Below are 230686 nucleotides of genomic sequence, written 5' to 3'. Positions count from 1 at the left end.
GCGATTGCGATATCAAGGTTGTTTTCGAGGGCCAACGCGATGGCGTCGTTCATCGAAAGATACAGCTTGCCATCACGCATGAGCTGCTCAAAACGAGCCGTATTCGCAAGATTTGGCTGAGCTACGGTCCGCGGCGTGTACGGTCCAATCGGGTTCAAATGCGAGCGCGGCTGGGAATATTCTTTCAGATCAAAGGGTTGCGCTGCCGAGGGCTGCGCTTTCTGCACTTGGGAGGGCGCGTTGGGCATTTGCGAGGCATCCTGCGCCCATCCGGCTGGGATCATTGCGCTGGCAATTAAAAGGGCGGCCGCTTGCCGGCAAGCGGAGGTCAAAGTAGAACGAAGCATTGGTGTCATCTCCATCAATCAGGCCTGAGAGGAACTGACGAGGTTGTCAGGACGTTTCTTGATACGAACAAAGTGGGGCAAGAGTTCCTTGCAATCCACTGTAGAAGCTGGTTTTTTCATTGATCGTCAGTGCAATAGTATAGCTGACGCGGCCGATGCAGTTCCGTGATCGCACGCGTAAAACTTTGTAAACATTATGGATGAAGCCAGGAACCAGCAGGACTCGGAAAAATTGGAGCGTAATCTCAAACTGATCCTCGCCTACGACGGGTCCGAGTTTGCAGGCTGGCAAGTGCAGCCTGGGCGACCGACGATTCAGGGAACCCTCGCCTCAGCCATTGGACGGTTGACGGGGGAAAATGTCCTGCCGCAGGGCTCAGGCCGCACCGACGCCGGCGTGCATGCGTTCGCCCAGGTGGCAACGTTCCAATCGGCAGCCTCGATCCCCACCGAGAATTGGGTCAAAGCCCTGAACGACATTCTTCCGTCTTCGATTCGCGTTCTCGATGTCAGCGATGTGCCCGATGACTTTCATGCGCGCAAATCGGCTCGCGCTAAGACCTATCGCTATCGCATATATCGAGGGGCGGTCTGTCCGCCGTTCATTTCCCGCTATGTCTGGCACTACCCGTTTCCTCTGGACGAGGTTCTGATGGCGCAGGCCGCGGAACTGGTGGTCGGCGAACACGACTTCACTTCGTTCGCGGCGGTGGATCCGGAACGCGTCGAGCGGATCGCGAACGATCAAAGGCAAAACCTTAACCACGGGGATCACAGAGGAACACAGGGTCAAACCGAAAATAGAACCACGAATATCCGGACGATTTTCTCCTCAGCATGGAACCGTGAGGGGGACGACCTGATTTACGCGGTTCGCGGGAGCGGGTTCCTCCATCACATGGTCCGCAATCTGGTCGGGACGTTTCTACTGGTGGGGAAGGGGACGCTTACCGGAGAAGACCTTCAAGCCATCTTGGCCGCCCGCAGTCGCTCGGCGGCCGGACCGACAGCCCCCGCGAGCGGACTGTACCTGGTAGAGGTGGACTATGGGGGATAGCACTCAGCCCTCAGAAGAACCAGTCCTCGATACGGAAGGGAAGTCTTCCGGGAACCTTTCCTCAGAATGCTGATTGCTGACTGCTGACTGCTGGTCCATCGCTGTTCTACACTGTCCCTGCCATGCCGACCGATCTCCAACCTGTGGTTTCTCGTATCGCGTCGGTGAATCCGGCGACGGGCGAAGTTCTGGGTGAACTGGACTGCGCCGGTCCGACGGAAATCCGAGCGGCGGTCGCACGGGCGCGGGCTGCGCAGCCGGACTGGAATGCGTGGGGTGTTCGCGAGCGGGTGAAAGTGCTGCAACGCTTCCAGCGAATTCTTCTTGCTCGCAAAACGGACGTCGCGCAACTCATCACGCAGGAAGTCGGCAAGCCCTATGTCGAGTCGCTGCTCACCGAAATTCTGGTGGTACTAGATGCGGCGCGCTTCCTGATTGAGAATGCTTATCGCCTGCTCCGGGACGAGAAACTCCCGCACGGCAATCTGGCTCTCATGACCAAGTCGGGTCGCGTTCTTCATGAGCCGCATGGCGTGATCGGAATCATTTCGCCTTGGAACTATCCCTTCTCGATTCCGGCGACTGAGGTTATGGCGGCGTTGGTGGCTGGAAATGCCGTCGTCTTGAAGCCGTCGGAGTTTACGCCGCTGATTGCACTCGAAGTGCAATCCTTGCTACGCGCAGCGGGCGTACCCAATGATGTTTTTCAGGTTCTGCCCGGAGAAGGTCCTGCCGGGGCCGCACTGGTGCAGAGTGCAATCGACAAGCTGGTGTTCACCGGCAGTGTAGGGACCGGCCGACGGATCGCGCAGGTAGCCGCCGAGCGGCTATTGCCGGTTGTTCTGGAACTGGGTGGCAAGGATCCGATGATCGTGCTGGAGGATGCCGACATTGATGTAGCGTCGAGCGCTGCCGTCTGGGGCTCTTGCGTCAATGCGGGACAAGCCTGTCTTTCGGTCGAGCGTTGCTACGTTCATCACACGCTCTACGCGGCATTCGTTGACGCGTGTGCGGACAAAGCCCGCAAGCTGCGCCTCGGAAATGGGATGGATTCGTCTACCGACGTTGGCCCGATGATCAGCGAACAGCAGGTGCGGGTGGTCGAAGCGCATGTGGCGGACGCCCTCGCGCATGGGGCCCGCTTGCTGGTAGGAGGTTCCCGCTTGCGCGAGCTCGGACCAACGTTCTACGCGCCGACAGTGCTGGCGGACGTGGATCACAATATGCGCGTGATGCGCGAAGAGACGTTTGGTCCCGTGCTGCCAATCACTTCGTTCCGCGACGAGATTGAAGCCGTGCGTCTGGCCAATGATTCTGACTTTGGGCTCGCCGCTTCCGTCTGGACGCGCGACCGCGATCGCGGAGAGCGCCTGGCTCGCCAGATTCAGGCCGGGACGGTGATGGTGAACGATGTGCTCTCGTGCTTCTCGATCAGCGAAGCTCCGCATGGCGGAGTTAAAGCAAGCGGGCTTGGTCGCAGTCACGGGCGGTGGGGGTTGGAAGAGATGGTCCGTGTGAAGTACATCGATTCCGACTTACTGCCGCGCATGAAGAAGATTTGGTGGTTCGGATATGGCGGTGAGTTGACCCGCGAGATGGAAAGCTTCTTGAACCTGATCTTCGCGCGCCCGCTGCGGCAGAGGATGAAAGCGGCGATGCGAGCCACCACTGCCCTATGGCGCAGAAAGCTGTGATTGATTTTTCCGTAGAGACGCGGCTTGCCGCGTCTCCCTCTTGCAGAGACTACGTACCGGGCGGAGCAGAGACGAGGCGGGCCTCGTCTCTACAGTTGGCTTTGTATTGCTTGTGGCGGATTTAGTCCGCCGCAACCGTGGCGTTGGCGTTGGCTTTTGCCGTTTCTGCCTGGCGCAGCCGCAGTGAGCGGTTCGATGGCAATCCTGCGTCACGGATCTTGTAGAGCAATGCGCGATAACTGATGCTCAATGTACGTGCCGCCTGCTTGCGGTTCCAATGATGTTGCTGCAGCACTTTCAGGATAACCTTGCGTTCCAGTTCGCGGACTGCCTGACGAGTCAGCTTCTTCAACGAGATCGGCCCGTCGAACGAAATCTCTGGATTGAAGAAATCCGGTTCGCGTGCGACCAGGTCATTGGTGATCACTTCTTCCTGGCCCAGGATCACGTAGCGTTTGATCAGGTTTTCCAGTTCGCGGATGTTTCCCGGCCAGTGATACTTCTGCAACACGCTCATCACTTCGTTGGAGACGGGACGGGCGCGGCAGTTGTACTTGCGGTTGTAGTACTCCAGAAAATAGTTGGCCAGTTCTTCGATATCGCCGCGGCGCTCCCGCAGCGAGGGCATACGCAGGTTGACGACGTTGATGCGGTAGTAGAGATCCTGTCGAAAAGTTCCGCCTTCAATCTCCGATTCCAGGTTGCGGTTGGTAGCGCACACCACGCGGACTTCGACTTTCTTGTCTTCCTGGGCACCGATCCGGCAAAACTGGCCGTCCTGAAGGAGTTGAAGCAACTTAGACTGCAGGGAGAGGTCAAGCTCCGAAATCTCGTCGAGGAACAACGTTCCACGATGGGCCATCTCGACCCGCCCCGGTTTCGCGCCGAAAGCTCCCGTGAAGGCTCCCTTTTCGTAGCCGAATAGTTCACTTTCCAGAAGGGTGCCAGGAATGGCTGGGCAGTTCACCTTAACGAGCGGGCCGTTTTTCCAGGGAGACAATCCATGGATCAGCCGGGCGATGATGTCTTTGCCGGTGCCGCTCTCGCCGTGAATCAGAACAGGGACGTTGGCCGCAGCGACCTTGGAAAGCTGGGACCGCACTGCCTGCATCGGCTCGGAATGGCCAAAAACGATATTCTCCGGGGGGATTTCACCCAACGACTGCGCCAGCGAGCCGAACTGAAGGTTGCTCATAATCCAGAAGCCTCAGGGGGTGAGTACCACCCACGTGCACTAAAAGTGCACATCGAGCACCAAACTCGGCGTCAGCTCGGAACGGAGTTCCAAAACAGGTCTAAGCCAATATTGGTGTTTAGTTTAGAGGTATCTCGCTTAGGGGAAGACGAGGTACACGAAAGTAATAGAAAATCGATCCAAATGACAAAACGTGTAGGAAAAACATTTCACACCGCAGAACCAGGTTTCCTCAATTGGGAGCGGGGAACCACGGCAGAGTCGGTGCTAAGCGGACGGATGAACTTCAACCCTAGGAGATGGTGATCGTTCAAATGTGCGACCCAAACAGTGCGCGCCCGCATGGCGCGAGCCGGTCGGCGGATAGCGTCGGTGGCTCCAATCGGAGCACTGGGGATTTCCAGCGAAACCGGGCTGGATTTAGCGATGGAGCGCCGGACAATGACCGCGGCTCCGCCGGCGGAGATGTTCACCGCCGTGGCAAACTCCAGCGCCTCTTTGCCATTCTCGTCCCGACTGCGGACAAACACCGGAATAGCCAGCTGAAGCCGTGACCACTTGCGCTGTTCTTTTCTGGGGGAACTGGTACTCACTGTAATTACCGTCCAAAACGAGTGCCAACACCCGAAGATGTCGCAGATTGGGGGCCAAACCGGGGATAATCCCGAACCGTACTCGAATACAGGGGAAACCTCGCTCCCACCACGGGAAAGGCCGGATTGACAGGTTTATACAATATTTGGAATTCCATAGGAGGAAATGATGTGAAGTGCAACGTTTTTCTCTTCCGTGCCGCCTAGGGTGCATTTCCGATTGACACTGCCAAAAGCGTGACATACGATCATTTCACTCTCGCTTCTGATGGTAGTAATTCCCTCCCCTGACTTAATAGATTCATTTGACTTGGGTTCCCGAGATGGCCGCAACGCCCGACAAGAGTCTTGATATGCCCTTTGGAGGGGCTCGCGCGCAGAACCGCGAACCCGCGCCTGCCACTGCGCCCGCCACCAGCGAATCTCCATCTGATATCAGCCAGGAGTTTGAACAGTTACGCGACCGCTTTCGACGCACAACAATTGCGTTGAGTTCGGCTGCCCACGATCTGAAAACTCCGCTGGCAATCTTGAATGGCTACACGGAATTACTGCAAAGCGAAAAGCTTGGACCTCTGAATCAACGGCAACGCGAAGTGTTGCAGGATATGTCCTCGAATGGAAAGCGGCTGCAACATTTCATTCAGGACTTTCTCACCTTCACCGTGCTGGAGACGGGCGAACTCCGCATGCAGTACGAACTCGGCGACATCAACGCTTCGCTTTCGGAAGTGTGTCGCCTGTGGTCGCCCCGTTTTCAGGAGCGCGGCCTGGCTCTCTATTTTCTAGCGAACGAGAAGATCGTTCCAATGCCGATCGACTCCGCCAAGATCCAGCGCGTGATCTCGAATCTTCTGGAAAATGCGTCGAAGTTTACGCCTCAGGGCGGAACCGTCTGGCTGCACGCAGAGCCGTATGCTTGGGAGCGGCGTGCTACCAGTAAGCCGACCGCGGGCGGAGAACGCCGCCGACAGTCGACGGGCGCTCCGAATGCGGTTAAGGTCAGTGTGTCGGACACGGGGCCGGGCATTTCTCCTGAATACCATTCTGAAATTTTTGATGACTTCTTTCGCTTGCCGGGCAGCGAAGCTTCCGAGGGCATGGGTCTTGGGCTAGCGATTGCGCGGCGTCTTGTGCATGGCATGGGCGGGAAGATCTGGGTGGAAAGCGAAGCGGGAGCCGGCTGCAAATTCTCCTTCCTGGTTCCGCTGCAACCAATTCTTAGTGGTACGTCGCGAGGATCGAACCAATGAGCGAAGCCAACATCCTGCTGGTGGATGACGAACCAGGGATGCTGCGGTACATCCGAACGTTGCTGGAAGTGGACGACTTCAAGGTCGAAACCGCCACCACCGGCGAAGAAGCCGTGGCGCGTGTGCAGAAGGGTCTACACCCCGACCTGGTATTGCTCGATCTCCTGATGCCGGGAATCGACGGCCTGCAGACACTTGAGCAATTGCGGCAGCTCAAGCCTGGATTGAAAGTCGTCATGCTCTCCTGCGTGAACGACACTCGTAAAGTCGTTCAGGCAATGCGCCTGGGCGCGCACAACTATCTGACCAAGCCATTCCAGAAAGCAGAACTCGACGCCGTCATTGAACAGTGCATTGGCGAAACCAAGGGTGAAAGCTACGCGGGCGATGTCGAAGAACTTTGCGATGACGTGTTCTTCGTTGCCGCCAGTCCGGCGATGAAGAAGATCCGTTCGCAAGCTGCTCTGGTGGCAAATGTCGATATTCCGGTGCTGCTGCTCGGCGAGAGCGGAACTGGAAAAGAAGTCCTCGCGCGCCTGGTGCACAAGCTGTCGCAGCGCGCGCATCGCACATTCCTGAAAGTGAATTGCGCGGCTGTGCCAGCTGATCTTCTGGAAAGCGAATTGTTCGGCTATGAGGCAGGTGCTTTCACGGGAGCGACGCATCCCAAGCCAGGCAAGTTCGAGTTGTGCAACAAGGGCACGATCCTGCTCGACGAAATCGGCGAAATGCCGCCACTCCTGCAAGCCAAGCTGCTGCACGTTTTGCAGGACCAGCAATTTTCACGCCTGGGCAGCCGCTCGGTGATCAAAGTGGACGTGCGCATTCTGGCCGCCACCAACATTGATATTCCGGAAGCACTCGCGACCAAGCGTTTGCGCGAGGACCTTTACTACCGCTTGAACGCGTTCACGATGTCGTTGCCGCCGTTGCGCGAACGCAAGGAAGAAATCCCGATCCTGTTGAAGCACTTCATGGCGCGTATGTCGGAACTGTATGCGCGTCCGCCGTTGCCGCTTTCGCCGGCGATGTTGGAGGCTTGCCTCAAGCATCCGTGGCCCGGCAACTTACGCGAATTGAGCAATTTCGTAAAACGCTACCTGGTGTTGGGAGACGAGCAGTTGGCCGTGCAGGAACTCCAGCCCCGGCCCGATGGCGGAAACGGCTTGCAAGCGGATGCGGCTGGAAGAACGGCTGCGGCTGGTGCTGAAGCAAGCGGTGGTGCAGGTGGCTTGAAATCGCTGGCCCGCAACGCCAAAGACGAAGCCGAAGCGGAAGCCATTTCGCGCGCTCTCGAAGAGACCAATTGGAATCGCAAACAGGCGGCGGTTCTGTTGAAGATCAGCTACAAAGCGCTGCTCTATAAGATTCGCCAGTATGGGATCGCGCAAAGCCGCAGCACGCACCGGTTGTCAGCAGGAGCGTAGAACCAGTGGTTAGTGGTTGGTGATTTGCAACTAGCCACTAGCCACAAATCACTAGCCACTGAATTTTGGTGCGGATAAGAGGACTCGAACCTCCACGACCTTGCGATCACTAGGACCTGAACCTAGCGCGTCTGCCAATTCCGCCATATCCGCATTGGGAAACAAAACGAAGCGTCTCTAGGGGGACTACACTAATATCTACTGGCTGGCCGCGGACTGTCAAACCTGCGGCGCAGTGCGACAGGTACGATCGATGGCCCCAGAAAACAAAATCCCCCCGGAAATCGTTCGCGAATTGCGAGCCATTGCTCACGATCTCAGCAATTCACTCGAAACTATCCTGCAGGCGACCTACCTGGTCTCGCAGACCGAGCTTCCTCAAAGTACACGCCGGTGGATGGAAATGATGGACCAGGCGTCGCAGGAAGCGGTCATGCTCAATCGTAAGCTGCGAGAGGTTCTGCGATCGCAAAGCTAACGCGTGAACGCCTCGCAGAGACGCGGCGGACCGCGTCTCTACGGCAGGCAATCTAGACCAGCTTCGCGTCCAGCGTGATCTTCGCGTTCAATACTTTCGACACCGGACATCCCGCCTTCGCGTTGGCAGCTGCAGTGTTAAAAGCTTCCTGGGTTGCACCCGGAACTTTGGCGACCACATCGAGATGGACCGCGGTGATCGTCCATCCAGTATCCAGTTTTTCTAAGGAAAGAGTGGCTGAAGTCGCAATACTTTCCGGCGTGAGCTTTGCTTCTCCAAGCTGTACGGAGAACGCCATCGAAAAGCACGCAGCGTGTGCTGCGGCAATCAATTCTTCTGGATTTGTACCCGAGCCAGTCTCAAATCGTGACACGAACGAATACGGCGTATTCGAAAGGATGCCGCTCCCGGTCGACACGGTTCCTTTGCCTTCGCGTAGTCCGCCCTTCCACTCTGCACTTGCTTTGCGTTGCATTGCGATCTCCTTGAAGCTGATAAGAAATTAAGTCGCCACCATTGTAAAAGGGATGAGGACTTTCGGCATTCGCGCCAAATTTTGGGTAGTGGTGTAGGTTGAACGATTTGTATCAGGGCATGCCTCCAGGCATGCCAAAGAGTAAAGCAGCCGGCGGCTTTAGCCGCGGCCAATGTGGCATCAATCCCAGCGGCTGAAGCCGCTTCCGTTTCGAGGCACTGCGGCATTGCTGAAGCAATGCCCTGATACGAACCGTCCATCTTCAAACTGCGCCACTACCAAATTTTGAGGATCAAAAAAGACGATGGGGCGTGGTAACCGGTTACTCCCGACTGGCCCGGCGTAATCTATTCGCGCTCGTATATCACTCCTATACTTCGCAGTAGTTATGAATCCCGATCCGCGCATGGAACGGGCCGCGCTGCGGCCTGAAAACGATCCGCTGGTTCCGGAAAATGCCAACCGGAGCCGCCAGTTTGTGATCCTCGCCATTGTGGCGGGCTGTCTCGCGGGAGTGCTCTTCAAAGGTGCAGGGACGGCGAGCGCCGCGTGGGAGCAAATCGCTCAACTCTTAAGTTTGCACGGGAAACCGGAGCCGGCGTCGGCCAACGTGCTCTCGGAACATGAAACAGAGAGTCTCGACCAGATGACGCCGCAGAGCCAGGCGCAGCTCCTGCTGCAGCGATCCATCAACCACTATCAGGGCGCCAACGACCAGATTGCGGAACGTGTGGGCCGCTGGCGGGGAAAAATCAAACTCGATCAACAGCTGCGATCTCTCTTCATGACCGCGATCAATTCCGACGACCTGCGCGTGCGTGCTGCCGCTCTCGAAATCGATCTTGCCTGCCGCAACGTTGAGAAAAATGCAGCATCGATTGACCGCATGGAGCACAACGCGCGTTTTGGAGAACAAGGTCCGCGCGCGAATGCATTGTGGGATATTGCGCTACTTGGAAACCGGGGAATCGAGCCCGAACGCGCAGCCCAGATCCTGTTAACTTCAATTCACGATCAAAACGTCAACATCCGTTATTGGGCAGTTGAAGGACTGGCGAATCTCGGAACGGACGAAGTAGTCGAGCCGTTGCTGCAGATATTTCATGATGATTCTTCGCCGATGATCCGGGAACGGGCGGCGTGCGGGCTGGCGCAGTCTGGAATGTTGAGCGAAAAGCAACGCCGCAGTGCGGTACCGCGACTTCTTGATTTTGCCGACGATACCTCGCTGGACGCCGATACTCACAAATGGGTTTTCCAGGCACTCCGCGACATCACGGGACAGAACCTGCCGCATGATTCCGCCGCCTGGCGGAACTGGTACAACTCCAACGCCAACGAGATTCACTGGGCGCCGGTCACGCGCGACAGTCAATAAAAATCCGAACAACTCAAGTAGAATCCGCACTTCTTGCAGACGGACTTGCAGCGGTGTCCGGAAAGTTCGGCCGAGCAGTTCGGACAGAACTCGGAGGCGTCCTTCCGACGAGTCGGCAGAGCCGCAAGTTCGACCTGAGGCTCAGTAGGGGTCGGGCGAGTCGAATTCATAGTCAGCGTTTTTAGCACAGCAATTGACAGCCGCGGAAGCCCCTTGTGTGGTGCCCTCCCATTATTGTGCCCAAGAAATCCCCGGACGAAAGGGAGTCCGCGCACTTTCCCTGCAAGCTGGTAGACTGCCACGTCTATGGACTCGATCTACAACCGGATTGCCGGGCAAAACGTCGAGCGGCTCGCGGCGCTTAGTGATGGAATTTTTGCGGTGGCGATGACGCTGCTGGTACTCGATCTGCATGTACCAGCGCGAGAAGCCGTGACCAATAATCATGACCTCGTCCATTCTCTATTGGCGCTTGCGCCACAATTTATCGCCTACTTGATGAGTTTCATCACTCTTGGCATTTTCTGGATCGGCCAGCAGACGCAACTGAACCATCTTGCTGGTTCCGCCAGAAGCCTCTCCTGGATTCACATCGCATTCCTGTTCGCAGTTTCGATCATGCCGTTCTCCACGCGGCTGCTTTCGGAGTTCATCACTTACCGGCCTGCCCTGATCGTGTACTGGCTGAATATTCTGTTGCTCGGCGGGACGCTTTACTTGAGTTGGATGTGCGCGCTGGGAATGAAGCTGGTGAAGGACGACTTGTCGCCGGAAGTCTCGTCAGCCATCGAGCGGCGAATCCTGATTGCGCAACTGCTGTATGCCGTCGGCGCTGCCCTGTGCGTGGTCAGCACGTATTTGAGCATCGGCTTCATCGTCCTGGTGCAACTCAACTACGCAGTTGCTCCCCGCTTGCTCCGCCGGTCCCGGCCGGCCTAGACAACGACCTGTCCAGGCCTTACTGTCTACCTGTCTGTTACGCGGGCGGGGCGCGGTACCCAAGCGGTAAGGGAGAGGTCTGCAAAACCTTTATGCGTCGGTTCGATTCCGACCCGCGCCTCCACTACTCTCCGCGATCCATTAGTGGTGGATTCTAAATGCCCAAGAGATACCGCTAGACCTGTAAACAACTAATGCACGTTATGTGAAAAAATTTGGTGGTTGCCGCCAGAGTAACTTTTTTGGTTATATTCAATCGAACGAACCTGCGAGTGTCCTGAATTTTCTCAAGGAGCAAACCCTTCGTGAAAGCATCACCATGCAAGCACCTCTCCCTGCGCACAGCGGCTGTTTTGGCGATGTTTGCGCTCTCCCTCACTACATCTTCTTTTGCAGCCGATCCCGCGCCGCTGAGCTGGAAGCAATTAGATCCCGCCCGAGCATTTCCGGAGCGCGCATCCTTCGCCACCGCCTATGATCCTGTCAGCAAGATGGTGATTGTGTTCGGCGGTGTGGATGGAACCGGCGAACTCTCCAATGAAACTTGGGGATTCGATGGCAACGTCTGGATCAACCTCATGACACGAGTGGCTCCCAGCGCCCGTTTTGGGGCGACGATGGCCTACGACCGGAAGACCCACCGCCTTGTGCTCTTTGGGGGTTCTGCCGGCTTCGGTCGCCTCAGTGACACGTGGCTGTTTGACGGATCGACCTTGCGCTGGAAGAACGCGAGAGTCAAGAACATTCCCCCAGGGGCGTCCAACGCCATGATGTTCACCGATCCGGCCAATGGACATGCCGATTTGTTTGGTGGGCGGCGTACTCAGTTCTACTCTCGTGATACCTACCAGTGGACGGGGTCGGACTGGATCTTGCTCAATCCCGTAAATTCTCCGTATCCCCGCGCCGGAGGAATCGCTGTCGTCGATCCGGTTCACAACAACGTCGTGGTGTTCGGCGGCCTCTCCGACAACTGGATTACGCAAAATACCTGGACATGGGATGGCCAGGACTGGACTCAGCAAACTCCGTCGGCCCAGCCTGACACGTTGTACTTTACCGCCGGAGCATACGATCGAAAATTGCAGCAGGTAATTGTCTTTGGCGGGGGCAGCGGCGGCGTCGATCAGACGGCAACCTGGTCCTGGGACGGCGGCAATTGGAATCAGCTTGCGCCCGTGAATAGCCCTCCAGGGCGCGAGCAATTTGGCACTGTCTGGGATTCTGCCACGAGTCAATTCCTGATCTTTGGCGGGACTGACTTTGGCTCGGGCCAGATCTTCGGCGATACCTGGAAGTTATCAGGTCAATAGTCCTCAACCACGGAAGCGGCTCCCCTGGGGCCGCTTCACCACCTTTTCGCAGGTGCCGAGCAAAAACAGGCCCCGTATTTTCTTGCATTTCCTGATGTTGTAACTTTTCCGATCGCCACCGACTCTAATCACACTGTGTCCACGTTTTCGTGGCGCATGCAAGATCGGGAGGCTGTGATGTCGAACTGGTTGCCGCGCTTGTCCGCAATTGTCCTAACGGTACTATTCGCAGGCCTGGTGGCTTGCAGTGCGGGGAATCGCCCCAGTTTGTCTATTCCAGGTCCGGCTTTGGATGCTTCGGTTGCTCCGACCCCGGGTGAGCAGACTGCGGTGGTGTCGGGCGGATGTTTCTGGGGAATCCAGGCGGTATTTCAACATGTGAAGGGCGTCATCAGCGCAACTTCGGGATACTCCGGCGGCGAAGCGAAGACCGCGCAATACGAACTCGTCAGCACCGGAGAGACGGGGCACGCCGAGTCCGTGAAAATCACCTACGATCCGTCGAAAATTACTTACGGTCAGTTGCTGCGAATTTTCTTCTCGGTCGCACACGACCCGACACAGCTTAACCGGCAGGGTCCTGATGACGGTACGCAGTATCGATCATCCATTTTTTACAGCAACGACGAACAGAAACGAATTGCCGAGGCGTATATCGCTCAACTGGAAAAGGCCAAAGTTTATTCCCGTCCGATCGTGACCCAGGTCGTTCCGTTCAAAGCGTTTTACGCGGCGGAGGGGTATCACCAGAACTATGCCACGCGGCATCCGGATGACATGTACATCGTGTACAACGATGCTCCGAAGGTGGCGCATTTGCGGGAGCAGTTTCCAGATCTCTACACAGGCAAATGAGTGCTGGTTGATCGATGTCAGCGGGACGGCGCTGCGCTCTTCGTCTTCAAGAATGAAACGATAAACAGGAGCCCCAGCAAGGAGTCTGTACCGACGAACACAAGGTCGGCGGCGTGCATTCGCTTTTGCAGGTAAAGGACAACCACGGTCGTCGCGTAGCTGAACTTTTCAAATATTGAAGGCAGCATCATCAGCCGGTAACGCACGGGGTCGGTGGCGATGACCATGAAGACGAACTGGAACGCCAGCGCTACCGTGGCGAAGCCGTAATAAAAGCCGGGATGCGTGACCGGTGGCGGGTCATTGCGGCCGATGGAATCGAAGATGAAGAACAGCGGAGTGAGTACTAGTACTCCCCAGACACTGGCTGTCCAGAACACGATTTTCGCGAACTTCATTTCGATCTCCTCTCTGCGATTTCCTCGACAGCTCCAATCTTCCACTTGATCTGCCGCAGCATACCGAGCCATAGCTGGGCGTCCCGACTCTCAAGATTCATCCGCCGGATCAACCGTCGCACTTTTGTTTCGGTGGCATCGGCTTCGCGAGGCTTGATGTATCCGCTGGTTTGTAGCGCCTCCAGCAGCATGACGGTGAAACGTTCGATTTCCTCGGCGCGGGCGGCCCGTTTCAACTCTTTTGTCTGAGGAGCCTTGCCGTTGCGCGCCAGTTCATAGATGCACAGCGCCACCGCTTGTCCGAGATTCATGGAAGTGTGCTCGGCGCGAGTGGGGATGGTCATGAGCCAGTGACAATGGCTGAGATCCTGATTGGAGAGGCCGTATCTTTCCGAGCCGAACAGCAACGCCACATTGCCGGTCGACAAACGTTTTCGGATCAGCCGCCCGCCAGCTTCCAGTCTGTGCAAAGTGTGGTGCAAATCGCGATGTCCCACGGCAGTTGTCCCCACGACCAGGGAACAGTCGGCGACCGCTTCCGCGACGGTCGCGTACTCCTCGGCGTCGGCTAGCAACTTTGCCGCGCCCACTGCCGAGCGCGCCTGGCGAAAGGCCACGTCGTACGGTTTGACGACGCACAGTCGGCGGACCCCGAAATTGCTCATCGCGCGGGCGGCGGCGCCGATATTCAGCGGATTCCGCACGTCCACCAGTACGACCCGAAGATGATCCAGTGCACTCAAAGTGGAAGCCTATTTTACGATGGGGCGGAGTGTATCCTCATGGCAGGCCAGGTATAGCCGCCGGTTGCGACTTCCGTCCTTGCGGAGCATCTAATGCCCAGTGTTACGATATACGGTTCCGCGGTTCGCTGCGGGATACGGCTGTACCGGTTGCCGCTGACACTGCGCACCGGCAACTCAGAACCTTTTGGAGGAACAATGGCTAGCAACTCCGTCGTGGAAGTGACCGACGCGAATTTTGATGCAGATGTACTGAAGTCGGACCAGCCGGTCCTGGTGGATTTCTGGGCGACCTGGTGCGGCCCCTGCCGCGCGATTGCTCCCATCGTGGCCGAACTCGCCGGCGAATATCAGGGCAAGGTGAAGGTCGGGAAAATGGATGTTGACAGCAATGGCGCGACCCCGATGCGCTACAAAGTCACCGGCATCCCCACGCTGCTGGTATTCAAGGGCGGACAGGTTGTCGAACAGATGGTCGGCTACCGCTCGAAAGAAGACATCCAGAAAGCCCTAGACAAGCACGTTGGCTAAACGCTGTCCGTGAAGGGGTCTGCAGTTGTCGGCAAGATGCAGATCCCTCACTTCGTTCGGGATGAGAGTTCTGCAAGAGTTACTGATCGCTAATCACTAATCACTAGCCACTGCCCTTCAATACTTCCGCAACACTCCAATCACTTTCCCTTGTACCTCAACCGCAGCCGCGGAAACGATAATCGGCTTCATGGCCGCGTTGGAAGGCTGCAGGCGGATGTTCTCTCCTTCACGAAAGAACCGCTTCAATGTGGCATCGCTGCCCTCGACCAGGGCTACGACAATTTCTCCGTTGTGCGCTGTTTTCGATTTCTCCACGAGGACGTAGTCGCCATCGAGGATGGCTTCGTCCTGCATGGAATCTCCTCGAACCTCGAGCACGAACACTTCTTTGGAGCGGACGAAATCCGCGAGCGAAATTGTTTCATTGCTGGCCACGGCTTCAATCGGACGGCCGGCTGCGATTCGTCCCAGTAGCGGCAGCACCATCGCCGTGTTCACCGCCATCGATTGCTTCAACTTGCCTTTAGGCGGCAGCAGGTCGATCGAACGGCTGCGATTGTAGTCGCGGGTGAGGAGACCCTTTTTTTCCAGATTGGTGACGTGCTTGTGCACGGTGGCTAGTGAACTCAGGCCCATGCCCACTTTTATTTCTTCGTACGAAGGGGAGTAGCCATTCTCCGCCACAAAGCGCGACAAAAAGTCGTAGAGCTCTCGTTGACGTTTGGTGATCGCCATGTCGGCGAGTATGGGCGAAGGGATGGCGAAATGTCAAGAGGGAGAGTTTGGTGGTAGTGGCTCAATTTGTCCGAGCCTTTACCACGAAGGTCACGAAGGGTCGCACGAAGTTTCACGAAGGCTTGTGCCAAGATTTCCTTCGTGAAACTTCGTGCGACCCTTCGTGGCCTTCGTGGTTATGTTTCTGCGAGCGGACTCAAAATGACCCACTACCTGTTTGGTTTGTGGCGGGAGTTGTGGTATCACGTCTGCCTAGACAAGGCGTGACGATATGACATTTGGTGCAAAAATCGTGGACGTATTTCAGATCGAAGGTCGAGGCTTTGTAATCGCCTTTGACTCCCCTGTTTTTCGAGTGCTCGTGAACGACCCGATTCAGCTCCGAACTCCTGACGGTCGTGTTTTCGATACGCACGTGGGAGGCATTGAGATGATCTGTGGCCCTAGGGTCGACCGCAGTCGCATGCATCCGATTTCGTTACCGCCGGGGTTCAGTAAACAGGATGTACCGATTGGAACGGAAGTTTGGCTTGTTCGACCGAGTCTGGGGCAGGCCCCGGACTCTAGCACCATCTGAAGGTTCAGGACCGAGCGCCTTGAGCGCGATCGGCTACTTGATCTTCTTCACGATCCGGTCGGTTCCACCAAATTCGTGATAGAGGTAGTGCGTTACCCGTCCGACGGCGTCTTTCACAAAAGTGATTCTGGAGGAATCTCCTCCCGCAGCCTCGCCCTTCACAAAGAACGTGCGTTCATTCTCGGGCAACAGTTCGCTTTTCCCCATATTGCCGAATTCTTCTCTCAACTCGTCACCTTCGCGGGTGATAGTAGAGATTAAGGTCGGAGACCATTCGTACTGTCCCACATACGCATCGTAGATTGCCGGATCGACCTTGGCCGGTATGGGCTCAGGTGGAATGATTCCATCTCCCACGGCCACTAGCATCCATTTCTTGCCCCGCCGCATGTGTGTTTCGAGTTGCCACCTGTGTTCGTAGGTGGTCTGGCCACCGATCTCGTTGAATTGTTTGGAATGGTAGACAACTATGGCCGTGTCGCCGAAAACCTTAACCTTGACATCCTCCAGCGGGCCGTAGAAGTACTTAACCTCGGCTGGCCATGAGCCACGTTCCCTCAACAGGCCTTGCTTCGTCCCGCCCAGAGGGGCGATCATGTCGTCCGAAACGAAACTCGCCCACGCCGCGAAATCTCGCTTCGCTAAAGCATCCAGACGCGCCCGAACCGCTGCCAGTATCTCCTGTTCTTCTTTAACGGCGGGTTCGCTCGCATGGGTGCCTTTGCGAACTCCGGTAGCGCCATGATCCTGAGCTGGCATCAGCGTGGAGGCACCCAAGCAAAGCGATAACGCGAAAACCATCCATCTCATGGCTTTTCTCCTTTCTGAAGGATCCCCAGTCGATTGCTGACACTTACTCCGCTGTCACGCCCTTCAAAAACCGGTAATAAAAATCCACGCCGCCGTAGAAGCCTTCGATCGGTTCGCGCTCATCCTTGCCGTGAGCGCGGATGTCATTCCGGTCGTAGGCCACTCCGGACACGCAGTACGTGGGGATGCCGGCGGCGTTCGTGTAAATGCCATCCGATGCTCCCGTGCTCATGCTGGGGACAACGGGAATCCCCGGCCACATTTCGGCGACAACTTTCTGGAGCGGATCGAAAACCTCTTTGCGCGGCGGGGGTGGCACGTAGCTGTGGCGGTCAGAACCGTGATCCATGAGTTGATTGCTGTTCTCGCGGAACTGCACTTTCACTTTCGGATCGTTCGCCGCTTTTTCAAGTGCCTGTCGCGTTTCTTCGAGGGAGTGTCCGGGCAGGATGCGGCAATTCACGTTGGCCGTCGCGGTCTGAGGCAGGGCGTTGTTGGCGTGACCTCCGTTCAGTCGTGTAGCGACGCAGGTCGTGTGCATGAGGGAGTTGTCCATCGCATCTTTCGAAAGGCGCGCCACGGCCGCCATGTCGGGCGGGTTTTTCAGAGCAGCCTTGATATCGGCGGAACGCTCTCCAGTGGAAACGCTTGCCATCTGCTCGTAATACGCGCGCGTGATGTTGTTCAGCTCGAACGGAAACTGGTACTGCGCGATCTTCGTGAGCGCCGTGGCTAACTGGTAAATCGCGTTTTCCGGTTTCGGCAGGGAACTGTGGCCTCCGGGATTGGTCGCGGTCAGTACAAAATCGCCGTACAGTTTTTCGGTCGCGTTCACATCCATGAAACCGGCTTTGCCATGATCGACGAGCACGCCACCGCCGTCATGGTTGAGGACAAACTCTGCATCGATCAGTTCACGATGATTCTTGAGCAGCCAGTCGACTCCGTTCGACGTTCCGCCTTCTTCGTCGGCCGTCATCGCCAGGATGATGTCGCGGCTGGGCACGTAGCCTTCCTTCTTCATGCGGATCAGCGTAGCGGACATGATGGCGTCCCCGTCTTTCATGTCCGTGGTGCCGCGTCCGTAGAAGTAGCCGTCTTTTTCGATAAACTCGAAAGGATTCGTAGTCCAATCTTCGCGCTTCGCTTCCACGACATCGAGATGGCCGATCAGCAGGACGGGCTTGTGCTTGCCCGATCCGTGCAGGCGCACCACGACATTCTTCTTGCGATCGTTCGGACCAACAACCTGGATATCGCTGTCGGGGAATCCCGCATCGCGGAATCGTTGCGCCATCGCTTCCGACGCGGCAGTCACACTGCCAACCGAGTCGGTGGTGTTGATCTCGATCAGCTGCTTGAAGATGTCATGGGCTAGCTGGCGGGTGGCAGCATCATTCATTTGCGCGAAGGACGACATGGCGAAGAAAAACAGGCACGCGAAAATCGAAAGCAGTTTGAGCCGGGTCAACGGAGTCTCCTTGGATATCGGGGAAGTCGCAGAAAACACTAGCAGATGTCGGGCGGAAAGCACAAAGGCAGCGGAGTCGCGGCGCCGCTTCTAAATAATTCCGCAACTGTGCGGTCTTGTTGAGAGACTCTGGGTTTGGCGGGCTTTGGGGCTTTGGGGCTTTGGAGGCTTTGGGTGGCTTTGGATGGCGCAGCGGTTTACCGCTGCGATCACTGCGCTGGTGTTTCACTCCGGCTTTAGCCGCTGAGGGCAAGCAATAGTCTGCTCCTCGACGGTGCGGGTCCCGGAAATGCAGATGAAGCCCCTGATCAAGGCAATGTTCATACCGCAGCGGTGAACCGCTGCGCCACCCAAAATCAAAATCACAAGAACGATTTTCCCCGCAGCCTCTCGACAGAATTCGTAAATGGTCCCGTGTATTTGCAGAATTTTGACAGAGAAACTGCTTTTCTTCTTGACGTTAGAAATCAAACCATGGCATCTTAGAGCATCTTCTCAGAAAGGACGCCCAATGGTCATTGAACGCACAACCCATAACGTGCTGCAAATGCCGGATCGAGCTACATCGGTTCGACTGTGCCTTAGGGCGTCGTTTGACTACGTAAGTTAGTAAGTCAGCAACACTCCTAAACACAGACTCAACCAAAACTTTGCTGGGTGGCGCAGGCCGCGGTTCCTTCGACTAGTCAATCGCATACCGCCGCCGAATGTTCCCCCAGCTCTTGGATCAACAGGCGCCGTAAGGCCATTTTTCGCCTAAAACGCCCTGTTGTGGCAGTTCCCGCGCACAGGGTGTGAGGGATTTCACAGGGTCGGTGGCGAAGGTCACGGATACTTCTGGTAGTGGGCATTCTTCGGAATGCCTGGGGGTTCAAGTCCCCCGCTGCCGTGTCCGCATGTACCCCGACCGGAAAAATGCAGGTGTTAGGTTTCAGGTGTTAGGTGTCAGGCTATAAGTCGGAGGTTACGGGTGACAGGCTTAGAGTTTGCTTGAACCTGACACCTAAGACCTGACACCTGGTCTTCGCCGGTGGTGAAGACGAGGGTTACTTCGACTGCTAATCGGGAGGTCGCAGGTTCGAATCCTGCCGCGGTGAATACCGCCGTGTAGCTCAGTGGTAGAGCACCTATACCTTTGTCGCTTGTTCCCCGGCGGAAACTGAGAACTGAGAACTGAGAACCGGTCTTGAATATGAACACTATCGTCATGAAGAAAGCGGCGCTGAGCGACGAACGGTCGCTCTGCCATGCGTGCTACTGGTCGCACATCCAGAAGGGATTTCGCGAGAGCGAAGAGGCTGTGCACTGCTGCTTCAGCCGGTTCCGCGCGGTCCCGTTCAAGGTCGCGGATTGCACGGACTTCAGCAACAAGAACCTGCCGACGCGGCAGCAGATGGAGGACATCGCGCTGATTATCCCGACGAAGCCGCGACGCAGGGCGGGCGGGTTTGCACGCACCGGTTTCAACAGTGCGCAAGAAACGGAAGAGGACGAATTAATTTCGACGGAATGACCATGAGCGAAATTCTTAAGAGCATTTTCGGAGGGCACAATGAGTTCGCCGCTGGCGGGCTGATGCTCATGATCTTTGGTGGCCTCGGAGTGTACCTGCACGCCGTTCCTGAAAAATTGTGGGAATGGCTGCTCGGTCAGACCACCATGATGATTACCGTCACGGACGACGACGCTTCGTTCTACTGGGTGAAGGAGTGGTTGCTGGAGCAGAATTTCCTAAAACGAGTTCGCCGAGTCGATCTGGATACAACAATTCGCAACCAGGGGCTGGCGTTGATTCCGGCACCAGGGACGCATTGGTTCTGGCATGCTGGCCGTCCGTTCCTGGTGTACTTCTACCGGAACCTTGACCCGAAAGGTGGATCGCGGCGTCGAACGGAATCTTTGACTTTCCGCACCATCGGCCGAAGTCAGAGTTTTTTGAAACAGTTTGTCGAAGGGATCGTAGCGTGTCATGAAAAGAAGACAAAAGTTCGCTTGTCACTCTACGTTTACGACGATGGCTGGTCGTATGTGGAGGGTTACTCGCCCAGGCTGCTCGAATCGGTGATTCTAAAGCCGGGTGAAAAAGACCGTATCGTGCGGGACATCGAGAGATTCCGAAAGGCGAGGCGGCGGTACCGGCAGCTTGGCGTCCCGTATCACCGGGGATATCTGCTTTACGGTCCGCCGGGGACGGGAAAGACCTCTCTGGTATCGGAGCTGGCGGCTCGATTTCAGATGCACGTGTATGCGATCAACCTGTCGAGTTTCAACGATCGTTCGCTGATGGCGGCGATGAACGATGTGCCGCCGAATTGCGTGATCCTGTTCGAGGACATCGATTGCATGAAGAGCGGACAGGCACGGGCGGCAGTGGATCAATCGTCCGGCAGGCCGGCAGCGGGCAGTGACGATAAGAAAGAATCGGTGCCGGGGATGGGAGTGACGCTTTCAGGACTGCTGAATGTGCTCGATGGCTTCAGTGCTCCGGAGAACGTGCTCTATGTGATGACGAGTAACGTCGTTGAAAATCTGGATCCCGCGCTGCTGCGGCCCGGACGCATCGACTACAAACTCTACATGGGCCAGGCCGACGACCAGCAGAAGATCGAGTTGTACCAACGATTCTTCCCGGAAGCCGGGCTGGGCGCAGCAGAACTTTTCGTCGAGACGAATCGGTCCGTCGAGACGATGGCCGAATTTCAGGGACTGCTGCTGAAGTTAGAGCAGGAGTGCACGGAATTGGATGAGCTCGTGGTCAAAGTGTGAGGACGGTCAGGGAGGCTGAAACTTTGAGATCACAATTTGTGATCTCAAGTTGGAGTTGCCCTCGGTGACACGCCTGCCTCGTATCAAATTGAGGTCGCATTTTGCGACCTCAAGAGCAAGCAACACCTGGTGTCGATGCCCGTTTTGGGGGCGGCGGCGCTACGGTTTGCCGGTGGTGATAGATTGCGGTTACTTCGGACCTGAGAATGCCCAACGGGCGCTCGGCGGCAGCAATGCCGGTACCGCGTCGCTCGTTCCCCGGCAATGTCTCAAGAGAGGAAGTGAAGCCATGACTGACGCGATGTTCAACTTCATCAAGCCCGACACGGGCGTGCCCATCAAGGCGTGGACGAAGGGTGTCCCGCTGGAAGATGCGGCTCGGACGCAGTTGCTGAACGTTGCGCAGTTGCCGTTTATCTACAAGTGGGTGGCGGCGATGCCGGACGTCCACTGGGGAATCGGCGCGACAGTGGGCAGCGTAATTCCGACGCGCGGCGCGATTATCCCCGCGGCGGTTGGCGTCGACATCGGATGCGGCATGATGGCGGTTCGTACTTCGCTGCACGCGAATCAGTTGCCGGACAACCTGCACGGGATCCGCAGCGCGATTGAGGCTGCGGTTCCTCACGGACGCACCGACAACGGCGGCAAGAACGATCGCGGCGCGTGGCGCAATGCGCCCACACATCACGACGATGTCTGGGCCAAGTTGCACACGGCGTACGAGGAGATCGTCGGCAAGTATCCGAAGCTGGGGCATCCGAATCGTGTGAACCATCTCGGCACTCTCGGCACCGGCAACCACTTCATTGAGGTTTGCCTCGACGAGAGCGAGCAGGTGTGGGTGATGCTGCACTCGGGATCGCGTGGCGTCGGCAATCGGTTTGGAACGTTCTTCATCCAGCTGGCGAAGGAAGACATGCGCAAGTGGATGATCAACCTTCCCGACCAGGATCTCGCGTACCTGCCGCAGGGCACGGAGCACTTCGACGACTACGTCAAGGCCGTGCACTGGGCGCAGGACTACGCGCTCGCCAACCGTCAGCTGATGATGCAAAACATCATCAAGGCGGTGGCGGAGAGCGGCGAGGTCCCGGGCTTCGCGGCTGACGTGGAGGTGGTGAGTTGTCACCACAACTACGTCACCTGGGAGAACCACTACGGCGAGAACGTGCTCATCACCCGCAAGGGTGCGGTGCGCGCTCGCGAGGGCGACATGGGGATTATTCCGGGCAGCATGGGCGCGCGTTCGTACATCGTGCGCGGCAAGGGCAATCCGGAAAGCTTCATGAGTTGCAGTCACGGCGCGGGACGAGCGATGTCTCGCGGCGAAGCCAAGCGCCGCTTCACGGTTGCCGATCACATCCAGGCAACCGCGGGCGTCGAATGCCGTAAGGATGCGGACGTCATCGACGAAACTCCGATGGCGTACAAGTCGATCGACGCCGTGATGGAAGCGCAGAAAGACCTGGTGGACGTGGTGCATACGTTGCGGCAGGTGGTTTGCGTGAAGGGGTAGGTGGGAGGGCACGGCTTCAGCCGTGCCGCCCGCTTTTGCCTTCCGAACCTCAGAAAATTGTCACACGAGAACAAAGGTCAGCGCATGGCTCAGACTTTTATCATTAGCATGAAGGAACAACTATCGGCACTTTGGAAGCTCTGTGTGTCCATTCGTAAGCAGGACTGGGAGTTGAGCGACTACCCGGTCGTGCTTCGCGAGCAAGAGCCGGACCCGGAGTACATAGGGACGCGACTCAAATCCCATCGGTATAGGGCGGTCATCGTCAATTGGTGGGTCGTAGATGGATCGGGCGACACGAAGGAAGAAGCCCTGCAGGATCTGGACAAGCGTTTCACAACCCAAAAGCTGGAATGGAGCAAATCAGGAAAGGCGCTCCCACGACCGGGAACAAAAGTTCCTATTGAATTTGCTTCTCAGGAACGGGTCAACAGGCATTCTGAGTTGGCAGAGGATTTCGTCCGGCGAGTTCTCGGCCTTGACTGGGCTTGGATTTCAGATGAGTCCAGCCTGTGGGACTTCCATCACGACGAAACGAATGACGCATTGATCTCAAAGATTAATGAAATCTATGCCGTAGATGTTTCCGATATTCAGTCGGCAAGATTGTCGGAAATTTTGGAACGCATAGCTGCGGAGCAGCAGGCTAAGAAGCACTGACAACACGTTTAGGAGAACAGCATGGCACGACTCAACACACTCAACCTCAACTTCGCCCCGCGCACTCACGAAGGCGCACCCGCGCGCCACATCTCGCCGGAGCATCAGCTTCGCCGGTCGGTGCTGGCTTGCCTGCTTTGGGAGTCGCAGTTTTACGAGGACGGCGTCGAGATCGCTGGACGCATTGCAGAACTGGTCCCGAAGGTTCAGGCCGATAAGGTGGCTGCGCTGGCGGTTGAGGCGCGGGAGCAGATGAAGCTTCGTCATGCGCCGTTGCTCATTGTCCGCGAGATGGCGCGTCATGCTACGCATCGGCGTCTGGTGGCGGAGACGCTTGAGCGCGTCATCCAGCGTGCCGATGAGCTCGCGGAGTTCGTCGCCATCTACTGGAAGGACGGGCGGGTGCCGCTTTCCGCGCAGGTGAAAAAGGGACTGGCGGCTGCCTTTCCGAAGTTCGACGAGTATCAGCTTGCCAAGTACGACCGTGGCGGGCCGATCAAGCTGCGGGACGTGCTCTTCCTCTCGCATGCCAAGCCGCGCGATGCGGCACAAGCGGGTGTCTGGAAGAAGCTCGTCTGGGGACGCCTCGCCACGCCCGATACGTGGGAAGTGGCGCTGTCGGAGTCGGGCAAGAACGCCGAAGGGGGCGATGGCCAGAAGGCCGACAAGCGCGAAGCCTGGGAGCGGTTGCTTGGCGAGCAGAAGCTGGGCGCGCTCGCGTTGCTTCGCAACCTCCGCAACATGCGCGAGGCCGGAGTGGACGAAACGCTCGTGACCGAAGCTCTGGGCGCGATGAATGCGTCGCGGGTGCTTCCGTTCCGATTCCTGGCGGCGGCTCGTCATGCGCCGCACTTCGAAGAGGCATTGGAGCAGGCAATGATGAAGTCGGTGGCGTCGCAGGCGAAGCTCCCCGGCCGGACGATCGTGCTGGTGGACGTTTCGGGCTCCATGATCGCGCCGCTTTCGAAGCGGTCGGAAATGCAGCGCACCGACGCGGCGTATGGTCTCGCCGTGCTGGTGCGCGAGATCGCCGAGAAGGTTGTCGTGTATTCGTTCTCGGATCGCGTTGTCGAAGTCCCAGCTCGCCGTGGCTTCGCTCTGCGCGATGCGATCGATACTTCGCAGCCGCATAACGGAACGTTGCTCGGCGCTGCTGTCGAGCACCTGAACAAGAGCGAACGCTACGATCGCCTGATCGTCATCACCGACGAGCAGGCGCACGATTCCGTTCCCGCGCCCAAGGGCAAGGGATACGTGATCAACGTGGCGTCGTACAAGAACGGCGTCGGCTACGGCAAGTGGACGCACATCGATGGCTGGTCGGAAGCGGTCATCGAGTACGTTCGCGCGCTGGAGTTGGCGGCGAATGGCTGGGTGAATTAGGGGTGGAGACGAGGCAAGCCTCGTCTCTACTCATCGTTCATCTCAGAACTCAACGTAGAGACGCGGCTTGCCGCGTCTCTGCTTTTGATCGCCAACTTTCGGTGACGTAATGCACTGGTTAGTCCAGGCGCGTGCGCAGAATTGCCAGGACACGTGTTCGGAAGTCCGTTACGCGTGGGGATTCGGGTTCCAGCGCGAGGCGTACGGAGAGAGCCTGAAGGAAATAAGTGTGATTCTGAAATCGCGCGAGTGATTCTGGCGTCAGAGGGATTGCCCACACCTGTTTGTCTTCGTCCTCCACCGCTTTCAGCCAATTTTCGAAGGGCGCCGCCGCAAATGTTGGGCGCTGGATTACGGCGAGGAGGGCTCCGGCCATGCGATCTTGTTCGCCCTGGGTGTAAACCTGCGGCGCGGTCGAGAGACGAGTTGCAAGCGCTGCCAGGATACTGTTCTCCTCGTCTTTCGTCTGCATCGGGCTGTGGGCCAGGGCCTGTAGCAAATCGGCGGTGTGGGCGTTGGCGTGAATCCATCCGAGTGTTCCGTCGTATCCGCGGAGGTCGCGCTCGGACTGAAGATAGGTGACGGCGTCGGCAACCAACTGGTGATAACGCTGTTCGCCAAGAAACGGAGCTTTCGCTTCGCGGTTGGCCATCAACGACAGACACAGGGCGGAGAACGAGCGTTTGAGTACTGAGTTCGTTCCGGATTCACCGATTCCGATTTTCAAGTTGTCGCGCCACTCGTCGGTCAAAGCGAGCAGGTCGGGCGTTGGCATAACTTTCAGACGGTAGATCCAGCGGACAAGAATGGAGTAGGCAAGGTCGTCGCGCAATTCAGGATCGGGAGATCCGAGTAATTGACTGACTTCACGCGCCAGGGCGCCTGCCGATTGATCCGTTGGCACGGCGTAGTTGTCTTTCGCGATTGCACGCCAGTACGCTTTGTCATGCGGAGCGTTTTGCGCGAGGAGCGCCGCCGGACATAGTGCGAGCATCAACGCCGCGACAGTCGCCCTACTGAATCGCATAGAGGTTCCCATCCATGCTGCCCACGTAGACTACGCCCTTGTCCACCGCGGGCGAGGACAGGATGGCGCCAATCGACATGAAGCGGTAAATGTCGATGTACATGTCTTCGAAATCGCCGAACACGGGTGCGAAGGCTTCCTGATTCAAACTGCCGTCGGCGTTCAGGATTTTCATGGGATCTTTCTTGGAGGCTTCGACCTGGAATTCCCAGACGAGCTTGCCGGTTTTTAGATCGACGGCGTACAGCCTACCGTTATGGTCGCCGACATACGCCAGGTCGCCAGCCAGCGCCGCCGACGAAAACATGTAGGCCTTGGCGGCAAAGTTCCAGCGCAGCCGGCCATTCTTCGCGTCAATTGCCATGAAGCGCGAACTGTCAGAGGTCCCAGCGTATACGACGCCATCGCGCACGGCGGGCGTTGCATTCACCCAGGACTTGTTCGCGTTGTAGTCCCATTTCTTCTTGCCGTTGACGGCGTCGAGGGCATAGATGTGGCCATCCCGGCAACCCACATAGACAACTCCATCCATTACTGAGGGAGATGATTGAAAGCCGACCTGGTTGTGAATGGTGTTGTCCTGGCCGGCCTGGAATGTCCACTTCTCTTCGCCGGTGTCGGCGTTGAGTGCGTATAACGTGCTGTCCCAACTGCCGATGTAGACGATATTGTTCACGACCGCGGGCGAGGCGTGTACGACGTCTTTGGTCTGCACTTTCCAGAGTTCGATGCCGGTATCGGCGGTGACGGCGTAGATGTTGCCATCGCCGCTGCCGAAATAGACTTTCCCGTTGACGACTGCGGGAGACGACGTCCAGAGGTCCCAGGCATCGGGAATGGTTTGTGCGGGGGAGGGATAGCCGTGAAGATTCTTCGCTTCAAACTTGCGCTCAAACTCAGTACCGAAAACCCATTTGGGCTTTCCGGTCGCGATGTCGAGGGCCGCGAGAGCGCCGCCCGAGGAGACAAAATAAATCGTACCGCCGCTGATGGCGGGAGTCGAGGCAATCGGCATGCGCGATTTGAAATTCCATTTCTCCTTGCCGGATTCCTGGTCGATCGCAAACAGATGGCCGTCCATGCTGGTGATGTAGACGACGCCATCGGCGATCACCGGCGACGAAACAATCGCGCCGCCCGTCTTGAAGCTCCACTTCACACCTTTCAGTTGTGTGGGACCGGCGGATTCATACACGCCGGTACGTGCGACGTTGCCGTGAAATGTCGACTGACCGAACAGGTTCGCAGCGCACAACAAAAGCCCCAAGCCAAGGACTTGCCTCATCTTTTCTCCTGTGAAGTAAACAGATTCGTAGAGACGCGGCTTGCCGCGTCTGCTTCGCCACCGGAGACGCGGCAAGCCGCGTCTCTACGGCTGGTCTCGTAGATCGCTACCAACACATCTGACGGCGTGAAAGGAGAATGGTTATCAAGCGCGTTGCGCCTAGCTACATTTTGGAGCTGCGTAATTCGGAGATGGCTCGATAAGCCTCATCAATCGCGCAATCGGTGTAGGCAGACGCACCGGCGTCGGAGTTCGCAATGGCGATTTGTCCGAAGCGCGCACGCCCGACTACCCATGGCTTTTCCTCTTCTTTCCAGTCAGGATCGAACAAGGGGTTGTAGCCATAGGCGTAGCCATGCGCCCAGCGGTTCACGGTGAGGCCTTCTATGTCGCGAGCGGGATCGAAGCCTGCGCCGCCAAGCATGCGTCCGAGTTGATCGCGGACGTTTCGTTCGAAAGTTGAAAATGGGGTTCGGAGCAGTTCGGCGCGTCCGGCGCGATACTGATCGCGCATTGGCAAGCCCGGCTTGCAGGGCGTGCGAATCATGAAGAGGACCATCGGTTCTTCTGGCTTGCTCGGAAACTTGTATTCGCCGAGGTTGACCGGAAAGTCGAGCGCCGTATACACGTGATAGCTGCCGGGCGACTCGATCTGCCGCAGCCCCAGTTTTTCAAACGATGTCCAGTTGCGAATCGCAACGTGCGTATAGACGAGCGGTGCTTTCACCAGGTAGGACAACGCCGCCTTCTGCGTCTCCGGTAGTTCCGGACACAAATACGGGATCATGCCGTTATAGCAAGCGAGCACGCATTGTTTTGCGCGCACTGACTGCAATTTCTTGCCGTGAACGTAGGCGACTTCAACCTCTTTCGAAGAAGTTGGCCCTGTGTGCTTCACGTTCACGACTGTGCTGTTCAAGCGGATGCGAGTCGCCGATGCGGTTTGGTCCAGTCGGCTGTAATCAGCTCGGGCAGTGACCACATCTTCCATGGTGTGGCCGGGGATTGCCGCCGGAATCAGCGCGCGTACCAGCAATCGCGCAATCGACGCGTTGCCGTCCGGGAAATGAAAGATGTAGGGTTCTTCTCGCTCGTCGTCGCCGAGATCCATGCCCTGGAAACCGGGATAAGTGATTCCGCCGTAGTCATCGCCCGCCATGTACGGGCCAATGGCCGGGACCGCGTCGATCCCGACTGCCCACAGGTCATTGGTGTAACTCTGGAAAAACTTCAACGCGTCCGGATGGACTTTGCAGAGTTTGGTCAGGAAGTCCGCATAACTGATCTTCGAAAGCTTAGCGATCTTTTCTTCCCGTGAGAGTCCGGGCAGGTAGTCGGCCTTATCGGTATAAACGCGCGCGATGTCACGACGGACCGCTTCACTCAGGGGCGCTCTCGCCAGCCACTCCGTCCATGGGACTCTTCCCAGACCGGGGAGGGTACGGTCTTCACCAAAGGTTTCTTTGTCGAAGAAAACGCCCGTTCCCAATCTGTGAGAATCGTAGAGATTCTGGTTGTAGGCTTTGAAGAATTTCTGTGTGTCGATCCCCAACTCGACGAGCAGTTGTTTGGCTTCCGCGCTGTATTTTCCAGGACTTTCGATCGACTGCGTGCCGCCGTAGCTGAGAAGCATGCGACCGCCGGCCTGAAACTCGTTGCGTTTGGCATGACCGCCGAAGTCGTCATGATTGTCGAGCACGAGTATGCGAGCTTTATCGCCAACAGCCTTGCGGTAGAAATAGGCTGCGGAGAGCCCGCTGATTCCGCCTCCGACGACGACCAGATCGTAGGATTCGCCGGTTGCTTCGGTGGGACCGTCGGAGTTCCATGCTTCTCCGTCACGCAAGCGGTGCGCGTAGGTGAAGGTTCCATCGTGATTGCCGCGCATCCCGGTCAACGCGGGCGGGTAGTAGTCCGAGGGTTTTTCGGGAGGCGACGCGGGGGATCCACTGGAGCCGCCGTCAAACTCCGACGGAGCCAGAGCCGCCAGGAGATGCTGGCTTGCGAGTGTCCCACCAATCCCGACGGCCGCTCCATTCAGGAAGTCACGGCGCGAGATCGGGCATCCCATGCCGAGTTCACGGTCGCGTCTTTCGTCTGCCATGGAGGTCCTTACGCGCGGCGCCGATTATAGCAGTGCGGGCACGTCTCTCGATTCGGAGTCTGGCCGGTGTGCAAACATTGCTCATCCGGGCGCAGAACTTGCCCGGCAACCGAGAGCGACTGGGCGTACTTCCTTGAAACCAGCGAGTTTCGGCTCTGGAAGGCCAGTTGCAGCAGGTAAGTTAATTCGCTTATTCTGCGCGTCCAGCGCCCAACTCACCCTACTCGGAGGAATCTTCACCATGCAGCAGATTAGGAACAATCCCCAGCCCGTGTCGCGGCGCGCCGTTGCTTCCGGTGTTGCCGGCATACGGATCTTTGTTCTCGTATTGAGTCTCATCACCATGGTCGCTGTCGAACCCGGATGGGCGGCGGGACCACCCCTTCCTGAGGCTCCTGCGGTCCACTTGCAACTGGTGGTTTCGGGACTGGCCGCACCGCTTGACTTCCAGGCTCCGCGAGACGGTTCCGGCCGATTCTTCATTGTTGAGCAGGGTGGCACGATCCGGATTGTGAAAGCCAAGAAACTCTTGGCCACTCCTTTCCTTAACATTTCCTCGATCATTGTGAGCGGTGGCGAGACAGGGTTGTTAGGCTTGGCGTTTCATCCCAGCTACAAAACCAACGGGCGTTTTTTCCTCAATTACACGCGGCGCGTGAACGGACAGTTGCAGACCGTGATCGCCGAATATCACGTCTCGTCGTCGGACCCAAATGTCGCCGATCCGAATAGCGGCAAGGTTCTCTTGTTCTTCGACCAGCCTTTTGATAACCACAAGGGCGGCCAGATGGCTTTTGGGCCGGATGGGTTCCTCTATATCGGAACCGGCGACGGCGGCTCCGGCGGAGATCCCAATGGCAATGGCCAGAAGTTGAGCACGCTGCTCGCGAAGATGTTGCGCATTGACGTCAACTCCGGAAATCCCTATGCAATTCCGCCCGATAATCCATTTGTCGGTGTGTCGGGAGCGAAGGGTGAGATTTGGGCGTACGGCTTTCGCAATCCATGGCGATTTTCGTTTGACAACAAGAAGAGCAAACGACTGTTCGTGGGTGATGTCGGCCAGGGTGCATGGGAGGAAGTCGATATCGTGACCAAGGGCGGCGACTTCGGATGGAACATCATGGAAGGGAATCATTGCTATCCGCCGGGGCAGAGTTGCAGCCAGACGGGGCTGGTTCCTCCGATTGCCGAATACTCCCATTCAGAAGGCATCGCTGTGATTGGTGGATACGTGTATCGAGGCACCGGCATTCCGGCATTGGCTGGACTGTATGTCTTCGGAGACTTCGGCAGTGGCACGTTGTGGACGCTGCAGGAGACTCAACCCGGCACTTGGTCACGCGCTCCTCTGCTCTCGACCGGCGTCAATGTCAGTGCTCTCGGCCGTGCGGCAAATAACGAGCTTTACGTCGTGGACTATAACGGCAAACTCTATAAGCTGGTGGCAGGCTAAGAACGCGGGAAAGCAAGTCGCATCGCCCCAGCTGGAAAGTGCGTTCGTGGGTCAGTCCTCAGTCGCGATTGAAGTCCCGAGTGCCGACCATGCCATCCCAAGCGGAACGTCCCGGAGGGACAATTGGGTAGTGGCTCAATTTGTCTTTGCTTTTACCACGAAGGTCGTGGTTATGTTTCCGCGAGCGGACTCAAAATGACCCACTACCGATAATTGAGAATAGCCCGGCGTTTCAACGCCGGGTTAGAAATGTGCCGGGAACGAAAGTCCCAGCGGGACGACAGATCGGTTCCGATGGCGAGACTTTCAACCCCGACGTTTACACGGTTGTGCTGTCCGGAATCTTGGGGGCTGCCCCGGCGGCAACGTCCTGCACGAAATCGCGGCGACGCTCAACTCCTTCGCGATTGGCAAGGACGCGCACGCGCCGCGCCGGAATGTTACTGGGATCGAGGCGCACGATGCGGCCGCGTTCCACTTGGATATGAAAACGGAACCAGTCCGTGCGGAACATGCGTCCCGAAGCGAAGAACGTGACTGAGGATGCGATCTGACCTTCGAAGTCAGGTCCCGTGCAAGCGATCAGGCGCTTGCCGATGTCCTGTGTCCAGGTCATCCCACCAACTAACGGATCGTTCAAGACGCAGCGCTCGAATGGCACCATGAACGTGATTTTGCGAATCTGCAAGAGCTGCAGGAGTACCGACAGCTTTGCCAGGTTAGTAACTACGATCCGCGCGTCGTTGGCGGAGATGCGCTCGATCTTGAGGTGAAGTTCGGGGGACCATTCGCGTTCGAACTCCTCGCGAGCCAAGGCCAGGCCCTTATCGGTGGCGGCGACGTAGCGCAGCGTCGCGCGCGCCAGGATCACGCTGAAATAACAGGTGACCACGGTTGCGAGCACGGGAATATAGGCCAGTAATGCGTTGAACGGGATGCGGTAAATGCTGTCCCAGACGTTCATAGTGGCGGTTGGCTCCCTCATCCCCGGCGCGGGGGGCTTGGATTCCAGATGATTCGACGAATAGGAGTGTAGCGAGAGGCGGGAGTGCGCTCCAGATGCGGTTGGTCCAGAGGCGGGAAGCGGGGCCCAACACAGCCTTTCGTAATCGTGACAAGGAGTAACTGGGCCTAGAACGGGCAGTTACTCCACTGTCACGTTAGAGTCGGGGCGGGTTTATTTCTCCAGAGTCTTGACGGCCTTCTTTACGGTCGCGTGCTCATTCCTCAGCAGGCGGGCCACGTCGCCGAGTGGAACTTCAGCGGGCGGTTTGGCGCCGGCTTCCCATAGCGGACGCTCACCCCGAGCGGAAGTCTCACTGTAGGAAGTGATCAGCAGGCTTTCGCCCGACTGAATGGCGTGTTGCGAGGCATGCTGCTGATGGCTGGGAATCTGGATCGGGTTGGGCTCGTTGGATACGGAAACGCCCGCCGCTTGTCCGAAGGCAGCGGTGGCGCAGAAAAATAGCAACGCGAATAGGGTCGTTTTCATGGCAATCTCCAGGTTCTGGAAGCCCCAGGGTCGTGGGCTTTCTGCCAGCCCGGTTTCGACCGGGTCCGGCTGCACACTTCCATTGTGGATAGAGCATCCGCCATACCAAAGGCCTCGTGTTAACCGGTGTATTCATGCGGGTTACTTCAGTGACCGGAGCAATTGTTTGCACAATTGTGGAACAGGGCGTTGGGCCGACTCCTCGAGGAGATCGGATGGCTGTTCGTCGCGATAGTAGTTTTAGGCTACTGACACCGGGAACTGCTTGTATGAGAAAATTGCGCCTCAATATGTCCGTCGCTTCATCCCCACCCCCATCCGCGGCGCCTCGAAAAAAACGCAACTGGAAACCCGTCCTGCTAAAGACGGTACTGGTTCTGTTCGTTCTGTGGCTGGGATTCGTGGCCTTCATGTGGCACACCATGAAGCAGCCGCCCGAGAGATTCGGGCAAGTCATGATGCACATGCCGATTCCGGCGGTGTTTCTGGCTGCGCCGTTCGAGACGATGTGGTTGCGCGCGCGCGCCGGCGAATTGCGACCCGGCGATGCCGCTCCCGATTTCAATCTCCAGACCCTCGACAAGACATCTCGCGTCGCGCTTTCTTCACTGAATGCCAAAGGTCCAGTTGTGCTGGTGTTCGGGAGCTATACCTGACCGCCTTTCCGGCGGGAGGTTCCTGCCCTCAATAAACTCTACGACGAGTACGGAAGCCGCGTGAGTTTCCTGGCTGTATACATTCTGGAAGCGCATCCGAGCGACGTCTGGCAGATGGAAAGTAACCTGAGAGATAAGGTTGTATTCGCATCTCCAAAAAATGAAGAGGAACGGGCTTTTGTGGCGGGCGCCTGTGTGCGCAAACTTGGGATCAAATTTCCCGCAGTGCTCGACGGTTTCGAAAACACGACCGAGAAGGCATATACGGGTTGGCCTGATCGCTTGTATCTCGTCGATCGCGATGGCAAGATTGCCTACAAGAGTCGTCCTGGGCCATTCGGTTTCAAGCCGGATGATTTGAAGGCGGCTTTGGCCAAGGTCGCTCCTGCAACTCCGGTGGCGGGATTGCGGAAGTAAACTCATCCAGTCCACAAGCTCGCGTTCCTTGCCACGGCTTGCACGAAAATCTTGCAACGCAGAGCGCGCGAGGAACGCGCTCGGTCGCGGAGAAAATCAAAACCTATGAAAAACCTAGTTATCTTGCGAACCCTGACCGTTGCAGTGTTGTCCCTCTCTCTTGGCGCGGCCGCACAGTCTGCACCTGGATACAAAGTCACGAAGACCTGGAAACTGGGCGGCATTGGTGGATGGGACTACCTGACCGTCGACAGCCCGGGGCGTAGGATTTTTATCGCCCGCGCAGATCGCGTCATGGTCGTGGATGAGGACTCAGGCAAGTTGCTGAAGGAGATCCCGAACACGCCCGGTGTTCATGGGGTCGCTTTGACTCCGGAGTTTGGAAAAGGCTTCATCAGCGCCGGAGGCGAAGACATGGTCACGATCTTCGACCTGAAGACGCTGAAAGTCCTGAACAAAATCAAAGTTGGTACGCGGCCGGATGCGATCGTCTACGACCCTTTTACGAAACGCGTCTTCACCTTTAACGCGAACAGTAAGGACACGACGGCGATCGATGCTGCCAAGGGTGAAGTAGTCGGCAAAATTGATCTGGGCGGGAAGCCGGAATTTTCAGCGAGCGACGAAAAGGGCACGATGTTCGTCAACGTCGAGGACACGTCGGAACTGGTCGCCTTTGATCCGCAGAAGCTGGTCGTGAAATCGCGCTGGAAGATGGCTGGATGTGAAGAGCCCACAGGCCTGGCGCTTGATAAGAAGAATCGCCGATTGTTTGCCGGATGCGGCGGCAACAAGAAGATGGCGATCGTGAACGCGGATAATGGCAAAGTATTGGCCATGCCGGATATTGGCGAAGGATGCGACGCGACTGCATTCGATCCCGAGCAGAATCTCGCATTCGCATCAGCCGGTGACGGCACGATCACCGTGATTCGCGAAGACTCTCCGGAGAAGTTCACGGTTGTCGAAACCGCGAAGACTCAGGACCACGCACGAACGATGTCGCTTGATCCCAAGACACACGAGCTGTTCACGGTGACCGCGAAAGTGCTGCCGGGAAGAAAGGTCGAACCGGATACGTTTGTGGTGCTGGCGCTGGAGAAATCGAAGTAGGGCTGGATCGCGGCCTAAGTCCCGTCGCAGAGTGCAAGGTGCTTAGGCCGTGCTATTTCCAGACTGAATCCAATTCCCACACTGTGAGCGAGATGACTTTACCGACCTCGCCTTTGCTGTAAACGTCGATTCCGTCGCTGCCTGCGGGCGGGTAGATGCGTTCGGATAGCACCCGCTCCCCGTCGTTGACGAAGACCTCAACACTCGAACGGTCGACGAATATATGCAACTTGATCCGTGCGGTTTTTTCGATGCTTGCAGCGTGACGACCCGGGAAATCTTTACTGAACGAAGTTTCGCCGGATCTTGTTTTGTCCACGAACACTTCATCGCGAGTTGCGCTGATCCCGACCAACGTTTCGGTGTCTTTCCCCTTGCGGAGACGCATCCCGATTTCATCCGCGTGTCCGAGTTCTAATTCCGCCTCAAGTTCGTAGACTTCACCCTTGGTTCCGGTCTCGCCAATTTTGCGATTGATATCCGCAATGTTGGCATTGGCGGCGCGGAATTTTTCGTGCCGCAGTTGCTCCAATTCGCTTACCGGTTTCTGGACCAGGCGCAGTCCATCGTGGAAACGACGCAGCATCAGAGTGCGGGGGACAGACAGGCCGCCGCGCCAGAGGACCGTGGGTTCCACGTTCGCGTATTGCCAATTGCTGAACCAGCCGATCCACACGCGGCGCGGGTCAGTGGCCGGCATATCGTTCCATGTATTGGTGGCGTAGAAATCCTTGCCCCAGTCGGCCCAGAGCACCGGAGTGTCCGGGATCTCGCTGGTGAATTGTGTGCCGTCAAATTTGCCGATCAAATAACGCACGCCGGTGCCTCCCGCGGGTGCTCCCGGGTTGCGATTGATAATCAACAACCACCGCTTCTCGTGGGTGCCTTCGACGGGAAGCTCGATCAAGTCGGGACATTCCCATTGCCCAGCCGTGTCTCCGGCGGGACCAAACGTCGAGCGCTTGGTCCAATGCTTGAGATCGGGAGAGTCAAAGAGGACAAGCGTCCTTTCATCGGCGAGCACCGTCACCATCACCCACTTATGTTGCGGTTCGTACCAGAAAACGTTGGGATCACGAAAGTCGGGCGCGTCGAGGTCGGCGACTGGGTTGCCGGAATAGTTCGTCCAGGTGCGGCCGCGATCGTTGCTGAACGCGATGTGTTGCTTCTGGCGATCCTTGTAGGCGGCGGTATAAATCGCCACAAGACAGGAATGGTCGCGGGGATCGGGATTCTCGCAAAGCCCACTTGTGTTGTTCTTGTCGACGACAGCGCTACCGGAATAAATCATGTAGTTGGGATCTTCGGGGATCGCGACCGGAAGATCTTGCCAGTGAACCAGATCAGTGCTGACAGCGTGTCCCCAACTCATATGTCCCCAGACGTTGCCTTCGGGATTGTGCTGGTAGAACAGGTGATACTCGCCTTTGTAAAAGACCGTTCCATTGGGATCGTTCATGAAGTTTTGCGGAGGCGTGAAGTGATATTGCGGACGCCAGGGCTGATCGTAAGGAGTCGGCTGCGCGACAGCACTCGGTGTCAGTGTGAGGACACCAGAAATCAATAGGAAAGAAAACAATGCGATCTGTTTCATGACGGTCGCCAGTGGTTCGGTTGGAATTGTATTTCAGTTCGGGCGGGTCGGCTTATGCCAGGATGGAGTCGTCGAGTTTCTTGCGCGACCAGTTTTCGGCTGCTTGCACGAATGCCATCACCAGCGGGTGCGGCTTCTTGGCGGTTGACGACAACTGCGGTTGGAACAGAGTCGCGATAAAGAATTGATGGGCGGGAGATTCGATGGCGCGGCACTCTCCGTCGGCTCCGCGAGCGACGATCGGGAAGCCGGCTTCCATCGCCGTCCATTCGAATTCAGGATTCACTTCAAAATTGCAGAAATATTCTTCCTCGATGACTTCTTCGCTGTAATAACCCGCCAGATAAGAACCGGGGCGCAGGTGGATTTTCGGCACAATTCCAGAAAGTTTGGGCGCACCCGCTTTGCGTTTTGGAACGGCGCATGAGACTGGATAAATAATAATGTTCTTCGCGTTCGGATCTTCTTCCGCCGTGGTCGCATCGGCCATTCCCAGAACGTTGCGAGCGCACTCAATCAGCGTGTACTGGAATCCGCCGCACGTGGCCAGGAACGGCCAGTCATGCACACGCGCAAACTGAATGCCCTTGAGCATCCCGTCGAAACTCTTGTAGGGACTGCCCGGAGAGGCCCACAGTCCGTCATAACTTTCGAGGATTTTCGGCGCGTCCGGAGCGAGCAATGACGGCGTTGGTAGCCACACGGATTCCAGTTCGATTCCCAGCTTCTTGGCGGAATGCTGGAGCGCTTCGCTGGTGGCGTGGTGGGAACGAAATTCGGTATTGAAGTCGCCGAGAATTCCGATCCGGACAGGGTCAGGCACGAAGATATTTTAGCAGGCACAGGTTTGGCGATTGGGTTAGCAGTTGGCTACGTCGATTACTTAAGGGAGATATGTGGGGCTGCCCGGAGTCGGCCGTTATGAGCTAAGAACTGAAACGGAAAAGCCGCTCTACTGGAGATCCATCTGCTGAATCAGCACATAGATTCCCAGCAGCGTGAGTGCGCCGCCGCCCCAGATCATGGCAGCGCATTTCCAGGCGAGGGAGCGGACCAGTTCGTTCTGGCTGCGCCAGGAGATGAGAAACGCGGGACTATTTGTGCCCTTCATGAGGACCACGGGAGGCGTGAGATCAAAGGCGTTCTTGTCGGCCGGCGTCGGTGGCGCGGTTCGTTCCCGATTCACCGAGACTTCGTGGACCTGCGGATTCCCGGCAGGTTGGTAAGGAACCCCGGCTGCCTGCCACGCGGCGGGATTGGTGATTCCGGCTTTCGTTAGAGCGGCGGCAAGTTTCGACTGTTGGGTCATGTCGCCAGAACGAGAAGGCGGTTTGGTTTCGGACAGGCGAACGACTTCGTGCGGCATCGTCGTCGGCTGCAAGCTGATCCTGGTACGAGGTTGCGATTCCACATCGCTAACCAACGGGCGCACTTCGATGCCCGGATTCTCAGCGATGGTTCCCACCATAAAGAGAGGACTATTCGGCTGAATGGAACATTCGTCGATTCGGATCTTGTTGGAAGGCTCCACCCCATGGCGAGCCAGAAAGCTCAGTATGGGCTGCGTCGCGTGCGGCGAGAAGATTGTGTCGCTAAAGTTCTGACGAAAGTCGAGCCGCAGATCAAGCTCAGCGCCGTTGGGTTCGACCAATAAGTGGCCCGTGAAATCGTTGAGAAAAAAGGGAACATGCAAGGTTTCTTCAGCGACCTTCTTCCAATCGCCCGACTTGCTTTCATCGTTCTTCTGCCATGCAGAAGTTCGGTAGAGAAAGCAGGGTGCTCCGGTGATGGGAGTGGGTACTGTGTACGGTCCAGTTGCCGTGCCGTTGACTTCAACCAGCCCGAGCGAAGCACTGCGAATCTTCGAGGTCGGCGTGTTGATGAGCAGGCGTTTCCGGGCAAGCAGGCGAAATCCGCGAATGAACAAATAGAGCCCGCCGGCGACTCCTGCCAGCGTAATCAGGGCAAGGCCGCCAGAAGGAAAGATGAGGGCGACAGGCGTCACATCTACGAGGATAAGGATGGGGATTTCAGCGGGACATGGAAAACGTCTGCAACGGGCTTACCGAGGTAACTGATCCTGTTAGCGTGTGACTAACTGCTTCTCTTTGAGAATCTCTTCCACCACCGCAATCGCGGTATCCACTTCTTCGTCAGTGTTGTAAAAGTGCGGCGAGAAGCGCACGCCCGCTTTCGGACGCCAGTCAACAATCACTTCGCGGGCCAGCAGGTCGATGCAGACCTGCTGCGAGCCGGGCATATCAATGGAAACGGTGCCACCACGTTTTTCGGCATCGCGCGGGGAATTGATATGCCATCCATGCTGATCGGCGAGGTCGATCAGTCGCGCCGTCTGACGCTTTGATTTCTCGCGGATGTTCTGGACACCCGCTTCGCGAATGATTTTCAGTCCGGGGCGGCAGGCTTCGAGTGACGGGATATGCGTGGTGCCATTCATGAAGCGAAACGGCGGATCGGTGTAGCGGATCGGCCCGGTTTCGAAAGCCATCGAGTCCTGGTGGGCGAACCATCCCGTAAATTTGGGCGCAAGTTTCGCTCCCAGGTCCGGACGCACGTACAGGTACGCGACTCCCGGACCTCCGCACAGCCATTTCAGGACGCCTCCGCAGGCAAAGTCCACATTGAGCGCAGTGACGTCGACGGGGACCGTTCCCAGAGATTGAAAAGTATCGAGTACGACGTGGGCTCCGACTTTGTGCGCCTTCTCTATGATCGCCCGTGCGTCGTTGATGTAGGCGCTGCGAAAGATCACATGCGAGACGGGAACGAGCAGCGTCTGTTCGTCGATGGCGTCGAGCAGGCGCTCGGTGGGAATGTGGATGCCGTCATCGGTCTTTACCATATTCACGCGCGCGCCATACGCGCGTTGGGCTTCCCAGAAATACATCACGGACGGGAAGTTCATGTCGGTGTAGACAACCTTGTTTCGTTTCCCGGAAAAATCAAAACAGGATGCCACGACGGCCTGGCAGGTGGTGACGTTCTGATGGGTAGAGACTGAATTGTCGGGTGCGTTCATCAGCGCGCCTAACTCGTTGCCGACTTCCAGGGCTAACATCCACCAGCGCTCTTGCCAGGCGCGGACGCCGCGCGTGGCCCATGTATCCGCGTAGCCGTGGAGAGCGTCATAGACGCCGCGGGGCATGGCGCCGAGCGAATTCGAGATCATGTAATTCGTACGTTCGAGGATGGGGAATTCCGGTCGGAAACGTAGAAGTGCGTCGGACATTGAGTCATTGTAATGCGGGAACGGGCGAGGCCGCTCGACAGCGACGCGTTGGCGATTCTTCATCACCCAGCGAACACACTTCGCCTCGCAACCTGCCTTTGCTTGACATGCCGGACACCTCCGGGCCAGCATGTTGCCGCACTACGGAGGATTCCATGACAACTGACAACGATCCCATTCTCGACAATCTCGGTATGGCTCACTTGGGCAGTCCCAAGACGTTATTGGGGAAAAGAGGCGGCCGGATGCTCGATGAATTCAGGGAGTTTGCCATGCGCGGCAGCATGCTCGACATGGCCGTCGGAATCATCGTAGGCGCGGCATTTGGCAGAGTAGTCAGCTCGTTTGTGTCCGACATTCTGATGCCCCCGATTGGGTTGCTCTCGGGTCACTCTGATTTTTCAAACAAGTTCATCAATCTGTCGGGACACTACTACGGTAGCCTCGCCGAAGCGAAAGCGGCAGGGGCGGCCACCATCAATTACGGAGTGTTCTTCAACGTATTCCTGGACTTCCTGATTGTTGCGTTCGCAGTCTTCATGCTCATCCGCCAAGTCAATCGCCTGAAGACGGAGCAGAAGGCGTCTGTGGCTGTAACGAGAGACTGCCCATTCTGCTTCTCTGGCGTTGCGATGCAAGCGACCCGCTGTCCACACTGCACATCGCAGCTGACGACGGCATCGTAGTGGCTTCGGGGCGATTGCTTGTTACTCTCGGAGCGAAGGCAATGAGCGGGAATCGACGATGCAAGAGTTAACGCTGACCACCGTTCACACTGATTGACCTCAACCCGAGGCTAGGCCGTCCGCCGTCGCAATAGAAAATAGAGCACCGTCAGTCCGATCATGAACGCGACGCCGCTGATCAGGTTGACGCGGGAGTCATACCAGGTCTTGCCGATGGCTCCGAGGACGACGACGAGGCCTATCATCGATCCCCAGCCCTTCAGCGGAGATGGTGCGGGGATGGCTGCGGCCTGTTCGGGAGAAATGCGGCGTCGGAATGAAATATGGGCGGCGAGAGAAATAACCCAGGACAGCATCATCCCGAAAAACGCACCGCGCAAAATGTAGACGAACGCATTGGAGGCAGCCCAATGCTCCAGTGCGAGTGCGACCACGATCCCGTAGGAGGAAACGAGCAAGGCAAGGGTTGGCGAGCCTTTGGAACTCAAGCGGCCCAGTGCGGCCGGAGCCCATCCAGTGCGGGCGAGGGAGAACAGCATGCGGCTCGAGATGTACAGCGCTGCGTTCGCCCCGGAGAGAGCGGCGGTCAGCACGACAAAATTCATGACATGCGCGGCTCCCGGTAGCCGCACCGATCGGAACACAGTCACGAAGGGACTTTCGGTGACTCCAGCATGGTTCCACGGCATGACGCCAACTAAGACGACAATCGCGCCCAGGTAGAGGAATGTCAGCGTGAGGAACGTCATGCGGACGGCGCGCGCAATTTCCGCTGCGGAAGTTGATTCGCCTGAGGTGACGGCCACGAACTCGACTCCGCCGAAGGTATAGATCGCAAACGTGATAGCCAGCAGAGGAGCGGCTGCGCCGAGCGGGAAGAATCCGCCATGGGATGTGTATTGCGGCTGCGCGCGTCCGGTCAGGAGCAGGAGCGCGCCGATCATGATGAAGGCCGCGATGACAGCCACCTTGATCATGGCAAACCAGAATTCGAAGCGTCCGAAGGCGTGCACGCTCAGCAGGTTCGTCGAGAGCAGGAAGACAGAAAAAAGCACGACCCAGACAATCGCTGGGACGCCCGGAAACCAGAGTTGCATGTAGGTCGCTGAAGCGACCATCTCGGCGCCGATCGAAACCGCGATCGCAAGCCAGTATCCGGCACGCGAAATGAATCCGGCATAGTCGTTGAGATAAAGATCGCCGTAGACACCAAATGATCCGACGGCCGGATGCGTACTGGCTAGTTCACCGAGCGCGAGTGCGACGATCCAGCTGATGAAGGCAGCCAATATGAAACTCAGGATGACTGCAGGCCCAGCCAGTTCAATTGCGGCCGCGGTGCCGAGCAGGAGTCCGGTTCCAATCGAGCCGCCCACCGCGACCATGGTCATCTGGCCGGCGCTCAGTTGGTGCTTGAGTCCGGACTCGGACGTTGTAGAAGACGACGCCATGAATGGTGGTTGTACCAGAAGTGGAGGGAATGTGCCTGCGAAAAGCGGTTTTGCTAGGACGGTTCCGGTGCGACCAAAGCTGAAAGGTCGCTTGAATGAGAGAGAGATGGAGCGACTGCACTGGTGGCTTCAAGATTTGCGGCGACCACGCGGTCGCGACCGTCATGCTTGGCCTGGTACAGACCCTGGTCGGCAACTTTTACCAGCAGGTCGATGTTGTCGGTGGTTTCTGGGAACCCGGCAACGCCGATCGATGCCGTCACTCCTTCTGGAAGTTCGCCGGGGCGGTTGGTGTGTATCTGACGAAGCCGTCTGCAAATCTCCTCGGCGCGAAGAACGGCCTGCGCGAGCGAGCACTCGACCAGGATGACGGTAAATTCTTCGCCTCCGTAGCGGCACGCCAGATCCTCGGCTCGCACAGCGTCCATTAGTGTTTCACCAACCAGGCGGAGTGCATCGTCGCCGGCACCGTGCCCAAAGGAATCGTTGTAACGCTTGAAATGGTCAATATCGATCATCATGACGGCCAATGAGCGCTCTCGGCGGCGGGCGCGGCGAACTTCACGATCGAGGAACTCCTGCATGTAGCGACGGTTGTACAAGCCCGTTAGCGGATCACGTATCGCTTGATCTTGCAGAGCCTCTCGCAGGTCGATATTCGACACGGTGAGGGCGATCTGCTTGGCGATCGCGAGAGCTAACTGCTGGCGGTGGGACGAATCTCCGTCGGCCTCGGCTTCGGAACGGGAAGTCGGAGAGTCCTCATCAACTCCAAGTACCAGCACTCCGAGTGCCTCGCCATTGGTAATCAAGGGAGCGGAGACGGATTGGGAACCGGAACGAACGCCCCACGCGAGATGATGATCCGAAGGCGGGCGCTCGCCCCAAACGGCAACCGGCTCGGCGCGCGTTCGCGAAACGTTGAACATGGAAAGGGCGCCGGATGTTCCGGGGAACAGCCGGACCATTCGTGATGGAAGGAGCTGAAACACTTGCGCGCGTGAGTTGCAGGCCTGTAGCAAGTTCCCGAGTTGGCTTACCTCGGTGATTTCCAGTGTTTGTGCGCGCGCCTGGTCAAGCAGTTGTGCGATTTCCTCGTGGGACACAGCCAGAAGATTCTGGGCAGCCTGACGGTGCCTGATTTCCTGCTGCTGGTGGAACTGCGTCAACGCCAGCCGCAACGTAAGCGCGAGCAGGGATGCCACGATTGCGACGCTCGTGAGTAGTCTTCCGTAGGCCTGTTCCCAATGGTTCGTCAGCAGGGCAACCCCGAGCAACATCGTGACCAGTGCCAGGTTGGCGACCACGAAGTTGAGGAAACTGGCTGACTCAGGAAGGGATGTGGGCTGCGGCGCCGGCCTCCAGGTCAGAGCGATCAGTCCGGCGACAATAAAAGGGACCGCCCAACCCAGATCGAACCAGGGGGACCAAGCGTGCTGGTGAAGGTCGATCCAGTCACCGACAAAGGTGGTGATTGCGCATGCCAGCAGGAAAAACGTGAGCCGAAGCAGAAGGCCCCGAGTCTCAGGAGTGCGGCAAAATTGCAGCCGCAAGAAAGCGGCAACCAGAAGCAGGAGACTCTGCGCATCGCTGACGCTGACATTGTGTAAGAGGGCATCGGAAGGCAGCATGCTTTGCGCTGGAAAAAAGAAGAAGGTGGCGTAGATCAGGCTGACGACAATCGCGACCTGTAAGAGATCTAGGAAGACTTCCAGCCGGGCTCGAGCGTCGCCGCGGGCCTCTGGCAGAAAAAACATCATCAGGATGGGTGCGCCATAGAGGCAGTAGATCAGCCGCCAGGTGGATTCTGACAACACACTTCTTGCGCAGAGTGTGCCGTAGGCCTGGATGGCTGTCGGCACAAACAATACGGTCATGACAGTCGCAAACAGGATCCAGAAAAGCGCCGTAGTGCCCTGCGCCCGGCGGAATGCGGACACGGAGCAGGCAAGGGAGAGGACTCCGTGAAGAACCAGCATGGACTCGGAAAGTCCCATTCCTGCGCGTCCGATCCCGAGCAGCCCAAAACCGATCGCCTGCAGGAGCAGGAAGGCGAAGAAGAGTCCACCCGCGAACCAGGTGGTGCGGGTGTCTGCAAGGTCAAGCAGTCGGGATTTAAGACGATTGGTGGTGCTTGCCTCACCCATTAGATCGTGGAAGGACACTCCGCCTCAATCATCGAATCGGCAAAACGGCTGCCGATCTTGAATCTTCGGTCTCAACCGATACCTGGGATTGATTCGGCATTCCCCGTCATGACTTTCGTAATCACCGATCGACGGTACCGCGTTGCTGGGACGGTGGGGCATACCTAGAATCAAAGCGGGTCTCTCCGCCCCAACTTAGCCAATGCCGGAAAACCCCAATCGTGTCGAGATCGCCCGCCGGGTCGAGAAGGCGGAGAAGCTCTTGCAAAAAGGCAAGACGGCCGAGGCATTGGCGGAATATCTGCTAGTCCTGCAAGACGATCCCCAAAATGACAATGTGCGCCAAATGGCGGCGGATCTCTGCCTTTCCCTGAATAAGGGAACGCAGGCAGTCGGTTTGCTGGGCGAACTCTTCGATCGACAGGTGGCGGCACAAGAGGCGACTCGTGCCAGCCTGACGTACAAAAAACTGGCTCGCTACACCAACCCGACCTGGGAACAAAAAGTACGATTTGGACAATTGCTCGAGCAGTCCAACAAGAAACTGGCGGTTGGGACATTTGAGAACGCGTTGGAGGATTTGCACAAGCAGGGTCGCAAGGAAGAGTCTTTGCTGGTGCTGCGACGAATTGTCGATCTCGAGCCGACCCAGCAAAATCATATGCGAGTGGCGGAAGCGTCCGCCGACCTGGGCGAGCATGTTCTGGCAGCACAATTCTTCCTCAAGCTCGCGGATATTGCTGCGGCTGCAGGCGGAAACTCGTCGCAATGGTTCGAGCGTGCCTACGCGGAAAATCCCGCCGATGCGAAAATTGCCATTGCGTACGGCAAGAGCCTGCTGACGCAAGGAGAAGCGGGAGCGGCGATCTTCATCTTCGAACCACTCGTCAATGCTGGAAACAACAATCCCGAGTTGCGCGATTTGTATGCCCAGGCGCTGCTGGCAGCTGGACGCTGCCTCGATTGCGAGCCTCTGATCTGGCAGATGTTCGAACAGAATCCAGCGCGCATGCATCAGGTCGTCAACCTGATTGGGAAGATGCTCGACGCAGAACTCGACGTAGAAGCGGTCGCGCTTGCTAACAAGCTCGAAGTCTTCCAACGCCGACGCGGCGAGAGACGGTCGTTCTTGACGACCATCCAGGAAGTGGTGGCTTCGCATCGGCCTTCGACCGACATGCTCGAGTTTTTGGCGCAGCTCTACAACGCTTCCAATCGCGAATCGGACTACGCGCAAGCGTTGATGAAGCTCTTCGATCTTTATTGTGCGAAACACGACTATCAAAAAGCGGGTGAGTGCCTGGATCGTGGCGCGGAAGTGGATCCCTACGAGCCGGGACATCAGAAACGACTGGAAGCGCTGCGCGGAAAGATCGATGACCAGCGTTTCAATGTAATTGCCTCGCGGTTCTCGGCCGTAAAGAAGGCGGAACAGGCTGCCGTGAAAGTGGAAGAGCCGACGCTGGGCGCAGCTGCTTTGCAGGATCTGATGTTGCAGGCGGAAATCCTCGTGCAATACGGGATGCGGACAAAAGCCGTCGAACGGCTCCAGAGGATCAAGGAGCTGTTCCCCGGAGAAGAAACGCGCAACCAGGAACTGCAGAGGCTTTACATTGCTGCGGGAATGGAACCCCAGTATTCCGCTTCGGCGCCTCCACCGGCGTCTGCGGCAAGTCCGGCGGCACCTGCCCCGGCAGTTCCGGCGGTGGCAGCGACTTCGCTCACACACGAAGCAGGCGAAGTCAGCAGTCTGACCAAAGTTGCGGAGATTACACGCAAGCTTTATCACCAGGGCAATGCGGAAGGTGTATTGAAAACTTCCGTCAGCGAGATTGGAGGACACTGGCGTGCATCGCGCTGTATTGCAGCCCTGCGCAAACCAGGCTTGTCACCGTCGAGTGTGCAGGAGTTCCACGTCGATGGCCTGATTCCCGGTAGTTCGGCGGCGTTAGTCAGTTTGGTCGAAACGTTGCAGGATCTGGCCGTGGCTCGCGGAACGGTAACGATCAGCAATGCAGCCAATGCTCCAGAGTTGTTGGGTGTCCGTGTCGCGATTGAAGAATTGCAGATTGAATCGTTGCTGGCGCTGCCGCTGGTGGAAGGCAACGATCATCTCGGGGTGCTGATCCTCGCGCAGAACACGCCACGCGCATGGGGTTCCGGCGAGATCGTCGTGATCAAGACACTGAGCGATCAGGTCATGATTGCACTCAACAACGCCGGCCTGCGCCGGCTGGTGAAGAATCTTTCTGTCACCGATGAAAAATCCGGCCTGCTCAAGCGCGCGTCGTATCTCGATCTTCTCCAAGCCGAGACGCGTCGTGGATTGCAGCAGGGAACCGCCGTCTCCGTACTCCTGATGCAATTTGGACGGCATAGCGCGCTCATTAAGGAACACGGTGAACAGGCGATCGAGACGGTGATGGATCAGATCGGGCAGCTCTTCTCCGCGAATATCCGCACCAACGACCTGGCGTTCCGCTATGAAGCGACGACGGTGGCGCTGATCCTCGGCGATACCGGAGAAAAAGAAGCGCTGCTGGCGGTTGAAAAATTGCGTCGCCTGCTCGGCGAAGTGAAATATCCTGGCAAGAATCAGAGAGTGGAATTCAGCGCGGGACTCGCACAAGCGGTCATGCGCCAGCATTTCGATCCCGTGGATATCGTGACCGAAGTAGTGAATCGCGCCGACCAGGCCCTCGAGCAAGCTGCCGCGCAGGGAATTGGCAAGATCGTCAGTATGGCTCCGCAGTTTGCGGCTTCGGCAGCGGTCGCGTAAACCAATTTGTAACCCGGCAATTTGCGATTTGTAATCTCAGAGCTTGCCGTTCCTGACTTCAGACCGCCAATTACAAATTCCCACCCTCCAACTGGTAAACTTAGAGGTTGGCTTCTGGCCAGCCATCTCATCTGCAAGCAGGAATCATGCTGAAACCAGGCGATATTGCTATTGTCAGCGGGGCGCGCACGCCCTTTGGACGTTATTGCGGAAAGATCAAAGATTACTCGGCACAAGAACTCGGGGCCATCGCGTCGAAGGCGGCGATGGAGCGCTCGGGAGTTGATCCGAAAGACGTGGATCACGTTGTTTTCGGCAATGCCCAGCAAACTTCCGGCGACGCAATCTATGGCGCACGGCACGTTGGCCTGCGCGCAGGCGTTCCGATTGAGACTCCGGCGCTGACTGTAAATCGGCTGTGCGGTTCGGGGATTCAGTCGATCGTCAGCGCAGCGCAGATGATCCAGACGGACGAAGCGAAGATCGTTCTGGCAGGTGGAATGGAAGCGATGTCGCAAGCCCCTTTCACTCTGCGCGGTCGCGACGGCTTTACCCTTGCCCCCGGCGGAAAGCTGGAAGACTCACTGATGGTCGCGCTGCTCGACAGCTATTGCGGCCTCTACATGGCGAATACCGCCGAGTTATACGGCGAACAGCAAGGCATCACACGACAGGCGCAGGATGAATTCGCTCTGCGTTCGCAGCAACTTGCCGATGCGGCGTACAAGGCAGGACGCCTCCAGGAAGAACTGACTCCGGTGCCGCTGCGAAATTCCAAAGGCGAACCAACCGGTGAATCGCTGACCGAGGACGACCACCGGCGTCCGCAAACGACGATGGAAGGATTGGCGAAACTGCGTCCGGCATTCGGCAAGAGCGGGACCGTCACTGCCGGCAACGCCAGCGGCATTGTCGATGGCGCGGCCGCGGTGATGGTGATGTCGCTTGAGATGGCGCAGAAGCGGAATATCAATCCTCTAGGACGAATCGTGAATTGGGGCATCGCCGGCGTAGAGCCGAAATTGATGGGACGCGGTCCTGTGCCCGCGACCAAGATTGCGCTGCAACGGGCTGGACTGACTTTGGACTACATCGATCTGATCGAAGTCAACGAAGCATTTGCGGCGCAATATCTATCTGTCGAGAAAGAGCTGGGACTCGATCGCGAGAAAGTGAATGTCAACGGTGGAGCCATTGCCTTGGGTCATCCGCTGGGAGCGACGGGAACGCGGCTGGTGATAACGCTTATGTACGAGTTGCGGCGTCGGAAGAAGAAGTATGGGCTGGCGACGGCGTGCATCGGCGGCGGGCAGGGAATTGCGATGGTGGTGGAGAGCTTTCAGTAGAAGCAGATTGGGAAATATAGAGGACAACAGGTCCTTCGCTTCGCTCAGGATGACAATTCTCATAGGGTACTGATATCTGAGGCAATCAATATGGAAATTAGAAAAGTCGGCGTTCTAGGTTGCGGTCTGATGGGTTCCGGCATCGCGCAAGTTGCGGCGATGGCTGGGTTCGATGTCACGGTGCTTGAGGTGGAACAGAAACTCCTCGACAAAGGTTTTGCCGGGATTGAAAAGTCGCTGGCGAAGTTTGCCGAGCGTCCCGTGGAAAAAGGCGGGATCACGGCGCAGCAGAAAGATGCTGCGAGAGAGCGGTTGAAGGGAACTACCAATCGCCAGGACCTGTCGGATTGCGACATCGTGATTGAAGCGATCATCGAAAACGTCCAGCTGAAACGGGATATGTACGATTCGCTCGACGGCATCATGAAGAAAGACGCGATCTTTGCAACCAACACCTCCTCGATTTCGGTCACGGAATTGATGGCAGCGACCAAGCGTCCGGAGCGGTTTGTGGGGCTGCACTTTTTTAATCCCGTTCCCCTCATGCGACTGGTCGAAGTGGTCCGCACGATCGCCACTGCGCCGGACGTCTATGAGGCGGTGTACGAGTTTGCGAAAAAGCTCGGCAAAGTTCCGGTTCGCACATCCGACAAGACGGGGTTCATCGTAAACCGGCTGCTGGTGCCGTATCTGCTGGATGCGATCCGGGCGTATGAAGAAGGCGTGGGATCGATCGAAGACATCGACAACGCGATGAAGCTTGGTTGCGGGTATCCGATGGGGCCGTTTACGTTGCTCGATTTTGTCGGACTGGATACGACTTACTACATAACGCACGTCATGTACGACGAGTTTAAAGAACGGCGGTTCGCATCGCCTCCTCTCTTGAAGCGGCTGGTTATGGCAGGATGGTACGGCCGCAAATCCGGACGCGGGTTCTATGATTACGCCAACCCGGAAAAGCCGGTGGCGGGAACGTTCTAGAATTGCTGGGATCAGCAGTCGGATTGCAGAAGTGAAATCGCAGTCAATTGGAGGACCCGAATGAAGCGCTCTCCGTTGATCACTGTCGTATACGTTTTACAGTTCTTGCTTGGCCTCGTGCTGGCTGGGCTATCGGTTTTCGTGCTGACACTGACGCGTTCGCAGGAGATGTTGGCTGATCCCGACGCCGCGGATACGGTCCACGGATTGCTGATCGGTGCTCTTGTGCTGGGGATTCCGGCGTTGATTACGCTGATTGCCGCCTGGGGATTGTGCAAAGGGAAGCTTTGGGGATGGGTGCTCTCGCTCGCGACCGACGTCGGCGTTCTGGCCGTATTCACCTACGACATCCTCGACGAGCATAGCCACGAGGGCAGCGACATTGCGTTGGCCGTGAGTTTTGTGGTGCCGCTTGTGTTGCTGCTGCTGCCACAAGTGAGAAGGTTTTATTGGAGCGCCTCCACCACCAATCTGTCGTCCTGAGCGGAGCGAAGGACCTGCTTTACCAGCGAGCGAAAAGAAAGCAGATCCTTCGCTCTTGCTCAGGATGACAGGTCTGTTAAGAGAGTATCGGATCACGGAACAAACATTTATGACCTACCAAAACATTCTCCTGGATAAGAAGAACGCGATTGCGTACGTCACGGTCAATCGTCCGAAGGTCCTCAACGCCCTCAACATGGCTACGATGGAAGAGCTGCGGTCGGCGTTTCATGACATCAAGAACGATGCTGCGGTCCGCGTGGTGATTTTTACTGGCGCGGGAGAAAAGGCATTCATCGCCGGTGCAGACATCGCTGAACTGGCAAAGCACGATGCGGTATCCGGCAAGGAGTACACCCATCGCGGACAGTCTGTGCTGAACCTGATTGAGAATCTGGGCAAGCCGGTGATTGCGTGCCTGAATGGATTCGCTCTCGGCGGCGGCTGCGAAATTGCCATGGCCTGCACGATGCGCCTGGCGAGCGACAATGCGAAACTCGGGCAGCCGGAAGTGAAGCTCGGGATTATCCCCGGCTACGGTGGCTCGCAGCGCCTCCCGCGCCTGGTGGGCAAAGGACTGGCCATGCAGATGGTGCTGGCGGGCGAGATGATCACGGCCCAGGAGGCGCATCGCATCGGGCTGGTCAATGAAGTGACTGCGCCTGCCGACCTGATTCCGCGAGCGGAAGCGATCGCCGCGAAGATCATTGCGAACGCGCCTCTGGCCGTTCAGTACGCGATGGAGGCGGTCAACAAAGGCATGGAGATGACGCTCGCCGAGGGGCTCTATCTCGAGGCCGTCCTGTTCGGAGTAGCCTGCGCTACGGAAGACAAGAAAGAAGGGACGACAGCGTTTTTGGAGAAGCGGCCGGCGGCGTTCAAGGGACGATAGCAGACGCTTCACGCACGGCTACCGGAAACACGTATCGCAATGTGAACGATGCAACAACGAACAATCACGATTGCGGGCCTCGCAGTGGGTGCAATGGTGCTGCACGACCTATGGCGCGAATACCAAGTTCGCCATTCCATCGCAGCTGTTCTTTACTTTGCAATTTTCTATGCTGTTTTTTGGGGTTACTGTTATTACTGTTACCGGAAATACAACGACTGACGGTCCACCAAAAGAATAGGTGTCTTGAAAAAGCCAAAGATCAATTTCGAACGACCTCCGCGGGAAGATATTCCGTCGATCTCCGGCGAACTCGATGCGACCGGAAAGCGCTTCGCGATTGTTGTCTCACGCTTCAATGCTTTTATTACCGAGCGCCTTTTACTGAGCGCTTACGACGGGCTTCTTCGCTCCGGTGCGAAGAAAAAAGACATTGCCCTCGTACGGGTTCCGGGCGCGTTTGAGATTCCCATCGCCGCTCGAACCCTTGCCGAAACGAAAAAGTACGATGCGATCCTCTGCATCGGTTGCCTGCTTCGCGGCGACACGGCGCATTACGACGTAATCGTGAATGAGGTCACTCGCGGCATCGGCCAATCCGCGCAGGAGACCGGCGTCCCGCACGCTTTCGGCGTCCTGACTTGCGACACTCTTGAGCAGGCGATTGATCGTGCCGGGCTGAAAATGGGGAACAAGGGATTCGAGGCCGCGCAGGCGGCGATCGAGATGGCGAATCTGAAGAGTATCGTCGTTTGTCGTTCGTCCTCGGTCGTTCGCAAAGGCAAGACCAACCGCGCACCGAAGCGTTGACCCGCTCACTGCAATCCAACCCTGTACACTAGAAGCGAACGACGAACGACGAACGACGAACAGCGAACGACCAACGACTGACCTTGGGTACCCGACGCAAATCCCGCGAACTCGCTTTGCAGATGCTGTTTCAGGCCGACATGGGGAAGCAGGAACCCGATGTCGTTCGAAAATCGTTCTGGGGCGAGCGCACGAATGTCGATGAAGACGTTCGTGGATTTGCCGAAGACATTTTTCGCATCGCTTGCGACAAGTCGATCGAGATCAATGGACTGATCGAAAAGCATACCCAGCACTGGCGTATGGAACGCATGGCGGCAGTCGATCGCAATATTCTCCGCGAAGCGGTCGCCGAATTCCTGGGCTATCCGGACACTCCGAAAGCGGTTGTGATCAATGAGGCGCTCGAGATCGCGCGCAAGTTTTCCACTCCGGAGTCGGTCCAGTTCATCAATGGAGTGCTGGATAGTGTGGGGAAAGATCTAGGCTAGTGCTTGTTCCTTCCAACCAGAAAAGCTCTTAGCCGCAAAGAAACGCTGAGAACAGCAGGCGATTTTCAGTAAGAACGTCCTGGATAGCCCTCACCCACCTGGCAGGCCAATCTTCTTCGCACCAGACGCCTCACCTGTGCTCCCCATCACTGCGGTTTAACGGCAATCAAGTTAGGTAGACAGGGAGTGCCCGGCAGGTTGTTACACATGCTGTCGTTGGTGTTGAAGTTTGTGTAGACGCCCTGCTGAAGATCGCCGCCAAGCTGTGTGTTCACGATGTGGACGGACCCACAGGTATTCGGGTTGGTGGGATTGCCGTCGCAAGATCCCACGAAGACCTGAGTTCCATCCAAGGTCGCGGATGCAGCCAGAGGGTCCGCGTTATTGACCAGCGAGATAGCGGACGTCGTACCCGAGTTGATGTCGAAAATAAGTACGGCGGGTAAATGTTCCGCGACGATGATGACTTGTGTGCCGTCTCCGGTCACTTGCATGAGGAGCGGAGTGAAGGCGCCTTGGCCGAGGTTGAACGTGGTGCCGGACTTGAAGCCTGACGCCGCATCGGGATAAAAGAACGGAGCATTGCAGTTGAAATCGTTGTCATCAATCGAGTCCCGCGAAAACTGCGCGGTGAGAAGTTGCAGGTTAGGCGGTTCGAGAGCAATCAGATCTTGCGTGAGCACCGAATGTTCGACAGGGTCCGTGTCGTCATCGTCGCCATCGTCCTTGTTCGAAAAGAAGATGTGTTCCTCTCGAACCGACGGTAGGGGAACCACGCGCAGGGGATTGGATGCCAGCGCCGGCGAGGAAGAGCCGATGTTCTGAAGGTTACACGTGGCAAACCCCGAGACAGCGTTGACCGGAACTCCCGCCACGTAAGCGAAGCTTCCATCTGCCGAAAAAGCCAGGTCCGTTGCGTCCGTCGAAAGGGGGACCGAACTCAGTGCGTCCACGGTCGAATAGACAAACATCCTTCCGGTGTTCGTCAGGATGAAAAGCTTCATCTGGTCAGGTGAGAACGAGGCAGCAGTGGCGCCGTCGATCAGCAAGTCGACTGAAGGAGTGGTGCTGTGTGCAGCGTCGAAGATGTAAACCTGGTTCGGAATCGTCGTTGTGTCAGACACGACTACGCGATTACTGTCGGCGGAAATGGCCAGCACCTTGCCGCATACGGCGACATTGCAGGGAGTCGTTGCCTGGGCAACAGTACCCACCGCCGGCGACTGGCTGCCGACATCCACAAACATCAGGCCCTTGTCACTGCCCATGTACACGCGTCCCCCGGCGGGAGTGAAGCGCATCGAGTTCGGTGTATAGGGAACGCCAATCGCTGTGCCGATAGGTTCTTTTCCCGTGACCACGGGAAACATCGCGCTCGTGCAATTGAAGTTGTCCTTGCAGTCAGTGGTTGCGGCCCACGCGGTTGCCGTGGGCGGCTTGGCCTGTGTGACGTTTGCGACGATAACGCCGAAAGCGGATTGGCCGTTCTTCAGCGTGCCCCCGGTGGAATACAGGGAAAGTCCGGGGAGGACTCCAATGTTGCAGGTCGGCGGCGTGCAGGATGCAGAAATATCAGCGGTGCCAGCTGTTTGGCGTCCGGTGACCGTGCCTGAGGAGTTCACGGTGGCGACCTCGGGATTCGAGGTACTCCAGGTCAGAGGCGGCTTGGTCAAAGCCACGTCCAAGGTGTCCAGAACCGTGGCCACCAATGTCTTTGTTCCGCCGCCGTTGAGGGAGGTTGAGTTTCCCGAACCGCCTTGCACTTGCAGCATGATCGATTTCACGAGGCAAGTCGTGTAGCCAAACGGGACGCCGGTGGTACCGGACGCACTGGCAAGCAATTGCGTGATTCCGGGTGTCTTTGCCGTGACCTCCACCTGGTTATTCGGGAGGTTGGTGTCAGAGGTGATTGTGAGCACACCCGCAGTCGTGACCAACCAGCTGATCGGCCCTACGGTACTGGTGATATCAAAGTTATTAGCGCCGTAAGCGGTGGCCTGAAAATTCGCAGTGGTGCCTTGCGAGAAACATGTACAGGGAGGCTTCAGGCACTGCTGTGTGCCTACCGGTGTGACCAGGATGCTCTGAATATGCTGGTGAACGTAGATCGTTACTTGCGTGCTGCTGACGCCAGCGGCCTCTGCGGTCACGTGGGCGATGCCTTCGACACCAGGTGTGCAGCGTACGGGATTGCTCAGCGAGTCCCAGACTCCGGCGCAGGCGACGCCGTTGTTGGAAATCGTGAGTGCGGCGTTGTTATCGGAAAGAAAGTGGATGGTCGTAAACACAGTGCGACCCGCGGAATCACGGGCCGAGGCGCTGAAGTTCTGAGTCTTTCCAAATTCCAGAGACGTGGTCGCAGTCGGGTTGATGGTCACAGTCTGGACGTTGCCGCCCTGGGGATTCGCAGTGCTCTTGCCGATACAACCGGTTAGAGCCAGGAGTGCCACGAGCGCCGCTAGAAGAAGTAAGCCGGCACGGCGACGATTTCCACGGTCTCTAGTAGGGCGGGCCAAATTATGAGGACGGTCTGTCTTGTAACGATCCATACTGCGAAAATCCATGAACCCTCCTCGCGTCCGTTTTCCAGACGCGAGCGTAGTGTGTAGCGGAAAGCAGTCAGTGTAGAAGGTCATTGTCAGTTTGAGCAAGCGCAGCAGAACAGGTATCAGGTCTTGGGCGCGAGTCGACCGAGCTCCCGTGGAGCCTTTAATTCTGGGTCCTGACGCCTAAGACCTGAAACCTGGCACCTGCTTTGTTCAGATGCGTGCCAGAGTGGTTGACGATGTGCAAGTCACTTGCTATTATCAAAAGGTTCCGCGAGTTAGTCTGGCTTGCCTGTGTACGGTACCTGTTGGGCTGGGCAATATACGCCGCCTCTGGGTGCTGGGAAAATCTTGGCTGAGCTCTGAAGAAATACGGCTTCGGTTTGGCAACACTAGACCGAAGACGCCCTCGCTGAAATGTCCTGCGAAAACCACCGCGCCCAGATTGTGGGAGACACGCGAGGCTATGCAGGAGAAGCAGACGAAACGGAGCGCCTCCGGACCGAAGTGGGGTTGGGCGTGGCGTCACCGTCGTCGGCGACAGTCTGAAACGGGAAACTGAATTTCTCACCGGCCGGCCGTAATTGGAAAAGCCGTGCGGGAGAGTATGGCCGGGCTTGTGAGCCTGTGCCAGACCGGAGACGCAGTCAGTGTGCGTCTGCGGGTGAGTGTGTGGCCGGATGAATTTTGTGGTCGAGACGCGGTTGGCCGCGTCTGGGAGTGGCAAGAGTGCCGACATTTAATCAGCTCGTGAAGCAAGGCCGCGAACGGACGAAATACAAGACCGCAAGTCCGGCGCTGCAGTCGTGTCCGCAGAAGCGCGGAGTTTGCACCCGCGTGTATACCCAGACTCCCAAGAAGCCGAACTCGGCGTTGCGCAAAGTGGCGCGCGTCCGGTTGACGAATGGGATCGAAGTGACCACGTACATTCCAGGCGTCGGCCACAACCTGCAGGAGCACTCGATTGTGCTGATCCGCGGGGGCCGCGTGAAGGATCTGCCGGGCGTACGGTATCACGTAGTGCGCGGAACGCTGGATGCAACCGGTGTGGCGAACCGCCAGCAGGGACGTTCGAAGTACGGCGCGAAACGCGCGAAAAAATCGTAAAACCCGTCGTTCGTCGATGGTCGTTAGTCGTTAGTCGTTAGTCGAATCGGCCTTAGCTAGAAGCTAGTGGCCAGGAGCTAGAAGCTGAAATGCCTCGTAAAGGACACACTCCGAAGCGGACGGTAGAAGCGGATCCGGTCTATGGGTCGGATCTAGTGACGAAGTTCATCAACTCGATGATGTGGCAGGGCAAGAAGTCGACTGCCGAAGGCATCTTCTATAAGGCGCTCACCAACCTGCAGGAAAAGGGTGGCGACGAAGCCTTGAAGCTGTTCAAGAAGGCTGTTGAGAATGCCAAGCCTTTGCTCGAAGTAAAGACGCGGCGCGTCGGCGGCGCGAACTATCAGGTGCCGATCGAAGTTGGTCCGGATCGCCGGACGTCGCTCGCGATCCGCTGGATCGTGACGTACTCGCGCGGTCGTGGCGAAAAAGGCATGGTCGACAAATTGACCAATGAATTGCTGGATGCGGCCAACGGTAAAGGCGCCGCGATCAAGAAGAAGGAAGACGTTCACCGCATGGCGGAAGCGAACAAGGCTTTCGCGCACTATCGGTGGTAAAGACGGCTACTAGCTTCTAGCTACTAGCTAGGAGCCAGCAGCTAGAAGCTGATTTTCAGATTTTAAGACCCAGAAAGAGTAGAGAACTACAGTGGCCAGAACAGTCCCATTAGAGCGTTGCAGGAATATCGGCATCATGGCGCACATTGATGCCGGAAAGACCACGACCACGGAGCGCATCCTATTCTATACGGGACGCACGCACCGCATTGGCGAGGTCCATGAAGGAACTGCGACCATGGATTGGATGGAGCAGGAGCAGGAGCGCGGCATCACGATCACATCCGCCGCCACCACCTGCACCTGGCGCGACATTCGCATCAACATCATCGACACACCCGGCCACGTGGATTTTACGGCCGAGGTGGAACGATCCCTGCGCGTGCTCGACGGCGCAGTCGCGGTATTTGACGCCGTTCACGGCGTGCAGCCGCAGTCCGAAAAAGTCTGGCGCCAGGCCGATAAATACGGCGTCCCGCGAATTTGCTTCATTAACAAGATTGACAAGATGGGTGCTGATTTCGAGCATGCCGTCGATACCCTCCGCAAGCGCCTCAATGCCAAGCCCGTCGCGATTCAGATTCCCATCGGACAAGAAGATAAGTTCAGAGGCGTGATCGACCTGGTCGAGATGAAGGCGATCATCTGGCACGACGAGACGATTGGATCGGAATACGCGACCGAAGAAATTCCCGCGGAGTTGAAAAAGAAGGCCGACGCATTCCACACCCAGTTGGTCGAGACAGTCGCTGAAAACGACGACGACATTCTCCATAAATTTCTGGAAGGCGAAGCAATTTCCGCCGAAGAGCTGAAAGCCTCGCTCCGCAAGTCGACCATCGCGCTGAAACTTTTCCCGGTGGTAGTTGGAACGGCATTCAAGAATAAAGGTGTCCAGCCGCTGCTGGATGCGGTTGTCGACTATCTGCCCTCCCCCCTTGATACTCCCGATACGCACGGGACGAATCCGGAAGACGGGCAGCCGGTTACGCGCAAGGCGAACGATAAAGAGCCGTTCTCGGCACTGGCGTTCAAGATCATGGCCGATCCCTACGTCGGTCAGTTGACGTTTATCCGCGTGTACTCCGGACAGCTCAAGTCGGGCGAATCGGTCATGAATGCCCGCACCCAGAAGCACGAGCGCATTGGGCGTTTGCTGAAAATGCACGCCAATAAGCGCGAAGACATTCAGGAAATTCTGGCGGGCGACATTTGCGCGGCGGTTGGCTTGAAGAATGTTGGCACGGGAGACACGATCTGTAACGAAGAGCATCCCGTGTTGCTCGAGTCGATCACGTTTGCGGTGCCGGTCATTTCCGTTGCAGTCGAACCGAAGACCAAGGCTGACCAGGAAAAAATGGGTATGGCGCTGGCGCGGCTGGCGCAGGAAGATCCCACCTTCAAGGTTCACACCGATCCCGATAGCGGACAGACCATCATCAGCGGCATGGGCGAGTTGCATCTGGAAATCATCGTCGACCGCATGATGCGCGAGTACAAAGTCGAAGCGAACGTCGGCAAACCGCAGGTTGCTTATCGCGAGACTATCCGTAAGCACTCCGAGGCGGAAGGCAAATACATCCGTCAGACCGGCGGCAAGGGTCAATACGGACACGCCAAGATTTATCTCGACCCGCAACCGGCGGGGACGGGCTACGAATTCGTCAACGACATCACGGGTGGATCAGTACCCAAGGAATTCATCAAGCCGATCGACCAGGGCATTCGCGAAGCGCTCGAAGGCGGAATTCTCGCCGGCTATCCGATGGTTGACGTGAAAGCAACGCTTTACGACGGCAGCTATCACGACGTCGATTCGAACGAAATGGCATTCAAGATCGCTGGATCGATGGCGTTCAAGGAAGCAGCTCGCAAAGCTTCTCCGGTGCTGTTGGAACCGGTGATGGCAGTTGAAGTCGTAACTCCGGAAGATTACGCGGGCACGATCATGGGCGACCTGAGTTCACGTCGCGGACGCATTGAAGGCATGGAGCATCGTGCCGGATCGCAGGTCATCAAGGCGATCGTGCCTCTGGCGGAAATGTTTGGTTATGCGACTCACATGCGTTCGTCGACGCAGGGCCGCGCGGAATACTCGATGCACTTTGCGCGTTACGAAGAAGCCCCGAGGTCAGTGGCGGATGAAATTATCGCCAAGACCCAGGGAAAGACGCCTGCGAGATAGTAGTGAGTTACGCGGGCGAGGGCGCCCGCGCCACAACAGAGCAAGCTAGAAGTTAGTAGCTAGAGGCTAAAACATGGCGAAAGAAAAATTTGATCGGACAAAGCCGCACTGCAACGTAGGGACGATTGGTCACATTGACCATGGCAAGACGACGTTGACGGCGGCGATCACGAAGGTATTGTCGAAGCACAACCCGAACATTAAGTTCCGGTCGTTCGATTCGATCGATAACGCGCCGGAAGAAAAGGCTCGTGGCATAACCATCGCGACCGCGCACGTCGAGTATGAGACGGCGAACCGGCACTACGCGCACGTCGATTGCCCGGGTCACGCGGATTACATCAAGAACATGATCACGGGTGCGGCGCAGATGGATGGCGCGATTCTCGTGGTAGCAGCGACCGATGGTCCGATGCCGCAGACGCGGGAGCACGTACTGCTTGCCCGTCAGGTTGGTGTGCCGTACATCGTTGTCGCGCTCAATAAGTGCGACGCGGTGGACGATCCCGAACTGCTCGATCTAGTTGAACTCGAAGTACGCGAACTGCTGAAGACCTACAAATTCCCGGGCGACGACGTGCCGGTGGTTCGGTTGTCGGCTCTCGGCGCTTTGAACGGCGAAGAGAAGTGGGAAAAGCAGATCGACGCGTTGATGGAAGCGGTGGACAAGAGCGTGCCGCAACCGGCGCGCGAACTGGATAAGCCGTTCCTGATGCCGATCGAAGACATCTTCTCGATTCAGGGTCGTGGAACTGTAGTCACGGGCCGCATTGAGCGTGGCAAGGTGAAGGTTGGCGAAGAAGCAGAGATCGTCGGCTTCCGCGAGACGCGCAAGACGGTGGTGACGGGCGTTGAAATGTTCAAGAAGCAATTGGACGAAGGTCTGGCAGGCGACAACGCTGGCCTGTTGCTGCGCGGCATTGCGAAAGAAGATGTCGAGCGCGGGATGGTCTTGGCGAAGGGCGGATCGATCACGCCGCACACCAAGTTCAAGGCGGAAGTCTACATTCTGACGAAAGAAGAAGGTGGACGACATACGCCGTTCTTCAAGGGCTATCGTCCGCAGTTTTACCTGCGCACGACGGACGTGACGGGGATTGCGGAGTTGCCGGCGGGCACGGAAATGGTGATGCCGGGCGATAACGTGAGCCTGGTGATCGAGTTGATCACTCCGGTGGCGATGGAAAAAGGTTTGCGGTTCGCGATTCGCGAAGGCGGCCACACGGTCGGCGCCGGCACGATTGCGGAGATTGTTCAATAAATACAGCTTCTAGCTACTAGCCTCCAGCTAGGAGCTAAAAGCTAGCAGCCAGAAGCTACAAAGCGGCTTGCATCTTGCCGCCAGATCTTTCTTCCCGGAAGGCCGGGAGGGGTAAAGAGAGTGACACCGTGATTGGAAAAGAAAGAATTCGAATTCGCTTAAAAGCTTACGACTATCGGATCCTCGATCAGTCGACGGGCGAGATCGTGGAAACCGCGAAACGTACGGGCGCGCAGATTGCCGGTCCGATTCCTTTGCCCACGATGAAGAACAAATACTGCGTGTTGCGTTCGCCGCACGTGGACAAGAAGTCGCGGGAACAGTTTGAGATCCGCACCCACAAGCGCCTGCTCGATATTCTCGAGCCGACGCAACAGACGGTCGATGCGCTGATGAAGCTCGATCTGCCGGCTGGAGTGGATGTCGAGATCAAGGCATTCGGGAAAGAACATAAATAGGTTGTGTGGATGCAGGTCTTCGACCTGCATGGACAGGTCAGAGACCTGTCCCCACATGGACCACCCAGCCAATAGCCGCCGAAATGGCGAGCCAAGCTGGGAATGGAGAAGGAAATGGCGAAGGTTACAGGCATCCTCGGGAAGAAAGTCGGCATGACGCAGCTCTTCGATTCGAAGGGCGATGTGCGGCCGGCGACGGTCTTGCAAGCAGGGCCCTGCGTGATTACGCAGCACAAGACCAGCACCAAAGATGGTTATGAGTCCGCGCAGATTGGCCTGGTTGAATTTGTGAAAGCAAAGAAACTGTCTAAGGCCATGCAGGGACACTTTGCCAAGCACAACCTGCCTCCGATGAAGTTCTTGCGCGAGGTTGCGGTTGAGTTGGAAGAGAAGGAAGCGGCCAACGAAGTGGCCGTGAAAGTGGGCGACCGGATTCTGGTCGACATTTTCGAAAGCGAAAAATTTGTCGACATCGTGGGTACCAGTAAAGGCCACGGGTTCCAGGGTGTCGTGAAGCGCCACCATTTTGCGGGTGGCCCGAAATCACACGGATCGATGTTCCAAATCACCGGCTCGATCGGCTCTTCGGCGTTTCCGTCGCGTGTGTTCAAGGGTATGCGGATGTCGGGACATATGGGTAACGCGCGCATCACGACGCGTAACCTGCGCGTGCTGGGCGTCGACAAGGACGAAAACCTGCTGGTCGTTGAAGGCAGCGTTCCGGGTCCGAACGGCGGATACATCATTATCAGCAAGGCGAAGAAACCGCCTCGAGAGCGTCGCGGATTCGCGGGTTCGGCTACGGTCGATCCGTTGAAGGCGGCGAAGAGAGCGGCGAAGAAAGCATAAGGCGGTCGTTAGTCTTCGGTCGTTAGTCGTTAGGGGTTTTGCGAACGACCAACGACGAACGACCAGCGACAGATGGATAACAGCTATGGCATCGATTGATATCTACAATTTGAACGGCGGCAAGGCCGGGACCATGGATCTCGCCGATGAAGTCTTCGGCGCGGTCAACGAAGACCTGCTATGGGAAGCGATCAAGCATTACACCGCTTCCAGGCGCGCCGGCACGCATGCGACCAAGAACCGCTGGCGCGTTTCCGGATCGGGCAAGAAGCTTTGGAAACAGAAGGGCACGGGGCGGGCGCGTATCGGCTCGATCCGCTCGCCACTCTGGCGTCATGGCGGCACTGTCCATGGACCACAACCGCGTTCGTATGAGTACGCGTTCCCCAAGAAGAAGTTGCTGGGCGCGCTCCGTTCAGCGCTGGCTGCCAAGTTTGCCGACGGCAAGCTCATGGTGGTGAAGAATTTTGATCTCAAGGAAACCAAGACCAAGCTGTTTCGGGCCTCGCTCGACAAGTTGAAGATCGATGGCACCACGCTTCTGGTCGAGGTATCGGCGGCGGAAAATCGCAATCTGGAGTTGAGTTCGCGCAATATCGACGGGTTGCAGCTGGTGCGGGGAAATGAAGTACATCCCTATCACCTGATGCGTTACAGCCAGGTGGTATTCGCACAACCGGCGCTTGAAAAATTGCAGGACTCGCTGCGCAAGTCGTCGTCACGACGGCAGCATGACGAACCTGCGAAGGCTGAAAAGAAACCTGCGCGACGGACAAAAAAGAAAGCGGAGGTGGCGTAAATGAAATCCGCTTATCAGATCATCCAGAAGCCCGTGATTACCGAAAAAGGCTTGAGCATTAAGGAAAGCCAGAACACGTTGGTGTTCCAGGTAGCGCCGAAGGCGACCAAGACCGAAATCAAGGAAGCGGTGCAGGCCATTTTCAAAGTGAAAGTGGCTTCGATCCGGACCGCGAACTATCCGGGAAAAGAACGGCGGCGGGGAAAGTTTACTGGCTACCGTCCGGATTGGAAGAAGGCGTATGTGCGCCTGAAGGCCGGCGAGAAGATGCCGGAGTACGCGCAGAATCTGTAGTAGAGCGTCGTTAGTCGCTGGTCGTTCGTCGTGGGCAACAGCGATGGCGCAAGCGGAAATCGCAAACGACTAATGACCGACGACGAGCGACCGAAAGCTGAGAGCGAACATGCCGATTAAGACATACAGACCGAGAACGCAGACGCTGCGCTACCGCACGTCGGTGACGACTGACGACATTACGTCGAAGAAGCCGCACAAGCCGCTGGTGGAAGGCAAGATCCGATCGGGCGGTCGGCGCAACTCCGGCGATACCACGATGCGGTTCCGGGGCGGCGGCAACAAGCGGCTGCTGCGCACAATCGATTTCAAGCGCGACAAGCACGGCATTCCGGCGGTGGTGGCGACGATCGAATACGATCCCGGCCGGTCGGCGCGCATTGCCCTCCTGAATTATGCGGATGGCGAGAAGCGCTACATCGTTCAGCCCGATGGATTGAAGGTTGGACAGAAGATTTTGAGTGGTCCCGAAGCGGACATCCTGGTCGGGAACGCGTTGCCGTTGCGCAATATTCCGCCCGGCACGACCATCCACAACGTCGAACTGAAGCCCGGCAAAGGCGCGCAGATGGTCCGTTCGGCGGGCGGTTCGGCGCAGCTGGTTGCGAAAGAAGGCGACTACGCGCTGGTGAAATTGCCTTCCGGCGAAACGCGGAAAGTTCTGCAGGACTGCCTGGCGACGATTGGGCAGGTCGGCAATGTGGACCACGAGAACGTCACTTGGGGCAAGGCGGGACGTACGCGCTGGGTTGGAAAGCGTCCGCATAACCGCGGCGTTTCGATGAACCCGGTCGACCATCCGCATGGTGGTGGTGAAGGTAAGACTTCAGGCGGACGGCATCCTGTGACTCCATGGGGCCAGCCGACGCGCGGCTTCAAGACGCGCAACAACAAGCGTACGGACGCGTTCATCGTGGGCCGTAGCAAGAAACGATAGGAAGCCGCGAGCTTCGAGCCGCGAGCAAAACAGTTTTGGTTCGCTGAGAACCAAGAACTGGGAACTAGGAACTGACTTATGGCACGTTCGACAAAAAAAGGGCCGTTCGTGGATACGCACTTGTCCACCAAGATCGAAGGCATGAACGCACGCAACGAAAAGAAGGTGCTCCGCACCTGGTCGCGGCGTTCAACCATCACACCGGAAATGGTGGGTCACACCATCGCGGTGCATAACGGGAGAAAGTTCATCCCCGTCTATGTGACCGAAAATATGGTGGGACACAAACTGGGCGAATTCAGTTTCACCCGGCAGTTCAAGGGACACTCCATGCGGGCGGCTACCGAAACGGCAGCGCGGCCGGCAGGCCCTCCGGGCGGTCCGGGAGCACCATCCCCGGCGGCGCCGAAGGCGTAAGGACGCTGCTGGCTGCTAGCTTCTGGCTAGGAGCTAAGAGCGAGTGGCTGGAAGCTTAAGAGTTGAGAGACATTATGGAATTTCGAGCGGAAGCACGGTTCATGCGCGTATCGCCGCAGAAGGCGCGGCTGGTGCTGAACTTGATCAAAGGACGCAGGGTCGAAGAAGCGCGGAATACGCTGCTCTTCACCAAGAAGCGGGTGGCGGCGACGGTGGGCAAACTGTTGCAGTCGGCGATTGATAATGCCAATTTCCTGAGCACGGAAAAAGGCCTCGACGTCGACCTCGACAACTTGTACGTCAAGACGGCCGTAGCTAACGATGGTCCGCGCATGAAGCGGGTTCGTCCGGCGCCGATGGGACGTGCGTTCCGATTTGTGCGCAGGATTGCGCACCTGGAAATCGTCCTGGCGGAACGCAACCGGAATGGCGCTTCGGTGGCGACCGTAGTCGGCGAAGAAACGTCGGGTACAAAGTCGGCCGCACCGGCAAAGCGGGCTGCTGTGAAGGCGAAAGCAAAACCGCCGGCGAAGAAAAAAGTAGCGGGCAAGAAAACGACTTCGAAGAAGTAGAGCGTCGTTGGCGGTTCGTCCTTCGCGCTTTGCGAACGGCGGATAGCGAAGGACGAACGACAAGAACAGCGAGCAAGTTTAGGAGCAACGATGGGACAAAAAGTACATCCTTACGGGTTTCGGCTGGGATACACGAAGCCGTGGAAGTCGCGCTGGTTTGCCGAGCGGGATTACGACAAGCAGCTGCTGGAAGACGTCAAGCTGAAGGCCGAGCTGAAAGAGAAGCTCAAGTCAGCAGGCGTGAGCTCGATCGAAATCGAGCGTCCCGGCAACAAGCTGCGCGTCCTAATCAAAACCGCGCGTCCGGGCATCATCATCGGACGTAAGGGCGCGGAAATCGACAAGCTCAAAGCCGAAGTACAGAAGCGCATGGCCGGGCGCGAGGTGTTCATCGACATTCTGGAAGTACACAAGCCGGAACTCGATGCACAGCTGGTGTCGGAGTCGATTGCGCTGCAGCTGGAAAAGCGGGTTGGCTTCCGTCGCGCGATGCGCAAGTCGGTGGATTCGGCGCTGCGTTTCGGATGCAAAGGAATCAAAGTTCGTGTGAGTGGCCGCTTGAACGGAAACGAAATCGCGCGTTCAGAATGGTATCTCCAGGGCCGCTTGCCGTTGCACACACTGCGTGCCGATATCGAGTACGGTTTCACGGAAGCACGAACCACGTATGGCGTGATCGGCGTGAAGTGCTGGATTTACAAAGGCGAAATTTTGCCGGCGAAGAAGCGCGAAGCAACTCCCGCGCGTGAGACGACCGGAGCGTTCTAAGGAATCGCAAAGGTTAGAAGTCAGATTGCAGAGGTAAAAGCCGCCAGGGTCAAGAGCTTTTACTGAGAACTGGCAACTGAGAACTGGGAACTGATTCTTATGTTGATGCCGAAGAAGGTTAAGTACCGCAAGCAACAGCGCGGGCGGATGTGCGGGAAGGCGTGGCGCGGCTCGGAACTGGCCTTTGGCAAGTTCGGGCTGAAGGTGTTGGAACCGGGCTGGATTACTGACCGCCAGATTGAAGCCAGCCGTGTGGCGATGACGCGTTTTGTAAAGCGCGGCGGCAAGATCTGGATTCGTTTGTTTCCCGACAAGCCAGTCACCAAGAAGCCTGCCGAAACCCGTATGGGCAAGGGCAAGGGCGCTCCGGATCACTGGGTCGCGGTCGTAAAACCGGGAAAGATCCTGTTTGAGATGGAAGGTGTGACCATCACCGATGCCAAGGAAGCGATGCGGCTGGCGTCCCACAAGCTGCCGTTGCGGACGACATTTGTGGAACGGCAAGTACTGTAGAGATTGCAGAGGTCAGTGGTTGGGATTGCAGAAGTAAGCTCCTACTGAGAACTGACAACTCAGAACTGAGAACTGATTTTATGAAGGTTGAAAAGATACGCGATTTGACGGACGTGGAGCTCAAGAACCAGGAGCGGGAACTGGCTGATCAGCTGTTCAAGCTCAAGTTCCAGATGAATATGGGACAGACCGAGAGCTTGAAGAAGATTCGCGGGTTGCGCCGTGATATCGCGCGTGTGAAGACGGTCCTGCGCGAACAGGAACTGGGCGCCCGCAAGACGGAGAAAAAGTAATGGTAGACACCACAGGCCAGGCGGAACCGCACAGCGGCCGTAAAATTTTGATCGGGACCGTGGTCTCGAACAAGATGCAAAAGACGATTGTGGTCGAAGTCACCCGCAAGAAAGCGCATCCGCTTTACAAGCGCGTGATCTCGATCCGCAAGAAGTTTTACGCGCACGACGACAAAAACGAGTGCCACATCGGGGACACGGTGCGCATTGAGGAATCACGTCCGTTGTCGCGGTTGAAGCGCTGGACGCTGAAAGAAATTGTGCGCAAGACGGCACTGGTGCCGGAAGTGAACGCCGACGTCGATATCGTCGCGACCGGTAAGTAGAGGCGAAGGGAGAAACGAACATGGCCGTAATGATGAGATCCATGCTCGAGGTTGCCGATAATTCCGGCGCCCGAAAGCTGCAAATGATTATGCCGCTGGGAGGCTCGACCGGTTTACACGCCGGCCTCGGCGATGTGATCACGGCCAGCGTGAAAGAAGCTTCGCCGGATGGCCAGGTTACGAAGGGCAAAGTGGTGAAGGCAGTCATCGTGCGCACCCGCAAAGAGCATCGCCGCCGGGACGGAACTTATATCCGGTTCGATTCGAATGCGGCCGTGCTGATCAATGATGCGGGCGAGCCGGTTGGTACCCGCGTATTTGGTCCGGTAGCGCGTGAACTGCGCGACAAGAAATTTCTGAAGATTGTGTCGCTGGCGCCAGAAGTTCTGTAGAGGCCAGAGAAGGAATTTAGCAATGGGAACAGCAACAACGAAGATTCACAAGCGCGTCGACATCAAACGGAACGACACCGTGAAAGTCATGACGGGACGCGATGCGGGCAAGGAAGGCCGCGTACTGCGCGTGTTTCCTGACGAAGCCAAGGTGCTGGTCGAGCACGTGATGATGGTCAAGAAGCACATGAAGCCCAGCCAGAAATCGAAGGGCGGCATCGCGGAGCAGGAACGCCGGATTTCGATTGCGAATGTAGCGCTCGTCTGCGGGACTTGCGGTCCGGTCCGCGTGGGACACGAATTGCGCGGCGATCGCAAGGTGCGAGTCTGCAAGAAGTGCAAGACGACTCTGGATAAATAGCTGCTAGCTTCTGGCTACTAGCTATTAGCGTGCTCAGGATTGAAGGTACTCACGAACCGGGAAGGCGTGGATTGCTAGGAGCCAGTAGCTAGCAGCCAGAAGCCAAGTCCGAAACCGTGAGAGAAGGCAGCAACGAATATGGCGAAAGAAGAACAGAAAAAAGGCAAGGGCGGCAAGCCGCAGGATGAGCCGAAGGCGGCAGCGGGAGCCCCGCGGCATTCGGCAAAAGAGCGTCCCCGGTTGCGTGTCCGGTTCGAGAAGGAACTGGCGCCCGCGTTGATGAAAGAACTCGAACTCAAGAACCCCGCTGCTGTTCCACGGCTCAACAAGATTGTCGTGAACATGGGCGTAGGCGAAGCAACGCAGAACGCAAAGATCCTTGATCCAGCGGTCAACGAACTGGGTCAGATTACCGGTCAGAAGCCGGTGGTCACGCGGGCTCGGAAGTCGATTGCGGCCTTCAAGGTCCGCGAAGGCATGCCGATTGGAGCTATGGTCACGTTGCGTGGGGATCGGATGTACGAATTCTTCGATCGCCTGGTCAGCATCGTGCTCCCACGTGTCCGGGATTTTCGCGGAGTCTCGACGAAGTCGTTTGATGGACGCGGCAACTATACGCTGGGCCTGCACGATCAGTTGATCTTCCCGGAAATTGACTACGCGAAGGTCGACAAACTGAAAGGCATGAACGTCACGATTGTGACGACGGCGCGGTCGGACGATCAGAGCCGCGTGTTGTTAAAGCATCTCGGGATGCCGTTCAGAGCCTAAGGCAGAAGTAAGAAGTCAGATTGCAGAAGCAAGAGATCTTGGCACGGCCGGATGTTGAGCTAGAAGCTAAGAGCTAGAAGCTAGGAGCTAAGTTTGGCAACTACAGCAAAGCGAGTGAAGGATGCGAGAAAGCCGAAGTTCTCGTCACGCAAGCATAACCGCTGCAAGCTGTGCGGACGTCCACGAGCCTATTTGCGTAAGTTTGGCTTGTGCCGTCTGTGTTTCCGGCAGTTGGCGCTGCGGGGCGAAATCCCCGGAGTTTCGAAGTCGTCCTGGTAGGAAAGGTCGTCGTTCGCCGTTCGTCCTTCGCCTAAGGCGAGATGCGAACAGCGAAGGACGAACAACGGATAGCAACAAACAAGCTGCTGCAGGTTCTCCGCTTGACGCGGAGCGAACGGGCGGCTCGAGGAGAAGCAGAAGATGAGGTTGACCGATCCGGTCGCAGACATGTTGGCGCGTATCCGTAACGCGATTCGCGCGCGGCACCAGAAAGTGGATATTCCAGCTTCGAAACTGAAGACGGAAATTGCCCGCATTTTGAAAGAAGAAGGCTTCATTGCCAACTTCAAGCCGACGGAAGAAGAGGGCCACAAGGTCCTGCGCGTTTATCTGAAGTATGGCAACAACAACGAGGCAGTGATCTCGAACCTGGCGCGTGTGTCGCGTCCGGGATGCCGTGTGTACGTGCGGCGCACCGAGATTCCGCGAGTACTGGGCGGCCTCGGCATCAACATCCTGACCACGCCGAAAGGCGTGATGACCGGACGCCAGGCGCGCCGGCAAGGTCTGGGTGGTGAGTTGTTGTGCGAAGTCTGGTAAAGCAGCTGCCAGCTGCTAGCGCCTAGCTAGTAGCCAGAAGCTAGAAGCCAAGAGCGAACTTATGTCACGAATTGGAAAAAAGCCGATTGCGATCCCGAAGGGCGTGACGGTTAACGTTGATGGCAACACGGTGCGGGTCCAGGGGCCGAAAGGCAAACTGGATACGCCACTTCCGTCCGGTATCAAGATTGAGCAGAAGGACGGCAACTTGCTTGCGGTGCGCGAGAACGATTCGCAGGCCGCGGTTCATGGGCTGGCGCGTGCGCTGGTCAATAACGCCGTGCAGGGCGTCACCACCGGCTGGACGAGAGATCTGGAAATCGTCGGCATCGGTTATCGCGCGGAAATGAAGGGCAAGGGCATGGTCGTATTCAGCCTGGGCTATTCGCATCCGATCGAATATCCACTGCCCACGGGCGTGGAGTGCGCGGTGGATGCGAAGCAGACGAAGTTGTCTCTGACGGGTATCGACCGCCAGAAGGTGGGACAGGTTGCGGCTGAAATGCGCAGTCTGCGTCCGCCGGATCCGTACAAGAACAAAGGCGTCCGCTATTCCGGCGAGCGCTTGAAGAAGAAGGTTGGCAAGACCGGAGCGAAGTAAGAATTCCGTCGTTCGCGGTTCGTCGTTGGCTGTTCGCGGGTTTTGCGAATCGCGAGCGACGAAAGACGAGCGACGAACAGCGAACGACGAAGGACTGATTCCATGCTGAGCAGAACATCAAAAAACGTTACCCGGCAGCGGGTGCATGATCGTATCCGGAAGAAGGTTGTCGGTACGCCGGAACGTCCGCGGCTGAATGTGTACCGGTCGCTGAACCACATCTACGCGCAGTTGATTGACGATCTCAAGGGCGAGACGATTGCCGCAGCCTCTACGGCTGAGGGCAAGAAGAGCGATCGCGCAACTGGCGGAAACGTGGCGTCGGCCAAAAACGTAGGCAAAGTCATTGCGGACCGAGCCAAGGAAAAAGGAATTTCGCAGGTCGTATTCGACCGCGGTGGTTATCTGTATCACGGGCGAATCAAGGCGCTGGCAGAAGCGGCGCGAGAAGCAGGATTAAAGTTTTAGTCGAGCTACTAGCCACTGGCTGCTAGCTACTAGCGATCAAAGAAATTGCTTGCTAGAAGCTAGTGGCCAGAAGCCAGCAGCCGAGATGGGAATGAGATTTCATGCCAACAGTCATTAAGAAGCTCGATGCGGCTTCGTATCAGTTGAAAGACCAGGTAGTTTCGATCAACCGCGTGACGAAAGTCGTCAAGGGCGGTAAGAACCTGTCGTTCGCGGCGCTGGTTGTTGTCGGCGATCCGTCGGCGGCGGTGGTCGGATACGGCTCCGGCAAGGCGAAGGAAGTGCCGCAGGCCATCCGCAAAGGAATCGAATCGGCGAAGAAGAACCTGATGCACATCAACCTGACTCAGACCACGGTCCCACACATTTCGCTGGGACGTTATGGCTCGGGCCGGGTGCTGCTCAAGCCGGCGCCGGAAGGCACGGGCGTGATTGCGGGCGGCGCGGTGCGTGCGGTTATGACTTCGGCGGGCATTCAGAATGTGCTGACCAAGTCGATTGGGACGACGAATCCCCATAACGTGATCAAGGCCACATTTGACGCGTTGAAAAAATTGAAGAACCGGGAAGAAGTGGCGGCGTTGCGCGGCAAATCGTCGCAAGAACTGTAAATTCGAGCTCTTGGCTGCTAGCTACTAGCTCCTAGCTAGTGGCCAGAAGCTAGAAGCCAGAAGCGGGAATAGTAATGACAACGAAGACATCGAAAGCGGCGAGCGGCAAGATCCAGATCAAGTGGGTGCGGTCGGCGATTTGCACCCCAGTGAAACAGAAGCTGGTCATCAAGGGGCTGGGTTTCACGCGGCTGAACCAGGTCATCGAGCGGCCGGACAACGCCGCCATCCGCGGCATGGTGAAGAAAGTCCCGCATTTAGTTGCGATCGTGAAGTAGCAGGAAGTCAGGTCTCAGAAAAATCTGTCGTCTGGCATTTCTAAGACCTAATACCTTAAGACCTGACAACTAGGATTTGACTATGAATTTATCGACGATACGGGCTCCACGTAAGGCAACGGAAAAGCGCAAGCGGGTCGGACGCGGTATGGGGTCCGGCATGGGCAAGACTTCGTCGCGCGGACATAAGGGACAGTGGTCGCGTTCGGGCGCGCGCTTGTTGCGCGGTTTTGAAGGCGGCCAGATGCCGCTGCACCGCCGTATGCCGAAGCGCGGGTTTACGAATGTATTCCGTGATGAGTTTTCCGTCGTGAATCTGGACCGCCTGGAAGCGATGGGCGTAAGTGAGATCACTCCGGAATCGCTGCGTAAGGCCGGCGTCATCAAAGGCAAGCAGCAAGTCAAGATTCTTGGGACGGGTGAGTTGAAAACCGCGCTCAACGTGAAGGCTCACAAATTTTCCAAGACTGCTCAGGAAAAAATCACCAAGGCGGGCGGCAAGTTTGAGGTCTTGCAGTAATGTTGGAAAAGCTGGCGAACATCTTCCGGGTACCCGACCTTCGTAAGCGCGTGCTCTTCACGCTCGGCATCTTGGCGGTGTATCGCCTGGGCGGGCACGTTCCCACGCCGGGAATCAACGGCGAGCGACTGGCGCAGTTCTTTGAACAGAACCGGGGCACGGTTCTCGGTTTTGTGGACCTGTTCAGCGGCGGCAATCTTCGCCGTCTGACGATTTTCGCTCTCGGCATCATGCCGTATATTACGGCGTCCATCATCCTTCAGTTGTTGACCGTGGTTTACGAGCCGCTGGCCAAGCTGCAAAAAGAAGGTGAGATGGGCCGCAAGAAGATCACCCAGTGGACACGCTATGTGACGGTGATCCTGAGCGCGGTGCAATCTTTTGGTATTGCTATCAGCCTGGAAAAAGCAGGCGACTTCGTTACGAATCCCGGCCCTGGTTTCATCCTGATGACCATGCTGACCCTCACAACTGGTTCGGCATTCATCATGTGGCTGGGCGAGCAGATCACGGAGCGCGGAATCGGTAACGGCATGTCGTTGCTGATCTTTGCCGGCATCGTGACCGGATTGCCGCGCGGCATCATCGATCTCTACGAAAAAGCGAAAAACGACGCCTGGGGAGCGTTTACATTCCCAGCCATCATCATGCTGCTGGTTTTGATGGTCGCCGTGGTGGCGTTCATTGTTTACGTCGAACGCAGCGAGCGCCGGATTCCGGTGCAGTACGCCAAGCGCGTGGTTGGGCGCAAAGTCATGGGCGGGCAGTCCACGCACTTGCCGCTGCGTGTCAACGCGGGCGGCGTCATGCCGGTCATCTTCGCGTCGTCGATCCTCGCATTGCCGCAGATGTTAGGCACTCCATTTCACAACAATAAAGTGATTGGTCCGATGCTCGACGCCCTGCGCTGGGGAGAGCCGTTGTATGCCACGCTCTACGCGCTGGGAATCATCTTCTTTGCCTACTTCTACATCTCGATCGTGTTCAATCCGAACGAGGTTGCCGACAATATGCGGAAGTACGGCGGGTTTATTCCCGGCATCCGGCCAGGTAAGCGCACCGCGGACTACATCAACGACGTGCTCACGCGGATTACGATTATCGGCGCGCTCTACCTCGTCATCATCTCGCTGATTCCCGAGTGGATGATTACCGGCATCAAGTTGAATCACTTGTGGCTGGTGGGGCGATACCTGGAAAATCTTCCGACCTGGCTGCTGAACGGCTTGGGCGTGAATTTCTATTTTGGCGGCACTTCGACATTGATCGTGGTGGGAGTCGCCATGGACACGGTTACACAGATTGAGGCGCAACTGATCATGCGGCACTATGACGGATTTACTCCGAAGAGTGGCCGTTTGCGCGGACGCCGAACCTGGTAGGAGATTGAGAGCCGGTAAAAACCGGCACGACAGTTCTGTGGGCGCGGGTGTGCGGTCCCTCCGCGAGAGGAAATACGACTAAAGGGGCCATTTTGAATGGCCAACGCTAGCACACCAAAGATCGGGCCGATAATTTTGCTGGGTCCTCCGGGAGCCGGTAAAGGAACACAGGCCAAAAGAATCGTGAGCCATTACGGCATCCCGCAAGTCTCCACCGGAGACCTATTGCGGGAGCATGTAACCCGGGGCACCGAGCTCGGACGGAAAGCCAAGGGGTTCATGGAACAGGGCAAGTTGGTTCCGGACGAGTTGCTTTATGGCATCGTTGCAGACCGGCTGGTTCAGCCGGATTGCCAGCGAGGCTTCATTCTGGACGGGTTTCCCAGGACCGCCGCCCAGGCAGCATGGCTGGATGCTTATCTGCCACAAGAGCTCTTTGACAAGTTGGAGAAGTGTTCGCCGGTTGTGATCCGGATGGATGTCGACTATACTCAATTACTGCTACGGCTTACCGGGCGACGTTCCTGTCCAACCTGTGGGCGGATTTACAACCTCCACACTCAACCGCCTCACGTCGACGAGTTGTGCGACCTGGACGGTTCCAAGCTGGTCCAACGGGATGACGATCGCGACGAGGTCATACGGCCCCGTCTGGCGGCGTATGAGATCCAGACCAAGCCGGTCGCAGAGTACTACCAGGCCAAGGGCAATCTGATCCCGCTGGACGCGGATCGCTCGATGGATGAGGTAACAGCCGACATCTTCGCGGCGATTGAGAGCCACGCGGGATGCGAGTAACGGACGGAACGGCATAGCCGGAATCATGAGTTTTGGAGACGACAAAATCGTTCGCAAGTCGCCGGAAGAGATCGAGAAGATGCGGCGCAGCGGACAACTGGTTCGTCAGGTTTTGGACCACGTGAAAACGCTGGTTGCTCCGGGGGCCACGACCATGGACCTGGAAAAAGCAGCCGACAAGCTGATCACGGACTTGGGAGCCAAACCGGCGTTCAAGGGATACTACGGTTATCCCTGTGTGCTGTGTACTTCGGTGAACGAAGAAATTGTGCACGGGATCCCGTCTGAAAAGCGGGTGCTGAAAGCGGGCGACATCGTGTCCGTCGATTGTGGAGTGGTGCTCGACGGGTACTACGGAGACGCCGCGATCACCGTACCGGTGGGTGAAAAGCTCACGGACGAATTGAAGAAGCTGCTCGAGGTTACGGAAGCCTCGTTGTACAAGGGAATCGAGCAAGCACGGATCGGCAATACGATCGGGCATGTGGGATCGGCGATCCAGAAATACGTTGAGGCAAACGGTTTCAGCGTAGTGCGCGAGTTTGTTGGGCACGGAATCGGAACAAAACTGCATGAAGCGCCGCAGATTCCGAATTTCGGCAAAAAGGGCCAGGGCATCGAACTCACCGAAGGAATGGTATTGGCGATCGAGCCAATGGTGAATTCGGGACGTCCCGAGGCAAAGGTTTTGGGCGACAAGTGGACTGCCGTAACCGTCGATGGCAGCTACAGCGCACATTTCGAGCACTGTGTAGCGGTTACCAAACAGGGCCCGATGATTTTGACCCAGTAAAGAAATCAGTTCTCGGTTCCCAGTTCTCAGTTCTCGGTAAAACCAGAGAACTCGCGGATCTGGGTTTTTCTGAGAACTGAGAACTGGGAACTGAGAACTGGTTCAGGGGGTCGATGAGTAAAGAGGACGCGATTGAAGTCATGGCAGTGGTGCTTGAGCCCCTGCCGAATGCCATGTTCAAGGTGGAGTTGGAAAACAAACACCAGGTACTGGCGCATGTTTCCGGGAAGATGAGGAAGAACTTTATCCGCATCCTGCCGGGAGACAAAGTCGCGGTCGAACTTTCTCCGTACGACCTGAATCGTGGGCGGATCGTATATCGCTACAAATAATTTCAGGCTGTCATCCCGAGCGAAGCGAGGGATCTGGGGTTGCTGAGAACTGACAGCTGAGAACTGAGAACTGGTTATGAAGGTAAGAGCATCGGTAAAGAAAATTTGCGATAAGTGCAAGGTCATCCACCGCAAGGGTGTGGTACGGGTGATTTGCGAGACTGCCAAACACAAGCAACGTCAGGGATGAATCGGCTGCGAGCCGTGAGCTGCGAGCCAAAAAACGCTCGAAGCTCGAAGCTCGAAGCCGCTGAGCGTTAGCGGGAAAGGGTTCGGAAACATATGGCTCGTATTGCCGGCGTCGATCTTCCACGTAACAAACACGTGAACATCGCGCTTACTTACATCTACGGAATCGGCAACTCGCGTTCGGCTCATATTTTGAACGAAGCGAATGTTGAACCGACGAAAAAAGTCCAGGATCTGGGCGAAGACGAAGTCAACCGCATCCGCCAGGTCATCGAAGCGGAAGGCTCGGTGGAAGGCGATCTGCGCAAAGACGTTTCGATGAACATTAAGCGGCTCATCGAAATTGGCTCCTATCGCGGATTCCGGCATCGCCGCAATCTGCCCGTCCGCGGACAACGCACCCACACCAATGCCCGTACCCGTAAGGGTCCGCGCAAGGGAACGGTTGCGCAGAAGAAAAAGACGGCGACAAAGACTTAAGAACAGCTTCTGGCTTCTGGCTTTTAGCTAGGAGCTAGTGGCTAGGAGCTAACGGCTACTATGGCAAAACCGGCAGCGGCAGCAGGAGCAGCGGGCGCAGCGGCACCCGACAAAAAAGGCAAGAAGAAGACTTTCAAGAAGAAAGAGCGGAAACACGTTCCGCACGGTCTGGTGCACGTGCAGGCCTCTTTCAACAACACGATCGTGACCATCTCGGACACCAGCGGCAATGTGCTGGCCTGGAAGAGTTCAGGATCGCTCGGCTTCCGCGGATCGCGCAAAGGCACTCCGTTCGCAGCGCAGCAGGCTGCGATGAACGCCGCCAACATGGCGCGCGATCATGGCGTCCGCAGCGTGGATGTGAAGGTGAGCGGTCCGGGTTCGGGCCGCGAGTCTGCAGTACGTGCGTTGGCCGCAGCGGGAATCGAAGTCCGGTCCATCAAGGACTCGACCCCCATACCACATAACGGTTGCCGACCGCCGAAGCGCCGCAGAGTGTAAGAACGAGGGGTTAGTGGTTGGTGATTAGTGGTTAAAAAACTAGCCACTAACCACTAATCACCAACCACTGATTTTATGATTTTGGTCCGGGATGAAGGGTGAAGCCAAACCTGTAAACCGGTCATCTAAAGAAGGAGAACAACTTGGCCCGTTATACCGATGCAGTGTGTCGTCTATGCCGACGGGAAGGCATCAAGCTCTTCCTGAAAGGCCCAAAGTGCTTCACGGACAAATGTCCGCTCGAGAAGCGCAACTACGCTCCCGGCCAGCACGGAAAAGACAAGAAGACCAAGGTTGTAGGTTACGGCCTGCAATTGCGCGAAAAACAGAAAGCCAAGCGCATCTACTTTACCCAGGAAGGCCAGTTCCGGAATTACTTCGAGAACGCCGTGAAGTCCCAGGGCGTGACCGGCGCCAAGCTGCTTGAGTCGCTGGAACGCCGGTTGGACAACGTTGTTTTCCGCCTTGGCTTCGGCATTTCGCGCCGCCAGGCACGGCAGCTTGTCCGTCACGGACACGTACTGGTGAATGGCAAGAAAGTGAATATCCCGTCGTACGAAGTCACGGTCGGCGAGGAGATTGCGATTCGCGAGAGCAGCCACAAGGTTTCCATCCTCGAAGTGGCCAAGGAATTCGCAAGTCATCAGCCCGCTCCGGTTTGGCTGGAAGTCGATCGTGATGCTTACAAAGGTCGCGTGACGGCGCTGCCGAGACGCGAAGACATCCAGTTGCCAGTCAATGAGCAGCTGATTGTCGAGTTGTATAGCAAGTAACGTCGTTGGTCGTTCGTCCTTCGCTGTTCGCTAAGACCAGCGAGTCGCGAAAGACGGAAAGCGAACGACGAACAGCGAGTTTTTGGCCTGTTTCGTGCCAGATCAGCTCGCAACGGCATTTGATCCGAACTTAGTACCAGGCCGGTTCGGAGAGCCGTCGCGAAGCCATATGGCCGAGAGGAGAATTACCAATGTTGTGGAAGGGTTTTCAAAAACCGAAACGGCTGGCAAGCGATGCTACCGGCCTCACCGACAAGTACGGAATGTTCTGGGCGCAGCCTTTTGAACGTGGCTTCGGAACAACCATCGGAAATGCGCTTCGACGCGTGTTGCTGAGTTCGATCGAAGGGGCGGCGGTTACGGCCGTGAAGATCGATGGAGTGTTGCACGAGTTCCAGTCGATTCCCGGCGTGGTTGAAGACGCGACCGACATCATCCTGAACCTGAAGCAGATTCCATTCAAGTTGGCGGGAGATGGACCGAAAGCGATCTACCTGCGCGCGGATCAGCCCGGTGTTGTCACCAGCGGCATGATTGAAGCCGACGGCGATGTGGAAGTTCTGGACAAGGAAGTCTACATTGCGACCGTAAGCGAAGGCGGCAAGCTCGACATGGAAATGCGCCTCAAGCGTGGGCGCGGCTATGTCGCGGCCGACAAGAATTTCGAAGACGATCTCGGCATCGGCTTCATTCCCATTGACTCCGTGCATTCTCCGGTGCGCAAGTGCAATTACACCGTGGAAGCAGCACGTCTCGGACAGATCACCGACTATGACAAGCTGACACTCGAAGTCTGGACGAATGGTTCGATTACTCCCGGGGATTCCATCGGACTCGCCGCGAAGTTGCTGAAGGATCACATGAATATCTTCATCAACTTCGAAGAAGAAATCGAAACTGCGTCTTCGAACGAAGAGCGCAAGCCGGAGATCAAGAACGAAAATCTCAACCGGTCGGTCGAGGAACTCGAACTTTCGGTGCGCAGCTACAACTGTCTGAAGAATGCGAATATTCAGTCCATCGGCGAATTGGTGCAGAAGACCGAAGCCGAGATGCTGAAGACGAAGAACTTCGGACGCAAGTCGCTGAACGAGATCAAAGAAATTCTGTCCTCGATGGGCTTGAGCCTGGGCATGAAGATCGACGAGCACGGTAACGCCGTACCCGGACCGACTTCGAACCAGGTGCTGCCTGCATCAGCATACGGGGATAACGACCTATAGGAACCAGTGGTTAGTGGTCAGTGATTGGTGGCTAGTAGAGACCACCGCATGGCCGCTAACCACTGATCACTAATCACGAGCCACTGAGGTTTACCATGCGTCACAAGGTTGCGGGATTCAAACTCGGGCGGAACACATCGCATCGGCGGTCGTTGTTCCGGAATATGGTTACGTCGTTGATCATGGAAGAACGGATCGAGACGACGGCCATCAAGGCCAAAGCAGTACGTCCGCTGGTCGAGAAGATGATTACGCTCGGCAAGAAGGGCGATCTGGCCGCGCGTCGGCAGGCGGCAGCTTACCTGATGACGAAAGCCGCTGTCACCAAACTGTTCGATACCGTGGCTCCGCGCTTTGGCGATCGCAAGGGCGGATATCTACGGATTGTCCTGACCGGCTGGCGCAAGGGCGATGGCGCTGACACGGCATTCATTGAACTGCTGGGCAGCGAACAGGTGCTCGACGAAAAGCGGACGAAACGTGCCGAAGTCCGTGCCAAGCGTGCCGAAGAAACCCGCAAGGCAATGGAAGAAGCCGAGGCACAGCAGGGTGCAGGCGCACCGCCAGATGAGGGCGGAGACAAGAAAGAGTAGTTTTAGCAAACGGGTTTTGGCCACAATATTAAGGGCGTCCGCGAGGACGCCCTTTTTCTTTGCTTGTGACAAGAGGAACTATGGCCCGAGAGGGCCGGTCACGGTGCCAATCAGTCCTGTCTTGTTGTCGAGCACTGCCAGGCGCAATTCCTTGCCGCCGGCGGGGATATCCATGTCGATGGGAACCAACATCCCTTTTTCAAGAATTTGCTGATAAGTGGCGGCGTCGAAACTGCGATCGACCTTTGTGGTACGCGTGCCCATGTTTTTCCCGTTCTGATCGTAGACACTTGCATACATAGTGACGTTCATTTTCTTACTGCCACTGGAGTCCTCTGCGGTCAGAGTGTGTGCATCGATCAGGAAGACCACGCGCATCTTGCCTGGGTCGGTGGGTTTGGATTGGGCCATGAATGTTATCTGAGTGGCAGGAGCATTAACGTCGAGAGCGGCGGAAACGTCCTGTTCAAAGTTGTGGTTCTTGGCTTGAGTGGGATCGACAGCGAAATAACCTTTGCGGTGACGCAACTGGATATCGCCTTGCGCCACCTTCACTTTGATATTGCGATACTTTCCGTCCCATTTCTTGTTATCAGGGTAGTATCCAATCGAATAGGACGCCTTTTCGTCACTCGCTGCCAATGCGATGCCCAACTTGATATCGTTTTGGTTGGTATAGGCTTTGCCGCCGGTTTCGGAAGCAATCTCCTGCATCGTTCCTGTGTTGGCAACGTCTATGCCGCTCGTCATGATGCCACGGATGTCGACCGGATAAATGGCGATTCCTGCACTCGCGAGCTGCCATTCGGCATCACGGATTTCCTGGCCATGCAATTCCCGCGCCTGAGCTGCTTGTGAGCCGGAAGCGTTGACGTCCACAGATCTCTCGCGTCCCTGGCCGGGAAGGCTCGCCATCAATTCTTCGTCGGTCATATTGCGGTCTTCCGGGTGCAAGTCGAAGGGAAAGTCAGCGGTGAGCCACACTACATTCTTACGGCCCGGCAAGCCTCCCAGCATGCGAGCCAGACTCCGCATTGCGTCAACGGTGATGACGGTACGCCGTTCCAGGACATAGCCGACTTGTAGGTTCGCGAAGCCCGCAATCGCCGCTTGGGCGTTGGCAATCAACGCGGCCATGGTCCCGCCTGGGCCGCCTCCGCCTCCTGCCGCAGCCGCCGACGCAGGCAAAGCGATACCGGGTTGCAGAATCGGTTGCTCTGGCCGCAGATTCTTAATAGCCTGCAGCAGAATTTGCGGGTCACTGGTGAACTGCTGCAGAACGCGTAAACGGTCGGTCAAAGTGATGACCGCCATCGGCCGGCCGGACTGCCCCTGTTCCAGCACATATTTCAACATCTGCGAACGGGCGTACGCCTGATCCTTGAACTGCGAATTAGCATCCAGAAGCAATACCGTGGGTATGCCTGCCGGGCTCACATTTTCCGGGTGGTTCGAAAAAACTCCTGGTGGCGGAGGCGTGCTCGCGGTCCTGCTGGCGGCGCCGGGTGGAACAAAAACAGAAATCTTCTGCTTCTTGCCGTTTTCTTCTGCGGTGAAGTCTTCTGCTTTGAGTCCCGTGACCGGCTGGCCCTTCTTATCGGTGACTACGACGTCGACCATGACGAGCCGCGAATTCGTGCGGATCGTAATCGGGGGAATATCCGCAGGCGCCTCTTGCGCGCACAACAGCGTTGGCCCTGCAGATAGATCGAAAACTAAGAGCAGGGCGAGGAAGTAGCGTAACTGCCGGATGCGCGACATGAAACCTCCACGGTAGGGCGGAACATAGGGGAATAGGGGAATTTATCTTGTTTTATGCAATTTGGCAATCAAGGCACATCAGCTTTTTTGTTAAGGATGGCATTCCCGACCATCACCGCTGCGACTCGCCACCGACGATATGTGGAACATCCCATTTGCCTGATCCGTTTCGGCTCCCTACAATAGAAAACACCCCAACATTCTTATGATCCATTTTCCGGTTCCCGAGGCTCTTACTTTCGACGACGTATTGCTGTTACCGGCTCGCTCCGAAGTTGTGCCGTCTCAAACCAATACGCAGACTCAGATTTCCCGCAACATTCGCCTGAACATTCCCATCGTCAGCGCTGCCATGGACACGGTCACGGAATCGCATATGGCAATTGCCATGGCGCAACAGGGCGGACTGGGCATCATTCATCGCAACCTGACCATCGAGCAACAGGCCAATGAAGTCGACAAGGTCAAACGCTCCGAGAGCGGGATGATCGTGGATCCCGTCACCATGTCACCTGATGCCAAGGTTTCTGACGCACTCGACGTGATGAAGAAATATAAGATTTCGGGCGTCCCGATCACCCAAAAAGGCGGAAAACTGGTCGGCATCCTGACGAATCGCGATCTGCGTTTCGAATCGCGCTTCGATATTCCCATCAGCAAGGTGATGACCAAGGAAAACCTGATCACTGTGCCGGTGGGAACGACGCTCGAGCAGGCCGAAGAGATTCTGCATGAGCATCGCGTCGAGAAGTTGCTGGTGGTCGACGACAAGTACAACCTGAAGGGTCTGATCACAGTTAAGGACATTCAGAAGAAATTGAAGTATCCCGGCGCGGCCAAGGACAGTCACGGGCGCTTACGAGTTGGGGGAGCGATCGGCGCGACCGGCGATTTCATGGATCGCGCGCGAGAATTGGTCAATGCGAAGGTGGACGTTCTCGCCATCGACAGCGCACATGGACACTCGATGCTGGTTGTCGAGGCTGTGAAGAAGATTAAGGCGCTCCTGCCGGAAGTGGACCTGATTGCCGGCAACGTCGCAACCTTCGACGGCGCTTGCGAACTGATTCGCGCGGGCGTGGATGGCATCAAGGTCGGCATTGGTCCGGGTTCGATCTGCACGACCCGAGTAGTCACCGGCGTGGGCGTGCCGCAGATTACGGCGATCGCCGAGGCGGCGCGGGCGGCGCGCGATACGAATGTTCCGATCATTGCCGATGGCGGGATCAAGTATTCCGGCGACATCACGAAAGCGCTGGCCGCTGGTGCGTCTGCGGTGATGATTGGTTCCATGTTTGCCGGAACGGACGAGAGTCCGGGCGAACTGATTCTGTATCAAGGCCGCACATTTAAGTCCTACCGCGGCATGGGATCGTTAGGCGCGATGGCGGCGGGTTCAAGCGAGCGCTATTTCCAAAACTCCGATGGCGACTCCTCTATTCCGATGCCCGCGATTGGTGAAGAGTCGAACCGGCTCTCGAAGTTGGTGCCGGAAGGCATCGAAGGACGTGTACCGTATCGCGGATCGGTGGCGATGATTGTCACGCAGATGGTGGGCGGCCTGAAATCGGGCATGGGATATTGCGGCTGTCCCGGGATTCCGGATCTACAACAGAAAGCGCGCTTCGTGCGCATCAGTTCGGCGGGCCTGCGCGAAAGCCACGTTCACGACGTCATCATTACTCGCGAAGCTCCGAATTACGCGCTGGAATAGGGAAGAGCCTGAACTTGCCAAGTGCCCGTCCCAATCTAGCCCGAGCGTGGTGGCCTGCTATCGTATGGATCGGCCTCATCACGTTCGAATCCACGGACTACCTGTCCTCGCAGAATACCGGCAGCATGCTGTATGACCTGCTGACGCGCATTTTTGGTTTTATCAATCCTTACGAGTTCGATTACTGGCACCACTACCTGCGCAAGACAGGGCATGTGGTCGGCTACGCTATGCTGGGACTTCTGCTGCTGCGTGGCCTTTGGATGACTTTTGCAAATCGCCCGGAGCGGATGCGATTGCTTCCTGTGTTTGCGTGGCTGGGGACGGCATTTGTCGCGACGATGGACGAGTGGCACCAGAGCTACATTCCGTCGAGAACCGGCACGCCGTGGGACATTCTTCTCGATAGTACGGCTGGACTCGCAGCGCTGGCGCTCGCCTATCTTGCCCTCCGTAAGCGAGCGCCTGCGCCGGTTAATAAAGAAACTTAAGCGCCAGTTGAATCACTCGCTGGCTCTGTGCTGCCTGAATGTTTCCGAATGTCGGCGAACTGATATCGCTGTCGGGAATCCGGAAATTTGGATGGTTTAGAACGTTGAAGAACTCCGCCCGGAATTGAAATTCCTTCGACTCCTTGATCTTGAAGTTCTTGAACGCGGAGAAGTCCCAATTGGTGTAGCGTGGGCCCTGCACGATGTTGCGGCCTGCGGTCCCGAAGGTTCCGGGATCGGTTACCTTCGCGAAGGCGTCGATGTTGAACCACTCCGTTGTCGTCTTCGGTCCTGCGTTCGGATTGCCCACCAGGTTCGGCCGGTTGGCGGTGAAGCCGGTAATTTCTGGTGCCCCGCCCTGTAGAGAGTAGTCGTTGGAGTCGAACACCGTGAAAGGCGTTCCCGACATAGCGGTGAAGATGCCATTGACCTGCCACGCGCCGAATGCGTACTGATACCAATTATGGGACTTCTGCCAGAACGGCAGGCTCCATTCGTAGCTCAGTACGAAACGGTGCCGGGAATCGAACAAGGACCGGCCGCGCTCTGCGGCGAGGTTGAAGGGATCCTGCGCCAGATCGTTCTCGCCCGCCACTGGCTTCGAGGCTGATCCTGTCATGTTGAATGACGAAGCGTAGTCGATTGACTTCGAATACGTATACGAAGCCAGGAACGACACGCCGTGGCTGAAACGCTTGCGGGCGCTCGCTTGCAGTGCGTTGTAAGAAGAATTCGTATTGCCGGTGATCAACCCGGTGGAAGCGTAGACACAGTCGCTCTCTGGATCCTCAAGTCCGCAACCCGAATGGAGGCGGCGCTGGTCGACGTTGTTGGGAGAAGACTCGCCGGGAATGAATACAGCCGGATTGCCTTCCACAAAGCGCGGTAGTTTCGTGCCCTTGGTTCCGACGTATCCAACTTCCACAAGAAAGTCGTTGCCGAATGAGCGCTGAATGTTCAAGTCCCAATCCTGCGCGTACGGCAAAGGCAGGTTGCGCGCCAAAGTCAGGTTCGTCATCGGAGTGACAAACGTTCCCGGCGGCGGCGGGCCGTCTGGGGCAAATGGATTTTGGAAGTTTGGAAGGTTGATCTGAGCCGTTTGCAGGTAGGGAGGTGCGCTGATCGGCGCCTGTAGGGGACCGCCTTGGCCCGTGTAGTAGGGCTCGTAGAAGATTCCATACGACGACGTCACCAGCCACTTGGAAGCCCCTGTTGGATCCCAGGCAAAGCCAACGCGCGGAGCAAATCCCTTTCTGAATGTTGGAATCAACCCGGCGGGCACTCCCGGGTCACCCGGATAGAGCAGACCGGCAGGAGCATTCGGGAAGACCTTCGATTGCGCATCCGGCACCCAGAGGCTTTGTCGATTGTGAATTTCGGTGTAGGGGGAAGGTACTTCGTAACGGACTCCGAGATTCAGTGTCAGGCGCGAGGAGAGGCGAAACGTATCCTGACCGTAGAAGTTGAAGGCATTGCCACGGATGCCGCGCCCGAAGTCGCCGCGTCCCTGCAGAAAGAAGACGGGCTGCTGAAAGAGCAGGCTCGCAAAGGGATCAGAAATAGGGAAGCCAGCGACAACAAAGAATCCGTTGGTGGCGATACCTTGCAGAACATTGATCTGTGCCCGCTGGTACCCCCCACCGAATTTGATCTCATGGCGGCCGCGAATCCACGTGAGTGCGCCCGAGTAGTCGAACGTATTCTGATAGGTGTTTCGCGGGCCCGTAATCGGATCGCCAACCGTGGTATAGCCATTTACCTGGATGAAGGGCGGTCCCACGGCGGCCTCCAGGCTGGGATCGTATCCGAAGCCCAGATCGCCCGGCGTCGTGTGGTTGGTCCTCTCCCCGTGGAGAAATTTGTTGCGCAGGAAGGAGAAGCGGAAAACGCCAATCATCGACGGTGAGAAGGTGTGCGTCTCCGTGGTCACGAAGTTTTGGGCGCGGAATGTTTCGCCGATTGGAAATCCAGGTACGCTCGCTCCCGATGGAGAGAGCGGATCGAAAGCGGTTCCGTCATTGAACGAGTAGCGGAAGTTTAACGTGTCCTTGGGGCTGAGGTAATGGTCGACGCGGATTCCGAACTGGTTGCTGTCATCACGGCGCGTCACCGTGAAGTTGTCGGTGTTCGTTCCACTGTTCGGCTCCGGGAAAAGGCCCAGGAGGTTCTGTAGGAACTGAGAATCCGGGTTGTAGTCGGTGAACTGGTTGAACGGATAAGGCGTGAAACTGAAGAGGTTGACCAGCTGTCCTCCAAGATCGCCCTGCTCCGGATTAAAGTTCCGGCAAATCCCGCTTTCAGGATCAAACCCGACGTCCTCCGGACACAGCTGGGAAAAGTCGCCCTGCCTCTCCGCCAGTGACGGCACGGTGGATCCCTGGGTTACTCCCTGTCGATTGCGGAACCCCTCGTAGTATCCGTAGAAGAAGGTTTTGTCCTTGCGGATCGGTCCACCGATACTCGCACCGAACTGGTTCTGCTTCAGAGGTTCAGCGGATGTAGCAAAGAAGTTGGTGGCATCAAAAGCGTCGTTGCGCAGGAACTCCCAGAGTGCGCCGTGAAAGCGATTGGATCCTGATTTGGTGATGATATTCGTGGTCGAGCCAGTGCTGTGGCCGAACTCGGCGTTTGCGCTGTGTGTCAGAATGCGAAATTCGGCGATCGCATCGACGGGCGGCTGCAGTACGAAGCCAGCATCCACACCGTTGAAGTTGCTGGCGCCATCAATGAGGAAGTTGTTGGACTCCGGCCGCTGGCCGTTCACCGCATAGCCTTGCTTGCCACGCAATATCCCGCCCGCTTCGCGAAGTCCGGGTGTCAGTGGCACGACTCCGGGTTGGAGTAGTCCGAGTGTTGAGAAGTCGCGTCCATTCAAGGGCAGGTCCAGGAGTTCCTGCTGCAATACCGTCTTCCCCAGGCTCGTGACCGTCTGCTGGATCAATTGCGCATCCGCCGTGACGACGACTTTTTCCGTCTCCGACCCCACGGCGAGACGAACAGGCACTGACAGAGTCTCGTTGACACTCAGCGAGATCCCCTCTTGAACATATTTCTGGAAGCCCTTGGCTGCGACTTCAATTCGGTAGTGGCCCACGGGCAGTTCCAGGATGACGTAGTTGCCGTCATGATCCGTGACAGCGGTGCGTGTCCGCGACGTTTCGACCTGCGTGGCCGTCACGATCGCATCGCGAACGATGGCGCCACTGGGGTCGTTTGCCGTTCCTCGAATGCTGCCTGTGATCTGCTGGGCCAAAGCGCTGCCAACCAGAAGAATCGCGATGGATAGATAGAGCTCAATCTTGAGACGGGTCATTAGTTTTGTTTCCCTTGGCGCTGTGGCGCGTCGCTGCACGTCTAGATGGAATACGGTCGTCCGCGGCAAGCGCAGACTTCCCCACGAAAGTTGGTTGATTATTGGGAACGGCGAGTCGGAGGACAATAGTAGAAAAAGAGTATCGATGCGTGAGTCTTGCGTTTCGTTGAGAGATCGAGGCAAAATAAAGGACCGGGCCCTGCTTTTGGGTAAGCAAGGCCCAGTCTGTTCGCTACAAAGCGGGGAGGGTTATGGTGTGATGGCGAATCCCGCCGAATTGTTTGATCCGCTCGCCATGCTGCTGATCTGAGTCAGCACTCCGGTCGTCGAGTCCACCGAGTAGATGGTGATCGCTCCAGGAGTCACTGAGATCTCCGAAACCTGGTTGACGACGTAGGCAAACTTTCCGTTGGGATGGAGTCCGCCTCCGCCGGGTTCGGTGTTCGTCGTGAAAGGCATTCCGGCGACCGCAGTCAGTGTGCCATTCGCATTGATCGTGAATGCCAGGACATCGTTGCTGACGGCGTTGCCGCCGTACAGGTGAGTTCCAGAAGGATCAAATGTCCAGACCGAAGTCTGTGTTCCCCCTGAGGGATACGTGTTGATGGCAGTAAGGGCGCCGGTGGAGTTGTTGATGCTATAGCCGCCTACGTTATTGTCGTCGCGGTTGCCGACGTAGAGATACTTGCTCTGGCTATCGGCAACCGCGGTCCCAACTGCGGTGCCGGCGGGGAAGGGCGATCCGGCAACCGGGCTAAGCACTCCGGACGCGATCACGAACGCCTGGATGTTATCCGCGTCGCGATCGGTCACGTAGAGATACTTATTGTTGGGTGTGACGGCGAGTCCGCGGACGCGTCCTCCGCCCATCGCATAGGGTGATCCGGAGACCTGCGTCAGTGCGCCGGTCGTCGTGTTGACCGAGAATGCGAACAGCATCGACGCCGTGTCGCAAGTGACGTAGGCAAAGTTCCCGTCCGGCGAGAAGACCATGTAGAACGGATCGGTATCTGCGGCCGCCGTTCCCGCGGCTGTCAGAGCACCCGTCGTCGCGTTCACACTGTAGATGCCGATGTTGGCTGCGCCGCGATTCAAGCTGTACAGAAACTTTCCGCCAGGATGCATCGCAAGGAAGCCGGGGTTCGTGTTCGCGCCGGTGGAGATACCTCCAGCCGCGGTCAGAAGGCCGGTTGTGTCATTCACGGAGAAGATCTTGATGGTGCTGTCGGGGAAACTGCCTACATACACGAACCGGTTGGCGGGCGGCGCGCTTGTGATCGTGACAGTCGCCGTATCGGACTTGGTGTTGTCGGCAACAGAAGTGGCCGTTACGCTCACGGTTGCGGGACTCGGAACTGCGGCGGGGGCTGTGTACAGTCCGGTGTTTGAAATCGTGCCGTGAGTTGCGTCACCGCCGGCAGTTCCGTTGACGTCCCAGGTGACTGCCGTGTTGGCGGTTCCGGTGACGGTCGCAGTGAACTGCTTCGTTGCGGTGACCGCGACGCTGGCAGTCTTGGGCGCAATGGTCACCGTAATCACAGGAGCCGAGGTCACGGTCACGGTCGCGCTGTCGGACTTGGTTGGGTCGGCGACCGATACCGCAGTCACCGTTACGTCGGCAGGACTCGGAACGCCGACTGGCGCCGTGTAAAGTCCGGTTCCAGAAACCGTGCCGTGCGTGGCGTCTCCCCCGGTAACGCCGTTCACCTGCCAGGTCACGCTGGTGTCGCTCGCGTTGGTGACAGTGGCGGTGAATTGCTGCGTGGCCCCCACGACAACGCTCGCGGTCTGCGGAGCTACCACCACACTCACTGGCGGCGGATTGATTACCGTTACCGTAGACGATGCTGACTTCGTGTTGTCAGCCTGCGAAACCGCGGTCACCGTGACTGTTGCGGGAGAGGGCGCAGTCGCGGGCGCAGCATAGAGTCCGGAAGCTGAGACCGTCCCGTTGGTGGCGTCTCCTCCGGTTACACCGTTGACCTGCCAGGTGACGGCGGTATTCGAGGTGTTGGTTACGGTTGCCGTGAATTGCTGGGTCAGTCCGGTTTGTACCGAGACGGTAGTTGGAGTCACGGAGACTGAAACCGCGGCGGGAGCGCTTGGATCGTTGCTGCAGCCGCCTAGAAACAACGTGACGATCAGAAGGGCGAACGTCAACCCTCGAACTTGACTTCGTGGCATGATTTCTCCTGTGAGTGAAAAACTCCGACCGTCAGTTGTCCCCACGCGGGCGAAGCGATTGCGGAGTCTTACCGGAGCGCGAAGGCGTGATCAATACCCCGCAGGGTAAATAACTCTCCCCTGCCAAGGTGTTGACATCTAGTAGGTTAGGATGTATTGTCCCCAGCAACTTGAGAGGTCGTCCGAGACTGGATGGGCCGCTCAAGCCGCGATACTCCCCCCTTGCAACCCAACGATGACGAGTTCTGGTTCCGGAAAGAAATGGCGTTTTGGTGTCTTCGAAGTGGACCTGCAGCGCCAGGAACTTCGAAAACAGGGCCTGCGAATCAAGCTCCAGGGTCAACCCCTGCGGCTGCTGATGCTCCTGCTGGAGCGTCCTGGCGAAATCGTGACGCGCGAGCAACTGCAGTCTCATCTCTGGGACAGCGACGTCTTCGTCGACTTCGATCACAGCCTGAACAAGGCCATCAACAAATTGCGCGATGCGCTGGGAGATTCGGCTGAGAGTCCTCGTTTTGTCGAGACCCTTTCACGGCGTGGCTACCGATTTATAGCGCCCGTGCAAAGTATCAATACTGACGAGTCGGCGTTGGAACTTTCTCGGGAGAGTAGCCCCGCGGCTGCTGATCAAGCAGAGGTTTCGTCCACCACGAGCCGGCAATTTCACTGGGCGGTCAGCTGGCTTGGGACACGCAAGAAATACGTTGTTGCGGTTCTGGCGATCCCACTGCTCGCAGTGGCGATGATTCCTTCGCTCTTTCGCGGGCCGGGAGCGGTTGGCAACTATTCCGTCGCCGTGCTGCCTTTTGAGAACATTGGCGACCGGTCCGACTCGGAGTATCTAAGCGATGGCCTGGGCGAATCCGTAATTCACGCCTTGTCCCGGTTCACCGAACTGCGCGTGATGTCGAGGAATTCCAGCTTCCGTTACAAGAGCCAGCACGTAGACGCCAGCGTCGTGGGGCAGGAGTTAGGAGTGGGAGCGGTACTGGTCGGCCGCTTGCGGCCCGATGGAGATACGATTCACATCGGCATTGAACTGGTCGACGCAACCGACAACCATACAATCTGGGGCGAACGCTATGACCGCAAGACGTCGCAACTCGCGGGCATCGAGGATGAAATTGCGTCGCAAACCGTGCAACACATGCGGTTGCGAATCCCTCCCAGTGAACAAGCTCTGCCTGCCGATACGCGTGACTCAGAAGCCTTCCGCCTCTATCTGGAAGGCAACTACAACCTGTCAAAGCTCAACGAAGGGAACACGCTGCGCGCGATTCAACTGTTCGAACAGGCGCTCGTGAAAGACCCGCACTACGCGCTCGCGTGGGCTGGAATTGCACAGGGATACAATCTGTTGCCCTACTCCGGACTGTATCCCGCGACCGAGACATTGAACAAAGCGCGGGCGGCGTCACAGCGAGCGCTCGAATTGAATCCGAATCTGGCCGAGGCGCACACCGCCATGGCCTCCATTCGCGAAGACTACGATTGGGATTGGGCCGGCGCCGAGACGGAATACAAGAAGGCGATCGATCTGAATCCCAGCTACGGGCAAGCACGCCATTGGTACTCTCACTTCCTTTCTCGCATGGGGCGCCATCAGGAGGCCATCGAAGAAGCCAAACGCGCAGTTGAAGTCGATCCACTTTCTGCGCCGGTGGTCGTGAACCTTGCCGCTGCATACGTGTTTGCGAGGCAGTTTGAAATGGCTATTCTCGAGTGCCGGCGGGCCATTCAGCTCGATCCCAACTTTGCCGACGCACACTACGTGCTCGCCATCGCATACCGCGAAAAGGGCCTTCATGAAGAAGGCATTGAAGAATTTCGCCGCCAGATTGCCGCCAACAACGGCAACAAGTACGCGATCGGATTTCTCGGCTACGCCTATGCTGTAAGTGGACGGACCCAGGAAGCGGAGAAAACCATCAGGGAACTGAAAGCGATACCCGATGTAAGCCCGCTTGCCGTAGCGCTGGTTTACAGCGGGCTGGGAAAAGATCAGGTCACCCTGAACCTTCTGGAGAAAGCGCTTACGGCCCGAGATCCGTATGTACGCTACCTGAAGGTCGATCCATGTTTCGAACGGTTGCGCGCCGACAGTCGCTTTCAGGACTTGCTAAAGCGCGCCGGGCTGAATGGCCCGGTGCAGCCGACTTCCTAATTACCGCGCTCTTGCGGTTCCGGTTTTTCGCTTTGGACGCGCGAGCAGAAGCAACGCAGAGACGGCGGCGATTCCTGCTGACAGATAGAAGGGAACGCGCGCGCCGTACACCTTCCACAGTTCTCCTGTGATCACGCTGGCGAAAAGGGTGGTAACGCTGGTCAGGAAGTAATAGATGCCCAGCGCCCGGCCGCGGACTTCGGGCGCAACCGTTTCCACCACGAGTGCTTTGAGCACCGGATTCGTCAGCGCATAGAAAAGGCCATAGAAAGCCATCGACGTCCAGATTGCCAATTGGGAAGGCGCGAGCGCGAAGACCAGATACACGATCGCGAACACGAAATATCCCGCCGCGGCAATGGTGGAGCGGGAGAAACGGTCACTAAATTTTCCCGCCGGCCAGGAAAGCAGTGTGTAGGTGATGTTGAAGACCAATCCCAGCAAAGGTGCCTGCGATACCGGAATCCCGATACTCCCCGCCCGCAAGATGAGAAACATGTCGCTGGAATTTCCCATGGAAAATAGCGTGACGACCAAAAGCACGTAATAGAAAGGTGTGGGAAGGCGAGGCGTGGATAGCGCGGCCGCCTGTGTGGAAATCTTCGCAGTGCGAGCGGCAGCGTCGCTGTGTTTGTCATCGACCGAAGAAAGAATCTCCGTCTGAGACTTGGACTCGCGGTGGTGAGTTTCGCGAATTCCGAAGATGGCCACCAGAATGGCCAGACCTCCGGGAATCGCAGCGGCCCAAAAGACGCCACGCATGCCGAAGGTTCCGATCAGGGCAAGGGCGGCGAGCGGGCCGAAGATCGCTCCGGCTGAGTCCAGGGCCTGGATCAACCCATAGGCCGCGCCGATGCGCGAGGAGTCTACCGACTCAGCAACCATCACGTCGCGTGCGGTGCCACGAATCCCTTTTGCAAACCGGTCGGCGAAGCGAATTCCGAGGACTTGCGACCACGAAGAAACCAGGGCAAGCAGCGGTTTTACGGCGTTTGCAACCACGTATCCGCCAACGACCAGAGGCTTCCGGCGCGGCAGGCGATCCGCTAGGTATCCAGAAAAAAGCTTTGCGATGGATGCGACACTCTCAGCGATGCCTTCGATGATGCCCAGTTGCGCTGGTCCGGCGCCGATCGAGGCGAGGAATGCAGGCAAAACCCAGTAGGCCATCTCGCTCGCCGTATCGTTCAGCAGCGAAGTCAGTCCGAACGCATAAATGTTGCGGGGCGTTGATTCAGACGGAGTCGGCGTGATTGTGTCCATGCTGAATTCCGAACATATCACGCAAGGGTCAGGCGAGGCTTCATCACGAGCAGTGCGAACGACGAACGACGAGCGACCAACGACGCCTTCCGCGCGATGCAATACAATGAAGTGATCCGGATGTCTGACCGAACCTTCAATCTCGACGAAGCCCAGATGCTGCTGCCCGTGCTGGAGTCCCTTTTGCGGCAAGCCATTCAGGGCAAGAAGCTGATCGAAGAAGTTGACGCGGAAGTGCAGGAAACTGTGCACCGGATTTTCTTGAATGGTGGCACTCTGGTGAACGTGGTTCATCTTGCGGCGCGCAAGGCGTCGCGGGAGAAGGCGATCCAGCGAATTAAGGACGCCGTCTCGGAAATCGACGCCACCGGCGTGCAGGTGAAGGACCTCGATATCGGACTTCTCGACTTCCCATGCAAAGTGGAGGGAGAGATCATCTTGCTCTGCTGGAAACTGGGCGAAGAGAAGATCGGGTTCTGGCACGAAACCAACTCCGGATTCGCCGGACGGAAGCCGATCGACGAGCGCATCGCCAATGCCGGGAAAAAGCGGTCGACCTAATTTTCCAAGAAACTTCAAACATAATAATCGTAGAGACGCGGCTTGCCGCGTCTCCTATGCCTGCTTCCTAGATGCCGCTGGCGGAGACGGGGCAAGCCCCGTCTCTACGATTATTTTTGGGCAAAGAACGTCTGCAAGTTCGCCCGAGGTAGCCGTTCCCTGTCAAAGCAGGAGGCCTGCAGTGTCCGTGTTGTGGCATGACTCCAAAAATGCACTACTGGCAACCGGGCAAGGGCCGCGGGTTCTGCTAAAATCACGCTATCTGAGGCGACGACTTATGTTTACCGGGCGCAAACTGCCGCTTACGCTTGCTTTTGTTGTGCTTGTAGCTCTGGCTATTGGCGCCAGCTGTAAAGGGTTCTTCGTGGACCCGACACTGACAGGCATTACTATTTCTCCCACTTCGCCGCAGGTGGAAGTCGGTAAGACACAGCAGTTGTCGGTGTTCGGCACCTATGACGATGGAACTCGCAAGCAAGTGAAGAGTGGAGTCAACTGGTCTACCGTGCCCACAGGGATCGTGACGATTGACCCCAGTACGAGCGTAATGAGCGGCGACGCTGTTGGAACGACACAGCTGACAGCCGATGCTCAGGGTCTGAACGCAACCGCGACAGCCACCGCATTTCTTGGCGACATTAGCGGTCTTACAGTCTGCACGGGTACATTCAATACTGGAACGTGCCCCGCTGCGACGTGGAGCGTCAAAACCACGGTTGGCGGAAGTCAGGACTACTACGCCAAGGGTACTTCCAACAGCCAACCGGTCGACGTTACCACTGTGGCTACGTGGCTGGTCACACCGACCCCGACGGCGGGCGCGATTAACTGCGATGCTACTTCCTCTCCGGCAGTCTGCACGATTGACCAGAATACGACGACGGGCAGTTACGTCTTAACCGTTACGTATCCCAAACTCACCCCCGTTACTGCGAACATCGACGTGACGCCGGGCCCGTGACCGGAAGATAGCCTCGGCCAATAACGTGTGTGGTCGCGGGTTGGAGATCGCCGGGGAAGTTACGTTTGGTTAGTTTTGCTACGTCCATTCAAGGTGACCTCCAACAATGGAGGGATTATCATCATCTCTAGCCATGTCCGACATTCGGTGTATCGGTATCTGCACCGGGGGTGGAGATGCTCCCGGCCTCAATGCTGTCATTCGCGCGGCGGTGAAAGCTGCCATCCTGAAATACAAATGGAAAGTCATCGGAATTCCCGACGGTTTTGACGGCCTGATCTGGCCGGAGCGATCGTTTGAGCTCACGCTGAAACACGTCAGCGGAATCTTGCCGCGGGGTGGGACCATCCTGGGCACGACCAATCGAAGCAGTCCGTTCCAGTACAAAGCAATGGAGAACGGGCAAGAAGTGCAGCGCGACATCTCCCAGCAAGTCATTGCGAACTCGCGCAAGCTGGGCATCGACGCGATCATTTCGATTGGCGGCGATGGCTCGATGAAGATCGCACAGGAGCTGCATCTCGAGGGATTGAAGATTGTCGGTGTGCCCAAGACGATCGACAACGATCTCTGCGCCACTGAGGTCACCTTCGGATTCGATACCGCGCTGCATACGGCCACGGATGCCGTCGACAAGATTCACACCACCGCGGAATCGCATCATCGCGTGATGCTCATCGAAGTGATGGGACGCGATGCGGGCTGGATCGCGCTCGAAGCCGGTGTCGCTGGCGGCGCACACATCATTCTGATTCCCGAAATTCCGTTCACCCTGGAAAAAATCTGCGAGCACCTGGCGCTCCGTGAGCGTTACGGAAAGCGCTTCACCATTGTGGTGGTTGCAGAAGGAGTTCATTTGCCGGCGGAGATGAAGCATCTGTCGTCGCGCACGATGGGAGTCGGCAACCTGGTTGGCGATGCGATTGCCCTCTTGTCGCATAAGGAAGTCCGCGTCAGCGTGCTGGGATATATTCAGCGCGGAGGATCGCCTTCGCCTTACGACCGAATCCTCGCGACTCGCTTCGGCGTCGCAGCTGTCGACTTAATTGCTACGGGTGGCTTCGGGAAAATGGTTTGCCTGCAGCAGGAATGCATTCGCGCCGTAAACATCGTGGATGCGGTGGGACGTCTTAAGACCGTCGATCCAAAAGGCGAAATCGTGCAAGCCGCGCGCGCCGTCGGAATCAGTTTCGGAGATTGAGTGCAAGGTCAGAGGTTAAAGGTCAGATTGCAGAGGTAAACCGCCACAAAACTGGAAGCTGACTTCTTGCCTACGGTCGTTTTGCCCCCGCGCTATACTCTGCGTTCATACTCCTTTGGAGAAGGTTGGCATTTCTCATGCGAATGAAATCCCTGCAGCTGGTTGCCTGTGTGGTAGTTGCGTGTACCGCTTCGTGTTTTGCCTCCGACGTTCTCATCAAGAACGTTCTGCTCTACGACGGGAGCGGAAAGAAGCCCGTACGAGCGGACGTCCGGATCAAGGGCGACCACATTGCTGCGATTGGAAAGAAGTTGTCGCCCCAAAAGGGTGAGGTCGTCCGCGACGAGCATGGATTGGCGCTGGCTCCTGGCTTCATCGACATGCACAGTCACCATGACGGTGGAATTTTTGACGATCTCAATGCCGCCAGCGTGACGCGCCAGGGCGTTACGACCGTATTTGTCGGGCAGGATGGAGAGTCGAATTTTCCACTCGCTGATTTCTTTGCGCATCTCGAAAAGACTCCCGCGGCGATCAATTTCGCGAGCATGGTGGGACACGCGACGATTCGCGCCCAGGTGATGGGCAAGGATTTGTTTCGTCCGTCGTCGCCGGAAGAGATCAAGAAAATGAGAGACTTGCTCGCAAAGGAGTTGCAAGCGGGCGCGTTCGGTCTCTCCAGTGGATTGGAATATGAAGAAGGACACTTCGCCACCACCGAAGAAGTAATCGAGTTGTCGAGAGTTGCGGCGTACAAAGGCGGCTTCTACATCAGTCACGTTCGCGACGAAGGGAACTTCGTTTTCGACTCCTTCAAGGAGATCACGCGGATCGGCCGTGAGGGCAGGGTTCCGGTTGAGATCACGCACATCAAACTCGCGAGCCCGCAGGTTTGGCACATGGCGGCAACGCGCATGCCCGGCGTGTTTGCGAATGCAAAAAAACAAGGCGTCGACCTTAAGGCCGATGTCTATCCGTACACGTACTGGCATTCCACGCTGCGAGTGCTCGTGACCGACCGCGATTTTTACAATCCGGAAAGAGTGGCGAAGGGAATTGCCGACAACGGTGGTGCAGCAAATCTGATGATCCCGAAGTATGTTCCGGATCCGACCGTGGCGGGGAAGACGCTGGCCCAGATCGCGGCGCTTTGGGGCGTGACCCCGGTCGAAGCGTACATGCGCATGATCAAGGCCACCAGCTCCGCAAAGGAAGGTGGAGAGCAGGAAGAAGTCATTGGTACATCCATGACGGAAGACGATGTGCGCTGGTTCATCGCGCATCCGCGCGTGATGTTCAGCAGTGACGGAGCCCTCCATGGCGCGCATCCGCGTGGGGCTGGAGCGTTTCCCCGAGTGTTGGGACGCTACGTCCGCGAGCAGCACGTGCTTCCCTTGGAGACAGCGATCCACAAGATGACCATGATGCCGGCAGCACAATTGGGATTGAAGGATCGAGGCCGCATTGCACCCGGGTACGTTGCGGATCTCGTCGTGTTTGATCCAGAGACGGTAATCGATGAATCTACGATCCAGCAGCCTGAAGCCGCACCGAAAGGGATCCCCGATGTGATGGTGGCCGGCGAATGGGTGGTAGACGGCGGCAAAGTGACGGGGGCCCATCCCGGCCGGGTATTGCGTCATGTGAAGATGGTCAAGCGGTAGTCGATTGACGAGGATTAAGGCCATTCTCTTGGGCTGCCTATCGAACACAGGCCCACCGTGGTGCATTTCCAGTCAACGTGTGACAGCCTCGGCCGCGCTATAGTGATGACGGAACGCCGTGCCCCAATCCCGCCAACCACTGCTTGTCTCGCTTGCTCTAGTCCTCGTGTTCCTGGCAACGATCTCGTTTGAAGGTTGTCGGCGTGGCCGCGGCCGTGTGCTGGAAATCGGTTACGTGTCGGCTCCGCAGGTGAATCTGCGCGATCGAGTGGCGGCTGTCTTCAACAAAACCGGACTCGTGAAGAATGGCGAGCGAGTTGAAGTGCTGGATCGCGATCGGCGTTTTGTGAGAGTCAGAAGCGCGAGTGGCTCCGAGGGCTGGATGGAACAGCGCTATCTGGTAAATGAAAAAGTCTACAACCAGATACAAAAGCTCTCGCAGGACAGCAAGAACGATCCCGTGCAAGGACAGGGAACGACGCACAGCGGCACGAACCTGCACGTCGAACCGGGACGCGATACCGAACACCTATATCAACTCGCCCAGGGAGAGAAGATGTTCCTCTTGAGGCGGAGTACTGCAGAAAGGCCTGGCACGGTCGCTCCTCCGACGAAGTCATCCGCGAAATCCGACGAAAAGAAAGAGGCTCAGCCTGTCGTAGAAGACTGGTGGCTGGTGCGTGACGTTCACGATCGCGTGGGATGGGTGCTGGCCCGCATGGTCGACCTGGATGTGCCCCTGGATGTGGCGCAATACGCTGAAGGCCAGCGCATCGTCGCCTATTTCGTACTCGACGAGGTGCGCGATGGCGACAAGAAGGTTGCACAGTATCTGACTATCCTCACCGAGCCTCGCGACGGACTGCCTTTTGACTTTAGTCAGATTCGCGTCTTCACATGGAACGTGAAACGTCACCGTTACGAGACTGCCTACCGGGAGCGGCTCGCAGGCAGTTTGCCCGTCACCGTAGCGCAGGAGAATTTTGAGAAAGAAGGAATGCTCCCGACGTTCATAATTCGAGTCAAGGACGACAGCGGGAATGTGACGGAGCGCAAGTACAAGCTGAATACGCCGATGGTGCGCAGAGTGCTCGCGCCCGGAGAAGAAGTGGGTAAGAAAAAGCAATAGTGGAAAGAACTCCCGCCAACTAGACGCCTGCAACTCCGCCCGTATAGAAATCTGCAATCGTGGCCACCACCAGTTGGATCTCCGATTCTGTGAGTTCCGGGAACATCGGCAAAGCGAGCACTTCCTGCGCCGCCTGCTCCGCTACTGGCAGGTCGCCCGCTTTCAATCCCAGATACGCAAAGACTGGCTGCAAGTGCAGCGGCAATGGGTAGTAAATCTCGCTGCCAATTTTCTGTTCAGCGAGAAATTGACGCAACTCGTCGCGACGGTGGGCGCGAATTACATACTGGTGAAAGACATGTTTCGCCTGTGGACGGCGTGCCAGCAATCGCACCGGAGTGAAGCCCGGTCCCGAGGTTAGGCCCGCTTCCTCAAACAGGCGATCGTAGGTTGCGGCATGCTGGCGGCGTTTCTCGTTCCAGTCCGCAATGTGCGGCAACTTCACTCGCAACACGGCCGCCTGGATGGCATCGATGCGTCCATTCCATCCAAACTCATCGTGATAGTAGCGGCGAGGGCTGCCGTGATTCCGCAATCGTCGCATGTGCTCGGCCATTTCAGGATGCGTCGTGGTGACGATCCCCGCATCGCCGTAGGCGCTCAAGTTCTTGGTGGGATAAAAACTGAAGGCGGCCGTCATGCCCAGTGACCCTGCGGGCTTGCCAGACCATTCGGCTCCAATGGCCTGGGCTGCGTCCTCGACGATGGCTACGTCATGTTCTTTGGCAAGGCTGTCGAAGGCATCCATGTCGGCGCACTGTCCGTAAAGATGGACCGGCAGGATCGCGCGCACATGCTTGCCACCAATACTTTGTAATCGCCGCGCGACTTGTGTGGGATCAAGATTCAGCGTGGCCGCATCGACGTCCACAAAGACCGGAGTGGCTCCCGCGCGGACAATCGAACTGGCGGAAGCAAAAAAACTGAACGCGGTAGTGAGGACCAAATCTCCCGGCTTTACGCCCGCCGCGACCAGAGCCAACCAGAGTGCCTCTGTTCCGGAAGCGCACCCAACCGCGTCGGCAGCGCCGGCCAGAGCAGCGATCTCGCGCTCCAGTGCCTCAACCTCGGGTCCCAGAATGAAAGTCTGCGAGTCGCATACCCGGGCGATCGCCGCCAGCATTTCCTCGCGCAGCCCTTCATATTGACGGCGCAAGTCGAGCAGCGGCACCGATGCGTGGGCGACTCTTGTTACTGGAGAATTGGATTTCACTGTGCCCGATTCTAGCAGGAGGCTCTACTGCGACTTCTCGCGAAGCACCAACTGAGGAAGCGGAGGGAAGGAGAGTGCCGCTTCCGGATTGCGCAGATCTTCGTTCATGCACCGAATCCAGAGATTGAGTTCTGGCCGTAACTGTGAGAAATCCAGTTCCGGAAAAGACCGCTCTCCTTCTTCTAGATTGTTGAGGGCGCGCTCTAGCACAGAACTGGCGCCTACGAGATTTCCGGTTGAATGGTGATGGAACGCGACTGCGAGCTGAACCAGCCCCTGCAGATGCCGTCGCCTGGGCGCAGAGCGAGGTGCTTCTCGCCAAAGGTCCTCGAGTGCTTCATGCGCTTCGAAAAAGCGAGCGGAATTGAAAAGATTGAGACTGTCTCCCCAGAAATCCTGCATGTTCAAGAACTATACCGAGAGTGGTGCCCGGAGGGGGGAATCACGCCGACTAATACCAAATTCCATATTGCGGCCATACTGGACTCTCCATGAAATTGTATTTTCTGTGTTATGTTATTGCAAACTACACATAATGAAGTGGTTGCACGCTGTCTATTTTGGAATGTGAGTTGCTGTTAAGAGCAGGTTGCAAAGTCTTTAGGATGGGATACGAGTGCGTGCAGCGTATCTATGGCCCTAAGTAGCAATCCTTAACCGATTGAAACATTTTTTTCCAGGAGACGTTCCCATGGAATCTGCCTTTCGTTCAATGCTAGTTCGATTCTTCACCGCGTTTTTTGTTCTCGCCTTTTGCGCGGGAACCCTTCTGGCCCAAGGTGGTCAGGGTGAACTTGCCGGTCAAGTGACCGACCCATCGGGCGCCGTCATCTCTGGCGCACAAGTTAAGCTAGCCAACGCTTCCACCGGCGACACCCGGAGCGCAACGACAACCGCAACCGGAAACTATCGATTCGCCGCTGTCGCGCCCGGAAGCTACACTCTGGAACTTGCGGCAAAAGGCTTCAAGTCCGTCAAGGTTCAGAACGTTGTGGTCTCGGTTGGTGTCGTGACGACGAACGACGCAAGAATGGAATTAGGAGCGGCCACCGAGCAGGTGACAGTCGAGGCTGGCGTGCAGCAAGTGCAGACGCAGGAGTCTTCGCTGTCCGGTCTAATTGACCGCCGGGTCTGGCAATCGATGCCGCTCGAAACGCGCGACCAGAACAGCTTCGTCACGCTGCTGGCCGGCGCAGTTCAGGGCAACGTCGCTTTGAACGCGAACAATGGTGGTACCGACCGCGGCGCAGCCGTCAACGGCACGCGCAGCGGTACCGGCAATTACTTAGTGGAAGGCTTCGATAACAACGATCAGGGTCTCGGCGGCGGCGGATCGATCGCTGCAAACACCGGTGGAGCGAATACCACCATTTCGCCTGACGCGATCGAAGAATATCGCGTAATTGAGCACAACTTCTCCGCGGAATATGGCAAGGCCGGCGGATTCGTAACCGACACGGTACTCAAGGGCGGTAGCAACCAGTGGCACGGTTCGTTGTTTGAATACAACCGCGTCCAGGCTCTTGCGGCCAACAGTTTCTTCTCGAACGCCGCGGGCATCAAGGACTCACTGGTCCGTAACCAATTTGGCGGTTCCTTTGGCGGACCGATCATCAAGGACAAGACGTTCTTCTTCTTCACCACGGAGTTCCGTCGGGACCGCAGTGCTTCACCACTCAGCGGCCACGTGTTGACGCAGGATTTCATTGATTTCGTAAACAATGGCCAATTCCAGACGTTCATGGAGAGCGATCCGGGCGGCGTCTGCATGCAGTTTACGGGCGAAACCTGCCCGGATGGATTTGCGGATTCGTCGACGCTGGGACCCATCTACAGCACCAACCTTGCACCGCAGGGCGTGCCGGTTTGCGGCTCCAGTTCTAATTGCACCTTTACCGAGCAGGACTTCTTCGGAGGCGGAGCTTATACCGCTGGCATCCAGTATCCGGTCCATGTTTTCGGCAACATCAATGTTCCCCAGGCGTTTACTCTCAACCAGTCTCGCTACACAACGAAAGTCGATCACAAACTCGGAACCAACGACAGTCTTACCGGCACCTATCTGTATGACAATGCTGATTCCGTTACGCAATGGAACGGTGGTGACTCCACTTTTGGATTGCCGCTTCCCAACCATGCGCGCGCGATGAATGCGGGAATAACCTGGTCGCACACGTTCAGTCCGACCATCTTGAACCAGGCCCGGGTTGCATATACCCGTCACACCGCGAACTTCCCCGGCGATGCTGCTTCTAGCGCCGCTGGAGTGCCTTCGATCGTCACTGCGTTTGACCCTTATGCGGGCGCCTACGGCAACAGCAGCGGACTTCCGCAGTTCTTTACCGAGAACGAGTTTCAGTACAAGGACGACCTCTCGGTTACCAAAGGCAAACACAATATCAAGATCGGCGCCAGCTACGACCGGACCCGGAACGGCTCGAGCTTCTTCACACAGTTCAATGGGTTCTTCCTGCCCTACGGTGTGGAAGACATCTTGACCGACGGTAAGTTCGGTGGGGATGTTGATCAGTCGGTTTTCGGTTATACCTATTACGGTTCGTGGTTCTATGCACAGGCTTCCATTGATCCCACCAAGAATCCTGCGACTCGTCCCATTTACTACCGTGGTTTCCGGGCCAACGAACTCGCGGCTTACGTACAGGATGACTGGCGCGTTACGCCGCGTCTGACATTGAACCTGGGAGTACGCTGGGACTACTTTGGGCCCCCGCACAACTTCCAAAAGGGTCTGGACTCGAACCTCTTTACTGGGTCGAAGGCTACTCCGATCGTAACCGACAGTGAGAACCAGTTCTTTCCGCTTAACAACCCGGTGTACGCCGGATTTGCAACCTCAACGTTCCAGATCAAAGACAGTGAGATCTGGAAAAAAGATCTCAACAACTTTTCTCCTCGAATTGGTTTTGCCTGGGACGCTTTTGGAAAACAGAAATTTGTAATTCGTGGCGGCTTCGGCATTGCGTATGACCGGATGTACAACAACATCTTCGAGAACCTCCGGTTCAATCCGCCTAAATTCTCGGTAGCCACCATCTTCTTCCAGAGCGCTCAATCGCTTCCGGGTGCCTATACCGTCCCGTTTGGCGCCCAGGCGCTGTTCGGCAGCAATTTGAATACGCCGAATCCACGCGCGATCGACCAGAATCTGAAGACGGCGTACTACGAGCAAACCAACTTCGGTTTCCAGTACGAGCTTGCAAGGAACCTGGTTTTGGACACGAACTACGTCGGAACCTGGGGACGTAAGTTGGTTGGCATCGCCAACTTGAATACCTATCCCGGACGCACGGCTGGTCTGCAAACCGACAGTCTGCGGCCCAACCCATCCGTCGGCAACATCAACCTGCGCACGAATGGTTTCAACTCTAACTACAATGCTTTGCAGACGACTTTGACCAAACGCTTTTCGAACGGCTTGCAGTTCAACGCCAACTACACCTGGTCGAAGGCCATCGACGAAATCAGCGATGCGTTTACGCCTCGTGGACAGACTCTGAACCCGACCGATAGCGGCAACATCGGTCTTGATCGCGGGCCAGCCGACTTCGACGTGAAGCACCGGTTTGTCCTCAGCTACAGCTATGAACTGCCTATCTTCAAGGGCAATCGATGGCTGAGCGGATGGTCAACTTCGGCTATCGTCTCTCTGCAATCCGGCGTTCCGTTCTCCCTGTTCTCCACGAACAGCAGCAACGACGCGAACAAGAATGGCACCAGCAACGATCGCCTGGCCTACAACGGTACGGGGTCCATCACTAGTGTGCTCACGGGAGCAAGCCCCGCTGCTGGATATTTCGATACTACGAAGTTCGGAAGACTCCGTGGTATTAACCAGTCCTTTGTTCCGGGTGTCGACCTTCAATGTCCTGCGAGCGTCAACGATGGTCTCTGGTGTGAAGGCCCTGGCACCGGACAGACAGGTCGCAATACTCTGTATGGACCTAACTTCCAGAACATTGACATGAGTTTTGCCAAGAAGTTCAAGATCACGGAACGCACGGCTCTTCAGTTCCAGGCGAACTTCTTCAACCTCCTGAACCGAGCGAATTTCGCGGTTCCGGTCGGGAACATTACGTCGGGTTCATTCGGTGCCTCCACGGCTACCGTTGCCAATCCGAGAGTCACACAGCTCGCGCTGCGGTTCGATTTCTAGCCACAGCAGGAGCTGTCAGTTCTTTAAGGCCGGCCGAAAGGCCGGCCTATTTTTTTTGCTCCTTCACGATTCGCCACGATGGATTGCGTGCGTGTAGAATTTTGTTATCCTATGCGGCTTCTGCAACGGGCTTTAGTTCTTGTTTTTCTAACGTACTGGGTCGCTGCGGCCCAACAGCCTAAAGCGTCACTCCCAGGTCAGAGTCAGAAAACCAAGCCTGGCACCCAGTCAACAGCTCGCTCGAAGGCGCAGTCCAACAACGTTATCCTCATCACACTCGATACCGTCCGAGCCGACCGGATGGATTTTCTTGGATCAAAGCGCGGCCTGACTCCGAATCTTGACCTCCTGGCCAAAGATGGAGTTGTCTTCACGCGGGCGTATTCTCACGTCCCTCTGACTCCGCCTTCGCACGCGACCATCCTGACTGGCACCTATCCCCAGTTCAACCATGTGGATGATTTTGGATCGCGCCTCGGTAAGGACATTCCGTACTTACCCGACATCCTCCATGCCCGTGGCTATCGAACAGCAGCGTTCGTGTCTTCGGTGATTCTCGATCCGATTCAAGGGTCAGCGCCCGGCTTTGACCGCGGGTTTGACGTTTACGATGCTGGGTTTCACCGCCGCCGTCCGCGAGAGGATCGCTATCAGAGCATCGAGCGTCGAGCAGAGGAAGTCGTTGCGCGCGCACAGAGTTGGCTGGCCAAGCAGCGTCCCGGCTCCTTCTTCCTCTGGCTCCATTTTTACGATGCGCACGATCCCTACGATCCGCCGGAGCCTTTTAAGACCAAGTACGCCGATGCTGCTTACGATGGCGAGATTGCCTACGTAGATTCGGTGGTTGGAAAATTTCTGGAGTCACTGCGCTCGAAGGGCCTCTACAAAGACACTCTGATTTCCGTGATGGCCGATCACGGCGAATCCCTGGGAGATCACGGCGAAACGGCTCATGGTGTTTTTCTTTACGACGAAACCATCCATGTACCGCTCGTCATGAAATTGCCCGGGAACGCGTCGGCAGGCAAGCAACTTGAAAACCGGGCGTCTCTGGTGGATGTAACTCCGACCATTCTCCAGGCATTGGCCATACCCGTTCCCGGCTCGATTCAAGGTACCTCGCTCCTCGCGGCGATGAAAGCTCATCCTGGCGATCCAGGACTGTCAGAAGCCGATCGCCCTGCTTTCGCGGAAACGCTCTATCCAAGGAAGGCCTTCGGATTTAGCTCTGTGCACGCTCTGCGTACTGGCAAATATCTTTTTGTCGACGCCCCACGCAAGGAGTTGTACGACCAGTCCACCGATCCGCAGGCTGAACGTAATCTCTCTGACACCGCCAAGGCTATTACGGACACGCTGACTCAGAAGACGATCGAATTTCGGAAAAAGACGGCCAGCACCACGAACGCACCCAAAGTGGCGCCCGATCCCGAAGCCCAAGAGAAGCTGAACGCTCTCGGATATGTTGCGTCCCAGGTGGATGACGACGTGAAGGTAGGGGCTGGGATTCAAGACACCGGAGCCGATCCCAAAGATAAGATTGGAACCGTTAACCTGCTGCATGATGCCATTCTGAACATTGAAAACAATCAATACGAGGAAGCCATCACACGCTTGCAGAAGGTTTTAACCACGGATCCCGGTATCCCCATGGCCTACATGCAACTCGGTACGGCATACAGCTGGCTCAAGGATTACGATCAGGCTGTTCCCGTTCTGAGGAAAGCAGTGGAAATGCGCCCCGACGTATTGATGCCGCAGTACGAACTGGGCTTAGCACTGTCTGCCACCGGGGACTGGGTTGGTTCGATACCCCATTTTGAGGCTGCAGTCCAAAAATCACCCAAGTGGGGCGCCTTGCACTTTTCGTTGGCTGCCGCCTACGGACAAGTCGGACGGATGGACGACTCGCGTCGAGAACTTGAAGCAGTGCTGAAAATTACTCCCGACGACTTTCGCGCGAACCTTGTCTTCGGACGCATGCTGGTCTTGCAGGATAAACCTTCCCAGGGACTTGTACCCCTCAAGAAGGCTGCGAGACTACAGCCCAACGACCCGAATCCTCACATGTTTCTATCGGACGCGTACGCGCGGCTAGGTCAGAGGGCCAACGCCGAACGCGAACATCAAGAAGCGGAGCGCCTGAAATCGGCGGCAAAGCCATCGTCCAAATAGCAGTGACACCCCAAAGATTTCTTGGCAACTAGTGAGCGGGTCCCGAGCGGAGCTTTTCTCGCTTTGCGTCCTCTGCTCGCCCCAACTTCTCATAGGCTTCCGCTAACGCGACGTGCGCAGGACTGAATCCTGGCAAGCGTTCTGCTGCGATCTCCAGATGGACGGCTGCGGTCTTGAAATCGCCGGTCTTTACGAGGCTGGCGCCCATCCGGTAGTGTGCCCAGGCTGAATCAGGCTGGAGTTCGATCGCCTTGTGGAGATGCTTTACGGCTTCGGCATGCTGTCCTTTTTGGGCGAGGGCTGCGCCCAGCGTGTACTCCGCCAGATACAGTCCAGGGTCGGAGGAAATGAGAGGGGTGAGAGCCGCGATAGCGCGGTCGCCTTTACCTTGATCGAATGCAATCGCCGCGTCCGCGATCTTGTTCGCGGTGGCGATCTTGTCCTTGGGGTCGGTGCCAATTACGGCCGCTGACGAGCCGGATGACTTCTGCAATCCGACATAACCGAGCGACGCGAGCTTTTGCATTTCGGCGGAGTTGAGTTGTGCATTCGACGATTTGCCTGCATCGCCGCTGAAACGCCGGTCGAAGTTGTCGAGCTGTCCAGCCAGCGTGTCGAGAGTGGCTTTGGAACTCTGCGCCAGATTGCGGGTCGCGTCGGGATCGGCAGTCAGATCATAGAGTTCAGGCTTGGGCGCCCGGACGTAAAGAAATTTTCCTGCTCGCCACGACTCAAGCGGACTCCAGCCGAATCCGCGCGACGGCAAGTCGCTGCGCGAATAGACAGGCTGGTCGGCGCTCGTGCTGGCTTTGGCGATTCGTAAAAGTGATTGTCCCTGCATCTGCGATGGGACCGGAATGCCTGCTACTTCCAGCAAAGTCGGCGCAATATCCACCAGCCGAACTTTGGCCGCGATGCGTTTGGTTGTCGGCTGCGCTTCGGCGAGCTTCAACAGCAGTGGGACGTGGATCGTCTCGTCGTACAGGAAAACGCCATGGCCATCTTCGCCATGAGCTCCCAGGCTCTCGCCGTGATCCGCTACCACCAGCACGGCAGTGTTGGCATCAAGCTTCTGCTGCTTCAGTCCTGTCAATAGCTTGCCAATTGCCGTATCGGTGGCAGTGATGGCTGCGCCATACGAAGGGGACGCGGTCTGGGGATCGCTTAGATGGATCCAGACCAACATCGGTCCCTGGGCATTGCGTGTGATCCAAGCAAGGGCGCTGCTGACAACTAGCCCAGCCGAACGTGTCGTGACCGCCGGCTTGGCGTCTCCCCCGATTGGGGGACGAAATCCAGCCTCGTAAGTCTGGAATCCGCGATCGAATCCTTGCGCCAAACCATTGCGCGGATCGAGTTGAATGGATCCCACGAAGGCTGCGGTGTGGTATCCCTGCGCCTTCAGCAGGTCTGGAAGATAGGGCAATGCCGCGGGTAGAGAACCCCCAATCTCACTCATGCTGGTGGCCTGCGGATAAGCCCCAGAAAGGATCGTGGCGTGCGACACAACCGTCCCCGGGGCCTGTGCGTAGGCGTGCTCAAAGACCAGGCTGGTACTCGCCAGGCGGTCAAGGTTAGGAGTGATTCCCGGCTTCGCCCCCAGAAAACCCATGCGGTCCGCGCGGGTTGAGTCGAGAGTGACCAGGATCAGGTTAGGCTTGGCGGCAGCAGCTAAAAATGTGCTGCTAAGAAGAAGGCCCAGGGATAGCAGGGTTTTCCGTAGGATGATTCCTCGAACCATGAAATTGAGTGTAATTCCTAGGTTGCGTGGCGCAAAGGGGGACGACCGGAATCCGCCAAAACTGCCCTGATAGCGCCTCTTTCGAAGCGTGCTTCTGGCTTGACGTCTGGTCCCGTGCAGGTGACAATTTGGTAACCTGTTGATCTGGCTGTCCCATCCCTCATCACCCCGGGGATATCGTATTCTTGGCTGCCAACTGTCGAGTCGGTACGATCCGGTGAAAGTGGACCACTGAGCGTGAGAGTGCTGCAGAACAAGACAATGCGGGGAAGCGTGTGCGCGCTGTTGGTTTGTGCAATGCTGCCCGTTCTATTTCTTTCCTGCCAGCGCGCCCAGGGTGGAGCGGCGAGCGGCAAGAAACTCGTCATCCTTGGGATCGATGGGATGGATCCTGATCTTCTGACCAAGTTCATGGCAGAAGGCAAGATGCCGAACTTCTCCCGCCTGGCGCAACAAGGATCGTTCCGTAAGTTGACGACCAGCATTCCACCGCAGAGCCCGGTGGCGTGGTCGAACCTGATCACCGGGATGAATGCCGGAGGTCACGGAATTTTCGATTTCATCCACCGCGACCCGAAGAACTTCCAGCTCTTCTTTTCGACTTCGAAGGTGGAGGGCCCGAAGCACAGCTGGCACATCGGCAATTGGGTCGTTCCGCTAGGGTCGGGAAGCGCGGAGCAACTTCGACAAGGCAAAGCGTTCTGGGAAATTCTAGACGACCACGGAATTACGAACTCCGTCTATCGCATCCCGGCAAATTTTCCTCCCATCAGCGCGAAGGGGAAGACTCTTTCTGGCATGGGAACGCCTGATCTGCGGGGCACGTACGGCACTTTCACGTTTTACACCGACGATGCAACTGCGGTTGCAGGTGCGGTTGAAGGCGGAGAAGTCATCCAAGTCGAAGTGCAGAACAATCACGTTGCGAGCAGTCTGATGGGTCCGGCGAATAGTTTCCGCAAGGATTCGCCGGCCGCAACCGAGTCGTTCACGGTGGACGTCGATCCGCTGGAACCGGTGGCGCGCATTTCTTTTCAGAACCAGCGTTTTGTTTTGAAGGAAGGCGAGTGGAGCGGTTGGACGCCCGTTGAATTTCAACTGATGCCAATCATCGGCAAAGTGAGGGGTATCTGCCGGTTTTTCCTTAAGCAAGCACATCCAAGATTCCAGCTCTACGTTTCGCCGATCAATATTGATCCCGCCAATCCGGCGCTGCCGATTTCGACGCCGTCCAGTTATTCAAAAGACCTGGCCAAGGAAATTGGCGAGTATCACACGCAGGGAATTGCGGAAGATACCAAGGCGCTGTCCGACGGAGTGCTCGACGATAAAGAATTTCTCGAGCAATCACGAACGGTTTTGGCCGAACATCGGCGCGCGTTTGACGCGGAGTTCCCGAAGTTTCACCAGGGTTTGTTCTTCTTCTATTTTTCGAGTCTCGATCTAAATGCGCATATGATGTGGCGGCACACGGACCCGTCGCATCCCGCCTACGACGCAGCTTTGGCGACGCAGTACGGAACGGCGCTGGAAGACTTTTACAAACAGATCGACCAGGTGCTTGGAGAAGTACTGGCCAAGATTGACAGTGATACGACTCTCCTCGTCCTCTCCGATCATGGCTTCGCGCCCTACCGGCGGTCATTCAATCTAAATACATGGTTGCTGCAGAACGGCTACATCGCGTTGAAAGACGGTGCGTCGGCAGATCCGAACGAGCCTTTTGCTGAGGTCGACTGGAGCCATACGCGAGCCTATGGCCTCGGACTCAACGGCCTGTATGCGAATATCCGTGGACGCGAGCGCGAGGGTATTGTCGAGAACGCGAAGGCGGATGCTTTGTTGCGGGAAATCCGGCAGAAATTGACTGATGTTCGAGATCCAAAAGACAGTTCGCAGGCGATCACACGCGTGGATCTGGCGAGCGAAGTTTATCAGGGGCAGTACGCTAGCTCCGGTCCCGATGCGCTTGTCGGATACAACCGCGGCTATCGCGCAGGATGGAAGACAATCCTGGGCGCGTTTCCGCCAGACATCTTCGAGGACAATTCGAATCCGTGGAGCGGTGACCACTGCATGGACTATACGAAAGTGCCGGGCGTGCTTTTGAGCAATCGTAAGATTGATGCACTGGACCCAGCACTGACCGACATCACGCCGACGATTCTTGCCGAATTCGGAATCGCGAAAAGGCCGGAGATGAAGGGGCAATCGGTCTTTGGCGCACGCTGAATCGTAGATCTTGCTTTATTCGCGGGGCGCGTTTAGCGGTGCCAATCGACACGGGTTTTGTACGGAGGATCAATGTTCGGTTCACACAAGGTAAAGATCGAAGGCGAGTTGCTGGAAAAAGTGAAACAGTGCTCCGACATCGCCGGCTACGAATCAGTCGACGAATTCGTGATTCACATGCTGGAAAAAGAAATCAAAAAAATCATGCCGCCCGAGGAAAGCAACACCTCCAAGGAAGATGTGCAGAAACGCCTGCGCGGCCTGGGGTACATCGAGTAGCTTGATCACTCTTCTCCAATCCATGGCCGCGGTCCTCGCGCTTAACTGGCTGACCAGCCCACTCGCGATCGTCGTCGAGTTCTCGATCGTTATCGGATTGGTGATGATCGTGCTGTTCGGCTACACCTCGGATCAAAAAGCGATTGGGATCGCGAAAGACCAGTTGAAGGCGCACCTGCTCGCGGTGCGGCTGTTTCAGGATCAGATCCACGTAGTGATGGGATCCTACGGCCGCATCCTGCGCGGCACGGGGCGCTATCTGAAACTGGCGTTCATGCCGCTGCTCTACGTCATCATCCCAATTACATTTTTGATCGTTCAACTGGACCGCTATCTGGGAACGACCGGCATTCCAGCGAACGCGCCGTTTCTGTTGACTGTCCACGTAAGCAACGCCGACATTCTGAGCGATGTCTCTCTCGAACTGCCGCCGGAAGTTACGATGACCGCGCCCCCCGTCCACGCTTCGGCAGCGAACGAAATCATTTGGCGCCTGGCGGCCAGCAAAGATGGCACCTATGATGTGAAGCTCACAGCCTCCGGTCAGACGGTGAGCAAGTCGCTCCACGTATCGCCGGAGCTGGTGCGTGTGTCGCCCGTGCGTCTTCGCGGACAATTCTGGGAACGAGTTTTCAGTTCGACCGAATCCGCGTTGCCGGACAACAGTCCTGTCGACTCGATCGCCATCGACTATCCCGAGCGCAACATTGACCTCGCGGGATACGAGATCAACTGGATCTGGCTTTTCTTCATCCTTTCGATGATCGCCGGATTCATCTTCAAAGAACTTCTGGGGATCAAAGTATGAGCAGACTGTGTGGCGCGGACGTCCTCGTCCGCGTGCGACGACCTCAAATGCGGCATCGCTTATTTCTGGTTCTGGCCGTGGTGCTCCTCCCGTGCATGGCGAATGCGTACGCCGGTCCGGGCGCGGGTTTTGCCGTGTTGTCGTCGTTCTGGGCGATCTTTGTTGCGTTTCTGTATTCTCTTTACGCCTTGATGACCTGGCCCGTGCGCCAGTTGTTCCGGAAGATTCGCAATCGCAATGCGTTCGGCAAAGCCAAGTTCAAGCGCGCCGTGATCCTGGGATTTGACGGCATGGATCCGGAACTGGCTGATCGCTTCATGAACGAAGGCAAGCTACCCAATCTTGCAAAGTTGAAAGGGAAGGGTACATTCACAAAACTGCGCACCACCTTCCCGGCGATTTCGCCCGTGGCATGGTCAACGTTCATGACGGGAGTGAATCCGGGGAAACACAACATCTACGATTTTCTGGCGCGCGACACCAGTAACTACCTGCCGTTCTTGTCATCGGCTGAAATCAAAGGACCGACGCGTCAAATCAAAATCGGAAAATATTCCATTCCGTTCGGCAAGACCGAGATCAAGAACATGAGGAAGGGAACTCCTTTCTGGCACTGGCTGGGGAAAGCGGGGATATTTAGTTCCGTGATTCGCGTACCGGTGACGTTTCCGCCGGAGAAATTTTCTGGAGTTCTGCTTTCAGGGATGTGCGTTCCGGATCTGAAAGGCAGTCAAGGGACTTTTTGTCTGTGCACGACACGCATGTCTGACGACAAATTTCGCGAAGGCGGCGTGCGCGTGCCGATGGAGCGCCGCAACGGAGTCTGTCATTCCTACGTTCCGGGTCCGGATAATCCGATCGCCGAAACCGCCGGCCATGAAATGCGCTTCAAGTTCGAAGTGCGGCCGGACGCCTCTGCCCAGCAGGCTCGATTTGTGGTCGGCTCAGAAAAATTCACGCTGAAGGTCGGCGAATACTCTGACTGGACGACGGTCGAATTCAAAGCTGGCCTGGGTTTCAACGCACACGGCATCTGCCGCTTCTATCTGAAAGAAGTGTCGCCCGAAGTCGAAGTCTACGTTTCACCGGTGAACATCGATCCCGGACACCCTGACCTTCCCATCTCGCACCCGGTGACGTACTCCATCTATCTCGCGAAACTATTCGGACCGTACGCAACGCTGGGACTTGCGGAAGATACGTGGGCTCTGAACGAACACGTGCTCGACGACGATGCGTTCCTCGCGCAGTGCTATTCCAATCACGAGGACCGCGAGCGCATGTTGTTTGATGCACTCGAAAAGACGCAGCAGGGACTCTGTACATGCGTGTTCGACACCACCGACCGCATTCAGCATATGTTCTGGCGCTATCTTGACCTGGATCATCCGGCGGCACGCGACGTCCCCCAGGGGGATCGTCCACAAGTCATTCCCGAGCTTTACCAGAAGATGGATAAGTTGATTGGCCGCGTGATGGAGAAAATCGATGATGACACGCTGCTACTCGTCATCTCCGATCATGGTTTCAAGTCGTTTGCGCGTTGTATGAACCTGAACGCATGGCTCCATCAGAACGGATACCTTGCCCTCAAGGGTGTGAAGACGGAGAGCGGCGATTGGTTCGAAGACGTCGATTGGTCGAAGACTCGTGCGTACACCATGGGGCTGAACGGCTTGTATCTCAACCTGAAGGGCCGTGAGAAGCAGGGTATCGTCGATCCGGCCGAAGCGGACGCATTGAAGAAAGAACTCCAGCAAAAACTGAACGGATTGAAAGATCCCGACTCGGGCGCTGTTGGAATTACGGGCGTGTTCATTACCGACAACGTGTACACCGGCCCGTACAGCGAGAACGCCCCCGATCTACTGGTCGGTTACGGCGCAGGATATCGTGCGTCATGGGATTCGGTGCTGGGAAAAGTGACGGGTCAGGTTTTTGAAGACAATCTCAAGGCCTGGAGCGGCGATCACTGTATCGATCCGCGGCTCGTGCCCGGTGTTCTATTTTCCAGCCACAAGTTCGTGGAAGACAAGCCGCATATCGCGGACGTGGCTCCCACGATTCTCACGCTGTTTGGATTGCCGCTGCCCTCGCACTTTGACGGCAAAGCCTGGAACCTCGCGGGCTAACGAGAACCCGCCGCAGAGACGCGGCTTGCCGCGTCTCTGATGGCAGCATCCGTGCCGTGGGCGGCCGAGACGGGGCAAGCCCCGTCTCTACAACTACTTTTTTTCCGCTGCGGCTTGTTCTTTCAAATATGCGGCGCTGAACGTCCCCTTCTGCTTCGCGATATCCAGCAACGTTGGATAGAACTGCACGAACGTCGTATCGACCGCCCCGTGATCAGCATGACAGGAGTAGCAGACTGCGGTCTGAGGAATGTGGTCGCCATTCGGGCCATCGCCGAAACCGTAGAATGCCCATCCGCCGCGCGATTCGTCTTTCATGTGGATCGAACGCGACATGATTTCGGTGGTCTGATAGTGACCGCCCTTGTTGATGGAGCCTTTGCTGCCCGCAACTCGACCTTCGAGGACGAAGATCGTCTTGTCCGGCCATTTTCCGGTTGCGACGAACACCTTGTATGCCTCGGGGTTAACGAAGACGTTATCGAACATGGAGTGTTCGGCCAGGTTGACGGTGGGACTGTAGTCCATGTCGAGCCCCGTGGTCAGATAAATCCATTCCCTATAATTCGGAGGGAACACCAGCTTGCCGTCTGCCGTATAGACAGGAGCGGTGGAATTTTTCGGGGACGATTGCGCACTCGCCGGAGCCTTGGATCCGGTCAGAGCGAATAGCAGAGTGGCGACGCCAATCAGCAGCCAGAAACGTAACATTTGAAACTCCTCCAAATAGAGAATCACGAGTGTTGCGTTCCAAGCTAACGAAGTCGGTAGGGCGGCGTCTAGAACAAAGACAACCTTTCAACGTGAGGAGCATGCATGGCACAGGCGGGCGGACAGGCTCTGGGCGCAGGTAACTTCTATGGCGCAGTGCAGAGCCGGCATGAGCAATGCGATGCCATTTTCACAGACCTGCGGCACACCTCGCCCAGAAAATTGCCCTCGCACGCTCATGAGCTTTCTTTTTTCGCCGTGCTGATGGAAGGCTCGTACGGAGAGCGTTACGGTCGGGAAGACCGTCAATTCCGGCCGTTTACAGTACATTTTCGTCCGGGAGGGGTTCCGCACCAGGATGAGGTCGGCCCTTCGGGAGCGCGCTTTTTTGAGATTGAAATCTGGCCCAGCTGGCGAACCCGGCTGGCGGATTGTTCCGCTTCCCTAGATATTGCGCGTGATGATACGAAGGGGGGAGAACTGCTCTGGCTCGGAATGAAGCTCTTCCGGGAAGTGAACGGTAGCAAGAGCCCCGACGAGCTTTCCGTCGAGAGCCTGCTGGCCGAACTCATGGCTGCCACGGCCCGTATTCCGGCCGATGGCAAGTCGCACCGCCCCGCATGGCTCAACCGGATCATCGACAAGCTGGCCGTGCAGTATGCCGAGCGTCTTACGCTGGACGATCTAAGCCGCGAAGCGGGCGTTCATCCTGTACATCTTTCCCGTGTCTTCCGGAAATACGTTGGCGAGGGAATCGGGGAGCACGTGCATCGCTTGCGAGTGCGGGCGGCATGCGAGCGGATGCGAGTGCCTGAAGTCTCGATTGCCGAAATCAGCATGGCACTCGGATTTGCGGATCAAAGCCACTTTACGCGTACGTTCCGTCGAGTGACCGCGGTCAGCCCGGCAAAATTTCGCGAAATGTTTTGGGGCCAGAAGCAGCTCCGCCCGGCCGAACAATCCTCGAGCTATTTCAAGAACATCGGATAGTGACTGGCCGCCCCCATCAGAAAGAGCATCGGGAACGAGAGCACGAAATTCGCGCGTGCCACGAGAAATGCCTGCCTCGAAAGATAGGCAGCTTTGTCCGGCATGGGCGTGCCGTTGCTAGCCTGGTCTTGTGTCCATCGAATGATCTTCTTTTGGACCCGCCAGACGACGCCCCAGACATTGAGCATCATCACCCATCCGATGCCGCCGCCGATTCCGATTGCCAGCAGACGATTGCCTTCCCATCCGTGATTGTTGAAACGGAGGAAGAGCCAGCTCGCGAGCAGCACGATGATCGTGTACACCACCGCCAGCACCGGACCCTTGTTGAGCGGACCCTTGCCTGGAATGACGCAGGCATACATGAGAGCCCACACCGCCGTCCAGATCCCGAAGAAGGTCCTCATGGCGCCTCCCGAGGTCGCACCACCATAGCGGGCGTCGGAAGCGACGATACTGCCCCAAATTGCCAAGCCGGTGAGCACGGTGACGAACGATCCCCAGCGAAACCACCACAAGGTGCGAGTCATGAGGGGAGGGAAGACTTTGCCCTTGGTTGCCGGGTCCAACTCTTTCATGAATGAAACGTTGACCAGGTTGAAGAAATACAGGAATCCGATCCAGGCTATGCCCGCGATGAAATGGAGCCAGCGAAACAGCATCAGGAAGTTAGTCTTGGAATCGGGGGGAAGGGTGACGTCGATCACGCAGGTCTCCTATCTGGAACTGACGATTGTAGACCGCAGCCTGTAAAACGCAAATGGCCGATGAACAGAGGGTTGGGACAGGCGGTTGAAAAGCGGCGTCTCAAGCCGTATTGTAGGACTCAGCACGAAAGAGGCTGCTGCCGATTGCCCTCCCCGAGTAAAAGCGGCGCAGCATCTAACTCGAACGAAGGAGATCGGCAGATGGAAACCAAGCCGGCGCAGCAGAACATTCAGGATTCTTTCCTCAACACCGCCCGCAAGGAGCGGCATAACATCACCATTTATCTAGTCAGTGGAGTCAAGCTGACAGGGCGAATCCGGTCGTTCGATAAATATTCCGTCGTACTGGAAACCGGGAATCAGGAACAGCTGATCTTCAAGCACGCCATCTCCACGGTCGTGATGGCGCGGCCTGTTCATAGTCACGCTGAACCAAAACCGGCCGTCGCGGCGACACCGGACACGTCCGCCTCCAACGCGGCGTCCGGCACTGAAGGATGAAGTGAGTCTGCGACGAGATGAATCCAGGCTGGCTGACCGCCCCACCCGGGGCGCAGCGAAGCCGGTTGTGAACCCTTCCGAGAAGCAGGAGCGCGCCTTCCTGGTGGGGGTTGAATTCCGCACGCGGGGTCGCGGCGCTGGAAAGGTAAGCGCTGCGGCGATCACGCCGGGAGCGCAGGCGGCCCGCGATCAAGCTGCGAACTCAGATCCCTCGAGCTTGCCCGCGGATTCTCCCGAGTTCAATTGGGAAGACTCTCTGGACGAACTCCGCAGCCTGGCGGTCAGCGCGGGCGCGCAAATCACAGGAGAATTCACACAGCATCGCGACCGCCCGGAGCCCGCTACGCTCGTCGGCAAGGGAAAGCTGGAAGAAATTGCGGGAGCGGCTGCGTCGGTTTCTGCCGACGTGATCCTTTTCGATCACGATCTCTCTCCATCGCAGCAACGAAACATCGAACGGATCGTGAACACACGCGTTATCGATCGAACGCAACTGATCCTCGACATTTTTGCGAAGCATGCGCGCACGCGTGAAGGTCAGTTGCAGGTTGAGTTGGCCCAGTTGGAATACATGCTTCCACGACTGGCCGGACGTGGCATCGAAATGTCGCAACTTGGCGGCGGCATCGGTACCCGCGGCCCTGGCGAAACACAACTGGAGACCGATAAGCGGAAGATTTACCGGCGCGTGCGGCACGTCAAGCAACAACTCGAGGACGTGCGCCGCATCCGCGCCCAGCAGCGCCAGCGGCGGGAATCGGTTCCGGTCGCTACCATCGCACTGGTTGGATATACGAATGCCGGTAAGTCCACTTTGTTTAATGTGCTTACTAAGTCGGACGTGGTTGCCTCATCGCGCATGTTTGCTACGCTCGATCCAACGATTCGTGGCGTGACGCTTCCCACGAAGCGCAAAGTACTGTTCTCCGACACCGTAGGCTTCATTCGCCAATTGCCGCACACGCTGGTGTCGGCTTTTCGCGCCACCCTCGAAGAGGTACAGCGCGCTACTCTGATTCTGCATGTGTCGGATGCGAACAGCCCCATCTCTGCCGAACAGGACGCCCAGGTTGAGAGTGTCCTCAAGGAACTCGAAGCCGATAAGAAACCGCGGCTCCACGTGATGAACAAAGTTGACTTACTTCTGCCGAAGCAGCGCGAATCCCTGCGAGATGACGAACACACAGTCCATGTGTCTGCTGTTAAGGGAATCGGATTGGGAACTTTGCTCGATCGTATCGATGACATGCTCGAGGAAGATCGCCCGGCTCGCGTACGTTTGCGGATCCCGCAGGAGGAAGGCAAGGCGTTGTCGCAGCTCGAGGCCCGCGCGCGCATCTATTCGCGAACCTACCATGACGGCCTGGTGGAACTGGACGCGGAAGCCCCTGATTCGCTCCTTCGGGGTATGAAGCAATGGATGGTATAGAAACGACACCTCGAACGGTACGACAGGTAACAGCCACGCGGTTCCAGTTGGTGATCTAAGTCACTTTGGACAGTTATTCCGTCACTGTATCCCCTGATATTTACTAGTAAACTAAGGTGTTGGGAGGATACCGATGTCCACTGCATGGACTTCCCGCTACGCGCAGCGCACCCGCAACATCAAGAGTTCGGCGATCCGTGAGCTTTTGAAAGTCACGCAAAACCCGAAAATCATTTCCTTTGCCGGAGGCCTTCCCGCTCCCGAAGTGTTCCCCACCAAGAGGTTTCAAGAGGCCTGCACCAAGGTGCTCGAGACCCGGGGAAGTGAAGCGCTGCAATATGGTGCGACCGAAGGCTACGAACCGTTGCGCGAAATGATCGCGCGGCATACGACTCGCTATGGGGTCAAAGCCAAACCCGAAAACGTGCTGATCACGTCCGGTTCGCAACAAGCCCTTGATCTGATTGGCAAGCTGCTGATTAACTCCGGCGACCGCGTGCTGGTCGAAGCCCCGACCTATCTGGGCGCGCTCCAGGCCTTCAACGTCTATGGCGCGGAATACATTTCGGTGCCCAGCGATCATGATGGCCTGCGAACGAATCAACTGGAAGCTTCGCTACGTCTCGGCCCAAAATTCATGTACGTGCTGCCCAACTTTCAGAATCCGGGAGGCACCACGCTCGCCGAGGGCCGGCGCCACGAGTTGGTACTGTTGTCGGAACGCTATGGTATCCCGATTGTCGAAGACGATCCTTATGGTCAGCTGCGCTATGAGGGCGAGCATCTGACTCCGCTGATCGTGCTCGATCGACAGAATGTAAGCGGAGACGACGGCTATACCACCGGCAACGTCATCTACTTAAGCACTTTTTCGAAGACGCTCGCGCCTGGACTCCGTCTCGGTTGGATGGTGGCGCCGGCGGATGTGATCGCGAAGCTGGTCCAGATCAAGCAAGGTGCCGACCTGCACACTTCGACGTTCACTCAGATGGTCGCCCATGAAGTGGCGCACGACAATTTCCTCGACGAGCACATCAAGTTGATCCGCAAAGTCTACGGCGAACGCCGTAACGTGATGCTCGAAGCATTACAGGAATACTTCCCTCCTGAGGTGAGCTGGACTCATCCGCAAGGCGGCCTGTTTCTGTGGGTAACCTTGCCGGAAGGCATGGATAGCCATCTGCTATTCGAAGCAGCCCTCAAGGAAAATGTCGCGTTCGTTCCGGGTGATTCTTTCTACAGCGGAAACGGTTTTGCCGCCGAAGGACGCCGCCACTTCCGTCTGAACTTCTCGAATGCGGAACCGGACAAGATTCGCGAGGGTATCCGGCGGCTGTCGGTGGCGATTCGGAGCCAGTTGGCGGGACGACGTCCGGAACCGGTGACGCGGTAGAACGCAGCCGGGGCATCTTGGCGGCGGCTCCAACGTCCACCGAGTTCCAGACAAGGAACTTGTCGAGGCGTTAGGAATTGTGTGACATAGATCCATGCGCATTCGCGTGGGTTGTACCCTGATGCTGTCTCTGTTGGCGTGCTTTCTTACCAGTGTGGCTGCGCAAGAGAAAGCCGACAGCGCTGCCACGATCCGCAAACTCGAAGAAAAGTGGACCGAGTCCTACAAGAACCACCAGATTGACATGCTGTCTTCCATGCTCGCGGACGACTTTGTCATCACGGTGGAAGACGGCAACACCTACAGTAAGTCTGGATACATCAGCCACACCGCGGACGCTTCGGTTCACGTCGATGTGGCCGAAATATCAGACCTGAAAGTTCGAATGCACGGCAACATCGCCGTCGTGACCGGGGCTTACCATGAGCGAGGAAAATCCAACGGCAAGCCCTATGAATACCACGATCGTTTGACCGATGTGTGGATGAAAGTCGGCGGCAATTGGCAGGTCATCGCTTCCCACTACAGCGTGCCGCTCAAGTAGAGAATCCACTCTAAAGAACTGTCATCCCGAGCGAAGCGAGGGATCTGCAGTTCGCCGGGAAGATGCAGATCCCTCGCTTCGCTCGGGATGACAGTTATTTAGAAAGAACTTGAAGTAGCGTGTCTCCTCACGCCCTCTAGCCCTTCCCGAACGGATTCTCCAGCGACAGGCTCTGCGGCGTAAACAGATCGGCTCCATTCTCCGTGATGTACATGTCGTCCTCCAGCCGGACGCCGAATTCTCCACGAATGTAGACTCCGGGTTCGTCGCTGAATGTCATATTGGGTTGGAGTTTGGTGGCATTGCCGCGCACCAGGTAAGGCCATTCGTGGCCGTCCATGCCCATGCCATGGCCGACGCGGTGCTTGAAATATTTGTAATCGGGACCGTAGCCGGCGTCGACAATGACTTTGCGCGCGGCAGCATCCACGGACCCGCATTCCGCTCCTGGCTTGGCGGCCGCGAGAGCGGCACTCTGCGCGCGATGCACGATATCGAACACCTGCTTCATCTTGTCGCTGGCTTTGCCGAGCACAAACGTACGCGTGATGTCCGAAGAGTATCCCTCTACCTTGCAGCCTCCATCCATAAGAACGATTGTCCCTTCGCGGATTACCTGAGGAGTAACGGATCCATGCGGGAATGCGGAGAACTCTCCAACCTGCGCGTCCGCTGAACCCTCAAAGCCTAACTGGCTATGCGCCGCTTCCACCAGGTCCTCGACATCATGCTGCGTCATTCCCGGCTTCATGGACCGGTAGGTAGCCTCGTAGGCCATCAACGTGACCTTCGACGCCAGTCGCATCAACGCCAGTTCATGCGGGCTTTTGACCATCCTGCACCCGGAGGTGACTGGAATTGCACTGGCAAATGAGGCGGCGGACGCTGCTTTTCGAAGGTTATCAGCGAACACGAACTTGACGGTCTCTTCCAGGCCCACGGTGCCGCCGGCGATCCCGCGATCGGCCAAGCCCTGCGCAACCCGTTCGTAGGGACTCTCATCTTCCTGCCAGATGCGGACATCTGCGTTATCGCCATCCGGCGATTTGGAGATCTGTTCGCGTGCTCGGCCTTCCTCGAATGCAGGGCAAACATAAAAGGACTCACCCTTGGCAGGCATGACCATGGCGAACAGGCGCTCGCCCCCCCACCAGCGTATGACCGCAAAATAATTGAGAGACGTACCTTCGGTCAGCAGAATCGCGGAGAGATTATTCTCCTGCATTAAGCGGCGAGCCTTCTCCTGTCGTTCCTGTCGCTCGGCAACGGAGATGGGAGTGGCTTCTCCCCGTAACGACTTGAGTTGACCGATTACAGGAGGAAGAGATTTTTGCGACTCTCCTGCGCGGGCGAGGGTGGGAAGTGCAACAGAGGTAGCGGCCACAGCAGCCACGGAACCGGTTTGCAGGAATCGGCGTCGCGAGAACAATAGAAGCCTCCGGGTAAAGAGCGCACCCATTATAGAGAAGTCCCGTGCGGCAGCGGACCCGGAGAACACTTTAGAATCGGAGCATGTTGTCCGGCTATCAATGCGCGAGCTGTGGCGAGTGGAACGAGACGACAATTGATACTTCTGCCGGTTCCCGCCAGCGCTACGTGGAAGACTGTCAGGTTTGCTGCAAGCCGAACGTGCTCCTGGTTACTTGGAATCGGGAGGACGGCGAGTTTATGATGAGTGCGGAACTGGAATAAAGAGTTTGCCTTAGCAATCCATCTCTATAAATTCCGCAGGAGGCCGAATGGTCGCGCACAACATGGTGACAACGCAGTTCGAACTGGATGGATATCGCGTCACACGCACGCTCGGGGTGGTCCGCGGCATCGTGGTTCGGTCGCGCTCTATTTTCGGTACCATCGGCGCCGGGCTCCAGACCCTGGTCGGCGGAAATATCACTCTTCTGACGAACCTGTGCGAGAAGACGCGCTCGGAAGCCTTCGACCTGATGCTGCAACACGCAGCGGAAATGGGCGGTAACGCCGTGGTAGGCGCGCGCTATGATGCAACCGAAGTGATGCAGGGCGTCACGGAAGTATTGGCATACGGAACGGCTGTATTTGTCGAACCGTCCCGTTAGAAAAATGATTGGCGATGGGCTGGAGATGATTAAGGATTTTGTCTTTGGCAATCAACAGCCCATCGCAGAGATTCCAGCGTTACGCTTTCTCTTTGTAGAGCCAACCTGCGACCAGCGTCGCCAGGATCGCGCCGCCCCATAAATCAAGCATCCATCCCAAGGGAAGGAATCGACTGACCGGGGACCATGCCGCCTGCGCGAAGTTACTCGGCACTCCGGCAAAGAATCCGACGATCATTCCGATCCGGAGCGCGGTTCTCGGTCCGGCGCCCGCACTTGCCCGGCTCCAGGCATACAGATGTGCCGCGAGGATCGATATCACAAGGGTGAGCAACAGCCATTGGGCGATAAACAAAGGATACCGAGGTTGCGGCAGGAGAAAGCCCTTGGCTTGCTCTGCCACATAAAACGGTGCGAGTTTCATCCCGATCAGGTAACTCCAGATCGACCACACGACGCCCCCGGCAATGCCGCCAAGCCATATCCGACTTGTATTCATCTTCATTTGGTGTCCTTTCGTAAACGTGCGTCAAGTCGGCACAAGTGTACTCTGATGCGCGGATTTTGTGACTTACCTTGTACGCACCTGCCTCAGGCGAGAAGGCGCTCGACCGCTTGCTGCCGGTACTCGAACGTGCGTCGCATCTGTGGTGCGACGAAGAGCAGATTCACAACCGGCGAGAGCAGCCCGAATCTGAGTTCGTACGTAATGACATCGCGAGCAATCGTCCCTCCCACATGGTTCCGGTCCTGAGCTACGAACTCGTGGCGATGGTTCCAGCTCTTAAAGAGCGGATCAGAGTGCGCATCCTCAAAAAAATGATTCATCGCAAAACTGACGATCTTTGCTTCCGACCGCACGCGAAACGGGAGAAGTGGAAATGGACGAAAAGATACAGTGACCACTGATCCAGTTCCTGCAAATCTCTTATCCATGGGCGCATCGGGGGGCTGCACCAATACGCTCTGGTCGACTCGCACTTGCATCCACGGTGGCATGATGCGAGGCAGGTTCTCCGGATTGCCAAAGAAATCGAATATGCGTTCCAACGGAAGCGGAATCCATTGCTCGAAAGCTGCGGTGTATGCCATGGTCCTCTCAGGCTCGGAAGCTTGAACACGGATAAAACATTGCTCGAATTCATGCCTGCGTTTACATTCGCAAAATGCTGTTTAGACCCGACCTTCCCACAATACGCCATGCTGCAGAATTGCTCGCGCCATTTCTGCCGGTGACGAGAACCGTCTCTGCACCTTCGCTTGCGCGCGATGGCTCACCGGTTTACCTGAAACTGGAAATCGAACTACCAACGGGATCGTTCAAGCCGCGCGGTGCAATCTATGCGCTGGCGACCAATCTCAAGCGGAGAAAGATCACAGAAGTAACGGCGTCGAGCACCGGAAACCACGGCGCGGCGGTCGCTTATGCTGCCAAGGTCCTGGGCGTGCCGGCAACGATCTTTCTGCCTGCGAATCCGAATCCGGTTAAACGCGGCAAAATCCGTGACATCAGCGCGAAGATTGTCGAAACTGGTGCCGGGGACCTTGCTCAAGCTTTCCAGGACGCCGCCGAATACTCGCGCCGTCCTGGCGTCTATTTCCTGAACGATGCGACCGATCCAGACCTGCCGGCCGGACCTGCGACGATCGGTTTTGAGATCGCGCAACAAGTTCCGCAGGCTGCCACGATTTACGTTCCGATGGGAGACACGGCCTTGATCCGCGGTCTGGCTGCGGCTGCGAAACAACTTATTTCGGAAGTGAGAATCGTGGGCGTGCAGGCCGAGCGTGCGCCTTCCTACTATCTTTCATGGAAGCAGGGAATCGTTGTTCCGACAGATACTTGCGATACGTGCGCTGACGGCCTTGCGACGCGGACTCCGGAGGCGGAAAACGTGGCGATGATCCGCGAACTCGTGGATGACGTCGTACTGGTCAGCGAAGAGCAGATGTTGGGAGCAATCCGCTACTTGTATGAAGAAGAAAAAATCATCGCCGAGCCCGCCGGAGCTGCTGCCACCGCGGCATTCCTCGCCAGCCCTGTGCGCAGCGGGTCTACCGTGCTGCTCGTCAGCGGCGCAAATATTTCGCAGGACGTGCGGCAGCGGGCCGGCATTGCATGAGACTTTGCTACTCCTGAATTACTGGTAGCGCCCCCAGCAGCGGAACACGTTGATGCAATCCGCATTCGGTCTTGGCGAATCCCGCCCAACGGCCGGCGCGCGGGTCTTCCCCGATTGCAACCGGGCGCGTGCAAGGAGCGCAGCCAATGCTCGGATATCCCTCGTCGTGCAGCGGGTTATATGGGATATCGTTATCGCGGATGTAATCCCACACCATATCGTTGGTCCAATCGCAGAGTGGATTGATCTTTACCAGTCCGAACTTGGTGTCCCACTCGATTTTCTGTGCGTGCGCACGGTCGGGCGTCTGGTCGCGACGAATGGCAGCGATCCATGCGCCAAGCGTAGAAAGCTTCGCCCGCAACGGCTCGACCTTGCGCATGTAGCAGCAACGATCGGGTGTGCGGAGCCAGAGTGCCGCGCCGTGCTCGCGTTCCTGCCCTTCGATGCTGAGCTTCGGCTGCACTCGTTCTACTTGAATGCCGTACCGTTGCTCGATCTTTTTCATGAGATCGTAGGTTTCCGGAAACAGTACGCCGGTGTCGATTGTGAAGACACGGATATCCGGACGCAGGCGGGCGGCCATGTCAATGAGGGTGAGTCCTTCCGGGCCAAAGCCGGATGCCATCGCGATCTGGCCGTCGAAGCGATGCAACGCCCAATCGAGGATTTCTTCGGCCCCCCACGATTCGGCAAATGCCTGCGTCACGGTCAACCAGCTCAAATCAGGCACGGTTGGCCTCCGCGCGTTCCGGAGCAGAGAGTGCTGGCATCAATTCCGAGCCAAGAGTCTCGAACACATTCGGCTGACGTTTCGCGAGCCGAACCACGTCACCCAGAATCAGCAGAGCAGGCTTGGCATGCCCGCCGATGGAGGGCAGTTTTTCGAGCGTCGTCACTGTGGTTCGTTGTGCCTTCGTACTGGCTCGTGAAATCAGGGCGCAAGGCGTATGCACCGGAATTCCCGCAGCGCCTAGTTGTTCGACCGTTGCTCGCGGATTCGATCCCGGCATATACAAAGCGATCGTCGTGCCGGACGCGATGAGCGGGCGCAAATCGGGAACGTCGCGGTCGTCGGCGAATTGTCCGGTCATGATCAGCAACGAGGAAGCTGTCTTGCGAAGCGTTAGCGGAATCTCCACCGAAGCCGCGGCTGCCAATGCCGACGTTACGCCGGGCACGACTTCAAATTCGATCCCGGCGCGTCGAAGCGCCTGCATTTCTTCTCCGGCGCGCCCGAACACCAGCGGATCGCCACCCTTCAAGCGCACGACCTGAAGTCCCTGCCGGGCGAGTTCAATCATCAGAAAATGGATTTCTTCCTGATGCGTGCTCTTCCTTCCGGCGCGCTTCCCCACGTCGTGAAGTTGGGCATTTCTGGATACGAGTGTCAGGATCTCAGGCGATACTAGATCGTCGTGCAGGACTGCGTCCGCTTGACGCAGCAACCGCAATGCTTTGAGCGTGAGCAACTCCGGATCGCCGGGGCCCGCTCCAACCAGATAGACTTTTCCCTTCACAAAACTTCCTTTCCTGATTCAGAGATCGATGTAAGTTGACTGCTCTCAAATTCCAAGAACGCTTCGTGCGTTGCCAGCCGGTGTAGGGTTTGCTTCCGCTCCTCCGGATCTCCTCCCGCGCGGAACAACGCTTCCCGCTTGCAGCCCAGTTCTTCCAGCCACTGCCCATAGACCGGTGGAAAGTCTTCCTCGAATTGTTTGCGGATCCGTTGCGCGAGCGCGGGACTCAGGCCATTGGTGGAGATTGAGATCTGCAGGTGTCCGCGACGGACCAGCGCGCCATAGTAGAAGTCGCAATACGGCGGATCGTCGACTACGTTGCACAGGATTCCACGCGCCTGTGCTTCACGGTAGATGGCATGGTTCACGGCAACGTCCGAGGTAGCTGCAATCACCAGGTATGCATCGTCAAGATCGCCAGGTTCGTATTCACGCTCGATCAATGTCAGCTTCTGTTGCTGTGCCCACTGTTTCACCGCGCCTGTGGCCCAGGTTGCGACGACGCAGATATGCGCTCCGCACTCAAACAGGCTGCGAATCTTCTGCTCCCCAACGCTGCCTGCTCCCAGGACCAGGCAGGTGCGTCCCTCAAGCTTGAGGAACATCGGAAATAGAGATGCGTTGCTCATTCCTTAACCTTCCACCGTGTGCGGCGCCGCAGCGGCCGGCAAATCCCGCTCTACGGGGTCGACTTGCTGTCCGGCCAGAAATTGTCGAAGTTCTTCGTTGCTGTGCCGCGCAAAATAGCGGCGCAGATTTTCTCCCGGCTCGCGTGTAACGCGATATTGCCGCAGCAACCGCTCAATAGCCTCCGGAACTTCCTGCGCCGAGCAGCGATATCCAACGGGACGTGCAATGGATTGCAACGCGCCTACCGATCCGCCCAGGCAGAAGTAGTAGGCGTCAACGAGCGCACCGTTTGATTTGATCTTCTTTCCTTCGAGGCCGATGTCGGCAATCCAATGTTGCCCGCAACTGTTGGGGCAGCCGGTGACGTGGAGCTTCAGTTCCTGATCGAATCCCGGCAGTCGGTCGTCGAGTTCTTCGGTCAGCCAGCGTGAGAATCCTTTCGTCTCGGTAATTGCCAGTTTGCAGAATTCGGTTCCACTGCACGCGATCGCTCCCCGGACGAAGGGCGAAGCCTGTACTGGAAATCCGAGATCGGTCAATTCCTTCGCCAGCGATGAAGTATTGTGGTGGGGAACGTTCACGACCAGCAGGTTCTGCATCACGGTGGTGCGCAGGTCGCCTGAGCCAAACCGTTCAGAAAGTTCGGCGACGGCCTGCAACTGATCCGCACTGACCCGTCCGCGGACTACTGCTGCACCCACGAACGACAGGCCTTCCTGTTTCTGCGGATGAATCCCGATGTGGTCGCGATAGATATCGTGCGGCGCAAGTTCCTGCTCCGCAGGATCGAACTTAAAGCCAACGACGCGTTCCAGTTCTGTTTGAAAAGTCTCGGCCGTCCAACCTTCGCGCAGAAATAGGAATTTCAGTCGCGCCCGTTCGCGGTGTTCGCGTAAGCCGTCGGCAGTGCGGAAGAGTTCTGCAACGCCGCGAATCGTATCGATGACCTGGTTCCATCGTACAAACGCATTGAGGCGAACCGCCAGGTGCGGATCGGTAGACAGGCCGCCCGCAACTCGCAAGGAAAAGCCTGTCTCAGTCTGCCCGCGAAACTGCCGCGTGACTGCCGTCAGCCCTACGTCGTTGATTTCGGGATACGAGCACCAGTCGCGGCACCCGGTCAGCGAAACTTTGAATTTGCGCGGAAGGTTGTAGAACTCAGCGTTGCCGGCCAGCAGTCGCGATGCTTCGAGCGCCAATGGCGATGGATCGCAGATTTCATCGGCATCCAGCCCGGCAACTGGGCAGCCGGTAATGTTGCGGATTACGTCACCGCACGCGCCAAGCGTGGTCAGGCCCTGCTGCTGCAGAGTTTCCAGCACTTCTGGCAACGCTTCCGGAGTTACCCAGTGCAACTGGAAATTCTGCCGGACAGTGATGTCGGCAACGCCTCGTCCAAAGCGTCGTGACAGATCGGCGATGGCACGCAACTGGCTCGAACGCAAAATGCCGTTCGGGATGCGAATCCGCACCATGAAGTAGGGAAGCGCCTTGCCCTCGCCATTCGCACCGCCGAGGACGCCGGCCCCATCGCCCTGGGTATAGACGCCCCACCAGCGCATGTAGGTTCCGAGCCATTCGGGTGGAATGGCCGGGAAGCCCACCCGGGCGAATCCGCGAATCTCTTCGAGGGCTTCCCACGGATTCTTTTCCCTCTTCAATCGTTCTACGCGTTGCGCTTTGGTTTCTTTGGTCGCCATGTTCTCCGCCGGATATTTCCGCGATTTCGGCAAAAAGAAAAACCCACCGCCAGCTAAGCCTCGCTGGCGGTGGGTTTATGTATGCCGATTTTGAATCTAGATTAAGTCAGCAATCCCCCTGCGCCAGAAGACACCATGACGCAACAACAACACATGCTTGAGATAGAGGAATGCCGTGACATCGTGAACCGGATTCTATGGAGATCGGGAAGCATGTGTCAAATCAGATGTTTCGATTCGTCAAAACGACGCCATTAATTTCGTAATTGGCTACGAGCTTCTGGCTTCGAGCCACTAGCTAGTCGCCGGAACCGAGTGACAGCGCCCGACATTAAGGAATTTCCACAGGAGAAGCGGCCCAAACCACTCGCATCAAGGCACATAGCTTTTCCAGAACCACAGTCGTAAACCCCACCCCTAGTGGTCACCGACTTAATCAACTACAAACTCTAGCGGTTTGGCCTCGCAGGCACTTACGTGCGTCTCAAGCTGAAACTTTCTTGTTGACAATAAGGCAGTTAGGCGTAGGATGTGGACAAAAGTGGTAGAAAGTGGATTGAACGAGAGAGTGCGTGGGCAAATCAGTATCCCAGTGAGGCGCCAGTGGTTTTAGTGACTGACACCCCCGAAAACAGGCCCAACGCATCGGAATCCACTGCTTTTGTAGCGTGTTTGACCTCCCTCGTTGTTGCGGTAGCGGTAACCAGACACCGAAGCCCAAGAACAAGCAGGACCCATGTTTCGCGGAAATCACCCAACTCGAGTCGACGAAAAGGGACGTTTGAAGGTCCCGTCGGAATTCAAGCGGGTGATCGACGAGAAATATGCGCAGAAATTTTACATCACCAGTCTCGATGGGACTGTTGCTCAGGTGTATCCCTTCGAGGAATGGGAGCGGATCGAGCAGAAGCTGGCGTCGCTATCCACTTTCAATCCGACGAAGAAGAAATTTCTCAATCGCACGAATTATTACGGGCAGGTCGTAGAGATGGACGGGCAGGGGCGCCTGCTGATCCCGCAGATCCTGCGTGAGTCGGCGCAGGTACGCGGTGAAGTAGCAGTGCTCGGCAATCTGACCTACCTGGAGGTCCGGAACATGGAAGCGTTCCGCAAGGAAATTGAGGAGCAGGCCTTCACGGATGATGACACCAAGACGCTCGACGAATTGGGCATCTAGTGGAAACGGATTTTGGACAAGACATCCCCGAGCGGGATGGACGTGGAGCGGTTGGACACGTTCCGGTTCTTTTAAAAGAAGCGATCGATTTTTTAGCCATACAGCGGGGCCGAACCTTTTTGGATGCCACGGTGGGCCTGGGCGGGCACAGTTTGGAAATCGCAAAACGCCTCGGCGCAGCGGGACATTTGATTGGCTTCGATAAGGATCCGGCAGCGCTGAGTGCGGCGCGGATAAGGCTCGCGCCAGTCGTTGGTCGTCAGTCGTTGGTCGTTGGGGAATCGGTTCCCGAGCGACCAACGACTAACGACCAACAGCAAGATTCCGACTGGCCGACAGTGACGCTGATTCATGGATCGTTTGCGGAGGTCGGTGAGCGAATCGCTCCCAACTCCTTAAACGGCCTGATGGCGGACTTAGGCGTGAGCAGTCTGCAACTGGGAGACGCAACGCGCGGATTTAGCTTTCAGGCGGATGGACCCCTTGACATGAGGATGAACACCATGTCGGGCGACACCGCCGAACAAGTGGTAAACCACCTCGACGAGCGCGAGCTTGCCGATGTGATTTACGAATTCGGTGAGGAAAGGAGGTCGCGGAGAATCGCCAGAGCCATTGTCCGGTCGCGGCCGATATCGACGACGAAGCAACTAGTCGACGTGGTATCAGCCGCGGCCCGGTCAATGAAACATGAGCGGATTCATCCGGCGACCAGAACTTTTCAAGCTCTCCGAATATTCGTAAACCGTGAACTGGACGATCTGAAGGCACTACTGGAGGCTGTTCCCAGGGTGCTGAAGCCGGGCGGAAGGCTGGTCGTGATCAGCTTTCACTCGCTCGAAGATCGGATCGTAAAAGATGCATTGCGCGGCGGCAAAGACGAGTACTTTCGTTTGCTAACCAAGAAGCCGCTGACAGCATCTGAAGAAGAAATTGAGCGCAATCCGCGCTCCCGCAGCGCAAAAATGCGCGTGGCAGAGAGGATATAGCGCCAACAAGTTTGAGTTCGTCCGGAGAAACTGCCGGACTCCCCGGTGCGGTGACTGCAAGGCGTGCCGGGTCAAAGATTCTGTGGTGGAGTATTTCCGAATCGGCCACAAAGAAAATAAAACAAGGCCGAGTCCGGAAACAAAACTGGAAAAAGAAATGCTGACTGGAACCTTAATCGAAGATCTGATCGCAACCGTCGAACGCGCTGAATTGAGAACACAAATGCAGGCGCAAGCGGATGCGGAGTTGATGGCGGAAATGGAACCCTGGTTTGTATCCGTTCAGGACGGCGTAGGCTTCGACAACGAGCTTCGCGGAGTGGCATAAAAACATGAGTGCAGCGATGGCAATGAGCAATGTAAATGCGCGCCAGCGGAAATCCTGCTGGCTGGGAACGCCGGAAATTTATTTCCGCAAGACCATCGACAACTCACGTCTCGTGAAGGTGGAAGATCCGCGGCGCGGGCGCGAGATGAAGCAGTTCGGCATCGCCCTGTGCATTCTGTTCGCGTTGGTCATGGGTTATGCCCTGCAGCACTTCCGCGCCATCGAATACGGCTACCAGATCGAAGCGCTGCGCACGCAACGCGACGGTTTAGTGGAAATGAACCGGGCACTGCGACTGGAAGATGCATCGCTACGCGACCCCGGGCGTATCGACGTTATGGCTCGTAAATTGGGACTACAGTCTCCGCAGCCAGGACAAGTCATGCAGCTGGATGGCAACGCGGACACGAGTGCGCCGGTCATGGCGAGCATGACGCCGGTCTCGGTCGTTTCGGCAAGGTAAGTGTAAGACGGACGCTCTTGTCCGTCCGGTTGATCAGGGCATCGCGTGAGCGATGACGCAGACGTTCTAATGACCCAGCCCCTTCAGGGGTTGCTAAACGGCGGCTCCCAGACAGGGCCGCCGAAGCTATCTAGGAAACAGCAGTGGCCGCGGAAAAAACTTCTACCACCGCCAAGTTCAGGCTCTACGCCCTAACCGGACTCCTCTGTTTGTGGCTGGTGGCGATCTGCGTTCGCCTGGTCTATCTTCAGGTCTTCCGCTACGGAGATTTCGAGCAGCGGGCGCAACATCAGCAGCAGCGCAGTTTTGATCTCTCACCGAAACGCGGCATTATCTTTGACCGCGCTGGGCGCGAGCTGGCGATGTCGATCCAGGTGGACTCTGCATTTGCAGTCCCCAGCGAGATTCCCGATCTCGCCAACACCATCAGCCTGATTGCCCGAATCACCCGAGTTGATCCCCGCGTCTTGCTGGCCGACTGCCGGGCTCCCAAAACATTTTGCTGGGTCGCCCGCAAGGCTGACGCCGACGTTATCGAGCGCATCAAGGGAATGAACCTGCAAGGCATCCATTTTCAGAAGGAGCCCAAGCGTTTCTATCCCAAGCGTGAACTGGGCGCACAGATGCTGGGATACGTGGGAACCGACGATCAGGGCCTCAGCGGGCTGGAGCGGCAATTTAACACCGAACTGCAAGGCAAGCCTGGCCGGCTCATGATCTCCGTTGACGCCCACAACAAATGGTTCTCCAGCGTCGAGAAGCAGCCCGAAGCGGGAAATAACGTCGTCCTGACGGTCGATCAGAACATCCAGTACATCGCGGAACGCGAACTGGAAAAGGCGATGGAGGATACTCACGCAGCGGCTGGCACCGTGATTGTGCAGAATCCGCATACCGGCGAGATCCTCGCGCTGGCAAACCGCCCCACATTCAATCCCAACCTGCGCAAGGAAATCACGATCGAGGCTCTGAAAGACCGCGCCGTGAGCGACATTTACGAGCCCGGGTCCGCGTTCAAGATCGTCACCATTTCTGCCGGGCTGGAAGAAAAGGTCACTCATCCTGACGAGCTTTTCGATTGCCGGGCAGGTGCCATCGTCATCAACGGCCTGCGCATCCGCGATAGCAAACAACACGGCGTGTTGTCGGTATCCGACATCATCGCCGAGTCGAGTAACGTTGGCGCGATCAAGGTCGCACTTCGCCTCGGAGATGACCGCTTATACAAATACATTCGCGCCTTCGGCTTCGGACAGCAGACCGGCATCGAGCTTCCCGGCGAAACTAGGGGGATGACGAAACCAGTGGACCGCTGGTCGAAGGTTTCCATCGGGGCAATCTCGATGGGACAGGAGATCGGCATCTCTCCCCTGCAGTTGATTGCTTTGATCTCGACCATCGCCAATGACGGAGTCTGGACCGCGCCCAGAATCGTAGCGGGTACAGTCGGGCCGCAAGCCACGCCCCAGACCATCTCGTTCCAATCCACTGGAAACCGGCGCGTGATATCGTCCCTCACCGCCGCCCAAATGCGGCAGATGCTGCAAGGCGTTGTGCTGCATGGGACCGGACGCAAGGCCATCCTCGAAGGTTACAGTTCCGCTGGCAAGACCGGCACCGGGCAAAAAGTCGACCCCGGGACGCACTCCTACTCCAAGACTAAATACGTTGCATCCTTTGCTGGATTTGCCCCGGTTAACGATCCCAAGATCTCTGTAGCCGTGATTCTCGATTCTGCCGTAGGGCTGCACCAGGGCGGCCAAATCTCCGCTCCCGTCTTCCAGCGCGTGACGCAGCAGGTCCTGGAATACCTGCACGTTCCCCATGACGTTGAAATACCGGCCAGCCGCCAGGTATTGCTCGCGCGTCGCAACGTTCCGGACAAAGATCTCGACGAAGCTTCGCCCGATCATCTCGGGTCTACTCTCGACTTGGCCGATGCTGCTGGCGAAACGGCGCCTGATCCTGCACAGTCGAAGTCAGCGATGATTGCGGCACAAGTAGTACCTGCCACGAGGAGGCAGAAAGTACCGGCCGCTCCCATAAGTCCATCGGCGGGAACTGCGAACACCGCGCCGGCGCCTGAACAGAAATTGCCGACGAACGGAACACTAGTACTGGATGTGGAAGAGGGTGGTATCGAGGTGCCTTCATTTCTCGGGAAGAATGTTCGTGCGGCGGTCGAAACCGCACAAGATGCTGGCCTCGATCTCGACGCGATAGGTAGCGGAACGGCACGCGAGCAGGCGCCTGTGCCCGGCGCCAAGGTAGCCGCGGGGTCGAGGGTGATGGTGCGATTTGGGAGATGACTCCTCCGAGATCAATTCATGTAATCTTCGGGCGATCGAGTTCAAACGCTTCGGTCTATCTGTTTGCACTAGTGTTTGTCTTGGCAGCAAATAGTTGCGGACCGTCGAAGCGGGACCTGGGCAACGCAGTCGTCTCGAAAGTTGAAGAGTTCAAACGAACAAATGGACGCCTTCCAAATTCTTTGTCAGAGGCTGGGGTAGAGAAGGACGAGAATTGTCCCTGTTACTGCAAGACCACGGGTAACACTTACATCGCGTGGTATGGAACAACGTTGGGCGAATCCGACACATACGATTCCGAAACAAAGAAATGGTCGGACAGGAGCGTTAAGGTCTGCCTTCCAACCGGCCAAGAGTTCCGCAAGCAGTTGTCACCAGCCGACAAACAGCACATCCTCGACGGCTTGTTCACGGTTGTCACGAAGACGGCCGACATGCCTGCCTCCGTGAAGGAGGCATTTGCCCAGATAACCGGTCAGCCCGCGTTTGCGCTGGCTAATCCCGGGCAGAAATTTCAGGTTGCGGACGTCATTATTGACGCAAGCCTGCCGCATAGGCGTCTCGTTTTTGCGGGAGTCCGAGGTGACGAATGGTTTGTCCACTACGAGGTGGGTGGAATAGGGCACGGTTACTGCTTGCTCCTGTTCAAGGTTGACACGAAGAACAACATGCAATTCCTTTGGGGCGGCGCTGGTTCTCGATCCGCAGAGAGCTTGGATCAGCTTCGCAACATGGTTGCAACTGGGCAATTCCAAGATGACTTGCAGTACACCTGGTAACCGATGCCGCCGAACAGCCACGAGCATTTCTCTGTGCCTCGGTGACTCCGTGGTGGATTGTTTCATCGCCCGTGTAGCGAGTATTTATAATCCCATCCAATGACCTTCCAACAACTGATCGAGGGAGCGGAAGTGCTCTCCCAGAGCGGTAATCCGTCGATCACCGGCGTGGAATACGATTCCCGGTGTGTTGGCCCCGGCAAGGTCTTTCTCGCCATGAAGGGTGAGACCAGCGATGGCAATCGATTCATCGACCAAGCCATCGCTGCTGGCGCGGTGGCGGTGGTCACGGATTCCACCACAGAAACTCCACGTCCCGGAGTTGCATGGGCTCAGGTGCCGCATGGCCGCAGGGCGCTGGGCCGCCTCAGTGCAAATTTCTATCACCGCCCCGCGGAACGGATCGCGAATACAGGAATCACCGGCACAAATGGAAAGAGCACAACTGCGTTTCTGCTGGAATCGATTCTTCGTGCCGCAGGACGTAAAACCGCGTTGGTTGGAACGATTGAATATCACGTCGCAGGGAAAGTGCTGCCCGCGCCCCACACCACGCCCGAATCACTCGAGTTGAATCGACTCCTGGCAGAGGGCCTCGCACAGGGCGTGACGGAATCGGTGATGGAGGTATCGTCGCACGCGCTTGAGCAACAACGTGTTTTTGCGATCCCCTTTGATGTGGCGGCCTTCACGAACCTGACGCGCGACCACCTCGACTATCACGGCACGATGGAAGAATATTTCCGTGCCAAGCAGATCCTGTTTGAAGGTTGCGGTACCGCGCCGCCGCGGGCAGCCGTCCTCAACATCGATGATGAGTATGGCCGACAGTTGCACGCGCTGAGCAAGAAGAGTAGTTCGGTGGCGCTCTCCTACGGCCTGGCCGCCGGAGACTTTCACGCCGAGTCGATCGAGATTACTGGACGCGGAACACGCTTTCAGATGGTATCTCCGCTGGGTAGTCTCGCGATGTGGTCGCCCATGATTGGGCAGGTGAACGTCTACAACATTCTGGCGGCATCGGCGGCTGCGTACGCGCGCGATTGTTCTGGCGAAGCGATCACCAAAGGAATTTTCGATCTGGCACGCGTTCCTGGGCGCTTTGAGCGGGTGGATTGCGGGCAGCCTTTTACGGTTGCGGTTGATTACGCGCACACCGATGATGCGCTCCGGAACCTGACTGCATTAGCCCGCGATTTCGTCGTCCGTGCGGGACTCAAAGGAAAAGTCATCACGTTATTTGGTTGCGGCGGCGACCGCGATCGGGCCAAGCGTCCCCTGATGGGCGAGGCCGCTGGCACGGGCAGTGACTTTGTAGTGCTGACCTCCGACAATCCTCGTTCCGAAGATCCGGTTGCGATCATCAACGATGCGCTCGTGGGCCTGCAGAAATCAGGCGCAAAATATACGCTGGAACCTGATCGGCGGAAAGCGATAGGCATTGCCCTGCAACAGGCGGGGCCGGGCGACATCGTGCTGCTCGCCGGCAAGGGACATGAAAAGGTGCAGGTGACCCGAGAAGGAAGTATCCCCTTCGATGACGTTGAAGTCGCGCGCGAGAGTCTGAAAACGGCTGGCTACGACTGCGAAGCGGCTCACGCCGGCGCCGGGAAGACCGCATGAAACTACCACTCTCCCGAATCGCTGAATTTACCGGCGCCGCCGGCGATTACGATGGGCGTGCGCTTGCCCAGGGATATTCCATCGATTCTCGAACCGTACAGAGCGGCGAACTCTTTTTTGCGGTCAAGGGAGATCGTTTCGATGGGCATGATTTCGTCGAGCAGTCCTTGATCAGAGGCGCGGTCGGCGCGGTCGTCAGCAAGGATCAACTCTCGCGTTATCCCAAGAAGGAGAGTCTGCTGGCGGTTGACGAGACTCTTGTTGCCCTGCAGACTCTCGCCACTGCGGTTCGCAAATTGTGGGGCAAGCCTGCCATCGGGATTACCGGTTCGATGGGCAAGACCACCACGAAAGAAGCGATCGCGCACTTATTGTCGACGCGATACCGCGTCCATAAGACGAAAGGAAACTTCAACAATCATTTTGGACTGCCGCTTGGCTTGCTCACGTTGGAGCCGGAATACGATCTGGCCGTGATCGAGATGGGGATGTCGCACGCCGGCGAAATCGCTACTCTTGCTCGGATCGCCCAGCCCAATGAAGGCGTCGTGACGGTTGTCGGTCCGGTGCATCTGGAATTTTTCGACTCAGTGGCAGGCATCGCGCGCGCCAAATATGAATTGATCGAAGCCCTGCCGCACGGTGGGGTTGCGGTGCTGAATGGCGACGACCAGTATGTCAGCCAGTTCGGCCGCGACTTCAAGGGCAAAGTCATCCTGTTCGGGATGAAGTCCACGGCGAACGTTCGTGCCGAAAATATCGAGAGTCTGGGATCGGAGGGCACGCGCTTCGACCTCATCGCCAAGGAACTCCGCCAGTCGGTCCGTAGCCCGCTTCTGGGAACCCACAATGTCTACAACGTGCTCGCGGCCGCCGCAGTAGCTCTGGAGCATGGCATCACACCCTCCGAGATTGCGACCGCCCTTCCTCAACTCGAGCCCGCTGACAAGCGAGGACAGGTCGTCCAACTGGGTAACATCACCGTGCTCAACGATTGCTACAATTCCAGTCCGAAGGCGTTGATGGCTGCGGTCGACACACTGGCTGCGCTGCCTGCTCGCAAGCGAATTGTTGTTGCAGGAGAAATGTTGGAACTCGGTGCGACCGGCGAGCAACTGCATCGTGAGTGTGGCCGCCACGTCGCGGAGAAGAAGATAGACTTTCTCGTCGGTGTTCGCGGATTGGCAAAGCCGATGGTGGACGCCGCTCTCGAAGCCGGAATGAAAGCTGAATTTGTTGCCACACCAGAAGAAGCGGGCGATTGGCTCGCGCGCGCGACTCGTGATGGGGATGTCGTTTTGCTGAAAGCATCGCGCGGAGTAAAACTGGAAAAGGCTCTTGATACCTGGCAAACGAAGACTGGCCATGCGGCGAATGGGAAACTAGCCACTGACCACTAGCCACTAACCACTGGTTCTGGAGGCGGATTGCTTTATTGGCTCTTATATTCGAAGCTGTTCCATTATTTTCCGCCGTTCCGCATTTTCCGTTACCTCACTTTCCGCACCGCCTTTGCCAGTTTGACCGCGCTCTTCACCGGATTGATCGTCGGCCCGATCATCATTCGTCGGCTGCGTGAATTTCAGATCGGACAATACATCCGTGAGGAAGGTCCGCAGGCGCACCAGAAGAAGGCCGGCACGCCGACCATGGGCGGATTGCTGATTACCATCAGTATTATTGTGCCGACCCTGCTGTGGGCTGATCTCAGCAATCCGTTTGTCTGGATGGCCGTGCTCTCCACGACAGCCTTCGCCGCAATCGGTTTCGCTGATGACTATCTGAAAGTCGTGCATCGCCGCAATCTCGGCCTTACCGCCCGCGCCAAGTTCAGTCTGCAGATCGGGGCCAGCACTCTCATCGCGGTCGCACTGATTGCTTTGCAACATCGCGGAATGTATTCCACCCGCCTGGTGGTGCCGTTTTTCAAGCAGTTTCACCCGGACCTTGTCATTGAGAAGTGGGCGGCTCATCCCCAGATGTGGCCGCTCGCGTTTTTGCCATTCGTATTCTTTGTCGTGATTGTTATCGTCGGCTCCAGCAACGCTGTGAACCTGACTGACGGGTTGGACGGCCTAGCCATCGGGTGCACAGTAATTGCCGCGGGCGCCCTGGCAGTTCTCACCTACGTCAGCGGTCACGCGACCTTCGCCACCTATCTCGAACTGCAACGCATGCCGCAAATCGGCGAGCTTACGATCTTCTGTGGCGCGATGGTCGGCGCTTCCATTGGGTTTCTCTGGTATAACGCGCATCCCGCTGAAGTTTTCATGGGAGACGTCGGCTCTCTCGCGTTGGGCGGTGCGATTGGAACCGTCGCCGTGATGATCAAGCAGGAATTGCTGCTACCCTTCATCGGCGGAATTTTCGTCATTGAAGCGCTGTCCGTCATCATTCAGGTCGGGTCGTATAAATTAAGAAAGAAGCGGGTTTTCAAGATGGCGCCGATTCATCACCATTTCGAATTACTGGGATGGTCGGAATCGAAAGTGATTGTGCGCTTCTGGATCGCGTCACTCGTGTTCGCGTTGTTCGCGTTGACGACACTAAAATTGAGATAGTTTCGACCGGAAAGCCGCAGATAGTAGAGAAGAGTTTGGTGTCTCTGCGTCTCGGCGGTGAAAAGGTTCGATGGACTTGAAAGACAAGCGCGTACTGGTGGTGGGCCTCGGCAAGTCGGGCGTGGCGTCGGCGCTTTTTCTGAAGTCGCACGGTGCTCGCGTCACTGTTTCCGACTCTAAGCCGGAAGCCGAGCTGCGTGAAGAGATCCTGCTCTTGCTGGATCAAGGCATCACCGTCGAGACGGGAGGCCATGGCGACCGCACTTTTCGCGGACAAGACCTGATTGTGGTCAGTCCCGGCGTGCCCGTTGATGCCCCTCAACTCGAGCAGGCGAGGGCACTGGGCGAGGCGGTGATCGGCGAAATCGAGCTCGCCTCGCAGTTTCTTCCTGGACCCATCGTCGCGATCACCGGCGCGAACGGGAAGACGACTACCACCACTCTGGCCGGAGAAATCATCGCGGCCGGGAAATTCAACGCTCTGGTCGGCGGCAACATCGGAACGCCCGCTATCACCTTTGCAGACCGCGCAAAGCCGGACACTTGGACCGTTCTCGAAGTATCGAGCTTTCAGCTGGAGACTATCGTCACTTTCCGGCCACGGATTGCCGTCATCCTCAACATCACGCCGGACCACCTCGATCGTCATAAGACGTTTACGAACTACGTCAACGCCAAAGCGCGCATCTTTGAGAATCAGCGGCCCGAGGATTTTGTAATTCTCAACGCAGACGACCCGACCACTGCCGGACTCGCGGGCCGTTCCCACGCGCAGGTGTTCTGGTTTAGCCGCAAGAAAGAAGTAACGAGAGGCGCATCCGTCCGTGGCGGCAATATTTATTTTCGCGACGACAAAGGCGAGCGCGAGATCATGCAACTCTCGGAAATCCCCCTCAAGGGTGCGCACAATCTGGAAAACGTCCTCGCCGGAGTCTCCATCGGCATGCTGGTCGGATGCCAGCCCACGCAGATTCGTGAAGCCGTCCGGAACTTCAAAGCCGTTGAACACCGCCTGGAGTTTGTCGCTCAAGTTGCCGGAGTCGACTACTACAACGATTCCAAGGCAACCAACGTCGATGCCACCATCAAGGCGCTCGAATCCTTCCCAGCGAATATCCACCTGATTCTTGGGGGCAAGGACAAGGGCAGCGATTACTCTGTTCTCAACGATCTACTGCGAGCGCGGGTGAAGCGTGTGTACACGATCGGCGCTGCCGCCGCCAAGATCGAGGAGCAGATCGCCGGGACTACTGAAATCGTGGCCTCACAAACGCTCGATGCCGCGGTTCGCCAGGCCAGTGAGTCGGCTACCGCCGGTGACGTTGTCCTGCTTGCTCCTGCCTGTGCCAGCTTCGACCAGTTCCGGAACTATGAACACCGTGGGCAGGTTTTCAAAGGAGCCGTGCAGGCTCTGGCGGCACGCGAACCAAGAAAGTAATCACCCGCCCGAAATACTCCCGTCAAGGATCTGGCCGCCCCTCACCCTCCGTGGTGAAATGAATTTCCATGGCAAAGCGTGTCAGTGTCGATCGCTGGATGTTTACCGTTACCGCGATCCTCGTTTTTATCGGCTTGGTGATGGTTTTTAGCGCTTCGGCCGTCATGGCCAAAGAGCGCTACGGATCAGCCTACGAATTTCTGTTCAAGCAGTTGATTTGGGCCGTTGCCGGACTGGCGGCGATGCTGGTCGCCATGAGGATCGACTACAAGCGACTCAAGCATCCTGCGTTTGTGTTCGTGATGCTGGGATTTACGACGCTGCTTCTGATCTCCGTCTTTTTTCTGGACCGCACGCACGGCACGCATCGCTGGTTCCGCCTCGGTCCGCTTTCCTTTCAGCCGTCGGAACTCGCCAAGCCCACGCTCATTTTCTTCCTTGCCTGGTTTCTCGAAAACAAAACCAAGGCGATGGACGACTGGCGTAACACGCTTCTTCCCGCTGTCGCGCCGACTACTATTTTTCTTGGACTGATCGTTTTTCAGCCCGATCTCGGGACGTCGATCGCTTGCGCCGGCATCACCGCGTGCATGCTGTTCGTAGCAGGCATTCGGTTGCGCTATTTTGGATACGCATTCGCCGCTGCAATCGTGCCTCTCTATTTCCTGATCTTTCATGTCGCCTACAGAAAAGATCGCATCATGGCTTTTCTGAATCCCTACTCCGACCCGCAGGGGCGTGGCTTCCACATGATCCAATCCCTGATCGCCGTCTCCACCGGCGGCGTTACTGGCCTGGGCCTGATGGAAGGCAAGCAGAAGCTTTTCTATCTCCCCGAGCCGCACACCGATTTCATCTTCGCCGTAACCGCGGAAGAACTCGGCCTGCTGGGCGCGCTCACCGTCGTAGTCCTGTTCGCCATCTTCCTCTGGAGAGGAACCCGCGCCGCCCTTCGCACGCAAGACAACTTCGGACGCTTCCTCGCCGTCGGCATCACCAGCATGATCGTCCTGCAAGCCTTCATCAACATCAGCGTAGTGCTGGGCTTGATGCCTACCAAAGGCATCCCGCTACCGTTTGTGTCCTATGGAGGATCTTCGTTGTTCGTGACTCTAGCCTGCGTAGGCGTGCTGCTGAATATCACCAAACAGGCCGAATAGCATCCAGCAACCTGCCAAAAACATTCACCACAGAGACACAGAGACACAGAGTCACAGAGAAAAACAAAAACAAATTAAGGTTTTCTCTGTGACTCTGTGACTCTGTGGTAGGTTTTGGTATTGGCTGTAGATTCCATGCGCATCGTCATCGCAGGTGGCGGCACCGGGGGACATGTGATCCCCGCCCTCGCCATCGCTCATCAACTCAAAAAGCAGTTCGCTGCCGAAGTGCTCTTTATCGGCACGGCGCGCGGCATTGAGACACGCCTCGTCCCGCAAGCCGGATTCCCGCTCGAACTGATCAAAGTCGGCGCGCTCAAGAACGTCAGCTTGATGACCCGTGCCCGGACCATGTTTGACCTGCCCCGCGCCCTCTGGGTTGCCGGACGCATGCTCAATGACTTCGATCCCGACGTCGTGATCGGCGTTGGCGGATACGCCTCCGGCCCCGCTATGTTCGCTGCGATCCGACGGCGCATTCCGACGCTGGCTTTCGAGCCAAACGTTGTCCCGGGATTTGCCAACCGCATGGTGGCGCGCTGGGTGACGGTGGCAGCGGTGCACTTTGAAGAAACCTGTGAATACTTTCCGCGCTGCAAAGTGACCGGTGTTCCGGTGCGCGAAGCATTCTTTAGCATCCCGACAAAAGTCGGCGGCGCGCCAACTCTGCTCGTTTTTGGAGGAAGCCAGGGTGCACGCGCCATTAATCAGGCGATGATCGAATCGTTGCCCGGACTGCGCGAGAGAATCCCGGGCCTCCACATCATTCATCAGACCGGCCAGCGCGACTACGAAATGGTCTTGGCGGCCTATGAGAAGGCGGGCGCGCTTGGGGAAGTCCACAAATTTATCGACGACATGCCGGGGACGTTTGCGCGCGCCGACCTGCTCGTCTGCCGCTCGGGAGCGAGCACCGTGGCCGAGATCGCGGCAGCGGGTAAAGCGGCCATCTTTGTGCCATTCCCCCGCGCTGCGGACGACCATCAGAATGTAAATGCCCGGGCTTTAGAAAAGGCCGGGGCTGCAATTGTCGTCGAAGAATCGAATTTGGAAGCAGCGTATCTGGTCGATACGATCGCGGCCGTGATCGGCGATCCGCGCCGGCTCCAGAACATGTCGGAGGCTGCGAAGTCGCTCGCGCATCCCAAGGCGGTCGAAGAAATCGCTGCGATGGTCGAGGGTCTTATCGCTCGCGAATAAGAGCTTGAACCACGGAGATCACAGAGGACACGGAGGAACCCAGATTTCCTCCGTGTCCTCTGTGACCTCTGTGGTTAAGCTTCGTGCCGCAATCCTGAGTGAAGCTTCGAGCTTAGGACAACCTTCTGGGGACGCAATAGGCTGGTGGCTCGCAGCCCGTAGCTCGAAGCTCGCAGCCTTGCCCCCTGAAATGCATTATCATCACCCTTCATGTTCGCCAAGATTCAGCGCATCCATTTCGTAGGCATCGGCGGCATCGGCATGAGCGGCATTGCCGAAGTCTTGCTGAACCTTGGCTACAAGATTTCAGGCTCTGACCTGAAGACGACCGCCGTAACCCAGCGTCTCGCAAGCCTGGGTGCGACCACCTATGACGGCCACGCCGCCACGAACGTCGCGAACGTGGACGTCGTCGTCACCAGTTCGGCCGTGACCGCTGACAATCCCGAAGTCACAGAGGCACGCCGTCTGCATGTCCCAGTTATTCCGCGCGCGGAGATGCTGGCCGAACTGATGCGCCTGAAGTACGGGATTGCCATCGCCGGCATGCATGGAAAGACAACTACCACCTCAATGGTTGCTGCCGTTCTTGCCGCCGGTGGCCTCGACCCCACGGTCGTCGTCGGAGGGCGCGTCGACGCTCTGGGCTCGAATGCCCGCCTTGGCAAATCGCAATACCTGGTGGCCGAAGCCGACGAAAGCGACCGGTCATTTCTCAAGCTTTCGCCGATCGTCTCGGTCGTGACCAACATCGATCGCGAACATATGGACTGCTACCGCGACATGCGCGACGTCCGGCGGACGTTCCTCGAATTCATGGAGAAAGTTCCGTTCTACGGATTGGTCGTGGGCTGCAATGACGATCCCATTCTCGAACGCCTTCTGCCCAGAGTTCACCGCCGGGTGATGACCTACGGCACCGCGCTCGGCTCCGACTTTCTGATTCGCGTCACCAGCACTGGCACTGCGCCGGGTGGACGAGTTCCGCGCACACAATTTCACGTTGCTTACAAGGAGAAAGACCTCGGTGAATTCACCCTGCACGTTCCCGGTCTCCACAACGTGCTGAATGCGACGGCCGCCATCGCGGTAGGAACCGCCCTCGATGTTCCGCCCGACCAGATTCGCTCCGGCCTCGACCAATTCCGCGGCGTCGACCGCCGCTTTCAACTGCGAGGGCAGGCCGCTGGCGTCACCGTGATCGACGACTACGGACACCATCCCACGGAGATTCGAGCCACGCTCGCGGCCGCCAGGCAATGCGGGTTTAACCGTGTCCACGTCATCTTCCAGCCTCACCGCTATACCCGAACCCGCGATTTGATGGAAGATTTCGGTACCGCATTCGCCGATGCCGACTCGATTTTCGTCCTCGACATCTATGCCGCTAGCGAAAAGCCCATCCCAGGAGTGACGGCGGAAGCCCTCGCCCGTCACATCACCGAAAAGGGCAACCGGGACGCCCTGCACGTGGCGTCTTTTGTCGATGCCTCGGCTGCCATTGCTGCCCTGGCCCAGCCCGGGGACATGATTCTGACCCTGGGAGCCGGAAACGTCTCCCAGCTTGGCCCGATTATTCTGGAGCGCCTCGAGAAGAAGTCGTTGGTCGACGGTCGTTAGTCGTTGGCAACCTTGGAGTTTGCGCCCTGTTCGGTCCCCGCGACGACCGCCTAACGACGAGCGACGAACGACCAACGACTGTCTGTTGACCTTTTTTCACCCCGTCCGTCCAACGCAAATAAGGTGGGAGCGCACGTTATGAACAGCAAAGCCCTCTATTGGATCGCCCTCGGAATCTTCGCCTTGGCCTTGAACAGTGAATATCGCCTTGGCAATCTGCCACTGGCCAATCGAGTTGTGGGCCGCGCCGAAGGGGTCCTGTGCCAGGTCGCGACCAAGGCTGAGCAGACGCTGGCCGTCGCTAAACTTTTGATCGGGCAGCAGGATCTCCCATCCTCCGACTCATTCTCGGCCCTCCAGCAGGCGGAAGTCGAGCGAGTGCTGGCGGAACATCAGGCCGAGGTCGAGCGCGCCATGGCGCTCCGTCAGGCGAATATGGACCGTATCCAGCAAAAACTGGACCGCGTTCAACTTGTGATGGATCGATCCCAAGTGAAAAAGCTCCGCGTCTTACAGCGGACCCGCTTCAAGTTCAGCAACGTCAACACTCAGCACTTCGTATTCTGTCCTCACACCGGTACCCGCGTGACGGTCAATAGCGGCCCCGAGGTAGTAGTGGGTGTGGATGTTGACGATCCTCAGGTCGATACTCAGTAGAGTTTGTTGGGCAGGAATCCCACCCCAGCGAATCCTGGACGGCCACTCGCGAACAGCGAAGGACGGACGACGGTTAGTCTTACAGACGACCAGGTCCGTTCCACTCAAAATTTCCACAGCCTGCTCCCAACTTTGCACTGTCTCAATTCGCGAAATAAAGTTAAGATGATCTCGCTCAGCGGTTTTCTGTCGACAATTAAACGAACGAGTGGCGCGGAAATCCAGTTCCACTATCGTCCAAGAAGAGTTGTATCCTCTTCCCAGCCAGGCTCCTGAGCGTGAGTCGTTCGACGACTCGCGTCTAATGGATCTCGAAGCGGAGCAGGAATCTCCATTCCTCCGCGGACAAAAACGAGTCTCGGCACGCCGAAGTACTCTTCCGAAACAAACTGCCAATCGACTGAAGTGGGTACTTCTCGCCGTTTTTGTTCTCGGGATTCTCACAGGAGTAGAAGAGTCGGTCAGAAGCTACCTCAAACACTCTTGGCGATTCCGCATCAATTCCAGCGACCAGATTGAAGTTTCCGGGACGCAGGATGTCACGAAAAGTAAGGTGATGGAAGTGATGGGTGGCGAAATTGGCCGCAACATCTTCTCGGTCCCACTGATGGAACGCAAAGCCGAGCTCGAACAGATCCCGTGGGTGGAATCAGCCAGCGTGATGCGTTTCGTGCCTAATCGCCTGGGTGTGGAAATCCACGAACGCACGCCAGTTGCCTTTGCGCGCATCGGGTCGCGCATCTCCCTGATCGATGCAGGGGGCACGCTCATGGAACTGGCGCCGAACGCCAAGAAGAAATATTCGTTCCCGGTAATTGCTGGCATGAATTCCGGTGAGCCTCTCTCGACGCGCTCCGCCCGCATGAAGAACTACAACGACCTGGTGCAGCAACTCGACTCCGGTGGCGCGAGCTATTCCCGCGAACTGAGTGAAGTCGACCTCACCGATCCGGAAGATGTGAAAGTGGTTGCTGCCGATCCCAGCGGAGAAGTGCTGGTGCATCTGGGTTCAGAGAATTACTTGCAGCGCTACAAGACCTATGTCACGAACGTGCAGCAGTGGCGGCAGAAGTTCGACAAACTGGAGTCGGTCGATCTGCGCTATGACGGCCAGATTATCGTGAACCCGGATCTCGAAGGGATACGGCGTCCGGCGGCACTGACGCTCGCTGCCGCGAAGGCGGCGATGTCTGCCGGAGTCAAGAATGGGGCGATCGTCAACTACGAGAAGTATGCAACGCATCCGGTCCCCTACGGACCGCCGAAGAAGCCGTCCAAAGTCGCAGCGAAAGTCCCTGCAAGAGCGGTGACGCATCGCGCTGCAGTCAAGGCAAAAGGGAAGCACTCGCCCGCTCCCAAGAACGCTCACGCGCAATCTGCAGCCAACAAGGTGATCGCGGCTTCCGCCAAAAAGCCGATCGTAGATTCGAACAAGGGCGCGAAATCTGTGTCCTCGGCTCCCTCGGCAAAAGCAAAGACGGCTCCGAGCGTTGGACCATCACCAGTCGCATCGCCGAAACCAGTGCAATCGGCCGCGTTGCCATCAGCCGCCAGCACCGGACAAAAGAAGCCAAGCGCCGGCATTCCCAAGGAGGCCTCGCCTAACCCGCGATAATCATGCCCAGTCAGCCTCCCAATTTTGTGACCGCCATTGATGTCGGCAGCGCCAAGACCTGCGTTCTGGTCGCCGAGGTCGGCGAACACGGCCTCCGCTATCGCGGACACGGGATCAGCGAATCCCGCGGCATGCGCAAAGGCGTGATCAGCGAGTTGGATAAGGCAGTAGGCAGCATCCAGAAAGCGGTGGAGAATGCCGAAGACGTAGCCGGAATCGCCGTCGAACACGCCCTGGTAGGAGTTGCGGGAGCGCATATCCGCGGCATGAACAGTCACGGCGGCATCACGTTCGGTGCTCGCTCGCGGGAAATTGCGCGTGACGACATCCGCCAGGCCGTCGACAAGGCTCGCACGATGCCGCTGCCCGCCGACCGCGAGATTCTTCACTTGCTGCCGCAGGAGTTCATCCTCGACGACCAGCCCGGCGTGCAGGATCCAACCGGCATGATGGCGACGCGCCTTGAAGTGCGCGTGCACATCGTGACCGGCGCCTCCAACGCCACCCAGAATGTGATTACGGCGGTTAACAAAGCAGGCGTACATGTCGACGACACGGTATTCGAACCGCTCGCCTGCGCTGACTCCGTGCTGCGCGCCGACGAACGGGAACTTGGTATCTGTCTCGCCGACATGGGAGCGGGCTCCTGCGATTTGATCGTCTTTCAGCAAGGCGCGGTCGCCCACACTGCGGTAATTCCAGTTGGTGGCGATCACTTCACGAGCGATCTTTCCGTCGGCATGTGTACCGGGCTCGCGGAAGCAGAAACGCTCAAGAGAAATTTTGGCAATGCGGTCGCGACGCTGATTCCAGAAGGTAACGAAGTCGAGGTGCCGTCGGTGGGTGATCGCCCCTCCCGCCTGATGTCCCAGCGCATGGTAGGAGAAATCCTGGAACCCCGCGCCTACGAACTCTTTGAAATGTTGCGCGAAAACCTCCGCCAAGCCGGCGTTCTCGATCACTGCATCGCCGGATTCGTGCTGAGCGGGGGCGCCTCGCGCCTTCCCGGAATTCTGGACGTGGCCGAGTCTGTTCTGCGAAAGTCCGCGCGACTGGCATGGCCGACACCGATGGCAAAAATGCCGGCGCTGTTGGCGGAACCAGAATTCTCCACGGCACTAGGCATGGTGTACTACGGCCACCGGGCGCGCATAGCGCGCGGTCTTCAGGACGGCGGCTGGAGTTCGCGCATGAAAGCGATGTTCGCCAAAAAAGGCGCGTAGGGCCGTGTAGGGACAGGTCTTTGACCCGTCCAGCCGAGCAAAGCTCGGCAAGCTTTTGATCTGGACTGAGAACCGAGAACCGAATTCAAGAGGTGAATCATGCAAGACGACAACGGACTCCGCATCAGCTTCAACGAAGAATTCCGCAACGACGCCCGCATCAAAGTGATCGGCGTCGGCGGCGGCGGCAACAATGCCGTCAACCGCATGATCGATTCCGGCATGGAGAACATCGAATTCATCGCCGCCAACACCGATCTGCAGGCGCTGCGGATGTCCCGCGCCGGAATCAAGATCCAACTCGGCGTGAAACTGACTAACGGCCTCGGCGCCGGAGCCAATCCTGAAATCGGACGCAAAGCCGCGCTCGAAGATTCCGACAAGATCATCGAAGCCCTCGAAGGTGCCGACATGATCTTCGTGACCGCCGGACTCGGCGGCGGCACGGGCACCGGCGCAGCCCCGATCATCGCGTCACTAGCCAGCGAGATGGGCGCGCTGACCGTCGCGGTCGTCACTAAGCCATTTGCCTTTGAAGGCAAACGCCGCATGCAGCAAGCCGAACGCGGCGTCTCCGAACTGATGGAGTCGATCGACACCACCATCGTCATCCCGAACGAAAAGTTGCTCGGCGTCGCCGAGAATGCTGGTTTCTTTGAATCGTTCAGAGTGGCCGACGACATCCTGCGTCAAGGCGTGCAGGGCATCGCGGACATCATCACGATCCCCGGCATCATCAATCGCGATTTCGCCGACGTAAAGGCCATCATGGCGGGCATGGGATACGCCGTCATGGGCACCGCGACCGCTGCTGGCGAGCGCCGCACCATGGAAGCCGCACAACGAGCCATTGCATCTCCGTTGCTCGAAGCCGGAGCCATCGACGGAGCACGCGGGATCCTTATCAACATCACAGGATCGAGTTCCCTGAAGCTGGCCGAGGTGCAGCAGGCCTGCACCATCATTCAAGGCGCAGCGCACGAAGACGCCAACATTATCTTTGGAGCTGTGCTCGACGAAAAGATGAAAGACGCCGTCAAGATCACCGTGATCGCAACCGGCTTCAAGGAATCGGGAATGCGGCGTCCGCGAATGCACGAGAATAGCGACCCAGTGATCGTTTCCCGTCACTACGAGCGCTCGTACACGCCCGAGCCGACCATGGATCCGGAGCCAGTGATGGAGCGGGAGCCTGCGTTCGAGCCGGACATGCCTGCGCCGTTCGAAGTGGCCGAACCCGTAGCGATGAGCCAGCAACATGCGGACGTGATTTCGCTCGACAGCATGCGTGTCCCGCCGCCGAGCTACACGCCGGACGACCTTGATGTGCCGGCATTCCTTCGCAAACGCAATGATGTAATGTAGCTCGTGTGTGCCGGCTTCACTGTTTCCTGAGAGGCTCTGATTTTGGGTGGCGCAGCGGTTTACCGCTGCGATACGGACCTATCTTTTGAATGGGGCTTCAGCCCCTGATTTACGCGCTGCGAACTTTTCCGCAGACGATTGAGTTCCGGCCTCCGATTCTAGTGACCTGCCAGCTTGCCGGCCTCGCGTTCAACTCTGCCATACCCCTTGGCCCGCGCGTCTTTCTGCAATGCTGCAGCCAGTCCACGCGCCTGCCCAGCTTTCCCCGATTTCACCAGCACCTGCACCAATGCCAGGCGAGCCTCCATCTGATACCCGACATATCCGTAACGCGTCGCTGCACTCGCTACCTCTTGCGCAGAATTCGTCGCATCAGCGAACTTTCCTTCGGCAGATTGCACCGCTGCCATAGCCAAGCCCGCGTCAAACTGTGGAGGCCGAATGGGCCGCTTCTTCGCCAGTTGCAGAGCCTCTGTCGCCAGCGTAGCCGCCTCGGAGGTCTTTCCCTCCGCCAGCAGACTCCTTGCCAGAAGCGCCTTTCCTGAAACCAGATTGTCCTGCATATCGGCTTTCTGAAATGCCTCCACCGCGTCTCGCAGATAGCTCTCTGCGTCTTTTGCTCGTCCTTCATTCAGGGCAATCGACGCCAGCTGAAACTTCGATTCCGCAATGTTCGTGTTCTCGCCGAGTTCTTTCCGCACAGCGAGCGCTTGCTCGGACACCTTGCGACCTTCTGCCAGCTCTCCGATCTCGTTGAGAAGGTCGGCCAGGTTTCTCAGTCCATATGCCTGCCCGCGCCGGTACCCGGTCTGCTTCTGGATGTTCAACCCTTCTTCGATCCTCTGCCGCGCCAGGCCGAGTTCTCCCATTTCCAACAGCACGTTTCCCAGATTGCCGAGCGTGCTGGCTGCGCCGCGCTGGTCGCCCACCTCGCGGAACATCGACAGGCCCTCTTCGTTCTTCTTCCGCGCGTTTGCGAGGTCGCTCATGTTTTCGAGGACATTGGCCATATTGCCTAGCGCCCCAGCCATTCCGCTCTTCGATCCGATGTCACGATCAATCGCCAGCGTCTGTTCGTAGTAGTTCATTGCCTCGGGGAAATTCCCGAGATCGTTGGCGACGTTCCCAAGATTGTTCAGGGATCGCGAAGCATTTTTCTGGTCGCCCAGCTCGCGAAAAGTAACTAGTGCGGATTCATAGTTCCGCTTCGCCTCCGCATATTTCCCCTGGTCGTAGAAAACGTCTCCCGTGAGATGCGTGGCAGTAGCCGCTCCACGTTTGTCGCCCGCCGCTGAAAACAGGTCGTGCGCTTCCGCAAACGAAGCTGCCGACTTTCCTAAATCGCCCAGTCTCTCCCACGCCCATCCCTCGGCAAGGCGGGACTGAGCAACCACCAGCCGCGCCCCTTGAGCCTGTCCGATCTTTCCTGCCGTCTGGGCAGCCGTGAGCGATTCTTTGAAGCTGCCCAGGCTGTCATACGCTCTGGCTTCTGCGACATCGATGCGGGGATCGCCGTTTGCAGCGTCCGTCCCCGTGCGCATCTGCCCTACGGTTGCCAGTGCATCTTTTCCCTGCCCGGCGGCAATCTGTGCCGCTGCCAACCGCAGCGCATATTCCACGTTGTCGGGGAAGAAGCCCCACAGCGTGCGATAGATTTCCACGGCCTTCGGCCACTCGCGGGTTGCCTCGCGCAGGTGTCCTTCGATCGTCAGGCGCTCGTCCCTGGAAAGATTGGCCGAAAGATCAAAGGCTTGTTGCGCTTCCTGCCGAGCCAGTGGGTCGTAGCCGAGACTCGCCAGCGCTTCCGACAGCGCCGCATGACTGAGCGCAAATTTGGGATCGAGCGCCACCGACTTTTCGAGCAGGCTCCGAGCCTCACGCGCCTCGAACAAGCGCAGTTTTGACAAGCCTTCTGCATATAACCGGGCCGCTTCGTTGGTCGCGGGCAGGGAAGCGCGTGTTCCGGAAGGCCCTCCCGCAGCGGACTGAACCCCCAGCGTGGTTCGCAGGCGGCTTCCCGTACGGGCCACCAGGTCGAGCAGTTCCGGTTCCGTGCCGGTTTCGGATACCGAGGCGAGGGTTTCGCCCGTCGCCGAATCCTGTAGATGGAAATCGATGCGAATGCGATTGCCCGCCTCGTTGCCCATCGCCATGTACGAGCCCAGCACGACCAGGTCTGTGCCCGAGTGTTTTCGGATTCTGCCGAGCGTGTCAGGAGCGTAGCTTTCCGCATCGGGCAGCAACAAATCCAGTTTCATGCGCGCGATGTTCTCACCCGGCAGTGCGCGCAGTTGCCCTCCGCTCGCCAACTCCGTGCTGAGCATTTCCGAAAGCGCGGTTGACAGCCATGCCTGCTCCGGCTTTCCCGACAGGTTGCGGAATCCTACGACCGCCACCGACTTGCGGCCATGAGTGAGAGACAATCCTCCGCGGATTCCCATCATCCGTCCCCGGATGTCCGCCGGATTCCAGATCAGCAATGCTGCGACCAACAGAACCGCACATGCCGCGATCCAAGGCCACATCACACGCTTCTGAATCGCGATGCGCGTCGACCCGCTACTTAGTCGTTCCAGATCGATCCGCATCTCTCGCGCGGACTGGTAGCGCCGGTCCGGATCACGATCCAATGCTTTAAGGATGATTGCTTCCAGGACCGGCGAGAGTTTGCGATTGCGCGACGTGGGCGGCGAAGGGGGTTGGTCGAGAATCTGCGCGATCAGTTGCGGTCCCGAAGTCCCCGCATACGGATGCTTGCCGGTCGCCATTTCATACAAAACGGCCCCGACGGCGTAGATATCGCTGCGCACATCCGCACTCTTGCCGCGCAACTGCTCGGGAGACATGTACGCGACCGTGCCACTTACTTTTGCGTTGGTCGCGGTTGGATCGGAATCGCCTTCCTCCCGGGTCCACTGGGCCAATCCGAAATCGAGGATCTTGAGGCGCCCTTCTTTGTTGATTCGGAGGTTGCTTGGTTTCAGATCGCGATGCAGTATGCCCTGCTGATGCGCTGCTTCAAGCCCGTCGGCCAGTTGCGAGCCATAGCGAAGAACTTCGTGATCGTCCATCGCCCCGGCAGCCAGCCGCGCATCCAGGGTCACGCCGGACACCAGTTCCATTACCAGAAAATCGACGTCATCCTCGTTGCCAAACTCGTAGATGCCACCGATGTGGGGGTGATTCAGCTTGGCCAGCGACAGAGCCTCGCGCCGGAAGCGCCGTCGCGCATTCTCGTCCGTCAGCGTCCCGGTGGGCAGAACTTTCAACGCCACGTCGCGATCCAGCGTTTCGTCGTGTGCCCGGTACACGACACCCATCCCCCCGCTGCCGATCTTCTCCAGCACGCGATAGTGGGATAAATTCCGGGGGATCATGGGGGCTCAGGGATTGTGGGAATGGTAGTGGTGAAAGGTGAAGAGCGTCAATGCGCCCCGCAAGAAAGCAGCACTCTCCCTAGTGACCGGCCTCCGGCTGATTGCGCTCTTCCATCTGCTTCAGCCGCCGATCCATCTGCTCGAGGATCACCTGCCAGGCATCGGTCTCCAGTTCGAACTGGTGCTTGAGCGGAGTCTGTGAAGTTTGGACGAACGCCAGATTCGTCCGCATCTGATTGAGAATCACTTTTAGGCGGTCGATATCGCCGCGTAATTCCTGTGCCTCGACCGAGGACGGATGGCCGGCAACCACTTTCTCGGGTGCATTTTGGGCGTGGAGCATAGATACGAACAGGAGGCCGAGAGCGATGGAGAGCCACGTGTTTTTCATAAATCTCCTCTTTTGCAAGTCACTGAAATCTAGGATGCGAAGTTTTCTCTATGAGCTGGATTCCGGTTTGTGTACAAGCAAGTTGGAATCTCCCGGACCAGTATGCTACCGTCAATTTTGTACTTCGTATTCGCCACGTTTTAGTTCGCCTCGTCTCGAACCATCGTCGTAAAAATCCGTTGAGGAGGAACTCGTATGGCAGACCTGAATCAGCTACGTCAAAAATATCAGCCGGTGTTGGATACCATTCAAAAGGAAAACGGACGCGTGGAAGCCCTCGACCTGCAGGGCGAAAAGCTGCATCTTCGCGTTGTGGCAGACTCCGAGGCCAGCAAGAATCGGATGTGGGATGCGATCAAGGCGGTTGATCCGAGTTTCGCGGATCTGAACCACGAAATCGTGGTGCAGCCAGGCGAAAAGACCTACACCGTTCAGCCCGGAGACAATCTCTCCAAGATCAGCAAGCACTTCTACGGAGACCCGAATAAATACATGCAGATCGTAAAAGCGAATGGCCTCGCCGATGCCGACAAAATCAAAGCGGGTATGGAACTGAAGATTCCTGCCGCATAAAAAAGTTCTCAGTTCCTGGTTCTCAGTTCTCAGTGCGGCTGGTTCTTACTGAGAACCGGGAACTGGGAACTGAGAACTGAGCCCTGCTACTTTTGTCCTGCAGTCCATCCATCAATCTTTGTTTCCAGGATGTCGAGCGGCAAGGGACCTTGATCGAGGACAGCATCATGAAACGCGCGCAGGTCAAATTTCGCTCCCAGATCCCGTTGTGCGCGTTCGCGCAGCTCTAGAATTTTTCTCTGCCCCATCTTGTAGGACAACGCTTGTCCTGGCCACGCAATATAGCGATCGACTTCGGTTTCGATATTCTGGTCGTCCATGGCGGTGTGTTCGTGGAAGAAGTCGACCATCTGCTGGCGCGTCCAGTGTCTTGAATGGACCCCGGTATCGACTACCCAACGCACAGCGCGCCACATTTCGTTTTGCAGCCGTCCGTAGTCGCTGTATGGCTCGCGATAGAAGCCAACTTCTTTGCCCAAACGTTCCGAGTAGAACGCCCATCCCTCGCTGAAGGCATTGACGTCGAGGTCATATTTGCGGAAGGGCGGCAGGCCCTCCAACTCTCGGGCAATCGAAAGCTGCAAGTGATGTCCCGGGACGCCCTCGTGATACGCAATCGCTTCCACATTGAGGAGCAAACGTTTCTCGGGCGCATATTCATTCACGTTGATGCGTCCCGGCCGCGAGCCGTCGCCGGCACCGGTCGAATAGTCGGCAGGAACGCTGTCGGCACTCCGGTACGATTCCATCGGCACAACCGCGAGTTTGTTTTTCGGAAGGCGTCCAAACAGTTGCGGAAGTTTCTCGTACATCTGATCCCGATATTGCGCGTAGAGGTCGAGCAGTTGCTTCCCTGATTTGGCGCGAACATTCGGATCTTGTTTGAGGTGAGCGTTGAAGGACTTCAAGTCCGAAAAGCCCTGAGTGCGGGCAATTTTCAGCATCTCGCCCTCAATCTCCGTCACGCTCTTCAATCCGAGGTCATGAATCTGTTCTGCCGTCATGGCGGTCGTCGTCTGATGGCGGACCGCGAAACGGTAGCGCGCTTCTCCGTCCGGCAAGGCCCAGACGCCCGGATCGAGCCGCCCGTGGGGTGCATATTCTTCGCGCACAAATTTTGCAAACTTCGCATATGCGGGCGCGACTTCGTTCTTGACGGAATTCTCCAGATCGGTCCGGAGCCGTTGCCGTTCTTGCGCTGTAATCGAGTCGGGAAATTTTCGCAACGGTTCTGTAAACGGGTTCTTCTCCAGCGGACTGTCCGCAATCTGCTGCGCCTGCACGGATACTTTTTCCAGCAGATATTTAGGCGGCATCAAACGATCGCGCAGGCCTTCGCGCATGTGAGCAGTCGCTTGTTCGAGCACGCGTGGAATCTGGTGAAGGCGGGACAAATAATCCCCGTAGTCCTTCACGTTGCGAAAGGGTGAATCAAAGGGCAGGGAAGCGTATCCCAGATGAACGCCGCCAAACTGCGTGGCCGGCATCTCCCACGATTTGAAGCGCGCTTCTTCGATGCTCTCGCGCAGGCTGCGCACCATCAATGCCTGATTGAGCTTTTCCTGTTCGGGAAAGCCAGTGGTGTCGATGGCTTCGAAACGCTTGATCGACTGACGCGAATGTTCCTGATCCTCGGCAATTGCCTTGTCGGAAAAATCGCTCAGCCGATCGTTGTAGCGGTTGTCGCCGACATGAGTGGCGAGTTCGGGTTGCGTACGCAGTGTGTATTCCCATTCGTCAGCGAGAAGGCGATTGAGTTCTACGCGGCGCGTCTCGACATTCTGATCCGCCGCTTGGGTGAGAGAAGAAAGGACAAGAAGCACTCCGATCAACGATAAGGACAGGGTTCGCATGAAGAACTTCTCCTGAATGGTGCCGACCGAAAATATCAGAAAATCGCGGATCGATGGTGCGATCTCAAATGAGGTGACAGTTTGTGTTGGGCGGGTGCCACGGAGGGGGGATTTCGGTTTGTGACAGGCTGTGCAAAAGCTTTCCTATCGAGGGGGTGTCTTGTAAGGTAACAGCGCAGAGCCATTACCAAAGTGTTTGACCTTGCGCAAAAAACGTTTAAACCTAAGATATAAAACAACTTATTCTAATATTGCTCTCACGAACGACGCGTCAGTTAGTCGTTGCGCTCTTCCCATAAGTCCCCTATTATCGGACAGTTGCAAACGCCCTCAGGGTAATCCTGTAGCTTTGGCCCGGTGCGTGCATCTTATAAATTATTGAAGGTAGTCACCTTAGGGGTCATGCCAGTGAAGTTGTGGGGTTGGACGAGCCGGCTTGCCATAGTTTTAGGATTGGTCGTGCTGCTGGAACTCAGCAGCGTAGCCGCCAGCGTGAATACGCGCGCACTGACGACGCGTAAGTCGCCTTCCGTGAGTGAAAGTCAACGCGCGAAGCGTCGCATGCGAACGCTTGCCAAAGGCCACGCTCCACGCCCCCGCACCCGCGCTGCCCGCAATCGCCGCCGCCGCAACTTTGAACGCTTCTACACCAGTTCATTCGCGAACGGTACTGCGGATGGAGACATCACGGCCGGTGAAGATCCCGTTGTGCGCCAGGCAGCCATTGAAGCGCTCGGTAATTTGAATGGGACCGTCGTGGCGATTGAACCGACCAGTGGACGCATCCTGGCCATGGTCAATCAGAAACTGGCACTTTCCAGTGGAGCGCAGCCCTGCTCCACGATCAAGCTCACGACTGCCTTGGCAGCGTTGAGTGAAGGTGTCATCGATAAAGAAACTGAAATCCGTCTTGGCCGACGCAGCCGTATGAATCTCACTTCGGCGTTGGCGCATTCCAATAATCCTTACTTTGAAGCAGTCGGACGCAAGCTTGGTTTTGACAAGATCAGCTATTACGCTCACCAGTTCGGTCTCGGTGAACTGGCTGGCTATCAGATTGACGGCGAGCAACTCGGTACTTATCCGGAAGAGGAAATCTCGTCCAAACTGGGCGGAGTTGGCAAGATGTGCTCGTTCGGCGAAGGCATTTCGATGACTCCGCTGCAATTGGGCGCACTCGTTTCGTCGATTGCCAATGGCGGCACCCTCTACTATTTACAGCATCCAAATACGCCCGAAGGCGTTGCCGATTTTCAGCCGCGCGTGAAGCGTCATCTCGATATCGCCAACGTCATTCCGGAAATTAGTGACGGTATGGCTGGAGCGGTCCAGTACGGCACGGCCCGCAGTCTACGTCTGAATTTCAGCGAAGAATCGATTCTCGGCAAGACCGGCACGTGCTCGCACGCCGGCACGCGCTTCGGATGGTTTGCTTCCTACGCCAATACCGACATTGGCCGCATCGTGACGGTGGTCTTCCTGCGTGGCGGCCGTCCTACCTACGGTCCCAAAGCAGCCGAGATTACGGGACGCATCTACCGCAACCTCTACGACCACAATTTCTTCGTGGCCAGGTCCGCCGCGCAATCGCGGATCACTCCGGAACTCGAAAAAGTCAGCGGAACCCCGCAACCGTAGTTGGAGCCAGTCGCGCTCTCATCCCCACATCCGGGCGAGAGAGTTGGTCTCCGCATTGTCCCCTTTTGTTGCGTCCCTTTCCCGAAGCCTGAATCTATAATTCCAGTCCATGAAGTTGTTCGGCAAAAAAAACACCGCTCCCGAGTTGGTCACTACTGGGCGCTTTGAACTGGAGCAAAACGGGCAGGTGGCCTATCTGGAATATGCGCTTGCCGGGCCTGTGCTGGAGCTTCGCCACACCGAGGTGCCCGAAGCACTGCGTGGTCAGGGCCTGTCATCGTCGCTCGCGCGGACTGCGTTCGAGTGGGCCCGGGAGAATCACAAGAAGGTTGATGTGATCTGCCCGACGGTTGCGGGATACGTTAAGACTCATCCGGAATATTCGGATTTGATTCTCAAGTAGGCAAACAAAAACGCCTGGCTCTCGCCAGGCGTCTTCTGAACTGCGAACCGTGTGCTAGCGTTTCACTTCGTCTTTCGCGACCACGCCGTCCTTGATGTAGACCACGCGATGCGCGTACTCAGCGATGTCATGTTCGTGCGTTACCAGCACGATCGTGTTGCCTTCCGAGTGCAGACGATCGAGGACGGCCATGATTTCCGTGCCCGTCTGCGAGTCGAGGTTGCCGGTAGGCTCGTCAGCCAGGATGATCGACGGCTTGTTGACCAGGGCACGCGCAATCGCGACGCGCTGGCGTTGTCCGCCGGAGAGTTCGTTGGGCTTGTGGCTCATGCGGGATTCCATGCCAACGGCAGTCAATGCCGCCTTGGCACGCTGGGCACGCTCTTCAGAGGGGATGCCGGCATAGATCAACGGCAACTCGACGTTGTGCAGAGCAGTGGCACGGGCCAGCAGGTTAAAAGTCTGGAAAACGAATCCGATTTCTTTGTTGCGGATGCGTGCCAGTTCGTCGTCGTCCAGTTCGCTGACCTGTTGTCCATTCAGCCAGTACTGGCCCTTGGAGGGCGAGTCGAGACAGCCGATCAGGTTCATCAGCGTCGATTTGCCGGAGCCGGATGGACCCATGATCGCCACGTATTCGTTGCTCTGGATGCGCAGGTTGATTCCGCGCAGAGCATGGACCTGCTGTTCCGAGCCCATGTCATAGGTCTTCCACAGATCGATGGTCGAGATCATGGCAGAGTTGGGCGCCGACCGGGTTTCCAGTCGATCGATCGGGAGGACTTCTGCTGTGGCCATTTTTTTCTCCAGTTCCGGCTCGGACACGCTTAGCTCCGTTCTTGCCGTTCTTGCGTTGGACGTTCCAAACCGGCAGAGGTTAGAACGACCCGGGACGTAAGCCCCGCCTGACATTCACTTCGGGCTCGCCACGGCCGAGGCCGCGCTCTCCCGCTTACGAACTGCTTTCTACTTCCTTCTTCGGAGCCGAGTTATCGACCTTGACCGTCGTCCCCGGCTTCAACGTGCGTAGCACCTTGTAACTGCCCGTGATGACTTCGTCGCTTTCTTGCAGCCCCTTGGTGACCTCGATATCGGTTGTTCCGCTGATCCCGGTATCCACCGGTACGAACTCCGCTTTCTTATTCCGGATGACGAAGACGCCCTGCACTTCGTCTTTTGCCTTGGATGCGTCGGTGGGCACACTTGCGGCCTTCACCGAACCTTTCTCGCCAGCTTTGTTTTCCAGGTCGGCGCGGTTGCGAACGGTCAGCGCCTGGATCGGCACGCTGAGCACGCTCGGCCGAGTCGCCGTCGTGATTTTTGCAGTCGAGGAGAGTCCGGGACGCAGGTCGGCCGGTGGATCGTTCAGGGTAACGACCACTTTGAAATCTTTTGCTTCCTGGCTGGTCGAACTCTGTTGCGACGTCGCCACGCCGGTTGAACGGACGATGGCATTGTTGCCGATCTCGGTGACTGTGCCATGGAAAGTCTTGCGGGGAATGGCGTCGATGGTGACTTCAGCAGGTTGGCCGAGGTGCACGTTGACGATATCAGTCTCGTCCACCTTGACCTCCGAAGTAATCACCGACATGTCCGCAAGCGTCATCAGCGTGCTGCCTGGCGAATTCTGAATTCCGATGACTACGGTCTCGCCTTCCCGTACCGGGAGATTGGTAATAATCCCGTCGTAGGGAGCCTCGTAAGTCGTCTTTCGTAGTACGTCGGAAACGCGCGTGAGGTTCGCACTATTTTGCGTGATCCGCTTTTCGGCCGAATCCTTTTGCGCCTTTGCCTGGGCAATCCGAGCCACCGCCTGAGCCATACCCGCGTCCGCCTGCTCCCAGGTGGCTTTACGGGCGTCGTAGTCCTGCTTGGCGATGAGCTTGTCCTGATAGAGGCCGGTGGCACGATCATAGTCGAGTTTGGCGCGCTCCGCGTCGGACTTGGCGCGGTTGAGATCGGCCATCGCAGTCTTCAGCGCAGCGTCGGACGCAACCGAATCGGTTTCAGCAGCCTGCACGGACGCACGCATCGCGTTCACGTCAGCAGACGACTGCACGTTTTCCAGTTGTGCCAGCAATTGGCCTTTCTTTACGTGGTCGCCTTCCCTGACATGGAGCTTGACGATCTTGCCAAAGGCATTGGCGCCAATGTTGACGTAGGTCTTCGGTTTGATCTCGCCCGAGGCGCTTACTACCGAAGCCAGGTTCTGCTTCTGCGCCTTGCCCGTTTGTACGGTGACGAGATTCTTGCGGCTCTGGTACACCGTCACACTGACGATGATCACAAGAACCAGCGCAACGCCGATTCCGATCAGTACTTTTTTCCAAGTCTTCATGAACCGTCCTGCGGTCAGGTTTTCAATGCCGGCGACGACTCTGCCTATCGTCTCGGATTGCCCCTGCTCGATATCCCGGTTAAGGGAATGTCGAAGGCCGCAATCGTTGCGCTGTAAACAGTTACGTTCCTACGAGGGAGAAAGTTCCCGGTGCAGGCCTTGGCTGTTGCTGCTCAATTGTCGCGCCAGAGGGAAACCTAACAACCGAACATTATAGCCTGACCATAACTGAACAGTCCGGGTCTTCATCCCGGACGTGCGAAAGCCCGCAAGTCACGGATTCTTAAGGCATCTAGGGTCAGGATTTCATTAAGGAATTCTTTTCTGTCAGGCCACTTTTGCTTGCCTTCATGTATCCAATGAACATAGAATCACTCAATAGCTGTTCTCGCGAGGTAGGCCCGTCTATGCTTTCCGCACGTTTTCGCAGGTGCTCTCTGGCTGTTTTGATGGTGGGTGCTGTACTGGGGTTGGGGAGCATTGCTTTTGCGCAGGAGAAGGACAAAGGTGAAGCGGATGCCCAGGCGTCACCCGACGGCCAGACCGATCCGCTCAAGCGCCCTCTGACTCAAAAAGAGAAAAAGAAAAATTCCAAGTCGCTGCGCGCAGAGTTGAGCCACCGCGACAAGATCTGGTTGGACCAGGACGTAGCCTGGATCATCACCGACGAAGAACGATCGGCTTTCAAACAGCTTTCGAACGATGAAGAGCGCGAGAACTTCATCGAGTCGTTCTGGCAGCGCCGCGATCCAACGCCGGACACTGCCGAAAACGAATTCAAAGAAGAGCACTACCGGCGTATCGCTTACGCCAACGAACATTTTCCCGCTGGTATCCCCGGCTGGAAGACCGATCGCGGCCGCATGTACATCGTGTTCGGACCGGCAGATGAGATTGAATCTCATCCTTCGGGTGGTACGTATGAGCGTCCCATGGAAGAAGGCGGCGGCTCTACCTCCACCTTCCCGTTTGAACAATGGCGCTATCGCTACCTGGAAGGCATTGGACAGGAAGTGATCATCGAGTTTGTGGATACCTGCATGTGCGGCGACTACCACATGACGATCGATCGCTCGGAAAAAGATGCCCTGCTCTATACGCCGAACGGTGGTCTTACCCTCTACGAACAGATGGGAATGTCCAGCAAGGCCAGTCGTTTTACGGGCGGGGGTATGGAGCGGCTTGGGACGTCGCCGTTCAATAAAGATATTCAGACCAAGCAGTTTGATCGGCTGGAACAGTTCGCCGCGTTGAGCAAGGCTCCTGCCATCAAGTTCAAGGATCTCGAGAACGAGTTAGTGACGCACAAAGTTGTGCTGAACCCGATGCCCTTTGATGTGCGCGCTGACTTCGTCAAAGTAACCAGTGACACAGTTCTTGTCCCAGTCACTGTGCAGATCAAGAATCGCGATGTCACGTTCCAGAACAAGGAAGGCATCGAACGCGGTACCGTGAATATTTTCGGTCGCGTGACGACGCTGACGGGCCGTATCGCCCAGACGTTCGAAGACACAGTGCAGGTCGATGTCCCCGCTGAATTGCTGCCTCGCACTGCGGAAAATTCTTCCGTGTACTGGAAGGCCTTGCCGCTCAAGCCTGGACGTTATCGCCTGGATATCGTGGTAAAGGACGTGAACGGCGATCGTACGGGAACATGGAGCCGAGCTCTTCCGGTTCCTGACTTCAGCGATGACCGCCTGAGCAACTCATCGCTGATCGTGGCCGATCAGATGGAGCCTGTCGCCGCCAAGAATGTGGGTACCGGCAACTTTGTCATTGGCGCTACGAAAGTGCGTCCCCGCGTGGCTCCCTCGGATGGCAAGCCGATTTCGTTCAAGCGTAACCAGAAGCTGAATTTCTGGATGCAGGTTTACAATCTTGGGGTTGACGAGAAGACGCACAAGCCCTCGGCGACGATCGAATACAACGTGACGGACTCTGCCAACAAGGCAGTCATCCACACCGTTGAATCGACCGAAACCATGGGCAATGTCGGCGAGCAAGTCACGCTGCAGAAGACCCTGGCAGCGGCGAACTTGCAGCCCGGTATTTATAAGATCGAGATCAAGGTGAACGACAACATTTCCAAGCAGACTGTCGACCCAACGGCAACTTTTGTCGTGGAGTAGACTGGCCGCCTGGTTTTTCCAAGTGTGGTAGGGAGAGATATGTTCCGTAAGCTCGGGTTTCTCATGGTGGTCATGGGCCTGGCGCTTCCAGCGTGGTCAGCAGCCACGCCCGGCACGATCTCGGGATACGTTCGCAATGCCGGTGGAGTACCGCAGATGGGCGCTGCTGTCGAACTGCTTGGAACGGCCATGCTTGGCTCACGGGTCTTCACGGACGACCGGGGCTTCTACTCCATTTCAGGTCTTCTGCCCGGCACCTACAACCTCAAAGTAAGCGCGCCTTCATTCCTTCCCGCGTTGCGCGAAAAGGTCGGCCTGCGCGCCGGCGGGAAGTTGATGGTCAACGTCACGCTCACCACGCTTTTCGAAGCCATCCAGTTGGGACCGCTGCGCGGGCCTGCGGATGACGACGATTGGAAGTGGACACTGCGTTCCGTATCCAATCGCTCGATTCTGCGCATTCTCCCCGATGGGACGACTGTAATTGCCGGGGATAGTGGCGATCGCGATCTCAAAGGTTCTTTGGTATTTATGGCCGGTTCGGAGTCGAATGGCTTCGGCGGCGGTGCCGATATGAGCACCGGGTTTTCCCTCGAGCGCTCGCTGACCTCGGCCGGAACTTTGAGTTTCAACGGTAATGTCGGCTATGGGAGCGGCATGCCAGCGGCTGTGCTCCGGACGACCTATTCGAATCGTTTCAACGGCGGCTTCGAGCCCACCGTGTCGCTGACGGTGCGGCGGCTGACTTCACCCGATGTCGATAACCTGCGCGGAGCATCGCTGCAAGCGCTGTCGCTCAAGACCTCCGACCGGATGACGCTGGGCGACGTTCTGGAGTTGAAGTTTGGCAGCGAACTGCAGACCATCCAGTTCATGGGGCGGGTGAATTCGTTCAAGCCGTTCGGATCTGTCGATCTGCACCTGACTCCGAACACGGTGGTGGAGTACCAGTACGCGACCTCCATCCCGAATACGCGGATGGAAAAGGGGTTCGATTCGTCACCTTCGGACTTCACCGAAACCGGGCCGCGCATGAGCATTTCGAGTTTCGCGCCCGCGATTGAAAGGGCTCATCATCAGGAAGTATCCGTCTCGGAACGCGTGGGGAAGACCAATCTGCAAGGTGCTTTCTATTCCGACCGCGTCGTGAATCCGGTGCTGACCGGTGTCGGCGAGTTGAGCGCGGAGTCAGGCGACGTACTGCCGGATGTGTATTCAGGCACATTCAACTACCAGGGCAGCGAACTTGAAACCAGCGGTATGCGTCTGGTCTTGCAGCGCAAACTGCTTGCCGACCTGACTGCGACACTGGACTACGCCTACGGTGGAGCCCTCGACCTGAGCCGTCCCGATGTTGAATTGCAGGACGCCCGCGAATGGATCCACACGCAGCGCCGTCACGCCATTGCCGCGAAATTCAGCGGCACCATTCCACGCACGAAGACGCGCTGGATTACCTCGTATCGCTGGACGAGCGGCCAGACGCTGACGCCGGTCGATTTGTTCAACGCGTCGGCCGGACAGGCTGATCCCTACTTGAATGTTTTCGTGCGGCAGCCACTTCCCGTCGGCTTTCTTGCCGGACACATGGAAATGCTGCTCGACCTGCGCAATCTTCTGGCGCAAGGGTATGTGCCGGTGATTGGCCATGACGGGCGGACCGTCTATCTTGTGCAATCAGCGCGCTCAGTGCGCGGCGGCGTGGCATTTAGTTTTTAGCGTCTCGATTCGTAATTCCAGGCGACGGCATGGGTATTATTCTGCTTCTGCCTCCTCATTTTTCCCTTTCAGGTTTTGACAGCCAATCCTTATTCGAGGCGCCAGTCCTGTGCTTGGTGGGAGCCGTTATTCCTCGGATCAATAAAATGATTAACATGACAATGATTTTAGGTGCATGTACGGTCTATAATTCCGCATTCTCAATTCAAGATTGTGACTGGTAGGTAAGTACCTTGCGGTGAAGGAGAAGCAGGCATATGAAACTGCGTCTGGTAGCGATCTTCGTACTCGTCATTCTGGCGGCGACGACCCTCATGGCCCAAACGTTTCGTGGAACGATTCTGGGCACAGTCACCGATGCTTCGGGAGCGGTTGTCTCCGGAGCCACCGTCAAAGTTCGCAACGTAGGCACAGGCCAGGAGCGCACTACGACGACCAGCGCCGACGGCAGCTATGCCATCCCTGAATTGCCGATCGGAACCTACTCCGTGAGTGTGACGCAGAGTGGCTTTCAAACCGCGGTGGCGAACAACGTGGAAGTCGGCGTCGGAGGCGAGCGCAGAGTGGACGCTCTGTTGAAGACCGGAGACGTTTCCGTGAAGGTCGAAGTCGCCGGCGACTTGTTGCCCCAAGTGGAAACCACGTCCGCGGAACTAGGCGGAACCTTGACCAGCGACACCATCAAAGACATTCCCGTCAACGGACGCGACTACACGAAATTGATTTACCTGAACCCCGGTATCGCAGGATCGCCCGACCAGATTTCCGATTCTCCGGGCTCCTTTGGAACGTTCTCGATGAACGGCTCGCGCGGCCGCGCCAACAACTTTCTGCTCGACGGTACCGACATGAACGACGGATATCGCAACGATCCCGCGATCAACGAACCAGGCGTGTTCGGTGATCCGGCTACCATCCTGCCCATTGATGCGATTGCGGAGTTGCGCGTTCTTTCCAATGGAGAGGCTGAGTACGGACGAAACTCCGGCGCAGTCGTGAACATCGTCACCAAGAGCGGAACGAATCAGTGGCACGGGTCCGTAATGGAGTACAACCGGACGAGTTCTGTCGGCGGGGCGCGGAACTACTTTAATAACGTGGATGCTCAGGATCCTTTTCACAACAATCAATTCGGCGGCTCATTCGGCGGCCCGATTGTGAAGGACAAGACGTTCTTCTACGCTAACTACGAGGGACAAAGGGAATCGGGGGCACAGTCGGGTACCAGTTGCGTTCCCGACCCGCGACAGATCGCGGCGGACATTAGTGATCTTGCAATCAACGGCGGGGAGCCCTTTCCAAACCCGATCATTACGGCTCTCCTGGCGAGGAACCCGTGGCCCACGCCGAACCGGCCTGATCCGCTTTGGGACGGCAGTTCCACATACGAAACCGGATGTCGAACCGATCCTGGGACCGGCGCCACAATCAATAACCTCGCCTCGTCGACGCCGTTCAAGAACCGCGTGGACAGCCTGATCGCGAAGGTTGACCACAATTTCAATCCGAACAATCTCCTGACTGGCCGCTACTACTTTGGAGATAGCGACCAGAGCTTTCCATTTGCTCAGCTGGCTGGGGGCCTGTTGCCCGGTTTCAACACAGTCACCCCGACCCGTGTGCAACTGGTCTCTCTTTCGTGGGTGAAAGTGATGAACGCCAATCAAGTGAACGAAGCACGTCTGGGATGGAACCGGTTTGCGGAGGGATTTTTCCCCGAGGACCAGTCTTTCGACCCAACGTCAATCGGTTTGAACACTGGAGTTGGCAAATATGAAGGTGGTTTGCCTGCGATCAACGTCGGCGATTTTTCACAGATCGGTGCAACCAACGGAGTGCCCCGTAATCGAGTCGATTCGAACTGGCATTTCATCGACAACTATTCCTGGAAGGCTGGCCGGCATGATGTGAAATTCGGCTACGAATTGCGCCGAACGACAATCATGCAGGTGCTGGAAAATACTTTTCGAGGCAAATTGAGCTTCGGCGACTTGACGAGTTTCCTGCAGGGGCAACCTTCAGATGGAGGACAACGCACCGGGAACACCAGAAGGCATACCTCCGAGAACAGCCATGCCTTTTATGTTCAGGACAGTTTCCGTTGGACGCCTCGACTGACTTTGAATGTGGGCTTGCGCTGGGACTACTTTGGTGTAGTCAACGAGAAGAGCAATCTGTTCTATCGCTTCGATCCCGCAACCCAGACCGAAGTTCAAACCGGACAGCTCTATAACAAGGATTACAACAATTTCGCGCCCCGCATTGCGCTTGCCTACGACGTGACGGGCAAAGGCAAGACGGTCATCCGCGGCGGTGCCGGCATGTATTACGACGCCTTCGCACAGGACATTTTCCTCGGGCACTTCCCGTGGAATTGCTTCTTCTGTCCCGGCCCGGCCTATCCGGGAGTGGGACCGGCCGCAATCTCCGGGCTGGGGCTGAGGCTCGACCCAAACCCGCCTAACAATCCATTACCTCTGGATTCCAACTTTCCTGTCTATGACACGGCTGGCGCATCCCCCAACGGAGAGTTCTTCGGCGCCGATCCGAAGATGCGCACTCCGTACGTCATGAATTTCAACCTCAATTTGCAGCAGTCTGTGGGGAATCGTGCGGTCGTGCAGGTTGGGTATGTTGGAACCAAGGGAACGAAACTATTCCGTTTCCGCGACATCAACCAGCCGACTGAGGCGCAGATCACGGCCGCCGATTTGGCCTGCGAGCCCGATCCGGACAACGGCAGCTTTTGCCCCTCCGGTTACGGCGTGCCAAGAGCGTTTCAAGACGCCTTGCCTTTCTACATCAACCAGGAAGAGACTGCCGCGGGCTCGATTTATCACGCATTGCAGGCCAGTTTGCGTCTCAATAGCTGGCATGGGTTGAACTCGCAAGTGAATTTTGTATGGTCACATGCGATCGATGATGCCAGCGACAGCGAGGACTTCACCCCTAACCAGGCCCAGCCCCAAAACAGTGCAGGTCCTTCGCGGCTCGACAGAGGCAATTCCAGTTTCGACATTCGCCGCCGCCTAACGTGGAATTTCGCGTACGACCTTCCGAAGTTCGGCGGAAGCATGTCCAGGCTCAAGAATGGTTGGGGAATTGATGGCGTTCTCAGTTTGCAGGATGGACAGCCCTTCCACTTGAACTACTTGTTCGAAGGTGACTACTCGGGAGCGGGGCAGGGGTTTGACCGTCCGGACGTGATCGGACCAATTCACTACGGTAGCCTGCCGAACAATTTCCTCGACTTGCGTTCATTTGCCGCGCCTTGCACGTGGGGAAACACACCGAATGATGGCAGCGCGGATGAAACCAACTGCGTCCCAGGTACTCGCCATTTCGGAAACGAGGGTCGCAACTCACTCCGTGGGCCCACATTCAAAGAATTCAACTTCTCCATCTCGAAGAACACATCGATCACGGAGAAGGTCAATCTGAACCTTCGCGCTGAGTTCTTCAATATGCTGAACCATCCCAATTTCTCAAACCCCTTGCTGCCAGTCTTCGCGGCGGATATCGGAAATCCTGGTGCGGACGGAACCCACGCTGGTAGCGTGTACTCGCTAACTGCCACCGGCGACGTCGGGATCGGAAACCCGTTCTTAGGTGGCGGAGGGCCGCGCGGCGTACAGTTTGCTGCGAAGATCACGTTCTAGAGTGCAGGTCTTAGCTTACGGGTCTCAGGTCTCAGGCTTTGACAGCCTGCAGGCTTGAGACCCTTTTTCATGGCCTGCAAATCCAGCGGTTTGGTCCCGGAAACCGACGGCGTCCCCACCCCCAGAACTGGCTACGTATCCCGCCCCACCCCCTCCCCGGACGCTGTCCGGTCATGGACTGTGGTGTCCTTGGGAGGCACTCCCTCAAGTGCTAGTCTCAAATTGATCTCCCCCAAAAATCTGATCCTGTGAGAGTGGTTATGCTGCGGAAATTCTTTGCCGTTTTGGTGGTCGTGATCGGGCTTTTAGCGGTTCAACAGGCTGTTGCCCATGAGAAGCATCAGGCCGCTGCCACGAACGCCAAGGCTGCGAAGGGTAAGGCCCTCCCGGTAAGGTCCATGCCGCTGACCACGTCCTCGGTCAAGGCGCGGGATCTCTACCAGCGGGCGGTGCAGAGCTACGAACTTTTGTATCTGGAGCGGGCCTCGATCGGATGGCGGGCAGCCACCAAGGAAGATCCTCAGTTTGCCGCGGCGTTTGCCATGCTCGCATTGAACAGCCGCGATCCGGAAGAGGTTCGCACGTCACGCGAACGGGCGAAAGAGTTGGCAGCCAAGGCGTCACCCGGAGAGAAGTTGCTGATCAAGTGGGTCGCCACCGTCCAGGAAGGGAACTTCCTGGAGGGCATCGCAGCCATGAACGACATGGTCGCGATGTTTCCTCGCGACAAGCATGGATACTACATCGCCGCGAACTGGCTGATGGGCGTGCAGGGGAACGATCAGGCTCACAATCTGTTGCACAAGAGTCTCGAGATTGATCCCGACTTTGCTCCCGCTCTGAACAACCTGGCCTATTTGCACGGGCGCAATCACGAATTTAAGGAAGCACTCGAAGAGAGCGATCGCTACGCAGCGCTCTTGCCAAAGGAGCCCAATCCTCAGGATTCCTACGGGGAGATCCTGCGCATGGCCGGGAAGTTCGACGCGGCCCTTGAACATTACCGCGCGGCGCTGGCCATTGACGCCAGTTTCAATACTTCGCAGCTCGGATTGGGAGATACCTATGCGCTGATGGGTGATCAGGAACGAGCGCGGGTCGAATACGACAAGGCCGTTTCCAACGAGCCCGATCCCGCCAACCGTTTCGACTATCGGATGCAGAAGGCGATCACATGGGTGCGTGAGAAGAATTTTGTGGAAGCGGATCGCGAATTGTGGCGAATTTCCGTAGAGGCGCACAACCTGTCCCATGAGTTGCAGGAAGCGCAGGCGCTGCGGCGCATGGCGCAGTACGCGACTGACGATCAGCAGGCGCTGGAACGGCTGGCCTCGGCAGAAGATGCTCTGACCCACCGGCACAATCTGGCCGCTTCCGAGAGGGACGAAGAGTTGGCGCAAATCCTTCGGGTGCGGGTCGAGCGGTACCTGCAGTCCGGAAAAACCGAAGCTGCACAACCGGCCATTAACCAGTTGGGGCAGTTGGCGTCGGCAAATCGCGATCTCGTCGTCCAGGAAAGCTGGCATGGTGCAGTTGGAGAGGTGCTCGCCGCCAAGGGGAACTTCAAAGAGGCAGTCCCGGAACTTGAAGAGGACAGGGACAATCCCGAGAGTGTCGCACTGCTCGCGAGGGCCTACAAGGAAACGGGCGACATCGAGAAATGGCATGCTACCGAAGATTGGCTTCGGGCGACGAACATGCCGAGTCTGGAACAGGTGTTGGCGGCGGCCGGACGTGAGAAGGCGGCCCCTGCTCCGGAACCAGTCGCCGCAAAGTAGTTAGTACCGTTTGCGCGTCGGACGCGATACACTTCCGGGGCAAACTTATGACGACAGAACGGTCTGAACGGCGGTCTGGCCAGCGTGTCCCGGTGCAGTCGCCAGTCACAGTGCGCCAACCGGATGGATCCGAGTCCCAAGGCCTCACACGGGACCTCAGCAACAACGGGATTTTCCTCTATTCCGAAGCGGGCATGGCGGAGGGTTCGAAGCTCGAGCTGGTCGTCATGCTTCCCCCAGGCCTGGGACTAGGTTTGGGCGGATGGGCGCTTTGCCAGGCCTCGGTCGTCCGCGTGGAGCAGGCCGGTGGCAAAGGGGTGGGCATCGCAGCTACCCTTGACCGGATTGAACTGCTGCCCCAACTCGGATAGCGGGCCGTCCGCACCCAACCGGGGTCCTGGTTTCCGTTTCCCCCTTGCCATACCCAACCTACTAAAATATTGCTTTCCAATGCCTCGCCATTGGTGCAATAATGGCGCGCCTTAGAACAGGCTTCGCAAAATTGACCGTTTTTCCGGGTAGGCAAGGTCATGTTGATTGATAAACTCACCGACGGCGTACTCCAGGTGGACACTCCGATCGGCCCTCGATTTGTCCGATTGAAATTCAAGCAGCGTGCATATCTGCTGTGGATGTTCCGGAATTTTCCTTCTCTTCCTCACCAGGTGTTGAGTCCGCGGGAACAGCGACTCGTCGAACGACTGTGCGATGAAAATGGATTCGCATCGCGCGCCGGAATGGGAACATCCGAAGCACCAGTGATTGGCCGGATCGAAAAACAGTTTCCAGTTCCAGCCGAAGTTATCCCCATGCGCAAACCGGTGGCTGGTTCCAAGGCTGGAGTGCGAGAGCGCGAAAGCGAAGCAGCGTCCGCCTAAAGGGCAAAGAAAATCCCGAGCCTTCGAAATGAAAGCTCGGGATCAGATCCGCATCAACTCTTCAAAAATCTGAATCGTGCGTATGGAAATTCCTGACTCCTACGCAACCGCTAGCGTCGATCTCTTTCTCCACCCTCCCAGCGTCCACTCCAGCGCTCGTTGCCCCACTCGCCATTTCCCCAGCTGCGGAATTGGGATCCATCCACGACGCTGCCTTCGCGGTACTCGAACATGCGTTCGCGACCATTTGGGCCGCGCGCATAAATGCGCAGCGTCTTGACGCGGCCGCGGTCAGGGTCGACACCGAACGTGCTGTTGCCCATGCGGAAGGACCGATCCTGGCGCGCGAGTTCTTTCAGCCGGCTGGTGACGTCGACGTGCCTTCGGTTGGTTCCGTATTGAGCGCTCAGAATGACGAACTGTCCCGAGTCTCCATCGCGGTCATAGCGGCCGCCGTTGCCTTCCCATCGCCCACTCCAGCGCCCATTGCCCCAGTCTCCACGACCCCAGCTGCGAAACTGCGAGCCGTCGACCACACTTCCTTCGCGATACTCAAACATGCGTTCCTGTCCATTCGGGCCGCGCGCATAAATGCGCAGCGCTTTGACTTGTCCCGGGTCAGGATCGGTCCCAAAGGAACTATTGCCCATGCGGAAATTTCTGTCTTGGCGGGCGAGTTCCTTCAGGCGGTTGGTGACGTCGACGTGACGGCGCGCAGTTCCATATTGCGCGCTCAAGATGGTGTACTGACCAGAATCGCCAGAACCATATTGTGCGAGCAGTGGCGTGGACAGCAGGGACACCGCGAGTGCGAGTAGAAGTGTGACGTTGAGTCGAGTTCGTAGCATAGAGAAAACTCCTGTTCCCACGGACTTGTGCAGGGAAGAATAGATGCGAGTTTGATGGAAAAGGTCGCCAAGCCGGAAAAGTTGCAATCCCGTTTCGCCCAGATTCTAGTTCTCTATCCGTGTGCAGAACTGTTCAGAATTGCTCAGAAGGCTCTGAGAGATGCTCAAGGACCGACTCGAGAGGTACGCAAAAGAGTGTGTGTCCATCTCCGTCCACGCAGATCGAATGCTATAATCACAGTTTGTCCCTGCCTTGCTGTTCGCAGTGGGCGCGTAGCTCAATTGGCAGAGCAACTGACTCTTAATCAGTAGGTTGAAGGTTCGATTCCTTCCGCGCTCACCACTTAACCCTCTCGGTTGGCGGTGCTTAGCAACAATCCCACAGAGCCTGCAGCAATTTCATTTTCGTCGTTGTGCCCAGAATTGTGCCCACTCAAACGAGAAAGCGCGTTTAGGACTGCGTCCTCGGACGGGTGAACGTATCGCTGCGAGATGCTGATACTGGAGTGTCCGGCAATTCTCGCAAGAGTCCATGCATCACAGCCACTCTCTCCAAGTCGCGTCAGGAACGTATGCCGAATTGAGTAAACCTCAAATGCGCGGAGCTTCGCGAGCTTCAGGGCCTTTTTGTGTTGAAGCTTCACGCTGTCATGATTGATGTGGCCATCCTTTGTTTCCGCGGGCCAGACCCAGCCCTCGCCCGGTTCGCCCGTGAGTTTCCAGCGGCTCTGGAGCACTGTGCGGACGCGCGGACTAAGCGGAAGGACGCGCCGCGCAGCTTTGGTCTTGCCTTGCGTAATTAGAAGCACGCCATTGCGGCCGCCGTCCCAGTTGATGTTCTCCCATCTCAGACAGTGGCATTCTTCCGGCCGCCGTCCCAGTTGATGTTCTCCCATCTCAGACAGTGGCATTCTTCCGGCCGCATTCCAGTATCGAAGAGGACAAGGGAGACATCATGCAAGAGAGGCAGTGCCACCGCGAGGTACAGCGCCTCTTCTTTGGCATTGATTACCCTTTCACGACGGTGCTCACCACTCAGAAACTTGACCTTGGGAGACGCTTCAAGTACCCCCCATTCCACCGCAAGGCGTAGGACACGGCGCAATGCCCGCAAGCAGCTATTGACCGAACTAATCCTCAGGCCGTCGCGTTGCCGCTCAGACGCATATTCCGCCACCAATTCAGGGCCGATTTCGTTCAGCTTGAGATTAGCCAGGGTTTTGGATTTCTTGAGTGAGTCACTTCCAAATCCGTACCAAAGCCAAGTCTTTGGGGACGCCATCTCGAACGTTGATTTCGCCCAAGGGTCAACGCGCTCACGGCAGAAGTTCTTGAGCGTGGGAATCACTTTCTTATCGCGGATCCCGACTTCGCCCTTTGCAAGAGACGCCCGGTGCGCCCCTTCCATCTGTCGAGCTATGTTGTGGTTGCATTGGCGAGTCGACTCACGAATCATCTCGCCATTCCACATGAACTTGTACCAGTAGGTCTTGCCTCGTTTGTAGATCGACATTGTTGTTCTCCTTAGCTGCCGGGCGTCCTGCTTTGTCTGGATATTCGATTCCTGCTGCTCTTCTTCGCAGCTCGTGCTCTGCTGTTCTTCACAGCCATGTAGTGAGCGCAATCGGTGTCGCAATAAAGGCGTTCGTGGCGGCTCTCAAGTTTGAAGACCCTTGGACAGTTGGGGCGGGCGCATTGCTGAAACTGAGCGCCCTGCAGCTTGTCAATCTGAATTGATGTGACAATCGCATCCAAGGCTGTTTCGAGGATCACCGTTCCAATTGGCAACCCCCCAAGCCAACCTATCTTCAGAGGAAATGGTTTTTGCAATTGTCTTACTTTTCGTATCGGAAAATCCTTCTCAAGCAACTCCCATTTCGATTGAGGAAGAATCAATGCCGCCGTAAACAATTGCTTCCACTCGATGAGATCCTCATCCATCGCAGCGTGCCAGTCGAGGATGTGCATACGCCGCGGCTTTCTCTCGCTCTCTAGACTTAGTTCCGCCTCACCTATCCCAAAGCGTCCCGACCAAAACGAAAACTCGGTGTAGTCCAATGGCTCACATTGGGTACCTAAGAGATAGTCGCGAACTTTCCAGGGATCAGTAAATTCTATCGGCGGCTTTTCCGATGGTTTTGGCTCAAAAACCGGGTGCGTCAACCCACCCTCTCGTATGCTCCGCGCTGGGATGTAGGAGCCATACGTTGGCTGAAACCGAACTTCGACGGGGACCCGAATAACGAGACGAGATGAGTCCGAGTGGTGAGACATGATATGTGGCTTGTTAGTGTCTCTCACATGGAACAATATCTCATTGGTTTGATTGAGATTCAAGAGCATTTATTGAGCGACACTGAGAGGGAACAGCATGGAAGCAGAAAAACTGTACTCCGTACCTGAGGCAGCGAAATTCCTGGGTGGTATCAGCAAGTGGACCGTACATGCATGGCTTGCCCAGGGCAAAATGCGACGCACAAAAGTCGGCTCGCGCACGATGATTAGAGAGTCCGAGTTGCAAAAAGTCATTGAGGAGGGCGGCAAGTCGCCTTCGCGCCGTCGTCGAAACAGCTAATGGGAACAGGTGTACAACGCGACCGGGGGCAATCTTCCGGAATCCCAGATATGGAGTTCATCCGCAAATGCATCCCGATTCAAGACGTAGCACGCGAACTCCGCCTGCAGGTTACGGGAAGGGCGGCACGATGTTGGCGAGTGGAACTACATCGTAATGGCGACGCCCACCCATCAGTCTGGTTTGACCGGCATAATCGTGGTCGTTGTCATGTTTGCGATGGGCGTGCTTCAAATATCGACCTTGTGATGATGTTTCTCGGTTGTGACCTCAAGGAATCTTTAAATTGGATGATGGCGCGTTTCGCAGTGCCTCTGGTGCCCAAAGGCAAGCACTTGGAACCCAAATCCAGATGTAAAACCCGCTATAGAGTGGGAATGGGTGACGTGATGGATACTATAGTGCGAAGTGGGCTGCTCGCTGATCTGACCGGAGCAGAGGCCAAAGTATTGAACGCTCTCCGGACCTTCACTGATCCGTCGACCGGTGAGGTGGAGATTTCATATTACGGCATAATGCGCTATGGCGGCGTCGGGAGCTGCTCAACTGTCCGCAAAGCACTCTTGCACTTCCAGAAACTCCATTTGCTTCAAATCAAGACGCGGCCAAGCCGCAGCTTCCGCGAGTGTGGAAAGTATCAATTCACCCCAGACAATCCTGGGTTTCTTGCAATCGCGCGCGAGCGCAGCGAAATAACGAAAGAACTCGTTCAGATCCAACGGCAAATGCGTGCCCAGCAAAAACAACAACGGGGACGTATACCTAGGTCAACTCTCTCTACACCCACTGTAGTACGGAACAATTTCACGCTTCATTCAGGTGTAGCGTCAACTTTCCAAGACGAATTTCAGATCACCCCTGGGCTGCCCACCACGAGGTTAGTTGCGAGGTAATTTTCCTTATGATTTCGGCAAATCGAGGAGTGTGAGATGGGCGGATTAGGGAGTGGGCCGCAGTGGAGCGGCAAGGAAACGACGTTTGATTATCACCAAATTGACGTGCGGACGTGGCAGCGCGACGGGCTCCTTGAGCCGTTTGTACGCTTCGAGTGTGGTTCGTGGAGTGTCGACGTTCCTCCTGGTCTCAGCGCGCCGAAACCCAAATGGGTTTTCTTAACTCGTCTCGATCGGAGAGCTGAGATGTGCCCCGTTCCGCTTGAGTGGACTCCTTGCAACTACGGTGGCTTACGGGCATGGTTTCACTGCCCAACCAATGGCTGCCGGCGCCGTGTGGCGATCCTTTATTCGGACGGTAGCACCCTATCCTGCCGGCACTGCCTTCAGCTCACTTACCGGAGCCAACGAGTTTCGGACAAATATCGCGCACTACACCGCGCCCAAGACATCCGAGAGAGGCTGGGTGGATCGTCTTGCATCATGGATCCGTTTCCCACAAAGCCGAGGGGAATGCATTGGGACACCTTTGAGCGTTTGCAGCAGGAAGCTGACAGGTTGGAAATGGTATTCCTTAGTTCCTGCCTTTAGACCGGCTTACCGCTGCTGCCGGGGAGGCGCGTCGAAGCGGTAGCCGACTCCGCGCAGTGTTTTGAGATAGCTGGGATGTCGGGCGTCCTCCTCGATCTTCTCTCGGAGCCGCCGGACAAAGACATCAATAGAGCGCGGAGTCACAGAGGCATTCTCCTTCCACACTGCGTCGAGGAGTTGATCCCGAGTAAATACGCGGCCGCAATGCCGCGCCAGATACTCCAGTAGCCGGAACTCTCGCACCGTCGTCAGCACAATCCGGCCCCTCACACTCACCGTCATCGAGTCGACGTCGATCCTCAATTCTCCCACCTGGAGTGCCTCGTTAGTGACCACATGAATCCGGGCGCGTAGCGTATTGCGTATCCGCGCGATCAGTTCCCTGGGACTGAAAGGCTTCGTGATGTATCCATCACCGCCAATCTCGAAGGCATGAATACAATCGGGTTCCTGAGTTCTGGCAGAGAGGAACATGACAGGTGTCTGGGCAAGCTGTTCATTTTGGCGGATCTGGCGGCACAGGTCGAAACCGTTAATTCCTGGCAGCATGATGTCCAATAGAAACAGAGCCGGTTGCGTCGCCATTGCGAAGGCAACCACCGCTGCCCCGGAAGAGAAAGTGGCAACCTCGTAGCCGGCAATGCTGAGGTTGTGTTCGATCAGGCGCGAGACATCCAGATCGTCCTCCACCACGAAGATCAGGTCTCGGCGGCGCGAATTGTCCCGCGGCAGCAGAGGGTTCATGGAATTGAAGAAAACTCGCGGGCTCTTCCCGATGTCTCGCGGATGCGGCCTCTAAAGGCGGACTCTGGGTTTTGAATCACGGCTTCTGCTGCCGCTGTCCCACGATCACCGCAGGGTGGGTGTTGGCTGGCGAAACGTCGATGTAGAACGCTTTCTCGGCGTTGCTGACCATGTAAGTGTTGCCACCAAAGGTGCCCGATCCGTCTGGAGCCCAGGTGTAGCGGAACAAAGTGAAGGTCTGCACCGGGACTAGCCCCGGTGCGCTTGGACGACTCGTGTCGATGTAGGAGTCAGGTGTGATACCGCCGTTGGGGTCCAGTGTTTCTTGCCCCGCAAAGTTTGTAGTCTGCCGGTCGAGCATCTCGTCCGGCGAAAACCCGTAGCGCCCGTTGATGGGACTGAATTGGTAACCGGGAGGATACGAGTTCGTCTGATACTCCATGACGCCTGACATCGCGGTGGCGCCAGTCCCGACGAAGTAACCCGTCACACCATTTGTCCCAGGTACTGCGTACCCCACGGCGGGAATTCCCGTCCCCACAGAAACGAAACGGCCCGTCATCGGATCAATTGAGTACTGCGCGGACAGGGCGGTCACGTTGGACGTACCGCCGTTGTGTTCGTAGAAATTTCCGCTGACTGCGCCAATTCCATCGAAATGCAACACGCCGATGCCGACGTCTGAACTGCCGGACGTGGATCCGCTCAGACGAAAGATGTGGCTGTCGGCGAGCGACGCCTGGGAAAACGGGCCAGGACTCGCCGTCGCCTCCCCGGTGATCAGAGGATGACCGTTGGTGGCGGCGTGCGTGGAGTTGAACACCAGATGTCCGGAATCAATCATGTAGTAAAGCAGGTCGTAGGTTGTGGTTCCGATACTGAGAGTGGCCGTTCCGCGGCCGTTAGCGTCTGGAGTTGAAATGGTCCCACTGCCGCCGTTCAGCGGACCGGCGTATGCGCCAGCGTCATTCATGTCGGCCGATATTGAGGTGAGGAGTCCGCTATTTGCTGTGGCGGTTCCGGCCATGGCGAAGTGTCCACCATTGGCATTCCAGCCCGACAGACGGAAAGCAAACGCCCCTGCCAGTGATGTCGGAGTGAAGGCAGCAGGATCCTGTTGGCGGAAAAAGCCTGCCGCGCGCGTGCCGGTTCCATCGTTGTCGTCGAATTCGAGAATTCGCCCGTCAGAAAAAAACGCGGCTCCCGTTCCACTCGATACCGTGGTCGGCGCAACCCGGAATTGCGCCGTCGAGGACGCGGTGTTCAGCGTCACGCATCCTCGTCCCGTTTGATTGAATATGATCGAACTACCGGCAGCTAGGGCAGCGCCGCTTTCTATGCCGCTCGTGCGGATGATGTCTTCCACTCCGGTCAGTGCGCCGCTGCTATCCGCCGTGAAGCTGCCGGAGATCGTAACCGGGCCGCCCGCATCGAATCCCGAGATGAGGAAAGCGTATGGAGTGCCCGTCGCCACTGTGTTTCCGCCACCCACGCAAGTTGGATCCAGTCCGCTGGGAGAGAGCGTGATGATCTTGGCATTGGAAGGTGCGGGCGTGGGATATATGGCCTGCGCTGGAACCGGACTCTGGCTGTCGCGCACCTGAATCGCAAAAGATGTGCTGCCGCCCGTCGCCGGCGTGCCCGCGATCACACCCGAAGGACTCAGTGTCATCCCCGCGGGAAGTGGGCCACTGCCTGGGGCTACCGTCCATGTGTAAGGCGGCACTCCGCCGCTCGTCTGCAATACCACCGGAGCATACGGCACTCCGACCGCGGTGGTGAGCAGGGTTGGAGTGACTACCTTCAACTGACCGGGCGAGACATTGATATTCAAAGACGTCGTAGAGGTCCCACCCAAACTGTCTGTGACCGTGACCCTGAACGGGTAGATGCCAATCAGGTTGGGCGCCCCAACGAATTTCGTATCGTTCACGGTCAGCCCTGGTGACAGTTGCAGACCGGGTGGCAATGCGGAAAGATCGGCCGTCCACGTATAGGGACCCAACCCGCCCTGGACACTTGCCTGGCATGGAATCTGCACCACTCCAGCATTGGTGATGGGATGCTGAATGCATGTGTACGCGGTATTGAGGAAAGCAGTTGCCAGATCCGAGGACTGCGTCGTGATCGCAACTTGCGGATACACCGAGATGGGAATTGCCGCCGACCGCGTCGGGTCAGTCACCGATGTGGCTCGCACGGTTACCTGGATGGGCGCGGTAATATTCGCAGGCGGAATGTAAGTGACCGCCTCGGTCTTGATATCGCTGAGAGTCCCCGCCGGATCCCCCTTCTGCTGCGCCGACACGGTCCAGGTGACGCCCGCGTTCGCGGGGTCATTGGTGACACTCACCGCAATCTGCAAAGGCAGATTCGCGTCGACTGCGGCGGCACCGGCGGGAGAAGTGACTTGAATCGTAACTCCCTGCGTGTCACCTCCGGTGCCATTGCCGCTACCGCCGCCGCAACCGATCGCGAACAACACAACTACGAGACCTACACCGAGGAATTTCAAGAATTCTTCTCCTGCTAGAAGCTGAGCTTCAGTCCGAATTGCATAGTGCGGGGACGATGTGCGTTAACGGGGTGCAAAAAAGCGTTTCCGGTCAGGCAATCCGTCTGCGCGTCGCCTGCCGCGCTGAAGTTTTCGATTCCGTAACACGAGACCGTATTACTCGCCCCGTTGCCGAAGTTCGGACTCGGGTCATAAACACGAAACTGCGTGTGATTGAAGACGTTGAAGATTTCGGCACGGAACTCCAGACTGGTGGACTCTCGAAGCTTGATGTTACGAAACACGGTCATATCAAAATTCAACCGGCTGGGGTTGTTCATCACGTTGCGACCGGCGTTGCCAAACGTGAGTCCGCGCGGCGCGGCGAATGCAGCGGCATTGCCTAAGGCAGGGCCGAAACTTTTCGAATTCACAGCTCCGATCGGTGTGCCGCCGTGGATATTGCCGACAATGTCGGGATAGGAGGCGACGGAACTGATTCCGCCGGCGACGCCAGCATTGTCAGGGACTGAGATCCCCAGCGCCCCGAAGCCGGCGTTGATAACGGCATAGGGGGTTCCGCTCTGCACCGTGGTCACGCCGGCAATCTGCCATCCGCTGAACATGCCGGAAACGAACCGGTCGAAGAACCCCTCTGAACTTGGCTCGTCGGACGAATCACGTTCATTCGCCCAGTCTCCAATGCGCTGCGAGTTGACGTTGATACTCGGCAACGTCCATACATAGCTGACGTTCAGCAAGTGGCGTTGATCGAAGTTCGAACTCGCTTTGTTTGCTGAGACTACCAGCGGGTTGACCGTCGTGGTGTCGTTGCGATCCGACGAATCGTCAATGGAATGACTGAAGGAGTACGAGATGTCGAGCGTCACCGGGCCGCGCGTGCGGCGTAACGTGGCCTGCAGTGCGTGGTAGTTCGAGTCGGCTACGTTTTCCAGCGAGAATATTTTCTGAATGCCCTGGAACGGACGCCGAGAATTGATGGGCGGCAAACTGGACGCATTCAGGTTCTCACAAGCCGCCAGCAGGTTGATGTAAGCCGGCTGAGTCTTGTTAATCTTGACGCCGTTTACCTGAAACACGGGATTGTTCAGCGTTCCCAGGTTGGTGCAGTCGAATGTTTGGAATACATCGGAGTTGATGATGGGCTGATGCAATCCGTACGGATTCTGATCAAGCTGGATGCCATCATTCGATCCCTGCGGCGCGAGCGGAAAGGCATTCGGCTGCCGCACCGCCGTCAGATGCGTTCCCTTGCTTCCCACGTAACCGAGACTGAGCACAAGACTGCGCGAAACTTCCCGCTGCACGCCAAAGCTCCATTGCTGCACGTAAGGCCAGATCGTCTTGCGGGGAATCGAAGTCACGTCAACTGGATAGGCGCCTGCACCGGAAAAACAATTCGCAGCGCTTCCGCCGATGCCTCCAATACAGGGATAGCCGCTTCCCAATCCGACCGCCGCGGGCGTCAGTTGCGTCATTGTCAGATTTATCGGGGCGCTACCGACGAGTGACCCGGTATTGGCTTCGCTTCCCGTGCCGTGTTCAAAGAACAGGCCGTAGCCGCCGCGAATCGAAGTCTTGCCATCGCCTCGCGGGTCCCATGCGAACCCAACTCGCGGTGCTGGGTTGAACCGATGCGGCTGCATGCAGGTATCCGGCACGCCGTTGACGCCGCACTGGACCAATCCGTTCGTGATGACGGAACCAGGATTGTTCGGATCAATCGGAATCGGTTTTCCCTTCACGCGGAGTCGCCCGTCTGGGAAGAACTTCAGATCCTCCGGAGCGGTAAATGCGGCTGGATCCCAATTCCAGGCAGCGTGGTTCTGCTCGTGGTAATTCCCGAAGATGCTGAAACGAACGCCCAGATTGAGGGTCAGGTGCGAGTTCACTTTCCAATCGTCCTGGACGTACGGCTCGATGATTTCGTAGCTGTTGTAGTACCTCTGCTGCGCGCTGTCTTGTTGGTACGACTGGATATAGCCCAGCAGGGCGTTGGCAAACTCGTTGCCGACCGTCACCGAATTGAAGTTGCTGAAGGTCAGGACGCCTTGCAGATCGCCGGTATTCGGTCCGTTGGTAGCATTGATCTCGTTGCGCTGGCCAAGGATCACCTGCACGCCGGTTTGCAGATTGTGCCTGCCGATTACTTTGCTCAGGTCGTCGCGCACGCTGTAGGTGGGATTCGTGAGTTGCCATGGCGCATATCCCGGATCGACTCGAAAACCGCCGCCATACGCCAGATTCCCCGGCGTGAGTTGAATCCCCGAGAGTTTCCCGCCAAATCCGTTGTTGAAGAGATAACCCTGTGTCAGATCATCGGGCCGCTGGATATTCACTCCTGGCGCCGGCCTGGTGCTCATACTGATGTGCGACGCGGTATAGCTGACCACGACTTCGTTCAAGAGCGTTGGCGAAATTGTGTGCGTCAGGCGAGCCACTGAACTTGTGCCCGGCCCAAACAATCGTCCTTGGACAGTTGGAAAACTGTTACGGACGTAGCCCCAAATCGGACGAGCTTCCGTGGTGTCCCAGGAGTCGTGAATATAACGAAAGATCGCGCGCAACTTGCCCGGCTGAATGTCGTGGTCGACACGAAATAGTTCCTGCCGCCAGTAGGTTGGCTGCGCGAACGCAAAGTCGTAGCAGGAGCCTGCGGTCGAGTTGCAACCTGCGGTTGAATTCGGCAGCGGAATCATGCCGGAATTGACCAACGCCTGCGCCACAGGATCAATCGCAGGATTCTGTGAAACCGGATTCACGCTGTCGTGATAGCCCACAATGTTGAACGGTAAGGTCGACCCAAATAGCTGTGGGCAATCGGGAAACTGTGCGCGATTGAAAGTGATTCGAGTCTGTCCCGGCGGGATGAGCGGACATACGTCGCTGAAATCGGCCCCAATATAGGATTCACCGTCGGCGTTGATTCGCTGGGACGGACGCTCTGCCGCCGAAGGCACAGCCTGATTGAAGTTGTTGTCCGTTGGATCCTTCTCAAGCCGGAATTCTTCCGAGAAGAAGACAAACGTCCGGTCTTTTTTCGGAAGAATTACCGGGATGCGGAGGGGACCGCCCAGCGTAAATCCGAAATCATTTTTGCGATAGAGCGGCGCCTTGATGGTCTGATCAAAGTAGTTTCGTGAATTGAAAATTTCGTTGCGCCCGAAGTAGTAGCCGCCTCCGTGCCAGGACGACCCGCCGGATTTTGTGTCGACCAGGATCGTTCCCGAGGCGCTCCTGCCGTACTGTGCGCCATAGTTTGACGTCAGGACTTTGAGTTCGCTGATTGCATCCAGACTTGGATACACAACGAGCGTGCTCTCGCTTCCGTGAATCCCGGCATGGAGAACATCCGAACCGTCCACGCTGAACGTGTTGTATTCCACTCGCCCACCGTTGACGCTGAACTTCACACTGCCTTTGACGCCTACCAGCGCCTCGTCTTGCCCGGTCTGGTTGCTCACGCCGGGAGCGAAGGTCAGTAGCTGAGTAAAATTGCGGCCGTTGAGAGGCGTCTTGGCGATTTCTTTCGCGGTGATGGTGCCGGACACTTCCGCTTTTTCCGTCTCCACTTGGCCCACCGTGTTGCCGACGACATCGATTTTTTCGGCTACGGCGGAGGCCGGCTCAAGCGTCTCGGTTATTTCGATCACCTGGTCCGCGTTCACCGTCAGCCCTTCGGTATTGAAGTCTTTGAAGCCTTTTTCCGAGATCGTGAGCGTGTAGACGCCAGGCGGCAGGTTGACGGCGTACAGTCCCTGATCGTTGGTGATGAAGGTTTGGCGGGCGCCTGACGCGTTGGCGATGGTGACGATCGCTCCCGGTAGCACTGCACCGGACGGGTCCGTTACTGCGCCATAGATTTGGGCCTCGCCCGCTTTTCGAGCAGACGGTTTCACGGGCGGTGGCGCCGCCACACCCGGCGGGCCGGATGGTAGCGGAGGCGGCGGTAACTGCACGAGACCCGGCGCGACCTGCATCTGTGCCAATGCCGCAGGCAACAGGATGAAGCAAATGATGGAAACGCACACCAGCAGGGTCCGAATCTTCACGATTTCATACCTCGACGAAGGGAGTTAAGAATTACGGGAGAATTGTTAAGGCAATATGACGCCCGTGTGAATTTCCAATAAACCTGTCGATCCGGGTCAGGCTGCGCGTGGCGCGAGAGTAGAAGGCAGAACGATCTTTGCCGTCGAGATCGAAATTCACAATTGCTTAACTTGGCCGTAACACCGCCGTAATCCCCTAGGTCGATAGTGTCGATTTCGAGAGCGTCAGGCCAGAGGAGTCCACCGTGCGGCGATTCATCTATTCCGTGGCATTAAGTCTGTGTGCGTATGTCGCAACGCCCCTCGTCGCGCAGACCAAGGGCGTGGCGAGCTTCGATGGATTGAAGAACATGGAGTTCGTGAACCAGTTCTACAACGGTGGCGAGGGCAGCCTGGGGTCGGGTCCACCGCGTAAGAATCTGCACCTTGAATTCACCAGCAACGCGCAGACGATTGTGTCCGGGGCCAAGGGAGGATCAGGGAATTTCATCGGGAACCCCGGCGGCACACCTGTCATGTTCTTTCAGACTGGCGAAGACGTCATCGTCAACTCGACCGAGGGAGTTTCCGTGGGGCTGTGGTTTTCCTACTCTGCGCTTCAACCGGGCACAGTCACGGTATACGACGGCGCTAACGGAGCGGGCAAGGTTCTGGCCAGCGTCACGCTGAGCGCCAATAACATCGGCTGCAACTCCTACAGGATGTGCGTCTGGTCACCAGTCGGCTTGCCCCTCAAGACGCCAGCGGGGTCGATCCGATTCAGCGGCGTCGCGAACTATCTTGCCATTGGCGCAATTCACCTTGGGGTCAAGCTGCCGACTTCAACCATCCTGGCGTCGTCGCAAAATCCGTCCGTGCAAGGTCAACCCGTGACATTCATGGCGACGATCTCCGCAACCGGTGCAGTTCCAGTCGGAACGGTGCAGTTCAAGAGCAGCAATGTAGTCCTCGGCGAAGTTCCGGTCACTGGAGACACGGCGTCCCTGACATTGTCCTCACTCTCTGCCGGAAGCCACACAATCAAAGCGGTCTTTCGTGGCCAAGGCTTCGTAACCAGTTCGGCGAATTTGCTGCAAACGGTGAATCCGTGATCGGCGCGGCAAACATGATGGATCACGTGCCAGCCGACACTGCATTTCTTTGCATGATCTGGAGCCAGAATTTAACGCGCGATTCACATTGGTGTCATTCCCGGTTAACAGCAATCCCCGATAGTTCTCTCGCACGAGCGACCATCTGTTTGCATACCCAGCGCACAGGTGGCGACGGCAAATCCGATCGGACGCAATGTGGCGTCTGAGTTCCAGTCAGCAACTATCCGTACAAGATTCAGTGATCAGCTCTTAACTAAGGAGAACAATCAGATGAGAGGAACAAAAGCGATTCTCGCGGCCGCGGTGCTAACCGCAGTCGTCGGACTGGCCTCGGTAGCCAACGCCCAAGTGAAGTTCATGGGTGTGGGCTCCTCGGCAATGTTTACCGGGACCGGTGTCGGCGTTTTCAACGATGTGTGCTCGGCCCGCACTGGTAGCGACTGCCGCCACTACTCCATTGGTGGCAAGAACGGCGCCAACAATAACAACTTCGCACAAGCGGTGGATAGCCGGAACGTGAACATTCCGGTAGAGGGCGGCAACCTGTGGCTGGTCTGGGACAACAACACGTCACCAGTCCAAGTCTGGGGCTACCTCACGGTTGACTCGATCGTGGGCAACCGCTGTTTCTTCGCCACTCCACGCTGCACCTTGCAGCTTGATTCTGGCGTTCTGACCACAGCGGGTCAAAACAGAATTGCCTCCTCCCTGTTGTTCAACAAGCAGACGGGCCTCACCCAGGCTGACGAACCCTCGCTACCCTCCGCCATTCTCGCAGCGGTTCAAGTCGCTTTTACGGCTGGCTTGACCGACATCCGACCCGAAGATGCGAAGTACGGCACAAACCGAATTCTGGCAGCTTATAACGCTACGAACCTGAATGGCCTCGGCTATGGCATAGCGAGTGCCAATTGCCCGAGTGCTACTGCCCTGATCGGCTGCCAAATCAAGGGTACTTGGGGCGGCGCGGCTACTCCGATTCAGTTTTCGCTTTCGAAGAAGAAGGACCCTTTCACCCTGTTAAAGGTTCCCAATTCCACGACCATTCCACTCGGAGCGGCTCCCATCATCTTCGTCTACAACAACACCGGCGCGGGTCTCAGTGGCGGCGGATTCACTAATCTCTCGTTTGACACGGCCGGAAAAGTGTTCAACGGAACGCTCGGATTGGCTAGCGACATAGGTGGGACAGGGAACAATCCGTTGAATGTACTTCTGAGAGAACCTCTGTCCGGTACCATGAATACAACCGAGTTCAACGTCTTCCGCGTTAATCTTGCTCCGAAATTTTCGCCCGTTAAAAACTCCCAGGAAAAAGGGATCAATCTGGCCGCAGGCGCTTGCCCGGGCCTAGGTTGTCCGAACCCGCTGAATCTCGCCAGCGCCAACGGTGGAGTTCGCCTCCGCGGTATTGGCACTGGACAAATCATTAGCGGTAACAATGGCACAGGCGGTATCAAGAACCTGCCCGATAGCGTTGGCTATACCTTCTTTTCGTTCGGCAACGTCGCTCCGATCGCTGGCGGCGCTGGCGTCGGACGCTACGTGACCCTGGACGGTGTAGATGGAATCAGTGCCGCTTACACCAACGGCGTACTGCCGCTTTGCACGGCTCCCTGCCCGGTCGTCCCGGGTACATCCTTCCCGCACCTGCGCGACGGTAGTTACCGCGCCTGGTCCTTCCTGCGTCTGGTAACGGACGCATCCGGCCCCAACCTCACCAATGCTCAGGCCGTGGTCACAGCGACGCAGAACGAAATCAACGCGACCGTGCCTGACTTCGTTCCCTTCTCGGCTACTCCGGACGGCGATCCTGGCATGCGCTACCTGAGGTCCCACTTCACGCTTGCCGGGGTCTCACAGGGCACGGTTACGAACACCCCCGAGAATGGCGGCGACGTAGGAGGTTGCCCGTTCAAGATCGGCGGATCCCACGCTACTCAGACGCAGATCCGTCTCAATGGCGCCAAAGCCGGCACCAAGAACATCCCCTGGCCCGGCGGTGCTTGCGACTTGACGCCCGGACACGACTAAATTGCTGTAGCTGTTGTCAACATCGAGGGCAGGCTGACCGTTTGGCCAGCCTGCCTTGTTTTCGCTCAACCGGATAGCACGGATTTCGTTTTTTCACGATGGAGAAAAGTTTTCTGTTTACGGCTTTGTTGTCTCGCGTGAGATTCTCGTTGATACCCGCGATTGCGCTGGCGACGGCATCCATGGCCCATGGGCAGTCCGCCGCTGCATATCCCGCAGAAAATTTTTCGAGCGCTTCGCTCGCCACCAGCCATCTGATTGCAGGATCTCCCGAACTGGTGGAACGAGATGAAGAACCGGCCTATACCAGCGAATGGGTTACCGTGAGCTGGCGTCCCGACGATCCGATTTATCTCTATGTTGTTCGCCCTGCAAGAATCCAGAAACCGCCCGTCGTGATTTATCTGTACGACTATCCTTCTGAGACTGACATTTTTCAGGACGACGATTGGTGCCGCCGCGCGACCTCTGGCGGTTACGCCGCCGTTGGGTTTGTCCCTGCGCTCAATGGGCACCGCTACCATGGCCGTCCCATGAAGGAGTGGTTTGTCAGCGAACTTCAGGAAGCTCTTGCGAAGTCATCCCATGATGTCCAGATGGTCCTGAACTATCTCGGTGAGCGCGGCGACATTGACACCAGCCGCGTCGGAATGTTCGGCGTTGGCGCAGGCGCAACGATCTCGGTGATGGCGGCTTCCGCCGACGCCCGCATCAAAGCCTCCGACCTGATCGATCCCTGGGGCGACTGGCCAACCTGGCTCGCCAAGTCACAAGTCGTGCCAGATGAAGAGCGGCCACTCTTCCTGCAGGCGGAATTCCTCAAGCGAGTTGCCGGATTCGATCCTCTTGCCCTGCTGCCCAAGCTCAAGACTCAGCATGTGCGCTTGATGCAAGGCACGGGTCCTACTGTGCCGGAAGAAGCGAGACACCATTTGGCCGCGGCCTTGCCTGCAAAAGCTGTGAATCAACGGCCGGCAGAAGGCAGGCAGTCCGACGACTTCGCTTCCAGCGAGCATGCTTTTGAATGGATCAAGTTCCAACTAAAAGCTGGTTCCACGGATACCGATGCACGCAAAGCCCACGATATTCCGTCCAGAGGTCGCAAAGTGGAGCAGCTGGCGAAATGAAAAATCTTTCTAAGGGGCCTTCATGACAAGACACTCGCTTCTATTCGCACTCATCTTTGTCGCAGCGATCCTCTGCGGCTGCGGAGGTAAGAACGGCCTGGTCGGAGGCGATCGCGGGAACTCCGTATATCTGACGTCCATCACTCTGGCACCCTTGAATCCTACGATCACATTGGCCGTCGCTCCCCAACAGCCCGCTATGCTGAAATTCGCCGTCACTGGCACTTACAACGTCGGCAACCCCCAGGACATCAGCGATCAGGTGACGTGGATCAGTGCCGACGCAAAAGTCGCCACCGTCGACCCGCACGGCACCGCCACCGCAACCGGGTCTGGGCGCGTCATCGTCACCGCGCAAATTTTCGTGGCGCCGACGCAGAAGACTCTTCAGGCAACCACGATTCTCACCGTCGTGCCTCAGCTCACCTCGATCACGGTGAGTCCCACGGTGGCTCAGATTGCCAAAGATACGACGCAGCAGTTTGCCGCAACCGGCAATTACAACGACGGCACTCAGGCGGACGTCACAGCCCTTGTCGCGTGGAATTCGTCTCAACCCGCTGCCACAATTAGCTCCTCCCTTGGAACGCGCGGCCGGGCAACGGGCGTGGCTCCCGGCGTAACCAACATCACAGCGGCATTAGGGTCGCTTGCGAGTGCTCCTGCGTCGCTTACTGTGACGAATGCCAACCTGGTCTCTTTGGCAATCACACCCTCCACCTCGACTGTGCCCTTGGCAGCGTCGCAGCAGTTTGTTGCGACAGGAAGTTTTGACGACGGCACGAAGCAAGACATCTCGGCAACGGCGACATGGAACTCGTCGGAGCCCACGATAGCCCGTACCAATTCGGAAGGACTCGTCACTGGGCTCGGCCTCGGCAGCACGAACGTCAGCGCCGGTATGAATGGAGTCAGTGCCACCGTCCCCGCCAGTGTGGACGCCAGTTCCATCCTGAAAGTGAACGTGGTTCCAACAACGAAGATTGCCAGCAACACAGGTTTGCAGATGCGCGCATTTGCAGTGTTCAAGAACGGCAGCTCGCTCGAGGCCACCACTACACCCGGCGTCACCTGGACGTCATCCGACCCGTCCGTCGCCACCATTGTGCCCGGCAACGGACGATTGAGCGCAGTGCGCGCTGGATCGGCGTCGATCTCCGCAAAACTCGGCAGTCAGAACGGCAGCAGCACTCTGAGTGTTTCCGATGCGACCATACAGTCGCTGGTGGTCGCGCCGAACCTGGCAACGATCGCACCCGGCACCACGCAGAATGTCATTGCGCTCGCAACCTTCGCCGACAACGCCGGACCGTTTCAGCAGGACATCAGCAGCGTGGCGGCCTGGTCCAGTGACAACACCGGCGTGGCAACCGTGTCGTATGCCGGCGGATTACAGGAACTGGCTCGAAGTATAACGACGGGCACAGCCAACATTTCCGCCAGCTTTTCCGATGCCCACGGGACTGTGTCCAGTTCGGCGGCCGTCTTGAATGTCAGCACGGCGACTTTGACTGGCATCAGTCTCTCTCCAGGAAATGTGAGTGTCACATTGAACGGCGGCCATCAATTGATCGCGTCGGGTGTGTTTAGCGACGGTACTCAGCAAGACCTTACGCTGACCGCCGATTGGAATGCGACCGAACCATCCATCGCCACAGTAACTCCATTTGGCTTCGCCGGCGCCAGCGGGCGTGGACAAACCAACATCACAGCGAGTCTCGGCTCTCAAAGTGGATCGAGTTCTTTGCTCGTTAATCCCGGCACGTTGTCCCGTATCGACATTTGCCCAGCCGATACCGTCGACCCTTTGAACAATTGCCCGCCACTCGATCCCATCGGGACACCTCCTCCAATCTCTTTCCCCAAATCCTTTCCCTATAGCCTGATTGCCATCGGCACATTCACTGATGGCAGTCGGGTAGACCTGACCAGCTCGGTCCGTTGGACTACTTCGGATTCATCGACCGCGACAATCAGCAACGATCCTGGTATCCCCGGATACATTACTGGTATCACCGCAACGGGAGTTGCGACCGGGCTTGTCAGCGGACGCGTCACGATAATTGCGACTGCCGATGCAATCAGCGGCACTTCTGAAGTGTTCGTCACCGACGCTACTCCGGTCTTCCTTACCGTGACGCCGGCGAATGGCGCAACCAACCTGGGACTCACGCAACAACTCGCCGTTTCGGCCACCTTCAGCGACAACACCTCGGTATTTGTGACGCCGTATGTGTACTGGACCACATCCGACCCTTCCGTTGTGGTCGTCCGTCTCGGTGGCCTCGCTTATCCGGTCGGTCGAGGCACTGCGACCGTTACCGCCAACATCGGTGGCGCTGCGAGCTCAACGACCCTAACTGTGCAGTAGATATGTTTAAGTGCCGAGGCGTGCGAGTTGCGCCCTGCAAGGGGAAGGGGACGGTCTCCTGAAACCATCTTGCCACCGGCGCGACTTTCCCGTCAGGGGAGTCACCTCTAAATCTAGAGGTAGTGGGCAAATTTCGCCGGAACAACTCGAAAACCGTGCGCTTGCTTCTGTGCCCAATTTTGTGCCCAGTGGCCGGTTGTATGCGTTGGTCTTCACGTTGGCCCGAAGCGCTAACACCGGCATTTTCACTCGCCAATGCGAACTCATCTAAGCTGCGCTAATGTGTTGATTCTTCGTTCCACAAGTACTCTTAATCAGTAGGTTGAAGGTTCGATTCCTTCCGCGCTCACCACTTAACCCTCGGTGGTAGCACTATTCAAAAAGGTTGTTTCTTGGTTCGCAGAATCCAAGAAGACGGGGGAAAACCTCCGGTTTTCCCCGCATGATTTCTCTGCGTTGATGTTAGAACTCAATTCGCAAAGCGAACTGCCCAACGCGGTTTCCACCACTGTCACTGCCACGCGCGCTGGTGACGACACCGAAAGCGCCGCCGACATTTGTGTCCGGATCGGCCAGGTTGGGATGGTTGGGAAGGTTGGTGAAGCTGCTTTCGAACTTGCAGTTCACACGCTCGGATATCCGGAAATCTTTGGCGAGCCCAAGCGACAGGTTAATCGTGCCGGGGCCGATGAGATTTCCGGTAGCGCTGTTGCCAAATATTCCCTTCGGATCTTCAAAATTGCAGCCGGAGAATTGGCCTTTGGGGTCCCCGGGGCAGGCGAACACATCAGCATTCCAATAATGGTCGGGTTTCGGGTTCGAAATGTTGGGATTGCCGAAAGAATCCGGACGCTGCCCAGCAGTTCGACTGGCTTGCGTGCCTGTCCCCGAGGAGTCGCCTTGCACCCATGCCGTCAGGAACGGTCCGGTTTGAGCAAGGAAAATGGTACTTAGCCTCCAGCCTCCAAGGAACCCATTCACCACGCTGTTGGCGCCTCCCATAAAGCGCTTGCCCCTACCGATGGGCAGTTCATAAAGCATGGTGGTCATCCAACGATGTCGCCGCGTGCCGCTGGCGTTGCCCCAGTCTCCGTGCCGGTTAAATCGGTTCAGCGAGGCTCCGTCTCCGGCCTCTCCGCCGAAAAACGACCCAGGGAACGATTCGTCGTCCGCCAGGTTATGTGCCCAGGTCCATGTGGATTGAAAGGTGAGACCGTTGGAATACTTGTGGATCAATTCGGTCTGCATGGAATGGTAGGAACTGGTTGCGCCGCTGGCCCGCGAATAGATGAAACTCCAATTCGGAAATGGCCGGTCCGAGTCTGGTCTGGAGAAGTAAGGGGTCGTAGACGGCAGTGGTTGATTGAGATTCGGGGCCCACGTGAGTTGAAGTCCCCGACTGCCAATGTACGAGAGACGCAGGGCAGTGTTGCCGTGCAAAGTTCGTTCGGCCGTAAGGTTCCACTGAATTACGTATGGGTCTTTCTTATCGAACTGGTTCGAGGTTTCAAATTTCTGTGTGCCAAGCGCCAGCCCGAGTGGGTCGCCGTTCTGAACGTTGGGGAACTGGAAGAATCCCGAGTCGCCAGGGAACTCATTGGCAAAATTGGCCTGAAAACCATCGTGAACGCCGGCGATGGAATAAAATACTGACCCTAAAGTCGTTACGGAATAGACTCCCACACCGCCGCGGACGACGGTTGAGTTGTCTGCAAGCGGCCGATAGGCAAAACCAAATCGCGGACTGAAATGAGAATAGGTCTTACGCAATCCTTCCGGCCAGCCGGCCTGCTTGGCAGTCAGGAAGGGAGTACAGGGGCTATTTGGATCGGGATTTGGGTTGACCTGGTTGGGTGAGTTGCAGGCATTGATATTCTGCGCAAACAGCGGTTGCGTTGCCGCCAGAGATCTTGGGTCGGACGAGATGATGACCCGCCCCGTGCCGGGTACGCTGGGATCAAAGTTGGTGTGATTGATGGGATCGTCAAAAGGTGGCAGCCTCGTAAACCGTATTCCCACGTCCAGAGTCAGCTTGGGAGTAACCTTGAATGTATCCTCCGCGTACGCATAGTAGTGCGTGGTCCTGCCGTCGATATTGGGAGCGGTGTGGGTGACGTAACTGTAGTAGGGAACTCCCAACATGAAGTCGGCAAAATCGTAGCCTGTGTACTGGCCGTTGAACCAAAAATCTCCGTAGTCGTCCCCGGTGCTGGAATACCAACCATCCGTCAAGCGAAGCTTGCGCCAATCGAAACCAAACTTCATCGTGTGCTTGCCTTTGGTCCAGGTCAGGTTCTCATTAATCTGAAAATTCCTGTTGATCTGGTAGGAAGGACGCGAATGGTTAATGCGTGAAACATCGTCGAAATAGCCACCAAAGCCAGGCACCATTTGGGGGAAGCCGCCCGGGGGAAACGGTCCCAGTCCGTTGAGTGCCAAGTCTTGCATGAAGGCCGGGCCATCCAAAGAGAAGGTCCCGTAGTTGTTACCGCGGCTGAGTCCGCCGCGCAATTCATTCACCAGGGTCGGTGTGATCGCATAGTTATGAGCCAGAACAACCTGATGTTGCGTGTCGTAGTTGATTTGCGAAGGGAGGCCCAATCCGCTGGGAGAGGTACTGTTGCTCGTCTTGTACGACCAGCGTCCAAATACATTCTGCTTGGAATTGATGGTGTGATCGATTCGAACGTCGAACTGATCGGAGAGGATCGGGTTCGGAACATTCACAATGTGATTATCGAAGTGAAAGTCGTTAACGTCCCCGGCATTCGGCAAGGGATAATATTTCAATATCAAGGGAGCAACGCGATTGATCTGATCGGTGGGGATCGTATTGTTGTCGTAAGGATTTCCATCGAGATCAAACACTGTCACCGGTTGCTGGCGATCCTGATCGTAAAAAAGGTTGTTGAAGTTGCCGTCCCGCATCGCCTGGGTGGGCACCGTCTCGTGAATCGTTCCCCCAGTGCGATACCGCATTCCCTCGTAGGTCACGGTGAAGAAGGTTTTGTTCCTGAAGATCGGCCCACCCAGGGAACCGCCAAAGGTGTTGGCGCTCTTGGCCGCCTTGCCCACAGTCTGGTTTCCGAATGGAATGGCGTCGAGCGCGGCATTCTGCAGGTACTCAAACGCCGCGCCATGGAACGCGTTGGTACCACTCTTGGTGGTCGTGGTGACGTCGCCCACCTGGCCATATTCGGCGCTATTCTCAACCCCCTGAACTTTCATTTCGGCGATATTTTCTGCGGAAGGGAACATTTCAGTCTGCGCGCCGGCAAACCGGATGTTCGCGGTAGAAATTCCATCCACCGAATATTCGACCTGAAAGGGCTTGGCGCCTTGTACCCCGATTTTGCCCCCTGAATCCGCCTGGACGCCCGGCAAGTACATCAGCAACGCATATGGACTGGTGCTCCCCGCTCCGCGGTAGTTCGCCGGCAAGGAAAGAACTTCGTTGCTACCAAAACTTGCCGAGATCGTAGCTGACTCGGTGTTGATTAATTCCGCATTGGCTTCCACTGAGACTTTTTCGGCGGTGCTCCCCATCACGAGTTTCAAGTCGGCACGCACGGTCTGCCGCGCCAACAACCGAATCTCAGTCACGGACACTTCGCGAAAGCCGGTTACTTTCGCCGTTACGGTATACAGTCCCGCTTTCATGTTCTCGGCCTGATAATTGCCCTGCGCATCGCTATGCACTTCGCGTGAGATATTTTCGCCCTGGTTCGTGACCGTGACGGACACGTTCGGCATCACGGCGCCAGAAGGGTCGGTGACTGTTCCTAGAAGCGTTCCAAAGGTGGTTTGTGCAAGGACAGGTGTTGCAAGACACGCCAGGCACAGCGTAATGCTCATTGCACAGCTGAATGATCTGAGCGTCATGGGAAGCCCCCTCATCTTTTTCGAATCGTCGCAATCCTGAACCGCGAAGCTAGTACGGTGGGGCAGGGGATCTAGCTTCTCCACAATTTCCGCGAAGCATATTTCACAACTCCGCTGGAGTCAAGGCTTGATAGCGATACCTATACGTTGGTATAGGTCCGGTGTAGACTGGCCAATCTTTACGTGGGAGCGAGAAAGACGATGCGTCAGGCTGTACAAGATGGAACTGCCCACATGGTTCCGAAGGTGGGGGTTTGGGCCGGTTCGCGCCGGTTGTTTTTATTTTTTTTGCCGATCGTGTTGCTGGCAGCTTACGTTTTCGGTTCTCCTAGCGGCAAGCCTGCCGTTTCACCGCGCCCAAATATCATTCTCATTACACTCGATACGACTCGGGCCGATCGTATGGGGTTCCTCGGTTCGCAGCGCGGTCTCACGCCCAATCTGGACGCGCTCGCAAGCAAATCATCTGTTTTTTCCCGCGCTTATGCTCAGGTCCCCCTGACCACGCCGTCACACGCGGTCATCCTTACGGGGACGTATCCGCAGTTCAATCAAGTGAATTACATGGGTGATCCTCTCGGCCAGACGCTGCCGTTCTTGCCGGACATTCTCCACAAGAGCGGATACCGGACCGCGGCATTTGTTGGCGCGCTGGTGCTGGAACCGAAGAGGCTCGCAATGGGTTTCGAACGAGGCTTCGATGTGTATGACGCAGGGTTTCATCGGCGGAGGGCAAACGAGGATCGATATCACAGCCTGGAACGGCGCGGTGAAGATGTAGTCGGCCATGCTCTCGGTTGGCTTGGCAAGCGGCCTCCGGGACCGTTCTTTCTCTGGGTACATCTCTACGATCCCCATGATCCCTATAGTCCCCCGGAACCCTTCAAGACGCGTTATCAAGCGGAGCCTTACGACGGAGAGATCGCCTATACAGACGCAGTTCTCGCCAAACTACTAGCCGGGTTGCGAACGCGCGGCCTGCTCGATACGGCGGTGGTTGCGGTCATGGCCGATCATGGAGAGGCATTCGGAGAGCATGGAGAGAATCATCACGGCATTTTTCTTTACGATGAAACCATCCACGTGCCCTTGCTGATCAAAGTACCTGGACAGCGGGCCGCGCAGAACGTCGCCACGCGAGTGGGCTTGGTCGATGTTGCACCCACGATCCTGCAAGCGGCACGACTGCCTGTCCCCTCGGGCATGCAAGGCGAGTCGCTGATGAGCTTGATGACGTCCGCCGACACAACGGTCGTCGAGCGCGGCGACGGCCCGAATGCGCCGCGACCCGTCTATTCGGAAAGCGGTTATGGTCATCTGTCATTTGGCTGGAGCAAATTGCAGGCTTGGCGGACCGCGAAGCATTTGTATGTGGGGGCTCCGGAGCGCGAGTTATACGACCAGGTAGCGGACCCGCTTTCGGCGCACAACCTCGCCGCTGATTCGAAAGCGATTGCCGACACAGCTGTGGCCCAAATGGCGGAGTTCTACCGCAAAACAAAAGGGGGCGCACAAGAAAGGAAGCCGCTGAATCTCGAGCAATCCGAAAGCTTGCACGCACTCGGCTATCTCAGCTCTTCTTCTGCGAGTGCGGACGGCGGGGACCAGGAAGGTGGCGTGGACCCGAAACAAAAGATCGCGATCGCCAACCTTCTCTATGACGCTCTCGTGGAGACCGAACAAGAACAGTTTCAGGAGGCGGCTCCAATCCTGGAACAAGTTCTCAAAGAGGAGCCAAATACTCCGATCGCCTTGCTGCAACTGGGCAGGGCGTACATGGCAATGAAGGAGTATCAGAAGGCGGTGGCGCCACTGCAGAGTCTGGTAGAAAAGAAACCCGAGGATGCGTTTGCTCGCTACGAATTAGGGTGCGCCCTGGTGAAAACCGGTCATTGGGACGACGCATTGCCGCACTTCGAAGCCGCTGTTTCGCAAATGACTAGTTCTTCCATGATGCACTTCTATTTGGCACTGGTGTATCAGCGCGTCGCGCGCGTTCCTGAAGCAGCGGGAGAGTTTCGGAATGCGGTTCGGCTCGACCCGAACAATTTCGGCGCGAACTTTCTTCTGGGGCGCTTGCTGCTTCGAGAGCCCAAGCCGGCGGAGGCATTACCGTACCTGAAGAAAGCGACCAGGCTTCGTCCAGATTCCATCGACGCGCATGGCTTCCTTGCGAATGCTTACACGGAACTAGGACAGACGACGAATGCTGCGCGGGAACTTGCGGAAGCAGAACGCCTCCGGTCGCATGGAGGGTCCAGACTTGGAACGCCTTCAGAAGACATAGCTCCAAATCGACACTAGTCAGACATCCGTCGTTAGGCCATTTTCCGCGCAAAATCCAAGCCGCCAGCAGAGGATAGCCGGACGGCTTGCAGCAGACTGCTACGTGCAACCTGACGTTCTATCAAGCTAGAAGTTAAACTTCACCGCCAACTGCATCTCTCTCGGCCCGACTGATGTATAGGTAACCTTTCCGAAGTTGTCATCGTCCACCGCGGTGACTGGCGCGCCAAACACGGGATGATTGAACGCATTCTTGGCCTCGATACGAAATTCGAGGTTCATCTCTTCGCGAATCGTGATTTGCTTCCCTAAGGACAAATCGCTGGTGAACGACCAGGGACTGCGGATGCTTCCCATCGCTCGTGGAGCGTTGCCTATCGTGAAGTCGTCGGGGCGCTGGAACACGCTGGGATCCGCAAAGTAGTTGTCTACCCAATCGGAGCCGTGATTGCGCTTGGGCGTGCCCACAATGTTGGGCCGCTGTCCTCCATAAGTCGGAAGAGATTGACCGTCAGCAACGGAGAAGGCTAACGGACGTCCATCGGCGATCCGCCAGATGCCATTTGTTTTCCAGCCACCGATAATCATCTCGAGAACTCGAGGCATATTGCCCAGCATGGCGCGTCCGCGTCCAAAGGGCAGGTCGTAGGTATAGCTGAACTGCACCACATGGGGAATGTCGAACGTGGAGAGACTCCGCTCCAGCCATGGCTTGTTGGGGTTCTGCAGACTTGTAAAGCTCCCCAGCCAAGTCACATTATCGTCTGCGTTGGAGGAGTCGTCGATCGACTTCGACCACGTGTAGCTCACGAGCAACTGCAAGCCGTTAGAGTACTTCTTCTCCGCGAGCAACTGCAGCCCGTGATAGATGGAATTGGCAATCAGCTGCGGTTCCGTAGCAACACTGGTGAAGTGTGGATAGGGAGACAGCAACTGAGAATATTGAACCTGCGGACCAGACAGAGAACTGTTGGGGTCGGTGATGATTCCTGCGAACGGGTTGTCTACGAAGCTATTCAGGCAGGAGATAGTGAGAGTCAGGCACGGCTGGTCAGGGTCCGGGCCCGTGATGGGCAAGCTCTCAACCCACGGCCCGAGGTGGTTGGGCTGGTTCGCGCCGCTGAAAGGTAAGTGTGTCCCCTTCTTTCCGATGTACTCCGCATTGATCACGATGTTACCGGGCAGTTGGCGCTCGATCCCGAAGCTCCAGCTCTGCTCGTAGGGAGTTCTGTTCCCTGCAGCGGTGCGAAGCGGGCCATTCGCCCCAAAGCCCACATCGTTCATCAATCCCAGCGAGTTCCCCGCGGGCTGGATTAAGCCGTTGGGGAAGGGATCGCCCAAGTGCAAGTAGGGAGTGGCGCCATCATTCAGATACGTGGTGATGGCGTTGGTGGACTGGTTGAAGCCCTGAGCGCCATAGGGCACGACGCCCGTCACGCCCGATCGCGACTGGCCGTAGTAAATGCCGTAGCCTCCACGCACCACCATCTTCGGAGCAAACTGGTAGGCGAAGCCGATGCGTGGCTGGAGGTTGCTCCAGTCCGTTTTGTAGTTTGTACGTTGCTTGGAGTTTGCAAAAAATTCGCCGCCGGTCAGGGGAACCGTCACGGGTTGACCGGTGACCGCATCGGCATAAGTGAGGCTGCCGCCATTCAAAGGACTTGCCACATTCGGATCAAACCAGTTCTGCCGATTATGGCGATCGGTGCGAGGTAGGGTAACGTCATAGCGCAATCCTAGATTCAGAGTCAGTTTGGGATTGAACTTCCAGTTGTCCTGCACGAAGAAGCCGTACTGGTAATTTGTGGTGGCGGGCGCGAACTGGATCTCGTAGGACGAGCCACAGCCGTTGCCGCCGCAACCCTGGGATAGCTGGCCCATCAGGAAGCTGGCCATCGAATCGCCGCCGCACTCGTCGCGTCCTGTGGGACAGCCATACGTGCCGTCGGTACCGAAGGAGAAGACGCCGTTGGGGGCGTTGGTTTGGATGTAGTTGATCTGATGGATTCGGCTGTCAACGCCAAACTTGATCTCGTGCTTACCATGCACCTTGTCGAGCGTGGCGGCAAGTTGTCCCGTGTCCTGGCCCAAACGGTAGTTCCCATAAGGATCAGTGCCGATGTTGGTGTAGCCAGCACTCGGGTACTGATCGATAAAGATCGCGGGAACGCCCTTGAATCCGTTGCTGTCCAGGTATGAGGGGAAGTTCAGTTCGGCGAGCGGGTCCGCAACGCCGTGAGGGCTGTAGGCGTTGATGTGCCATACCCCGCGAGTAAATCCAAGAGTGAGGTTCAATAACAGGGTCGGACTAAAAGTGTGCGTGTCATTGATGGCAAACAGGTGGGCATTGGTCCACCCTGGCAGGGATCGGCGAAGTTTTTGAAGCAATCCAGGCCCAGCCCGTGACTGTATTGATACGAAAACTTCACGCTCATCAAATTGTTTTCGCTGAAGCGATGGTCGACTTTGATATCAAACTGGTCGTTGTAACTGTGGCTTGAGCCGGAACCGAACCAGTTCTGGTAGATGTCTCCTCCCGAAAAATTAGGCTCTGGAAAAAGGTTCATCATCTTCTGCGCGATTGGATCAATCAGGTTGCCCGGAACGCCTGGAGGTGGCTGAAGATTCGCCGGCAGATTCGGACTACCAGGGCTGATGTAGTTAGCGACGTTGTTAAATGGGATGAATAGGCTGCGCACTGCGCCGCCCTGATCGGAGTCGAAAACTCCCGAGTACGGATCCCAGATCTGGCCGCTTGCCACATCGCACAGTCCGGTGTCGTCGAACGCCCCTCCCTGGGCTGCACACACTTCGCCAAAGTCGCCCGTCCGCATGAGATCGGTGGGGACTGCTCCAGAGGCCGTGCCCAGCCCCGAAGAACGCAAGCGGTCATAGTCGAAAAAGAAAAACGTCTTGTTCTTGATGATCGGCCCGCCGATGGTAAAGCCGTAATTGTTACGGCGCAGGGGCGGAATGGCATCGCCTGCCCGGTTCGCGAACCAGTTGTTCGCGTCGAGGCTATCGTCGCGGACGAAGTCGTACACGCTGCCATGAAATTTGTTCGTGCCCGAGCGGGTGATCATGTTGACCACGGACGCTCCGGAAAATCCATACTCTGCGCTGAAGTTAGTCTGCTGCACCTTGAATTCTTCGATCGCTTCCGGAGAGGGCAGGTAGGTAGCTTGCGTAATGCCACCGTTGGGTTCCGAGTTTGTGACCGAAGCGCCGTCGGACAGAATGTCCGCTGTCGATCCGCGGCTTCCGTTGGAAACAAAATTTGTGCCGGTGCAGGTCGCGTCGCATTGGTCATCCATTTCGGTGACGCCGGGCGCCAGTGAGGTCAGCGCGATCACATTGCGGTCGATCAACGGCAGGTTATTGATGAACCTGCGATTGACGACTTGGCCGGTCTCCGCATCTTCAGTCTGGATGGACTGTCCCTGCGCCTCCACCTGGACGTTCTGGCTGGCTCCCGCCACTTTCAGGGTCAGATTCGCCGTCGCGTTCTCGTTGATGTCGACTTTGAGCCTGGCGCTAACCGCTTTGTCGAAGCCCTTCATTTCCGCCGAGACCGTATAGACTCCGGGCGGAATGGAACGGAGCAGATAGCGCCCGCTGCTATCGGAAGTCGTCTTGAACAGAAATCCCTTTTGTTGATCGGTAAGGACGACGTTTGCGTTCTGCACCACTGCTCCGGTGGCGTCAGTCAACTGGCCGCTGACTGTTCCGAAATAGGCTTGGCCTAAAAGCAGAGCCGGCAGCAAGAGCGCGAGGCAAATCAGAACCAACCAGCGGGACTTCGACGTGGAACGCTTCGGCATGATGATCTCCATTGATCACTTCTTTCGGGCCGGGGCAAGGGTCTAGTGCGACTGGCACAAGAAGCCTTATTAAAACGGTTCATTATCTGTTCAGAGGTGGGGCCGACGTCAAGCAAGTTCTTCTACAGTGCGGCTCTTGCAACATTTCTCCCCCCAGGGGAGCATTGCCAGTAAACCGCGCACCGGAGTTGCTTGACTACTCAGGCTCACGCCCGTTCCCTCAATGACCTCCGCCTCCGGTGCAGTAGTTACGACCGATGGCGTGAGCGATTTTCGCCTGGCCTCTCATGCATTGCTGAAGGAAGTGCAGCGGGATGCGGCTGCTCCCGGGACCGAGCACAACTTCCTGCCAGGTTGGTTTTGCGGCAGTCGACTGCTCTCGCGGTGTCCCCGCGTCCGCGTGGGGGCAAGAACGGCGCTGATCCGCAAGGCGGCATTTCGTTGACAAGCCGCGGGCGCGTTGGATAAGGTTTGCGCTGTCAGAAGGTGTGTACTTGAAATTCCCTGGTGAGCCATGCTGTTGAAGAAGCTGCGTGAAGAAGTACTGGAGGCGAACCTCGAACTCGTTCGACGCGGGCTTGTGCTTTATACCTTCGGCAATGCCAGCGGAATCTCGCGAGAGGAAGGCCTGGTCGCAATCAAGCCGAGCGGTGTTCCCTACGAGGAACTGACTCCAGAGCATATGGTAATTGCGGATCTGGACGGAAAGGTCGTCGAAGGGAAACTTCGCCCATCTTCGGATCTGCCCACGCATCTCGCTCTCTACCGCCGATTCGCAGCAGTGGGCGGAGTTGCTCACACGCATTCCGAGTTCGGCACAGCCTGGGCTCAGGCGGGACGCCCGATTCCATGTTTCGGCACTACCCATGCAGATTATTTTCACGGCGCCGTTCCCGTGACCAAACCTCTATCGGCGCAAGAAATAGAGGGCGACTACGAAGACAATACTGGGACGGCGATCTGTCACGTCTTCGAGAAGACTGACCCAATGGCGATTCCAGCCGTGCTGGTTGCCGGTCACGCTCCGTTTTGCTGGGGCGCGAATGTCGCGGAAGCCGCGCACAACGCGGTCATCCTGGAGTACGTCGCCAAGATGGCGTATCACACGGTTGCGATCCGCGCGGACGCGCCGCCGCTGCAGCGCGAGCTGCATGACAAACATTTCCTGCGCAAGCACGGCAAGAACGCGCATTACGGACAGGAGCCTGTGCGATGAGCCTTGCTCTGATGCTGGCCTTTGCCCAGTTGGCACACCTCTCGACGGTTCTAGAAAAGTTTGGCGGCGCTGGAGTCGTCGAGGTTAAGGGGATGCAATCGCCCCTGCGTTGTATCTGCGAGCGAGGCTTCGAACATCATGTGGCCGCAAACTTCTCCATCGTTGCAGATGCGGTCCACGAAGCGACCACTCGGTACCTGGGCTGGGATATGCATCGGCATCAGAACTAACGGCGAGGCAGGGAATGGCGATTGTCGCAGGAGTAGATTTCGGCACGCTGAGTGTTCGTGTCTCGATTGTCGATAGCGTTCGCGGGATGCTGGCCTCGGCGACTTCTGAATATCCGTTGCATCGTAAGAAAGACGATCCCGAGTTTGCCACGCAATCTCACGACGACCACATGCGGGCCCTCGCCACTGCTACCCGGCAGGCGGTAAAGGAGGCGGAGATTTCCGGCGACCAGGTTCGGTCGATTGCACTCGATACGACGGGATCGTCCGTAATTCCCGTCGGCAAGGGACTGGTTCCTCTGGATGACTACTACCTCTGGTGCGATCACCGCGCGAAACTCGAAGCAGCGGAAATTACCGAGTTAGCACATCGCGAAAACCTGCCGGCCATCCATTGGTGCGGTGGCGTGTATTCCTCGGAGTGGGGCTTTTCGAAACTGCTGCACTGGCTGCGGCACAACCCCGACAAGCGTTCCCGGTTCGTCTCGGCTTTTGAGCACTGCGACATGGTGGCCGCGGAGCTTTGCGGGATCACGGATCCAAAACAGGTCCGGCGTAGTGTTTGCGCCATGGGCCACAAGTGGTTGTGGAATCGCGAACTCGGTGGTCTGCCTCCAGAAAGTTTCTGGACCAAGGTGGATCCTCTACTGGCAGGTGTCCGCGAGAAACTCGATGGCGAATATGCGACGTCAGACAAGATCGCTGGAAGCCTGTCATCTCATTGGGCTGAAAAACTCGGGTTGAGCGCCGGCATTCCGATTCCAGTGGGAGCATTCGATGCGCACTGGGACGCCATCGGCGCGGGCGCGCAAGAAGGCGATGTCGTGAATGTTGTGGGCACCTCAACCTGCATCATTGCCTATGCGGCTAAGGCTGCTCTGATCCCGGGACTCTGCGGTGTTGTGCCGGGAAGTGTCCATCCGAACTTTACCGGGATCGAAGCGGGACTTTCCGCCACCGGAGACATCTTCAGCGCGATTGCAACTCGAGCGAATACGACGGTCGCAGAACTGAGTCGAGGCCTGGAGAACTATCGTGCCGGCCAGACTGGCCTGTTGCGCATGACTTGGGACAACGGGGACCGCACAGTCCTGGTGAATCCGAATTTGAGGGGCATCACTCTCGGCTGGAATCTGCAGAGTACAGCGCAGGACGAACTGTTTGCGGCCATCGAAGGCACCGCATTTCATACTCGCGTGATTCTCGATCGCATGAGCGAATATGGCGCACCCACCAAAAGAGTGATCAACGGGGGAGGAATTCCGCAAAACAATCCGGTGCTCAACCAGGTTTACGCGAACGTGTTGGACCGGCCCGTTCTCGTACCCAGCGGGAAGGTGACGGGACTCGGGTCCGCGATCTTCGCGTTTCTGGCCGCAGGGTCCTTCCGAACCATTGAGGAAGCGCAAGAAAAGGTTTGTCCGCCGCATACCGTTTACAAGCCGGAGGCGCACACACGTAAGACATACGGCGAACTGTATGACTTGTACCAGCGCACTTATCTCGATTTCGGACAGCCGATCGCCGGTTCCCGGTTCGGAGATGTACTTCCGAGATTGATTCACCTCGCGGATCAGCAACAGGCGAAGAAAACCGAAGCCTGATCCACGCTGTCTCCTGATTTCTCGGTAAGCCCTGCAATCTGGCGTTTGTGATCGAGAAGCAGAGAAGAATATGATTCATGCGATCGTCCGTAGTTTTCCGAACGATTCGGGAGAAAGAACCATGCGCAGTCGAATATTGATTCTCGCAATTTTATTTCTACTCTGTGGGCCATGGGGCGTCGCGAAAAACGCACCCACTTCAAAAGTCGCTGCTGAGCAACGAGTCGATTCTCTACTGGAGAAGATGACGCTCGAAGAAAAAATAACGATTTTCGGCGGTATCAACAGCTTTTATACACAGGCAATTTCGCGGCTCGGGATTCCATCCCTAAAGATGTCCGACGGACCTCTCGGCGTGCATGACTATGGCCCGACCACGGCCTACCCAGCAGGTATTGCGCTGGCGGCCTCGTGGGACATGGAACTCGCCGGGCGGGTCGGCACCATGATGGGGAGAGATGCGCGCGCCCGCGGGGTCCATTTTATTCTCGCTCCCGGAATGAACATCTACCGTGCCCCGATGAACGGACGCAATTTTGAGTATTTCGGAGAAGATCCATTTCTTGCGGCCAGGGTGGCCGTGTCGCTCATCAAGGGCATCCAGAGTCAGCGCGTGATCGCAACCGCCAAGCACTTCGCAGGCAACAACTCGGAGTATGGACGAATGGACGTCAGCTCCGACATCGACGAAAGGACGTTGCGGGAAATCTATCTCCCCGCGTTCGAAGCTTCCGTGAAGGAGGCGAAAGTCGGCGCGATCATGGATGCCTACAACCCGGTGAACGGCGTCTACATGACGCAGAACCAGCACCTCAACAACGAAATCCTCAAGAAGGAATGGGGCTTTGACGGCATCCTGATGTCCGACTGGGGCGCCACTCACGACGGTGTCGCCGCCGCCAACGGCGGCCTTGATCTCGAGATGCCCAATGCCTCATTCATGAATCGGGACGCTCTTCTTCCCGCGATCAAAGACGGGAGAGTGTCCATCGCAACCATTGACGACAAAGTGCGGCGCATCCTGCGGAAGGCGATCGAGTTTGGTTTCTTCGATCAGCCTCAAACCGATACCGGGATTCCGCAGCTCGATCAAGAGGGGAGGCAAGTTGTTGTGCAAGAGGCTCGCGAGGGAATGGTGCTGCTGAAGAACGCCGGCGGAGTGCTTCCGCTCGATAAGTCCAGGGTGAAAACGATCGCGGTGATCGGGCCCAATGCCTATCCCGCTGTGATCGGTGGAGGCGGAAGTTCTCTTACCAAGCCGTTTAATGCGGTTAGCTTTCTAGAGGGAATCAGCAACTATCTTGGTAGTGGCGTTAAGGTGCTGTATGCACCGGACGTTCCCGATTTGGCGGAGGTTTTCGCAAGCTCCGAAAGCCTGGCCTCTCCCGACGGAAGCAGCGGGCTCAAGGGAGAGTACTTCAATAACGAAACCCTGGAAGGGAAGCCCGCACTGGTGCGCGTCGATCCTCGCGTGGACTTTCAATGGGGCGATGCCAGCTATGGGGCGAATGGCCCGGTCGATCACTTCTCCGTTCGCTGGACGGGTAGTTTCATTCCCAAGCAATCGGGAGACTACAGCTTTTACACCAATTCCGACGACGGAGTCCGTCTCTTCATCGACGAGCAGCAGGTTATCAGTGATTGGCAACGTCACTCGGAGACGGTGAACAGCTATGCCGCGCACCTCGAAGCAGGGCAGGAATACAAGATCCGCCTCGAATATTTCGAAGCTGTCGGCGGAGCGACGATAGGTTTCGCGGTATCTCCAACCGGGAAGTGGATTGGCAGCGCGACGAAGGCGCTGGCGAAGAATGCCGATGCGGTCATTCTCTGTGTTGGCTTCGAGCCGAACACGGAAAGCGAAGGATCGGACCGCACGTTCCGCCTCCCGGCAGGGCAGGAAGCGCTGATCCACCAGATCAGTGAGGCAAACAAGAACACCATCGTCGTGCTGACAGCCGGCGGCAACGTTGCGATGAACGACTGGATTGACAATGTTGCGGGCCTGCTCCACGCTTGGTATCCAGGACAGGAAGGCGGGACCGCGCTCGCGCAGATTCTGTTTGGCGAGTACAGTCCCTCCGGCAAGTTGCCGGCGTCTTTCGAACGCCGCTGGGAGGACAATGCCACCAACCACAGCTACTATCCTCAAAAAAAGGAAGAGAAAAGAGTCGACTACTCCGAGGGAGTGTTTGTAGGCTATCGGCACTTCGACCGCGCGACCGTTAAGCCGAGGTTTGCCTTTGGGTATGGCCTTTCCTACACAACGTTCGCATACAAGAATCTGTCGATTTCGCCGCGCGCTGGAAATCTCAGCGGCCCCATCACCGTTTCTTTCGATCTGACGAACACCGGAAAGCGGGAAGGCGCCGAAGTAGCGGAAGTGTACGTTGGCGATGGCCACGCCACCGTTGCCCGACCAGTCAAAGAACTGAAGGGATTCGCAAGAGTGAATCTAAAAGCCGGAGAAAGCAGGCGTGTTTCGATTCAGCTGGACCGCCGGGCGTTTTCTTTCTACGACGTCGAATCGAAAGACTGGAAGGCCGAAGCCGGAGATTTCTTGTTGCTGGTGGGCAACTCGTCCGACGATATTCGCCTGCAAGGGACGTTCAACCTGGCGAAGTAAGCGCTGTCCTGCGAGGGGCGTCAAAGCGCGATCACTCGTGCATGCGCTTCTACGCCTTGCGAACCGACACGACCGAGGCAGTGTACCGATCCGCGCGTAGCAACGAAACACTGTATTCGATTGGGACGCGCTGTACGTCATACGTCGTTTCTTTGATCAGGAGTAGCGCGCTGGCGGGCGCGGTTTGCAGGATGCGGGCATGCTCCTCCGTGGCCGTGATCGCGCCGATAACCTCTTCCGCCCATTGCAGTTTCCGGTGATAGACGTTCTCGAACACCTGGTAGAGCGACTGCCGGGCGAGATCTTGTTTTTCAAGTCCATGGAACAGCCGAACTGGCAGATGACTGGTCACGACCGCTACCGGTTTCTTGTTTACAAATCGAAGCCGCTGCAGGCGGTAGATTTTTTCTTCCGGGGAAAGCTTGAGCGCCTGTGCAGTCTCCGCATCCGGCGGCTGTATTTCCAGGGTGAGAACCTTCGCGGAGGGGACTAAACCTCGCCGACGCATCTCCTCGCTGAAGCCGCGCAATTGTTGAAAGTCCCAGGGAACGCGGCCCGATCCAATAATCGGTCGCTTGCCTTTGGCGATGATCAGGAGTCCTTCGGAACGCAATTTCTGAAACGCCTGGCGAACCGGCATCTTGCTGATGCCCAGCTCGCGTGCGATTTCGCCCTCGGAGCAAAAGCCTTGTCCTTCTTGCAGGGCGCCGTCCTTCACGAGAGTTCGCACGCGGTCAACAATCTGCTCGTAGTAGGGAACATAGCTCGTGCCATCCAGCACCAGGCCGAGCGATTCGGCCGGTAAACCATCAGGGGGTGAAATGAGAGTTGGCATCGATATTCAAACCTATGCACGTAGTATACAACGTAGGTAGGTCGCCGCGCATCACTATTTTCTTTTGAGCCCCCGGTGACCGACAACACAGACTTTGATGTCTGCAACCCACACATAAATATCGTTATTACTGTGAATATGGCCTTGCCTAGGAATCTGGGGATCGGCAGGTAGAGAAGAAACTCATTGACAACATATATACATATGATGTTTTCATGTGATCGCTGGAGCTGAGAGAGTGTCTCTTCGTCGACAATCCGTGATCAGCGTCTTCATGATGTGTTGGTGCTGCCTCGCTGCTGGCGCCGCACAACCGTGTTCGAGTCCTTCGTTGCGCGGATCGTTTGTGCAACCAGCGCTTGGTGATGCCTGGACTTTAAAACAGTGGCGTCACGAATTCCAATCCATGAAGGCAGCGGGCCTCGATCAGATGGTCATTCAATGGACGGCCGATAGCAAGGATCAGACCACGATCTATCCGTCGGCGCTCGCCGGTTACACCCAAGACACGCATCACGATGTTGTGGAGCGCGCTCTGCATGCGGCCGATGGGAGTGGCGTCAAAATATACCTGGGACTACAAATCAATAATGATTGGTGGACGAAGTACCTGAATGATGCGGACTGGCTCAGGAACGAGGCCAGCATTGCCAATCTTCTCGCGGACGATCTCACGCGGCGCTACCGGCTTCATCCATCACTGGCGGGATGGTATCTGGGATTTGAAGTCGACAACATCGAAACCGCTCCCGCTCAGTGGGACAATCTGATTTCGTTTTACAGAACGGTTGGGCAGCACCTCCATAAATTGACGCCGGGGAAGCCGATCATCATTTCGCCCTTCTTCGAGTCGCGGTCCGGTCTCTCCTCTGCCGAATGGCAGACGATGTGGGAATACATCCTGAAGCGGAGCCCAATCGACATCATGGCGTTGCAGGATGGCGTGGGTGCGGGCCATGTGACGCCTACGCAACTACCGGAGTGGTTCGGAGCGACCAGAAACGCGATTCACAATGCTCGTCCTCGAATGGCGTTGTGGGCGGACACAGAAACATTCAAGGCGGGATTCGTGACCATGCCGATCCGCTCCATCGTCGACGACATGTGTGCCGTGCAGCCGTATGTGACCGGCTATCTCAGTTTCAGTTTCAACCACTACTTGAGTCCGCAGCAGGCCAATCCGTTGTACTACCAGACTTACATGGGCTATCGCGCCACGGGAAAAGTGGAATCGGTCTCGCCGACGCAGCCCTTGAACGTCAGCGGAGTGGCCGTCGATTCCCTTACCGTTCAACTCACATGGACTGCCTCCACGGACAATTTAGGCGTGATCGGCTACCGGATTTTACGGGACGGCACGCGGGCAACGACGACGCATGACGTTGAGACTACCTACGAAGACAACGGACTAACGCCCGGAACGACCTACTCCTACCAGATTGAAGCACTGGATGCGGCGGGGAATGCTTCGGTCGCAAGCGATCCGGTCACGGTGACGACTCCGCCACCGCACCTGTATCCCATCAACCTAGCTCTGGGCAAACAGTACAGCACGACGATGCCAGCGGATGCGAGCTATCCCGACAGCTTGGGTGTTGAGTTGACGGACGGAATTCTGGATTCCTCGAACTTCGCCGATCCAGCCTGGCAGGGCCGAGCGACGACGAAGACATATTCGTTCACGATTGATCTGGGCGCGACCCATGACATTAAAGAAATTCGCAGTGACTGGCTTCAGGATGAGGCGTCGGGAATTCTCTTGCCGAAGCAAGTTCACTGCTCAGTCTCGACAGATAACGTGATTTTCAAAACGGTCGGCACGGTGAAGAAGCCGTTGCTGAACGATGACACGCAAGCATTCTGGTACACGCTCACAGATTTGACAGGAGTGAAGGGACGCTACGTGCAGGTACAGGTCGTGCCCGGATCCAGCGCCGGCTGGACATTCATCGACGAGATCGAAGTGCGCCAGTAATGCGCTGGCATGACGAGAAGGGAAGCAAGTGAGAAATATGAAGACGCGTTGGCTGACCAAGCTCACAATCGTGGCCTTACTGGTGCTGTCGTTTGGTGCAATTTGCTCTGCGCAGCAACCGGCACGACCCTCAACTGCGACCGATGCTGTCAAAAAGCTGCCACCTGTTCACCTGGAAAATGGCTACTTCACGCGTGATGGCAAGCGATTCCTTCCGGTGGGGGCGCACTGGGTTCCGGCAAAGGCGGCGATGCAGTGGCCGGTCGAATGGGATCCCAAAGACATCGAAGCTGATTTTGCGAAGATGCACGAACTGGGCTACAGCATCGTCCGCTTCGACACGATGTGGGCATGGTTCGAGCCGCGTCCTGGGGACTACAAGCCGGTCGCATTCCAGCAACTCGATTACCTTGTGTCGCTGGCGCACAAATATCAGATCTATCTTCATCCGTCATTGTTCATTGGGGGCGAGGTTGGTGAAGCGTACTGGGACGTGCCATGGCGGCATGGACGGCATCCGCATGCGGACCCGGAAATGCTTCGTTTGGAAACGAATCTCGCGGCTGAGTTCGGAAAGCATTACGCCAATGAAAGCGCGATCATCGCATGGGACCTGACCGACGAGCCTCCGTTCTGGATCGTGCAAGGACAGACCACCGACGCCATGGCGATCAACTGGACTCGCCTGATCGCAGGTGCGATTCGTCGCGAAGACAAACTCCATCCCATCGTGGTCGGGACCAGCGGGGAAGAGATCGGCCACGGACCGTTTCGTCCAGACAACATCGCGAAGGAAGTTGATTTCTTCAGCGTGCATCCGTTCACGATCTACGGCCCCGATCTGTTTCCGGATCCCATGCTCTCTGAGCGTGGCACCTATGGCGCTGCATTTGAGATTGCACTGTCGAGTGGCGCGGGCCGTCCCGCGATGATTCACGAGATGGGCGGATCGACGGCGCAGTATTCGCCCGATCGTGTAGCCCTCTATGACCGCCTGCAGATTTATTCGGGGATCGCGGCGGGATCGATCGGTGTCGACCTGTGGTGCTACACAGATGCATCGCCCGAGCAGTATCACAAAGCGCCCTATCTGCGAACTCCGCAGGAAACGCGTTGGGGAATGACGACATGGGATCGCCAGGACAAGCCGCTGGCGACCGAGTTTAAGAAGATATCGAAAATTGTTGGGCAGATGGATTTGACCGGCGTATCACCTGCTCCCGCCGAAGTTGCGATTCTCATCCCGGGAGAATGGGCGCGCACGCACGGAGATTTCTCCGGCTTCGGACTGACTGGTCCAGAGGTCACGCCCTACGTTTCCACCTTTGATGGCGATGCCATGCCCGGACAGCCCCAGCCAAATCTGGGCAGCGATAACCAATGGTTGATGAGTTCCGCGTTGAACACTTTTATTCTGGCTCACCGTGCGGGACTAAAAGCTGATTTTCCACGTGAGCATGACAACTGGAACTCGCGGCCGATGCTCTTTCTACCGTCGCCGCTGACCAGCACAGCCAGTGTCATCACCCACGTGCACTCGGATTTCTACGAGAAAGCTCGGAATTATGTCGAGAACGGCGGCTTCTTGTACGCGTCGGTAGCGGCGGACGCAGCGATTCCGGACATGGAGACAATTTTCGGAGCGCGACTTGTGGACACGAATACGGCGTCCGAAGTGACGCTGAAAATAGTGGAGCCTTTCGGTGGATTGAAGCCGGGCGACACGTTTCATTACACGCTTCCCGGAGCGAATCCCCGCATGTGGGGGGCGCTGCTGGAAGTGAAAGGCGGCAAGGTGATTGCCGTCGATCAGGATGGGCGACCCGCGCTGGTTGCGAATACGGTCGGATCAGGCAAGACGCTGCTGTCTGCATATCCGATTGAAACGTATCTCGCGAATACGCCGTCCGCGTTCGAGAAACCTGAATCCACCCATCGCATTTACGAAGCGTTCCGCAACTGGACAGGTGTCAAGCCGGCATTCCAGAGCGATCAGCCATCTGTAGAAGTGACCTCGCTGCGCGCGGATCAGCGCGGCTATGCAGTGGTGGTGAATCACAGCGCGCAGGCCGTGAGCACAACGATTTCTACATCACTGTCCGTGAAGTCGATCCGGCAGATGGGAACGGACGGTCCCAAGCCGCTGTCGATGAACGGCTCAACCTGGAAGACGGAATTGCAACCGTATGAAGCGGTAATCGTGGAGTGGAAGTGAACACTACGCAGGCGCAGATGATCGGAGCAGTCGATATTGGCGGGACAAAGATTGCCGTGGGCATCGTGGATAGCGCTGGCCGCGTGCTTGCGCATACGCAGTGCGCGACCGACGCCGAACGCGGCTACGGCGAAGCGCTCGCGCGAATCGAAAACCTGCTGCGCACAATGGCGTCGGCGGCTGGTGGGGCACTGGCAGGCATCGGCATTGGCAGCACCGGTCCCGTGGATCCATTCACAGGCGAATTCGGAGCCGTCAATTTTTTCCCAAACTGGTGTGGACAAAATCCCGTGAAGGATCTGGCGCGCATCTTCGGTGTTCGCGTTGCCATGGAAAACGATGCTGACGCCGCTGCGCTTGCTGAGGCCGGATGGGGCGCGGGGCGCAACAAGAAGCGCCTCATCTATGTAACCGTCGGGACCGGAATCGGAGCGGGCATCATTCTCGACGGGCAACTCTATCGCGGGGTCGACGGCGCTCATCCAGAACTGGGACATCACGTGATTGATACATCCGGTCCGCTTTGCGATTGCGGATTTCATGGATGCTGGGAATCGCTGGCGGCTGGTCCAGCCATGGTTTCGTGGATGAAAGTAAGTGCGCCTGCCGACTATCCGCAGCGCGACGCCCTTACGGCGAAACGAATTTGCGAACTCGCCCGCGATGGCGAGACTTGGGCCAGCCAAGCTGTGCGGCGAGAGGCTCACTACCTCGGCCTTGGCCTGGCGAATCTCGTCACCATGTTTGCTCCCGACGCGATTGTGCTCGGAGGAAGCGTCATGAAGAGTGCGGTGCTCTTCCTCGAGGAGATCCGCAAAACGATTTGCCGATGCTGCCGATTTGTACCCTACGACAAAACTGAGTTGGCCCTCGCCTCCTTGGGAGAAGACGCCAACCTGATCGGTGCGGCGCGGGTATGGCATCACCGGTTCGCTAGAGAGGAAGCATAGATGCACGACGATCTCACGACTATCAACGGTGCATACCTGGGAGACATTCTTCATCAACCCCAGGCATTGGAGAGCACGCTGGCTGGACTGGAAACCTCGAAGGCGCTGCTGGACTTGGCGTCCCGACTGAACCGCGGACGGTTCCATCGGGTGGTGCTGACTGGCATGGGTTCGTCTTTTCATGCACTGCATCCTCTCCATCTCGAACTCATCAGCCAGGGATTCACCGCACTTATGGTGGAGACTTCCGAACTGATTCATTACAAGAAAAAGTTCTTCGATCCCAAGACGCTGCTGATCGCGGTGTCGCAGTCGGGCCAGAGCGCGGAGATGGTCCGCCTCGTTCAGGTCAACCGCAAGCACTGCCCGGTGATTGCCGTTACTAATACCGGCGACAGCCCGCTCGCGAAACACGCAACTGCCGCCGTGATTACGAGTGCCGGGAGCGAGTTTTCCGTATCCTGCAAAACCTACGTCACGGCTCTCATGGCGCTGAAGTGGGTGGGGGACGTGCTCTGTGAGCGCAATCTCAAGCGCACGCGACAGGAGTTGAGGCACGCGTGCCCGGCTGCGGCCGCTTACCTGGTGGATTGGAAGGACTACGTTCGCGAGCTGACGCAGGTTTTGCAAAACTCCCGTCACTTGTTTCTGGTCGGCCGCGGTGCTTCGCTGGCAAGTGCAGGTACAGGCGCCTTGATCATCAAGGAGTCTGACCATTTCCACGCGGAAGGCATGAGTAGCGCGGCCTTCCGCCATGGGCCTTTTGAAATGCTGGGACATGAAACGTTCGTGCTGGTTTTCGCGGGCGATGCGAAGACGCGCGACTTGAACCGCCGAATGTTGTTCGACATACGCGAGAACGGAGGGCGCACCGAAATCGTCGAGAAGGATGCGCCACTGCCGCCATTCCGTATTGCTGAACACGGTCCGGCCATCCGGCAAATTCTGGAAATACTTCCGGTGCACATGATCACGCTCGCTCTGGCCGTGCAAGCAGGAAGAGAGCCTGGACGTTTTCAGCTGGCAACCAAAGTCACGACGATCGAGTAAGGCGGGAAGGGAATAGTACTTTCGATGAAGCAAACGTCGGCACGAAATCGCACCATGGTCGGTTTGGTCTTCCTGACATTCTTTGTGATGTCGCTGTTGACCAATATCCTCGGCCCGATCGTGCCCGACATTATCAGTAGCTTCGGCGTGAGCCTTGCCGCGGCTGCATTTCTACCTTTTTCCTTCTTCATTGCCTACGGAGTGATGTCGATTCCGGCGGGCTTCTGGGTCGAGCGGTTCAATGAGAAGCCCGTGATGATTGCCTCATTCCTCGCGGGGACGATCGGGTCGCTCAGCTTCGCGCTTTTCCCGACTTACCACGTTGCGGTCGGATCCCTGTTTGTCATGGGTGCAGGCATGGCAACGCTGCAAGTTGCCATCAACCCGCTGTTGCGCGTGTCGGGCGGAGAAGAGCACTTCGCGTTCAATTCGGCGTTCGCCCAATTGATCTTCGGGACCGCGTCGTTCGCAAGCCCGCGAATCTATTCCTACCTGGTGGAGAATCTCGGCAAGCCCACCGGTAAGAGCAACTGGCTCCTCACGACACTGGCGAAAATCACGCCTCCAGCGCTTCCTTGGGCTTCGATGTATTGGATCTTCGCGGTGTTTACCGTGCTCATGATTGTGGTGCTAGTTTTTCTGCGCTTCCCGCGGGTAGAGCGGACGGCAGATGAATCTGCCGGATCGCTGGAGATGTACAGCAGTCTGCTGCGCAAACCGATGGTGTGGGCTTTCTTCTTGTGCGTCTTTGCCTATGTGGGATGCGAACAAGGCACATCCGACTGGATCTCAAAGTTCCTCGCGCAATATCACGGTTACGATCCGCACACGACTGGCGCGACTGCCGTGTCGTGGTTCTGGGGAATGTTGACCGCCGGCTGCTTCGTCGGCATGGGTCTGCTGAAGTTATTCGATAGCCGCAAGGTGCTGATCGGATTTTCCGTCGGCGCACTTCTGTGTTTGACCGCTGCGCTCTTCGGGCCGGCGCGAGTCTCTTTGATCGCGTTTCCGGCGATCGGCTTGTTCGCCTCGATCATGTGGCCCGTGTTGGTGTCTCTGGCTCTGAACTCGGTTTCGGAACATCACGGTCCATTTGCCGGAATCCTCAGCACGGGAATCATGGGAGGCGCGGTCGTCCCTCTGATCATTGGCCGCATCGGTGATTTCGCCGGACTCCGCGCGGGAGTTGCGTTCCTATATGTGACGTTCGGATGCGTTCTCAGTGTTGGTTTCTGGGCAAAGCCAATCATTACGAACGCGACGATCTTGAATCGGGAAGAACTGGTCGCATCGGGTCCAACCGCATGACAGCAACACAGCGATCCGAGCCAAAGGAAGGAGGAGCAATGCGCAGCAAGTGCACGGGTACCTCGCTGGCAAGATTCCTGGCAGCGACTGTGTTCGTGACGCTGTCTGCATACTCTTTCGCGCAGCGTCCCGTCCCCGCACCGATTCACGGCGTGACGGCAGATGACAAGAATGACATTCGCGATCCCAAGTTCCTTGCGGCATTGATTGCTTCGCTGCAACATCTTTCGGTAAAGCCGACGACGAGAATCGTCTACAGCCCGGGCAAAGAGAAATTCAATCCCGCGAGTTCCTACCTGGAAGCAACCCGGCAGATCCGCAATGTCGGATTCGTCTTCGGGCAGCCCCTCGACTCCTTCTACATGCGCTGCTTTACGCCGGCGGAGCATCTTTCCCGGTTCAAGGATTACGTGAGCACGATGGGCGAAGCCGTCGACATTTGGGAAGTGGGGAACGAGATCAACGGAGAGTGGTTGTTCGGTGACACGACGAAATGCGTGCCGAACTCGTCGGTCAGTTCGACGTCACAAGCGGATGTCGTGACCAAGATGACCGAAGCCTACGACTACCTGAAGTCGCAAGGAAAAGTGACCGCGCTCACGCTCTACTACAACACGCCGGACGCCCAGCCCGCTGCCAATGAAATGTTCATGTGGGCAAACGCCAACATTCCCGCCCGCATGAAAACAGGGCTCGACTATGTGCTGGTGAGTTACTACGAACTCGATTTCCACGGCTACAAGCCCGATTGGCAAATCATGGCCAGCCGTCTGGCGGAGATGTTCCCCAACTCCAAGCTTGGCATTTCAGAGTTTGGTTGGTCTGAAAAAAAGCCCGCGGATTCGATTGTGAAAGATGTGATTCAACGCTACTACGCCGTCCGTCCCAACGTGAAGAACTGGGTGGGTGGAGGTTTCTATTGGGAGTTTGCCATCGATGCTGTGCCGTACGACCCAGCGCCAGATTCCATGTGGAGCGCGATCAATACGGCGATGGCAAACCAGAAGTGAAGTGCTCGAAAAGTTCGACGAATCGTGAAGAGGAGCAAACATGTTGAGCCAGGTTCGCAAGTGCGGATTTCTTATTGGAATCATCCTTCTAGTTTTGTTGGCAGCATCCCTCGCTGCCGCGCAGCCGGCGCCCGGGGACCCAGTCCCATACTTGAAGTTGAGCACTCCGCGCCGCGTGCTTCCCGACGCTCAGAATTGGGAGAAGAACGAGTTTCCGCACACCATGTCGGTGCTGGAGATGAAGCGCGGCGGCTTCCGCTATTGGGGATGGTATGGGCTGAATGAAGGCGAGGGAATCGGCCTCGCGCGCAGTAATGATCTGGTCGCGTGGACCAAGTACGACCAGAATCCATTGTGGACGAATGCGCGCTGGCCATCGGTCCTTGCGAAGGCCGATCCGAAACACAAAGACGTTCTTTACTTTGCGATTACGCGTGAGTACGACACGCCGAGCAGCGACATCGTGCTGGCGAGCTCGAAGGACGGAATCCATCTGACCGAAGAAAAGGTTCTGGTCGCTGGCGTTCCTAACCAGCGAAATCAGAATCCCAATCTGTTCCGCGATCCCAAGACCGGTCGCTTCTATCTCACGTTCTACCGTGGCAACGACAAAGATCACTTCGAAATCATCAGCAAGAGTGCCGCTTCTGTAGTCGATCTCGACAAGGCGCCAGAGAAAGTGTTGCTCAAGTCTGAGACCACGATTGCCGCGCCCACGCTGCTCTACGTCAAGGGAGTGAAGGCCGGCAAAGGCGCGGGGACCTACTACCTCGCCACGGAAATCTATCCGCATCGCTACACCGACGATCCCGAAGGGGAGTGGCAAGTGAAGGTCTTTGCCGGAGATGCCCCGGATGGCGACTTCCAACCCGTGGAAGGGAGTCCCACGATGCGGGGCCAACGCGCCTGTCTGTTTCAACACATTTTTAATAACCGGTTCTATGGCTATGACTGCCATCTCGAGTCGCCGGATCACTGGGTGCTTGAAGAAGTGGAAGCGCCACTTCCGAAGAAATAGACCTGCGAGATGTGACTGAAAAACCGCAATGCGCACGGCATTGAAATTGAGGAATCGAGGAGACCGTTATGACCGAAGTTAAGAAATGCGAACCAGCAGCAGATCGAAATGCCCGGTTCAGTTCGATGTGGTTGAGCCTTGCCGGTACTCTGGCGAGCCTGGTGTGCATCGTTGTTCTTCTCTTCGGATATGCTGCCCCTGCGCACGCTCAGCTCTATGCCGGCTCCGTAACCGGCGTGGTCAGCGATCCCACGGGTGCCATGATCCCCGATGCGGATGTCACGTTGACGGACGCCGAGAAGGGCTTCCAATTCACGGCGAAGGCGGATTCGAAAGGGCGATATCTCTTCCGCGCCGTGGCGCCCGGCACTTACAACCTGTCGGTGAAAGCGGCTGGTTTCAAGGATCAGGCTCACACCGGCATCAAGGTTGACGTCAACCAGAACGTGGGCGCGGACGTCGTACTGACCGTGCTCGGTACCCTGGAGACGGTGAATGTGTCTACCGCGGCTCCCCTGCTGGCCACCGAGGATGCGGTATCCGGGCAGGTGATCGACCGCAAGTTGATCAACGATCTTCCGCTCAATGGCAGAGGAGTCTTCAACCTGGCATTTCTTGCCCCAGGCGTGACCGAAGTGGACGCGGCTTGCATGGGATGTTCCGCTAATAACTTCGTCTCGAACGGCAGTCGCAATGCCACCGCCGACATTCTGATGGACGGCGTCACCACCACCAACTACGAGCAGAACAGCGGCATCCGCGTCGATACCTACACGCCATCGGTGGATGCTGTCGAAGAGTTCAAAGTACAGGAATCAAACTTCAGCGCTGAATTCGGTTTCAGCGGTGCGACCATTGTGAATCTTGTCACGCGCTCTGGTACAAACGCATTCCACGGCAGCGCCTATGAATTTCTTCGCCACTACAAGATGGATGCGAACAACTGGTTCGCCAATAACCAGGGAATTCCGATTCCTTCGCTTCGGCGCAATAACTTCGGTCTTACGTTCGGCGGGCCGATCGTGAAAAACAAGACATTCTTTTTCTTCGACTATGAGGGCGTACGACAGACTTCAGCCTATGGGCCTGTGTTCTATGGCGTACCGAGTGATGCCGAGAAGAGTGGCGACTTCGGTGAAGTCTGTACTCATAACGGCGGCGCATTCGACGATCAGGGCAATTGCTCGAATCTAAACGGGCAGGTATGGGATCCCTACTCCGGAACGTACGATCCGAATGTCGGAGGTGCAAGGCGCCTTGCCCCGATCCCGTTCAACAATCTGACAAACTACACCAGCACGGTGGATGCGAACCATCCTGGCAATCAGATTCTAGCCAGCTATCCTGAAGCTGCTCCCTATCGACTGCCGGGCGGACCAGGCAATCTGATTGACCCGGTTGCGCAGAAGTTGATGAACTACTTCCCGGAACCCAACTACAACGTCGGCACCCCCGACTACAGTCCATTCATCAACCGGGTCGACTCCGGTGCAACCAAGGGCAGCACTAATCAATGGGACCTGAAGATTGACCACCGCTTCAGTCAGAAGAATCTGATCAGCGGCAAATACGCGCACTCTAAAAACAATTCCACTCCGTTCAACTGCTTCAGGAACGTAGCGGATCCCTGCTCCAGCGGACCGGCAACGGGTGGGGCACACGTGTTCGCGCTGAATGATACCCACACCTTCACTCCCAACATCTTGCTGAACATCACCTACGGCGTTTCTCGAGGGACTTACTTCTACCCAAGCAATGCGGGAACGTTTCCGAAGGGATTCTCGGCCGTGGATTCGATTGGCGAACCTTCCTACATGAAAGACTCCGGCTATGACTGGTTTCCAGCCGTTGGCATCGGTGGATACGGTTCAGCGGGACCCTACAACAACATTGGCGGAGAACTCTACAGCTATGCCAAGCAGGGGCAGGAAACTCATCACCTGATCGGAACGCTGAGCTGGGTAAAGGGTACTCACGAGTTCAAATTCGGCGCGGAGGGCCGTTTGCACCGGCTCAACTTCACGCAACCGAATTACGCGCCGGGCGGCTATTACAGCTTCGACCAGAGCGGCACGTCAAACCCCGATTCCGGATGTACGCCTGATGAGGAACATGATTGTCCTTTCCTGGGCGGAGATGGCATGGCGAGCTTCATGATTGGCGTCCAACCGAACTCGTGGGGAATGTACGAGATTCCAAACTCTGTGGCCAGCCAGAATTTCGAGTTCGGCGGATTCGTCCAGGACAATTGGAAAAAGAGCGATCGCCTGACCCTGAATCTCGGAATGCGCTACGAGGTTGTGCGGCCCCGTACCGAGCGCTACAACCAACTCAATTGGCTTGATCCCAATGCTGAGTCTCCGATCACTCTGAATGGCAAGCATCTGTTGGGCGGGGAGCGCTTTGCCAGTTCTCACGATCGGAACTCCTACGCCACTTCTTACAAGAACTTTCAGCCTCGATTTGGTTTTGCCTACCGGCCGTTTCACAACACGGTCATTCGCGGTGGTTACGGAATCTACTTCTCCGCATGGAGAGGCGCAGTGGCCGGAAGTTCCGGAGTTGGACAACAAGGTTTCTACCAGTTGAGCAACCTGGTCACATCGTTCTTTGGCGATGGCGCTACTCCCGCCGCCAGGATGAGCAACCCGTATCCCAACGGTGGGCCGACGAAACCTCCGAAGAGCAGCCTCGGTCTCCTCAATGATGTGGGCTTTGGCAGCTACGGTCCGATTCGGAGTATCAGCAGCAAAATTCCAAATGAGCAAAGCTGGAGTTTCGGGGTGCAACACGAAACGCGTTGGCACATGGTGTTCGACGCGTCCTACGTCGGCAAGAAGGGAACGCATCTTTACTACGCGAATGCCGGCAATCTCAATCACCTGGGGCGCGAAATCGAGCACTTTACGGGAGATCAGATCGCAGAGTTAATCACGTTTGTCGACAATCCTTTTGCCGATCCCGCACAATCGAATGCGTCGCAAGTACTGGATCCAAATAACCCATTACTCTATTCGCAAATTCAGGCGCTACAGCTGAAGTTTGCGTATCCGCAGTTCGGTTCCTTCTCTGGAGACGAGCCGCCGATCGCGAACTCGCTTTATCACGCACTGCAGATTCGCGCCGAGAAGCGCTTTTCGAACGGTCTGGAATTTCTGACCACCTATACATTCTCCAAGTCGATCGACGATTCGTCGTTGACCAGTACCAACAGCGGCTATCTGGGAAGCTTTGCAAGCTTGCAAAACCCGAACAATCCAGGCGGCGAGCGCAGTCTATCCAGCTTCGATATTCCCCATGTTCTTCAGTTCAGCTACACCTACGAGTTGCCAATTGGCCGGGGTAAGTGGATTGGTAACACCTCGAATCCAATACTCAACGGCATCGTAGGTGGATGGCGGACTAATGGAATCTGGCGTTTCAGTAGCGGGCGCCCGATTAATCCTGCTTTGTACGAGTCGCGTCCTCTGCCTACATATGGAGCGCAACGTCCGAATCTGGTCGGTACTCCAAAGCGGAGCGGCGGAAAAGACTCCGACTGGATCCAGCAATACTTCACGAGCGCCGACGGCAGCGACTTCCTGGCGCAACCCGCGCAATACGCATTGGGCACGGCCCCTCGCAGTCTGGGCAGTGTGCGCAATCCGGGCGGAGCGAACGCCGATCTGTCGATGTTTAAGGAGTTCGGCCTCGGCTCGATTCGCGAAGGTATGAGATTGGAGTACCGGCTGGAAAGCTTCAACACGTTCAATCATCCGCAGTTTTGCGGGCCGGATACTACCTATGTGGATCCTGCACTTGGCCTGACCGATACGACCTTCGGCAAGATTTTCTACACTTGTAACAATCCGCGAGAGGTGCAGATGGCTCTCAAACTCTATTGGTAGAAACACAGGGCACCTGCAGTAAGAAACAGTCCTTGTCTGGCGTCGCCGTCGGCGCACCCTGCTTCAAAGTAGCCAATGAAGTGGGGTGGCCCGACCGCTCGTGGCGCGCATCCGCCGCCTTTTCGCACTCGGCGGAACATGCAACACCAAGCAGGTTTGGACACTACTCGTGCTCTTGAAATTGTGATTTTCCCGATCGCATATTTATGCGCCCTCCTCGCCGAGCTAAAAACTCCCTTGACAACGATGCAAAACGAAAGTAAAAGAAATGAAACGTAATAACCCGTTCGGACCAGCGATTGAGGCGAAAGCCGTAATTCCAGCCAGTATCAATGGCCGGATGGTGAGTTCGCTGAAGGAGATTTGCTATGAAGGGTTTGCGACCGTCTCGTTTTCTCATTTCCGTGATCATTTTCTCCTTGTGCCTGGCGCTTTCCGTGCCGGCCTGGGCGCAGAAGGACGCGGGCAGCATCGTGGGTACGGTAAAGGATGGCTCCGGCGCAGTTGTGGTCGCTGCGGAGGTCGAGGTCACCGACATCGAGCGCGGACAAACCTTCAAGACCACGACGGGCGAGTCGGGTGAGTACGTGGCCAGCCCGTTGCACGTCGGCCGATACAAAGTGACGGTGGCGAAGAGCGGCTTCAAGAAGGCTGTGTCGGAGACGGTGGAACTCAATATTCAAGGGCGCGTGGCGGTCAACGTTACGCTCCAACTCGGGCTTCTGACTGAGGAAGTGATCGTCACTGGCGCCGCGCCTTTGCTTGAAACCGAGACCTCGGAATTGGGTCAGGTCGTGGACCAGAAGCGCGTGAGCAACCTGCCGCTCAACGGCCGCAACTTTGCGCAGCTTGCTTTACTTAGCACCGGAACGGCGCCGAGCGAACCCGGCGCCCGCGACGAAGGTGGATACGGCTTCAGTGCCAACGGAGCGCGGTCACTGCAGAACAATTTCCTGCTCGACGGCGTGGACAACAATTCCAATTTGCCCGATCTGCTCAACGAAACCAATTTTGTGATTCAGCCACCGGTCGAGGCTCTGCAGGAATTTAAGGTCCAGACCAATGCGTACAGCGCAGAGTTCGGGCGCGGGAACGGGGCGATTGTCAACGCGGTCATCAAGTCGGGAACGAACCAGATTCACGGATCGGCGTGGCAATTTTTGCGCAATAACAAACTTGACGGCCGCAACTACTTCGACGATCCCACAAAGTCTGCTCCGCAATATCAGCAGAACCAATTTGGGGTGACCTTCGGCGGTCCGATTTATCTTGGGCATCTGTACGACGGGCGGAGTCGCAGTTTCTTCTTCGTGGACTACGAGGGCCTTCGCGTGCGGCAGGCGCAGACGCAGACCGCATTCGTGCCGCCGGCGGGATGGCGGACGGGAGACTTTTCCGACCTGATCGATTACACGAGCGTGACCGGCACCGATTGCAACGGCAGGCCAACTTACGCGGGAGAAATCTTTGATGCGCGGCTGGCGCAAGTGGGCATCGAGGGGCAGGCGGACTGTGGCGTCCCCTTTCAGTATGACGAGTCCGGCACGGCCCTGAATATTATTCCGGCAACTCCGGTAGTGGCGGGAGGCGGTTCGCTGGATCCGCTGGCGTTACGCTTAGCCGCACTTTACCCGGCCGCGGGACCGATCCAGTCGAGCGGCAACAACTATCTGGCGAATCCGGTTCGTGCCGAAACGCGCAACAACTTCGATGCCCGTGTGGACCAGAAGTTCTCCGACAAGGACAACGCGTTTTTCCGCTTCAGCTTCGAGCATCAACCAAGTTCGATTCCGGGTACGTTTGGAGGATTGGCGGACGGGGGTGGATTCTTCAGCGGCAACGAAGACTTTTCCTATCGCAGCATCGCCACCAGCTGGACACATGTTTTCAAGCCTGAACTGATCAACGAATTCCGATTGGGCTACAACCGGGTGAATGCGCAGCGTCTACAACTGAATGCCGACGTCAATGTGTCGGCTGATCCGAGTATCGACTTTCCCGGAGTTCCATTCTCGGCCGGGATCGGCGGATTGCCGCAGCTGGGATTCAGTGATGTGGCGACTTTGGGCAGTCCGACGTTTCTCCCATCGAAGGAACTGCAGAATTCCTACACCCTCTCTGAGAACATGACGTGGTTGCGAGGGCGGCATACCTGGAAATACGGGACGGAGATCCGGCGCGAGGAATTTACGATTTTTCAGCCGGCGGCGGCGCGCGGGTTTCTTGGTTTTGACAACACGCTCACCGACAATCCGGCCGCAATCGGCAACGGAGGCAGCGGATTCGCCTCGTTCATGGCCGGTCTCACAAACGGCGGTGGCATCAATAATCTCCACAACGTCGACTACTTCCGCAATACCTATGCGTTTTATGCGCAGGATGATTGGAAGGTCACTCCGAACCTGGTGCTGAATATCGGCTTGCGATACGAGCTGTTCGGAACCGTCTCGGAGCGATTCGACGATACGGGAAATTTTGACCTGAGCAATCCAACCGACCCCACCATCATCTTGCCGAAAGGGAAGGATGCGCAGTTGACACCTTTCATTTCGGGGTTCGTCAAAGTCAGCCCCACCGGGAGCCGTGGGTTGATCAACTCGGACCTGAATAATTTCGCCCCACGCTTCGGTCTGGCATGGCAGTTCGCGCCGAAGACGGTGCTGCGAGCGGGATTTGGCGTCTTTTATGGCGGACAAGAAAACGGGCCGTATTCAAATCCGAGCCCGGGCTTCAACCCGCCGTTCTTCGTCAATCAGTCGTTCGTCGCGCCGTGCAGCGCACCGTCCGCAAACGAAACATTGGATTGCCGGGTTGCGGGCATACCGTCATTGGCCTCCGGTTTTCCGAGCAGCGCCTTGACGGACCCCAACACTCCAGTATTCTTTTCCGTCGACAAGAACTTGCGAACCCCCTACATGCAACAGTGGCATCTTGGCTTTGAAAAAGAGTTGCCGGGGAACAGCGTGCTGGCTGTCACCTATGGCGGTTCGAAGGGGACCAAGCTCTACACCTTCTTCAATGGGAACCAGGCGTCGCCAACGACCGACTCGAATGCACCGACCGCGCCTCGTCGCCTCGTGAAGAGTACAGGGTGCACGCTGGATACGCCGGACAATTGCAGCCCGGTTTTTGATACTGGCATCGACTGGTTCCGATCGACGGGATCGTCGAACTACAACTCGCTGCAAGCGAGATTCGAAAAGCGCTTTTCCAAGGGATTGCAATTTGAAGCGTCGTACACATGGGCGCACTCGATCGATATCGCTTCGAATGCGAACCTGGGCCCAACTCAGAACAACAGCGACTTCCGTGACTACCGGAATGCGTCGGCGGAGCGGGGGAATTCGGACTTCGATGTTCGTCACCGTTTCGTGTTGAACTCGATCTATGAATTACCGTTCGGCCACGGCAGGAGGTTCTTAGGCCAGGCAAGCGGAATCGCAAATCAGGTCGCTGGTGGTTGGCAGGTCGCCAACATCCTCTCAATCTCAACGGGCAACTGGTACACGATGCTCGATGGCAACGGCAATTTTGCCAACGCTGACGGCGGGGCGGGCGGAGTCTCTCAGCGGCCTGACCGGGTGGGCGATCCGAACAAGGCGGGACCGGTAGCGGCAAATCCAGACTGCGTCGCGCCCGACAGAATTCGCACGCCTGCGGCCTGGTTCAACACTTGTGCCTTCATCGATCCAGGCCTAGGATCGTTCGGTAGTGTCGGACGAAATACGATTCAGGCGCCCGGCTACACGACTTGGGACATGTCGGTCTTCAAGAATTTTCATATGACCGAACGAACAAACCTGGAGTTCCGTGCGGAATTCTTCAATGTCCTGAACCACACCAACTTTTTGTTCGCGAACAGCGGCCCCCAGAACGGCAACAACGCGACTATTCTAGGGACGTCGCAGCAGGGTGCTCTCACCGCGGCGCGAACTCCACGGCAGATTCAGTTTGCCCTGAAGGTTAGTTTTTAGGCGGCGGTTGAGCAGGGAGATCACTTTCACGAATATTGAAAAGCAGGACCAGAACGCGCATAGCCTCGATCCGAGCGCTCGGCTTCAGGATGTATTGCGCCGCAATCGAGAGTCGAAAAAAGGCGGCGTATACGCCGTCTGTTCCGCCCACCCGCAAGTGATCGCGGCGGCGATCCAGCAATCCATCGAGGACGGGACGGTTTTGCACGTCGAGTCGACTTCGAGCCAGGTAAACCAATTTGGCGGCTACACTGGGCAGACTCCTGAGAAGTTCGCGCAGTGGATCCGGGGCGTCGCCGCACGCGCTGGATTGCCTTCCGAACGGGTCTTGCTGGGCGGAGACCATCTCGGTCCTTTTCCGTGGCGAAACGAAACCGCAAATTCTGCAATGGAGAAGGCCTGCGAACTTGTGCGCCAGTGCGTGCTCAGCGGATATCACAAGATTCATCTCGATGCGAGCATGGCCTGCGCCGATGATGGAGAAGCGGGCTTACAAGAACAAGTCGTCGCGGAGCGAGCCGCTATCCTGTGTGAAGTTGCGGAAAAGGCAACTCGCGAACTGCCGCCAGGTTCTCCCCGTGTCGTCTACGTGATCGGAACCGAAGTGCCCGCCCCGGGCGGCGAGTTGCTTGAAGCACATGCTCCAGAGACAACCAAAGTTGAGGACGTCCATCGAACTCTGGAGATTTTCCAACGCGCGTTTACGGAACGGAATTTGGCTTCCGCCTGGGAAAGGGTAGTCGGGCTGGTCGTGCAGCCCGGAGTCGAGTTCGGCTCGGATGTGGTGTTCGCCTACGATCGTGCGAAGACGCGATCCTTGTCCGCGGCGCTATCAACCCACTCCGGTGTCGTTTACGAAGCGCATTCTACGGATTACCAATCTCCGACAGGTCTCGAACAGCTGGTGCAGGACCACTTCGCAATTCTTAAAGTGGGCCCCTGGTTGACGTTTGCATATCGAGAGGCGGTCCTGGCTTTGACCGCAATCGAGCACGAGTTGTTGGCAACGCGGTCTTCACGCCGGCCATCGCGAGTGCGCGAAGCATTGGAAAAAGCAATGTTGCGCAACCCCATTCATTGGCGATCGTATTATCGCGGCAGCGAAGAAGAGATAAGCCGGCAGTTGATTTATAGCTACAGTGATCGCTGCCGATATTATTGGAACGAGCCCTCGGTTCAGGAAGAGATTGGCCGGCTCATGGGCAATCTCGCCGTGCAGGCGATTCCCCCAACCCTGGTGAGCCAGTTTCTGCCTTTGGAGTATGAAGCGATACGAAGCGGACAACTTCAGGCCAATCCTGAAATGCTGATCCGTAACCATGTGCGCGAAGTGCTGCGCGTTTACGCCAGAGCCTGCGCAGGTTGAGGTTGCGACTGACATAAAATCGGATGGACCGGACAAAATCATGACGAATACGCGTTACTTCATTTCTGTAGTCATTCTTGCAGTATTGCCAATGGGCGTCCGATCCACAGTACAACCCAATCAGTCGGCTGCGGGCGCCAAGCCGGTCGCTGGTGAATCCCCGTATATCCAAAGCCAAAGCCTCCGTATCGAGTTTGAAAAGAACATGCGCAGCCGCGTGGTTGCGCGGTTGAAGGGCAAGGAAGTTCCCTTAGGCGCGTTCTCGGCATCAGAGACGGTCCAGGGAAAGGACAGTTCCTGGGGCAACTTCGCGCTGGAGTCGCAGGCGCACGAGCGCATCACCGACGGCTTTGGTGGTGGAGAGAAGCTTACTCTGACTGGCGCGTCCGGCTCGCTTCGCAAGATTCTGGCAGTCACGATTTATGACGAATTTCCAAGCCTTGCCGTCTTTGATGTCAGTTACACCAATACTGGGAAATCGCCGCTGCAGGTTCTCGGCTGGAGCAACAACGCTTACAAAATTGATGCAGAGCGCAACGCTGCCCCGATTGCATTTTGGTCGTTCCAGAGCGCTTCGTTTGAGCGCCGTCCGAACTGGATACTCCCGCTCCACACCGGCTTCGTTCAGCAGAACTATCTCGGCATGAATGCCAGCGACTACGGTGGCGGTACGCCGATCATCGATGTGTGGCGGAGAGACGTGGGGATTGGCGTGGGCCACGTTGAGCCGGGGCCGCGTTTGGTGTCCCTGCCAGTTTCCATGCCCAACGCGCGCCAGGCTCAAGTGGGTGTGCAGTATCGCCACGACCAATCCCTGCAACCCGGCGACAGCTTCCACACGTTTCGCACGTTCGTGACCGTACACGAGGGCGACTACTTCCAGACGCTCCTTACATACCGCGGATACATGTCGAAACTCGGTTTCCACATGGCATCAACTCCAGACGACGGCTTCGGAGCAATCTGGTGCGCCTGGGGATATGGGCGTAACTTCCAACCGCAACAGGTTTACGACACGCTCCCCACAGTCAAAAGGATGGGATTCAAGTGGGTGACACTCGACGATGGTTGGCAGAATAATTACGGCGACTGGCAACTCGATCCCAAGAAGTTTCCTCGCGGAGATGCCGACATCAAGGCGATGGTGAATCGCATTCACCAGGAGGGATTCAAAGCACAACTTTGGTGGTCGCCGCTGAGCGCGGTCCCGAATTCCAAGTTGCTCCTGGATGAACCTGATCTTGCCTTGAAGAACAAAGATGGATCGAGGCGAAAAATTTCGTGGTGGAATTCCTATTATCTCTGCCCCGCTCAGCCTCGCGTGGTGGAATATCACAAAGAACTAGTGCGCAAGATACTGGTCGATTGGGGATTTGACGGCCTCAAACTCGATGGCCAGCACATGAATGGCGTTCCGGCCTGTTATAACCCGGCTCACCATCACCAGCGCCCCGAGGAGTCGGTCGAGGCTTTGCCGAACTTTTTCCGCGATATCTACGATGCCGCACAAAAAGCCAAGCCCGGATCACTCGTGGAGTTCTGTCCTTGCGGTACCTCGTTCTCTTTCTTCACCATGCCGCATTTCAATATGTCGGTTGCTTCCGATCCGGGAAGCTCATACCAGGTTCGTTCCAAGGGCAAGACACTCAAAGGGCTCATGGGAGATGACATCCCTTACTTTGGCGATCACGTTGAGCTGAGCGATGGTCACGACGATTTTGCTTCCACGTTGGGCGTGGGAGGAGTAGTTGGCACGCAGTTTGTGCTGCCCGCTCTAGTGAAGAAGCACGGCCGATTTGATCTCACGCCGGACCACGCGAAGACTTTTCAGAAGTGGATGGATATTTATCGCGACAAAGGCCTGTCGCGCGGCCAATATCTTGGCACGCTCTACGATATCGGTTTTGATCTGCCCGAAACGCACGTCATCCGCAAAGACCGCAAGATGTACTACGCGTTCTTTGCCAGCAATTGGAAAGGCAACGTGGAACTGCGCGGCCTCAACGATCGTTCGTATCACGTCGTGGACTACGTCGACGGCAAGGACTACGGAATTGTTCGCGGTCCGGTCGCGAAGCTATCCGTGAGCTTCTCCAAACACCTGCTGCTGGAAGCAACACCACAGTAGGTGGTCGCAACAATTCGTAGGTTGCGTCAAACCACTCGAAGAAGCGAAGGCCGCCTGTTTCCAGTCAAGCCTCTCGAGCCTCCAGAATGTCCGCATGAGCCTGTCGTTTTTTTGTGGCTGATTCCGATATCTCAAACAGCGGGGAGTCGGATTGACGGTCGACATGGGTATCGTCCCGTGTCTGCCGAAACCTCGTGCAATTCATGTTGGTCTGGAGGCTTCCACAATGAAAGTCAAGAAATTCGCGACACATTTCGCGATCGGTGCCCTCGTTTTCATCGGCGTTTCGTCCTCGAACGCGCTGGCACAAGACGTCCACTCACACAACACGATGCAGCAAAGTGAAATGAGCGCGAAACAGAAGAGTCAGGCCAGCGCCCTGATCAAGCTCGTGCGGCAATCGACCGCGCGTTTTCAGGATGTGACCGTGGCGGAACACGAAGGGTACGCCCTGCAATTCGGTTGCGTGAGCGGTGATACCGAGGGCGCGATGGGCTTGCACTATGTGAACGGTGGTCTGGTGGGAGGCGGCGTGATCGATCCTACTCGTCCGCAGATTGTGATCTACGAACCAACGCCCAACGGCGGACTCCGCTTGATTGGCGCCGATTACCTCGTGCTCGTCGACACATGGAATTCCGATCCGAAGCATACTTCTCCGCCAGAGTTGATGGGACAACTCTTTCATCTGTTCGATGCTCCCAATCGTTTCGGACTTCCCCCGTTCTACACGCTGCATGTCTGGGCATGGAAGGACAATCCAAACGGAGCGTTCGTGAACTGGCACCCCAATGTTTCCTGTGAGACGTTCGCTCCCCAGGCCCAGTAGTCAGTACTTGAAGCGATCGTCGGACGGACGAATGTTGGACTGAGAATAATTGCCCTTTCGGTCTGCTACAGGCTGGAAGGGCTTTTTTCCTGCTGGATAGCTTTTGCAACGTGGGCTCGATCGAAAACGCAGCCCGATTTGTCTTTTGTTCGCTGCGCAATAAATTACGTTTGGGTGACAAATGTGTGACAAATCGTGAATCGCAGGCCGCTACACTAACTTTCGTTGGAACTTTCCCACCCAACAACTAGGACAGATGTTCCCTCAACCGAGGCGAACGCTGCTTTGGCCCACTGCACCATCGCGTAGGCCGATTTCCAAAAAAAGTCACCTTATGTTCGAGGTGGCTCATCTCATTTCCAAGCCTCGCGCTGCGGCTTACGGCAGAGAGGGGCCTTAGTAAAGGGGGAGTACTGCGTGGCGTCTACAGGTTTTGCTTTCAGTAACATCGCCGAGCGAGGCGACAATTCATCAACAGATGTTTTGTTTAGTACTTTGTATTCCGAGTTGCATCGGATGGCGAAACGCGAGCTGGCGCGGCAATGGGGTCCGCCAAGTCTGAGTGTTACCACTCTGCTGCATGAAGCCTATCTGGACATTTCCGGACGCGATGGCGCGTCCTTTCCGGATCAGGCTCGCTTCATGGGATATGCTGCACGAGTGATGCGCGGATTGATCATCGATCATGCACGCCGCCGCACCGCCACCAAACGTGGTGGAGAGTTCGAGATTACATCGCTTGAAATCGATGTTGCGGACGATTTCGCCGACGCCAGGCAACTCTCCTCGATCAGCGATTCGCTGGATGAACTGGCGAGGATCGAGCCTGAACTTGCGGAGGTAGTGGATCTGAAGTTCTTCTGCGGATTTTCTTTCGCCGAAATCGGCGCTCTGCACAAGGTGTCGGAGCGGACCGTGCAGAGACAATGGGAAAAGGCGCGCATCTATCTCCACCGCAGCATTCGTGCGGACCTGCCTATTTGAGAATCTGATGCCCGCACTCGATCAAGATCAATGGCTGGCGCTGAGTCCTTATCTGGACGAAGCGCTGGCCATGACAGAGGAACAACGTTTCAGTTGGCTCTCGGCGTTACGCGTCCAGAATGCCAGCCTGGCGGCCCAGCTTGAGATCGTCTTCCGGGACTATCGCGCACTCTCGGGGGAAGGTTTCCTGGAGAAGGGCTCCGTTGGATTGCCGGCGAAGACGGGCTTGGCCGGGCAGTCGATTGGCGTGTACACGTTGGTGACACAAATCGGCCAGGGTGGCATGGGCAGCGTCTGGCTCGCGAAAAGGAACGACGGAAGGTTCGAGCGACAGGTGGCGGTGAAGTTCCTGAACCTCGCTCTGGTCGGCAAGGACGGCGAGGAGCGATTCAGACGGGAGGGGAACATCCTGGCTCGCCTGGCACATCCGCACATCGCGGAATTGATCGATGCCGGTGTGACCCGCGCAGGGCAGCCTTATATCATTCTCGAACACATCGAAGGGGATCGCATCGATCACTACTGCGATCACCACGCGCTCGGAGTGGAAGCGCGGATTCGTCTGTTTATTGATGTCCTCAGCGCGGTTTCCCACGCGCATGCCAACCTGATTGTGCATCGCGATCTCAAGCCCCTGAATGTGCTGGTTAGCAACGATGGGCAAGCGAAGCTACTCGATTTTGGCATTGCGAAGTTACTGGAGGTCGAGGGACAACCGGCCGGGACCGAGCTTACGGTCGACGGCGTGCGAGCGATGACGCCTGCTTGCGCCGCGCCTGAACAGCTGCGCGGCGAGCCCATCACAACCGCTACCGACGTCTACGCGTTGGGCGTTTTACTCTATGTGTTGCTGACGGGCCATCATCCTGCGGGGAACGGACCACACACAGCGGCAGATCTGGTCAAGGCGATCGTGGATACCGAACCGGTCCGGCCTTCGGAGTCCGTGACCTGCATAGACGAAAGTGCTGAGGTCCCGGTTCAGAATGCCTCACGCCGGCGCACGAATCCTCACAAGCTCAGCCGCTTGCTGCGAGGCGATCTCGACACAATCATCACGAAGGCGATCAAGAAGGAACCCTCCGAGCGATATTCGTCGGCGACGGCGATGGCGGACGACCTTCGGCGTTACCTGAGAAATGAACCGATCAGCGCGCGCCCCGACGCGATTGTGTATCGCACCCGCAAATTTGTGCGACGCCATCGAACGGCAGTGCTGCTGACAACGTTGGCGATCGCAGCCTCTATCGCGGGTGTAGCGGGAACACTCATGGAGTCGCGCAAGGCGCGCGCGCAACGCGACTTCGCGCTCCGTCAACTTGCGCGCTCAGAATCCATCAACGACCTGGATAACTTCCTGCTTGCGGATGCGGCGCCTTCCGGCAAGAGATTTACCGTGAATGAACTGCTGGGGCGCGCGAAGCACATCGTGGAACGGCAGTCCAGCATGGGCGCAGCCAATCGGGCGGAGTTGCTCACTTCCATCGGTCACAAGTATGTGGGGCAGGACGAGGACGGCAAAGCCGGCAGCATCCTTGAACAGGCGTACCAGGTTTCACGTGGACTCAAGGATCCATCGGCTCGAGCGTCGGCTGCATGTGCTTTGGCGTCGGCACTGGCGCATAGCGACTTGCCCCGCGCGGAAGCGCTGATCCAGGAAGGGCTACGCGAGCTTCCAGAGAACGATCCTCAGTTCGCGCTCGACCGCATCGATTGCCTGCTCGATGCAAGCGGGGTCTCACGCGAAGCCGGCGCTACCCAGGAAGCCATCGCGCGCAGTCAGGAGGCGCGGAACCTGCTTTCTGTATCGCCCCTGCGATCGGAGATCTCGGATTTGCGTGTCCAGATGAGCTTGGCAGAATCGTATCGCGTGGCCGGTCAGTTTCGCGATTCGATTTCCGCTTTCCAGAATGCTTCCGCACTCATGACGGCCCTCGGACGCGATGACACCGAGACTGCCGGCACAATGTTCAATAACTGGGCCCTCGCACTGCAACTCGCGGGCCGGCCGCTTGAAGCCGCAAAACTCTTTCGCCGCGCCATCGATATCAGTAGCGCCGACCAGTTGCAAGAAGGCGTTTCACCCATGCTGCTGCTCAACTACGCTCGCGCACTGCGGGAACTGGGACGCCGCGAGGAGGCAGCGGACTACGCGGAGCGCGCCTATGCGAAGGGAAAGCAATCGGGCAACCAGGTGGTGGTCAATCAGTCGCTCCTGATGCGAGCTCGAATCTATCGCGACCAGGGCAAGCTGGCACGCGCGGAAGCCATGTTGTCGGAAGTGGAACCGAGACTGCGGAAAGCGCTTCCTCCCGGCCATCTTGCGTTTGCGGCGCTCGCTACAGAGCATTCGCTCCTGGCGCGCGCACGCGGGGATTTGCCGGCTGCTCGGCAGTTCGTCGATCAGGCGCAGGCAATTTCCGAAGCGTCCATCAAGGCTGGGCGTGGAGGAGAAGACTACCTGGGGTTGCTGCTGGTCCCCCGGTCGGATATCGAACGCGAATCAGGTCAAACCGACGACGCAGCCGCGGACGCAGACAGAGCGTTGCACATTCTGCAAAAATCCGTGGAGACCGGAACGTTCTCGAGCGTTCTCGGCCATGCTTACTACTCGCGGGGACTCGCTCTGCGCGCGCAGGGAAAACCCGGCGAAGCTCGCGCCGCCTTTCGTTCCGCGCTGGAAAACCTGCAAAGCACATTGGGTCCGGATCATCCCGACACCCACAACGCCCGGCAGATGGCCGATCTTTAATAGTGGTCGTCGTCGCCTGCTTAGCCTAGGTTCCGCTGAGACCGCGATGTCGCAGCACGCGCCGCTTGCAGTACAGAGGATTCAATGGGTAATGAAATTCCCGATCAATGGCAGACGCTGAGTCCTTACCTGGACCAGGCGCTGGAAAAAACGGACGAAGAACGATTGGCTTGGCTGTCGGATATTCGTGCCGAGAACTCCGCTCTTGCGGAGCAATTGGAAATCCTCTTCCACGAGTACCGCTCCTTGTGCGACGAAGGCTTTCTCGATCGCGATGCTTCGAGTCTGCCGGTAGAAACCGGGCTTGCTGGCAAAACGCTGGGTGACTACACGCTGTTGTCCCCGCTCGGTCAGGGTGGCATGGGCAGCGTGTGGCTCGCAGAACGGAATGACGGCCGTTTCGAGCGGCGAGTGGCGGTGAAGTTTCTGAACCTCGCGTTCATGGGAAAGGCCGGTGAAGCGCGGTTCAAACGGGAAGGCCGGATCTTGGCGTTGCTCGTTCATCCCAATATCGCGGAACTGGTCGATGCAGGAGTCTCGCAGGCTGGACAGCCTTACCTGATCCTCGAGCACATTGAGGGTGAGCACATCGATGGCTATTGCGACCTGCATAAACTCGCCGTCGACGCGCGAATCCGGCTCTTCCTCGATGTGCTCGCAGCGGTAGCTCACGCGCACGCCAACCTCGTTGTGCACCGCGATATCAAGCCCTCAAACGTGCTGGTACGCAATGACGGCCAGGTAAAGCTGCTCGATTTTGGCATCGCGAAGTTGTTGGAAGGTGTGAGCCTTGCGGGAAGCAAGACCATGACTGCGGAAGGCGTGCGCGCGTTGACGCCCGAATGCGCGGCTCCGGAACAGCTGCGCGGCGGCCCCATCACGACAGCCACAGACGTCTATGCCTTGGGTGTGTTGCTCTATGGATTGCTAACCGGGCAGCATCCCTCTGGCTCGGATTCGAAAACGCCGGCAGACATCGTGAAGGCGATTGTGGATACGGAGGCGGGGCGGCCTTCCGATGCCGTGATCTCGGGAACGAACTCTGAACTGACGACTGCCACGGCTGCGAAACGGACCACGACTCCCGACAGGCTCCAACGGATGCTGCGCGGAGACCTCGACACCATCATCGCCAAGGCGCTGAAGAAAGATCCAGCCGAACGTTATCCGTCAGTGACCGCCCTGGCAGATGACCTGCGGCGCTACCTCCGTCACGCACCGATCAGCGCTCGCCCAGATTCGCTAGCCTATCGAACTGCCAAGTTCGTACGCCGGCACCGGACAGCGGTCGTACTCGCGAGCGTCGCGGTTGTGGCGACGGCGGGGGGATTGGTTGGTACATGGATCCAAGCGAGGACGGCGCGCGTGCAGCGTGATTTCGCACTTCACCAACTCTCCCGCGCGGAGCGACTCAACGATCTGAACGATATCCTGCTGACTGACGTCGCGCCGCAGGGAAAGGCCCTCACGCCCAATGAGCTGATCGAACGCGAGGAGCATATCGTCGAGCGCGAACACTACGAAAATGCCGCGAATCATGTTGAGTTGTTGATTTCGATCGGCGATCAATACTCGAGTGAAGCCGAGAACACCAAGGGTCTGCGCGTGCTTCAAGAGGCCTATCAACTTTCCCGCGGGCTGACAGAAAAGTCCGTGCGAGCGAAAGCCTCGTGCGCGTTAGCTGGCCAGATGGTCAGCGTCGGTGATTTGGAACGCGCTGAAGCGCTCTTTCAGGAAGGCTTCCGCGAGCTGCCAGAGGAACTGCAGTTTGGCTCCGACCGCGTGTATTGCCTGGCCTACGGAAGCGAGATCGCCTACGGTAGGGGCCGCTCAGAGCAAGCCGTGGAGCGAGCTCAGTCGGCGGTGCGGATTGTGAAGGAGTCGCCTGCCCATTCTCCCGTCGAAGAACTCACTGCCATGATCCAGCTTGCGGGCGCGTACGGAGGTACCGGCCAGTTTCGAGAATCGAACGCCACGTTTGAACGAGCTTCGGTCCTGATGATGAATCTCGGGTACGACGAAACGCAAAAGGCGGCGAAGTTGTTCAATGACTGGGGCGTCGTCCTGTTTTATGCGGGACGGCCCCTGGAGGCGGAAAAGGCCTACCGGCACGCGATCGACGTTGGCAGAACCAATCAGACCGAAGACGCCGTTCCACCAACCTTGTTGTACAACTATTCTCTCGTTCTTCGCGATTTGCGACGCCTTCCTGAAGCGGCTGATTACGCGGACCGCGCCTACGCCAAAGCTCGTCAGGCCCGCGACGCAGTGCTGATCGACAAGTTGGTTCTGCAGCAGGGGCGCATTTACCGGGATCGGCGGGATTTCAAGCGCGCGACTGCAGCCTTTGCACAGGTGGAACAGAAATATCGTCGCCTTCTGCCTCCCGAGCACATCGCGCTCGCAGCCATCGCCTCCGATCAGGCTCTTCTGGCGCAGACGATGGGGGATTTTTCTTCCGCATTGCAGTTGGCGGATCATGCCGTAACGATTGATGAAGCCGCGATCAAGTCGGGCGGACAGGGAGCGACGCTATTGCCCACTCTGTTCGTCCGCCGCTCGTCGATTCAACTCGATCTGCAACGGCCCCAGCAGGCCGCATCTGATTCGGCCAAGGCCTTGGAACTTCTGCGACCCATTACCGAACAGGGAACGTTCTCCTGTATAGCCGGCCGCGCCTACCTGACCTTGGGCCATGCGCTGCAGTCGCAGGGCAAAATCGAGGAAGCTCGGTCCGCCTTTCGCTCGGCATTCGAACATCTGGAAAGTACTCTCGGCCCAGATCATCCCGACACACGTAGTGCTCGCGATCTCGCAGACTCCCACACATGACATTTGTTAGCCGGTGCCTGCCTTCAAGTTTTTTTCTTGGGGCTGTCGTCTTTTGCCCTCCGTTTCCGATTCCACAAGTAGAGATCACTTCTTCGGACTGTTCATGTCCAACCCGAGAAGTGTTTCCGGAAGGAATCTTCACGCGGACGGCCGCGCTAGGCAGGGAACCTGCGCAGCTGTCCACGTCAGATCCTTCCGTCAGGAGAATCGAACTATGAGACGTGCATTTTCACTGTTATATGGGTCGATCGCGTATGGACTATTTTTGTTCTCGTTTATCTACGCCATATTGTTTATCGGCAATATCGCAGTTCCAAAAACAATTGACAGCGGCCCGGAATCGCCGCTGCTGGCGGCACTTGCCATCAACGCCGTTCTTCTAACCCTGTTCGCGGCTCAACACAGCATCATGGCCCGACAAGGTTTTAAGCGAGCGTGGACAAGAATCATTCCCAAACACCTGGAGCGTCCCACGTATGTGCTGGCCGCCACGCTGTTGTTGATGTTGCTGCTCTGGCAGTGGCGTTCTATTCCGCAATTAGTCTGGGAACTGCACGGCGTCGCCGCCGCCTTGCTGACGATCGCGTTCTGGCTGGGATGGGTGCTCCTTTTCACCAGCACATTCCTGATCAACCATTTTGAACTATTTGGACTGCAGCAGGTGTGGGGACACTTCCGCGGCAAGCAGTATGGCGGCGCAAAATTTCGCACGCCCATCCTGTACCGGATCGTGCGTCACCCGCTCTACCTCGGATTTATCATTGCGTTCTGGTCTGCTCCCCGGATGAGCGTTGGACATCTGTTTTTTGCGGCCGCCTGCACGGGATACATCCTGCTGGGAATATTTCTGGAGGAGCGAGACCTGATGACGGAACACGGCGAGTCCTACCGAAGCTATCGCAAACAAGTGCCGATGCTGATTCCGTTACCGAAGATATCGAACGCGAGCCTGGCGGGAGCTAGCGAGGGTGGCGCCAAGACCAAGTAAGTTCCTTCCCGGGGATCAGCGAATTTAAAACTGGCCGCCGCGCACATCGACGGCGGTCCCGTGGATAAGCACAACCGGCCTCGTCTGAGGCCGGTTTTTTCACACCCTGGTAGGTTTGCTCTTCAGCAATCCGACGATGCGCCCTTACTCAGGGCTGCATCGCGTGCCTGATCGATCTCTTAGAACAGACTGACGTCGAATTGCACAAAAAACGTGCTGCCGGGTGTCGTCTTTTCCCTCGCCGTTCCGATATCCCAAGTAGAGATCAAACGCTTAGCCGCTCGCGTCGAACTGGAAGGCGAGGTCGGCGGCTGAGCGTTCCGGCGGCACAAGAAGACTCTGAACGCCAGTGTTGGATATCTCGATCCCAGGGGCTTGGGTGCCCGTGCAGAACTCCCCCAGCTCGTAATGCGCGGCCAAGCTCCTGGAATCCGGAGATCGGTTACCGGTGTTTACCACAATTAGGAGGAAGTATGAAACATCTTGTTACTCGTACTTTGGCATCACTCACTCTCGC

General features: G+C 57.1%; 191 protein-coding genes and 4 tRNA genes (2 of these 195 only partly in view). 141 read left to right on the top strand and 54 right to left on the bottom strand.

Annotated features, from left to right (window positions below; translation table 11 throughout):
• On the bottom strand, positions 1-347 hold the 5' portion of the coding sequence (locus HY010_19320; GenBank protein MBI3477889.1) for a TolC family protein. It extends 1729 nt beyond the left edge of the window; only the first 347 of its 2076 coding nucleotides appear in the window; the start codon lies at positions 345-347; its stop codon lies beyond the left edge, outside the window.
• 196 nt (positions 348-543) lie between these two features.
• On the opposite strand from HY010_19320, the gene truA reads away from it, so the two are divergent.
• Both truA and HY010_19310 read left to right on the top strand, forming a co-directional pair.
• On the top strand, positions 544-1404 hold the full coding sequence (truA, locus tag HY010_19315; protein MBI3477888.1) for a tRNA pseudouridine(38-40) synthase TruA: 861 nt from the start codon (positions 544-546) through the stop codon (positions 1402-1404).
• Between the two features lie 122 nt (positions 1405-1526).
• Positions 1527-3098, top strand: coding sequence for an aldehyde dehydrogenase family protein (locus HY010_19310; GenBank protein ID MBI3477887.1), 1572 nt, complete (start codon positions 1527-1529; stop codon positions 3096-3098).
• Between the two features lie 121 nt (positions 3099-3219).
• On the opposite strand, the gene HY010_19305 is transcribed toward HY010_19310, so the two are convergent.
• Together HY010_19305 and HY010_19300 are read right to left on the bottom strand one after the other, a co-directional pair.
• Entirely contained in the window at positions 3220-4293 is a 1074-nt protein-coding gene (locus tag HY010_19305; GenBank protein ID MBI3477886.1) for a sigma-54-dependent Fis family transcriptional regulator, read from the bottom strand.
• 209 nt (positions 4294-4502) lie between these two features.
• The gene (locus HY010_19300; protein MBI3477885.1) at positions 4503-4886 is read right to left on the bottom strand and encodes a PilZ domain-containing protein; all 384 of its coding nucleotides are present in this window, start codon (positions 4884-4886) and stop codon (positions 4503-4505) included.
• A gap of 305 nt (positions 4887-5191) precedes the next feature.
• Between HY010_19300 and HY010_19295 the strand changes: the two genes are divergently transcribed.
• Both HY010_19295 and HY010_19290 read left to right on the top strand, forming a co-directional pair.
• Positions 5192-6139: a HAMP domain-containing histidine kinase gene (locus tag HY010_19295; protein MBI3477884.1), complete on the top strand. Its 948-nt coding sequence runs from the start codon at positions 5192-5194 to the stop codon at positions 6137-6139.
• Complete coding sequence (locus tag HY010_19290) at positions 6136-7566, top strand: sigma-54-dependent Fis family transcriptional regulator (GenBank protein MBI3477883.1); 1431 nt, start codon at positions 6136-6138, stop codon at positions 7564-7566. Before HY010_19295 ends, HY010_19290 begins: the two co-directional genes overlap by 4 nt.
• Before the next feature lie 66 nt (positions 7567-7632).
• Here the strand turns inward: HY010_19290 and HY010_19285 are convergent.
• Positions 7633-7719 (bottom strand) — tRNA-Leu (locus tag HY010_19285).
• A gap of 100 nt (positions 7720-7819) precedes the next feature.
• On the opposite strand from HY010_19285, the gene HY010_19280 reads away from it, so the two are divergent.
• Positions 7820-8044, top strand: coding sequence for a hypothetical protein (locus HY010_19280; protein ID MBI3477882.1), 225 nt, complete (start codon positions 7820-7822; stop codon positions 8042-8044).
• Positions 8045-8096: 52 nt separating this feature from the next.
• Here HY010_19280 and HY010_19275 read toward each other — a convergent pair whose 3' ends face one another.
• Positions 8097-8519, bottom strand: a complete 423-nt coding sequence (locus HY010_19275) for an OsmC family protein (protein MBI3477881.1) — start codon at positions 8517-8519, stop codon at positions 8097-8099.
• Between the two features lie 388 nt (positions 8520-8907).
• Between HY010_19275 and HY010_19270 the strand changes: the two genes are divergently transcribed.
• From HY010_19270 to msrA, 5 genes are all read left to right on the top strand, one after another.
• A complete protein-coding gene (locus tag HY010_19270) occupies positions 8908-9897 on the top strand; it encodes a HEAT repeat domain-containing protein (protein MBI3477880.1) in 990 nt (329 codons plus the stop codon).
• A gap of 306 nt (positions 9898-10203) precedes the next feature.
• Positions 10204-10836, top strand: a complete 633-nt coding sequence (locus HY010_19265; GenBank protein MBI3477879.1) for a DUF1211 domain-containing protein — start codon at positions 10204-10206, stop codon at positions 10834-10836.
• A 49-nt stretch (positions 10837-10885) separates the two neighbouring features.
• A tRNA-Cys gene (locus HY010_19260) sits at positions 10886-10960 on the top strand.
• A gap of 181 nt (positions 10961-11141) precedes the next feature.
• Positions 11142-12149 carry a hypothetical protein gene (locus HY010_19255; protein ID MBI3477878.1) on the top strand — a complete coding sequence of 336 codons (1008 nt, stop codon included), beginning with the start codon at positions 11142-11144 and terminating at the stop codon, positions 12147-12149.
• A 177-nt stretch (positions 12150-12326) separates the two neighbouring features.
• Positions 12327-13004 (top strand): peptide-methionine (S)-S-oxide reductase MsrA, encoded by a 678-nt coding sequence (gene msrA / locus HY010_19250; protein MBI3477877.1) that lies wholly within the window; start codon positions 12327-12329, stop codon positions 13002-13004.
• A gap of 17 nt (positions 13005-13021) precedes the next feature.
• On the opposite strand, the gene HY010_19245 is transcribed toward msrA, so the two are convergent.
• The gene (locus HY010_19245) at positions 13022-13402 is read right to left on the bottom strand and encodes a hypothetical protein (protein MBI3477876.1); all 381 of its coding nucleotides are present in this window, start codon (positions 13400-13402) and stop codon (positions 13022-13024) included.
• Positions 13399-14145, bottom strand: coding sequence for a TrmJ/YjtD family RNA methyltransferase (locus HY010_19240; protein ID MBI3477875.1), 747 nt, complete (start codon positions 14143-14145; stop codon positions 13399-13401). The genes HY010_19245 and HY010_19240 overlap by 4 nt, the downstream gene beginning before the upstream one ends.
• A gap of 198 nt (positions 14146-14343) precedes the next feature.
• Between HY010_19240 and trxA the strand changes: the two genes are divergently transcribed.
• Complete coding sequence (gene trxA, locus HY010_19235; GenBank protein ID MBI3477874.1) at positions 14344-14676, top strand: thioredoxin; 333 nt, start codon at positions 14344-14346, stop codon at positions 14674-14676.
• Between the two features lie 117 nt (positions 14677-14793).
• On the opposite strand, the gene lexA is transcribed toward trxA, so the two are convergent.
• The 3 genes from lexA to HY010_19220 form a co-directional block, all read right to left on the bottom strand.
• Positions 14794-15414, bottom strand: a complete 621-nt coding sequence (gene lexA, locus HY010_19230; GenBank protein MBI3477873.1) for a transcriptional repressor LexA — start codon at positions 15412-15414, stop codon at positions 14794-14796.
• Positions 15415-16024: 610 nt separating this feature from the next.
• The gene (locus tag HY010_19225; protein ID MBI3477872.1) at positions 16025-16801 is read right to left on the bottom strand and encodes a DUF3471 domain-containing protein; all 777 of its coding nucleotides are present in this window, start codon (positions 16799-16801) and stop codon (positions 16025-16027) included.
• A 43-nt stretch (positions 16802-16844) separates the two neighbouring features.
• A complete protein-coding gene (locus HY010_19220) occupies positions 16845-18221 on the bottom strand; it encodes a M20/M25/M40 family metallo-hydrolase (GenBank protein MBI3477871.1) in 1377 nt (458 codons plus the stop codon).
• 1075 nt (positions 18222-19296) lie between these two features.
• On the opposite strand from HY010_19220, the gene HY010_19215 reads away from it, so the two are divergent.
• The 6 genes from HY010_19215 (at position 19297) to HY010_19190 (ending at position 24600) form a co-directional block, all read left to right on the top strand.
• Positions 19297-19370, top strand: a tRNA-Ser gene (locus HY010_19215).
• Between the two features lie 94 nt (positions 19371-19464).
• Positions 19465-19785: a hypothetical protein gene (locus HY010_19210; GenBank protein ID MBI3477870.1), complete on the top strand. Its 321-nt coding sequence runs from the start codon at positions 19465-19467 to the stop codon at positions 19783-19785.
• A gap of 2 nt (positions 19786-19787) precedes the next feature.
• A complete protein-coding gene (locus HY010_19205) occupies positions 19788-21038 on the top strand; it encodes an AAA family ATPase (protein ID MBI3477869.1) in 1251 nt (416 codons plus the stop codon).
• Between the two features lie 289 nt (positions 21039-21327).
• Positions 21328-22557 carry an RtcB family protein gene (locus HY010_19200; protein MBI3477868.1) on the top strand — a complete coding sequence of 410 codons (1230 nt, stop codon included), beginning with the start codon at positions 21328-21330 and terminating at the stop codon, positions 22555-22557.
• A gap of 84 nt (positions 22558-22641) precedes the next feature.
• Positions 22642-23217: a hypothetical protein gene (locus HY010_19195; protein ID MBI3477867.1), complete on the top strand. Its 576-nt coding sequence runs from the start codon at positions 22642-22644 to the stop codon at positions 23215-23217.
• Between the two features lie 21 nt (positions 23218-23238).
• Positions 23239-24600, top strand: a complete 1362-nt coding sequence (locus HY010_19190; GenBank protein MBI3477866.1) for a TROVE domain-containing protein — start codon at positions 23239-23241, stop codon at positions 24598-24600.
• 118 nt (positions 24601-24718) lie between these two features.
• Here HY010_19190 and HY010_19185 read toward each other — a convergent pair whose 3' ends face one another.
• From HY010_19185 to HY010_19175, 3 genes are all read right to left on the bottom strand, one after another.
• On the bottom strand, positions 24719-25627 hold the full coding sequence (locus HY010_19185; GenBank protein ID MBI3477865.1) for a DUF2785 domain-containing protein: 909 nt from the start codon (positions 25625-25627) through the stop codon (positions 24719-24721).
• Positions 25614-26912: a PQQ-binding-like beta-propeller repeat protein gene (locus tag HY010_19180; GenBank protein ID MBI3477864.1), complete on the bottom strand. Its 1299-nt coding sequence runs from the start codon at positions 26910-26912 to the stop codon at positions 25614-25616. Before HY010_19180 ends, HY010_19185 begins: the two co-directional genes overlap by 14 nt.
• A 163-nt stretch (positions 26913-27075) precedes the next feature.
• On the bottom strand, positions 27076-28983 hold the full coding sequence (locus HY010_19175; protein MBI3477863.1) for an FAD-dependent oxidoreductase: 1908 nt from the start codon (positions 28981-28983) through the stop codon (positions 27076-27078).
• Between the two features lie 376 nt (positions 28984-29359).
• Here HY010_19175 and HY010_19170 point away from each other — a divergent pair, with 376 nt between their 5' ends.
• Positions 29360-30472 carry a PQQ-dependent sugar dehydrogenase gene (locus tag HY010_19170; protein ID MBI3477862.1) on the top strand — a complete coding sequence of 371 codons (1113 nt, stop codon included), beginning with the start codon at positions 29360-29362 and terminating at the stop codon, positions 30470-30472.
• A 319-nt stretch (positions 30473-30791) separates the two neighbouring features.
• Here HY010_19170 and HY010_19165 read toward each other — a convergent pair whose 3' ends face one another.
• Positions 30792-31436 (bottom strand): hypothetical protein, encoded by a 645-nt coding sequence (locus tag HY010_19165; protein ID MBI3477861.1) that lies wholly within the window; start codon positions 31434-31436, stop codon positions 30792-30794.
• 213 nt (positions 31437-31649) lie between these two features.
• Positions 31650-31964: a hypothetical protein gene (locus HY010_19160; GenBank protein ID MBI3477860.1), complete on the bottom strand. Its 315-nt coding sequence runs from the start codon at positions 31962-31964 to the stop codon at positions 31650-31652.
• A 356-nt stretch (positions 31965-32320) separates the two neighbouring features.
• On the opposite strand from HY010_19160, the gene HY010_19155 reads away from it, so the two are divergent.
• From HY010_19155 to HY010_19145, 3 genes are all read left to right on the top strand, one after another.
• Positions 32321-32620 (top strand): hypothetical protein, encoded by a 300-nt coding sequence (locus HY010_19155; GenBank protein ID MBI3477859.1) that lies wholly within the window; start codon positions 32321-32323, stop codon positions 32618-32620.
• A gap of 114 nt (positions 32621-32734) precedes the next feature.
• The gene (locus HY010_19150) at positions 32735-33037 is read left to right on the top strand and encodes a deiodinase (GenBank protein ID MBI3477858.1); all 303 of its coding nucleotides are present in this window, start codon (positions 32735-32737) and stop codon (positions 33035-33037) included.
• Between the two features lie 105 nt (positions 33038-33142).
• Positions 33143-34150: a YncE family protein gene (locus tag HY010_19145; protein MBI3477857.1), complete on the top strand. Its 1008-nt coding sequence runs from the start codon at positions 33143-33145 to the stop codon at positions 34148-34150.
• Between the two features lie 52 nt (positions 34151-34202).
• Here HY010_19145 and HY010_19140 read toward each other — a convergent pair whose 3' ends face one another.
• The 4 genes from HY010_19140 to HY010_19125 all read right to left on the bottom strand — a co-directional run bounded on the left by HY010_19140 (position 34203) and on the right by HY010_19125 (position 38994).
• Complete coding sequence (locus HY010_19140) at positions 34203-35744, bottom strand: glycoside hydrolase family 32 protein (protein MBI3477856.1); 1542 nt, start codon at positions 35742-35744, stop codon at positions 34203-34205.
• Positions 35745-35796: 52 nt separating this feature from the next.
• Positions 35797-36567, bottom strand: a complete 771-nt coding sequence (locus tag HY010_19135; protein MBI3477855.1) for a glutamine amidotransferase — start codon at positions 36565-36567, stop codon at positions 35797-35799.
• A 129-nt stretch (positions 36568-36696) separates the two neighbouring features.
• Positions 36697-37749, bottom strand: coding sequence for a hypothetical protein (locus HY010_19130; GenBank protein ID MBI3477854.1), 1053 nt, complete (start codon positions 37747-37749; stop codon positions 36697-36699).
• A 78-nt stretch (positions 37750-37827) separates the two neighbouring features.
• A complete protein-coding gene (locus HY010_19125; protein MBI3477853.1) occupies positions 37828-38994 on the bottom strand; it encodes an aminotransferase class V-fold PLP-dependent enzyme in 1167 nt (388 codons plus the stop codon).
• A 245-nt stretch (positions 38995-39239) separates the two neighbouring features.
• Here HY010_19125 and mscL point away from each other — a divergent pair, with 245 nt between their 5' ends.
• Positions 39240-39680 (top strand): large conductance mechanosensitive channel protein MscL, encoded by a 441-nt coding sequence (gene mscL, locus HY010_19120; GenBank protein MBI3477852.1) that lies wholly within the window; start codon positions 39240-39242, stop codon positions 39678-39680.
• Positions 39681-39790: 110 nt separating this feature from the next.
• Here mscL and HY010_19115 read toward each other — a convergent pair whose 3' ends face one another.
• Positions 39791-41131: an amino acid permease gene (locus HY010_19115; GenBank protein ID MBI3477851.1), complete on the bottom strand. Its 1341-nt coding sequence runs from the start codon at positions 41129-41131 to the stop codon at positions 39791-39793.
• Between the two features lie 53 nt (positions 41132-41184).
• Positions 41185-43296: a GGDEF domain-containing protein gene (locus tag HY010_19110; GenBank protein ID MBI3477850.1), complete on the bottom strand. Its 2112-nt coding sequence runs from the start codon at positions 43294-43296 to the stop codon at positions 41185-41187.
• Between the two features lie 184 nt (positions 43297-43480).
• On the opposite strand from HY010_19110, the gene HY010_19105 reads away from it, so the two are divergent.
• The 7 genes from HY010_19105 (at position 43481) to nusB (ending at position 51063) form a co-directional block, all read left to right on the top strand.
• A complete protein-coding gene (locus HY010_19105) occupies positions 43481-46057 on the top strand; it encodes a diguanylate cyclase (protein MBI3477849.1) in 2577 nt (858 codons plus the stop codon).
• Positions 46058-46203: 146 nt separating this feature from the next.
• Positions 46204-47403: an acetyl-CoA C-acetyltransferase gene (locus HY010_19100; protein MBI3477848.1), complete on the top strand. Its 1200-nt coding sequence runs from the start codon at positions 46204-46206 to the stop codon at positions 47401-47403.
• Between the two features lie 84 nt (positions 47404-47487).
• Complete coding sequence (locus tag HY010_19095; protein ID MBI3477847.1) at positions 47488-48387, top strand: 3-hydroxyacyl-CoA dehydrogenase family protein; 900 nt, start codon at positions 47488-47490, stop codon at positions 48385-48387.
• Positions 48388-48447: 60 nt separating this feature from the next.
• Complete coding sequence (locus tag HY010_19090) at positions 48448-48870, top strand: hypothetical protein (GenBank protein MBI3477846.1); 423 nt, start codon at positions 48448-48450, stop codon at positions 48868-48870.
• Positions 48871-48979: 109 nt separating this feature from the next.
• Positions 48980-49762: an enoyl-CoA hydratase/isomerase family protein gene (locus HY010_19085; GenBank protein MBI3477845.1), complete on the top strand. Its 783-nt coding sequence runs from the start codon at positions 48980-48982 to the stop codon at positions 49760-49762.
• A 291-nt stretch (positions 49763-50053) separates the two neighbouring features.
• Positions 50054-50572, top strand: coding sequence for a 6,7-dimethyl-8-ribityllumazine synthase (locus HY010_19080; GenBank protein ID MBI3477844.1), 519 nt, complete (start codon positions 50054-50056; stop codon positions 50570-50572).
• 83 nt (positions 50573-50655) lie between these two features.
• Complete coding sequence (nusB, locus tag HY010_19075; GenBank protein MBI3477843.1) at positions 50656-51063, top strand: transcription antitermination factor NusB; 408 nt, start codon at positions 50656-50658, stop codon at positions 51061-51063.
• Positions 51064-51209: 146 nt separating this feature from the next.
• Here nusB and HY010_19070 read toward each other — a convergent pair whose 3' ends face one another.
• Positions 51210-53627 (bottom strand): hypothetical protein, encoded by a 2418-nt coding sequence (locus HY010_19070; protein ID MBI3477842.1) that lies wholly within the window; start codon positions 53625-53627, stop codon positions 51210-51212.
• A 711-nt stretch (positions 53628-54338) separates the two neighbouring features.
• Here HY010_19070 and HY010_19065 point away from each other — a divergent pair.
• The 35 genes from HY010_19065 to rplQ all read left to right on the top strand — a co-directional run bounded on the left by HY010_19065 (position 54339) and on the right by rplQ (position 76833).
• Positions 54339-54716, top strand: a complete 378-nt coding sequence (locus HY010_19065) for a 30S ribosomal protein S12 (GenBank protein MBI3477841.1) — start codon at positions 54339-54341, stop codon at positions 54714-54716.
• 89 nt (positions 54717-54805) lie between these two features.
• A complete protein-coding gene (rpsG, locus tag HY010_19060; GenBank protein ID MBI3477840.1) occupies positions 54806-55276 on the top strand; it encodes a 30S ribosomal protein S7 in 471 nt (156 codons plus the stop codon).
• Positions 55277-55367: 91 nt separating this feature from the next.
• On the top strand, positions 55368-57461 hold the full coding sequence (fusA, locus tag HY010_19055) for an elongation factor G (protein ID MBI3477839.1): 2094 nt from the start codon (positions 55368-55370) through the stop codon (positions 57459-57461).
• A 73-nt stretch (positions 57462-57534) separates the two neighbouring features.
• Complete coding sequence (gene tuf, locus HY010_19050; GenBank protein ID MBI3477838.1) at positions 57535-58722, top strand: elongation factor Tu; 1188 nt, start codon at positions 57535-57537, stop codon at positions 58720-58722.
• A 131-nt stretch (positions 58723-58853) separates the two neighbouring features.
• Positions 58854-59180: a 30S ribosomal protein S10 gene (rpsJ, locus tag HY010_19045; protein ID MBI3477837.1), complete on the top strand. Its 327-nt coding sequence runs from the start codon at positions 58854-58856 to the stop codon at positions 59178-59180.
• A gap of 114 nt (positions 59181-59294) precedes the next feature.
• Positions 59295-60029, top strand: a complete 735-nt coding sequence (gene rplC, locus HY010_19040; GenBank protein MBI3477836.1) for a 50S ribosomal protein L3 — start codon at positions 59295-59297, stop codon at positions 60027-60029.
• Between the two features lie 85 nt (positions 60030-60114).
• Positions 60115-60828: a 50S ribosomal protein L4 gene (gene rplD, locus HY010_19035; GenBank protein ID MBI3477835.1), complete on the top strand. Its 714-nt coding sequence runs from the start codon at positions 60115-60117 to the stop codon at positions 60826-60828.
• Positions 60829-61122 (top strand): 50S ribosomal protein L23, encoded by a 294-nt coding sequence (locus HY010_19030; protein ID MBI3477834.1) that lies wholly within the window; start codon positions 60829-60831, stop codon positions 61120-61122.
• A gap of 109 nt (positions 61123-61231) precedes the next feature.
• Complete coding sequence (gene rplB, locus HY010_19025; GenBank protein MBI3477833.1) at positions 61232-62059, top strand: 50S ribosomal protein L2; 828 nt, start codon at positions 61232-61234, stop codon at positions 62057-62059.
• 78 nt (positions 62060-62137) lie between these two features.
• On the top strand, positions 62138-62476 hold the full coding sequence (gene rpsS, locus HY010_19020; protein ID MBI3477832.1) for a 30S ribosomal protein S19: 339 nt from the start codon (positions 62138-62140) through the stop codon (positions 62474-62476).
• A gap of 74 nt (positions 62477-62550) precedes the next feature.
• Entirely contained in the window at positions 62551-63048 is a 498-nt protein-coding gene (gene rplV, locus HY010_19015) for a 50S ribosomal protein L22 (protein ID MBI3477831.1), read from the top strand.
• A 90-nt stretch (positions 63049-63138) separates the two neighbouring features.
• Positions 63139-63816: a 30S ribosomal protein S3 gene (gene rpsC, locus HY010_19010; GenBank protein ID MBI3477830.1), complete on the top strand. Its 678-nt coding sequence runs from the start codon at positions 63139-63141 to the stop codon at positions 63814-63816.
• A gap of 99 nt (positions 63817-63915) precedes the next feature.
• Complete coding sequence (rplP, locus tag HY010_19005; protein ID MBI3477829.1) at positions 63916-64329, top strand: 50S ribosomal protein L16; 414 nt, start codon at positions 63916-63918, stop codon at positions 64327-64329.
• Between the two features lie 80 nt (positions 64330-64409).
• The gene (rpmC, locus tag HY010_19000) at positions 64410-64622 is read left to right on the top strand and encodes a 50S ribosomal protein L29 (protein MBI3477828.1); all 213 of its coding nucleotides are present in this window, start codon (positions 64410-64412) and stop codon (positions 64620-64622) included.
• Positions 64622-64948, top strand: a complete 327-nt coding sequence (gene rpsQ, locus HY010_18995) for a 30S ribosomal protein S17 (GenBank protein ID MBI3477827.1) — start codon at positions 64622-64624, stop codon at positions 64946-64948. The genes rpmC and rpsQ overlap by 1 nt, the downstream gene beginning before the upstream one ends.
• 20 nt (positions 64949-64968) lie before the next feature.
• Positions 64969-65340: a 50S ribosomal protein L14 gene (gene rplN, locus HY010_18990; GenBank protein ID MBI3477826.1), complete on the top strand. Its 372-nt coding sequence runs from the start codon at positions 64969-64971 to the stop codon at positions 65338-65340.
• 22 nt (positions 65341-65362) lie between these two features.
• Complete coding sequence (locus HY010_18985; GenBank protein MBI3477825.1) at positions 65363-65701, top strand: 50S ribosomal protein L24; 339 nt, start codon at positions 65363-65365, stop codon at positions 65699-65701.
• A 138-nt stretch (positions 65702-65839) separates the two neighbouring features.
• Complete coding sequence (gene rplE / locus HY010_18980) at positions 65840-66472, top strand: 50S ribosomal protein L5 (protein ID MBI3477824.1); 633 nt, start codon at positions 65840-65842, stop codon at positions 66470-66472.
• A gap of 93 nt (positions 66473-66565) precedes the next feature.
• Entirely contained in the window at positions 66566-66751 is a 186-nt protein-coding gene (locus HY010_18975) for a type Z 30S ribosomal protein S14 (protein MBI3477823.1), read from the top strand.
• 141 nt (positions 66752-66892) lie between these two features.
• Complete coding sequence (gene rpsH / locus HY010_18970) at positions 66893-67291, top strand: 30S ribosomal protein S8 (GenBank protein ID MBI3477822.1); 399 nt, start codon at positions 66893-66895, stop codon at positions 67289-67291.
• A 61-nt stretch (positions 67292-67352) separates the two neighbouring features.
• Positions 67353-67892: a 50S ribosomal protein L6 gene (rplF, locus tag HY010_18965; protein ID MBI3477821.1), complete on the top strand. Its 540-nt coding sequence runs from the start codon at positions 67353-67355 to the stop codon at positions 67890-67892.
• Between the two features lie 102 nt (positions 67893-67994).
• Complete coding sequence (gene rplR, locus HY010_18960) at positions 67995-68360, top strand: 50S ribosomal protein L18 (GenBank protein MBI3477820.1); 366 nt, start codon at positions 67995-67997, stop codon at positions 68358-68360.
• A 101-nt stretch (positions 68361-68461) separates the two neighbouring features.
• The gene (rpsE, locus tag HY010_18955) at positions 68462-68971 is read left to right on the top strand and encodes a 30S ribosomal protein S5 (protein ID MBI3477819.1); all 510 of its coding nucleotides are present in this window, start codon (positions 68462-68464) and stop codon (positions 68969-68971) included.
• A 74-nt stretch (positions 68972-69045) separates the two neighbouring features.
• Positions 69046-69249, top strand: a complete 204-nt coding sequence (gene rpmD / locus HY010_18950) for a 50S ribosomal protein L30 (protein MBI3477818.1) — start codon at positions 69046-69048, stop codon at positions 69247-69249.
• 82 nt (positions 69250-69331) lie between these two features.
• Positions 69332-69769, top strand: coding sequence for a 50S ribosomal protein L15 (rplO, locus tag HY010_18945; protein ID MBI3477817.1), 438 nt, complete (start codon positions 69332-69334; stop codon positions 69767-69769).
• Positions 69769-71151, top strand: coding sequence for a preprotein translocase subunit SecY (gene secY, locus HY010_18940; GenBank protein MBI3477816.1), 1383 nt, complete (start codon positions 69769-69771; stop codon positions 71149-71151). The genes rplO and secY overlap by 1 nt, the downstream gene beginning before the upstream one ends.
• Positions 71152-71247: 96 nt before the next feature.
• Positions 71248-71949 carry an adenylate kinase gene (locus HY010_18935; protein ID MBI3477815.1) on the top strand — a complete coding sequence of 234 codons (702 nt, stop codon included), beginning with the start codon at positions 71248-71250 and terminating at the stop codon, positions 71947-71949.
• Between the two features lie 25 nt (positions 71950-71974).
• Positions 71975-72742 (top strand): type I methionyl aminopeptidase, encoded by a 768-nt coding sequence (map, locus tag HY010_18930; protein MBI3477814.1) that lies wholly within the window; start codon positions 71975-71977, stop codon positions 72740-72742.
• Between the two features lie 113 nt (positions 72743-72855).
• Positions 72856-73074, top strand: coding sequence for a translation initiation factor IF-1 (gene infA / locus HY010_18925; protein MBI3477813.1), 219 nt, complete (start codon positions 72856-72858; stop codon positions 73072-73074).
• 76 nt (positions 73075-73150) lie between these two features.
• Positions 73151-73264 carry a 50S ribosomal protein L36 gene (gene rpmJ, locus HY010_18920; GenBank protein MBI3477812.1) on the top strand — a complete coding sequence of 38 codons (114 nt, stop codon included), beginning with the start codon at positions 73151-73153 and terminating at the stop codon, positions 73262-73264.
• A 92-nt stretch (positions 73265-73356) separates the two neighbouring features.
• A complete protein-coding gene (rpsM, locus tag HY010_18915) occupies positions 73357-73743 on the top strand; it encodes a 30S ribosomal protein S13 (protein MBI3477811.1) in 387 nt (128 codons plus the stop codon).
• Positions 73744-73803: 60 nt separating this feature from the next.
• On the top strand, positions 73804-74244 hold the full coding sequence (rpsK, locus tag HY010_18910) for a 30S ribosomal protein S11 (protein MBI3477810.1): 441 nt from the start codon (positions 73804-73806) through the stop codon (positions 74242-74244).
• Between the two features lie 143 nt (positions 74245-74387).
• On the top strand, positions 74388-75017 hold the full coding sequence (rpsD, locus tag HY010_18905; protein MBI3477809.1) for a 30S ribosomal protein S4: 630 nt from the start codon (positions 74388-74390) through the stop codon (positions 75015-75017).
• A 191-nt stretch (positions 75018-75208) separates the two neighbouring features.
• A complete protein-coding gene (locus HY010_18900; protein MBI3477808.1) occupies positions 75209-76240 on the top strand; it encodes a DNA-directed RNA polymerase subunit alpha in 1032 nt (343 codons plus the stop codon).
• Positions 76241-76335: 95 nt separating this feature from the next.
• On the top strand, positions 76336-76833 hold the full coding sequence (rplQ, locus tag HY010_18895) for a 50S ribosomal protein L17 (GenBank protein MBI3477807.1): 498 nt from the start codon (positions 76336-76338) through the stop codon (positions 76831-76833).
• Positions 76834-76911: 78 nt separating this feature from the next.
• Here rplQ and HY010_18890 read toward each other — a convergent pair whose 3' ends face one another.
• Positions 76912-78594 carry a VWA domain-containing protein gene (locus HY010_18890; GenBank protein MBI3477806.1) on the bottom strand — a complete coding sequence of 561 codons (1683 nt, stop codon included), beginning with the start codon at positions 78592-78594 and terminating at the stop codon, positions 76912-76914.
• Between the two features lie 205 nt (positions 78595-78799).
• On the opposite strand from HY010_18890, the gene guaB reads away from it, so the two are divergent.
• Together guaB and vanZ are read left to right on the top strand one after the other, a co-directional pair.
• Positions 78800-80308, top strand: a complete 1509-nt coding sequence (guaB, locus tag HY010_18885) for an IMP dehydrogenase (protein MBI3477805.1) — start codon at positions 78800-78802, stop codon at positions 80306-80308.
• A 14-nt stretch (positions 80309-80322) separates the two neighbouring features.
• Positions 80323-80799 carry a VanZ family protein gene (vanZ, locus tag HY010_18880; protein MBI3477804.1) on the top strand — a complete coding sequence of 159 codons (477 nt, stop codon included), beginning with the start codon at positions 80323-80325 and terminating at the stop codon, positions 80797-80799.
• Here vanZ and HY010_18875 read toward each other — a convergent pair.
• Together HY010_18875 and HY010_18870 are read right to left on the bottom strand one after the other, a co-directional pair.
• The gene (locus HY010_18875; protein MBI3477803.1) at positions 80783-84112 is read right to left on the bottom strand and encodes a TonB-dependent receptor; all 3330 of its coding nucleotides are present in this window, start codon (positions 84110-84112) and stop codon (positions 80783-80785) included. The genes vanZ and HY010_18875 overlap by 17 nt on opposite strands.
• Before the next feature lie 249 nt (positions 84113-84361).
• Complete coding sequence (locus HY010_18870) at positions 84362-86296, bottom strand: beta-propeller fold lactonase family protein (GenBank protein ID MBI3477802.1); 1935 nt, start codon at positions 86294-86296, stop codon at positions 84362-84364.
• Positions 86297-86531: 235 nt separating this feature from the next.
• Here HY010_18870 and HY010_18865 point away from each other — a divergent pair, with 235 nt between their 5' ends.
• On the top strand, positions 86532-88460 hold the full coding sequence (locus HY010_18865; GenBank protein ID MBI3477801.1) for a winged helix-turn-helix domain-containing protein: 1929 nt from the start codon (positions 86532-86534) through the stop codon (positions 88458-88460).
• Here HY010_18865 and HY010_18860 read toward each other — a convergent pair whose 3' ends face one another.
• Positions 88461-89723: an MFS transporter gene (locus HY010_18860; protein ID MBI3477800.1), complete on the bottom strand. Its 1263-nt coding sequence runs from the start codon at positions 89721-89723 to the stop codon at positions 88461-88463.
• Between the two features lie 120 nt (positions 89724-89843).
• Here HY010_18860 and HY010_18855 point away from each other — a divergent pair, with 120 nt between their 5' ends.
• The 5 genes from HY010_18855 to HY010_18835 all read left to right on the top strand — a co-directional run bounded on the left by HY010_18855 (position 89844) and on the right by HY010_18835 (position 95239).
• Positions 89844-90284: a DUF2203 domain-containing protein gene (locus tag HY010_18855; protein ID MBI3477799.1), complete on the top strand. Its 441-nt coding sequence runs from the start codon at positions 89844-89846 to the stop codon at positions 90282-90284.
• A 277-nt stretch (positions 90285-90561) separates the two neighbouring features.
• The gene (locus HY010_18850) at positions 90562-91245 is read left to right on the top strand and encodes an Ig-like domain-containing protein (protein ID MBI3477798.1); all 684 of its coding nucleotides are present in this window, start codon (positions 90562-90564) and stop codon (positions 91243-91245) included.
• A gap of 133 nt (positions 91246-91378) precedes the next feature.
• Positions 91379-92446 (top strand): 6-phosphofructokinase, encoded by a 1068-nt coding sequence (locus HY010_18845; GenBank protein ID MBI3477797.1) that lies wholly within the window; start codon positions 91379-91381, stop codon positions 92444-92446.
• A gap of 137 nt (positions 92447-92583) precedes the next feature.
• Entirely contained in the window at positions 92584-94110 is a 1527-nt protein-coding gene (locus HY010_18840) for a D-aminoacylase (protein MBI3477796.1), read from the top strand.
• A 118-nt stretch (positions 94111-94228) separates the two neighbouring features.
• Positions 94229-95239: an SH3 domain-containing protein gene (locus HY010_18835; GenBank protein MBI3477795.1), complete on the top strand. Its 1011-nt coding sequence runs from the start codon at positions 94229-94231 to the stop codon at positions 95237-95239.
• 19 nt (positions 95240-95258) lie between these two features.
• Here the strand turns inward: HY010_18835 and HY010_18830 are convergent, their stop codons facing one another.
• Both HY010_18830 and HY010_18825 read right to left on the bottom strand, forming a co-directional pair.
• Entirely contained in the window at positions 95259-96362 is a 1104-nt protein-coding gene (locus HY010_18830) for a DegT/DnrJ/EryC1/StrS family aminotransferase (protein MBI3477794.1), read from the bottom strand.
• A gap of 114 nt (positions 96363-96476) precedes the next feature.
• The gene (locus HY010_18825) at positions 96477-96860 is read right to left on the bottom strand and encodes a DUF309 domain-containing protein (GenBank protein MBI3477793.1); all 384 of its coding nucleotides are present in this window, start codon (positions 96858-96860) and stop codon (positions 96477-96479) included.
• Positions 96861-97164: 304 nt separating this feature from the next.
• Between HY010_18825 and HY010_18820 the strand changes: the two genes are divergently transcribed.
• Complete coding sequence (locus HY010_18820) at positions 97165-100626, top strand: TonB-dependent receptor (GenBank protein MBI3477792.1); 3462 nt, start codon at positions 97165-97167, stop codon at positions 100624-100626.
• Between the two features lie 111 nt (positions 100627-100737).
• Entirely contained in the window at positions 100738-102801 is a 2064-nt protein-coding gene (locus tag HY010_18815; GenBank protein ID MBI3477791.1) for a sulfatase-like hydrolase/transferase, read from the top strand.
• 28 nt (positions 102802-102829) lie between these two features.
• Here the strand turns inward: HY010_18815 and HY010_18810 are convergent, their stop codons facing one another.
• The gene (locus tag HY010_18810; GenBank protein ID MBI3477790.1) at positions 102830-104542 is read right to left on the bottom strand and encodes a sulfatase-like hydrolase/transferase; all 1713 of its coding nucleotides are present in this window, start codon (positions 104540-104542) and stop codon (positions 102830-102832) included.
• Between the two features lie 297 nt (positions 104543-104839).
• On the opposite strand from HY010_18810, the gene HY010_18805 reads away from it, so the two are divergent.
• The 4 genes from HY010_18805 (at position 104840) to HY010_18790 (ending at position 109993) form a co-directional block, all read left to right on the top strand.
• Positions 104840-106774, top strand: a complete 1935-nt coding sequence (locus HY010_18805) for an alkaline phosphatase family protein (protein MBI3477789.1) — start codon at positions 104840-104842, stop codon at positions 106772-106774.
• A 72-nt stretch (positions 106775-106846) separates the two neighbouring features.
• Positions 106847-107053: a hypothetical protein gene (locus tag HY010_18800; protein ID MBI3477788.1), complete on the top strand. Its 207-nt coding sequence runs from the start codon at positions 106847-106849 to the stop codon at positions 107051-107053.
• A 1-nt stretch (position 107054) separates the two neighbouring features.
• Positions 107055-107861 (top strand): hypothetical protein, encoded by an 807-nt coding sequence (locus HY010_18795; GenBank protein MBI3477787.1) that lies wholly within the window; start codon positions 107055-107057, stop codon positions 107859-107861.
• A 95-nt stretch (positions 107862-107956) separates the two neighbouring features.
• Positions 107957-109993 carry an alkaline phosphatase family protein gene (locus tag HY010_18790; protein MBI3477786.1) on the top strand — a complete coding sequence of 679 codons (2037 nt, stop codon included), beginning with the start codon at positions 107957-107959 and terminating at the stop codon, positions 109991-109993.
• A 93-nt stretch (positions 109994-110086) separates the two neighbouring features.
• Here HY010_18790 and HY010_18785 read toward each other — a convergent pair whose 3' ends face one another.
• Positions 110087-110704: a cytochrome P460 family protein gene (locus tag HY010_18785; protein ID MBI3477785.1), complete on the bottom strand. Its 618-nt coding sequence runs from the start codon at positions 110702-110704 to the stop codon at positions 110087-110089.
• Between the two features lie 105 nt (positions 110705-110809).
• Here HY010_18785 and HY010_18780 point away from each other — a divergent pair, with 105 nt between their 5' ends.
• Positions 110810-111694, top strand: a complete 885-nt coding sequence (locus HY010_18780; GenBank protein MBI3477784.1) for a helix-turn-helix transcriptional regulator — start codon at positions 110810-110812, stop codon at positions 111692-111694.
• On the opposite strand, the gene HY010_18775 is transcribed toward HY010_18780, so the two are convergent.
• Positions 111673-112401: a urate hydroxylase PuuD gene (locus tag HY010_18775; protein MBI3477783.1), complete on the bottom strand. Its 729-nt coding sequence runs from the start codon at positions 112399-112401 to the stop codon at positions 111673-111675. The genes HY010_18780 and HY010_18775 overlap by 22 nt on opposite strands.
• Before the next feature lie 201 nt (positions 112402-112602).
• On the opposite strand from HY010_18775, the gene hfq reads away from it, so the two are divergent.
• The 4 genes from hfq (at position 112603) to HY010_18755 (ending at position 116268) form a co-directional block, all read left to right on the top strand.
• Complete coding sequence (hfq, locus tag HY010_18770) at positions 112603-112902, top strand: RNA chaperone Hfq (protein MBI3477782.1); 300 nt, start codon at positions 112603-112605, stop codon at positions 112900-112902.
• Positions 112903-112930: 28 nt separating this feature from the next.
• Positions 112931-114331, top strand: a complete 1401-nt coding sequence (hflX, locus tag HY010_18765) for a GTPase HflX (protein MBI3477781.1) — start codon at positions 112931-112933, stop codon at positions 114329-114331.
• A gap of 133 nt (positions 114332-114464) precedes the next feature.
• Entirely contained in the window at positions 114465-115724 is a 1260-nt protein-coding gene (locus HY010_18760) for a PLP-dependent aminotransferase family protein (protein MBI3477780.1), read from the top strand.
• Positions 115725-115818: 94 nt separating this feature from the next.
• Positions 115819-116268 carry a nuclear transport factor 2 family protein gene (locus HY010_18755; protein MBI3477779.1) on the top strand — a complete coding sequence of 150 codons (450 nt, stop codon included), beginning with the start codon at positions 115819-115821 and terminating at the stop codon, positions 116266-116268.
• 136 nt (positions 116269-116404) lie between these two features.
• On the opposite strand, the gene HY010_18750 is transcribed toward HY010_18755, so the two are convergent.
• Entirely contained in the window at positions 116405-117727 is a 1323-nt protein-coding gene (locus tag HY010_18750) for an aminopeptidase P family protein (GenBank protein ID MBI3477778.1), read from the bottom strand.
• Between the two features lie 53 nt (positions 117728-117780).
• Here HY010_18750 and HY010_18745 point away from each other — a divergent pair, with 53 nt between their 5' ends.
• A complete protein-coding gene (locus HY010_18745) occupies positions 117781-117960 on the top strand; it encodes a CPXCG motif-containing cysteine-rich protein (GenBank protein MBI3477777.1) in 180 nt (59 codons plus the stop codon).
• 47 nt (positions 117961-118007) lie between these two features.
• A complete protein-coding gene (locus HY010_18740) occupies positions 118008-118343 on the top strand; it encodes a YbjQ family protein (protein MBI3477776.1) in 336 nt (111 codons plus the stop codon).
• A gap of 79 nt (positions 118344-118422) precedes the next feature.
• Here HY010_18740 and HY010_18735 read toward each other — a convergent pair whose 3' ends face one another.
• Together HY010_18735 and HY010_18730 are read right to left on the bottom strand one after the other, a co-directional pair.
• Positions 118423-118848 carry a hypothetical protein gene (locus tag HY010_18735; protein MBI3477775.1) on the bottom strand — a complete coding sequence of 142 codons (426 nt, stop codon included), beginning with the start codon at positions 118846-118848 and terminating at the stop codon, positions 118423-118425.
• An 86-nt stretch (positions 118849-118934) separates the two neighbouring features.
• Positions 118935-119435 (bottom strand): SRPBCC family protein, encoded by a 501-nt coding sequence (locus HY010_18730; protein MBI3477774.1) that lies wholly within the window; start codon positions 119433-119435, stop codon positions 118935-118937.
• A 74-nt stretch (positions 119436-119509) separates the two neighbouring features.
• Between HY010_18730 and HY010_18725 the strand changes: the two genes are divergently transcribed.
• Positions 119510-120466 (top strand): pyridoxal-phosphate dependent enzyme, encoded by a 957-nt coding sequence (locus tag HY010_18725; GenBank protein ID MBI3477773.1) that lies wholly within the window; start codon positions 119510-119512, stop codon positions 120464-120466.
• Positions 120467-120473: 7 nt separating this feature from the next.
• On the opposite strand, the gene HY010_18720 is transcribed toward HY010_18725, so the two are convergent.
• Genes HY010_18720 through HY010_18705 form a run of 4 tightly spaced genes read right to left on the bottom strand, consistent with a single transcriptional unit; the run spans position 120474 to position 124316 of the window.
• Complete coding sequence (locus HY010_18720; GenBank protein MBI3477772.1) at positions 120474-121199, bottom strand: phosphoadenylyl-sulfate reductase; 726 nt, start codon at positions 121197-121199, stop codon at positions 120474-120476.
• Positions 121192-122004, bottom strand: coding sequence for a uroporphyrinogen-III C-methyltransferase (gene cobA / locus HY010_18715; GenBank protein MBI3477771.1), 813 nt, complete (start codon positions 122002-122004; stop codon positions 121192-121194). Before cobA ends, HY010_18720 begins: the two co-directional genes overlap by 8 nt.
• Positions 121983-122615 (bottom strand): bifunctional precorrin-2 dehydrogenase/sirohydrochlorin ferrochelatase, encoded by a 633-nt coding sequence (locus tag HY010_18710; GenBank protein ID MBI3477770.1) that lies wholly within the window; start codon positions 122613-122615, stop codon positions 121983-121985. Before HY010_18710 ends, cobA begins: the two co-directional genes overlap by 22 nt.
• A 3-nt stretch (positions 122616-122618) precedes the next feature.
• Positions 122619-124316: a nitrite/sulfite reductase gene (locus HY010_18705; GenBank protein ID MBI3477769.1), complete on the bottom strand. Its 1698-nt coding sequence runs from the start codon at positions 124314-124316 to the stop codon at positions 122619-122621.
• Between the two features lie 736 nt (positions 124317-125052).
• Between HY010_18705 and HY010_18700 the strand changes: the two genes are divergently transcribed.
• The 17 genes from HY010_18700 (at position 125053) to ftsZ (ending at position 144823) form a co-directional block, all read left to right on the top strand.
• Positions 125053-125493, top strand: coding sequence for a division/cell wall cluster transcriptional repressor MraZ (locus HY010_18700; protein ID MBI3477768.1), 441 nt, complete (start codon positions 125053-125055; stop codon positions 125491-125493).
• A 23-nt stretch (positions 125494-125516) separates the two neighbouring features.
• On the top strand, positions 125517-126482 hold the full coding sequence (rsmH, locus tag HY010_18695; GenBank protein ID MBI3477767.1) for a 16S rRNA (cytosine(1402)-N(4))-methyltransferase RsmH: 966 nt from the start codon (positions 125517-125519) through the stop codon (positions 126480-126482).
• A 157-nt stretch (positions 126483-126639) separates the two neighbouring features.
• Complete coding sequence (locus HY010_18690) at positions 126640-126810, top strand: hypothetical protein (protein ID MBI3477766.1); 171 nt, start codon at positions 126640-126642, stop codon at positions 126808-126810.
• Positions 126811-126814: 4 nt separating this feature from the next.
• Positions 126815-127273 carry a cell division protein FtsL gene (locus HY010_18685; protein MBI3477765.1) on the top strand — a complete coding sequence of 153 codons (459 nt, stop codon included), beginning with the start codon at positions 126815-126817 and terminating at the stop codon, positions 127271-127273.
• Between the two features lie 143 nt (positions 127274-127416).
• Complete coding sequence (locus HY010_18680; GenBank protein ID MBI3477764.1) at positions 127417-129582, top strand: transpeptidase family protein; 2166 nt, start codon at positions 127417-127419, stop codon at positions 129580-129582.
• Between the two features lie 80 nt (positions 129583-129662).
• Complete coding sequence (locus HY010_18675) at positions 129663-130361, top strand: hypothetical protein (GenBank protein MBI3477763.1); 699 nt, start codon at positions 129663-129665, stop codon at positions 130359-130361.
• A 99-nt stretch (positions 130362-130460) separates the two neighbouring features.
• Positions 130461-131984, top strand: a complete 1524-nt coding sequence (locus tag HY010_18670; GenBank protein ID MBI3477762.1) for a UDP-N-acetylmuramoyl-L-alanyl-D-glutamate--2,6-diaminopimelate ligase — start codon at positions 130461-130463, stop codon at positions 131982-131984.
• Complete coding sequence (locus tag HY010_18665) at positions 131981-133384, top strand: UDP-N-acetylmuramoyl-tripeptide--D-alanyl-D-alanine ligase (protein ID MBI3477761.1); 1404 nt, start codon at positions 131981-131983, stop codon at positions 133382-133384. The genes HY010_18670 and HY010_18665 overlap by 4 nt, the downstream gene beginning before the upstream one ends.
• 27 nt (positions 133385-133411) lie before the next feature.
• Positions 133412-134545, top strand: coding sequence for a phospho-N-acetylmuramoyl-pentapeptide-transferase (locus tag HY010_18660; GenBank protein MBI3477760.1), 1134 nt, complete (start codon positions 133412-133414; stop codon positions 134543-134545).
• A gap of 70 nt (positions 134546-134615) precedes the next feature.
• A complete protein-coding gene (locus tag HY010_18655; GenBank protein MBI3477759.1) occupies positions 134616-135983 on the top strand; it encodes a UDP-N-acetylmuramoyl-L-alanine--D-glutamate ligase in 1368 nt (455 codons plus the stop codon).
• A gap of 68 nt (positions 135984-136051) precedes the next feature.
• Positions 136052-137143, top strand: coding sequence for a putative lipid II flippase FtsW (gene ftsW, locus HY010_18650; protein MBI3477758.1), 1092 nt, complete (start codon positions 136052-136054; stop codon positions 137141-137143).
• 135 nt (positions 137144-137278) lie between these two features.
• Positions 137279-138343, top strand: coding sequence for an undecaprenyldiphospho-muramoylpentapeptide beta-N-acetylglucosaminyltransferase (gene murG, locus HY010_18645; GenBank protein MBI3477757.1), 1065 nt, complete (start codon positions 137279-137281; stop codon positions 138341-138343).
• A 210-nt stretch (positions 138344-138553) separates the two neighbouring features.
• Positions 138554-139963 carry a UDP-N-acetylmuramate--L-alanine ligase gene (locus HY010_18640; protein ID MBI3477756.1) on the top strand — a complete coding sequence of 470 codons (1410 nt, stop codon included), beginning with the start codon at positions 138554-138556 and terminating at the stop codon, positions 139961-139963.
• A 138-nt stretch (positions 139964-140101) separates the two neighbouring features.
• Entirely contained in the window at positions 140102-140620 is a 519-nt protein-coding gene (locus HY010_18635) for a hypothetical protein (GenBank protein MBI3477755.1), read from the top strand.
• 247 nt (positions 140621-140867) lie between these two features.
• Positions 140868-142235, top strand: coding sequence for an FtsQ-type POTRA domain-containing protein (locus HY010_18630; GenBank protein ID MBI3477754.1), 1368 nt, complete (start codon positions 140868-140870; stop codon positions 142233-142235).
• A 2-nt stretch (positions 142236-142237) separates the two neighbouring features.
• Complete coding sequence (ftsA, locus tag HY010_18625) at positions 142238-143458, top strand: cell division protein FtsA (protein ID MBI3477753.1); 1221 nt, start codon at positions 142238-142240, stop codon at positions 143456-143458.
• 99 nt (positions 143459-143557) lie between these two features.
• Complete coding sequence (gene ftsZ, locus HY010_18620) at positions 143558-144823, top strand: cell division protein FtsZ (GenBank protein ID MBI3477752.1); 1266 nt, start codon at positions 143558-143560, stop codon at positions 144821-144823.
• Positions 144824-144981: 158 nt separating this feature from the next.
• Here ftsZ and HY010_18615 read toward each other — a convergent pair whose 3' ends face one another.
• The gene (locus tag HY010_18615) at positions 144982-148200 is read right to left on the bottom strand and encodes a protein kinase (GenBank protein ID MBI3477751.1); all 3219 of its coding nucleotides are present in this window, start codon (positions 148198-148200) and stop codon (positions 144982-144984) included.
• A 79-nt stretch (positions 148201-148279) separates the two neighbouring features.
• The gene (locus HY010_18610; protein MBI3477750.1) at positions 148280-148591 is read right to left on the bottom strand and encodes a hypothetical protein; all 312 of its coding nucleotides are present in this window, start codon (positions 148589-148591) and stop codon (positions 148280-148282) included.
• A gap of 195 nt (positions 148592-148786) precedes the next feature.
• Here HY010_18610 and HY010_18605 point away from each other — a divergent pair, with 195 nt between their 5' ends.
• Positions 148787-149164: a LysM peptidoglycan-binding domain-containing protein gene (locus tag HY010_18605; GenBank protein ID MBI3477749.1), complete on the top strand. Its 378-nt coding sequence runs from the start codon at positions 148787-148789 to the stop codon at positions 149162-149164.
• Positions 149165-149250: 86 nt separating this feature from the next.
• Here HY010_18605 and HY010_18600 read toward each other — a convergent pair whose 3' ends face one another.
• The gene (locus HY010_18600; protein MBI3477748.1) at positions 149251-151017 is read right to left on the bottom strand and encodes a DUF885 domain-containing protein; all 1767 of its coding nucleotides are present in this window, start codon (positions 151015-151017) and stop codon (positions 149251-149253) included.
• A 402-nt stretch (positions 151018-151419) separates the two neighbouring features.
• Here HY010_18600 and HY010_18595 point away from each other — a divergent pair, with 402 nt between their 5' ends.
• The gene (locus tag HY010_18595) at positions 151420-152655 is read left to right on the top strand and encodes a penicillin-binding protein (GenBank protein MBI3477747.1); all 1236 of its coding nucleotides are present in this window, start codon (positions 151420-151422) and stop codon (positions 152653-152655) included.
• 109 nt (positions 152656-152764) lie between these two features.
• Positions 152765-153058 (top strand): N-acetyltransferase, encoded by a 294-nt coding sequence (locus HY010_18590; GenBank protein ID MBI3477746.1) that lies wholly within the window; start codon positions 152765-152767, stop codon positions 153056-153058.
• Between the two features lie 54 nt (positions 153059-153112).
• Here HY010_18590 and HY010_18585 read toward each other — a convergent pair whose 3' ends face one another.
• Both HY010_18585 and HY010_18580 read right to left on the bottom strand, forming a co-directional pair.
• Positions 153113-153793, bottom strand: coding sequence for an ABC transporter ATP-binding protein (locus tag HY010_18585; protein ID MBI3477745.1), 681 nt, complete (start codon positions 153791-153793; stop codon positions 153113-153115).
• A 217-nt stretch (positions 153794-154010) separates the two neighbouring features.
• Positions 154011-155396 carry an efflux RND transporter periplasmic adaptor subunit gene (locus HY010_18580; protein ID MBI3477744.1) on the bottom strand — a complete coding sequence of 462 codons (1386 nt, stop codon included), beginning with the start codon at positions 155394-155396 and terminating at the stop codon, positions 154011-154013.
• A 407-nt stretch (positions 155397-155803) separates the two neighbouring features.
• Between HY010_18580 and HY010_18575 the strand changes: the two genes are divergently transcribed.
• The 6 genes from HY010_18575 (at position 155804) to HY010_18550 (ending at position 165559) form a co-directional block, all read left to right on the top strand.
• Positions 155804-157525: a GWxTD domain-containing protein gene (locus tag HY010_18575; protein MBI3477743.1), complete on the top strand. Its 1722-nt coding sequence runs from the start codon at positions 155804-155806 to the stop codon at positions 157523-157525.
• Between the two features lie 39 nt (positions 157526-157564).
• The gene (locus tag HY010_18570) at positions 157565-159244 is read left to right on the top strand and encodes a carboxypeptidase regulatory-like domain-containing protein (protein MBI3477742.1); all 1680 of its coding nucleotides are present in this window, start codon (positions 157565-157567) and stop codon (positions 159242-159244) included.
• A 257-nt stretch (positions 159245-159501) separates the two neighbouring features.
• Positions 159502-162903, top strand: coding sequence for a TonB-dependent receptor (locus tag HY010_18565; GenBank protein ID MBI3477741.1), 3402 nt, complete (start codon positions 159502-159504; stop codon positions 162901-162903).
• 260 nt (positions 162904-163163) lie between these two features.
• Entirely contained in the window at positions 163164-164681 is a 1518-nt protein-coding gene (locus HY010_18560) for a tetratricopeptide repeat protein (GenBank protein ID MBI3477740.1), read from the top strand.
• A 47-nt stretch (positions 164682-164728) separates the two neighbouring features.
• The gene (locus HY010_18555) at positions 164729-165052 is read left to right on the top strand and encodes a PilZ domain-containing protein (protein ID MBI3477739.1); all 324 of its coding nucleotides are present in this window, start codon (positions 164729-164731) and stop codon (positions 165050-165052) included.
• Between the two features lie 159 nt (positions 165053-165211).
• Positions 165212-165559 (top strand): hypothetical protein, encoded by a 348-nt coding sequence (locus tag HY010_18550; GenBank protein MBI3477738.1) that lies wholly within the window; start codon positions 165212-165214, stop codon positions 165557-165559.
• A 110-nt stretch (positions 165560-165669) separates the two neighbouring features.
• Here the strand turns inward: HY010_18550 and HY010_18545 are convergent, their stop codons facing one another.
• A complete protein-coding gene (locus HY010_18545; GenBank protein MBI3477737.1) occupies positions 165670-166407 on the bottom strand; it encodes a hypothetical protein in 738 nt (245 codons plus the stop codon).
• A 267-nt stretch (positions 166408-166674) separates the two neighbouring features.
• On the opposite strand from HY010_18545, the gene HY010_18540 reads away from it, so the two are divergent.
• Positions 166675-166750 (top strand) — tRNA-Lys (locus HY010_18540).
• Position 166751: 1 nt separating this feature from the next.
• Here the strand turns inward: HY010_18540 and HY010_18535 are convergent.
• The 3 genes from HY010_18535 to HY010_18525 are packed head-to-tail and all read right to left on the bottom strand — an operon-like array spanning position 166752 to position 168570.
• A complete protein-coding gene (locus HY010_18535) occupies positions 166752-167318 on the bottom strand; it encodes a tyrosine-type recombinase/integrase (protein MBI3477736.1) in 567 nt (188 codons plus the stop codon).
• Positions 167255-167920, bottom strand: a complete 666-nt coding sequence (locus HY010_18530) for a hypothetical protein (protein MBI3477735.1) — start codon at positions 167918-167920, stop codon at positions 167255-167257. Before HY010_18530 ends, HY010_18535 begins: the two co-directional genes overlap by 64 nt.
• Positions 167921-167931: 11 nt before the next feature.
• Positions 167932-168570, bottom strand: coding sequence for a CGNR zinc finger domain-containing protein (locus tag HY010_18525; GenBank protein ID MBI3477734.1), 639 nt, complete (start codon positions 168568-168570; stop codon positions 167932-167934).
• Positions 168571-168778: 208 nt separating this feature from the next.
• On the opposite strand from HY010_18525, the gene HY010_18520 reads away from it, so the two are divergent.
• On the top strand, positions 168779-168982 hold the full coding sequence (locus HY010_18520; protein MBI3477733.1) for a helix-turn-helix domain-containing protein: 204 nt from the start codon (positions 168779-168781) through the stop codon (positions 168980-168982).
• 1490 nt (positions 168983-170472) lie between these two features.
• On the opposite strand, the gene HY010_18515 is transcribed toward HY010_18520, so the two are convergent.
• The 3 genes from HY010_18515 to HY010_18505 form a co-directional block, all read right to left on the bottom strand.
• Positions 170473-171210: a response regulator transcription factor gene (locus HY010_18515; GenBank protein MBI3477732.1), complete on the bottom strand. Its 738-nt coding sequence runs from the start codon at positions 171208-171210 to the stop codon at positions 170473-170475.
• Positions 171211-171286: 76 nt separating this feature from the next.
• On the bottom strand, positions 171287-173725 hold the full coding sequence (locus HY010_18510; GenBank protein MBI3477731.1) for a putative Ig domain-containing protein: 2439 nt from the start codon (positions 173723-173725) through the stop codon (positions 171287-171289).
• 14 nt (positions 173726-173739) lie between these two features.
• Positions 173740-177777 carry a carboxypeptidase regulatory-like domain-containing protein gene (locus HY010_18505; protein ID MBI3477730.1) on the bottom strand — a complete coding sequence of 1346 codons (4038 nt, stop codon included), beginning with the start codon at positions 177775-177777 and terminating at the stop codon, positions 173740-173742.
• 245 nt (positions 177778-178022) lie between these two features.
• Between HY010_18505 and HY010_18500 the strand changes: the two genes are divergently transcribed.
• The 4 genes from HY010_18500 (at position 178023) to HY010_18485 (ending at position 184403) form a co-directional block, all read left to right on the top strand.
• Positions 178023-178868, top strand: a complete 846-nt coding sequence (locus HY010_18500; GenBank protein ID MBI3477729.1) for an Ig-like domain repeat protein — start codon at positions 178023-178025, stop codon at positions 178866-178868.
• Positions 178869-179141: 273 nt separating this feature from the next.
• Complete coding sequence (locus HY010_18495; GenBank protein ID MBI3477728.1) at positions 179142-180905, top strand: hypothetical protein; 1764 nt, start codon at positions 179142-179144, stop codon at positions 180903-180905.
• Positions 180906-181003: 98 nt separating this feature from the next.
• On the top strand, positions 181004-182032 hold the full coding sequence (locus HY010_18490) for an alpha/beta hydrolase (protein MBI3477727.1): 1029 nt from the start codon (positions 181004-181006) through the stop codon (positions 182030-182032).
• A 22-nt stretch (positions 182033-182054) separates the two neighbouring features.
• Positions 182055-184403 (top strand): Ig-like domain-containing protein, encoded by a 2349-nt coding sequence (locus HY010_18485; GenBank protein ID MBI3477726.1) that lies wholly within the window; start codon positions 182055-182057, stop codon positions 184401-184403.
• Between the two features lie 462 nt (positions 184404-184865).
• Here HY010_18485 and HY010_18480 read toward each other — a convergent pair whose 3' ends face one another.
• Positions 184866-188285 carry a TonB-dependent receptor gene (locus HY010_18480; protein MBI3477725.1) on the bottom strand — a complete coding sequence of 1140 codons (3420 nt, stop codon included), beginning with the start codon at positions 188283-188285 and terminating at the stop codon, positions 184866-184868.
• Positions 188286-188486: 201 nt separating this feature from the next.
• Here HY010_18480 and HY010_18475 point away from each other — a divergent pair, with 201 nt between their 5' ends.
• Positions 188487-190589 carry a sulfatase-like hydrolase/transferase gene (locus HY010_18475; GenBank protein ID MBI3477724.1) on the top strand — a complete coding sequence of 701 codons (2103 nt, stop codon included), beginning with the start codon at positions 188487-188489 and terminating at the stop codon, positions 190587-190589.
• A gap of 108 nt (positions 190590-190697) precedes the next feature.
• Here HY010_18475 and HY010_18470 read toward each other — a convergent pair whose 3' ends face one another.
• Entirely contained in the window at positions 190698-192959 is a 2262-nt protein-coding gene (locus HY010_18470) for a TonB-dependent receptor (GenBank protein ID MBI3477723.1), read from the bottom strand.
• Positions 192863-194392 carry a carboxypeptidase regulatory-like domain-containing protein gene (locus tag HY010_18465; GenBank protein MBI3477722.1) on the bottom strand — a complete coding sequence of 510 codons (1530 nt, stop codon included), beginning with the start codon at positions 194390-194392 and terminating at the stop codon, positions 192863-192865. Before HY010_18465 ends, HY010_18470 begins: the two co-directional genes overlap by 97 nt.
• A gap of 223 nt (positions 194393-194615) precedes the next feature.
• Here HY010_18465 and HY010_18460 point away from each other — a divergent pair, with 223 nt between their 5' ends.
• The 5 genes from HY010_18460 to HY010_18440 all read left to right on the top strand — a co-directional run bounded on the left by HY010_18460 (position 194616) and on the right by HY010_18440 (position 200068).
• Entirely contained in the window at positions 194616-194837 is a 222-nt protein-coding gene (locus tag HY010_18460; protein ID MBI3477721.1) for a hypothetical protein, read from the top strand.
• A gap of 75 nt (positions 194838-194912) precedes the next feature.
• On the top strand, positions 194913-195608 hold the full coding sequence (locus HY010_18455; protein ID MBI3477720.1) for an L-ribulose-5-phosphate 4-epimerase: 696 nt from the start codon (positions 194913-194915) through the stop codon (positions 195606-195608).
• Positions 195605-195838, top strand: coding sequence for a hypothetical protein (locus HY010_18450; protein MBI3477719.1), 234 nt, complete (start codon positions 195605-195607; stop codon positions 195836-195838). Before HY010_18455 ends, HY010_18450 begins: the two co-directional genes overlap by 4 nt.
• Before the next feature lie 14 nt (positions 195839-195852).
• Entirely contained in the window at positions 195853-197442 is a 1590-nt protein-coding gene (locus HY010_18445; protein MBI3477718.1) for a ribulokinase, read from the top strand.
• 121 nt (positions 197443-197563) lie between these two features.
• Entirely contained in the window at positions 197564-200068 is a 2505-nt protein-coding gene (locus HY010_18440) for a glycoside hydrolase family 3 C-terminal domain-containing protein (protein ID MBI3477717.1), read from the top strand.
• 49 nt (positions 200069-200117) lie between these two features.
• Here the strand turns inward: HY010_18440 and HY010_18435 are convergent, their stop codons facing one another.
• Positions 200118-200903 carry a GntR family transcriptional regulator gene (locus HY010_18435; protein MBI3477716.1) on the bottom strand — a complete coding sequence of 262 codons (786 nt, stop codon included), beginning with the start codon at positions 200901-200903 and terminating at the stop codon, positions 200118-200120.
• Between the two features lie 238 nt (positions 200904-201141).
• Between HY010_18435 and HY010_18430 the strand changes: the two genes are divergently transcribed.
• From HY010_18430 to HY010_18350, 17 genes are all read left to right on the top strand, one after another.
• Positions 201142-202878, top strand: a complete 1737-nt coding sequence (locus HY010_18430; GenBank protein ID MBI3477715.1) for a DUF4434 domain-containing protein — start codon at positions 201142-201144, stop codon at positions 202876-202878.
• A 37-nt stretch (positions 202879-202915) separates the two neighbouring features.
• The gene (locus tag HY010_18425; protein MBI3477714.1) at positions 202916-205093 is read left to right on the top strand and encodes a beta-galactosidase; all 2178 of its coding nucleotides are present in this window, start codon (positions 202916-202918) and stop codon (positions 205091-205093) included.
• Between the two features lie 17 nt (positions 205094-205110).
• A complete protein-coding gene (locus HY010_18420; protein MBI3477713.1) occupies positions 205111-206043 on the top strand; it encodes an ROK family protein in 933 nt (310 codons plus the stop codon).
• On the top strand, positions 206044-207093 hold the full coding sequence (locus HY010_18415) for an SIS domain-containing protein (GenBank protein MBI3477712.1): 1050 nt from the start codon (positions 206044-206046) through the stop codon (positions 207091-207093).
• 24 nt (positions 207094-207117) lie between these two features.
• Entirely contained in the window at positions 207118-208401 is a 1284-nt protein-coding gene (locus HY010_18410; GenBank protein MBI3477711.1) for an MFS transporter, read from the top strand.
• 38 nt (positions 208402-208439) lie between these two features.
• The gene (locus HY010_18405) at positions 208440-209411 is read left to right on the top strand and encodes a hypothetical protein (GenBank protein ID MBI3477710.1); all 972 of its coding nucleotides are present in this window, start codon (positions 208440-208442) and stop codon (positions 209409-209411) included.
• Positions 209412-209451: 40 nt separating this feature from the next.
• Positions 209452-210429 carry a hypothetical protein gene (locus tag HY010_18400; protein ID MBI3477709.1) on the top strand — a complete coding sequence of 326 codons (978 nt, stop codon included), beginning with the start codon at positions 209452-209454 and terminating at the stop codon, positions 210427-210429.
• Positions 210430-210497: 68 nt separating this feature from the next.
• A complete protein-coding gene (locus HY010_18395; GenBank protein ID MBI3477708.1) occupies positions 210498-214316 on the top strand; it encodes a carboxypeptidase regulatory-like domain-containing protein in 3819 nt (1272 codons plus the stop codon).
• 368 nt (positions 214317-214684) lie between these two features.
• Entirely contained in the window at positions 214685-218290 is a 3606-nt protein-coding gene (locus HY010_18390) for a TonB-dependent receptor (GenBank protein MBI3477707.1), read from the top strand.
• A 7-nt stretch (positions 218291-218297) separates the two neighbouring features.
• Complete coding sequence (locus HY010_18385) at positions 218298-219656, top strand: class II D-tagatose-bisphosphate aldolase, non-catalytic subunit (protein MBI3477706.1); 1359 nt, start codon at positions 218298-218300, stop codon at positions 219654-219656.
• 40 nt (positions 219657-219696) lie between these two features.
• A complete protein-coding gene (locus HY010_18380) occupies positions 219697-221784 on the top strand; it encodes an alpha-galactosidase (GenBank protein MBI3477705.1) in 2088 nt (695 codons plus the stop codon).
• 226 nt (positions 221785-222010) lie between these two features.
• On the top strand, positions 222011-222613 hold the full coding sequence (locus tag HY010_18375) for a hypothetical protein (protein ID MBI3477704.1): 603 nt from the start codon (positions 222011-222013) through the stop codon (positions 222611-222613).
• A 417-nt stretch (positions 222614-223030) separates the two neighbouring features.
• Entirely contained in the window at positions 223031-223597 is a 567-nt protein-coding gene (locus HY010_18370; protein MBI3477703.1) for a sigma-70 family RNA polymerase sigma factor, read from the top strand.
• 7 nt (positions 223598-223604) lie between these two features.
• The gene (locus HY010_18365) at positions 223605-226349 is read left to right on the top strand and encodes a protein kinase (GenBank protein MBI3477702.1); all 2745 of its coding nucleotides are present in this window, start codon (positions 223605-223607) and stop codon (positions 226347-226349) included.
• A gap of 84 nt (positions 226350-226433) precedes the next feature.
• A complete protein-coding gene (locus HY010_18360; protein MBI3477701.1) occupies positions 226434-229181 on the top strand; it encodes a serine/threonine protein kinase in 2748 nt (915 codons plus the stop codon).
• 214 nt (positions 229182-229395) lie between these two features.
• Positions 229396-230169, top strand: a complete 774-nt coding sequence (locus tag HY010_18355) for an isoprenylcysteine carboxylmethyltransferase family protein (protein MBI3477700.1) — start codon at positions 229396-229398, stop codon at positions 230167-230169.
• Positions 230170-230642: 473 nt separating this feature from the next.
• On the top strand, positions 230643-230686 hold the beginning of the coding sequence (locus HY010_18350; GenBank protein MBI3477699.1) for a hypothetical protein. Its footprint extends 379 nt past the window's final position; the window shows 44 of its 423 coding nt (coding positions 1-44); its start codon is at positions 230643-230645; its stop codon lies off the right edge, out of view.

The organism is Acidobacteriota bacterium, assembly GCA_016196065.1.
Taxonomy (GTDB): domain Bacteria; phylum Acidobacteriota; class Terriglobia; order Terriglobales; family Acidobacteriaceae; genus Acidiflorens.
This window is presented reverse-complemented; position numbering and strand designations above follow the sequence as displayed.

Coding starts and splice junctions, on each gene's coding strand:
- truA (MBI3477888.1), top strand. CDS start 544: ATGGATGAAGCCAGGAACCAGCAGGACTCGGAAAAATTGGAGCGTAAT.
- HY010_19310 (MBI3477887.1), top strand. CDS start 1,527: ATGCCGACCGATCTCCAACCTGTGGTTTCTCGTATCGCGTCGGTGAAT.
- HY010_19305 (MBI3477886.1), bottom strand. CDS start 4,293: ATGAGCAACCTTCAGTTCGGCTCGCTGGCGCAGTCGTTGGGTGAAATC.
- HY010_19290 (MBI3477883.1), top strand. CDS start 6,136: ATGAGCGAAGCCAACATCCTGCTGGTGGATGACGAACCAGGGATGCTG.
- HY010_19280 (MBI3477882.1), top strand. CDS start 7,820: ATGGCCCCAGAAAACAAAATCCCCCCGGAAATCGTTCGCGAATTGCGA.
- HY010_19275 (MBI3477881.1), bottom strand. CDS start 8,519: ATGCAACGCAAAGCAAGTGCAGAGTGGAAGGGCGGACTACGCGAAGGC.
- HY010_19270 (MBI3477880.1), top strand. CDS start 8,908: ATGAATCCCGATCCGCGCATGGAACGGGCCGCGCTGCGGCCTGAAAAC.
- HY010_19265 (MBI3477879.1), top strand. CDS start 10,204: ATGGACTCGATCTACAACCGGATTGCCGGGCAAAACGTCGAGCGGCTC.
- msrA (MBI3477877.1), top strand. CDS start 12,327: ATGTCGAACTGGTTGCCGCGCTTGTCCGCAATTGTCCTAACGGTACTA.
- HY010_19245 (MBI3477876.1), bottom strand. CDS start 13,402: ATGAAGTTCGCGAAAATCGTGTTCTGGACAGCCAGTGTCTGGGGAGTA.
- trxA (MBI3477874.1), top strand. CDS start 14,344: ATGGCTAGCAACTCCGTCGTGGAAGTGACCGACGCGAATTTTGATGCA.
- lexA (MBI3477873.1), bottom strand. CDS start 15,414: ATGGCGATCACCAAACGTCAACGAGAGCTCTACGACTTTTTGTCGCGC.
- HY010_19225 (MBI3477872.1), bottom strand. CDS start 16,801: ATGAGATGGATGGTTTTCGCGTTATCGCTTTGCTTGGGTGCCTCCACG.
- HY010_19220 (MBI3477871.1), bottom strand. CDS start 18,221: ATGTCGTCCTTCGCGCAAATGAATGATGCTGCCACCCGCCAGCTAGCC.
- HY010_19210 (MBI3477870.1), top strand. CDS start 19,465: ATGAACACTATCGTCATGAAGAAAGCGGCGCTGAGCGACGAACGGTCG.
- HY010_19205 (MBI3477869.1), top strand. CDS start 19,788: ATGAGCGAAATTCTTAAGAGCATTTTCGGAGGGCACAATGAGTTCGCC.
- HY010_19200 (MBI3477868.1), top strand. CDS start 21,328: ATGACTGACGCGATGTTCAACTTCATCAAGCCCGACACGGGCGTGCCC.
- HY010_19195 (MBI3477867.1), top strand. CDS start 22,642: ATGGCTCAGACTTTTATCATTAGCATGAAGGAACAACTATCGGCACTT.
- HY010_19190 (MBI3477866.1), top strand. CDS start 23,239: ATGGCACGACTCAACACACTCAACCTCAACTTCGCCCCGCGCACTCAC.
- HY010_19185 (MBI3477865.1), bottom strand. CDS start 25,627: ATGCGATTCAGTAGGGCGACTGTCGCGGCGTTGATGCTCGCACTATGT.
- HY010_19180 (MBI3477864.1), bottom strand. CDS start 26,912: ATGAGGCAAGTCCTTGGCTTGGGGCTTTTGTTGTGCGCTGCGAACCTG.
- HY010_19175 (MBI3477863.1), bottom strand. CDS start 28,983: ATGGGATGCCCGATCTCGCGCCGTGACTTCCTGAATGGAGCGGCCGTC.
- HY010_19170 (MBI3477862.1), top strand. CDS start 29,360: ATGGTCGCTGTCGAACCCGGATGGGCGGCGGGACCACCCCTTCCTGAG.
- HY010_19165 (MBI3477861.1), bottom strand. CDS start 31,436: ATGAACGTCTGGGACAGCATTTACCGCATCCCGTTCAACGCATTACTG.
- HY010_19160 (MBI3477860.1), bottom strand. CDS start 31,964: ATGAAAACGACCCTATTCGCGTTGCTATTTTTCTGCGCCACCGCTGCC.
- HY010_19150 (MBI3477858.1), top strand. CDS start 32,735: ATGGAAAGTAACCTGAGAGATAAGGTTGTATTCGCATCTCCAAAAAAT.
- HY010_19145 (MBI3477857.1), top strand. CDS start 33,143: ATGAAAAACCTAGTTATCTTGCGAACCCTGACCGTTGCAGTGTTGTCC.
- HY010_19140 (MBI3477856.1), bottom strand. CDS start 35,744: ATGAAACAGATCGCATTGTTTTCTTTCCTATTGATTTCTGGTGTCCTC.
- HY010_19125 (MBI3477853.1), bottom strand. CDS start 38,994: ATGTCCGACGCACTTCTACGTTTCCGACCGGAATTCCCCATCCTCGAA.
- mscL (MBI3477852.1), top strand. CDS start 39,240: ATGCTCGATGAATTCAGGGAGTTTGCCATGCGCGGCAGCATGCTCGAC.
- HY010_19115 (MBI3477851.1), bottom strand. CDS start 41,131: ATGGCGTCGTCTTCTACAACGTCCGAGTCCGGACTCAAGCACCAACTG.
- HY010_19105 (MBI3477849.1), top strand. CDS start 43,481: ATGCCGGAAAACCCCAATCGTGTCGAGATCGCCCGCCGGGTCGAGAAG.
- HY010_19100 (MBI3477848.1), top strand. CDS start 46,204: ATGCTGAAACCAGGCGATATTGCTATTGTCAGCGGGGCGCGCACGCCC.
- HY010_19090 (MBI3477846.1), top strand. CDS start 48,448: ATGAAGCGCTCTCCGTTGATCACTGTCGTATACGTTTTACAGTTCTTG.
- HY010_19085 (MBI3477845.1), top strand. CDS start 48,980: ATGACCTACCAAAACATTCTCCTGGATAAGAAGAACGCGATTGCGTAC.
- HY010_19070 (MBI3477842.1), bottom strand. CDS start 53,627: ATGGATTTTCGCAGTATGGATCGTTACAAGACAGACCGTCCTCATAAT.
- rpsG (MBI3477840.1), top strand. CDS start 54,806: ATGCCTCGTAAAGGACACACTCCGAAGCGGACGGTAGAAGCGGATCCG.
- tuf (MBI3477838.1), top strand. CDS start 57,535: ATGGCGAAAGAAAAATTTGATCGGACAAAGCCGCACTGCAACGTAGGG.
- rplC (MBI3477836.1), top strand. CDS start 59,295: ATGGCGAAGGTTACAGGCATCCTCGGGAAGAAAGTCGGCATGACGCAG.
- rplD (MBI3477835.1), top strand. CDS start 60,115: ATGGCATCGATTGATATCTACAATTTGAACGGCGGCAAGGCCGGGACC.
- HY010_19030 (MBI3477834.1), top strand. CDS start 60,829: ATGAAATCCGCTTATCAGATCATCCAGAAGCCCGTGATTACCGAAAAA.
- rplB (MBI3477833.1), top strand. CDS start 61,232: ATGCCGATTAAGACATACAGACCGAGAACGCAGACGCTGCGCTACCGC.
- rpsS (MBI3477832.1), top strand. CDS start 62,138: ATGGCACGTTCGACAAAAAAAGGGCCGTTCGTGGATACGCACTTGTCC.
- rplV (MBI3477831.1), top strand. CDS start 62,551: ATGGAATTTCGAGCGGAAGCACGGTTCATGCGCGTATCGCCGCAGAAG.
- rpsC (MBI3477830.1), top strand. CDS start 63,139: ATGGGACAAAAAGTACATCCTTACGGGTTTCGGCTGGGATACACGAAG.
- rplP (MBI3477829.1), top strand. CDS start 63,916: ATGTTGATGCCGAAGAAGGTTAAGTACCGCAAGCAACAGCGCGGGCGG.
- rpmC (MBI3477828.1), top strand. CDS start 64,410: ATGAAGGTTGAAAAGATACGCGATTTGACGGACGTGGAGCTCAAGAAC.
- rpsQ (MBI3477827.1), top strand. CDS start 64,622: ATGGTAGACACCACAGGCCAGGCGGAACCGCACAGCGGCCGTAAAATT.
- rplN (MBI3477826.1), top strand. CDS start 64,969: ATGGCCGTAATGATGAGATCCATGCTCGAGGTTGCCGATAATTCCGGC.
- HY010_18985 (MBI3477825.1), top strand. CDS start 65,363: ATGGGAACAGCAACAACGAAGATTCACAAGCGCGTCGACATCAAACGG.
- rplE (MBI3477824.1), top strand. CDS start 65,840: ATGGCGAAAGAAGAACAGAAAAAAGGCAAGGGCGGCAAGCCGCAGGAT.
- rpsH (MBI3477822.1), top strand. CDS start 66,893: ATGAGGTTGACCGATCCGGTCGCAGACATGTTGGCGCGTATCCGTAAC.
- rplF (MBI3477821.1), top strand. CDS start 67,353: ATGTCACGAATTGGAAAAAAGCCGATTGCGATCCCGAAGGGCGTGACG.
- rplR (MBI3477820.1), top strand. CDS start 67,995: ATGCTGAGCAGAACATCAAAAAACGTTACCCGGCAGCGGGTGCATGAT.
- rpsE (MBI3477819.1), top strand. CDS start 68,462: ATGCCAACAGTCATTAAGAAGCTCGATGCGGCTTCGTATCAGTTGAAA.
- rpmD (MBI3477818.1), top strand. CDS start 69,046: ATGACAACGAAGACATCGAAAGCGGCGAGCGGCAAGATCCAGATCAAG.
- rplO (MBI3477817.1), top strand. CDS start 69,332: ATGAATTTATCGACGATACGGGCTCCACGTAAGGCAACGGAAAAGCGC.
- secY (MBI3477816.1), top strand. CDS start 69,769: ATGTTGGAAAAGCTGGCGAACATCTTCCGGGTACCCGACCTTCGTAAG.
- HY010_18935 (MBI3477815.1), top strand. CDS start 71,248: ATGGCCAACGCTAGCACACCAAAGATCGGGCCGATAATTTTGCTGGGT.
- map (MBI3477814.1), top strand. CDS start 71,975: ATGAGTTTTGGAGACGACAAAATCGTTCGCAAGTCGCCGGAAGAGATC.
- infA (MBI3477813.1), top strand. CDS start 72,856: ATGAGTAAAGAGGACGCGATTGAAGTCATGGCAGTGGTGCTTGAGCCC.
- rpmJ (MBI3477812.1), top strand. CDS start 73,151: ATGAAGGTAAGAGCATCGGTAAAGAAAATTTGCGATAAGTGCAAGGTC.
- rpsM (MBI3477811.1), top strand. CDS start 73,357: ATGGCTCGTATTGCCGGCGTCGATCTTCCACGTAACAAACACGTGAAC.
- rpsK (MBI3477810.1), top strand. CDS start 73,804: ATGGCAAAACCGGCAGCGGCAGCAGGAGCAGCGGGCGCAGCGGCACCC.
- HY010_18900 (MBI3477808.1), top strand. CDS start 75,209: ATGTTGTGGAAGGGTTTTCAAAAACCGAAACGGCTGGCAAGCGATGCT.
- rplQ (MBI3477807.1), top strand. CDS start 76,336: ATGCGTCACAAGGTTGCGGGATTCAAACTCGGGCGGAACACATCGCAT.
- HY010_18890 (MBI3477806.1), bottom strand. CDS start 78,594: ATGTCGCGCATCCGGCAGTTACGCTACTTCCTCGCCCTGCTCTTAGTT.
- guaB (MBI3477805.1), top strand. CDS start 78,800: ATGATCCATTTTCCGGTTCCCGAGGCTCTTACTTTCGACGACGTATTG.
- HY010_18875 (MBI3477803.1), bottom strand. CDS start 84,112: ATGACCCGTCTCAAGATTGAGCTCTATCTATCCATCGCGATTCTTCTG.
- HY010_18870 (MBI3477802.1), bottom strand. CDS start 86,296: ATGCCACGAAGTCAAGTTCGAGGGTTGACGTTCGCCCTTCTGATCGTC.
- HY010_18865 (MBI3477801.1), top strand. CDS start 86,532: ATGACGAGTTCTGGTTCCGGAAAGAAATGGCGTTTTGGTGTCTTCGAA.
- HY010_18860 (MBI3477800.1), bottom strand. CDS start 89,723: ATGGACACAATCACGCCGACTCCGTCTGAATCAACGCCCCGCAACATT.
- HY010_18855 (MBI3477799.1), top strand. CDS start 89,844: ATGTCTGACCGAACCTTCAATCTCGACGAAGCCCAGATGCTGCTGCCC.
- HY010_18850 (MBI3477798.1), top strand. CDS start 90,562: ATGTTTACCGGGCGCAAACTGCCGCTTACGCTTGCTTTTGTTGTGCTT.
- HY010_18845 (MBI3477797.1), top strand. CDS start 91,379: ATGTCCGACATTCGGTGTATCGGTATCTGCACCGGGGGTGGAGATGCT.
- HY010_18840 (MBI3477796.1), top strand. CDS start 92,584: ATGCGAATGAAATCCCTGCAGCTGGTTGCCTGTGTGGTAGTTGCGTGT.
- HY010_18830 (MBI3477794.1), bottom strand. CDS start 96,362: ATGCTGGCGGCGATCGCCCGGGTATGCGACTCGCAGACTTTCATTCTG.
- HY010_18820 (MBI3477792.1), top strand. CDS start 97,165: ATGCTAGTTCGATTCTTCACCGCGTTTTTTGTTCTCGCCTTTTGCGCG.
- HY010_18815 (MBI3477791.1), top strand. CDS start 100,738: ATGCGGCTTCTGCAACGGGCTTTAGTTCTTGTTTTTCTAACGTACTGG.
- HY010_18810 (MBI3477790.1), bottom strand. CDS start 104,542: ATGGTTCGAGGAATCATCCTACGGAAAACCCTGCTATCCCTGGGCCTT.
- HY010_18805 (MBI3477789.1), top strand. CDS start 104,840: ATGCTGCCCGTTCTATTTCTTTCCTGCCAGCGCGCCCAGGGTGGAGCG.
- HY010_18800 (MBI3477788.1), top strand. CDS start 106,847: ATGTTCGGTTCACACAAGGTAAAGATCGAAGGCGAGTTGCTGGAAAAA.
- HY010_18790 (MBI3477786.1), top strand. CDS start 107,957: ATGGCGAATGCGTACGCCGGTCCGGGCGCGGGTTTTGCCGTGTTGTCG.
- HY010_18785 (MBI3477785.1), bottom strand. CDS start 110,704: ATGTTACGTTTCTGGCTGCTGATTGGCGTCGCCACTCTGCTATTCGCT.
- HY010_18780 (MBI3477784.1), top strand. CDS start 110,810: ATGGCACAGGCGGGCGGACAGGCTCTGGGCGCAGGTAACTTCTATGGC.
- hfq (MBI3477782.1), top strand. CDS start 112,603: ATGGAAACCAAGCCGGCGCAGCAGAACATTCAGGATTCTTTCCTCAAC.
- HY010_18760 (MBI3477780.1), top strand. CDS start 114,465: ATGTCCACTGCATGGACTTCCCGCTACGCGCAGCGCACCCGCAACATC.
- HY010_18755 (MBI3477779.1), top strand. CDS start 115,819: ATGCGCATTCGCGTGGGTTGTACCCTGATGCTGTCTCTGTTGGCGTGC.
- HY010_18750 (MBI3477778.1), bottom strand. CDS start 117,727: ATGGGTGCGCTCTTTACCCGGAGGCTTCTATTGTTCTCGCGACGCCGA.
- HY010_18745 (MBI3477777.1), top strand. CDS start 117,781: ATGTTGTCCGGCTATCAATGCGCGAGCTGTGGCGAGTGGAACGAGACG.
- HY010_18740 (MBI3477776.1), top strand. CDS start 118,008: ATGGTCGCGCACAACATGGTGACAACGCAGTTCGAACTGGATGGATAT.
- HY010_18735 (MBI3477775.1), bottom strand. CDS start 118,848: ATGAAGATGAATACAAGTCGGATATGGCTTGGCGGCATTGCCGGGGGC.
- HY010_18730 (MBI3477774.1), bottom strand. CDS start 119,435: ATGGCATACACCGCAGCTTTCGAGCAATGGATTCCGCTTCCGTTGGAA.
- HY010_18725 (MBI3477773.1), top strand. CDS start 119,510: ATGCTGTTTAGACCCGACCTTCCCACAATACGCCATGCTGCAGAATTG.
- HY010_18710 (MBI3477770.1), bottom strand. CDS start 122,615: ATGAGCAACGCATCTCTATTTCCGATGTTCCTCAAGCTTGAGGGACGC.
- HY010_18705 (MBI3477769.1), bottom strand. CDS start 124,316: ATGGCGACCAAAGAAACCAAAGCGCAACGCGTAGAACGATTGAAGAGG.
- HY010_18700 (MBI3477768.1), top strand. CDS start 125,053: ATGTTTCGCGGAAATCACCCAACTCGAGTCGACGAAAAGGGACGTTTG.
- HY010_18690 (MBI3477766.1), top strand. CDS start 126,640: ATGCTGACTGGAACCTTAATCGAAGATCTGATCGCAACCGTCGAACGC.
- HY010_18685 (MBI3477765.1), top strand. CDS start 126,815: ATGAGTGCAGCGATGGCAATGAGCAATGTAAATGCGCGCCAGCGGAAA.
- HY010_18670 (MBI3477762.1), top strand. CDS start 130,461: ATGACCTTCCAACAACTGATCGAGGGAGCGGAAGTGCTCTCCCAGAGC.
- HY010_18665 (MBI3477761.1), top strand. CDS start 131,981: ATGAAACTACCACTCTCCCGAATCGCTGAATTTACCGGCGCCGCCGGC.
- HY010_18655 (MBI3477759.1), top strand. CDS start 134,616: ATGGACTTGAAAGACAAGCGCGTACTGGTGGTGGGCCTCGGCAAGTCG.
- ftsW (MBI3477758.1), top strand. CDS start 136,052: ATGGCAAAGCGTGTCAGTGTCGATCGCTGGATGTTTACCGTTACCGCG.
- murG (MBI3477757.1), top strand. CDS start 137,279: ATGCGCATCGTCATCGCAGGTGGCGGCACCGGGGGACATGTGATCCCC.
- HY010_18640 (MBI3477756.1), top strand. CDS start 138,554: ATGTTCGCCAAGATTCAGCGCATCCATTTCGTAGGCATCGGCGGCATC.
- HY010_18635 (MBI3477755.1), top strand. CDS start 140,102: ATGAACAGCAAAGCCCTCTATTGGATCGCCCTCGGAATCTTCGCCTTG.
- ftsA (MBI3477753.1), top strand. CDS start 142,238: ATGCCCAGTCAGCCTCCCAATTTTGTGACCGCCATTGATGTCGGCAGC.
- ftsZ (MBI3477752.1), top strand. CDS start 143,558: ATGCAAGACGACAACGGACTCCGCATCAGCTTCAACGAAGAATTCCGC.
- HY010_18615 (MBI3477751.1), bottom strand. CDS start 148,200: ATGATCCCCCGGAATTTATCCCACTATCGCGTGCTGGAGAAGATCGGC.
- HY010_18610 (MBI3477750.1), bottom strand. CDS start 148,591: ATGAAAAACACGTGGCTCTCCATCGCTCTCGGCCTCCTGTTCGTATCT.
- HY010_18605 (MBI3477749.1), top strand. CDS start 148,787: ATGGCAGACCTGAATCAGCTACGTCAAAAATATCAGCCGGTGTTGGAT.
- HY010_18600 (MBI3477748.1), bottom strand. CDS start 151,017: ATGCGAACCCTGTCCTTATCGTTGATCGGAGTGCTTCTTGTCCTTTCT.
- HY010_18595 (MBI3477747.1), top strand. CDS start 151,420: ATGCCAGTGAAGTTGTGGGGTTGGACGAGCCGGCTTGCCATAGTTTTA.
- HY010_18590 (MBI3477746.1), top strand. CDS start 152,765: ATGAAGTTGTTCGGCAAAAAAAACACCGCTCCCGAGTTGGTCACTACT.
- HY010_18585 (MBI3477745.1), bottom strand. CDS start 153,793: ATGATCTCGACCATCGATCTGTGGAAGACCTATGACATGGGCTCGGAA.
- HY010_18580 (MBI3477744.1), bottom strand. CDS start 155,396: ATGAAGACTTGGAAAAAAGTACTGATCGGAATCGGCGTTGCGCTGGTT.
- HY010_18575 (MBI3477743.1), top strand. CDS start 155,804: ATGCTTTCCGCACGTTTTCGCAGGTGCTCTCTGGCTGTTTTGATGGTG.
- HY010_18570 (MBI3477742.1), top strand. CDS start 157,565: ATGTTCCGTAAGCTCGGGTTTCTCATGGTGGTCATGGGCCTGGCGCTT.
- HY010_18565 (MBI3477741.1), top strand. CDS start 159,502: ATGAAACTGCGTCTGGTAGCGATCTTCGTACTCGTCATTCTGGCGGCG.
- HY010_18560 (MBI3477740.1), top strand. CDS start 163,164: ATGCTGCGGAAATTCTTTGCCGTTTTGGTGGTCGTGATCGGGCTTTTA.
- HY010_18555 (MBI3477739.1), top strand. CDS start 164,729: ATGACGACAGAACGGTCTGAACGGCGGTCTGGCCAGCGTGTCCCGGTG.
- HY010_18550 (MBI3477738.1), top strand. CDS start 165,212: ATGTTGATTGATAAACTCACCGACGGCGTACTCCAGGTGGACACTCCG.
- HY010_18545 (MBI3477737.1), bottom strand. CDS start 166,407: ATGCTACGAACTCGACTCAACGTCACACTTCTACTCGCACTCGCGGTG.
- HY010_18535 (MBI3477736.1), bottom strand. CDS start 167,318: ATGCCACTGTCTGAGATGGGAGAACATCAACTGGGACGGCGGCCGGAA.
- HY010_18530 (MBI3477735.1), bottom strand. CDS start 167,920: ATGTCGATCTACAAACGAGGCAAGACCTACTGGTACAAGTTCATGTGG.
- HY010_18520 (MBI3477733.1), top strand. CDS start 168,779: ATGGAAGCAGAAAAACTGTACTCCGTACCTGAGGCAGCGAAATTCCTG.
- HY010_18515 (MBI3477732.1), bottom strand. CDS start 171,210: ATGAACCCTCTGCTGCCGCGGGACAATTCGCGCCGCCGAGACCTGATC.
- HY010_18495 (MBI3477728.1), top strand. CDS start 179,142: ATGAGAGGAACAAAAGCGATTCTCGCGGCCGCGGTGCTAACCGCAGTC.
- HY010_18490 (MBI3477727.1), top strand. CDS start 181,004: ATGGAGAAAAGTTTTCTGTTTACGGCTTTGTTGTCTCGCGTGAGATTC.
- HY010_18485 (MBI3477726.1), top strand. CDS start 182,055: ATGACAAGACACTCGCTTCTATTCGCACTCATCTTTGTCGCAGCGATC.
- HY010_18480 (MBI3477725.1), bottom strand. CDS start 188,285: ATGACGCTCAGATCATTCAGCTGTGCAATGAGCATTACGCTGTGCCTG.
- HY010_18475 (MBI3477724.1), top strand. CDS start 188,487: ATGCGTCAGGCTGTACAAGATGGAACTGCCCACATGGTTCCGAAGGTG.
- HY010_18465 (MBI3477722.1), bottom strand. CDS start 194,392: ATGCCGAAGCGTTCCACGTCGAAGTCCCGCTGGTTGGTTCTGATTTGC.
- HY010_18460 (MBI3477721.1), top strand. CDS start 194,616: ATGACCTCCGCCTCCGGTGCAGTAGTTACGACCGATGGCGTGAGCGAT.
- HY010_18450 (MBI3477719.1), top strand. CDS start 195,605: ATGAGCCTTGCTCTGATGCTGGCCTTTGCCCAGTTGGCACACCTCTCG.
- HY010_18445 (MBI3477718.1), top strand. CDS start 195,853: ATGGCGATTGTCGCAGGAGTAGATTTCGGCACGCTGAGTGTTCGTGTC.
- HY010_18440 (MBI3477717.1), top strand. CDS start 197,564: ATGCGCAGTCGAATATTGATTCTCGCAATTTTATTTCTACTCTGTGGG.
- HY010_18435 (MBI3477716.1), bottom strand. CDS start 200,903: ATGCCAACTCTCATTTCACCCCCTGATGGTTTACCGGCCGAATCGCTC.
- HY010_18425 (MBI3477714.1), top strand. CDS start 202,916: ATGAAGACGCGTTGGCTGACCAAGCTCACAATCGTGGCCTTACTGGTG.
- HY010_18420 (MBI3477713.1), top strand. CDS start 205,111: ATGATCGGAGCAGTCGATATTGGCGGGACAAAGATTGCCGTGGGCATC.
- HY010_18415 (MBI3477712.1), top strand. CDS start 206,044: ATGCACGACGATCTCACGACTATCAACGGTGCATACCTGGGAGACATT.
- HY010_18410 (MBI3477711.1), top strand. CDS start 207,118: ATGAAGCAAACGTCGGCACGAAATCGCACCATGGTCGGTTTGGTCTTC.
- HY010_18405 (MBI3477710.1), top strand. CDS start 208,440: ATGCGCAGCAAGTGCACGGGTACCTCGCTGGCAAGATTCCTGGCAGCG.
- HY010_18400 (MBI3477709.1), top strand. CDS start 209,452: ATGTTGAGCCAGGTTCGCAAGTGCGGATTTCTTATTGGAATCATCCTT.
- HY010_18395 (MBI3477708.1), top strand. CDS start 210,498: ATGACCGAAGTTAAGAAATGCGAACCAGCAGCAGATCGAAATGCCCGG.
- HY010_18390 (MBI3477707.1), top strand. CDS start 214,685: ATGAAGGGTTTGCGACCGTCTCGTTTTCTCATTTCCGTGATCATTTTC.
- HY010_18380 (MBI3477705.1), top strand. CDS start 219,697: ATGACGAATACGCGTTACTTCATTTCTGTAGTCATTCTTGCAGTATTG.
- HY010_18375 (MBI3477704.1), top strand. CDS start 222,011: ATGAAAGTCAAGAAATTCGCGACACATTTCGCGATCGGTGCCCTCGTT.
- HY010_18365 (MBI3477702.1), top strand. CDS start 223,605: ATGCCCGCACTCGATCAAGATCAATGGCTGGCGCTGAGTCCTTATCTG.
- HY010_18360 (MBI3477701.1), top strand. CDS start 226,434: ATGGGTAATGAAATTCCCGATCAATGGCAGACGCTGAGTCCTTACCTG.
- HY010_18355 (MBI3477700.1), top strand. CDS start 229,396: ATGAGACGTGCATTTTCACTGTTATATGGGTCGATCGCGTATGGACTA.